This is a genomic window from Arthrobacter sp. D3-18 (assembly GCF_054408525.1).
Genome location: NZ_CP096440.1, coordinates 2,220,856 through 2,451,541 on the forward strand (window position 1 = coordinate 2,220,856; position 230,686 = coordinate 2,451,541).

The 230,686-nt window shown below is 61.4% G+C and carries 210 protein-coding genes and 1 tRNA gene (2 of these 211 running past the window's edge); 85 read left to right on the forward strand and 126 right to left on the reverse strand.

Annotated elements, in window-relative coordinates; translation table 11 throughout:
- On the reverse strand, nt 1-866 hold the 5' portion of the coding sequence (locus tag M1D89_RS12460) for an FAD-binding dehydrogenase (RefSeq protein WP_498650815.1). The gene continues 817 nt to the left of window position 1, outside the view; 866 of the gene's 1,683 nt are visible here — the first part of the coding sequence; the start codon lies at nt 864-866; its stop codon lies beyond the left edge, outside the window.
- A gap of 68 nt (nt 867-934) precedes the next feature.
- Here M1D89_RS12460 and M1D89_RS12465 point away from each other — a divergent pair, with 68 nt between their 5' ends.
- Nucleotides 935-2,014 carry a quinone-dependent dihydroorotate dehydrogenase gene (locus M1D89_RS12465; protein ID WP_498650816.1) on the forward strand — a complete coding sequence of 360 codons (1,080 nt, stop codon included), beginning with the start codon at nt 935-937 and terminating at the stop codon, nt 2,012-2,014.
- A 93-nt stretch (nt 2,015-2,107) separates the two neighbouring features.
- Here the strand turns inward: M1D89_RS12465 and M1D89_RS12470 are convergent, their stop codons facing one another.
- Complete coding sequence (locus tag M1D89_RS12470) at nt 2,108-2,701, reverse strand: DUF3043 domain-containing protein (protein ID WP_017197596.1); 594 nt, start codon at nt 2,699-2,701, stop codon at nt 2,108-2,110.
- A gap of 134 nt (nt 2,702-2,835) precedes the next feature.
- Between M1D89_RS12470 and M1D89_RS12475 the strand changes: the two genes are divergently transcribed.
- The 5 genes from M1D89_RS12475 (at nt 2,836) to M1D89_RS12495 (ending at nt 8,014) form a co-directional block, all read left to right on the forward strand.
- Nucleotides 2,836-4,269: a dipeptidase gene (locus tag M1D89_RS12475; protein ID WP_498650817.1), complete on the forward strand. Its 1,434-nt coding sequence runs from the start codon at nt 2,836-2,838 to the stop codon at nt 4,267-4,269.
- A gap of 164 nt (nt 4,270-4,433) precedes the next feature.
- The gene (locus M1D89_RS12480; protein ID WP_011774901.1) at nt 4,434-4,826 is read left to right on the forward strand and encodes a HesB/IscA family protein; all 393 of its coding nucleotides are present in this window, start codon (nt 4,434-4,436) and stop codon (nt 4,824-4,826) included.
- 182 nt (nt 4,827-5,008) lie between these two features.
- Entirely contained in the window at nt 5,009-5,881 is an 873-nt protein-coding gene (ctaC, locus tag M1D89_RS12485) for an aa3-type cytochrome oxidase subunit II (RefSeq protein WP_091467712.1), read from the forward strand.
- 10 nt (nt 5,882-5,891) lie between these two features.
- Nucleotides 5,892-7,616, forward strand: coding sequence for an aa3-type cytochrome oxidase subunit I (gene ctaD / locus M1D89_RS12490; protein WP_309075985.1), 1,725 nt, complete (start codon nt 5,892-5,894; stop codon nt 7,614-7,616).
- Nucleotides 7,613-8,014 carry a cytochrome c oxidase subunit 4 gene (locus M1D89_RS12495; RefSeq protein WP_017197598.1) on the forward strand — a complete coding sequence of 134 codons (402 nt, stop codon included), beginning with the start codon at nt 7,613-7,615 and terminating at the stop codon, nt 8,012-8,014. Before ctaD ends, M1D89_RS12495 begins: the two co-directional genes overlap by 4 nt.
- Before the next feature lie 118 nt (nt 8,015-8,132).
- Here M1D89_RS12495 and M1D89_RS12500 read toward each other — a convergent pair whose 3' ends face one another.
- Complete coding sequence (locus M1D89_RS12500; protein WP_498650818.1) at nt 8,133-8,426, reverse strand: HPr family phosphocarrier protein; 294 nt, start codon at nt 8,424-8,426, stop codon at nt 8,133-8,135.
- Nucleotides 8,427-8,583: 157 nt separating this feature from the next.
- Between M1D89_RS12500 and M1D89_RS12505 the strand changes: the two genes are divergently transcribed.
- Entirely contained in the window at nt 8,584-9,372 is a 789-nt protein-coding gene (locus M1D89_RS12505) for a GntR family transcriptional regulator (protein WP_498650819.1), read from the forward strand.
- A 102-nt stretch (nt 9,373-9,474) separates the two neighbouring features.
- Here M1D89_RS12505 and qcrB read toward each other — a convergent pair whose 3' ends face one another.
- The 4 genes from qcrB to ctaE form a co-directional block, all read right to left on the reverse strand.
- Nucleotides 9,475-11,148: a cytochrome bc1 complex cytochrome b subunit gene (qcrB, locus tag M1D89_RS12510; RefSeq protein WP_498650820.1), complete on the reverse strand. Its 1,674-nt coding sequence runs from the start codon at nt 11,146-11,148 to the stop codon at nt 9,475-9,477.
- Entirely contained in the window at nt 11,126-12,196 is a 1,071-nt protein-coding gene (gene qcrA / locus M1D89_RS12515) for a cytochrome bc1 complex Rieske iron-sulfur subunit (RefSeq protein WP_026005323.1), read from the reverse strand. Before qcrA ends, qcrB begins: the two co-directional genes overlap by 23 nt.
- A 96-nt stretch (nt 12,197-12,292) precedes the next feature.
- The gene (qcrC, locus tag M1D89_RS12520) at nt 12,293-13,081 is read right to left on the reverse strand and encodes a cytochrome bc1 complex diheme cytochrome c subunit (RefSeq protein ID WP_091467705.1); all 789 of its coding nucleotides are present in this window, start codon (nt 13,079-13,081) and stop codon (nt 12,293-12,295) included.
- 88 nt (nt 13,082-13,169) lie between these two features.
- On the reverse strand, nt 13,170-13,808 hold the full coding sequence (ctaE, locus tag M1D89_RS12525; protein WP_309075978.1) for an aa3-type cytochrome oxidase subunit III: 639 nt from the start codon (nt 13,806-13,808) through the stop codon (nt 13,170-13,172).
- A 148-nt stretch (nt 13,809-13,956) separates the two neighbouring features.
- On the opposite strand from ctaE, the gene trpD reads away from it, so the two are divergent.
- The gene (trpD, locus tag M1D89_RS12530; protein ID WP_498650821.1) at nt 13,957-15,015 is read left to right on the forward strand and encodes an anthranilate phosphoribosyltransferase; all 1,059 of its coding nucleotides are present in this window, start codon (nt 13,957-13,959) and stop codon (nt 15,013-15,015) included.
- A 31-nt stretch (nt 15,016-15,046) separates the two neighbouring features.
- On the opposite strand, the gene M1D89_RS12535 is transcribed toward trpD, so the two are convergent.
- Both M1D89_RS12535 and M1D89_RS12540 read right to left on the reverse strand, forming a co-directional pair.
- Nucleotides 15,047-15,325 (reverse strand): Lrp/AsnC family transcriptional regulator, encoded by a 279-nt coding sequence (locus M1D89_RS12535; protein ID WP_017197606.1) that lies wholly within the window; start codon nt 15,323-15,325, stop codon nt 15,047-15,049.
- 72 nt (nt 15,326-15,397) lie between these two features.
- A complete protein-coding gene (locus M1D89_RS12540) occupies nt 15,398-15,787 on the reverse strand; it encodes a DUF3054 domain-containing protein (RefSeq protein ID WP_498650822.1) in 390 nt (129 codons plus the stop codon).
- A gap of 130 nt (nt 15,788-15,917) precedes the next feature.
- On the opposite strand from M1D89_RS12540, the gene M1D89_RS12545 reads away from it, so the two are divergent.
- From M1D89_RS12545 to M1D89_RS12560, 4 genes are all read left to right on the forward strand, one after another.
- Complete coding sequence (locus M1D89_RS12545; RefSeq protein WP_498650823.1) at nt 15,918-16,295, forward strand: VOC family protein; 378 nt, start codon at nt 15,918-15,920, stop codon at nt 16,293-16,295.
- A gap of 145 nt (nt 16,296-16,440) precedes the next feature.
- Nucleotides 16,441-16,896, forward strand: coding sequence for a VOC family protein (locus M1D89_RS12550; protein WP_498650824.1), 456 nt, complete (start codon nt 16,441-16,443; stop codon nt 16,894-16,896).
- Nucleotides 16,897-16,982: 86 nt separating this feature from the next.
- Nucleotides 16,983-17,411 carry a VOC family protein gene (locus M1D89_RS12555; RefSeq protein ID WP_498650825.1) on the forward strand — a complete coding sequence of 143 codons (429 nt, stop codon included), beginning with the start codon at nt 16,983-16,985 and terminating at the stop codon, nt 17,409-17,411.
- Between the two features lie 362 nt (nt 17,412-17,773).
- Nucleotides 17,774-18,370, forward strand: coding sequence for an immunoglobulin domain-containing protein (locus M1D89_RS12560; RefSeq protein WP_498650826.1), 597 nt, complete (start codon nt 17,774-17,776; stop codon nt 18,368-18,370).
- Nucleotides 18,371-18,797: 427 nt separating this feature from the next.
- On the opposite strand, the gene M1D89_RS12565 is transcribed toward M1D89_RS12560, so the two are convergent.
- A complete protein-coding gene (locus tag M1D89_RS12565; protein ID WP_498650827.1) occupies nt 18,798-21,191 on the reverse strand; it encodes an ATP-binding cassette domain-containing protein in 2,394 nt (797 codons plus the stop codon).
- A 131-nt stretch (nt 21,192-21,322) separates the two neighbouring features.
- On the opposite strand from M1D89_RS12565, the gene M1D89_RS12570 reads away from it, so the two are divergent.
- Genes M1D89_RS12570 through M1D89_RS12580 form a run of 3 tightly spaced genes read left to right on the forward strand, consistent with a single transcriptional unit; the run spans nt 21,323 to nt 24,301 of the window.
- The gene (locus tag M1D89_RS12570; protein WP_498650828.1) at nt 21,323-22,459 is read left to right on the forward strand and encodes a type III polyketide synthase; all 1,137 of its coding nucleotides are present in this window, start codon (nt 21,323-21,325) and stop codon (nt 22,457-22,459) included.
- Nucleotides 22,456-23,178, forward strand: coding sequence for a class I SAM-dependent methyltransferase (locus M1D89_RS12575; protein WP_498650829.1), 723 nt, complete (start codon nt 22,456-22,458; stop codon nt 23,176-23,178). The genes M1D89_RS12570 and M1D89_RS12575 overlap by 4 nt, the downstream gene beginning before the upstream one ends.
- Nucleotides 23,171-24,301, forward strand: coding sequence for an FAD-dependent oxidoreductase (locus M1D89_RS12580; RefSeq protein WP_498650830.1), 1,131 nt, complete (start codon nt 23,171-23,173; stop codon nt 24,299-24,301). The genes M1D89_RS12575 and M1D89_RS12580 overlap by 8 nt, the downstream gene beginning before the upstream one ends.
- A 34-nt stretch (nt 24,302-24,335) precedes the next feature.
- Here the strand turns inward: M1D89_RS12580 and M1D89_RS12585 are convergent, their stop codons facing one another.
- The gene (locus tag M1D89_RS12585) at nt 24,336-24,743 is read right to left on the reverse strand and encodes a nuclear transport factor 2 family protein (protein ID WP_498650831.1); all 408 of its coding nucleotides are present in this window, start codon (nt 24,741-24,743) and stop codon (nt 24,336-24,338) included.
- 53 nt (nt 24,744-24,796) lie between these two features.
- Here M1D89_RS12585 and M1D89_RS12590 point away from each other — a divergent pair, with 53 nt between their 5' ends.
- Nucleotides 24,797-25,471 (forward strand): peptide deformylase, encoded by a 675-nt coding sequence (locus M1D89_RS12590; protein WP_498650832.1) that lies wholly within the window; start codon nt 24,797-24,799, stop codon nt 25,469-25,471.
- A gap of 21 nt (nt 25,472-25,492) precedes the next feature.
- Here the strand turns inward: M1D89_RS12590 and M1D89_RS12595 are convergent, their stop codons facing one another.
- Nucleotides 25,493-27,514, reverse strand: a complete 2,022-nt coding sequence (locus M1D89_RS12595; RefSeq protein WP_498650833.1) for a S9 family peptidase — start codon at nt 27,512-27,514, stop codon at nt 25,493-25,495.
- A 68-nt stretch (nt 27,515-27,582) separates the two neighbouring features.
- Between M1D89_RS12595 and M1D89_RS12600 the strand changes: the two genes are divergently transcribed.
- From M1D89_RS12600 to M1D89_RS12615, 4 genes are all read left to right on the forward strand, one after another.
- A complete protein-coding gene (locus tag M1D89_RS12600) occupies nt 27,583-28,425 on the forward strand; it encodes a putative RNA methyltransferase (RefSeq protein WP_498650834.1) in 843 nt (280 codons plus the stop codon).
- Between the two features lie 78 nt (nt 28,426-28,503).
- Nucleotides 28,504-28,965 (forward strand): NfeD family protein, encoded by a 462-nt coding sequence (locus M1D89_RS12605; RefSeq protein WP_498650951.1) that lies wholly within the window; start codon nt 28,504-28,506, stop codon nt 28,963-28,965.
- Between the two features lie 91 nt (nt 28,966-29,056).
- Nucleotides 29,057-30,034 (forward strand): SPFH domain-containing protein, encoded by a 978-nt coding sequence (locus M1D89_RS12610; RefSeq protein WP_498650835.1) that lies wholly within the window; start codon nt 29,057-29,059, stop codon nt 30,032-30,034.
- Between the two features lie 257 nt (nt 30,035-30,291).
- Nucleotides 30,292-30,639: an RNA polymerase-binding protein RbpA gene (locus M1D89_RS12615; RefSeq protein ID WP_011774875.1), complete on the forward strand. Its 348-nt coding sequence runs from the start codon at nt 30,292-30,294 to the stop codon at nt 30,637-30,639.
- A gap of 84 nt (nt 30,640-30,723) precedes the next feature.
- On the opposite strand, the gene M1D89_RS12620 is transcribed toward M1D89_RS12615, so the two are convergent.
- The 18 genes from M1D89_RS12620 to M1D89_RS12705 all read right to left on the reverse strand — a co-directional run bounded on the left by M1D89_RS12620 (nt 30,724) and on the right by M1D89_RS12705 (nt 51,779).
- Nucleotides 30,724-31,467, reverse strand: coding sequence for a polyprenol monophosphomannose synthase (locus tag M1D89_RS12620; protein ID WP_091470758.1), 744 nt, complete (start codon nt 31,465-31,467; stop codon nt 30,724-30,726).
- A 432-nt stretch (nt 31,468-31,899) separates the two neighbouring features.
- On the reverse strand, nt 31,900-33,558 hold the full coding sequence (locus M1D89_RS12625) for an amidohydrolase (RefSeq protein WP_498650836.1): 1,659 nt from the start codon (nt 33,556-33,558) through the stop codon (nt 31,900-31,902).
- Between the two features lie 49 nt (nt 33,559-33,607).
- Complete coding sequence (locus tag M1D89_RS12630; RefSeq protein WP_498650837.1) at nt 33,608-36,583, reverse strand: DEAD/DEAH box helicase; 2,976 nt, start codon at nt 36,581-36,583, stop codon at nt 33,608-33,610.
- Between the two features lie 24 nt (nt 36,584-36,607).
- Entirely contained in the window at nt 36,608-37,444 is an 837-nt protein-coding gene (tatC, locus tag M1D89_RS12635) for a twin-arginine translocase subunit TatC (RefSeq protein ID WP_498650838.1), read from the reverse strand.
- 6 nt (nt 37,445-37,450) lie between these two features.
- Nucleotides 37,451-37,720, reverse strand: coding sequence for a Sec-independent protein translocase subunit TatA (gene tatA, locus M1D89_RS12640; RefSeq protein ID WP_498650839.1), 270 nt, complete (start codon nt 37,718-37,720; stop codon nt 37,451-37,453).
- A 36-nt stretch (nt 37,721-37,756) separates the two neighbouring features.
- The gene (locus M1D89_RS12645) at nt 37,757-38,107 is read right to left on the reverse strand and encodes a hypothetical protein (protein ID WP_498650840.1); all 351 of its coding nucleotides are present in this window, start codon (nt 38,105-38,107) and stop codon (nt 37,757-37,759) included.
- A gap of 9 nt (nt 38,108-38,116) precedes the next feature.
- Nucleotides 38,117-40,135, reverse strand: a complete 2,019-nt coding sequence (locus tag M1D89_RS12650; RefSeq protein WP_498650841.1) for a helix-turn-helix transcriptional regulator — start codon at nt 40,133-40,135, stop codon at nt 38,117-38,119.
- A gap of 95 nt (nt 40,136-40,230) precedes the next feature.
- A complete protein-coding gene (locus M1D89_RS12655; protein WP_017200957.1) occupies nt 40,231-40,626 on the reverse strand; it encodes an FKBP-type peptidyl-prolyl cis-trans isomerase in 396 nt (131 codons plus the stop codon).
- Nucleotides 40,627-40,692: 66 nt separating this feature from the next.
- Complete coding sequence (locus M1D89_RS12660) at nt 40,693-41,625, reverse strand: FKBP-type peptidyl-prolyl cis-trans isomerase (protein WP_498650842.1); 933 nt, start codon at nt 41,623-41,625, stop codon at nt 40,693-40,695.
- 129 nt (nt 41,626-41,754) lie between these two features.
- Nucleotides 41,755-43,119 carry a Pup--protein ligase gene (pafA, locus tag M1D89_RS12665; RefSeq protein ID WP_498650843.1) on the reverse strand — a complete coding sequence of 455 codons (1,365 nt, stop codon included), beginning with the start codon at nt 43,117-43,119 and terminating at the stop codon, nt 41,755-41,757.
- A 1-nt stretch (nt 43,120) separates the two neighbouring features.
- Nucleotides 43,121-43,828 carry a proteasome subunit alpha gene (prcA, locus tag M1D89_RS12670; protein ID WP_498650844.1) on the reverse strand — a complete coding sequence of 236 codons (708 nt, stop codon included), beginning with the start codon at nt 43,826-43,828 and terminating at the stop codon, nt 43,121-43,123.
- 1 nt (nt 43,829) lies between these two features.
- Nucleotides 43,830-44,639, reverse strand: a complete 810-nt coding sequence (gene prcB, locus M1D89_RS12675) for a proteasome subunit beta (RefSeq protein ID WP_498650845.1) — start codon at nt 44,637-44,639, stop codon at nt 43,830-43,832.
- Between the two features lie 79 nt (nt 44,640-44,718).
- Nucleotides 44,719-44,922, reverse strand: coding sequence for a ubiquitin-like protein Pup (locus M1D89_RS12680; protein ID WP_017200952.1), 204 nt, complete (start codon nt 44,920-44,922; stop codon nt 44,719-44,721).
- A gap of 119 nt (nt 44,923-45,041) precedes the next feature.
- Nucleotides 45,042-46,661 (reverse strand): depupylase/deamidase Dop, encoded by a 1,620-nt coding sequence (dop, locus tag M1D89_RS12685; protein WP_498650952.1) that lies wholly within the window; start codon nt 46,659-46,661, stop codon nt 45,042-45,044.
- 50 nt (nt 46,662-46,711) lie between these two features.
- On the reverse strand, nt 46,712-48,520 hold the full coding sequence (gene arc / locus M1D89_RS12690) for a proteasome ATPase (protein ID WP_498650846.1): 1,809 nt from the start codon (nt 48,518-48,520) through the stop codon (nt 46,712-46,714).
- A gap of 97 nt (nt 48,521-48,617) precedes the next feature.
- Nucleotides 48,618-49,682, reverse strand: a complete 1,065-nt coding sequence (locus M1D89_RS12695; RefSeq protein ID WP_498650847.1) for a tRNA (adenine-N1)-methyltransferase — start codon at nt 49,680-49,682, stop codon at nt 48,618-48,620.
- Between the two features lie 117 nt (nt 49,683-49,799).
- Nucleotides 49,800-50,966: a site-2 protease family protein gene (locus M1D89_RS12700; protein WP_498650848.1), complete on the reverse strand. Its 1,167-nt coding sequence runs from the start codon at nt 50,964-50,966 to the stop codon at nt 49,800-49,802.
- On the reverse strand, nt 50,967-51,779 hold the full coding sequence (locus M1D89_RS12705) for an HAD family hydrolase (protein ID WP_498650849.1): 813 nt from the start codon (nt 51,777-51,779) through the stop codon (nt 50,967-50,969). It lies immediately after the preceding gene.
- Between the two features lie 30 nt (nt 51,780-51,809).
- On the opposite strand from M1D89_RS12705, the gene M1D89_RS12710 reads away from it, so the two are divergent.
- Nucleotides 51,810-52,715 (forward strand): PAC2 family protein, encoded by a 906-nt coding sequence (locus M1D89_RS12710; protein WP_054808090.1) that lies wholly within the window; start codon nt 51,810-51,812, stop codon nt 52,713-52,715.
- A gap of 64 nt (nt 52,716-52,779) precedes the next feature.
- Here M1D89_RS12710 and mshC read toward each other — a convergent pair whose 3' ends face one another.
- Both mshC and M1D89_RS12720 read right to left on the reverse strand, forming a co-directional pair.
- Nucleotides 52,780-54,057 (reverse strand): cysteine--1-D-myo-inosityl 2-amino-2-deoxy-alpha-D-glucopyranoside ligase, encoded by a 1,278-nt coding sequence (gene mshC, locus M1D89_RS12715; RefSeq protein ID WP_498650850.1) that lies wholly within the window; start codon nt 54,055-54,057, stop codon nt 52,780-52,782.
- 15 nt (nt 54,058-54,072) lie between these two features.
- The gene (locus tag M1D89_RS12720; RefSeq protein WP_091470731.1) at nt 54,073-54,906 is read right to left on the reverse strand and encodes an undecaprenyl-diphosphate phosphatase; all 834 of its coding nucleotides are present in this window, start codon (nt 54,904-54,906) and stop codon (nt 54,073-54,075) included.
- Between the two features lie 52 nt (nt 54,907-54,958).
- Between M1D89_RS12720 and M1D89_RS12725 the strand changes: the two genes are divergently transcribed.
- A complete protein-coding gene (locus M1D89_RS12725) occupies nt 54,959-55,891 on the forward strand; it encodes an aldo/keto reductase (RefSeq protein WP_498650851.1) in 933 nt (310 codons plus the stop codon).
- 6 nt (nt 55,892-55,897) lie between these two features.
- Here M1D89_RS12725 and rfbA read toward each other — a convergent pair whose 3' ends face one another.
- A complete protein-coding gene (rfbA, locus tag M1D89_RS12730; RefSeq protein ID WP_498650852.1) occupies nt 55,898-56,764 on the reverse strand; it encodes a glucose-1-phosphate thymidylyltransferase RfbA in 867 nt (288 codons plus the stop codon).
- 53 nt (nt 56,765-56,817) lie between these two features.
- On the opposite strand from rfbA, the gene rfbB reads away from it, so the two are divergent.
- The 5 genes from rfbB to M1D89_RS12755 all read left to right on the forward strand — a co-directional run bounded on the left by rfbB (nt 56,818) and on the right by M1D89_RS12755 (nt 63,652).
- On the forward strand, nt 56,818-57,816 hold the full coding sequence (gene rfbB / locus M1D89_RS12735) for a dTDP-glucose 4,6-dehydratase (protein ID WP_498650853.1): 999 nt from the start codon (nt 56,818-56,820) through the stop codon (nt 57,814-57,816).
- 3 nt (nt 57,817-57,819) lie between these two features.
- Nucleotides 57,820-59,241, forward strand: a complete 1,422-nt coding sequence (locus M1D89_RS12740; RefSeq protein ID WP_498650854.1) for a sugar nucleotide-binding protein — start codon at nt 57,820-57,822, stop codon at nt 59,239-59,241.
- Nucleotides 59,242-59,340: 99 nt separating this feature from the next.
- Nucleotides 59,341-60,669, forward strand: coding sequence for a hypothetical protein (locus M1D89_RS12745; RefSeq protein ID WP_498650855.1), 1,329 nt, complete (start codon nt 59,341-59,343; stop codon nt 60,667-60,669).
- Between the two features lie 400 nt (nt 60,670-61,069).
- Nucleotides 61,070-62,815: a WecB/TagA/CpsF family glycosyltransferase gene (locus tag M1D89_RS12750; RefSeq protein ID WP_498650856.1), complete on the forward strand. Its 1,746-nt coding sequence runs from the start codon at nt 61,070-61,072 to the stop codon at nt 62,813-62,815.
- Nucleotides 62,816-63,652 (forward strand): glycosyltransferase, encoded by an 837-nt coding sequence (locus M1D89_RS12755; RefSeq protein ID WP_498650857.1) that lies wholly within the window; start codon nt 62,816-62,818, stop codon nt 63,650-63,652.
- A gap of 25 nt (nt 63,653-63,677) precedes the next feature.
- On the opposite strand, the gene M1D89_RS12760 is transcribed toward M1D89_RS12755, so the two are convergent.
- From M1D89_RS12760 to M1D89_RS12820, 13 genes are all read right to left on the reverse strand, one after another.
- Entirely contained in the window at nt 63,678-65,039 is a 1,362-nt protein-coding gene (locus M1D89_RS12760; protein ID WP_498650858.1) for an O-antigen ligase family protein, read from the reverse strand.
- Nucleotides 65,026-65,727, reverse strand: a complete 702-nt coding sequence (locus tag M1D89_RS12765; protein ID WP_498650859.1) for a hypothetical protein — start codon at nt 65,725-65,727, stop codon at nt 65,026-65,028. The genes M1D89_RS12760 and M1D89_RS12765 overlap by 14 nt, the downstream gene beginning before the upstream one ends.
- A gap of 2 nt (nt 65,728-65,729) precedes the next feature.
- Nucleotides 65,730-66,590: a YveK family protein gene (locus M1D89_RS12770; RefSeq protein WP_498650860.1), complete on the reverse strand. Its 861-nt coding sequence runs from the start codon at nt 66,588-66,590 to the stop codon at nt 65,730-65,732.
- A gap of 51 nt (nt 66,591-66,641) precedes the next feature.
- The gene (locus M1D89_RS12775; protein WP_498650861.1) at nt 66,642-67,544 is read right to left on the reverse strand and encodes a glycosyltransferase; all 903 of its coding nucleotides are present in this window, start codon (nt 67,542-67,544) and stop codon (nt 66,642-66,644) included.
- Nucleotides 67,534-68,700 carry a glycosyltransferase gene (locus tag M1D89_RS12780; protein ID WP_498650862.1) on the reverse strand — a complete coding sequence of 389 codons (1,167 nt, stop codon included), beginning with the start codon at nt 68,698-68,700 and terminating at the stop codon, nt 67,534-67,536. The genes M1D89_RS12775 and M1D89_RS12780 overlap by 11 nt, the downstream gene beginning before the upstream one ends.
- Nucleotides 68,700-69,974, reverse strand: a complete 1,275-nt coding sequence (locus M1D89_RS12785; RefSeq protein WP_498650863.1) for a glycosyltransferase family 4 protein — start codon at nt 69,972-69,974, stop codon at nt 68,700-68,702. The genes M1D89_RS12780 and M1D89_RS12785 overlap by 1 nt, the downstream gene beginning before the upstream one ends.
- Nucleotides 69,971-71,443: an oligosaccharide flippase family protein gene (locus tag M1D89_RS12790; protein ID WP_498650864.1), complete on the reverse strand. Its 1,473-nt coding sequence runs from the start codon at nt 71,441-71,443 to the stop codon at nt 69,971-69,973. Before M1D89_RS12790 ends, M1D89_RS12785 begins: the two co-directional genes overlap by 4 nt.
- Nucleotides 71,440-72,102 (reverse strand): acetyltransferase, encoded by a 663-nt coding sequence (locus M1D89_RS12795; RefSeq protein ID WP_017200929.1) that lies wholly within the window; start codon nt 72,100-72,102, stop codon nt 71,440-71,442. Before M1D89_RS12795 ends, M1D89_RS12790 begins: the two co-directional genes overlap by 4 nt.
- Nucleotides 72,099-73,262: a DegT/DnrJ/EryC1/StrS family aminotransferase gene (locus M1D89_RS12800; protein ID WP_498650865.1), complete on the reverse strand. Its 1,164-nt coding sequence runs from the start codon at nt 73,260-73,262 to the stop codon at nt 72,099-72,101. The genes M1D89_RS12795 and M1D89_RS12800 overlap by 4 nt, the downstream gene beginning before the upstream one ends.
- Nucleotides 73,259-74,275 carry an NAD-dependent epimerase/dehydratase family protein gene (locus tag M1D89_RS12805; protein WP_498650866.1) on the reverse strand — a complete coding sequence of 339 codons (1,017 nt, stop codon included), beginning with the start codon at nt 74,273-74,275 and terminating at the stop codon, nt 73,259-73,261. The genes M1D89_RS12800 and M1D89_RS12805 overlap by 4 nt, the downstream gene beginning before the upstream one ends.
- Complete coding sequence (locus M1D89_RS12810; RefSeq protein WP_498650867.1) at nt 74,272-75,381, reverse strand: Gfo/Idh/MocA family protein; 1,110 nt, start codon at nt 75,379-75,381, stop codon at nt 74,272-74,274. Before M1D89_RS12810 ends, M1D89_RS12805 begins: the two co-directional genes overlap by 4 nt.
- A 57-nt stretch (nt 75,382-75,438) precedes the next feature.
- Nucleotides 75,439-77,118 carry a sugar transferase gene (locus M1D89_RS12815; protein ID WP_498650868.1) on the reverse strand — a complete coding sequence of 560 codons (1,680 nt, stop codon included), beginning with the start codon at nt 77,116-77,118 and terminating at the stop codon, nt 75,439-75,441.
- Between the two features lie 267 nt (nt 77,119-77,385).
- The gene (locus M1D89_RS12820) at nt 77,386-77,643 is read right to left on the reverse strand and encodes a hypothetical protein (protein WP_017200924.1); all 258 of its coding nucleotides are present in this window, start codon (nt 77,641-77,643) and stop codon (nt 77,386-77,388) included.
- Between the two features lie 39 nt (nt 77,644-77,682).
- Between M1D89_RS12820 and M1D89_RS12825 the strand changes: the two genes are divergently transcribed.
- Nucleotides 77,683-77,916, forward strand: a complete 234-nt coding sequence (locus M1D89_RS12825; protein WP_017200923.1) for a DUF5703 family protein — start codon at nt 77,683-77,685, stop codon at nt 77,914-77,916.
- Between the two features lie 32 nt (nt 77,917-77,948).
- Here the strand turns inward: M1D89_RS12825 and M1D89_RS12830 are convergent, their stop codons facing one another.
- Nucleotides 77,949-79,109 carry an acyl-CoA dehydrogenase family protein gene (locus M1D89_RS12830; RefSeq protein WP_498650869.1) on the reverse strand — a complete coding sequence of 387 codons (1,161 nt, stop codon included), beginning with the start codon at nt 79,107-79,109 and terminating at the stop codon, nt 77,949-77,951.
- Between the two features lie 43 nt (nt 79,110-79,152).
- Nucleotides 79,153-80,457, reverse strand: a complete 1,305-nt coding sequence (locus tag M1D89_RS12835; RefSeq protein ID WP_498650870.1) for a M20/M25/M40 family metallo-hydrolase — start codon at nt 80,455-80,457, stop codon at nt 79,153-79,155.
- Nucleotides 80,458-80,725: 268 nt separating this feature from the next.
- On the opposite strand from M1D89_RS12835, the gene M1D89_RS12840 reads away from it, so the two are divergent.
- Nucleotides 80,726-80,811: transfer RNA gene (locus tag M1D89_RS12840), tRNA-Leu, on the forward strand.
- Nucleotides 80,812-80,978: 167 nt separating this feature from the next.
- On the opposite strand, the gene M1D89_RS12845 is transcribed toward M1D89_RS12840, so the two are convergent.
- The 3 genes from M1D89_RS12845 to M1D89_RS12855 are packed head-to-tail and all read right to left on the reverse strand — an operon-like array spanning nt 80,979 to nt 84,605.
- On the reverse strand, nt 80,979-81,905 hold the full coding sequence (locus M1D89_RS12845; RefSeq protein ID WP_498650871.1) for a MaoC/PaaZ C-terminal domain-containing protein: 927 nt from the start codon (nt 81,903-81,905) through the stop codon (nt 80,979-80,981).
- Nucleotides 81,902-83,242, reverse strand: a complete 1,341-nt coding sequence (locus M1D89_RS12850; protein WP_498650872.1) for a 3-oxoacyl-ACP reductase — start codon at nt 83,240-83,242, stop codon at nt 81,902-81,904. Before M1D89_RS12850 ends, M1D89_RS12845 begins: the two co-directional genes overlap by 4 nt.
- A gap of 10 nt (nt 83,243-83,252) precedes the next feature.
- Nucleotides 83,253-84,605: an acetyl-CoA C-acetyltransferase gene (locus M1D89_RS12855; protein WP_498650873.1), complete on the reverse strand. Its 1,353-nt coding sequence runs from the start codon at nt 84,603-84,605 to the stop codon at nt 83,253-83,255.
- Between M1D89_RS12855 and M1D89_RS12860 the strand changes: the two genes are divergently transcribed.
- Complete coding sequence (locus M1D89_RS12860) at nt 84,604-85,392, forward strand: TetR family transcriptional regulator (RefSeq protein WP_498650874.1); 789 nt, start codon at nt 84,604-84,606, stop codon at nt 85,390-85,392. The two genes, M1D89_RS12855 and M1D89_RS12860, sit on opposite strands and share 2 nt — an antisense overlap.
- A 46-nt stretch (nt 85,393-85,438) precedes the next feature.
- Nucleotides 85,439-87,538 carry an acyl-CoA dehydrogenase family protein gene (locus tag M1D89_RS12865; RefSeq protein WP_498650875.1) on the forward strand — a complete coding sequence of 700 codons (2,100 nt, stop codon included), beginning with the start codon at nt 85,439-85,441 and terminating at the stop codon, nt 87,536-87,538.
- 118 nt (nt 87,539-87,656) lie between these two features.
- Here the strand turns inward: M1D89_RS12865 and glgA are convergent, their stop codons facing one another.
- Entirely contained in the window at nt 87,657-88,853 is a 1,197-nt protein-coding gene (gene glgA, locus M1D89_RS12870; RefSeq protein WP_498650876.1) for a glycogen synthase, read from the reverse strand.
- Between the two features lie 93 nt (nt 88,854-88,946).
- Between glgA and glgC the strand changes: the two genes are divergently transcribed.
- Both glgC and M1D89_RS12880 read left to right on the forward strand, forming a co-directional pair.
- Nucleotides 88,947-90,359 carry a glucose-1-phosphate adenylyltransferase gene (gene glgC / locus M1D89_RS12875; RefSeq protein ID WP_498650877.1) on the forward strand — a complete coding sequence of 471 codons (1,413 nt, stop codon included), beginning with the start codon at nt 88,947-88,949 and terminating at the stop codon, nt 90,357-90,359.
- A gap of 73 nt (nt 90,360-90,432) precedes the next feature.
- A complete protein-coding gene (locus M1D89_RS12880; RefSeq protein WP_498650878.1) occupies nt 90,433-91,884 on the forward strand; it encodes an SDR family NAD(P)-dependent oxidoreductase in 1,452 nt (483 codons plus the stop codon).
- Nucleotides 91,885-91,950: 66 nt separating this feature from the next.
- Here M1D89_RS12880 and M1D89_RS12885 read toward each other — a convergent pair whose 3' ends face one another.
- The 3 genes from M1D89_RS12885 to M1D89_RS12895 are packed head-to-tail and all read right to left on the reverse strand — an operon-like array spanning nt 91,951 to nt 95,337.
- Complete coding sequence (locus M1D89_RS12885) at nt 91,951-92,802, reverse strand: transglutaminase family protein (protein WP_498650879.1); 852 nt, start codon at nt 92,800-92,802, stop codon at nt 91,951-91,953.
- Nucleotides 92,799-93,725, reverse strand: a complete 927-nt coding sequence (locus tag M1D89_RS12890) for an alpha-E domain-containing protein (protein WP_017200911.1) — start codon at nt 93,723-93,725, stop codon at nt 92,799-92,801. Before M1D89_RS12890 ends, M1D89_RS12885 begins: the two co-directional genes overlap by 4 nt.
- Before the next feature lie 55 nt (nt 93,726-93,780).
- Nucleotides 93,781-95,337: a circularly permuted type 2 ATP-grasp protein gene (locus M1D89_RS12895; RefSeq protein WP_498650880.1), complete on the reverse strand. Its 1,557-nt coding sequence runs from the start codon at nt 95,335-95,337 to the stop codon at nt 93,781-93,783.
- Between the two features lie 110 nt (nt 95,338-95,447).
- Here M1D89_RS12895 and M1D89_RS12900 point away from each other — a divergent pair, with 110 nt between their 5' ends.
- Both M1D89_RS12900 and pepN read left to right on the forward strand, forming a co-directional pair.
- Entirely contained in the window at nt 95,448-96,497 is a 1,050-nt protein-coding gene (locus tag M1D89_RS12900) for a YeiH family protein (RefSeq protein WP_498650881.1), read from the forward strand.
- 4 nt (nt 96,498-96,501) lie between these two features.
- Nucleotides 96,502-99,105: an aminopeptidase N gene (gene pepN / locus M1D89_RS12905; protein WP_498650882.1), complete on the forward strand. Its 2,604-nt coding sequence runs from the start codon at nt 96,502-96,504 to the stop codon at nt 99,103-99,105.
- Nucleotides 99,106-99,132: 27 nt separating this feature from the next.
- Here pepN and lplAB read toward each other — a convergent pair whose 3' ends face one another.
- From lplAB to M1D89_RS12930, 5 genes are all read right to left on the reverse strand, one after another.
- Entirely contained in the window at nt 99,133-100,233 is a 1,101-nt protein-coding gene (lplAB, locus tag M1D89_RS12910) for a lipoate-protein ligase LplAB (protein ID WP_498650883.1), read from the reverse strand.
- 87 nt (nt 100,234-100,320) lie between these two features.
- Complete coding sequence (locus M1D89_RS12915; RefSeq protein ID WP_017200906.1) at nt 100,321-100,578, reverse strand: type B 50S ribosomal protein L31; 258 nt, start codon at nt 100,576-100,578, stop codon at nt 100,321-100,323.
- 141 nt (nt 100,579-100,719) lie between these two features.
- Complete coding sequence (locus tag M1D89_RS12920; protein ID WP_498650884.1) at nt 100,720-101,529, reverse strand: TrmH family RNA methyltransferase; 810 nt, start codon at nt 101,527-101,529, stop codon at nt 100,720-100,722.
- Between the two features lie 7 nt (nt 101,530-101,536).
- Nucleotides 101,537-102,322 (reverse strand): sulfite exporter TauE/SafE family protein, encoded by a 786-nt coding sequence (locus M1D89_RS12925; protein WP_402932721.1) that lies wholly within the window; start codon nt 102,320-102,322, stop codon nt 101,537-101,539.
- 19 nt (nt 102,323-102,341) lie between these two features.
- Entirely contained in the window at nt 102,342-103,127 is a 786-nt protein-coding gene (locus M1D89_RS12930) for an ABC transporter ATP-binding protein (RefSeq protein ID WP_026005832.1), read from the reverse strand.
- 110 nt (nt 103,128-103,237) lie between these two features.
- Between M1D89_RS12930 and serB the strand changes: the two genes are divergently transcribed.
- Both serB and M1D89_RS12940 read left to right on the forward strand, forming a co-directional pair.
- Nucleotides 103,238-104,131 carry a phosphoserine phosphatase SerB gene (gene serB, locus M1D89_RS12935; protein WP_498643965.1) on the forward strand — a complete coding sequence of 298 codons (894 nt, stop codon included), beginning with the start codon at nt 103,238-103,240 and terminating at the stop codon, nt 104,129-104,131.
- Between the two features lie 341 nt (nt 104,132-104,472).
- Nucleotides 104,473-105,042 (forward strand): roadblock/LC7 domain-containing protein, encoded by a 570-nt coding sequence (locus M1D89_RS12940; RefSeq protein ID WP_498643967.1) that lies wholly within the window; start codon nt 104,473-104,475, stop codon nt 105,040-105,042.
- A 96-nt stretch (nt 105,043-105,138) separates the two neighbouring features.
- On the opposite strand, the gene M1D89_RS12945 is transcribed toward M1D89_RS12940, so the two are convergent.
- From M1D89_RS12945 to M1D89_RS12955, 3 genes are all read right to left on the reverse strand, one after another.
- Nucleotides 105,139-106,641, reverse strand: a complete 1,503-nt coding sequence (locus M1D89_RS12945) for a sugar ABC transporter ATP-binding protein (RefSeq protein ID WP_498643969.1) — start codon at nt 106,639-106,641, stop codon at nt 105,139-105,141.
- Nucleotides 106,642-106,963: 322 nt separating this feature from the next.
- A complete protein-coding gene (locus M1D89_RS12950) occupies nt 106,964-107,716 on the reverse strand; it encodes an SDR family oxidoreductase (RefSeq protein ID WP_498643971.1) in 753 nt (250 codons plus the stop codon).
- Between the two features lie 111 nt (nt 107,717-107,827).
- The gene (locus M1D89_RS12955; RefSeq protein WP_498643973.1) at nt 107,828-108,553 is read right to left on the reverse strand and encodes a beta-ketoacyl-ACP reductase; all 726 of its coding nucleotides are present in this window, start codon (nt 108,551-108,553) and stop codon (nt 107,828-107,830) included.
- Between the two features lie 153 nt (nt 108,554-108,706).
- Between M1D89_RS12955 and M1D89_RS12960 the strand changes: the two genes are divergently transcribed.
- From M1D89_RS12960 to M1D89_RS12975, 4 genes are read left to right on the forward strand one after another with little or no spacing between them, the layout of a single operon-like run.
- On the forward strand, nt 108,707-109,204 hold the full coding sequence (locus tag M1D89_RS12960) for a DUF3099 domain-containing protein (RefSeq protein WP_498643975.1): 498 nt from the start codon (nt 108,707-108,709) through the stop codon (nt 109,202-109,204).
- Nucleotides 109,201-109,476 (forward strand): hypothetical protein, encoded by a 276-nt coding sequence (locus M1D89_RS12965; protein ID WP_091470669.1) that lies wholly within the window; start codon nt 109,201-109,203, stop codon nt 109,474-109,476. Before M1D89_RS12960 ends, M1D89_RS12965 begins: the two co-directional genes overlap by 4 nt.
- Nucleotides 109,477-110,343 carry an SURF1 family cytochrome oxidase biogenesis protein gene (locus tag M1D89_RS12970; RefSeq protein WP_498643977.1) on the forward strand — a complete coding sequence of 289 codons (867 nt, stop codon included), beginning with the start codon at nt 109,477-109,479 and terminating at the stop codon, nt 110,341-110,343. It begins immediately after the preceding gene.
- Nucleotides 110,327-110,812 carry a YbaK/EbsC family protein gene (locus tag M1D89_RS12975; protein WP_498643979.1) on the forward strand — a complete coding sequence of 162 codons (486 nt, stop codon included), beginning with the start codon at nt 110,327-110,329 and terminating at the stop codon, nt 110,810-110,812. The genes M1D89_RS12970 and M1D89_RS12975 overlap by 17 nt, the downstream gene beginning before the upstream one ends.
- Before the next feature lie 8 nt (nt 110,813-110,820).
- Here the strand turns inward: M1D89_RS12975 and M1D89_RS12980 are convergent, their stop codons facing one another.
- Nucleotides 110,821-112,419 carry an ABC-F family ATP-binding cassette domain-containing protein gene (locus tag M1D89_RS12980; RefSeq protein WP_011774803.1) on the reverse strand — a complete coding sequence of 533 codons (1,599 nt, stop codon included), beginning with the start codon at nt 112,417-112,419 and terminating at the stop codon, nt 110,821-110,823.
- Between the two features lie 268 nt (nt 112,420-112,687).
- Here M1D89_RS12980 and M1D89_RS12985 point away from each other — a divergent pair, with 268 nt between their 5' ends.
- From M1D89_RS12985 to M1D89_RS12995, 3 genes are read left to right on the forward strand one after another with little or no spacing between them, the layout of a single operon-like run.
- The gene (locus M1D89_RS12985) at nt 112,688-113,326 is read left to right on the forward strand and encodes a biotin transporter BioY (RefSeq protein WP_498643981.1); all 639 of its coding nucleotides are present in this window, start codon (nt 112,688-112,690) and stop codon (nt 113,324-113,326) included.
- 18 nt (nt 113,327-113,344) lie between these two features.
- Entirely contained in the window at nt 113,345-114,082 is a 738-nt protein-coding gene (locus tag M1D89_RS12990; protein WP_498643983.1) for an energy-coupling factor ABC transporter ATP-binding protein, read from the forward strand.
- The gene (locus M1D89_RS12995) at nt 114,079-114,705 is read left to right on the forward strand and encodes an energy-coupling factor transporter transmembrane component T family protein (protein ID WP_498643985.1); all 627 of its coding nucleotides are present in this window, start codon (nt 114,079-114,081) and stop codon (nt 114,703-114,705) included. Before M1D89_RS12990 ends, M1D89_RS12995 begins: the two co-directional genes overlap by 4 nt.
- On the opposite strand, the gene M1D89_RS13000 is transcribed toward M1D89_RS12995, so the two are convergent.
- Both M1D89_RS13000 and M1D89_RS13005 read right to left on the reverse strand, forming a co-directional pair.
- Nucleotides 114,702-115,955 carry a thiolase family protein gene (locus M1D89_RS13000; RefSeq protein WP_498643987.1) on the reverse strand — a complete coding sequence of 418 codons (1,254 nt, stop codon included), beginning with the start codon at nt 115,953-115,955 and terminating at the stop codon, nt 114,702-114,704. The genes M1D89_RS12995 and M1D89_RS13000 overlap by 4 nt on opposite strands.
- Complete coding sequence (locus M1D89_RS13005; protein WP_498643989.1) at nt 115,927-117,318, reverse strand: class I adenylate-forming enzyme family protein; 1,392 nt, start codon at nt 117,316-117,318, stop codon at nt 115,927-115,929. The genes M1D89_RS13000 and M1D89_RS13005 overlap by 29 nt, the downstream gene beginning before the upstream one ends.
- A gap of 61 nt (nt 117,319-117,379) precedes the next feature.
- Here M1D89_RS13005 and ypfJ point away from each other — a divergent pair, with 61 nt between their 5' ends.
- Nucleotides 117,380-118,282 carry a KPN_02809 family neutral zinc metallopeptidase gene (gene ypfJ / locus M1D89_RS13010; protein ID WP_402932681.1) on the forward strand — a complete coding sequence of 301 codons (903 nt, stop codon included), beginning with the start codon at nt 117,380-117,382 and terminating at the stop codon, nt 118,280-118,282.
- A 112-nt stretch (nt 118,283-118,394) separates the two neighbouring features.
- On the opposite strand, the gene M1D89_RS13015 is transcribed toward ypfJ, so the two are convergent.
- From M1D89_RS13015 to M1D89_RS13045, 7 genes are all read right to left on the reverse strand, one after another.
- Nucleotides 118,395-119,285, reverse strand: a complete 891-nt coding sequence (locus tag M1D89_RS13015) for a hypothetical protein (RefSeq protein WP_498643992.1) — start codon at nt 119,283-119,285, stop codon at nt 118,395-118,397.
- 280 nt (nt 119,286-119,565) lie between these two features.
- Nucleotides 119,566-119,898, reverse strand: a complete 333-nt coding sequence (locus M1D89_RS13020) for a metal-sulfur cluster assembly factor (RefSeq protein ID WP_054808115.1) — start codon at nt 119,896-119,898, stop codon at nt 119,566-119,568.
- A 13-nt stretch (nt 119,899-119,911) separates the two neighbouring features.
- A complete protein-coding gene (sufC, locus tag M1D89_RS13025) occupies nt 119,912-120,697 on the reverse strand; it encodes a Fe-S cluster assembly ATPase SufC (protein WP_014921882.1) in 786 nt (261 codons plus the stop codon).
- A gap of 43 nt (nt 120,698-120,740) precedes the next feature.
- The gene (locus tag M1D89_RS13030) at nt 120,741-121,097 is read right to left on the reverse strand and encodes a non-heme iron oxygenase ferredoxin subunit (protein ID WP_498643995.1); all 357 of its coding nucleotides are present in this window, start codon (nt 121,095-121,097) and stop codon (nt 120,741-120,743) included.
- A gap of 21 nt (nt 121,098-121,118) precedes the next feature.
- The gene (gene sufD, locus M1D89_RS13035; RefSeq protein ID WP_498643997.1) at nt 121,119-122,432 is read right to left on the reverse strand and encodes a Fe-S cluster assembly protein SufD; all 1,314 of its coding nucleotides are present in this window, start codon (nt 122,430-122,432) and stop codon (nt 121,119-121,121) included.
- 2 nt (nt 122,433-122,434) lie between these two features.
- A complete protein-coding gene (gene sufB, locus M1D89_RS13040; RefSeq protein ID WP_011774792.1) occupies nt 122,435-123,898 on the reverse strand; it encodes a Fe-S cluster assembly protein SufB in 1,464 nt (487 codons plus the stop codon).
- Nucleotides 123,898-124,719, reverse strand: a complete 822-nt coding sequence (locus tag M1D89_RS13045; protein ID WP_091470656.1) for a helix-turn-helix transcriptional regulator — start codon at nt 124,717-124,719, stop codon at nt 123,898-123,900. Before M1D89_RS13045 ends, sufB begins: the two co-directional genes overlap by 1 nt.
- Before the next feature lie 109 nt (nt 124,720-124,828).
- Between M1D89_RS13045 and M1D89_RS13050 the strand changes: the two genes are divergently transcribed.
- From M1D89_RS13050 to M1D89_RS13060, 3 genes are read left to right on the forward strand one after another with little or no spacing between them, the layout of a single operon-like run.
- Nucleotides 124,829-125,794 carry an ABC transporter ATP-binding protein gene (locus M1D89_RS13050; RefSeq protein WP_498644000.1) on the forward strand — a complete coding sequence of 322 codons (966 nt, stop codon included), beginning with the start codon at nt 124,829-124,831 and terminating at the stop codon, nt 125,792-125,794.
- Nucleotides 125,791-126,555, forward strand: coding sequence for an ABC transporter permease (locus M1D89_RS13055; protein WP_498644002.1), 765 nt, complete (start codon nt 125,791-125,793; stop codon nt 126,553-126,555). Before M1D89_RS13050 ends, M1D89_RS13055 begins: the two co-directional genes overlap by 4 nt.
- A gap of 48 nt (nt 126,556-126,603) precedes the next feature.
- Entirely contained in the window at nt 126,604-127,548 is a 945-nt protein-coding gene (locus tag M1D89_RS13060; RefSeq protein ID WP_498644004.1) for a COX15/CtaA family protein, read from the forward strand.
- Between the two features lie 40 nt (nt 127,549-127,588).
- Here the strand turns inward: M1D89_RS13060 and M1D89_RS13065 are convergent, their stop codons facing one another.
- From M1D89_RS13065 to M1D89_RS13080, 4 genes are all read right to left on the reverse strand, one after another.
- Nucleotides 127,589-129,550 carry an ABC transporter ATP-binding protein/permease gene (locus tag M1D89_RS13065; protein WP_498644006.1) on the reverse strand — a complete coding sequence of 654 codons (1,962 nt, stop codon included), beginning with the start codon at nt 129,548-129,550 and terminating at the stop codon, nt 127,589-127,591.
- Complete coding sequence (locus tag M1D89_RS13070) at nt 129,547-130,731, reverse strand: efflux RND transporter periplasmic adaptor subunit (RefSeq protein WP_498644008.1); 1,185 nt, start codon at nt 130,729-130,731, stop codon at nt 129,547-129,549. Before M1D89_RS13070 ends, M1D89_RS13065 begins: the two co-directional genes overlap by 4 nt.
- Nucleotides 130,718-131,422 carry a hypothetical protein gene (locus M1D89_RS13075; protein WP_498644010.1) on the reverse strand — a complete coding sequence of 235 codons (705 nt, stop codon included), beginning with the start codon at nt 131,420-131,422 and terminating at the stop codon, nt 130,718-130,720. The genes M1D89_RS13070 and M1D89_RS13075 overlap by 14 nt, the downstream gene beginning before the upstream one ends.
- Nucleotides 131,423-131,630: 208 nt before the next feature.
- On the reverse strand, nt 131,631-132,011 hold the full coding sequence (locus tag M1D89_RS13080) for a peptidase inhibitor family I36 protein (RefSeq protein ID WP_498644013.1): 381 nt from the start codon (nt 132,009-132,011) through the stop codon (nt 131,631-131,633).
- A gap of 225 nt (nt 132,012-132,236) precedes the next feature.
- Here M1D89_RS13080 and M1D89_RS13085 point away from each other — a divergent pair, with 225 nt between their 5' ends.
- Entirely contained in the window at nt 132,237-132,785 is a 549-nt protein-coding gene (locus M1D89_RS13085) for a TOPRIM nucleotidyl transferase/hydrolase domain-containing protein (protein ID WP_498644015.1), read from the forward strand.
- Between the two features lie 84 nt (nt 132,786-132,869).
- Here the strand turns inward: M1D89_RS13085 and M1D89_RS13090 are convergent, their stop codons facing one another.
- Nucleotides 132,870-133,832, reverse strand: a complete 963-nt coding sequence (locus M1D89_RS13090) for a heme o synthase (protein WP_091470646.1) — start codon at nt 133,830-133,832, stop codon at nt 132,870-132,872.
- Nucleotides 133,833-134,248: 416 nt separating this feature from the next.
- Here M1D89_RS13090 and tkt point away from each other — a divergent pair, with 416 nt between their 5' ends.
- Genes tkt through pgl form a run of 6 tightly spaced genes read left to right on the forward strand, consistent with a single transcriptional unit; the run spans nt 134,249 to nt 142,483 of the window.
- Complete coding sequence (gene tkt / locus M1D89_RS13095) at nt 134,249-136,375, forward strand: transketolase (RefSeq protein WP_498644017.1); 2,127 nt, start codon at nt 134,249-134,251, stop codon at nt 136,373-136,375.
- Nucleotides 136,376-136,408: 33 nt separating this feature from the next.
- Complete coding sequence (gene tal / locus M1D89_RS13100; RefSeq protein ID WP_498644019.1) at nt 136,409-137,527, forward strand: transaldolase; 1,119 nt, start codon at nt 136,409-136,411, stop codon at nt 137,525-137,527.
- Nucleotides 137,528-137,533: 6 nt separating this feature from the next.
- On the forward strand, nt 137,534-139,165 hold the full coding sequence (locus M1D89_RS13105; RefSeq protein WP_498644021.1) for a glucose-6-phosphate isomerase: 1,632 nt from the start codon (nt 137,534-137,536) through the stop codon (nt 139,163-139,165).
- 15 nt (nt 139,166-139,180) lie between these two features.
- The gene (gene zwf, locus M1D89_RS13110; RefSeq protein WP_498644023.1) at nt 139,181-140,737 is read left to right on the forward strand and encodes a glucose-6-phosphate dehydrogenase; all 1,557 of its coding nucleotides are present in this window, start codon (nt 139,181-139,183) and stop codon (nt 140,735-140,737) included.
- Complete coding sequence (locus M1D89_RS13115; RefSeq protein WP_498644025.1) at nt 140,734-141,675, forward strand: glucose-6-phosphate dehydrogenase assembly protein OpcA; 942 nt, start codon at nt 140,734-140,736, stop codon at nt 141,673-141,675. Before zwf ends, M1D89_RS13115 begins: the two co-directional genes overlap by 4 nt.
- Nucleotides 141,665-142,483, forward strand: a complete 819-nt coding sequence (gene pgl / locus M1D89_RS13120; RefSeq protein WP_498644027.1) for a 6-phosphogluconolactonase — start codon at nt 141,665-141,667, stop codon at nt 142,481-142,483. Before M1D89_RS13115 ends, pgl begins: the two co-directional genes overlap by 11 nt.
- Here the strand turns inward: pgl and M1D89_RS13125 are convergent.
- The 15 genes from M1D89_RS13125 to M1D89_RS13195 form a co-directional block, all read right to left on the reverse strand.
- Entirely contained in the window at nt 142,436-142,831 is a 396-nt protein-coding gene (locus M1D89_RS13125) for an RNA polymerase-binding protein RbpA (protein WP_498644029.1), read from the reverse strand. The genes pgl and M1D89_RS13125 overlap by 48 nt on opposite strands.
- Nucleotides 142,832-143,010: 179 nt before the next feature.
- A complete protein-coding gene (gene secG, locus M1D89_RS13130) occupies nt 143,011-143,268 on the reverse strand; it encodes a preprotein translocase subunit SecG (protein WP_017198454.1) in 258 nt (85 codons plus the stop codon).
- Between the two features lie 36 nt (nt 143,269-143,304).
- Nucleotides 143,305-144,120, reverse strand: coding sequence for a triose-phosphate isomerase (gene tpiA / locus M1D89_RS13135; protein ID WP_498644031.1), 816 nt, complete (start codon nt 144,118-144,120; stop codon nt 143,305-143,307).
- Between the two features lie 74 nt (nt 144,121-144,194).
- The gene (locus M1D89_RS13140) at nt 144,195-145,421 is read right to left on the reverse strand and encodes a phosphoglycerate kinase (RefSeq protein ID WP_498644034.1); all 1,227 of its coding nucleotides are present in this window, start codon (nt 145,419-145,421) and stop codon (nt 144,195-144,197) included.
- Nucleotides 145,422-145,430: 9 nt separating this feature from the next.
- A complete protein-coding gene (gap, locus tag M1D89_RS13145) occupies nt 145,431-146,441 on the reverse strand; it encodes a type I glyceraldehyde-3-phosphate dehydrogenase (RefSeq protein ID WP_091467346.1) in 1,011 nt (336 codons plus the stop codon).
- Nucleotides 146,442-146,712: 271 nt separating this feature from the next.
- Nucleotides 146,713-147,336, reverse strand: coding sequence for a superoxide dismutase (locus M1D89_RS13150; protein WP_419201864.1), 624 nt, complete (start codon nt 147,334-147,336; stop codon nt 146,713-146,715).
- A gap of 175 nt (nt 147,337-147,511) precedes the next feature.
- A complete protein-coding gene (gene whiA / locus M1D89_RS13155; protein ID WP_498644037.1) occupies nt 147,512-148,492 on the reverse strand; it encodes a DNA-binding protein WhiA in 981 nt (326 codons plus the stop codon).
- Nucleotides 148,493-148,502: 10 nt separating this feature from the next.
- Nucleotides 148,503-149,519 (reverse strand): gluconeogenesis factor YvcK family protein, encoded by a 1,017-nt coding sequence (locus M1D89_RS13160; protein ID WP_017198460.1) that lies wholly within the window; start codon nt 149,517-149,519, stop codon nt 148,503-148,505.
- The gene (gene rapZ / locus M1D89_RS13165; RefSeq protein ID WP_498644040.1) at nt 149,519-150,442 is read right to left on the reverse strand and encodes an RNase adapter RapZ; all 924 of its coding nucleotides are present in this window, start codon (nt 150,440-150,442) and stop codon (nt 149,519-149,521) included. The genes M1D89_RS13160 and rapZ overlap by 1 nt, the downstream gene beginning before the upstream one ends.
- A gap of 129 nt (nt 150,443-150,571) precedes the next feature.
- Entirely contained in the window at nt 150,572-152,617 is a 2,046-nt protein-coding gene (gene uvrC, locus M1D89_RS13170) for an excinuclease ABC subunit UvrC (protein ID WP_498644042.1), read from the reverse strand.
- A gap of 60 nt (nt 152,618-152,677) precedes the next feature.
- Nucleotides 152,678-153,346, reverse strand: coding sequence for a lysophospholipid acyltransferase family protein (locus M1D89_RS13175; protein WP_498644044.1), 669 nt, complete (start codon nt 153,344-153,346; stop codon nt 152,678-152,680).
- Nucleotides 153,333-154,049: an HAD hydrolase-like protein gene (locus tag M1D89_RS13180; protein ID WP_498644046.1), complete on the reverse strand. Its 717-nt coding sequence runs from the start codon at nt 154,047-154,049 to the stop codon at nt 153,333-153,335. The genes M1D89_RS13175 and M1D89_RS13180 overlap by 14 nt, the downstream gene beginning before the upstream one ends.
- Nucleotides 154,050-154,160: 111 nt before the next feature.
- On the reverse strand, nt 154,161-157,088 hold the full coding sequence (gene uvrA / locus M1D89_RS13185) for an excinuclease ABC subunit UvrA (RefSeq protein WP_498644048.1): 2,928 nt from the start codon (nt 157,086-157,088) through the stop codon (nt 154,161-154,163).
- A gap of 65 nt (nt 157,089-157,153) precedes the next feature.
- Entirely contained in the window at nt 157,154-157,534 is a 381-nt protein-coding gene (locus tag M1D89_RS13190; protein ID WP_498644050.1) for a GntR family transcriptional regulator, read from the reverse strand.
- Nucleotides 157,535-157,688: 154 nt separating this feature from the next.
- On the reverse strand, nt 157,689-158,483 hold the full coding sequence (locus M1D89_RS13195) for a trans-aconitate 2-methyltransferase (protein ID WP_498644052.1): 795 nt from the start codon (nt 158,481-158,483) through the stop codon (nt 157,689-157,691).
- Between the two features lie 70 nt (nt 158,484-158,553).
- Between M1D89_RS13195 and M1D89_RS13200 the strand changes: the two genes are divergently transcribed.
- The 4 genes from M1D89_RS13200 to M1D89_RS13215 are packed head-to-tail and all read left to right on the forward strand — an operon-like array spanning nt 158,554 to nt 164,369.
- Nucleotides 158,554-161,088, forward strand: coding sequence for a DEAD/DEAH box helicase (locus M1D89_RS13200; RefSeq protein WP_498644054.1), 2,535 nt, complete (start codon nt 158,554-158,556; stop codon nt 161,086-161,088).
- Nucleotides 161,089-161,099: 11 nt separating this feature from the next.
- Complete coding sequence (locus M1D89_RS13205) at nt 161,100-162,488, forward strand: CoA transferase (protein ID WP_498644055.1); 1,389 nt, start codon at nt 161,100-161,102, stop codon at nt 162,486-162,488.
- Between the two features lie 32 nt (nt 162,489-162,520).
- A complete protein-coding gene (locus M1D89_RS13210) occupies nt 162,521-163,033 on the forward strand; it encodes a GNAT family N-acetyltransferase (RefSeq protein ID WP_498644057.1) in 513 nt (170 codons plus the stop codon).
- The gene (locus M1D89_RS13215) at nt 163,026-164,369 is read left to right on the forward strand and encodes an alpha/beta fold hydrolase (RefSeq protein WP_498644059.1); all 1,344 of its coding nucleotides are present in this window, start codon (nt 163,026-163,028) and stop codon (nt 164,367-164,369) included. Before M1D89_RS13210 ends, M1D89_RS13215 begins: the two co-directional genes overlap by 8 nt.
- Here M1D89_RS13215 and M1D89_RS13220 read toward each other — a convergent pair.
- From M1D89_RS13220 to coaE, 4 genes are all read right to left on the reverse strand, one after another.
- Nucleotides 164,366-165,715 carry an MFS transporter gene (locus tag M1D89_RS13220; RefSeq protein WP_498644061.1) on the reverse strand — a complete coding sequence of 450 codons (1,350 nt, stop codon included), beginning with the start codon at nt 165,713-165,715 and terminating at the stop codon, nt 164,366-164,368. The genes M1D89_RS13215 and M1D89_RS13220 overlap by 4 nt on opposite strands.
- Nucleotides 165,716-165,744: 29 nt before the next feature.
- Nucleotides 165,745-166,773, reverse strand: coding sequence for a TerC family protein (locus M1D89_RS13225; protein ID WP_402932577.1), 1,029 nt, complete (start codon nt 166,771-166,773; stop codon nt 165,745-165,747).
- A gap of 168 nt (nt 166,774-166,941) precedes the next feature.
- A complete protein-coding gene (gene uvrB / locus M1D89_RS13230; protein WP_498644064.1) occupies nt 166,942-169,041 on the reverse strand; it encodes an excinuclease ABC subunit UvrB in 2,100 nt (699 codons plus the stop codon).
- Nucleotides 169,042-169,070: 29 nt separating this feature from the next.
- A complete protein-coding gene (gene coaE / locus M1D89_RS13235; RefSeq protein ID WP_498644066.1) occupies nt 169,071-170,309 on the reverse strand; it encodes a dephospho-CoA kinase in 1,239 nt (412 codons plus the stop codon).
- Between the two features lie 22 nt (nt 170,310-170,331).
- On the opposite strand from coaE, the gene M1D89_RS13240 reads away from it, so the two are divergent.
- Nucleotides 170,332-171,021, forward strand: a complete 690-nt coding sequence (locus M1D89_RS13240; protein ID WP_498644068.1) for an IMPACT family protein — start codon at nt 170,332-170,334, stop codon at nt 171,019-171,021.
- Between the two features lie 96 nt (nt 171,022-171,117).
- On the opposite strand, the gene rpsA is transcribed toward M1D89_RS13240, so the two are convergent.
- From rpsA to polA, 4 genes are all read right to left on the reverse strand, one after another.
- Nucleotides 171,118-172,593 (reverse strand): 30S ribosomal protein S1, encoded by a 1,476-nt coding sequence (gene rpsA, locus M1D89_RS13245; RefSeq protein ID WP_011774756.1) that lies wholly within the window; start codon nt 172,591-172,593, stop codon nt 171,118-171,120.
- A gap of 183 nt (nt 172,594-172,776) precedes the next feature.
- Entirely contained in the window at nt 172,777-173,730 is a 954-nt protein-coding gene (locus M1D89_RS13250; protein WP_498644070.1) for a polysaccharide deacetylase family protein, read from the reverse strand.
- A gap of 48 nt (nt 173,731-173,778) precedes the next feature.
- Nucleotides 173,779-175,092, reverse strand: coding sequence for a GNAT family N-acetyltransferase (locus M1D89_RS13255; protein WP_498644072.1), 1,314 nt, complete (start codon nt 175,090-175,092; stop codon nt 173,779-173,781).
- 84 nt (nt 175,093-175,176) lie between these two features.
- The gene (gene polA / locus M1D89_RS13260) at nt 175,177-177,819 is read right to left on the reverse strand and encodes a DNA polymerase I (RefSeq protein ID WP_498650953.1); all 2,643 of its coding nucleotides are present in this window, start codon (nt 177,817-177,819) and stop codon (nt 175,177-175,179) included.
- Nucleotides 177,820-177,979: 160 nt separating this feature from the next.
- Between polA and M1D89_RS13265 the strand changes: the two genes are divergently transcribed.
- A complete protein-coding gene (locus M1D89_RS13265; RefSeq protein ID WP_498644074.1) occupies nt 177,980-178,444 on the forward strand; it encodes a hotdog fold thioesterase in 465 nt (154 codons plus the stop codon).
- A 27-nt stretch (nt 178,445-178,471) separates the two neighbouring features.
- Here the strand turns inward: M1D89_RS13265 and M1D89_RS13270 are convergent, their stop codons facing one another.
- From M1D89_RS13270 to M1D89_RS13290, 5 genes are all read right to left on the reverse strand, one after another.
- Complete coding sequence (locus M1D89_RS13270; protein WP_498644076.1) at nt 178,472-179,011, reverse strand: dihydrofolate reductase family protein; 540 nt, start codon at nt 179,009-179,011, stop codon at nt 178,472-178,474.
- 50 nt (nt 179,012-179,061) lie between these two features.
- Nucleotides 179,062-180,180 (reverse strand): hypothetical protein, encoded by a 1,119-nt coding sequence (locus M1D89_RS13275; protein ID WP_498644078.1) that lies wholly within the window; start codon nt 180,178-180,180, stop codon nt 179,062-179,064.
- A gap of 96 nt (nt 180,181-180,276) precedes the next feature.
- On the reverse strand, nt 180,277-180,498 hold the full coding sequence (locus M1D89_RS13280; protein WP_017199697.1) for a hypothetical protein: 222 nt from the start codon (nt 180,496-180,498) through the stop codon (nt 180,277-180,279).
- Complete coding sequence (locus M1D89_RS13285) at nt 180,495-181,700, reverse strand: inorganic phosphate transporter (RefSeq protein ID WP_402932547.1); 1,206 nt, start codon at nt 181,698-181,700, stop codon at nt 180,495-180,497. Before M1D89_RS13285 ends, M1D89_RS13280 begins: the two co-directional genes overlap by 4 nt.
- A gap of 181 nt (nt 181,701-181,881) precedes the next feature.
- Nucleotides 181,882-182,400 (reverse strand): HAD domain-containing protein, encoded by a 519-nt coding sequence (locus tag M1D89_RS13290; protein WP_498644081.1) that lies wholly within the window; start codon nt 182,398-182,400, stop codon nt 181,882-181,884.
- 161 nt (nt 182,401-182,561) lie between these two features.
- Here M1D89_RS13290 and kynA point away from each other — a divergent pair, with 161 nt between their 5' ends.
- Genes kynA through M1D89_RS13305 form a run of 3 tightly spaced genes read left to right on the forward strand, consistent with a single transcriptional unit; the run spans nt 182,562 to nt 185,608 of the window.
- Nucleotides 182,562-183,431, forward strand: a complete 870-nt coding sequence (gene kynA / locus M1D89_RS13295; RefSeq protein WP_498644083.1) for a tryptophan 2,3-dioxygenase — start codon at nt 182,562-182,564, stop codon at nt 183,429-183,431.
- Nucleotides 183,432-183,477: 46 nt separating this feature from the next.
- Nucleotides 183,478-184,716 (forward strand): kynureninase, encoded by a 1,239-nt coding sequence (gene kynU, locus M1D89_RS13300; RefSeq protein WP_498644085.1) that lies wholly within the window; start codon nt 183,478-183,480, stop codon nt 184,714-184,716.
- Between the two features lie 7 nt (nt 184,717-184,723).
- Complete coding sequence (locus M1D89_RS13305; protein ID WP_498644087.1) at nt 184,724-185,608, forward strand: PaaX family transcriptional regulator; 885 nt, start codon at nt 184,724-184,726, stop codon at nt 185,606-185,608.
- A 7-nt stretch (nt 185,609-185,615) separates the two neighbouring features.
- Here the strand turns inward: M1D89_RS13305 and M1D89_RS13310 are convergent, their stop codons facing one another.
- Complete coding sequence (locus M1D89_RS13310) at nt 185,616-186,347, reverse strand: GntR family transcriptional regulator (RefSeq protein ID WP_498644089.1); 732 nt, start codon at nt 186,345-186,347, stop codon at nt 185,616-185,618.
- A 142-nt stretch (nt 186,348-186,489) separates the two neighbouring features.
- Between M1D89_RS13310 and M1D89_RS13315 the strand changes: the two genes are divergently transcribed.
- The 5 genes from M1D89_RS13315 to M1D89_RS13335 all read left to right on the forward strand — a co-directional run bounded on the left by M1D89_RS13315 (nt 186,490) and on the right by M1D89_RS13335 (nt 191,188).
- Nucleotides 186,490-187,428, forward strand: coding sequence for an N-acetylglucosamine kinase (locus M1D89_RS13315; RefSeq protein WP_498644091.1), 939 nt, complete (start codon nt 186,490-186,492; stop codon nt 187,426-187,428).
- A gap of 92 nt (nt 187,429-187,520) precedes the next feature.
- Nucleotides 187,521-188,660: a LolA family protein gene (locus M1D89_RS13320; protein WP_498650954.1), complete on the forward strand. Its 1,140-nt coding sequence runs from the start codon at nt 187,521-187,523 to the stop codon at nt 188,658-188,660.
- On the forward strand, nt 188,657-189,673 hold the full coding sequence (locus tag M1D89_RS13325) for an ABC transporter ATP-binding protein (protein ID WP_498644093.1): 1,017 nt from the start codon (nt 188,657-188,659) through the stop codon (nt 189,671-189,673). The genes M1D89_RS13320 and M1D89_RS13325 overlap by 4 nt, the downstream gene beginning before the upstream one ends.
- Nucleotides 189,663-190,547: an ABC transporter permease gene (locus tag M1D89_RS13330; RefSeq protein ID WP_498644095.1), complete on the forward strand. Its 885-nt coding sequence runs from the start codon at nt 189,663-189,665 to the stop codon at nt 190,545-190,547. The genes M1D89_RS13325 and M1D89_RS13330 overlap by 11 nt, the downstream gene beginning before the upstream one ends.
- A 20-nt stretch (nt 190,548-190,567) precedes the next feature.
- Nucleotides 190,568-191,188, forward strand: a complete 621-nt coding sequence (locus M1D89_RS13335) for an L-threonylcarbamoyladenylate synthase (protein WP_498644097.1) — start codon at nt 190,568-190,570, stop codon at nt 191,186-191,188.
- A gap of 22 nt (nt 191,189-191,210) precedes the next feature.
- Here the strand turns inward: M1D89_RS13335 and M1D89_RS13340 are convergent, their stop codons facing one another.
- On the reverse strand, nt 191,211-192,398 hold the full coding sequence (locus M1D89_RS13340; protein ID WP_498644099.1) for a serine hydrolase domain-containing protein: 1,188 nt from the start codon (nt 192,396-192,398) through the stop codon (nt 191,211-191,213).
- A 27-nt stretch (nt 192,399-192,425) separates the two neighbouring features.
- Nucleotides 192,426-193,451 carry a non-homologous end-joining DNA ligase gene (gene ligD / locus M1D89_RS13345; protein ID WP_498644101.1) on the reverse strand — a complete coding sequence of 342 codons (1,026 nt, stop codon included), beginning with the start codon at nt 193,449-193,451 and terminating at the stop codon, nt 192,426-192,428.
- 75 nt (nt 193,452-193,526) lie between these two features.
- On the opposite strand from ligD, the gene M1D89_RS13350 reads away from it, so the two are divergent.
- Nucleotides 193,527-194,192, forward strand: a complete 666-nt coding sequence (locus tag M1D89_RS13350; protein WP_498644103.1) for an alpha/beta hydrolase family protein — start codon at nt 193,527-193,529, stop codon at nt 194,190-194,192.
- On the opposite strand, the gene M1D89_RS13355 is transcribed toward M1D89_RS13350, so the two are convergent.
- The 3 genes from M1D89_RS13355 to M1D89_RS13365 all read right to left on the reverse strand — a co-directional run bounded on the left by M1D89_RS13355 (nt 194,189) and on the right by M1D89_RS13365 (nt 197,879).
- Nucleotides 194,189-196,336, reverse strand: coding sequence for an elongation factor G-like protein EF-G2 (locus M1D89_RS13355; RefSeq protein ID WP_498644105.1), 2,148 nt, complete (start codon nt 196,334-196,336; stop codon nt 194,189-194,191). The genes M1D89_RS13350 and M1D89_RS13355 overlap by 4 nt on opposite strands.
- 159 nt (nt 196,337-196,495) lie before the next feature.
- Entirely contained in the window at nt 196,496-197,230 is a 735-nt protein-coding gene (locus M1D89_RS13360; protein WP_498644107.1) for a M50 family metallopeptidase, read from the reverse strand.
- Between the two features lie 31 nt (nt 197,231-197,261).
- Nucleotides 197,262-197,879 carry a TetR/AcrR family transcriptional regulator C-terminal domain-containing protein gene (locus M1D89_RS13365; protein WP_498644109.1) on the reverse strand — a complete coding sequence of 206 codons (618 nt, stop codon included), beginning with the start codon at nt 197,877-197,879 and terminating at the stop codon, nt 197,262-197,264.
- 160 nt (nt 197,880-198,039) lie between these two features.
- On the opposite strand from M1D89_RS13365, the gene M1D89_RS13370 reads away from it, so the two are divergent.
- Nucleotides 198,040-199,497 (forward strand): APC family permease, encoded by a 1,458-nt coding sequence (locus M1D89_RS13370; RefSeq protein WP_498644111.1) that lies wholly within the window; start codon nt 198,040-198,042, stop codon nt 199,495-199,497.
- Nucleotides 199,487-201,121: an amidohydrolase gene (locus M1D89_RS13375; RefSeq protein WP_498644113.1), complete on the forward strand. Its 1,635-nt coding sequence runs from the start codon at nt 199,487-199,489 to the stop codon at nt 201,119-201,121. The genes M1D89_RS13370 and M1D89_RS13375 overlap by 11 nt, the downstream gene beginning before the upstream one ends.
- Before the next feature lie 23 nt (nt 201,122-201,144).
- On the opposite strand, the gene hrpB is transcribed toward M1D89_RS13375, so the two are convergent.
- Nucleotides 201,145-203,817, reverse strand: coding sequence for an ATP-dependent helicase HrpB (gene hrpB, locus M1D89_RS13380; protein ID WP_498644115.1), 2,673 nt, complete (start codon nt 203,815-203,817; stop codon nt 201,145-201,147).
- A 78-nt stretch (nt 203,818-203,895) separates the two neighbouring features.
- The gene (locus M1D89_RS13385) at nt 203,896-204,939 is read right to left on the reverse strand and encodes an NAD(P)-dependent alcohol dehydrogenase (RefSeq protein WP_498644117.1); all 1,044 of its coding nucleotides are present in this window, start codon (nt 204,937-204,939) and stop codon (nt 203,896-203,898) included.
- A 129-nt stretch (nt 204,940-205,068) separates the two neighbouring features.
- On the opposite strand from M1D89_RS13385, the gene M1D89_RS13390 reads away from it, so the two are divergent.
- From M1D89_RS13390 to M1D89_RS13400, 3 genes are all read left to right on the forward strand, one after another.
- The gene (locus M1D89_RS13390) at nt 205,069-205,965 is read left to right on the forward strand and encodes a helix-turn-helix transcriptional regulator (protein ID WP_498644119.1); all 897 of its coding nucleotides are present in this window, start codon (nt 205,069-205,071) and stop codon (nt 205,963-205,965) included.
- Nucleotides 205,966-205,991: 26 nt separating this feature from the next.
- Nucleotides 205,992-206,396 (forward strand): (R)-mandelonitrile lyase, encoded by a 405-nt coding sequence (locus M1D89_RS13395; RefSeq protein ID WP_498644121.1) that lies wholly within the window; start codon nt 205,992-205,994, stop codon nt 206,394-206,396.
- 321 nt (nt 206,397-206,717) lie between these two features.
- Nucleotides 206,718-208,616, forward strand: coding sequence for an HNH endonuclease signature motif containing protein (locus tag M1D89_RS13400; RefSeq protein WP_498644123.1), 1,899 nt, complete (start codon nt 206,718-206,720; stop codon nt 208,614-208,616).
- Between the two features lie 98 nt (nt 208,617-208,714).
- On the opposite strand, the gene M1D89_RS13405 is transcribed toward M1D89_RS13400, so the two are convergent.
- From M1D89_RS13405 to M1D89_RS13420, 4 genes are all read right to left on the reverse strand, one after another.
- Entirely contained in the window at nt 208,715-209,974 is a 1,260-nt protein-coding gene (locus M1D89_RS13405) for an RNA polymerase sigma factor (protein ID WP_498644125.1), read from the reverse strand.
- Nucleotides 209,975-210,001: 27 nt separating this feature from the next.
- Nucleotides 210,002-210,421: a YciI family protein gene (locus tag M1D89_RS13410; RefSeq protein ID WP_475033158.1), complete on the reverse strand. Its 420-nt coding sequence runs from the start codon at nt 210,419-210,421 to the stop codon at nt 210,002-210,004.
- A gap of 163 nt (nt 210,422-210,584) precedes the next feature.
- The gene (locus M1D89_RS13415) at nt 210,585-211,154 is read right to left on the reverse strand and encodes a hypothetical protein (protein ID WP_498644127.1); all 570 of its coding nucleotides are present in this window, start codon (nt 211,152-211,154) and stop codon (nt 210,585-210,587) included.
- Nucleotides 211,155-211,293: 139 nt separating this feature from the next.
- A complete protein-coding gene (locus M1D89_RS13420) occupies nt 211,294-212,259 on the reverse strand; it encodes a 5'-3' exonuclease (RefSeq protein WP_498650955.1) in 966 nt (321 codons plus the stop codon).
- Between the two features lie 167 nt (nt 212,260-212,426).
- Between M1D89_RS13420 and M1D89_RS13425 the strand changes: the two genes are divergently transcribed.
- The 9 genes from M1D89_RS13425 (at nt 212,427) to M1D89_RS13465 (ending at nt 224,117) form a co-directional block, all read left to right on the forward strand.
- Nucleotides 212,427-214,361 (forward strand): FAD-binding monooxygenase, encoded by a 1,935-nt coding sequence (locus M1D89_RS13425; protein ID WP_498644129.1) that lies wholly within the window; start codon nt 212,427-212,429, stop codon nt 214,359-214,361.
- A gap of 107 nt (nt 214,362-214,468) precedes the next feature.
- Nucleotides 214,469-215,767, forward strand: a complete 1,299-nt coding sequence (locus M1D89_RS13430; protein ID WP_498644131.1) for an SWIM zinc finger family protein — start codon at nt 214,469-214,471, stop codon at nt 215,765-215,767.
- Nucleotides 215,764-217,206 carry a DUF5691 domain-containing protein gene (locus M1D89_RS13435; RefSeq protein ID WP_498644132.1) on the forward strand — a complete coding sequence of 481 codons (1,443 nt, stop codon included), beginning with the start codon at nt 215,764-215,766 and terminating at the stop codon, nt 217,204-217,206. Before M1D89_RS13430 ends, M1D89_RS13435 begins: the two co-directional genes overlap by 4 nt.
- On the forward strand, nt 217,203-218,309 hold the full coding sequence (locus M1D89_RS13440) for an ATP-binding protein (protein ID WP_498644134.1): 1,107 nt from the start codon (nt 217,203-217,205) through the stop codon (nt 218,307-218,309). The genes M1D89_RS13435 and M1D89_RS13440 overlap by 4 nt, the downstream gene beginning before the upstream one ends.
- Nucleotides 218,310-218,312: 3 nt before the next feature.
- Entirely contained in the window at nt 218,313-220,670 is a 2,358-nt protein-coding gene (locus tag M1D89_RS13445; RefSeq protein WP_498644136.1) for a DUF5682 family protein, read from the forward strand.
- Nucleotides 220,667-221,905 (forward strand): VWA domain-containing protein, encoded by a 1,239-nt coding sequence (locus M1D89_RS13450; RefSeq protein WP_498644138.1) that lies wholly within the window; start codon nt 220,667-220,669, stop codon nt 221,903-221,905. The genes M1D89_RS13445 and M1D89_RS13450 overlap by 4 nt, the downstream gene beginning before the upstream one ends.
- Before the next feature lie 54 nt (nt 221,906-221,959).
- A complete protein-coding gene (locus tag M1D89_RS13455) occupies nt 221,960-223,267 on the forward strand; it encodes an MFS transporter (protein ID WP_498644140.1) in 1,308 nt (435 codons plus the stop codon).
- 17 nt (nt 223,268-223,284) lie between these two features.
- Nucleotides 223,285-223,860: a dihydrofolate reductase family protein gene (locus M1D89_RS13460; protein ID WP_498644142.1), complete on the forward strand. Its 576-nt coding sequence runs from the start codon at nt 223,285-223,287 to the stop codon at nt 223,858-223,860.
- A complete protein-coding gene (locus M1D89_RS13465) occupies nt 223,857-224,117 on the forward strand; it encodes a hypothetical protein (protein ID WP_498644144.1) in 261 nt (86 codons plus the stop codon). The genes M1D89_RS13460 and M1D89_RS13465 overlap by 4 nt, the downstream gene beginning before the upstream one ends.
- A gap of 1 nt (nt 224,118) precedes the next feature.
- On the opposite strand, the gene M1D89_RS13470 is transcribed toward M1D89_RS13465, so the two are convergent.
- Together M1D89_RS13470 and M1D89_RS13475 are read right to left on the reverse strand one after the other, a co-directional pair.
- The gene (locus M1D89_RS13470; protein ID WP_498644146.1) at nt 224,119-224,472 is read right to left on the reverse strand and encodes a TraR/DksA family transcriptional regulator; all 354 of its coding nucleotides are present in this window, start codon (nt 224,470-224,472) and stop codon (nt 224,119-224,121) included.
- A gap of 6 nt (nt 224,473-224,478) precedes the next feature.
- Nucleotides 224,479-224,961, reverse strand: a complete 483-nt coding sequence (locus M1D89_RS13475) for a pyridoxamine 5'-phosphate oxidase family protein (protein WP_498644148.1) — start codon at nt 224,959-224,961, stop codon at nt 224,479-224,481.
- Between the two features lie 226 nt (nt 224,962-225,187).
- Here M1D89_RS13475 and M1D89_RS13480 point away from each other — a divergent pair, with 226 nt between their 5' ends.
- Nucleotides 225,188-225,628, forward strand: coding sequence for a hypothetical protein (locus M1D89_RS13480; RefSeq protein WP_498644150.1), 441 nt, complete (start codon nt 225,188-225,190; stop codon nt 225,626-225,628).
- 21 nt (nt 225,629-225,649) lie between these two features.
- Here M1D89_RS13480 and M1D89_RS13485 read toward each other — a convergent pair whose 3' ends face one another.
- The 6 genes from M1D89_RS13485 to M1D89_RS13510 form a co-directional block, all read right to left on the reverse strand.
- On the reverse strand, nt 225,650-226,255 hold the full coding sequence (locus tag M1D89_RS13485) for an MBL fold metallo-hydrolase (protein ID WP_498650956.1): 606 nt from the start codon (nt 226,253-226,255) through the stop codon (nt 225,650-225,652).
- 120 nt (nt 226,256-226,375) lie between these two features.
- Entirely contained in the window at nt 226,376-226,996 is a 621-nt protein-coding gene (locus tag M1D89_RS13490; protein ID WP_498644152.1) for a dihydrofolate reductase family protein, read from the reverse strand.
- 83 nt (nt 226,997-227,079) lie between these two features.
- On the reverse strand, nt 227,080-227,475 hold the full coding sequence (locus tag M1D89_RS13495; RefSeq protein WP_091467238.1) for a hypothetical protein: 396 nt from the start codon (nt 227,473-227,475) through the stop codon (nt 227,080-227,082).
- 17 nt (nt 227,476-227,492) lie between these two features.
- Nucleotides 227,493-228,368 (reverse strand): SDR family oxidoreductase, encoded by an 876-nt coding sequence (locus tag M1D89_RS13500; protein ID WP_498644154.1) that lies wholly within the window; start codon nt 228,366-228,368, stop codon nt 227,493-227,495.
- A 103-nt stretch (nt 228,369-228,471) separates the two neighbouring features.
- Nucleotides 228,472-230,610, reverse strand: coding sequence for an iron ABC transporter permease (locus M1D89_RS13505; protein WP_498644156.1), 2,139 nt, complete (start codon nt 230,608-230,610; stop codon nt 228,472-228,474).
- A 10-nt stretch (nt 230,611-230,620) separates the two neighbouring features.
- On the reverse strand, nt 230,621-230,686 hold the end of the coding sequence (locus M1D89_RS13510; RefSeq protein ID WP_498644158.1) for an ABC transporter substrate-binding protein. 915 nt of this gene lie beyond the right edge of the window; 66 of the gene's 981 nt are visible here — the last part of the coding sequence; its start codon lies off the right edge, out of view; the stop codon is at nt 230,621-230,623.

Sequence of the window (230,686 nt, forward strand, 5' to 3'; positions counted from 1 at the left end):
TGCCACATTCGGTCGCCGTTGACCAAGGCAGCTCCGGCGGATTCCCCGGCGGACAGGAACTCGCCGTCAACTGAAGCAGGTACTCCACTGAGCATGAATTCGGGAGCAGTGTTATCCGGCCATTGCCGGCGCACTTTGGCGTGATTGCCGCCGATGCCGCCGGTAGTCACCACCACAGCTCCCGCCCTTGCCTCAAAGCTCCCGACGACGACGCGGCCAGATGCTTGGCCCCTGAGCGCCGTCGACGGTTCCAGTACCTCGCCGGAAACGCCGGTGACATTGCCCGCCGTCGTCGTCAGCGACAAAGCCCGGTGCCTGAAGTGCAGGCTGACCCTGCCGGTATCAACGCCCTCCAGCACCTTGGCGAGGAACGGTTCAACCAGCGCCGGTCCCGTGCCCCACGTGACGTGGAACCGGGGGACGGTATTGCCGTGGCCTTGCGGCCCGTATCCGCCGCGTTCAGCCCACTGCACCAGGGGGAAAAGGCCTACGCCCAGGCTCCGCAGCCATGCCCGCTTCTCACCTGAGGCGAAGTGGACATAGGCCTCTGCCCACTCCCGGGCCTTCAGGTCCACGGAGCGGTCGAAAGCGGCCGACGCCAGCCAGTCCGAAAGGGCGATCCCGGTGCTATCCCTTACCCCTAAGCGCCGTTGTTCAGGCGTATTGACCATGAAAAGGCCGCCAAAGGACCAGTGCGCCTGACCGCCCATGGATGCCCCCGGCTCCTGGTCCAGGACAGCCACCGTCTTGCCGGCAGCATAGGCTGTGGCCGCGGCAACCAGCCCGGACAACCCAGCTCCGACCACCACGACGTCGGCAGTGACCTTGTGGCTCCCATGATCTGCGTCACGATTTTCCAGCGGCATGCCTACATGCTAGCGGCAGGGTGGGTCACGGGTTTGGTGAGTTGTCAGTAAGCGGGAAAACTAGGACCATGCGTGTTTACCCCACATTCTTCAAGTTGGCCTTCTCCTGGATGGATGCCGAGAAGGCCCACAAGATCGGCTTCCAAGGAATCCGGGCGGCCCACCGTTCCGGTGCCGGCCGGATTCTGTCCAGGATTACAGCTCCTGATGCTTCCCTTCGGACGGAGGCGCTGGGGCTGACCTTTCCGTCACCGTTCGGCCTGGCAGCAGGCTTCGACAAGGAGGGGCACGGCATCGAAGCCTTGTCCGAGCTCGGTTTCGGGCATGTGGAGGTGGGGACCATCACCGGCCAGGCGCAGCCCGGCAATGAAAAGCCCCGCCTGTTCCGTTTGATTGAGGACAAAGCGGTCATCAACCGCATGGGATTCAACAACGACGGCGCCGCAGCAGTTGCGCCGCGGCTCAGCTCAGCACGGGCTGCTTTGCAGCGGCAGCACCCTGACGTCCGGCCGGTTATTGGGGTGAACATCGGCAAGACCAAGCTGGTTGAACTCGACGACGCTACCGAGGACTACTTGGTGAGTGCACGTAGCCTGGCGCCGGCAGCGGACTACCTGGTGGTCAACGTTAGTTCTCCGAATACGCCCGGGCTGCGGTTGCTGCAGAATGTGGAGACGCTGCGCCCCCTGCTGCAGGCCGTTGGCGACGCTGCGGACGAAGCCGCCGGTCGGCATGTACCCCTGCTGGTCAAGATCGCGCCGGATCTGTCCGATGACGACATCGACGACGTCGCACGCCTTGCGCTGGACCTGAAGCTGGATGGGATTATTGCCACCAACACCACGATTTCCCGTGATGGGCTCGTTTCCGAAGCGGCGAAGGTGGAGTCCCTGGGTGCGGGCGGCCTGTCGGGAGCACCCCTGAAGCAGCGCTCCCTGGAAGTTTTGCGAAGGCTCAAGGACGCCGTGGGGGACCAGCTCGTGCTCATTGCGGTGGGTGGTGTGGAGACGTCGCAGGATGTTCAGGACCGCTTGGACGCTGGAGCAACTCTGGTGCAGGGCTACACAGCCTTCCTTTATGAAGGACCGTTTTGGGCTTCGCGCATCAACAAGGGCCTCGTGAAACTTCGTCAGCGGGCAGCTCGCTGATACGGGCGACAAGAAGACCCCGGACCAGTGGTCCGGGGTCTTCTCGATTTAAAAGGTTGTGGCGCCAAGCATCAGTGCCTGGGTTTCCCGCGCCTAGGCGGGATACTGGCCGCGCTTTACCTGAGGTTTGGGAAGGCGGAGTTTCCGGAACTGGAGGGCACGCATGCAGCCGTACCAGATAGAGCCCCGTTCCACTTCGCCGAACTTCTCCGTCAGACGCTTGCGAAGCTTGCGCGACAGGATGAAGACGTCCACAAAGACAGCAAGGAACATGATCCAGAATCCAATAAGGACGTAGCTGATGCCGGCGCTGGTGGGCGGAATGATCAGGGAGATAACGACGAACAGCAGTGCTCCGAACATGAGGTACTCGCCCAAGCTGAAGCGTGCGTCTACGTAGTCACGCGTGTAACGCTTTTGAGGCCCCTTGTCGCGAAGGGGGAGGAACCTCTCGTCACCTGTATCGAGGGCCTGCCGCATCTTCTGCCGCTGGTCCTGTATGGCTACCCTTTCCGCTGCCTTGGAGGCCTTACGGTCGTTGGGAACCAAGGGGCGCTTGCGGGCCGCTTCCTGGTCCTTCCGCTTGGGCGTTGGGGCGCCTTTTCCCGCACCGGACTCCGGTGCGGTGGCGTAGGCCTGATCTACTACTGATTGAGCGCTGGGCTCTTCCTTTTTGCGTCCGAACACCCATACAGAATACCCCTCAAGAAGGTGGCGCACGTTACGTGTCCGGTTGCTGGAGTCCTTTGCCCCGCCTGAAGCCCCATGGTTTGGGCTGCGCCTGCTACGGAGGCAGAATCCGCGGCGGTAAAGTGTGGCCCATGACTTCAGCACATGCGGAGATCCCGCAGAACAAGCAAGGGCACTCCGGCTCCACTCCGGTCGAGGCATTGACAACGGCGGTCGACGACTCTTTCGAGAACACACTCGCATCACTGGAAGACCTGGTGGGTATTCCGGGGATTGCATGGCCAAGCTTCGATCCGAAGGAACTGGATCGAAGCGCCGACGCTGTGGCTGCCTTGGTTGAGGAAGCCGGCATGAAGGACGTCCGCATCCTTCGCTGTAACAAGGCCGACGGTACGCCAGGTGGTCCTGCCGTGGTCGCGCGTCGACCTGCCGCCGAGGGCAAGCCGACCATCTTGCTCTACGCGCACCATGACGTCCAGCCACCCGGGGACCGGAGCCTCTGGAAGTCCGAACCGTTCGTCGCCCAACAGCGTGATGGCCGGTTGTACGGCCGCGGTGCTGCCGACGACAAAGCAGGGATCATGGCGCACCTTGCCGCATACAGTGCCGTCACTAAGGTCCTGGGGGAGGATTTCGGGCTCGGCGTGACCTTCTTCTTCGAAGGTGAGGAAGAAGCGGGGTCGCCCACTTTCCGGACATTCCTTGAGGAGCACCAGGAACTTCTCCGGGCAGATGTGATTGTTGTTGCCGACTCCAGTAACTGGAAAGTGGGCGTTCCCGCCCTGACCACCAGCCTTCGGGGCTTGGTGGACGGCACCTTCGAGGTGCGCGTCCTGGAGCATGCCGTCCATTCGGGCATGTTTGGCGGCCCCGTGCTCGATGCTCCTACTCTCTTGTCCCGTCTCATCGCCACACTTCACGACGAGGACGGGAACGTGGCGGTAGCCGGCCTTGTGGGCCGGGACGAGGTGGACGTTGACCTCACCGAAGCGGACTACCGCGCCGATGCTTCAGTGCTCGACGGCGTGAGGCTCGCCGGGAGCGGAACCATCGCCTCCCGCCTGTGGACCAAGCCTGCACTGTCCATCATCGGTATGGACGTCCCGGCTGTGGATGTCGCCTCGAACACCCTCATCCCTGCGGCCCGCGCAAAATTCAGCATGCGGCTGGCTCCGGGCCAGGATCCCGAAGCGGCAATGGCGGCCCTGAAGCAGCACGTTGAATCCAATGCTCCCTTTGGCGCAAAAGTGACGTTCACGCCGGGGGAGAGGGGCAATGCCTTTTCCACCGATACGACTTCCGCTGCGGCGCGGGTGGCACTGTGGGCGTTGGGTGAGTCCTGGGGCGTCAAACCCGTGGAAATGGGCATCGGTGGCTCCATTCCGTTCATCGCAGACCTTCTGGAGATGTACCCGGATGTCCAGATCCTCGTGACCGGAGTGGAGGATCCCGATTCCCGTGCGCATAGCGCCAACGAATCGTTGCACATCGGAGACTTCCGGCACGCGGTGTTGGCGGAAGCCCTGATGCTGGCCCGCCTCAACGCTCAGGGCTTGGCGGAGTAAACTTCCACGGCGCGCCGGGAACAACGAAATGCTGTCCGTGGTTACGTCAGGAGTTATAGCTAAGCGTCTGCGCGACGTAGCATTAGCTATAACCCGTACGTAATTGGGTAAGGGCAGGCAGCGTTCCGGCGCCGCCGCCAAGAGCTTCATAAGAAGGTAGGCCAATGAGCACTGCAACCAACGAAAACAGCACCGGAGCACAGCTCGTCACCAACGACGACGAACTGGCCACGCACGAGGTCAATCTGACCGACGTCGCCGCAGGCAAGGTCCGCAGCCTCCTCGAGCAGGAAGGGCGCACAGACCTTCGGCTGCGCGTTGCAGTCCAGCCTGGAGGATGCTCGGGCCTGATCTACCAGCTTTACTTCGATGAGCGACTGCTGGACGGAGACGCTGTGCGCGACTACGACGGCGTTGAGGTCGTAGTGGACAAGATGAGCGTTCCTTACCTCAGCGGCGCAAGCATTGACTTCGAAGACACCATTTCGAAGCAAGGCTTCACCATCGACAACCCGAACGCCGGCGGGTCTTGCGCCTGCGGCGATTCATTCCACTGATGTGAGCCATCGCCGCATGTCGGCGCCTCTTCGCGCGGTTTGAAACCGTTCGGAGCCACGGCGCCGACATGTGCGCGAAAACCGCGTGATAGCGGTAAGCTCTACATCGGGTAGTAAAACTTTTAGTGTGCCCGGTGAGCCTTCGGCCTGCCGGGAGACAGCAACAAGAGGAAGGGCCGTCTGTGAGTTCGCAGAACCGAACCGGCAGCCGACGCATAAAGATCACATCGATCACTGGCTTGGCACTAGCCGGCGCGTTGGTTTTGACCGGATGTTCACCAGAGGTAGAGAAGGGTTGGCTGCCTACAGAGCGCGGCACGACCAACCACACTGACCGGATCATGGACCTCTGGGTCAACTCATGGATCGCCGCCTTGGCAGTCGGTATTATCACGTGGGGCCTTCTGGTCTGGTGCATTATTGCTTACCGTCGCCGCAAGGGCACCACGGGTTTCCCCAAGCAGCTCAGCTATAACCTGCCGCTCGAGGTCTTTTACTTGACCATCCCGCTGTTCATGGTGCTGGTGTTCTTCTACTTCACCGACCAGGATCAGCGTGCGATTGATGACCGCTCGCAGCCTGCCGACGTCGTTGTTGACGTCCGCGGCAAGCAGTGGGCCTGGGACTTCAACTACAAAAAGGGTGAGGTCATCAATGAAGACCTCCACGAGGCCGGCGTTCAAGCCCACCTGACCGGTGCCGAGGTCAACAAGGAACTGCTCCCCACCCTGTACTTGCCGGTTGGCAAGTCGGTGGACCTGGAGCTGAACTCCCGCGATGTCATCCACTCCTTCTGGGTTCCCGCCTTCCTGCAGAAGCGCGACATGATTCCCGGCAAGACGAACTACATCAGGTTCACCCCCACCAAGGAGGGCACTTTCGATGGCAAGTGCGCCGAACTCTGCGGTGAATACCACTCCGAAATGCTCTTCCGCGTCAAGGTTGTCTCCGAGACTGAATTCCAGGCTCACATGGAGAAGCTGCGCCAGGATGGCAACACGGGCCTGCTCGGTGCGGAATATGACCGCAACCCGAACCTGAACGAAACCAAGTAAGGGGAGCGACGTGGCTACGTACACTCAATCCGCACCGGGGGTCCTAGAAGCTCCCGTAGTTCCTAAATCCAAGGGACGCATCGTCGTCAACTGGATCACCTCCACGGACCACAAGACCATCGGGTACATGTACCTGATTGCGTCGTTCGTGTTCTTCTGCCTCGGCGGCGTCATGGCGCTGTTGATCCGTGCTGAACTGTTCGAGCCCGGTATGCAGATCCTGCAAACCAAAGAGCAGTACAACCAGATGTTCACGATGCACGGCACCGTGATGCTCCTGATGTTCGCTACACCGCTGTTTGCCGGCTTCGCCAACGTGATTATGCCGCTTCAGATTGGTGCCCCCGACGTTGCCTTCCCGCGTCTGAACGCCCTGGCTTTCTGGTTCTTCCTCTTTGGTTCGACCATTGCCGTGTCCGGGTTCATCACCCCCCAAGGTGCAGCATCGTTCGGCTGGTTTGCTTACGCGCCACTGTCCAACACGACGTTCAGTCCCGGCGTCGGTGGTGACCTGTGGGTCTTCGGCCTGGCTCTGTCCGGCTTCGGCACCATCCTTGGTGCCGTCAACTTCATCACCACCATCATCTGCATGCGTGCACCCGGCATGACCATGTGGCGCATGCCCATCTTCACCTGGAACACACTTGTTACGGCGATCCTGGTCCTGATGGCGTTCCCGCCGCTGGCTGCAGCCCTGTTCGCACTTGGTGCGGATCGACGGTTTGGTGCCCACATCTTTGACCCTGAAAACGGCGGTGCAGTCCTCTGGCAGCACCTGTTCTGGTTCTTCGGCCACCCCGAGGTGTACATCATCGCGCTGCCGTTCTTCGGCATCGTGTCTGAAATCTTCCCGGTCTTCAGCCGCAAGCCGATCTTTGGCTACAAGGGTCTGGTCTATGCCACGATCGCTATCGCCGCACTGTCCGTCACCGTGTGGGCCCACCACATGTACGTGACCGGATCCGTGCTGCTGCCGTTCTTCGCCTTCATGACCATGCTCATCGCAGTTCCAACAGGCGTGAAGTTCTTCAACTGGATCGGAACCCTGTGGCAGGGCTCCATTACGTTTGAAACGCCCATGCTCTGGAGCATCGGCTTCCTGGTGACCTTCCTCTTCGGTGGTCTCACCGGCATCATCCTGGCCTCACCACCACTGGACTTCCACGTATCTGACTCGTACTTCGTTGTGGCGCACTTCCACTATGTGGTGTTCGGTACCGTCGTGTTTGCCATGTTTGCAGGGTTCTACTTCTGGTGGCCCAAGTGGACAGGCAAGATGCTCAACGAGCGCCTCGGCAAGATTCACTTCTGGTTGCTGTTCCTGGGCTTCCACGGTACGTTCCTCATCCAGCACTGGTTGGGTGTAGAGGGTATGCCACGTCGTTACGCCGACTACATGCCGCAGGATAACTTCACGTGGATGAACCAGTTCTCCACTATTTCTTCCTTCGTCCTGGGTGCTTCCCTCCTGCCGTTCTTCTGGAACGTCTACATCACCTGGCGCAGCAACAAGAAGGTAGAAGTGGATGATCCGTGGGGCTTTGGTGCCTCACTGGAGTGGGCAACGTCCTGCCCGCCTCCGCGCCACAACTTCACTTCCTTGCCCCGTATCCGCTCCGAGCGCCCGGCCCTGGACCTTCACCACCCGGAGTTGGCCCAGATTCACACCGCCGAGGCCCCGTCACCCGCAGCAGCTGTTTTGGGTAACGCCGACCAAAGGGACGTCAGCAAATGAAAATTGAATCGTGGCTCTTCGGAGCCGGAGTCTTCTTCTTCGTCCCTGTAGCCATCGCCTATGGCTTCCTGACGGAATGGAATGAGTGGGTCGGTGTCCTGGGCATCCTCCTCGTTGGTGGACTTGCCGGCATGATCGGTGCCTACCTCGGATTCACGGGTAAGCGAATTGGCCTGCGACCCGAGGACCGTCCCGACGCAGAGATCCACGAAGGAGCTGGCGAGCAGGGGCACTTCAGCCCTTGGAGCTGGTGGCCGTTGGTTCTTGGCTTGGCTTGCGCCGGCGGTTTCCTGGGCCTCGCCATTGGCTTCTGGGTGACCTACGTGGCCGGCGGCCTTGCCTTGATTGCCTTGGTTGGCTGGGTCTTCGAGTACAGCCGTGGCGATCACGCTCACTAACAAATTGATATAACGACGATGGGCCCCACCGGAAGGTGGGGCCCATCGTCGTTAAGTCCTCGTTGTGTGGGAAGACGTTCGCATCACAGGCGGGCTTTCAGTGAAGCTGGGACTGCTTTCAGCGGGCTTGTGTGCCCTCCAGGACGGCGGAAAGAGCCATCAGGGCATTCTCGGCTTCCGGGAGTGTCTGACCGTCGCTGAGTGCGTCTGGAGCTACCGCAAGCAGGACTTCGCACCCATGTCCAAAATCTTCGGTCATAACTTCCAGAAGGGAACGGGCATCCACGGGTAGGCCGTCGGGCTTGCGGATCGTCACCGGCAGTCCAGTTTCCGTGACAGCACGAACAAATACTGCGGCCGCCCGTGCGTGCAGCCCGATTTCAGCGGCAACGAAGGCTTTCTGCTCCGGCAACCCAGCTCCTTTGATACGACGGAACCTCCGTCTGAAAAATGATCCATACCAGCGTAGCCGCCGCAGCGGGACCCATTCCACATTGCGCGTCAGTGGTCTAGACCTCCGGCCGCGCTGACTTATCCTTGAACCATGACTCAATTGCTGGAAGTCTGCCGTGGCTGAGGCAGCAAGCATCGCCGGTGAGATCGACCGTGCCAGCGGCACTCCCATTTACGTTCAGCTCCGTGAGATTCTGCGTACGTTCATTGCCCAGTCCTGCCCACCAGGTTCTGCGCTCCCTTCGGAGCGGGATCTCTCGGAACGCTTCGGACTGGCCAGAATGACAGTTCGTCAGGCCATTGATGCTCTGGTTGGCGAAGAAGTCATAGAGCGAGTAGTGGGTCTTGGAACCTTTGTCAGGAAGCCAAAGCTGGATTTGCAGGTGAAGTTGACCTCCTACAGCGAGGAAATGCAGCGTCGTGGCATGGTGCCTGCTGCGAAGGTTCTCAGCTTCGAGCAAATCGCGGCAAGTGCTTTCCTCGCGCGGGAGCTGCAGTTGGACGAGGGCACGCCCTTGGTGCGCTTCAGGCGTCTGTTGCTGGCCGACAACGAACCCATGAGCGTAGATGAGAACTTCATTCCGGCCCATCGTGTCCCGGGACTGCTTGATGAGGCGCCCCCAACATCGCTGTACAACGTTCTGAGCGAACGTTTCGGCCTGGTGATGGAGTGGGGTGAGGACATGATTGAGGCCACTGCGGCGTCGCCGTCAACTGCGCGGCTTCTCAACGTTGATGTAGGCGCCCCCCTACTCAAGATTCAACGGCACGCCTTCGTGGCCCGCGCAATGGTTGACTACTCTGTCTCGTACTACCGTGCGGACCGCTACAAACTTTGGGTTCCCTTGCAGCGCCCCGGAATTCGTCCCACCCGCAATTACTCGTCGGGGTATCGCACTCAATAGACCGCGAGCCGCCCGGCGCGTACTAGGTGGAAAAGGAACAGACATAAAGGAAGGACCCGGTCCATGTGGACCGGGTCCTTCCTTTATGTCGACTGCTAAGCGCTAGTGGCTCAGGCTTTTCTGGTCTTCACCAGCTGCGATGGCCTCGTGGTGGCCATGAGCGTGTGCTGCTTCGAGTTCCGCAGGCGTTGCCGGGGCAACACGGTCCTCGAAGAACCAGCGGGAGAGTGCCGCGCGCTGCTTCTCCTTGCGGGTGACTACGCCATGCTCGTTCGGCTGGGCCGGGAGCGGAGCCGGTGATTCGAACCCGACGAGTTTGTAACGCTTGTACTCATCCAGCGGGGCGTGAACCTCGATGAATTCGCCGTGGGGGAGTCGGACGATGCGGCCTGTCTCGCGACCATGAAGTGCAATTTCGCGGTCCTTGCGCTGGAGGGCCAGTGCAATTCGCTTGGTCACGATGAAGGCGATGACAGGGCCGATGAAGAACAACGTCCGCAGCCAGTAAGTGACATCGTTCAACGACACGTGGAAGTGCGTTGCGATCAAATCGGAGCCGGCAGCTGCCCACATCACGCAGTACCAAGTGAAACCTGCAACACCGATCGCGGTGCGGGTCGGAGCATTGCGCGGACGGTCCAGGACGTGGTGTTCCCGGTTGTCCTTGGTGACCCAGCGCTCGATCCACGGGTACATGAACAACACGGTGAAGATGATGCCGGCCGGCACGAGCGCGGGAAGCAGGACGTTCAGCGTCAGGGTGCGTCCGAAGATGACCCACTCGAAGTGGAAGTCGTTAATGACACCCGGCATAAGGCGCAGGGCGCCGTCGACGAAACCGATGTACCAGTCAGGCTGGGTACCGGCCGAAACCGGGGAGGGATCGTAGGGGCCGTAGTTCCAAATCGGGTTGATCGTGAACGCTGCCGCCATGAGTGCCAGGACGCCGAAGACGATGAAGAAGAATCCACCGGCCTTTGCGGCGTATACCGGGCCGAGGGGGTAACCGACGACGTTTCCGTCATTGCGTCCGGGGCCGGGGTACTGGGTGTGCTTGTGCACGACCACCATGAAGAGGTGGATGACAATCATCAGGAGGATGAGGGCCGGGACCAGGAGGATGTGCAGGACGTACAAACGGCCGATGATGGCCGTACCCGGGAACTCTCCACCGAAGAGGAAGAAGGAGGTGTACGTTCCGATGACCGGAATGGACTTGATCACGCCGTCGATGATGCGCAGGCCGTTGCCGGACAGCAGGTCATCGGGGAGGGAGTAGCCGGTGAAGCCAGCAGCCATTGCCAGGATGAGCAGCACACCGCCCACAACCCAGTTCATTTCGCGGGGCTTGCGGAAAGCGCCCGTGAAGAAGACGCGCAGCATGTGCACACCGAGGGACGCTACGAACAACAGAGCTGCCCAGTGGTGAACCTGGCGCATGAACAGACCGCCACGAACGTCAAACGAAATGTTCAGCGACGAGCTGTAAGCAACTGACATTTCGACGTTGTACAGCGGCGTGTAGGAACCCTGGTAGTGGGTCTCCGCCATGGACGGGTCGAAGAAGAAGGTCAGGAAGGTACCTGACATCAGCAAGATGACGAAGGAGTACAGCGCCACCTCACCAAACATGAACGACCAGTGGTCAGGGAAGACCTTCCGGCCGAACTCGCGCAGGATGCCGGAGCCGCCAACACGCTCGTCCACGAAGTTGGTGAAACTACCAACCTTGGTCTTCGGAACGAAGGGGGCTTCAGCTGTTGATGAGGCGCTCATGCTCGTCACGCTCCCAGTAACTCGGTCCTACAGGTTCTCTGAAGTCGCTGGTTGCGACGAGGTAGCCCTCTGCATCAACTGCGATGGGCAGCTGGGGGAGCGGACGGCTTGCCGGTCCGAAGATGACCTTGCATTCCTGCGTGAGGTCAAAAGTGGACTGGTGGCAGGGGCACAGGAGGTGGTGTGTCTGCTGCTCATAGAGAGCAACCGGGCAACCGACGTGCGTGCAGATCTTGGAATAAGCAACGATGCCGTTGTAGCTCCAGTCTTCGCGGCCCTCTGAGGGGTTCAACGAGTCCGGGTCAAGGCGCATCAGGAGAACGACGGCTTTTGCCTTCTCGTTCAGCTTGCCTTCGTGGAGTTCGTTGAGGCCTTCGGGGATCACGTGGAAGGCGGAACCAATGGTGACGTCCGAAGCCTTGATGGGGGTGCCATCAGGGTCGCGGGTCAGGCGCTTGAGCTTGTCGCCCTCAGGCGCCCACATGGTGTGTGCCAAAGCGTTGTCCGGCCGCGGACCCAGATCGCCGAAGATGGCGAGGGCCGGCAGGGGAGCAAGTGCAACGGCGCCAAGAAGGGTGTTGCGGATCAGCGGGCGACGCTTGATGCCGGTTTCGTCGACGATGTCATCGACGATACGGACTGCAGCCTGGCGATCTTCTTCAGTACGGATAGCGTGGCGCTCTTCCGACACTTCGTGGTCGGGCATCAGGGCCTTGGCCCAGTGCACGATGCCGGTGCCGATGCCCAGCATTGCAAACGCAGTACCGAGTCCCAGAAGGAGGTTCTGGGTGCGGATGGTTGCAATCGAGGTATCGTCGCCCAGGTCGATGGCAAAGTACGCCACCAGGAACACAAGCGTACCGATTACAGAGGTGCCAAACAGAATGGCTACCTGACGCTCGGCGCGCTTTGCGGCTACCGGGTCCGTGTCAGCCAGGCGCAAACGATGCGGAGGCAGTCCAGGATCCTGGAACTTCTCCACCTCATTCTGACCAGCCGTAGCTACGGTGCCCGAGTGGTTCGGACTGCCGTCACTATGGTTGCCCATAATTCGCCTCATCCTTCTCTCGTTGTCTCGGCCGGGGCCGAGTTATTTTCAGTTTCAAACTGCTGACCGTGCAGCAGAAGTTTTATCGTGTCCGGGCTAGGACGTGCGGGACGTCAACCAGATCGTGAATGCGATGATGACACCCAGGCCGGCAACCCAAACAAACAGACCCTCGGATACCGGGCCAAGTGCGCCCAGGTCTGCGCCACCGGGGGACCCGTTGGCTTCGATGGTCTTCAGGAAGGTGATGATGTCGCGCTTGTCCTCAGGCGTGACGTTGGAGTCACTGAAGACGGGCATGTTCTGCGGACCGGTGACCATGGCTTCGTAAATGTGCTCAGCGCTCACGCCTGCCAACGCCGGGGCAAACTTGCCGCGGGTCAGGGCGCCACCGGCAGCAGCGGCATTGTGGCACATGGCGCAGTTGACGCGGAAGAGTTCGCCACCGTTGGCTGCGTCTCCCTTTCCGTCGAGGAGGTTTTGCTCCGGAATAGCCGGACCTGCACCGAGGGATGCAACGTAAGCAGAGAGCTGCTTGGTCTGTTCCGCATTGAACTGGGCGGGCTTCTGCTGGGCCTGCGGTCCGCTCATCTGCATGGGCATACGGCCGGTGCCAACCTGGAAGTCAACTGCAGCAGCACCCACGCCGACCAGCGAGGGGCCGTCCTGGGTTCCGCTTGCACCCATGCCGTGGCAGGTGGCGCAGTTGGCGGCAAAGAGTTTGCCGCCTTCCTCTACGTCACTTGCGCTGAAGCTTGTGGTGCTGGCCTTGGCCTGGTTGACAGTTGTGGCAACGGCGTACAGCCCACCAGTGAGGAGGAGGCCCATCAGCAACAGCGCAATGGCTGCCAGTGGGTGACGTCGCTTCTGCGAGAGTGCCTTCACGTGGTGGTTCCTTTATTCGATCCTGCGTCGGCTCCGAGAGCCGCTTCTTGAAATTCTGCCTCTTGTAGAAAAAGAGTCAAAGCCGGGCTTACTTGAGAACGTAGATGACCAGGAAGAGGCCGATCCACACAACGTCAACGAAGTGCCAGTAGTACGAGGTGACGATCGCCGACGTCGCTTCAAAGTGTCCGAACTTCTTGGCAGCGAACGCGCGGCCAATGATGAACAGGAACGCGATCAGGCCGCCAAGGACGTGCAGGCCGTGGAAGCCCGTGGTCATGTAGAAGGCTGAACCGTAAGCGTTGGACGACAGGGATACATGCTCGGAAACGAGCATGGCGTATTCCATGGTCTGGCCGGCTACGAAGAAGGCACCCATGACGAACGTGAGGGAGAACCATTCGGTCATGCCCCAACGCGTGAACTGCAGGAGCCCACCGGTGCGGCGCGGCTCGAGCCGCTCGGCGGCAAAGACGCCCATCTGGCAAGTAAAGGAACTTGCCACAAGGACGATGGTGTTGACGAGCGCAAACGGGAAGTTGAGCTTGGCCGTCTCCTCGGCCCACATCGTTCCGGATGTGGAGCGCAGGGTGAAGTACATGGCAAAGAGGCCGGCGAAGAACATCAACTCACTGGACAGCCAAACAACGGTTCCAACAGAAACCAGGTTGGGGCGGTTCAGCGTCGGGTGCGCCGGGGTACTGGGGGCATGGGTCGCAGATGTCACAAGGACATTATGTCTGTAAAAGTCCAGACTTCCCAATGCAAACCACCGATTCGGGAGACTTTTTCTACAAAGACGCGAATTCGCGCGGAAAAGTTCCCGGCCTCGTTCACATTGGTCATCGGCGTGGCTGGCTCGATAGCATCAGGGAGTGACTTCTCCGGCATCGGCACCTGCAGCCAGTAATACCTGGCCAGGGCTCATCTCTGCACTGATCAACGGCGACGACCTGGCAGTGGACAACACAGAGTGGGCCATGAACACGATCATGTCCGGAGAAGCGACTCCCGCCCAGATCGCCGGCTTCCTGGTGGCGCTTCGTGCCAAGGGCGAGACGGTAGAAGAATTGGCCGGCTTGGTTGCGGCCATGGTCCAGCATGCCAATCCGATCGACATTTCCGGTGAGAAGCTGGACATCGTAGGTACCGGTGGGGACCGGTTGAACACCGTGAACATCTCCACCATGGCCGCGCTCGTGGCCGCTGGAGCCGGGGCCAAGGTGGTGAAGCACGGCAATCGGGCTGCTTCGTCCACATCAGGTTCGGCTGACGTTCTGGAGGCCTTGGGGGTCCGCTTGGATCTGACAATTGAGCAGGTGGCACGGAACGCCGAAGAGGCAGGCATCACTTTTTGTTTTGCCCAGGTCTTCCACCCCTCGTTCCGGCATACAGCTGTTCCGCGCCGCGAACTGGCTGTACCCACGGCCTTTAATTTCCTGGGGCCGATGACCAATCCTGCGCACGTGCAAGCCTCCGCCGTGGGTGTAGCGAATGCCCGTATGGCGCCGTTGGTGGCAGGAGTTCTGGCCCGCCGAGGCAGCCGGGGCCTGGTGTTCCGTGGTGACGATGGACTGGATGAGTTGACCCCCACAGGACCCTCTACCGTCTGGGAGATCAGGAACGGAGCAGTCAGGGAACAGGTGTTTTCGCCTGAAGATCTAGGGATCCGCCCCTCGACAGTTGCGGACCTTCGCGGTGGGGATGCTGCTGCCAATGCGGCGGTGGTGCGCGAAATCCTGGATGGTAAGACGAGTCCGGTACGTGACGCCGTTCTGCTGAATGCCGCGGCTGGATTGGTGTCAATCGACCTCGACGCCGAGGGGAGCCTTGAGGAGCGGATGCGCACCGCTTTTGCAAGGGCAGCAGAGTCCGTTGACTCCGGCAAAGCCGCCGAGGTACTCGCTAAGTGGATAGCCCTCAGCCAAAGCTGACGAACAGCGGCCCCGCGGTTATTCGGAGTTGCTATTCGAATCCGAGTGCGAAAGCTGCGTCAAGGTCGTGCTGCGAATAGGCCCGAAAAGCGATGTGGGTAGTGGTGTGGACCACTGAAGCGACCTTGGACAGGCGATCGGCGATCACGTCGGCGAGTTCGTCGTGTTTAGTCACCCTGGCCACCGCAATGAGGTCCCATTCGCCGGTGACGGAGTAGACCTCGCTGATGCCCTGGATGGCTGAGATCTGTTCGGCGGTCTCCGGTATGCGTGAGGCATCGGTCTTGATCAGGACGAAAGCGGTGATCACGTGGGGCCTTTCCGGAAATGCATCGTTGCGGACGATTTCCAGCCTAGTGCATTCTCGCTGGGCGAGGCTTGATCACACCCGGCGTTGCCGCTTACGCGACACTCGCAGTAGCAGCGTCGCAAGGACCCGGTATCCGAGAAGGAATACGCCGAGGCTGATGAGCGCCACGAGGACAAAAGGCAGTACGACGGTTTGGCCAGTGAACGCCCTCAACAACATTCCCACCAGCACCGCCCCGATCCAGATGCACACCCCGGATGGCCATGCAGCCAAGGGTGCCCGCCACGCGCGTGTGAGCCCCCACGCAATTGCTGCTCCGGCCAGGAACGGCCAGGCTGTGGCGAAGGCTCCCGAAATGATGTCTCCGCGGGCGTGGGCGTCGCGGCCGATGGCGGCGAAGACAAGAATCAGTAGAACGTCGGCAATAGCTGCGGGGATCCACAGTCGAGATGGTGAAGACATACTGCCGACACTATCCGGGCCTTCCTTCCTGCGCGAAGCCGGCTCCTACTCCACAGCCCTTGCGTATGGTCCGATGGGCCGTCACCATGAGGGCAGGCGCCCACGTGACAGCCCAAATTTGGAGGATGCCGTGCGATTTGTTCAGGTGGCCCAGCATGCCGAAGATCTTCGACGGGCAGCAGCCTTCTATGCAGCGCTGTTGGACGCTGAGCCGAGTGCCATCATTGATCCGCCCGGCCTCCTGTTCTTTGATGTTGGCGGGGTTCGCCTCCTGTTGGAGAAAGGTGCGCCGTCAGCGCTCGTTTACTTCGAGGTGGCAGACCTTGAAGGAACCGTGGCAGATCTTCGGCGCAGGGGAGTGCGCATCATCACGGAGCCCCACGTGATCTATATGCATGAAGACAACACCTTAGGACCAGCCGGCTCGGAAGAGTGGATGGCCTTCATCGAGGACAGTGAGGCCAACACTGTGGGTTTGGTGAGTCGGATACGCACATCGGGGGACTGACAAGCAGCTGAGCGCCACATCACCCCGGCGCGTGGTGCCGGGTAAGCGATGGGTCGTTTCGCCGTCGGGCGTTGTGTGGGCGATCTCACGGTACTAGCCTCTGACGGGGAACAAGCAGTTCCCGGCGTACCTGGAGGAGCAGCAGATGCAGAAGATATCCACCTGTTTATGGTTCGACGGGCAAGCGGCCGAAGCCGCCGAGTTCTACACATCGACTTTCGATCATTCATCCGTGGGACAAACCATGCAGGGACCCGATGGAAAGGCACTCACGGTTGAGTTCGAGATCGAGGGCAGGCAGTTCATGGGCCTCAACGGGGGATCGGCATTCTCCTTCAACGAGGCTGTCTCGCTGGTGGTCAATTGCGATTCTCAAGAGGAGGTGGACAGGTACTGGGATGCCCTGCTTATCGGCGGCCAAGAGAGTCAATGCGGATGGTTGAAGGACAGGTTCGGCCTCTCGTGGCAGATCGTTCCCACGGCCATGAACGGACTCTTGGCAGGCCCGGATTCCGAAGGCTCACAACGTGCCTTGGAGGCCATGATGAAGATGCGAAAGCTTGACATCAATGTTCTGCAAAGGGCGTACGACGGCGACTGAAGCCCTGGGGGACAGGCGCCGGTTGGCGCTGTTAGCATTGCCGCACGGTGACGTGTGACCAACACAACAATGAGGAGAACTGACCGATGACAACCCGCCTCAACCCGTACATTTCATTTCGGGACAACGCACGCGATGCAATCACTTTCTACGAATCTGTCTTTGGCGGCGAACTTAATATCAGCACTTTCGGTGACTACCAGGCCAGCGAAGATGCAGCGGAAGCCAACAAAGTCATGCACGCCATGCTGGAAACTCCAGGCGGATTGACATTGATGGCTGCTGACACGCCAAACGGCATGGAGTACAACCCCGGTGACAACATCTCTGTCTCCCTGAGCGGTGACTCAGCGGATGAAGCGGAGCTCCGTGGGTATTGGGACAAGCTGATCGACGGCGGCACCGTCACGGTGCCGCTGGAGATGGCGCCCTGGGGTGACACCTTCGGAATGTGCGTAGACAAGTTCGGCATCGGCTGGCTGGTCAACATCGCAGGAGAACAGCAGGCCCAATAGCACTGCTCATGGCCGGCCGGAAGTTCGGCGGCCCAGGACAACAACAGGGATGCCTGTCCGGATTTCCGGATGGGCATCCTTTTTTGGTTCCCAACCCGATGGATCACTTGATCAGGGCTGACGTACTTGTCAAAGTTCTTGTTGATACTGTCATAAATCATGTCTACAAGATGAAGAAAGTGAGAGAGGTGTGTCAAGTAAACAGCCGGTTAAGCCTTTGTAACCGTTCTATCCTGCCTTGTCGCGCCAACACCTGCGTGATATCGTTTCGCTTGCTATTGCATATGGGGGTTCCACAAGTTATTTACGTATCGGATTAATCCGATAAACGTAGATTTCCTAATTGATCTCAAGGGAAACAAATGAAAAAGACCATCACAACACTTATGGTTGCAGGAACTGTCATGTTCGCTGGTATTGCACCAGCCGTAGCCAGCACCTACCCGGCACCAGGCAATGAGCAAGGAACCGTCTCGGACGGCACGATTGACCGCGGTGAATCCATCACCTTCTCCGCCAGTGGATACGTCCCCGGCGAAAGCGTCAACATCACTTTTGAGAAGAGAGGCGGTCCGCAGGGGAACGCTCCAGCGAACTTCAGTGTCATCGCGGATGATAATGGTGTTATCTCTACCGGCGTCACCTTCGAAGACGCCGGAAGCTACGTGATCACAGCTATTGGCTCGGAGTCCGGAGTGAGCCGCTCCGCACGGGTCGCTGTGAACAACGGCAATCACGGACGCGGAAACAACGGCAACGGAAAGGGAAGCGGCAACGATGCTTCCGATTTCGTTGCTGTGTCCAGCGTTACGGATGCTGGCGCAGCAGCGGGGGCTGAGAAGGTGACTGCTGATTCCGGTTTGATTGTTTGGGGGTTGGCTGGGGCGGGCGTCCTGGCAGCAGGTGCCGCATCGGTAGTGGTTGCACGCCGGCGCTCCAGTGCTCAGTCCTCAGATTAGACATCTTCAATCAAGGCAGGGTGGGTGTTTCCTTGGGGGAGCACCCACCCTGTTTTGTTAGCAATTTGCTGGTCCGGTTGAATGTTCCCGGCAGTGAGGGACAATTCTATTTATTCGCGGAAAATCTTCGGAATCTTCCGATTTGTAAAAACAATTGTGACTACTAAAGTAACGTCATTGCCCGGGATGTCCAGGTGTTTCATCAGTGATGCGGGTGTCATGTAAAGGGTTGGGCTGCTCTACTTGCAAGCGTCTCAGCATTGCCGCCTGCAGTAGCTCAGCGCTTTAGTGCTGTCAGGGGAGGCGCTGTAGCCGAGCACTTCACTTCTACTTTACATAATGTAGATTATCGGCGTAATTGGAGGGTATCTGGGAAGCGGTTGGTGTGGTCGCTTCCAATGCCTCCGGAGCGACCATACCGATGACGTTATCCCGAGACGTAAGCCGCCAGGTGCTTGCCCGTCAGCGTTGACTTCTGCGTCACGAGCTCAGCCGGCGTTCCGGCGAAAACGATCTTACCGCCGTCGTGTCCGGCGCCCGGCCCAAGGTCAATGATCCAGTCGGCGTGTGCCATGACAGCTTGGTGGTGTTCGATGACAATCACTGATTTTCCGGACTCGACCAGACGATCCAGCATGCCCAGCAGGTTTTGGACATCGGCCAGGTGCAGGCCGGTGGTCGGTTCGTCCAGGATGTAAATGTCTCCCTTTTCGGACATCTGCGTAGCCAGCTTGAGTCGCTGACGCTCACCACCGGACAATGTGGTGAGTGGCTGACCAAGGGTCAGGTAGCCCAGGCCAACATCCGCAAGGCGGTCGAGAACCTTGTGGGCAGCCGGGGTCCGGGCTTCGCCCTCACTGAAGAAGACTTCAGCCTCATCCACAGACATTGCAAGCACCTCTGCAATATTGCGTCCACCCAGACGGTACTCCAGGACAGATGCCTGAAAACGCTTTCCTTCACATTCTTCACAGGGTGACTCAACGGTGGCCATCACGCCGAGATCCGTGTAAATCACACCCGCTCCGTTACACGTTGGGCATGCGCCCTCGGAGTTCGAGCTGAACAGCGCAGGCTTAACCCCGTTGGCCTTGGCAAACGCCTTGCGAATGGGTTCCAGCAGTCCTGTATACGTGGCAGGGTTGCTTCTGCGGGATCCGCGAATGGCACCCTGATCGATCACCAGGACACCGTCACGCTTGGCTACGGAGCCGTGAATCAGCGAGCTCTTGCCTGACCCAGCCACGCCGGTGAGGACACAAAGGACGCCAAGGGGGATGTCGACGTCGACATTCTTGAGGTTGTTTGTTGAGGCGCCCCGGATTTCCAGTTGACCGGCGGAGGAACGCACGCTGTCCTTAATGGACGCCCGATCATCCAGATGCCGTCCGGTGATGGTGTCGCTCCCCCGCAAACCCTCCAGGTCGCCTTCGAAGCACACTGTGCCGCCTCCGGTCCCGGCGCCAGGTCCCAGGTCAACCACGTGGTCAGCGATCGCGATGGTTTCCGGTTTATGTTCCACCACCAGCACTGTGTTGCCCTTATCGCGAAGTTGCAGCAGCAGCTGGTTCATTCGCTCGATGTCGTGGGGGTGCAGGCCAATGGTTGGTTCGTCAAAGACGTACGTAATGTCCGTGAGGGACGACCCCAGGTGCCGGATCATCTTTGTCCGCTGGGCCTCTCCCCCGGACAACGTTCCCGCGGGCCGGTCAAGGGATAGGTAACCCAATCCGATTCCGGCGAAAGAATCGAGGAGGTGCTGGAGGCCCTTGAGCAAAGGAGCTACGGAAGGTTCATCAAGCTCGCGAACCCAGTCCGCGAGGTCGCTGATTTGCATGGTGCACACGTCAGCAATGCTCTTGCCCTTGATTTTGGAGGACCTTGCCTCGGGGCTCAGCCTGGTGCCTTCGCATTCCGGGCAGGTGGTGAAGGTTATGGCCCGCTCCACGAAGGCGCGAATGTGCGGCTGCAAAGCGTCTACGTCCTTGCTAAGCATTGACTTCTGGATCTTGGGGATCACGCCTTCGTAAGTGAGATTTATCCCCTCCACCTTGATTTTGGTTGGCTCACGGTAGAGGAGGTCGTGGAGTTCCTTCTTGGTGAACTTTGCGATGGGCTTGTCCATGTTGAAGAATCCTGAGCCGCTGAAGATGCGTCCATACCAGCCATCCATGGTGTAGCCGGGGATGGTGAGGGCGCCTTCGCTCAGGGATTTGGTGTCGTCGTAGAGAGCGGTCAGATCAAAGTCGTTGACCGAGCCCATGCCCTCACAGCGTGAACACATGCCGCCCAAGCGATTGAACGTGGCCTTCTCGGTCTTGGTTTTGCCTTCGCCGCGTTCCACTGTGATGGCCCCGCTGGCCTTCACCGTAGGCACATTGAATGAGTAGGCGTTGGGCGAACCAATGTGGGGCTGGCCAAGGCGGCTGAACAAAATCCGCAGCATGGCATTGGCGTCTGTGGCGGTACCCACGGTCGAGCGCGGGTTGGAGCCCATTCGCTCCTGGTCCACGATGATCGCCGTCGTCAATCCTTCAAGTACGTCAACGTCGGGCCGGGCCAGAGATGGCATGAAGCCCTGCACAAAGGCACTGTAGGTTTCGTTGATCATGCGCTGCGACTCTGCGGCGATGGTCGCGAAGACCAGTGAACTCTTCCCGGAGCCGGAGACGCCTGTGAAGACCGTGAGCCGGCGCTTCGGGATTTCAATGCTGATGTCTTTCAGGTTGTTTTCACGTGCACCCTGGACGCGGATCAAATCGTGGGTGTCCGCGACGTGGGACCCGGGAGATTGCGTGTCCGTGCTCGTGGCAATAGTCATGATTTCTCCATCTGTTAGGCGGCGCTGCCCAACAGTCCCCCGTCGGCGTCGCCTGGCTCTCACTGACCGGCAACGGTCAGTACGTTTGATTCTGCCATTGTCTTCCTCGGTTTACTCGCTAAGAATGAAGCATGCCGGTATACATGAGGTCCCTTGAAACCGCCGTTCCGCAAACCATCCTTGTCCAGCAGCAAGCCCGTGACGTTTTCGCATCCCAACCCGGGCTTACGAGGCTGGGAACGCGCCTCGTGAGCACTTGTTTCGACTCAGCAGCCATAGATACCCGGTACACCGCTGTAGCTGAGCTCAGCCTTGATGCACATCCTGAGAATCCGCAGTTTTTCGATCCCGAAACCAACCGGGTCCTGAGTCCCAGCACGAAAGTCCGGAACGAGATCTTTGCAACTGAAGCCACCAAGCTGTTCGTGGAGGCCGGCAAAGCCGCAGTGGCTCAGGCGCCCGGGATCGACCTGGATGACATCACGCACGTCATCACCGTGTCCTGCACAGGATTCTTCAATCCCGGTCCGGACTACAAGGTGGTCAGGGCGTTGGGGCTCAACCCTGCCGTCCAGCGCTACCACCTTGGATTCATGGGGTGCTATGCAGCTTTCCCTGCGCTCAAGGCAGCCAAGCAGTTCTGCCTTGCCGACCCCACTGCGGTTGTCCTGGTGATTTGTGTTGAACTCTGCTCCTTGCATGTGCGGACCTCAAACGACCCGGACACGATCATGGGGTCCGCGATATTCGGCGACGGCGCGGCGGCCGCCGTCGTAAGTGCGCGGGAACTGCAGGGACCTGAGCCGGCCATCCGGCTGGACCACTTTGAGACGGTACTGACGCCTGTAGGCGAGGAAGCAATGGCCTGGAACATCGGCGACGAAGGATTTGAAATGGTCCTGGGCTCGTACGTGCCGCACATTATCGAGGAACACATCACGGGGGCCTTAGCGCCGTTACTCGCCAAGGAGCCTTCCGTGGCGGGCCTCCCCTACCGCGACATTACCCACTGGGCCATCCATCCCGGTGGCCGCAGCATCCTGGACAAGGTGGAGTCCAAGTTGGAACTTACCCAAGAGCAGTTGGTTCCGGCGCGGGAAACACTGAGGGAATATGGGAATATGAGCAGCGCTACTGTGCTGTTCGTCCTGAAGCACATGCTGGAGCAGCAGGTCAGCGAACGTGAGGAGCGCATCTGTTCCATGGCGTTCGGCCCCGGCCTGACAGTGGAGACGGGACTCTTTACGCTGGTCTCCCCTGCCCTGTGAGGCTTTGGGGGTCCCTCCAAGAGAGGGACCTGCACGCCCTCGAGGAGATGGACAAAGCTGACTGCGATCCCAAGCGCCTCAACAGGACTTACGCTCGTTTCCCCCTGGTGAACAGGCTGTTGTCGGGGTGGCACGGGACGTATCGTCGGAGACTCCGTCCGCTGTTGGCAACGAACGGTTCGGCGTCCGTGCTGGATATCGGAAGTGGCAGCGGTGACGTGGCACGAAGCCTCGCGCGGTGGGCCCGGCGGGATGGCTACAGGCTCACCGTGACAGCGATTGACCCCGACGAGAGAGCCTTCGCCTTTGCCTCCAAAGCGCCTCGCGTGGAGGGTGTCAGCTATCGTAAGGCGCACAGTTCCGAGTTGGTTGCTGAAGGCCGGAAGTTCGACGTCGTTATCTCCAACCACATCATTCACCACCTCGATCCGGGGCAGCTTGCGGCGGTCCTCCACGATTCGGAGTCGCTGAGCCAGGGACTTTGCCTCCATAACGACCTCAATCGCAGCAACATCGCGTACCTTTTGTTCCTGGCGGGGTTTTGGCCGTTGGGCGTAGGCTCCTACATTTGCGGGGACGGTTTGACGTCCATCAGGCGCAGTTTCACCGCGGCGGAACTAAAAGCCGTTGTTCCGTCCTCATGGTCAGTGGAACGAAACGGGCCGTGGCACCATCTCCTTTTGCTTGATGCTGAGCACCGATTGGAGGGCCGTGCCTGACGTCGTGATCGTAGGTGCCGGCCCTGTGGGCCTGTTCATGGGGGTACTGTTGCTCCAGCGGGGGCATCAGGTCCGCATACTGGAGCGCCGGAGCAACAGGAGCAACAATTCGAGGGCCATCGGAATCCACCCCCCGGCGTTGGCGGAGCTGGCACGCGCGGGAGTTGCCGGCCCTTTGGTAACTGCCGGGGTCCACATCAAGCGAGGCGTGGCTTACAGCCGGCGACGACGGGTGGCCGAGCTCGCGTTCGACGGCGACGCAGCCTTTCCCTTCATCCTTGCCGTTCCGCAGATGATCACCGAGGAAGTCCTGGAGTTGGCGGTAAAGGAACTGGATGCCGATGCGGTTGTCCGGAGTGCCGACGTCCAGGAGATCGACGACGCCGGCGGTACCCTGCACGTCCGCGCAGACTCGCCCAACGGCAGCTTGGAGGTTGGAGCCCGTTTGGTGATGGCCGCCGACGGAGCGCATTCAACCATCCGTCGGCGCTACCTCCCGGGTGTGCCCTCCCGCAGCTATCCGGACTGCTACATCATGGGCGATTTCCCGGATAACACCGGGCATGGCTCCGACGCCGTCTTGTACTTGGAACCCGAAGGAATCGTAGAATCGTTTCCCCTGCCAAGAGGTGTCCGCAGATGGGTTGTCAGGCTGGGTGTGCCGCACAAGAATCCGACGCCGGCGGGGCTCGCTGAGCTGATCACGGCCAGGACGGGTGAGGTGCTGGAAATAACCGGAAACTCGATGCTGAGTGCTTTTGAAGTACGGTCGCGGCTGACACAGCGCATGGTTCACGGCAGGGTGGTGCTTCTTGGGGATGCCGCGCACGAAATCAGCCCGATAGGAGGACAGGGAATGAACCTTGGCTGGTTGGATGCTGCAGCCCTGGCCCCGATCGTGGATGCATCCCTGAGGGGCGCCAACGTAGGACGCGATGTGGCAAGTTTCGAGAAGTCGCGCAGGAAAGCGGCGCTTCGCGCTTCACGTCAGGCCGGGCTCAACATGGCACTGGGCAGACCGCTCCCGCCTCCCGCCATGGCAGTAAGGAACACGCTTTTCGCAAGCGCCCTGGCTGTTCCGGCAATTTCAGAACTTGTGGAGCGCCGCTTCACGATGCGCTAGTTGTACCAGGGCGCTGGATAGTTCAGGGCCTTGGTTATTCCGGCGTCGTGTAGTAGCAGTCGTACGTGTCCTGGCTGATGATCAGGCCGTCCCGCAACTCGAAGACCGCTGTGCTCCTGGCTCGGATGGTATCGCCGCTGTCCCAGTGGGGCAGGTCAAGAAGCAGCGTAGCTGACCAGTTCATCTCCAGCACCACCCGGTTGTCCTGGATCGTTGTGCGGACCACCTCAAAGCGCTGATCGGAGACGATGTCCTTACTGTGGTCGGCGCCAGCCAACGTTTCGGCCAGGTTCCGCGTGGAGCCCGTTTTGGACAGGGCGTGCGGCCACTCCGTGAGCTTGAAATCGTCGGCCAGGAAGGGCCGCAGCTCAGCAGCCCCGCCGCCGGCTTCAACCGTTCGAACAAACCCGAGTACACAATCCAAAGGGGTGGAATCGATCATTCGTCGAGCCTAGCCCACACTCGCGAGAGCCCTCATCGCGTTAGGCTCACTGTATGACGCACCAACCTCATCCTGAGGCCACGAGCCCTGCCACGGACTACAACCCTACCCGGATACGTGACGCTGTCCGTCGGCTGCTGGATGCAGAGGGGCTTCCGCCCATTGTGCAGGCCGGGCACCCCGTATTGCGCCAGCTGGCCGCCCCGTATGACGGCCAGATTGATGATGCCGAGTTGGCGGCTTTCATCGAGCGAATGAGGGACGTCATGCATGACGCTCCTGGCGTCGGACTGGCCGCCCCCCAGCTGGGCATCCCGTTGCAGCTGGCTGTCTTGGAGGACAAGTATGAGGTGGATCCGGAGTCTGCCGCGGTACGTCACAGGGAACAGCTGGAATTCTTCGCGATCATCAACCCCGAGTACCGTCCACTCGGTACTGAAACGGCCTCGTTTTATGAAGGGTGCCTTTCCGTCAGCGGGTATCAGGCCGTTGTGACACGTCACCGGAACGTGGAGCTGCGCTATACCAGTCCCGGAGGCGAACCCGTGGAAGAGTGGTTCTCGGGGTGGCAGGCCCGCATCGTGCAACACGAAACGGATCACCTCCACGGCATCCTGTATCTGGACCGGGCCGAACTTCGCTCCCTGTCCAGCAATGCTGAACACTCGGCCCGGTGGTTCGCGCCGGAGATTGACGAGGCTCGCCGGGCTCTTGGATTCCTCCGCTGACGCTGAATCCGGCCGGTATGGCTACGGCTGGTCTTCCAAGTGATTGGCATCCGTTGGAAGGTACTGAGCCCACCAACGAAGGATGTGATCAAAGCGCTGCCTCCGGTGATGTGGAGTCCCGGACCGTGACAGCTCGTGGTCTTCCCCGGGGAAGATCAGCAGGGAAGTGTTTACGCCTTGGGCCTTCAGGTGCGCGTAGTACCGCTGACCCTGTTCAATGGGGCACCGCAGATCGTTCTCGCTGTGAATCACCAGGGTAGGTGTATCGACACGCGAAACCACGGCCATGGGACTCTGAGCCGCCATCTGCTCCGGTGTTCCTCCGGTGTATTCTGCCCCGAAGAACCATCCGATGTCGGCTGAACCCGAAAAGCTGACCGGGTCCAGAAAGCCACGTTCCACTATCGCACCCTTGAACCTGTGATCGTGGGCGATGGTCCAGGCGGTGAGGTAGCCACCATAGGAGCCACCCATGATCCCCACCCGGTCTTCATCCAAGGCGTCAAACGAGTACAACACTGAGTCGAGGAAGGCAAGAACGTCCTGCATATCCAGCGTCCCCATGCGTTCCTTAATGGCGCGCCCATGGGCTTGGCCGTAACCGGAAGACCCTCGTGGATTGCACATGACAACTGCGTACCCCGCTGCGGCGTAAACCTGCGCTTCATCGAAGAATGCGCCGGTGTACTGGCCGAATGGGCCGCCATGGATGGTGAGCAGTACCGGATGTGGGCCTGGTCCATCAGGCAAGACGACCCAACCATGAATAGGGTATCCGTCGGTGGATTCGGCGTCGAAGTCCAGAGGTTCCGTTACACGTGAGTTGTTGCGCAAGCTGGCGGAGAAGTCCGTGAGGAGGCGGATCTCTCCCCGTTCCAGTGACGCGACATCTCCCGCCGTCGAGGAATCGGAGAAACTTACGGCAATTTCCCCGTTGGCAGCCATCGTCGCCCCGATAACTACCCGGGCGCCGTGGACCAGGGGCGTGATTCCGCCTTCCGCCGTGACGTCCAGCAGTTCGACACTTCCCAATGCTGTGTTCATCACCAGCACACTGGCTGGTCCACTGGGTTCCAGCGGACCGGACACGTCCAGATGTTCCACGTCAGTCAACGCCACCGCCTCTCCCCCTGCGACGGGCATGACGAACAGAACAGAATTCCGAGCCACAAAGTCCTTGCCGGTGTCCCCCAGGTCCTGCGCTACGTAGAACAGCCAACGGCCGTCCGTGGAGGCACGGACAGCAGTGACAGTCTGCAACTTCTTGTTGGAAGGTTCGACGACGGTCGGCTGGCCGCCGCCGGCGCCGATCCTATTGACGGAGGTGACCAGGTCATCGTCGTGTCCTTCATGGAGGGCGGCAACGAAGTACAGGTAGGAGCCGTCAGCTGAAAAGCACGGCGATTCGTGGTCCGAGTCGCCAAACGTGACCTGCTGTGCAGTAGGCACCCCCGTAACCGTCCGCGTGGGCTGTTCGTGGGCGGCCCTCCCTCGCGGAACAACTACCGGTTCGCCGCCCAGCTCCGGGACTTCAACCACAAATAGCTGCTGGCGCTGGTCGGCGGTATATCCGAGGCCATTCATCCTGTATTGGTTGGCGGTGATCAGCCGGGCATCTTCACCGCCGGATGTGACTCCATCAACGGTCCCGTACCGGCCTTGTTCCAGCACGCGGGCCTCGAACGCGATGCGATGTGAATCAGGCGCCCACACGAACCCTCCCACACCGGCCTGCTGATCCGTGATCCGTTGTGGCTCGCCGCCTGCGGCCTCCACGACGAATAATTGCGGCTTGCCGTCCGGGTCGTTCCTGAGGAACGCCAAAACCAGCCCATCGGGAGAGAACGCAGGGGAACTATCCCTGAAGCCGCGGGTGATGCGGCGCGGATACTTGGCGGTGTCCAGAGGAACGCTCCACAGCTGTCCAACGTAGCTATCAGCATCAAAGTCCGGCCTCACGACGGAAACCACCGCCTTGCTGCCATCGGGGTGGATTGCCGGGGCGGACACAGTGTTCAGCAGGTGCAATTGCTCGGGTTTCACCTTGGTGAGCCTAGCCCGGCGGTTCCGCACCCGGGACCAGACACTCCGTCCGCCGTAGGATTGAAGCCATGTTGTCCCACGCCGTTGCTGCCCTCCGCTGTCCTGTTTGCCAAGGGATGTTCCAGCTCAGGGAAGGCCAGCAACGGACTCTCGCTTGTGAGGCCGGGCACCTGTTCGACGCCGCTAAACAGGGCTACTTCAATCTGCTGACAGGCAAAGGCACGGTTTTCGAAGCCGATTCCGCAGACATGGTGGCAGCCCGGCACAGGTTCCTGGACGCCGGTCACTACTCCGGACTCTCCCAAGCTCTTGCCCAAGCAGCCGCCCGGTCACTTCAACGTCCCGAAGCGCTGGTTCTGGACGCCGGAACCGGCACCGGCCACTACCTGCACGCGGTCCTTCAGAAATCAGGGGCTACGGGAATCGGTGTGGACATTTCCAAGTTCGCCCTGAGGCGCGCCGCCCGGCTCAATCCGCAGGCCGCCAACCTTGTTTGGGACATTTGGCGTCCGCTGCCCATAGCGGACAACACCGCGGATGTAATCACGGTGGTCTTTGCTCCGCGAAACCCCGCAGAGTTTGCCCGCGTGCTGCGGCCAGAGGGTTCGTTGATCGTTGTGACACCCAGGCCAGGCCACCTTGCTGAGATTGCTGCCCGGACAGGAATGCTTGGGATTGAAGAGGGCAAGGAAGAGCGGTTGGCAGAATCCATGAAGGGCTTTTTTGGCTCTGGCACCAGCCAAAGCCTGGACCTTCCCTTGCTGCTGAGTGGCCAAGAGACAGCTGACCTGGCCTATATGGGTCCGGCGGGGCACCACCTGCAGCGTGGAGAGTTGGCGGAGCTGGCTGCATTGGAGGGCCCCGTATCCACTACAGCAAAGTTCCGGATCAGTGAATTCCCCCTCTCCTGACGTGGGACGGAACGTCGGGCTAGGATGGAGGAACAGAGACTGTGATCCCGCTCGCGGGATCCGGGACAGGGGGAAATGATGTTTGAATGGCTCGGCGAGAATTGGTGGGCCCTCTGGCTCACGGTCTTCCTCGCGTTCGCGGTGGTGGAGATGCTCACCCTCGACCTCTTCTTCATCATGCTGGGCGGCGGTGCCCTTGCCGGGCTGATCGCCGACTTCGCAGGGGCCGATTTCTGGCTCCAAATCGTAGTCTTCTCGGTGGTCTCCCTCCTGATGATTGTCTTTGTCCGTCCTGTTGCCATGAAGCACCTGCACAAGGGACCAGCCGAACAGCGCAGCAATATCGACCGGCTCATCGGTCAGCCCGCGCTCGTCATCGAAGCCGTGAGCGGAACCAGTGGACTGGTCAAGATCGGCGGGGACGTTTGGAGCGCCCGCAGCACGGCCGGTGTTCTCGACGCCGGTTCGACAGTTCAGGTCACCAGGATCGACGGCGCGACGGCGGTAGTGGCCTCGCCTGCCGAGAACAGCCCGCGCTAGGCGCGCCCTTGAATTTCAGCGGTTGCCGATCCGGGCAGCCTGCCCGGGTCCAGTCGCATCAAACCACGCAATTGGGGAATGAAGGAGATGTATGGACGGCTTAGGAGGAACAGCAGCGGCAATTGTGCTGATTGTTCTCGTCATTTTTGTCATCATCGTGTTGGTCCGTTCGGTGAGGATCATCCCGCAGGCACGTGCCGGCGTCGTTGAACGCCTCGGCAAGTACCAGCGGACACTCAACCCGGGACTAACCATCCTGATCCCGTTCGTCGACCGGCTGCTGCCCTTGCTCGACCTGCGTGAACAGGTGGTGTCGTTCCCGCCTCAGCCGGTCATCACCGAGGACAACCTGGTGGTCTCGATTGACACCGTTGTTTACTTCCAAGTTACCGATCCCAGGGCGGCAACCTACGAGATCGCCAACTACATCCAGGCCGTGGAGCAGTTGACCACAACCACGCTTCGTAACGTGGTGGGCGGGCTGAACCTCGAAGAAGCCCTTACCTCCCGCGACCAGATCAATGGCCAGCTGCGTGGTGTCTTGGACGAGGCTACGGGCCGCTGGGGAATCCGCGTGTCCCGCGTCGAGCTGAAGGCGATTGATCCGCCCCACTCCATTCAGGACTCGATGGAAAAGCAGATGCGTGCTGAACGGGATCGCCGGGCAGCCATCCTGACCGCTGAAGGCACCAAGCAGTCGCAGATTCTCACCGCCGAAGGCCAACGGCAGGCGGCCATCCTCGCGGCTGAAGGTGACGCGAAAGCGGCCATCCTCAGGGCAGATGGTGAAGCCCAAGCCATCCAGAAGGTCTTCGACGCCATTCACAAGGGCAACCCGGACCAGAAGCTCCTTGCGTACCAGTACTTGCAGACCCTTCCCAAGATCGCTGAAGGAAGCTCGAACAAGCTCTGGATCATCCCGAGTGAAGTCGGCGAGGCGCTCAAGGGTATCGGCGGCGCCCTTGGAGGCAATAACGGGGACTCCCCCGTCGGCCTCTTCGGAAACAGCGAACAGTCCAGGACTTCAGAGCCGGCAGCAGCAGCTCCGCAGCCGCGGCCAGCTGAATAGCCCACTGTTGCACGGCCACCGAGCGGTCAGCCACTCCGGCTGGCCGCTCGTTTGTTTGTGGCCCTTTTGAGTACTGGGCGATGGACCGCGTATAATGGGATATTTGTCCGGCTGGTTCAGCCTGGATGGAACATTAAAGCTTGGCCAGGCGTTGCAATTAGTGATGCAAGGTGTGCAGAAGTAGTCCGTAAGGATCGTGAAAACGGCTTACGGCTAGCGCGGAGTTCCTGCTCCGCGAACAGACAGAGGGAGTAATCATGAGCGATCGCAGCCTGCGGGGTATGCGTCTTGGCGCCCAAAGCATGGAAACAGAATCCGGCGTTGAACCGGCACCGCGCCAGCGGGTCGAGTACCGTTGCGAGGATGGCGAGCAGGTCTTCGTGACCTTCTCTTCCGAAGCCGAAATTCCCCCCGTATGGGTTTCCAAGACCGGCAAGGAAGCACTGCTGGTTGATGGTGAGCGACCTGTGGACGCCAACGAGAAAGCCGTCCGCACCCACTGGGACATGCTCCTGGAGCGCCGCAGCCTTCCCGAGCTGGAGCAGATCCTTGAGGATCGTCTGAACATCCTGCGTGAGCGCCGTGGAGAACGCCGCTCCGCATAGTCGGTTACTGATTTAAAAGATAAAGGCCGGGTCTGGTTCCTCTTGGGAACCGGACCCGGCCTTTCGGCTTTCAAGGGTGACGAACTACTTGGCCACTGCCGGTGACTTGCGGGTGAGTTTTTCCCAACGAGCTGCCAGTCCCCATTTGGTGACGTTGATCATGGCTTCCACCACGATGTTGCCGCTCATCTTCGATGCGCCGAGCTCACGTTCGACGAAAGTAATGGGGCGCTCCTCGATGCGGAGGCCAAGCTTTGCCACGCGCCACGCGAGGTCAACCTGGAAGCCGTAGCCAACGGACTCGACTTCGTCCAAGTTCAGCGCCTCCAGCGTGCTGCGGCGGAATGCCCGGTAGCCTCCGGTGACGTCCTTGATCTTGACGCCCAGCATGATGCGGGCGTAGGTGCTGCCGATGCGGGAGATTGCCTGGCGGTAGAGCGGCCAGTTAACTACACTGCCACCTGGAACCCACCGGGAGCCCATGGCGAGGTCGGCTCCCTCCTTGACGGCGTCGAGGAGAAGCGGCAGTTGCTCCGGCTTATGCGAACCGTCGGCGTCCATTTCAACCAGGACGTCGTAGCCCGCGGCCAGTCCCCACTTGAAGCCAGCGATGTAGGCGGCCCCAAGGCCTTCCTTGCCCTTGCGATGCAGGACATGCACCTGGCTGTCCTCTGCCGCGAAGCCATCGGCAAGCTTTCCCGTGCCGTCAGGGCTGTTGTCGTCGACCACCAAGACATCGGAGTCGGGCACTGCTGCGCGCAGCCGTCCCAATGTCACGGGGAGCGATTCCAGCTCGTTGTAGGTGGGAATGATCGTCAGGACACGCAAGAAGAGGCCTTTCCTTGATGGAGCGGTCAGTGTGCCGGAGCAGCCTGGCGGCTGGCGTTCTGGCGCAACTCTCCATTATAGGACGACTGCATGGATTCATTTGGCGGGTGTGGCCCCGGACACATGGTCCGGGTAGTGGCAGAACGTTGATGGGCAGGTCCACAAGCCCGGGACCAGTGGCGCTGAGCGACTACTATCGCTAACGAACTGTTTTCCGGGTCAGTGCGGACCTGCCCACTAGTCTGCCGCCACCATGAAAAAGTCCCGGCCACGACCGGACCACCACGCCACGGCCGCTGCCTCTGCCTCTGCGTTGATTGTCCGTTGAGCCTCAATGCTACGGACTCACCCTAAGCTGTCAATCAGCCAATGACCTGCGGCTTCGTGTATTGGCCCAGTTCAGGAGCCGCGCCGCAGCGGGAAATTCCTGCTTCACACCCTCAGCGATTCGTGGGCGAACAATTCGTGGCCCTCGCGCACTGTCTGAAGGCAACGGGGGTCGCTGCCGGTGTCCAAGGCAGGCAAAAGAGGGGTCCTCGCCCGAGGATCAGTGCTCCACGACTGTACGCGGCTATCAGCCACTTGGACCATCAATTCGTCCACTTCCCACACAGCGAAACTGGCAGGTGCACCGGGGACCAATTGGCCCATCAGCGGGTTCCGTTGTCTGGTAGCCCGCCACCCCGCACGTGTATGGCCCAAGAACGCTGCACGAGCCGAGATCCTTTGCCCCGGATTGCTGTGCTCCAGGCAGGCACGGACGCTGGACCACGGGCGGAGAGGGGTGACCGGGCTATCACTGCCGAAAGCGATAGGGACGCCGCTGGCATAGAAGGAAGCGAAGGGGTTCATCGTTTGGCTACGGCCACCCAACCGCTGTTCGTAGAGCCCACCTGGTTGACCCCACGCGGCATCGAAACCGGGCTGTACGCTGACCGACACTGAATACTTGGCCAGGCGGTCAATGGCGGACTGATCAGCCATCTCCACGTGTTCAAGCCGATGGCCCGCTGCCCGGATGCGCTGCTCCCCTACCTCTGCAGCCGCTGCGTCCAATGCGTCCAGCACTGACCCCAGCCCGCCGTCACCTATGACATGAAAGCCAGCCTGAACTCCGAGGAGGGACGTGGCAACAAGGTGTTTGGTGGCCTCGTCCACAGACAGGTACAAACTGCCGCGTTGGCCCGGTGCATCGGAATAGTCGTCCACGAGGGCCGCCGTGCGGGAGCCGATTGAACCGTCAATGTTCAGGTCACCGGCAAGCCCCAGGACCCGTGTACCCAGGCCGTCCAGAATCGACCGGGCGTGCGACTCCGAGGTTGCCAGCTCGCCCCAGTAGGGAAGCACCTCGGGCCGGCTCACGTCCTCGTTCCAGGACGTGGCCAGCCGCAGGTCTTCGGACCCGCAGATGTGAGGTGCAGACATCTCGGCCAAGGCTACATAGCCATGGGAAGCCGCTTCCTGCAGGGCCGCTTCCTGATAGCCGCGCCGTTCGTGCTCCGGGAACGTCCGGGCAGTCAGCCGGGCGGCCGTATGTGCCGCACGAACAACGCGGGCGGTGCCGGAGAAACCATCGACTCCGTCCAGCCCTGCGGCCGCGGCCAACGATGACGAAACCAGGGCGGAGTGGACGTCGATGCGTGACAGGTAGACAGCCCGCCCGGCAGACGCCCTTTCGATTTCCTCCAAGGTAGGGAGCGCGGGATCGTGCCACGTCGTTTCATCCCAACCGTGGCCCAGGACTGTACCTGTGCCGGTGGCGGAGGCAACGGCGTCGAGTAGTTCCGTGGCTGAACGCACCCCGGTGAGCTGGAGGCCGGACAGGGCAAGGCCAGTTTCCGTCAGGTGTGCATGGGAGTCCACGAAACCTGGTGCCAGGAGTGCTCCGCGGAGGTCGATGACCTCCATGGAGGAGTCAACAATTGAAGTAGCAGCCTGCTCCGAGCCGACCCAAGCCACGGTATCGCCGTCCACCACCAGCGCAGTGGCAAAAGGATCTGCGGCGGTATAGATCGAACCGTTGCGGTACATCGTGACCTTGCGGTCCTTCGCGGTGCGGTCTTGGCCGGCTGGTAGGCCTGGCTGATTCATGCGTTGTGCTCCTCGAGCGTTGAAAACAGTCAATGAGGGAAGGGCGGTGCTAAGCCACTGTGGAGTAGGCCACGACGCCGCGGCGAACCAAGTCGATGGATTCGCGGCAAATGCGGGCCAAGCGTGGGTCGAGTTGCGGGATCTTGGCCAGCTGGTCCAGGAGGTCCACCACTTGCTTGGCCCAGCGGACAAAGTCTCCGGCAGCGAGGTCGGTTCCGCTGAGCACGTCCTGAAGATGGCGTCCCTTGGCCCACTTGTACATGGGCCACATCAGTCCAAGTTCCGGTTCGCCGGTCAAAGGCAACCTGTTGCGTTCCTCTGTGTCCTCCAGCTGAGACCATTCGCGGATGACGATGTCTATGGCTGATTCCAAGGCAACGCTGGGCATCCTGGGCCGCAGGCCACGGTCTTCCCGTTTGGCTTGGTAAACCAGGGTGCTGGCAAGGGAGGCCAGTTCGGCGGCGTCGAGGTCGTTGATGGCGCCGCGCCGCATAGTCTGGGAAATGAGCAGGTCCTTTTCACCGTAGATCCGGCGAAGCCGCTGCCCGTCGGCGCTGATGGAGACCTGCCCGGCGTCGTCGGTTTCCAAGTAACCGTAGACTGACAGAACGTCGCAAACGCGGTCGAAGGTCTTGGCAATGGTGTTCGTCCTGCCTTGGATCTGCCTGACCAAACCATCGGTTTCCCTGCGCAACTTCCACCACCGCTCCGACCACCGTGCGTGGTCTTCGCGTTCGCTGCAGCCATGGCACGGATGAGCCCGCAGGGCTCGCCGAAGGTCCGCAATCTTCTTTTCCTGATCCGGCAGGCGCGCCCCGAGGCCAAAGTCTTCGTGCCTGCTGTTGCGACGGCTCTGCGGTGCGTCCTCACTGATTGCATGCCGCATCGACGAAGCGAGGTCCCGACGGGATTTGGGGACCTTGGCATTGAAGGACTTCGGAATACGGATACGCGTCACTGGTGACACCGGACCGTCGAGGTCGTGGACACCAATGCGTCGCAGCTGGTTGTCAGAGGTGAGAACGGACGGCCGTGGTTCCCGGGCGTTGCGGTCTACCTCGAGCACAACGGCATGTCCTGCCAGCCGGCCGCTGTAGATGCTGATGACGTCGCCGGGGATCAGGCGTGCAAGGGAATCCGCTACATGGGATTTTCGGGCCCGCTGGTGGTCGCGGGCGGCGAAATTCTCGGCGTCGCTGAGTTCGCGCCGGAGCTTTGCGTACTCGGTGAAGTCGCCCAGGTGGCACTGCATGGACTTGGCGTAGCCCGCCAGCGATTCTTCGCGCCCCCGCACCTGCCGGGCAAGGCCTACGACGGAACGGTCAGCTTGGAATTGGGCAAACGAGGATTCAAGGATTTCACGGGCGCGGACGCGTCCGAACTGGGCAATCAGGTTGATGCTCATGTTGTAAGTAGGCCGGAAACTGGAGTTCAGGGGGTAGGTGCGTCGGGAGGCAAGGCCGGCTACGGCCGCCGGGTCAGTTCCCGGCTGCCACAGCACAACGGCATGGCCTTCGACGTCGATGCCACGGCGTCCGGCGCGGCCGGTGAGTTGGGTGTACTCCCCCGCCGTAATGTTGACGTGCGCTTCACCGTTGAACTTTTCCAGCTTTTCAAGCACGACGCAGCGTGCGGGCATATTGACGCCAAGGGCCAGTGTTTCAGTGGCGAAGACTGCCTTGACCAGTCCGTCGGCAAAGAGCTTCTCCACTACTTCCTTGAACGTGGGAAGCATGCCTGCATGGTGGGCAGCAAAGCCCCTGATCAGACCGTCGCGCCAACCCCAGAATCCGAGGACGTCGAGGTCGTCGGCCGGAATCTCGTGGCTTGCTTCGTCCACGCGCTGGGCAATGATTTGCTGTTCACGTTCGGTGGTCAGCCAAAGTCCCGATGATGCACACTGCGCTACGGCAGCGTCACAACCTGCCCTGGAGAAAATAAAGGTGATAGCTGGCAGGAGATCCTGGCGCCTGAGACTCTCAATGACTTGGGGACGGCTGGCTTTCCGCACGGGACTGCGCTGCTCGGACTGCTGCCGCTCATCGCGGTAACGATCCTGACGACGCCGACTCCGACCACCATGGCCGAATCGGCCGTTCATGTTCATCCGGCTCTCGGAACGGGCCATGGCCAACAGGTCCGGATTGACCTCGAACTCAGGGCCGGTGACTGCCTGGCGGACTGCGTCCGCGGTCGAGCGTTTGGCTGAGGCGCGCCTGTGATCAGCGGTGACGGGCTCGGCTATCACCTCTTGGGCCTCGGAAAGGTCCGGTGCCTCGGTTTCCTGCATTCCTGGGGCCTGGGGCGCAATTTCGTCGAACGTTGTGTCGCCGGCAAAGAGGTCCACTATTTCCCGGCCCACCATGACGTGCTGCCAAAGCGGTACGGGACGGTGTTCGGAGACGATAACGTCAGTATCTCCCCTCACGGTATCCAGCCAGGCACCGAATTCTTCCGCGTTGGAAACCGTGGCACTCAGGGAGGCAACCTGCACTTCGCTGGGCAAGTGGATGATGACTTCTTCCCACACGGCACCACGGAAGCGGTCGGCCAGGTAATGAACCTCGTCCATCACCACAAACCCCAGATCGCCAAGGGTTTCGGAATCTGCGTAAAGCATGTTCCGAAGAACTTCGGTGGTCATGACCACCACGGGAGCTTCGCCGTTAATGGTGGTGTCACCTGTCAGCAAGCCAACGTTCGCTGACCCGTATTTTGCTGCCAACTCCGAGTACTTCTGGTTGCTCAAAGCCTTGATGGGCGTGGTGTAAAACGCCTTGAGTCCACGTTCCAAGGCCAGGTAGATCGCGAACTCACCAACGATCGTCTTACCAGCGCCGGTGGGGGCTGCTACCAGAACGCCGCGGCCTTCCTGGAGCGACCTGCACGCCTCACGTTGGAAGTCGTCCAGTTCAAAGTCCAGGGAACGTGCGAACGCGCCGAGATAAGTTTTTGACTCAGCCGCCCGCTGGGCTGCCGCCTGGTAACGGTCTGATGGAGATGAAGACCCGGAAATGGAGGACATGCATCAAGCCTAGTGGCCCATGGTCTAGAGATTCTCCAGATCCGTGGCCGGGGTTGCGATGTCGGCAGTGGCTTCAGTCTCAGCTGCCCGCTTGATGGCACGGCGCTCACGGCGGCGGTCGTTGAGGACGCAGACACCGATCGCCGCGAAGAACAGGAGCAGCATGGGTGCTGCGAGGTAGAACATGCTCATGGCGTCAGCGCCGGGAGCGGCCATCGCAGCGAACAGGCACACCAGGAAGATGGTGATCCGCCAACTCTTGATGAGCTGCTTGCCCTTAATGATTCCGGCCAGGTTCAATCCCACCAGCACCACGGGGACGAGGAAGGCGATGCCGAAGGCCAAGAGGAGCCGGAGCACAAAGGCCAGATAAATTTCGGCGCTGATGAAGTTTGAACCGCCCACCGGAGTGAAGTCGGTCAGGACGCGAACCGCGTTGGGCAACACCAGCCAGGCAAGCAGGACACCACCGATGAAGAGCGGTACGGCTGCTGCCACGAAGGACAATGCCAAGCGCCGTTCCTTCTTGTGGAGACCCGGCACGATGAAGGCCCACAGCTGGTAAATCCAGACCGGGCTTGACAGGATCACGCCAAGAAAAACCGATACTTGGACCATGAGGTCGAACGAACTGGCTACGCCGTCAAAGTTCAGCGTGGCAGCGCGTCCCTCTTTTTCGTTGAGGTCCTTGATCGGCTTGATCAGTGCTTCCAGGAGAGGCTGGTAGACGATGAAGCCCACCACTGTTCCCAGGATGACGCCGATTGCAGCCTTGAAGAGCCGGTTGCGCAGCTCCTTGAGGTGATCCAGGAGCGCCATCCGGGCTTCGGGGTTGGCCTTGCGCCCCTTCGTCTCTACCACTTCTCTTTAGACGCGGTTGGAGGGCGGTACGTCAGTCTCGCCGTTGTTCTTGGCCTTGACGTCCGGGTGGCCCACTACTTTGCCTTCCACGGCGTCTGAACCGTCCTGGGAGTCCTTGGCTTCGGAAGAACCATCCTTCTTCATTTCCCGGACCTCAGACTTGAAAATACGCATCGACTGCCCAATGCTGCGCGCCATGGACGGCAGCTTCGGCGCTGCAAAGAGCACCAGAGCCAGGACGATGATGATGATGAGATGCCAGCCTTCGAGCCTCATGTGGGGAGGTCCTTTCCTTTTGGATACATCCTACGTCTATCTGAATTCAATGTCGTGCAGGGATTGGGGTTGACCCCGCTCGGCTTTGCGCTTGATGCGTCGTTGACGACGAACTTCCTGACGGAAGGCCTTGGCCGTCAGGTAATCATGACGCATCTGTTCCGGGGAGGCAAAAATTGCGGACCCCGGCGCAAGCCGTGGTTCGGCGGTTTCAACGTCGGAGGTTTCCTGGGAAGGTGCAAGGTTGCTGAAACGTTTACCCGCGGCACCCAGATCATGAACAGTTGACATGAATTTCTTGTACAGGCGATAGCCCAGAGTCAGGTGAAAGAGCAACGAAAGGGCTATGAGCGCGATCCACAACAGGATCCAGAACCACCAAGGCATCTGAGTAGTCTAGCCAGCCTTCGTACCGGAAGGTGAGTTGTACTGCGCCAAGGCCGCGTCGACCCACTCGCGGGATTCCTGCCGAAGGTGCCCGGGATCGAGGATCCGAACGGTGCCTCCATGCTGCGAAACGAACATCGGCAGCCACTCAGCGTTGCCGAATCGAACTTCGGCAAGCAGGCCACCGTCGGGCAGTTGTGCGGTGCGTTCGGCGTAGTAGTCGTCAGCCAATCCGGCCCCTTGACGGGTCAGCTGGAGGACCACCAGCACGTCATCATCGCTGGGCGTGAACAGCCGGGCCGGAAAATCCTGCCCGGCTGTTGACGGCGTGGACACGGCGCGGCCGTTGGTCTCCAAGGCTTCTACCCTGTCCAGCCGGAAGTTCCTGATTCCCGCCTTGCTGTGGCAGTACGCCTCGAAGTACCACGTATTGTCCAGTGAGTAGAGCCGCAGGGGGTCAACGTCCCTCTCGGTAACTTCATCGCGTTGCAGTGAGAAGTACCTGAGTCGCAATTGCCGGCCCTCACGGATTGCCCCGGTTATGGCGGCGAAAGCCTGTGATTGTTCCGGCGCCACCGACTGCCCGGACACTGAGCCGGCCAATCGTGCGGCCTGACCTGCGGCGCCTGTCAGCTTGATGGTCACGGCTTCGAGGGCGCTCCCCGACTCATCCTCAAGCATTCCTGCCAGTGCCGGCAGGTCCCCCAGCATGGCCAGGCCGGTCAGCAACGCAGCCGCTTCGTCTTCACTGAAGCGGACTGGACGGTTCAAATCGAGGTGTTCGGAGATGTAGACGTGATCGTTCTCCCATTGAATGTCCAGCAGATCGTCAGGGTACCCCTCGGGCAGCCCCGAGCAGATAAGGATTTTCAGGTCATCGATCAGCGCCTTGCGGCTGATGCCAAAGTGATCGGCTACCTGCTGGATGTGCAGGCCTTGGTGGTGAACCAGGAAAGGAACCAACTGCAGCATCCTGGCGAGTTGGTCTTCAGAGGTGCGCTTGCGCGTGCGGGGCGCACGGCCGGCTTCGGGAAACCCGATGGGTACGGGCGGAAGGTCATCAAAGTCTGCGGCTGCTTTGAGGCGACGTACGACGGCGGCACGCAGTTCCGCGGGTCCTGCCACTTTGGCGTGGGGACCGTAGGATGCCAGCTCTTCGGCCAGTTGCTCGGGATCCCGGAAATCCACAGTGATGCGGTCCCGACTGCTTGCATTCGGGGCTGCCTCCACGGACACGGCCCTTTTGCGCAAGGCAAGCAGCCTGTCCATATCGATGTCCAAAGTGGCTTGTTGGACAGGCAGCTCATTGAGTGCGTCCAACTCCGCTCGGGCGCTGAAGTCTTCCGGCGGTTGGAAAGTGCTGGTGGTTACAACGCTTACTGCGGTGGTCATCCGTGAGAGCCTGAAGAGCCTTTTGGCCCGTCGCCCCCGATCCCAGCCCGCGAGGTACCACTGACCGAAGCGGCTGCCCAACCCCCATGGCTCGACTTCGCGGACTTCTTCCCTGCCCGTACTGACCGCGAGGTAGCCGAAGCGGACCGGATGCTTGCCGTGCATTGCCGCAACGACGTCGTCGAAGGCCTGTCCTGCGGGTTTAATCCTTGGCTGGACCCCTGCTGGGAGGTCCACGTCAGTGAAGCCTCCTGCTGCCTGCAGCTTGCGGACGGCGTTGGCGGCTGCGGTTCCCAGTGCAGCGCGTTCCCATAGCTGAGCCGCCAGCAGAAGCACCGTGCTCTCCGCGGTCGTCAGGCTCACGTCCGGAAGCCGGTTGGAGTCCTTGCCGATGCGGTAGCGCGTCGAGGCGGGGTCGTCCGCGCCGAAATTGCGCGGGTCCATCAGGGTTTCAATCTCGAAGCCAAACTGCTTCAGATCCACTTTGTCGCGCTCGAACATCCGTCCAAAGGCGACATCATTGTCCGCTGAATCGTGATAAACCTTTTCGCGCAGCACGGCACGTGGAAGGCCAACTTTGGTATTGAGCAAAGCCAGGAGCAGATTCAGGAGACGTTCAGTGCGGGATGCGGACACGGTTGCTACGTTACTAAAAACCAACGGGAAAACAGCAAGGCGCGTCACCTACCGGCAAAACCGGAAGGTAACGCGCCTCGAAAGAAGCCAGAGTCCTAGCGGACAGCCACGAGGTCGACGACGAAGATCAAGGCCTCGTTGGGCTTGATTGCTCCACCAGCGCCACGTGAGCCGTAGGCGAGCTCCGAGGGGATCTCCAGGCGACGGCGGCCGCCCACCTTCATGCCCAGCAGGCCCTGATCCCAACCCTGGATAACCTGGCCGACGCCGACGCGGAAGTCCAGCGGAGCGCCACGGCCCCAGGAAGCGTCGAATTCTTCGCCAGTGGACCAGGCAACGCCGACGTAGTGGGTGGACACAGTGTCGCCGGCCTTGGCCTCGGGGCCGGTGCCCTCAATGAGGTCCGTGATGACGAGGTCCGTGGGGACGTCGCCTTCCGGGAAGTCGATTTCGGGCTTGGTGCGGTCGAAGTCACGCTGACCAAATGACATGCTTGCTCCTTAGTGGAAGGGACGAAGAGGTTTCAGGAACCAGCTTAGCCAGAACCTGGGCGGGATCTACTTTTTGCCAGTGATCTCGACGACGAAGACCAGCGGGCCGGCAGGTTTGCCCTGCGCAGCGGCGTTTGCTCCATAGGCGAGATCCGTGGGAATCGTCAGAAGAACCTTGGAACCCACCTTTTGGCCTGTGAGGCCAAGCGTCCAGCCCTTGATGACCTGGTTCAGGCCAAAGGTAGCGGCCTCCCCACGGTCATAGCTGGAGTCGAACTTGGTGCTGTCTTCCCAGCGCCAGCCACTGTAGTTGGCATCGATCGTGTCAGAGCTTGTCAGCTCCTCGCCAGTGCCCTCGGACAGGACCTTCACCGAAAGACCGGCAGGCACATCAGTCTTGGGGATCTCCACGGAAGGCACGCCCTTGTCGTCAAAGGTCACCTTGGGAAGCTTGCCGTCTTTGTCCAGCTGCTCAGTCTCTTCCTTGCTCAACAGACCGGGTGCGTCCTTGGCGGAGGCGATCTTGAATACCACCAGTTGCGTAGACGCAGGTGCCGTTGCCGAGGAGTTGCCCGGAGCGGCGATAGCAACGTGGCTGCCTACTTTGGCGCCGATGATGGCGTCGAAGATCAATTCATTGCCGGTTTTCATCTGCTCCGAGAGCTCGATCGGCTGGGGCCCCTTGGTGTAACCGTCCTCAAGCGTCTTGCCGTCAGTGCCATCCACTGCGACGAACACCAGTTCGGCGATTTGACCCATCTTGACGGGCTCACCGTCGCCTTCGCTGACAACCTTGACGGTGGGTCCCGTCACAGCCAGGGGCTTGGAGAACTCAAGGGCGGGCGCTTTGTCGTTGCCGTTGTCCGTCACCTTCAGGGAGTCGAGCTTGGAGACGTCACCAACGGACTTGCTGGTGGGCTCAGCGGCCGGAGTGCTTTCCCCACCGCAGGCGGTAATGAGCAGGAGGGCGGGAAGAAGTATTGCTAGGAGTCGGCGCACAAAAAGACACTTTCGTCGGGGCAAAGGGACACTCGGAAAGGCGCGTAGCGCATCCAAGCAAGGTGTATCTCGGGTAGAGACCACTATCCAGAATAGCCCGTGAAACTGGGAGTCAGCTTAAAGTGCCCGTCAGCCCATTGAGTCCAGGAGTGCATCCACTCGTTCGTCCACGCTCCGGAAAGGATCCTTGCACAGGATCGTTTGGTGGGCGCGGTCGTTGAGTTTCAGGTGCACCCAGTCCACTGTGTAATCGCGGCCGAGCTCCTGCGCTCTCCGCACAAAGTCTCCCCGAAGCTTTGCGCGAGTCGTCTGGGGTGGTGCGTCCACGGCATCCTTGACCTCGGTTTCCGTCACCAGCCTGCGTGCTGCGCCGCGCGCCTGCAGGAGGAAAAAGATGCCGCGCTGGCGCGAAATATCGTGATAGGTGAGGTCCAGTTGGGCAATACGGGGTGAATCCAGGCTGAGGTCATGGCGGCGCATGTAGCCGTCCATGAGCTTTTTCTTGATAGCCCAATCCACTTCGGTGTCGATGGTGCTGGTGTCGCCGCTCTCGATGGCATTCAAAGTCCGCTCCCACAAGTCCAGGATGAGCGGTACGTGGGCGTTGTGCGCGCCGTTCGTGGCCACGAAGTCCGTGACCTTGTTGAGATACTCCCGCTGAATATCAAGTGCAGTGAGTTGCCGTCCGTTAGCCAATCGGACCAATGCGCGGCCCGTAAGGTCGTGGGAAATTTCGCGGATGCTGCGGATGGGGTTCTCCATGCGCATGTCCCGCATGATGACGCCCGCCTCGATCATGCGGAGGATAAGGTCCACTGTGCCAACCTTGAGCAGCGCGGACGTCTCGGACATGTTGGAGTCGCCAACGATCACGTGGAGGCGGCGGTAGAACTCCGCGTCCGCATGCGGCTCATCGCGTGTGTTGATGATGGGCCTGGACCTGGTGGTGGCCGAGGACACGCCTTCCCAGATATGGTCGGCGCGTTGTGAGAACGCAAACGTGGCCCCGTGCGGGGTCTTCAATACCTTGCCGGCGCCGGCGATCAGCTGCCGTGTGACCAGGAAGGGAATCAGGATTTCGGCCAGACGGGAGAACTCCCCGCGCCGCGGTATGAGGTAATTCTCGTGGCTGCCGTAGGAGTTTCCAGCCGAATCAGTGTTGTTTTTGAAGAGGTAGACCGTGCCATTGAAGCCCTCTGCCGCGAGCCGGGCCTGGGCCTCATCCACGAGGTCGTCCAGGATAAGTTCGCCGGCCCGGTCGTGGGCGATGAGTTGGACAAGGTCGTCGCACTCGGCCGTGGCATACTCAGGGTGCGAGCCCACATCAAGGTAAAGGCGTGAACCGTTGGTGAGGAATACGTTGGAAGACCTCCCCCAACTGACCACCTTGCGGAACAGGTACCGTGCGACTTCCTCGGGAGCCAGCGGGCGTGAATCCGGACTGGAATAGGAGATTCCAAATTCCGTTTCGATGCCAAAAATCCGTTTATCCATCTCAGGTCTCCTCTGTGAGCAACCGGGTCATGTCATCCGGCAGCAGCCGCCGGAACGCCCTGCGGGATCCGCGGTTGCTTTCCGAAGCACGGTAGAGCACGGCGGCTTCGACGGCGGTAGCGGGCAGTTCTTCGACTTCCTTATTCGTGGCCAAGGCGCGCAGTGCCAATTGCATGGCCCCCGCCAAGCTGAGCTCCGCCTCCCAAGCCCCGCTGACGACGTCGGAAATCTGGTCGGCAAGCCCGCCCATGACAACGAAGCCGTTCTCATCGGCGATTGATCCATCGAAGGTGAGCCGGTACAGGTGGTCCTGTTCCTGGGTAAAGCCAACCTCGGCTACAGCCAGTTCCACTTCGAATGGCTTCTGCTCGGCCGTGAACACAGCTCCCAGGCTTTGTGCATAAACGCTGGCAAGGCCGCGCGCGGTCACGTCCTCGCGATCATAGGAATAGCCACGGACATCGGCGTAGCGAACGCCGGCTTGCCTGAGACTTTCAAATTCGTTGTACTTGCCGACTGCCGCGAAGGCGATTTTGTCGTAAATTTCGCCGATTTTGTGCAAGGAGGGTGAAGGGTTTTCGGCGATCAACGCGATGCCGTCTGCGCAGCTGATGACCACGACAGAACGTCCCCGGGCGATGCCCTTCCGTGCGAAGTCCGCACGGTCCTTCATCAGCTGTTCGGGAGAGACATAGAACTGCTGTGTCATCTCAGGCCTCCCGTCCTGCGGCGGCGCGCGATTCGACAATGGCGCCGGCTATCGCGGCCAGGTCCCGTTCAGGGACGCGCCGGTTGCCGGAACGGTCAACCGTATACACCACCGGCCATAGTTGCCGGACAGGGTCAGGACCGCCGGTGGCGGAGTCGTCATCGGCGGCATCGTAGAGGGCTTCTACAGCCACCGACACAGCGTTCTCTTCTGACAGGTTGGGCTTCCACAGTTTCTTCAGGGCACCCCGCGCGAAGACGGAACCCGAACCAACGGAGTGATGCTCCTGTTCCTCGTAGCGGCCGCCTGTGACGTCGTAGGAGAACAAACGGCCCACGCCTGAGACGTGGTCGAAGCCTGCAAACAGTGGAACGACCGCCATGCCCTGCATTGCCATTGGCAGGTTTCCGCGGATCATGGCGCCCAAACGATTGGCCTTGCCGACGAGGCTGAGGAGCGTGCCCTCGATCTTCTCGTAGTGCTCGAGTTCCACTTGGAAAAGCCGTGTGATATCGATTGCCAAGCCGGCAGTTCCGGCAATGCCGAGGACTGAATATTGGTCCGCCGGAAAGACCTTTTCGATGTGCCGGCTGGCGATGATGTTGCCCATGGTGGCGCGGCGATCCCCGGCCATCAGCACACCACCGGCGTACGTCAAGGCCACGATCGTGGTGGCGTGCGGCGAGGACGGGACCATGCCCGCGGGTAACGATTGGGTGAAGGGAAGGAGTTCGGGACGCGAGCGTTGGAGATGCTCCGTGAAAGAAGACGTTGCCTGGGTGGCCAGCGGGCCGGTTGATGGGTCCTGCATTGCTGCACTCCTTCGACTCTGCATTCCGATGCCCGGCGGCCTCACGCCGGCCGGGCAGTACATCCTCTGGCGGGTCCGCCTATTGGCCGCCCTTTTGGACAAACGCCCTCACGAACTCTTCAGCGTTCGATTCGAGAACGCCGTCGATTTCGTCGAGGAGGTCATCCACACCCTGCGTCGCTTCCGAAGCCTGTGCCTCGGGGGCTGCCGGCGGTGCCTCCGGTACGTCCACTTCGGTCTCGGTGTCCCGTGACTGCGGTTGTTGCTGCTCCTGTGCTGCCATTTTCTTTCTCCCTACTGTCAGTCTCCTGAAGACGGAGACTTCCTAATGCCATATTGCCACGCGGACCGGTGCCGCGGATGGCTTTGGACCGGCACGAATATTCCTGTGGCCGGCATCCTTCAACTCCTGGCCGGCGGTGGCGCCTGACCCAGCAATTCGGCCAGGAACGAAGCAGCATCCGCATGGCGGTCAAAGAGGGCGCCGGTCAGGGCCCGTGTGCCCCTCAAAGGCTCACGGGTAGGCACCCGCTGCAGTTTCCCCAACCCTGGGACATCGAAGATCACCGAGTCCCAACTGGCGCCAACGACGTCCTTGCCGAAGCTGGAAACGCAGCGACCGCGGAAGTAAGCCCGAGTGTCCGACGGCGGTTCGGTGACCGCCCGGGTGATGTCGCCGTCGTCGACAATGCGCATCATCCGGTCCCTGGAGAGCAACCTGTAGTAGAGGCCTTTCTCGGGCCGGATATCGGACCATTGGAGATCCACCAAGCCGAGTCGTGCATCGTCCCACGCCAGCCCGTCGCGGTTACGGTAACCTTCCAGCAATGATTTTTTGGCCACCCACTCAACCGACGAGGCAGCAGCATCAGGATCTGTACCGAGAGTTGTCAACGTGGACTCCCAATGAGACAAAACCTGATGCGTATGGCCATCTCCAGTGACTGAATCCGCTACCCCTGTCTCCTGGGCCAGTTTGGCGGCAGCCTCGAAATACATCCATTGGAGATCGAGGGCGGTCACGCGTCTCCCGTCGAGGAGCCTCACGGTGACGGCCAAGGTAGTGTCGTGGCTGACGGCTTGGAGCGCCTGGACAGGCTCATGAACTTCGATCCTCGGGGCCTGTCCCGCCTCAATGAGGCTCAGGACCATGGCAGTGGTTCCGAACTTCAGGAAATTCGAAGCCTGGCTCAGATTGGCGTCGCCAATGATCACGTGGAGGCGGCGATACTTGTCCGCCGTGGCGTGTGGCTCGTCCCTTGTGTTGATGATGGGGCGGCGGATTGTTGTTTCCAGCCCCACCTCTGCTTCAAAGAAGTCGGCCCGCTGGCTGATCTGGTAGCCGGGAGTTGAACTGTCCTGCCCTATCCCCACCCTGCCCGCACCACAGGTGACCTGGCGGGAAACAAAGAAGGGGGTTAGCCCGCGGATGATGTCCCCGAAGGGCACCGAACGCGGCATGAGGTAGTTCTCATGCGAGCCATAAGACACAGACTTGTTATCGGTGTTGTTCTTGTACAGGTTGATCGGAGGAAGCGCGGCATCGGACGCGACCTTCCTGACGGTGGCCAGGGCAACCAGGTCGCCCGCGGCATCCCACGCGACGACATCGCGTGGATTGGTGACCTCCGGGCTGGAATACTCCGGGTGCGCATGATCGACGTATAGGCGTGCACCATTGCCGAGGACCATGTTCATCAGCAGGGAACCGGACTCGTCTGCGCCATCGAGTTCCAACTCCTGGCGGCCATAGGCCAAGGCGACGGCTTCGGCGTCGAGCACTGGCGGCTGGTCCGTCAGCTGGCTGGGATCCGCCGCTGCCCTATCCACTGTCCAACCGCGGGCATCGTGCAGCGGTTCCTCGTCCGTGTAGTCCCACCGCGTCTCAGCCCCACCCGCCGCACGCTGCCGGGTAACGGTTGCATACGCCTGGATGATCCTTGCGGACATCATGGTGGCGTTGGCTCCCGGAGCTGACGGCGCATGGATCCCATATTCAGTTTCCGAACCCATAACGCGCATGGCGCCGCCTGCGGGAAGCTTCTCTGCGGGTGAACCCTCGGGCCTTGCTGTCACAGGTACTGACCTGTGTTGGCGGTGGTTTCGATGGACTTGCCAGGTTCCTGACCTGCCTTGCCCTGAACGATGGTCCGGATGTAGGTGATCCTTTCGCCCTTCTTGCCCGAAATCCGTGCCCAGTCATCCGGGTTGGTGGTGTTGGGCATGTCCTCGTGCTCACGGAACTCATCCACCACGGCCCGAAGCAGGTGATCGATCCGAAGACCTTTCTGGTGGTTGGTCAGCAAATCCTTGATGGCGTACTTCTTGGCCCGATCCACCACATTCTGGACCACGGCGCCGGAGTTGAAGTCCTTGAAGTACAGCATTTCGGTATCGCCGTTGGCATAAGTGACCTCGAGGTACTCGTTGGACTTCTCCGTGGAGTACATGGCCTCCACGGTGCGCTGGACCATCGCATCAACGGTGGCCTGCACGTCGCCGCCATACTCAGCCAAATCCTGAGGGTGGAAGGGCAGGTCAGTGGTGATGTATTTGGCGAAGATGTCGGCTGCGGCTTCGGCGTCAGGTCGTTGGATCTTCACCTTCACATCAAGGCGACCGGGACGAAGGATGGCGGGATCGATCATGTCCTCACGGTTTGAGGCACCAATGACGATCACGTTGTCCAGGCGCTCCACACCGTCGATCTCGCTGAGTAGCTGCGGCACGATGGTGGTTTCGACGTCGGACGATACCCCGGTACCGCGGGTGCGGAACAAGGAGTCCATTTCGTCGAAGAAGACCACCACGGGGCTGCCGTCTGAAGCCTTTTCACGGGCGCGGGAGAAGATCAGCCGGATGTGGCGCTCGGTCTCACCCACGTACTTGTCAAGGAGCTCCGGCCCCTTGATGTTCAGGAAGTAACTCTTGAGATCGGTGTTGCCCGCCCGTTCCGCTGCCCGGGCGGCGAGCGAATTCGCTACTGCCTTGGCAATCAGGGTTTTGCCGCAGCCTGGAGGGCCGTAGAGCAAGATGCCCTTGGGGGCCTTGAGGCCATGCTCACGGTAGAGGTCCGGATGGAGGAACGGCAGCTCAACGGCGTCGCGGATCTGCTCGATCTGCGGTCCAAGCCCACCGATGTCCTGGTAGGTGATGTCCGGAACTTCTTCGAGGACTAGGTTCTCCACCTCGGCGCGCGGGACTTTTTCCAGTGCATAGCCGGTCCGTGAATCAAGCGACAACGCGTCGCCCACTTTCAAATGAACGCTTTGGAGTGCCCCGGACAGCCTGACTACACGTTCTTCGTCGGCTCGGCCGACCACAAGTGCGCGGTCCTTGCCCAGCATTTCCTTAAGGGTGACCAATTCGCCGGCGCGTTCGTAACCGAGCCCGGCCACTACCAGGAGTGCCTCGTTCAGCAGGACTTCCTGTCCTACAGCGAGCTGGTTGAGGTTGACGAGCGGGCTGACTCCCACGCGCATTTTGCGGCCGGCGTTAAAGATGTCCACGGACTCTTCGGTGGCTGCCTGCCCTGAACTGCCGGCGGACGGCTGCTTCCGTGGGTTGATCTGCACCACTGTGCCGAAGCTGTAAGGAGGCTGGCCCTCCTGCTCCAAGGCGCCCTTCAAACGAAGAATCTCAGCTTTCGCCGTTTCCAGCATGCTGACCAGTTTGCCGTTGTTCTGGGTCGCGGCTGCCAACTGGCGGTCAATGTGGCGAAGCTTGTCCCGAAGGATGTTGATTTGCCGTTCGGCAACAGTCAGCTCACTCGAGGTCTCCGGCGGTTGAACAGCGCCAAGCCCCCGGCTTGCCGTATTCTCCGCTGCGTCGTTTGCTTCTTCCGGCGTCGGCCGTCCAAGGTCGTTGTTTGACGTATCCACGATTCATCAGCCCCTTCCTGCGCTTAACAAGACCTTAGTCCCGAAAAGCTCAGGGTGCTTGGTGACATTCGGAATGCGAACCCTATTGTGACCTTTGTCAGTTTGTGACTGAGGGATCATCCTGAACGTTGGTCCCGGCGATGGCATCACGTGCTGCACGGCGCAGTTTCTTGTCCGAGACGGAGCGCTCCCCCACTGCAGCAGGGGTCCAGGCGTTAAGGTCCTCTTCGCTGAATTCGGTCTTGGAAGGGCGGCGCTTCACGGAAATTCCGGTGACGCCATCGGCGAGTCGGCGCGTGACGAGCAGGAATCCGGTGTGCGCGACCATTCGGTGGTCCGGCCGAACCGCGAGGCCTTCAAGGTGCCAGCCGCGAACCATCGATTCCCAAGCGTCCGGCTCGGTGAAGCGGCCGTCAGCGCGGATGGCTTCTGCGGTACGGGACAACTGGGTGACGGTTGCTACGTAGTTGATCCAGACACCGCCGGGAGCCAGGACAGTGGCGACGGCGTCCAAGCACTCCCACGGCGCAAGCATGTCCAGCACGACGCGGTCCACCGATCCCGGGGCCTCGGCTTTGACTACCTCTTCCTGGAAATCTCCCAGGGAGATCTGCCACGCGGGGTGCGGGCCTCCAAAGATGGTCTCAACGTTTCCACGGGCGATGTCCGCGAATTCTTCGCGACGCTCGAAGGAGTGGAGGTAACCGCCGTCGCCGACTGCGCGCAGCAGGGAAATGGAGAGGGCGCCGGAGCCCACCCCGGCTTCCACCACACGAGCGCCCGGGAAGATATCGGCCATGGTGACAATCTGCCCGGCATCCTTGGGATAAACCACGGCCGCGCCACGGGGCATGGACAGTACGAAGTCAGAGAGCAGCGGCCGCAACGTCTGGTACTGCTGGCCGACGTTGTTGCTTACCACCGAGCCATCCACCTTGCCGATGATTTCATCGTGGTTCAAGAAGCCGCGGTGCGTATGGAAAGCGCCGCCCACCTCCAAGGTGATGGTGTTCATGCGCCCACGCTCGTCCGTGAGCTGGACCCGCTCGCCCACACGGAAAGGCCCGCGGCGTCGTGCAGCGCCCGTCGGCTGTCCTGCCGAGCCCGTGGCGGGCTCGTCGGTGCCTGTGCTTGCTGCGGGGGCGGCGGTTTCGCTGCTCATGTGGTGTTCCTCGCTCCTGTACGGCTGGGCCGCGGTGTGTAACCGGCTGGTGGGCGCCAAAAAATCAATGGGTCTCTTTCGTATAACCGCCGGCATGTAACTCTACCGGCAAGGCAGTCAGGCGCGCCCGCTCTTGCGCGCTTCCTTACCTGTTATGGCCGTCACTACGGCCTGCTGGCGGAGCAGGCCGGTGACGATTCCGTTGTGATCAACCACAGCGTATTCGCCGCCCTCCAGCCGAGCCAGGTACTGGATCAATTCCTGCCCCTTGGACCATTCGGGGACGTACGCCCCGGCGGCCAGGGCATGCGACACTGCGGTGACCGGCGTCGTCGTGGCAGCTGCGGCTGGAACAGCGAGAGTTGCGGCGAAATCCACAACTCCCTGCGGTTTGCCGTCCGGACCGCAAATCACGACGGCGGGACTTCCGGCCGGGGAAATGTCCAGGACATCTGCCACTGAGGCCGAGTTCGGAACGCCCACTGCGGGCTCAGCCAACCCAGCGGCACTTACCAGGTACAGACGACTGCGTAGCTTCGCGTGGTGGATAGAGCTGGAAGCGCCCATCCAGAGGAAGCCGCACACCAGCACCGTGATCACTATAAAGGTGAGGTCCGGCCAAGCGCCGCTGATCAAGGGCAGGCCAATAAACCAAATGACCAGGACCACAACAATGATGCGGCCGGACCATCCTGCGGCAATGGTGCCTTTGTCCTGGCTGCCAGTGGCCTTCCACACGGCAGACTCCACCAAACGCCCGCCATCCAGTGGCATTCCGGGAAGTATGTTGAAGATGCCGATCAAGAGGTTTGCCCTCATCAGGATGTCGCCCAAGGTGGCCGACACGCCACTGAGCAGGTCGGCGGACATCACTGCCCACATGACCGCGGCGACGACGAAGTTGGAAACGGGCCCAGCCAGGGCGACGATGACGGACTTCCCCGGCGAAGCCGTGAAGTTCTCGAACTGAGTGTGTCCGCCCCAAAGATTCAGCACAATCTTTTCGGTGGGCCATTTGAAGGCCTTTGCGCTGAGCGCATGTGCAAGTTCGTGGATCAGGACAGACATGGCGAGTAGCAGGGCAATGCACAGCGCCACAATGTAGGCCCAGTTATTCAGATAGGGCATGTAGTCCATCAACACGGGCCCGTAAACGAACACCGTAAAGGCTGCTATGACGAACCACGAATAGGCCAGATAGACAGGAATGCCGGCGATTCGTCCGAGGGGGATGCCCTCCCTCTTTTTGGTTTGCGAGTGATGCGGTGTGGAGGGGCTGCTCACCTAGTTGGCCCCTTCAAGCAGGTTCGCTGCGGCGAAACGGTCAGCCACGAGCTGTTGTAGATCGGGTGCAGTACGGCCGACCAGCGTGGGCCACATGATCATCCGGGGGTCTTCCGGGAGGGGAACCTGATGGGGAATTCCTACTGTGACCACACCCGACGCGATGGCGGCTGTGGCACCTGGGATGGAATCCTCGAGAGCGACACAGTGGTCAATAGTGACGGACGGGTCGTCCAACCTGAGCCGTTCCACGGCGGTGAGGTAGGCCTCTGGGTGCGGCTTCCCGTTGGTGACGGTATCGCCGGTGACCATGAACTCGAAGTAGGGCTTGGGAAGGCTCTCCACCACGACGCCTGCCAAAGGACCCTCTGACATTGTTACCAGGGCACAGCGGATGCCCGCCAAATGGAGTTCATCCAGCAGTTCGCGTGCGCCGGGCCGCCACGGGACTTCTTTGCGGACCTGCTCGATGACCTGTGCGCTCAGGGTGTCCACGATTTCACGGGCCTCGAGCCTGACGCCTGCGGCCTGCAGAACGGCAGCTGAGTGCAGCAGGGACTGTCCCACCAATTGCATCGCCTGCTGGTGGGACCAAGTGCCGCCGTGGGATTCCACCAGCGCGCGCTCCGCAGCGATCCAGTAGGGTTCTGTGTCCACGAGGGTGCCATCCATATCCCAGAGCACGGCTTTGAGGAGGGGCTGGCTGGGTAACGAATGCATGGTTTCCAGTCTACGTGGAACCTGGCGGGCGGCTGTTCGCCCGTTGCGCTGTGGGCGAATCCCGGACACGCTTCGGCGTGAAATGCCATGCATCCACGAGGGTCTTGGACGTAGGGTGAGTGGATGAACAGTGTGGACGGGACCCCCGAAGGACAGGACATCACCGCGGAGCCCGAGCGTTTCCTCAAGGAACCCGCGGACGGCCAGCGTGTAACCGTAATGCTCGCCGCGTTTGAGGGCTGGAATGACGCCGGTGAGGCCGCTAGCGATGCGCTGCACTACTTGAACAAGCTCTGGGACGGCAAGAAGGTTGCCACTGTGGACGCCGAGGAGTATTACGACTTCCAGTTCACGCGGCCCACCGTGCGGCGCACGTCCTCAGGCGCCCGAAAGGTGAAATGGCCGTCTACGCGGATTTACAAGGCTGAAGTTCCCGACAGCAACGTTGACGTGGTCCTGGTGCTCGGTACCGAACCTTCATACCGCTGGCGCGCCTACACCACCGAATTATTGGTCCATGCTGAAGCGCTCAAGGTGGATTCCGTGATTTTGGTGGGCGCGCTGCTCGCCGACGTGCCCCACAGCCGTCCAATTCCGGTGAGCACCACCACAGAGGACAGTTCCCTGCGGGAGCGCCTCAACTTGGAGGCTTCCCAGTACGAGGGGCCAGTGGGCATCGTGGGTGTGCTCGCAGAGTTCGCAATGCTGGCAGGGCTACCCACGGTCTCCTTGTGGGCAGCAGTTCCGCATTACGTTGCCCAGCCACCTTCCCCCAAGGCGCAGCTCGCGATCCTGCACAGGATCGAGGATTTGCTGCAGGTTCCCTTGGACAGCCAGGCGTTGGCTGAAGAATCGGAGGCTTGGGAGCGTGGCGTGGACGAGCTCGCCACGGAAGACCCTGAGATTGCTGCTTATGTGCGGCAACTGGAGGAGGCGAAGGACACCGCTGATCTCCCGGAGGCGTCCGGTGAGTCCATTGCCCGCGAGTTTGAGCGGTATTTGAAGCGACGTGGCAAAGAGCGTCCCTAAGGGATCGGACAACCAACAACGGCCCTGACACGATGTCAGGGCCGTTGCTTGTTTTCCGGGTAGCTTAGAGCTCAACCCCGAGCAAAGCATCAATGGCGTCGGTAACAAGGGCGGTATCGTGCGCTGACTTGTCAGCGCCAGTGCGAATCGCTTCCTCCGCCCAGGAGTCGACGGCGGCGATTGCGCCCGGAGCGTTAAGGTCGTTGGCAAGTTCATCGCGCATGGCAGATATCAGCGCTGCAGCGGATCCGGCCGGTGCATGATCCAGGGCGGCACGCCACTGGGTGATCCGGTCCTTGGCTTCGGCAAACTCTGCATCGGTCCAGGACCAGTCCGAGCGGTAGTGATGGGCAAGGATGGCAAGGCGGATGGCCGACGGCTCCTCCCCTGCAGCGCGCAGCTTTGAGACAAGAACCAGGTTGCCCTTGGACTTGCTCATCTTCTCGCCGTCCAAACCCACCATGCCGGCGTGTGAATAGTGGCGCGCCAGCGGAACGCCGGACAAGGAGTAGGCGTGGCCTGCACCCATTTCATGGTGCGGGAAGACCAGATCCGAGCCGCCGCCCTGAACAGTGAAGGGGGCGGGAAGGTACTTTTGCGCAATCACCGTACATTCGATGTGCCAACCTGGCCGGCCATCGCCCAAGGTAGCTCCGGGCCAGCTCGGTTCACCGTCCCGTGCAACGCGCCAGAGCAACGGATCGAGGGCATGGCGCTTACCCGCCCTCGCGGGGTCGCCACCGCGCTCCGCGAAGAGCTCCAGCATTTCCTTTTCGCCGAGCCCGGAGACATCGCCCAGCGTCCAGGCGTCTGTGGCGTCGGAGCGTTTGCCCGCCGTCTCGACGTCGTAGTAGACATCGCCGTCGGGTTCTCCATCAGAACCGGCAACGCGATAAGCAACGCCGTCGGCAATAAGCTGCTCGATGGCGGGCACGATGTCCGGGATCGCCTCAACTGCGCCGATGTAATGGTTCGGTGCGAGGACATTCAGGGCGTCCATGTCTGTCTGGAACAGGTTGATCTGACTCTGGGCCAAGTCACGCCAGTCCACGCCTGTTGCCGTGGCGCGCTCCAGGAGGGGATCATCGATGTCCGTGACGTTTTGGACGTAGGAGACGCGGACTCCGGCATCGCGCCAGGCACGGTTCAGGAGGTCGAATGCCACATAACTGGCTGCGTGTCCCATGTGCGTAGCGTCATACGGTGTGATGCCACAGACGTACATTGACTGTTCCGGCTGTCTCTCCACGTCCACCACTCGGCCGAGGGCTGTGTCGTACAGCCTTAGTTGCGGCATGCTGCCGGGCAGCTCAGGAACAGGGCGGGAGGTCCACGATTTCACGACTCAACCTTAGTGCTAGGCACTGATGACATTGAAACCGAGCAGGACATACAAGGCCAGGCCCAGAAGGATCCGGTACCAAACGAAGAGCCTGTAACTGCGGGTGGAGACAAACTTCAGGAACCAGCCAATGATGATGTAACCCACCACGAAAGCGATCACTGTGGCCAACGCAGTCTCCGGGAGACCGTAGGGACCAGCAAGACCCTCGTTCGTCACCGTCTTATAAAGCTGGTAGAGGCCACTGCCAAACACCGCTGGTATGGCCAGGAGGAAGGAGTACCGGGCAGCCGCTTCACGGGTGTACCCCATGAGGAGGCCGGCTGTGATGGTGCCGCCGGAGCGGGAAACGCCCGGGATCAAAGCCATGGCTTGCGCGAAGCCGTAGAGGATGCCGTGCTTATAGCTCAGTTGTGTGAGGTCCCTCTCTTGCCGGCCAATGGCATCGGCCACAGCGAGAATCATGCCGAAAACGATCAGCATGGTGGCAACGATCCACATACTGCGTAACACCGACTCAATCTGGTCCTGGAACAACAGGCCCAGGATGATGATGGGCAAGCTGCCCAGGATGACCAGCCAACCCATGCGGGCATCCGGGTTGTTTCGCTCCACCTTGCCCGTGAGGGAGCCGAACCAAGCCCCGACGATCCGGACGATGTCACGCCAGAAGTAGACGATCACGGCCGTTTCAGTTCCCAACTGTGTGATGGCCGTGAAGGCCGCACCCGGGTCTGCGGCGTTCGGAAGGAACGAGCCGACAATCCGCAGGTGTGCGCTTGAGGAAATCGGGAGGAATTCGGTGAGGCCCTGCACCAGGCCCAGCAAGGCTGCTTCTATCCAGTTCACGTGAATAGACCCTACGTCATGAAGTCCGCTAACTCCCCGTAAGCTAACTGCTATGCAGCAGCGTTATGTCGGAAACAGTGGATTCCGTGTGTCCTCATTGTCTCTTGGAACCATGTCCTGGGCCCAGGAGACCGACGAGCAGGACGCGGCTGAATTGCTCCATGAATTCGTTGCCGCCGGGGGCACTGTTGTGGACACGGCAGCGTCTTATGCGCAGGGCCGTGCAGAAGCCATGCTGGGATCCATGCTGGGCGACGTCGTGGCCCGCTCCGAAATTGTGATTTCCACTAAAGCCGGCGTGTCGTCCTCAGACTCCAGGCGTAGCATCAACGCTTCCCGAGGAGCGATGCTATCCGCGCTTGATGCCAGCCTCGCAAGGCTCGGCACCGACTACATCGACATATGGTTCGCCCACGAGTGGGATCCGAATGTGCCCTTGGACGAGACTCTTTCGGCATTGGAACTTGCCCAGCGGAGCGGACGTGCCCGCTACGTAGGGATCTCCAATTACAACGGTTGGCAGACGGCCAAGGCAGCCGCCGTGGCCGGCTTCACCCTCGTAGCCAACCAGTCCGAATACTCCCTCGTTCAGCGCAAAGCCGAGGAAGAACTCATCCCTGCGGTGGAAGACGCCGGACTGGGGCTGATGGCGTGGGCACCTTTGGGCCGTGGAGTACTCAGCGGCAAATACCGTGGCCAGATTCCTGCTGATTCCCGTGCCGCACAGAGTCGCCTGGCCGGTTACGTCGAGCCGTATCTTGAGTCGCGGCCATCCCGTGTGGTGGAGGCCGTGGCCATGGCAGCCCGCGGACTGGGCCGCACACCGATGGACGTGTCCCTCAGTTGGTTGCTCTCCCGGCCGGGCGTGGCGACGGCAATTATTGGCCCGAGGAACGCCGTTCAGCTCAAGGAACTACTGGACGCTCAACTGACGGCGCTGCCAGCTGAGATTGCCCGCGCTCTCGAGGACGTTTCAGCAGCTTAGTCGGGCTTATTGGCGGTCCAGGATGTCTAACAGGTAGCTGCCGTAGCCGCTCTTGGCGAGCTTGGCGGCCTGCTGGCGGAGCTCATCATCCGTCAGGTAGCCCATTCGCCAAGCCACCTCCTCCGGAGCACCAATCTTCAAGCCCTGCCGGTTTTCCGTTGTGCGGACATAGTTTGAGGCGTCATTGAGGTCGCTGAAGGTACCAGTGTCCAGCCACGCGGTTCCCCGCGGAAATTTCTGGACATGCAACCGGCCAAGCTCCATATATTTCCTGTTGATATCCGTGATCTCCAGCTCTCCCCGCGGGGACGGTTGCAGGTCCTTGGCCATGGCAACCACGTTGTTGTCATAAAAGTAGAGCCCGGGAACTGCATAGTTACTTTTGGGCGCTGTGGGCTTTTCTTCGATGGAAACGGCCATGCCTTGGTCGTCGAACTCCACCACGCCGTAGGCGGACGGGTCCTTGACCCAGTACCCGAAGATCGCCCCGCCGTCTACATCGGCATAATGTCGTAGCTGGTTGCCCATGCCCGGGCCGTTGAATATGTTGTCACCCAGGATCAGCGCAACTTTGCCGCCACCTATATGCTGCTCCCCCAGAATGAATGCCTGGGCAAGCCCGTCCGGCGTCGGCTGCCGGGCATAGTTCAGATTAATGCCGAATTGGGAACCATTGCCCAAAAGGTTTTCGAATTGAGGGCCATCCGTTGGTGTCGTGATGATAAGGATGTCACGGATGCCAGCAAGCATCAATGTGCATAGTGGGTAGTAAATCATTGGCTTGTCGAAGACTGGTACCAACTGCTTGCTTATTCCGAGCGTGATGGGATGGAGCCGGGATCCTGTTCCACCGGCCAGAATAATTCCACGCATCTAACTGTCCTCTCCCGCTGCACATTGCCGTATTCGACGGTTACGCTATGGCCATGCAGAGAATCCTTGTCACCGGCGGGGCCGGATTCATCGGATGCAATTTCGTTCACTTCATCATGGAGCACACCCGTCTCCATGTCACTGTCCTGGACAAACTGACTTATGCGGGCAACATTGAATCGCTGTCGGGACTACCCACAGACCGTTTTGAATTTTTCGAGGGTGACATTTGCGATGCTGCCGTGGTGGACTTATTGACATCCCCCGTGGATGCGGTTGTCCACTTTGCTGCCGAGTCGCACAACGATAACTCGTTGGAGGATCCCCGGCCTTTCCTGGACACCAACCTGCTCGGTACGTTCACCCTCATCGAAGCGGCGCGAAAGCACGGTACGCGGTTCCATCACATCTCCACGGACGAGGTGTACGGAGATTTGGCTTTGGACGATCCTCAGCGGTTCACTGAAGACTCCACTTACCGTCCCACGAGTCCCTATTCGGCAACGAAAGCGGGCTCGGACATGTTGGTACGCGCCTGGGTTCGCTCATTTGGCCTCCAGGCGACCATCAGTAATTGTTCCAACAACTACGGACCTTACCAACACGTGGAGAAGTTCATTCCGCGGCAGATCACCAACATCCTCGACGGTCTCCGTCCCCGCCTTTACGGCAAGGGGCGGAACGTCCGGGACTGGATCCATGTGGAGGACCACTCGTCCGCAGTCCTGGCGATATTGGAGGGTGGCCGCTTGGGCGAAACCTACTTAATCGGTGCCGACGGCGAGCGTTCCAACCGCGAGGTAGTGGAGATGTTGCTTGAACTCGTGGGGCAGCCCCGCGATGCTTATGACCTGGTAACCGACCGGCCTGGCCATGACCTCCGCTACGCCATCGATTCAAGCAAACTCCGACGCGAGCTCGGGTGGGCGCCTCGTTATTCAGACTTCGACGCCGGGCTGGCTGACACAGTGCAGTGGTACAGGGACAACGAACACTGGTGGCGGCCGCAAAAGGCAGCCACGGAGTCCAAATACGCTGGACAAGGCCACTAAGGCGTGGATCCGGGACGGCAGTTACGTTCGAGGACCACGCCCATCCCAGGCCTGCTGCTGTTTGAGCTGCCTGTTCACGGAGATGACAGGGGGTGGTTCAAAGAGAACTGGCACAGGACCAAGATGCTGGATGCCGGGCTGCCCGACTTCGGGCCGGTGCAGAACAACATTTCCTTCAACGCAGCGCGCGGTACGGTTCGGGGCATTCATGCCGAGCCCTGGGACAAGTTCGTTTCCTTGGCCTCCGGTCGGATCTTCGGTGCGTGGGTTGACCTCCGCGAGGGCCCGACATTCGGGACACTGTTTACTGCAGAGCTGACTCCTCAGGATGCCGTTTTCGTCCCCCGTGGCGTGGGCAACGCCTTCCAAACGCTGGATGACGACACGGCGTACACGTACCTGGTCAACGATCACTGGAGCGCTGAGGCACAGAAGGAGTACACGTTCCTCAACCTTGCCGATGAGCAAGTAGCCGTGCGTTGGCCGATCCCCTTGGAGAAGTCCATTGTGTCTGCACAGGACAGGAAGCATCCGCGGCTGGGTGACGTCGTTCCCATGCAGGGGCGGCGGACGCTGGTCCTTGGAGCGGACGGCCAGCTGGGTACAGCACTCCGGCATGCTTTCGCGGGCGACCCGACGGTGGAGTTCGCCGGCCGGGCGCAGTTCGACATCGCCGTTGAGGACTCCTATGAGGCACTCAGCTGGCGCGATTACTCCACAATAATCAACGCAGCCGCCTTCACCGCAGTAGATGCCGCCGAAACCCCAGAAGGCCGTGCAGCTGCCTGGAGCATCAACTCAGCTGCCGTTTCCCGCTTGGCGCGTACCGCCGTCGAGCATTCCCTGACGCTGGTCCATGTATCCAGCGACTACGTCTTCGACGGCACAACAGAGGTGCATCACGAAGATGAGATTCCCACTCCCCTGGGTGTCTATGGCCAAAGCAAAGCCGCGGGTGACCTTGCTGTGGGCACCGTACCGAAGCACTACATCGTGAGGACAAGTTGGGTAGTGGGCGACGGGAAGAACTTTGTTCGAACCATGGCTTCGTTGGCCGTCAAGGGGGCCTCGCCATCAGTGGTGGATGACCAGCGGGGCCGGTTGAGCTTCTCGTCCGATGTCGCGGCGGGCATTCGTCATCTGCTCCGCAGCAAAGCGCCCTACGGGACGTACAACCTCAGCAACAGCGGTGAAGCTAAGTCCTGGTATGAGGTGGCCCGCGACATCTACCGCTTACAGGGCGCCGATCCGATTCTTGTGAAACCCATCAGCACCGCGGACTATGCAAAGCCCAACACTGCGCCGAGGCCGCCAAGCAGTGTCCTGGACCTATCCAGGATTCGCGCCACCGGTTTTGATCCGCCTGATGCCAAAGAGCGCCTGGCTGAGTACCTCCGACATGTGCATCCTCAGATGCCGTCCTAAGCCCGCCGCAATGGCCCAACGGTTTGGCAGGTTACGAATTCCTGATGCTGGTGCCATCCTTTAGGTACTCGTTATTGGGTTGCGGAAGAAGATGAAGCTATGAGGGTTCGTTACTTCACTACTGTGGCTGCGACGCTTGGTGCGCTGGTATTGGCAAGCACAATACCAGGCACCGTGCGAGTGACGGCGATGCCTTCTCCGCCGAGTACGGTAATCTCGTCCGGGCAAGCCGCGTCAACCCTCTCTGAGCTTCCCAGGATTCCATGGGACGGCGGGCCGGCATACTGGAAGCAATTTGCCAAAGCAGCCGCAGCCGGATGGGATGACCCTTCCTTCTTCCCCATTGCAGTTTGGTATGGTTCCCCTGGTAGCGACGCACAACTGAAGTACGACAAGTCTCTGGGCATCAACACGTATGTGCAAGGCAACCCAGACGCATCCAGCGCTGCAATCGCTGCTCACGGCATGTTCACCCTCTTCGCTCCGGATGATGCACCGGCCGACTGGGACCGACAAGTGGGCACCGTGCTGGACGACGAAGTGGACGGTAGGTATGACCCTTTCGCAGGGCTCGCTCGCATGAGGCAACTGGCAGCCCAGCACGATCCGGCCAGGACAGGTAGGTTTACCTACGCAAACTGGACCGCAGGCATCATCACCTACGACACGTCCATGCAGTACTCCACAGACTATTACAACACCGTGAATGTGAACTCGGTTGATCAATACTTCTATGCTGTCCCCCAGTGTGACTGGGGGGAAGGAGCGCTAAGGTGGCGGACTCCGAAGGGGCAGAACCCGATCAATCCTTCAAACTGCCGCACTGCTTCAAGCTACGGGAAGATCATGTCCCTTCAGCAAGAGGTCAATGCAGCCCGTGGTGTGCCAGCCCCATTGTGGGCACTTCCGACCGTTATCAGCACCGGTGGTTCGAAGGGCGGGTATCAGCAACTGAGTCCGGAACAGGTTCAGGCGCAGGTGTGGGCATCCATAATTCACGAGGCGCGCGGCATCGTGTGGTTCAGCCAGTCTCCGGACCAGCAAAACGTCAACGATTGCATCAGCGGGGATGCTTTCCAGGACGCGAGGATTCACAGTGCCGACTGCCTAAAAGAACAAGTGGCCGCCGTTGGTGTCGTTAACAATGCGATCAGATCTTACGCGCCGGTCCTCAATACCCAGTCTTACGCCTGGGACTTCGGTACCGGCACGGACACCATGTTGAAGGTCAAGGACGGTAGTGCATATATATTCGCAATGACCGATGACGGTGGTGAGGGCACAAGAGTGTTTACGCTTCCCGCCGGATTGTCCGGATCCACGGTTGAGGTGGTGCACGAAAACCGGTCAATACCCGTCCAACACGGACAGTTTACTGATGCATTCCCGAACGAATACACCCATCATGTTTACCGCATAGCACTTTAGGAGAAGCCCGGGCGGAACCTGCCGGGTGGATGGATCAGAGACTCTGGCGGAGACCGAAAAATGGGCCTACAGTAGCCCTACGGCAGCCTCTGGCAGGAGGCCGGGAGACAACTCAAGAAAACATGTCGATGTGGCGGAGCTATTCCGCCACCCACGATCCTGGCAGTGCAGCGGCTACGGATCGTGGGCCACATGGTTATGCCTTGAGCTTGACCCGATCCTGGAGCCGAGAATGCTGCTATCCAAGACCACGCCCGCCCGAAACGCACTTAATCGCGTACTCCCCCAAACGTCCGCTATACGCGCCCTCGCTGGCGGCGGTCTTCTTTTTCACCGCCCTTCCAGCACGCCTGAGCAGAGTGAGGCTGTCCCCGACGCGTCACTTGTAAGTCTGGGCGGCGTGCCGGTGAAACTCATTGAGTTCGACGCCGCGGTCCAACAAATCCTGGACAGGGCAGTCGCGGCTGGTGCACCGCCTTTGGGTGTCTGCTCCGCAAACCTCGACCATATTCGCCATTTCGGGTCGGGAGGCCGCTGGACGAACACCCTGGACCGCGCGGCGACGGTTGAATGGCTCACCCTCATTGATGGAGCGCCGTTGGCGACAGAGGCCCGGCGCCTAACGGGCAGGACGTGGCCGAGGCTGGCTGGCAGCGACCTCGTGGGACCGTTGCTGGACGAAGCAGGGCTGCGGGGACTTAGTGTTGGGTTCGTAGGCGGGTCAGCAGAAGCCCACAACCTGATTCGCGAGGGGTTCTCTGTGGACCGCCCGAACCTTGCGGTGGCTGGTTGGTGGGCTCCACCGCGGACCACTCTTAACGACGCTGCGGCGTCCCGTCAGCTTGCCATCGCGATTTCCGAGGCAGCTCCGGACATTCTGATCGTGGGGTTGGGCAAGCCCCGCCAGGAACTGTGGATTTCGGAGTACGGCCATTTGACCGGCGCCAAAGTACTGCTGGCCTTCGGTGCTGTGGTGGATTTTCTGGCCGGGCACGTCCGGCGGGCTCCGTCCTGGGTCAGTTCCAACAGCCTGGAGTGGGCCTGGAGGCTGGCATTGGAACCGCGTAGGCTGTCCCGTCGATACCTCGTGGATGGGCCCGAAGCATATTTTCGGTTGCGCAGGGACAGCAGTTTGTCGGTCCCCCCTTGGACGCCGTCCAACCGCCTTGCCCACGTCGTCCCGGAGTGTGGGCCCAGCCGCGCTCCGGGTACCTTTGTGTCTGCAAATGTCACTGCTGATGTCGCCGTCATAATTGTCACTTACAACAACTCAGACGACATAGGACCGTTGATCTTGGGACTGCGGAAAGAAGCAGTGAACCAGTCCATCAAAGTGGTGGTAGCCGATAACTCCGCAAACGACCTCACTCGCACGGAACTCGCGCGCTATCCCGATGTCACGGTAGTTGCAACCGGGGGAAACCTGGGCTACGCCGGCGGTATCAACACAGCACTCGCGCGGGCTGGAGAGGCTGGCGCATATCTCATTCTGAACCCGGACCTCCGTGTCGAAACCGGTGCGATCAGGGCAATGCGCAAGCGCATGAACGAATCCGGGGCTGGAATGGTGGTGCCGATGTTGTTGGACGATGACGGCAGCGTATACCCCTCCTTGCGTCGCGAGCCGGGTATTCTGCGAGCGCTGGGTGACGCGGCCTTGGGCAGTCATCTTAAAGCCCGTCCTGGTTGGTTGTCTGAGATGGACTTTGATGAAGAGAGCTACCGTCACGGACACCAGGTGGATTGGGCTACAGGTGCTGCGCTCTTGATAAGCGGCGAGGCGGGGAAGGTGGTGGGCACCTGGGACGAAAGGTTCTTCCTCTACTCGGAAGAGACGGACTATTGCCATCGTCTAAGGGCGTCAGGGTATTCCATCTGGTTTGAGCCGGCGGCCAGAATGTGGCATACGCGTGGTGGTTCCGGGACGTCGCCGCAATTGACAGCGCTCATGTCTGTGAACAGGGTCCGCTATGCGGAGAAGTATTTCAAGCGCAGCCGGGTGCTGGCATTTCGCTGTGCTGTACTCGCTGCGGAGGTCGCTCGCTTGAATAAGCCTGGTCACCGCGTCGCTGTATGGGCTTTGGCCAGCCAGCGACGGAGAGATCTCCTCCCCCACGCAGTGCGGAGTGCGGATGGAGGCCATTAAATGCCCACCGCTTTTCCCTCGGGGGCTGTCATAATCCCTGCGCACAATGAGGCAGCAGTGATCGAACGGACACTTCGGTCCCTCAGTGAAGTCATTGGGTGGGGCACAGTTGATGTGGTGGTGGCCTGTAATGGGTGCACGGATGGTACGGATGCGATTGTGTCCCGGTGGGAGGGTGTTTCTGTACTTCATGTGCCGGAGGCGTCGAAGGCTGCTGCGCTGAATGCCGGCGACCAGTGCACTTGCTTATGGCCGCGTCTGTACTTGGATGCAGACATCGAGGTGAACACGGAGGCGCTCAGTGCGGTTTTCACCGCGTTGGAGGATGGCACACTCCTGGCAGCACGCCCGGCGTTCCGTTACGACACCCAGGGTGCTTCTGCGCCCGTACGCGCTTACTATCGGGCGCGTAGCCGGATCCCACGCAACGCTCAAGGCCTGTGGGGCGCTGGTTTTTACGCATTGAGCCGCGCCGGGCATGATCGCTTCGGTGTATTTCCTACCCTTACGGGCGACGATTACTTTGTGGACAGGCTGTTTGATGAGCGGGAGAAAGCTGTACTTCATACCGAGCCGGTAATTGTTCGAACGCCTCGGACCACGGCCGCGTTGTTGGCGGTCTTGCGGCGTACCTATCGTGGAAATTTTGAGCAGGACGTTGCGGCTGGCGGAACGTCCTTGTCACGGACGGTGCGGGAGTTGCTCGCTTCAGTGCGTGGGCCTTGGACGGCTTTTGACGCTTTTGTCTACGCCACGTTCGCTTTTGTGGGTCGCCGTCGTGCGTCGTTGTCCGCCAAGTCTTCCCCCTCTTGGGAGAGGGATGAGAGTCGCCGCTAGCAGATCAACGTGGCTTGGAACTTTCTCAGTCGTTCCCGGCCGGGGCGGCCTCTTCTTTCAATTGCTCTTTCAGCTGCGCGTCAGCGGTTTCACGATGCGAAATCCGCCACAGCGCCCCAGCAATTCCAAGCATAAGGAATAAGAGGCTGGCTGCCATTGGGAAGGCAAAAGCGTCAAAGAATCCAAACGCCAGGGCGGCCGCCGCGATGGAGGCCAGTACAGATTGACTGGTTTGACGCAGGTTATTGTCGTTTGCCAGCCTGCGGGCTCGCCAAGCGCAGAAAATTCCGGCGGACACCAGGAGCAGGAAGGCAACAAGGCCTGCTATGCCGAGCTCGACCAAGAGCCCAAGGTACTGGTTGTCAACGATGACGTACGCCGGGAGGAAGGTTCCGAAACCACGGCCCAGCACCAGTTGTTGGCCTGCCATTCCGAATGCAGTGGAGTATCCATTCGTTCGTGAACTGATGCTGGGGTCATCGGTGCCTACGGTAAACAGGCCAAAGAGTGTCCCGATCATGCCGGGGGTAACTACGTATATGACTGCGACTAGTAGCGCTGAAACAACCACAGCCCGTCGTCGGAGTTGTTTGGGCCACACCGGCAAAAGAATGAGGAAGGCCAACGCCATGCAGATCAACGCTGCTCTTGAGACGGACAACATGGCGGCCACTGCAATCAGGCCGACCGGGATCCACCATAGGAGCCGGCGCTTCGCGACATCGTTGAGGGCGAGTGTGATGGCGATTGGTAGGGAGGCGGACAGGACTACTCCGTACTCGAGGGGGTGCATCGACATGCCTGCTGCCCTTACAAATCCGCCGCGGGAGTCGATGTTCGCCAGCTCGGAACTGATGCTGAGGCCCGGTATTCTGATCCATTCGATCAGCGACGATCCAGTGGCAAACTGGAGCAAACCCAGGCCTGCGGTCAATCCGCCTACAAGGGCGATCCGGCGGAGTACCGACCTGACTCCTTCCCGGGTGGTGAGGCCATCTGCTGCGATCAGCAGAATTCCAGCCCAACCGGCCAACCTCAACAAGCCGGCGTCTGCAGGGCTGGCTTCGCTTTCGGGCAGTCCTCTTACCATTGCGTATGCATAGCTTGCGAGGGCGACTATGAGGAAGGCCGAAATGGCGATGCGTAAGGGGTGGAAGCGCTGGGTCGATGATGTGGTGCGCAGCAGTTGGTGAAGTATCCACCAGGCTAATCCCAGGAGCGCAAACAGCGTGTTTGGTCGGCCGATGGAACCCAGGGATGCGATGACCAGGTTCGATGGCAGGGCAAAGGTCAGCACCAAGTACACAGTGAGGAATATGGGGGCATCGGACTTCCGGGTCGCCCCTTGGACGCCTTCGCTGTGGAGCAAACCGTTAACCCTGTACATGGGACTTTTCCGCTGCTTGTTGACCACCCGTAGTTTGCCTATCCGCGGTCCTGCGTCGGCGAGGCCGTATATCGATGATCACAGCGGCCAGTGTTGAAAGGGTGGCTGATATGCCGACCCAGAAAACGGCGCCCTTGACGCGGTTGATTTGGGTTCCCCCGCCGAAAACGATTTCCGGGCTTGATGGAGACGTGAGCGCAGTTATGAGGTCCTGTTTGACCCCGGCCTCTGTTTGCAGGGCGTGTGAGGCGGCATTGATTTGGTCAATGACACCGTTGAGAACTTCCTTCACCTTTTGTGCGCTGGAGTCAACGACTTGTACGGAGAGGACCGGCCATCGGAAGCTCTTGGCCCACTGACCACCACTGTTCAGTAGATTCACCGAGTAACCATGCCGTACACCGGCGCCATAGAGGGTCCCACTTGAGAGCGTTAGGTCCACCGAAGGCGAGTTGTAGTTCACGCGTCGTTCCACCATGGCAGCGAAATCGACCAGCGAGGCGTAGTCGTCGCCGGGGATCCAGTACGCGGGCTTGCGGTCCGGGGCCACAAAGGTGACTTCAGCCTTTGTCCAGTACACAGGTTCAGATGACCGGACGGCGCCTAGGGACGCTAGACCAATGACGATTCCGATGGCCAGTATGTACCAGCGCCTGGCCATGATGCGTAAGAGGATGGCTGCGGTCATGATTACCCCGGCCTGGATGAGCTGGGTACGACGGTGACTGTTTCACCTGCGAGATAAGCCGGATCGTCAGCTTTGGGGCGACTGCGTGTCGGGCGAGCGAGGGTTGAGGGCTTGTGGACGTGGTGCGGGTTCAGGACGTGGACTGCAGGTTCACCGACTGTGCCGCTGGAAGAGGAACGTGACGCGGACTTTTGCCGACGGCGTGAAGCCGGGTTTGGCGGTTTTGGTCCCGCGTGATGAGTAGATCCTTGTGTATTCCTCCGGACTTTTCTCGTCAGAAGCAGGCCATCGAGGAGCACGGTGATGATGACGGTGAAGGCCGTCCCTCCGGCAGCGGTCACAAGGATGAGCTGAGTCCGCGCCTTGACCTCCGGAACAGCCTTGCTGTCCTCCAACAGTTTCATTGTGGAAATGCGGGATGCGTTAGGCACGTTGAGCACGTCTTGTAGTTCTGTTAGAGCCACCGGGGCCTGCGTCATGACCGTGTCCAAGACCTTGAGTGCTTGGTCGGCGTCGGATGACGTAGCCGTGATAAGGAGGATCGCGCCGCTCGTTCCACGGTCGGCTTCAGCTGTGAACGTGGCTGCCCCGCTCTGCTCGCGGATGTTCTCCTTGAACTCTTCGGAGGACATCTTGCGCGTGAGGATGTCCAGCGCTTCGCTCATGCCGCCCAGCCCCAAATATGGATTGCCTGCCTCGCCAACGCTTTGGGTTGAGGGCAGCAGAACCAAACTTGCCTGGGCTTTGTAGTTGTCGGGGGTGCTCCGTTGAAGGACGAAACAGGCACCCGCGGTCAGGGCAAGCCCAAGCACAACAATGAACCATCGGCGTCCCAGGCTTTTCAATATCTTCTGTACCTGCATGTCCGGCACTTACCTCTCATTCGATGACTTCGGGTTGGACGGCCATATGGCTCAGGGTCTGGACATGGTGCCTTTCCTACTTGCCAGGACCGTTTTGATCCGATCAATCCCTTGGCGTCCCAGCAGTGCAATGGTGGCTGCCTTCGCAGTGGTTCGAACCAGTTCCCGTAGAACCCTCAGGGGCGACTCGAAAACTCGGTCCGCAAATATCGTCTGCAAACCGGGGGTGGGAACATCCTCCAAAAGGCCTTGAAAGAGGCCCCGGTATGGCTCGGGGGATACACGGCGACCGCGAATCCGGTTGCTCACATTGTGGTCATGTACAACCTGCAGCCATGCTGGTGAGCCATGGAGCGTCCTGACGTTCATGGAGTGGCCCAGCATGTTGTGCCACGCAGCCCAACAGGTCACGGGTGTGGACCAGTGTGTGCTGACGGAGCAAAACGCGTTGTTGGGGTCGTGCCTGAGGAAAACGGAGCTATTTCCCTTCACAAGGCCGGAAGCAAGGTAGATGGCCGTGCTGCCCTCGCCACCGGCGGCCTTTTGTAGTCGTTCAACGAAATCGACGGCCAAACCGTCGTCGTTATCCAAATTGGTTGTGACGAGCAGTTGGCGATCACCTCGAACTGCTGCCCGAATGTCTTGGAGCAGTTCGGAAGGGCTTACGGCCGTCCTGAACAGGGGTATAAAGGTCCGGTCCCGGTTCAATTGCCGGATGCGATCCAGCAGCCATACCGGGCTCTCCGGATCGAAGTAGATGATCCAGTGAAAGTCTTGGTTGGTTTGGGCTTTCATTGAGGGAAGGCAGTAATGCTCGAACAGCACTATTCGTTCTCTCAGCCACCCGTCCTGGGCCCTTACAACACTCTCGAAACCTTGGGAGGGAAGATTAAAACGCGTCAGGAAGACGTGGTCAAGCGAATCCGGCGCGTTTGTCCGGTTGTTATCGATCATGCTGTCCTCCTCGAGCGGACTCAGCGACGGCGTCCTGGGGTAGGTTTTGTCCGCAGAGGTCCCGGATGTTTGCAGCCCGCGCTTCCCAGGAGTTTGCCTCCGCGACTCGCCGCATATCGTCGCGTTGCTGTTGATCCGGATGATTGTTCAAGGCTCCCTTGACCAAATCCACGAACTCTTCGCGGTCACCGGCAACGAATAAAGCGCTGCATTCCAGCAACCTGACGGACGGCAGGTCCGTTGCTACAACGGGCAGTCCCGCAGAAAGATACTCCAGCGTCTTCAACGGGAAGCTGGACCTGTTGAATTCAGTGTTGGCATAGGGAGTGATCCCGACCGACGCTCTCTCCAGGAGCCTGCCAACCTCGGTGGGCCCGACGTAGCCGCGCCAGTCCACATTTCCCCTCCTCAAAAAGGCATCAAGTCTTTTCCTGGTTACGGGGTTGGACTCAGTCCGTGGGCCAACCACCAGGATGTCGAGTTCGGAGTCGGCCAACGACTCAAGCACATCCAGGTCCAAGCGCTCATTGAGTTGTCCAACCAGGGCCGTGATGGGTCGTAGGCGACCATCGGCAGCGCACCTGGTGGGCGGACGACACCCGTTGGGAAGAACGCCCACGGGCCGCCCTGCGAAGCTGGACATTTTCTCAGCCAGTCCCGGCGAAACAGCAGTAACAACGTCTGCCGCCGCTAAGTTGCGTTCAAGTGAACGATGCAGATAGTGCGAAGGGAAACCAATTAAGTCAGCTGCGGCCAACCAATCATCTGTCAGATGCAGCAACCGTGTCCCGGCAACATTCCCGGGAAACGCCACAACGGGTGATGCGTTGATGACGGCTGCTGGTGGATGTCCGGGGAGTCGCATGGCTTTTTCCATGCAGTGTGTAGCGATCGCATGAGTAAGGGGACGGCCAAGACCGGTACTGAAAAGCGGGGGCGCTGGTAGCCGGAGACGCTTGAGGTGCGGGGTCAGGATCTCCGGAACGCCGCGGAGGCTTCTCAGCATGTACTTCCGTACATCCCCAAAACGGAAAACCGGGGCAGGCTGATCAACCCACAGGACAGGACCGGCAACCGCGAGCGACTCCACCAGAAGGCGGTCAGTGCCGGGCAGGCCATCCCACCGCCCGCCGGAGATGTACATGATGGTTTCCATCAGAGCCCCCTGGCAAGGTGTTGCACAGGCCTGGCAGGATGGCTGGCAACAGGGCGGGCATTGAAGTCCTCCCCTGGCAGCCGGCGCAGCACGCGCTGAGCACGTCGTTTCCCCACATAGCCGCAGTATCGGCCCATCGCTGCCATTTCCGACGCCAAGGTCGCAGCCAGACCGGCGCGGGCAGCGGCAAAGTCCTGGTAAAGGCGCACCTGACGTTGAGCCGCAGAGTCCAATGAGTACCTCTCCTCGACGACCTGCCGACCAAAGACCCCCAAATCGCGGCGAAGTTGCTCATCGTCCATGAGCGCTCGCAGGATGGCGAGCAACGCAGTTTGTCCCTCGCCGACTGTCCCCGGACCGGATCCGTACCATCCTTGCCATAGAAAGGTAGGCAGGGAGTCGGGCGTGAGAAGTTCCCAAAACCCGTGCTCACCTTGCACCACAAGGGGCTTGCCGAAGGAGAGCCCGCGCAGCGCTGAACCGCCCATCCCCAGGACCACATCCGCAGCAGCATATGCGGGCCGCGGGTCCTCAAGTTCACCTGTGAGCGTCACCGTCTCCCGCCCGGTGGCTGCGTTGATACGTGCTGCCCGGCTTGCGACTGCATGGGACGCCGGACCTGTTCCCGTAATGATCAGCCTCACCGGATGTTCAAGGGACAGCAGGCGCACGGTATCCATGGCGCTCATAAGGCCCTCAAGCTTCAATTCCTGCGCCAGGCGTGAAACACACACAACGGTCAGGGAACGGTCACTCAGGGCAAACTTGCGGTTAAACGCGTCCACGTCCACCATCGCGGAAGCCTGGTTGGCGTGCGTGTCCACCGGCGGCTCCATGACGTGCACCTCTCCCCTGCCCCGGGAAGACTCCCACTGCTGGATCTGCTCAGTACCCACCATGAGTGGCATGGACTTTGGAATGAACGGAGCCACAGCCATGGACATGACGGTGGCGACCGCCGTGGTGTCACGAACCACTTTGGAAGCAGCCAGGCACTCCAAAGCCGGCGGCCACTCATATCCGTGAAGAACGTCCACACCGCGCTCGCGGACAGTGCGTACCAGGGCGCTGATGACAGTTGGCGAAGGACGCTTCCCGGGAAGTGGTGCAGGAACGTACTCCAATCCCAGCTCAACGGCCGTTTGCACCAGTGGACCCGGTTGCCCAAAGAGCACGACATCGTGCCCCAGACGCCGAATGGCCGCGCCCAACTCGATTGCATTCAACTGGCTGCCACCCAGGCGGAGGTCGTGTGGGTAAACGAGGATTTTCATGACCAGGCTTCCTCAGGGGTACGGCCACGGCCCCAACGCCGGACGTCGGCAATGTCCCGCCTTCCGAACGCAAGCGTGAGGCCCATCGCCAGGACGCCCACACCGGTAGACAAGAGAACGGCCTCCACCGGTGATCGCACAGAATGGCTTAGTAGGGTGCAGGCAATCCCGGCAGCAACAGCCACCATGAAGGGCCGGAAAAGTCGGACTGCCAACGACCTCAGTGAAACGTTCGCCCGCTTCATGGCCCTGAGGTACAACGGTGAGGTCACCACAACAGCAACGGCCACCGGCGCTGCAGCCAGTCCCGACATGCCGCCATAAATCGCCCCGACAATCAGGGCGGGGACCAAAGCTGCGAGTGCCATCAGTTGGACCGTGAAAATCGAACCAGACAAACCAAGAATGACCAGGTAGTCGTAGAACAGCTCGTGGAGCACGCGCACGGCGGTCAGCGGAGCCAACCAAAAAAGGGCGAGGCCGGCCGGAGCCCACGCATCGCCATAAACCAGCATGACCAGTGGGACGGCGCATCCCATCATTACCGCGCAGACCGGCAAAAGAACCGCTGCCAGCGCCCCCGTCAGGGACAACAACGCCGACTGCATGTCCCCAGGCCTGTCCTGCAACCTGGCAAAGGTTGCAGGTGCCACGCTCCGAAGAGGCGGAGACAACAAACTGGAAGGCCAGCCAGCCATGTTGAAAGCCATGACATACAAGCCCAACGCGACCGGCCCCAGCATCTTCCCGGCAACGAGTTGATCAACGTAGCCAACTGCAAAGACCACCGTACTGGCACCAGCAAGTGGCAGCCCGAACGCCAGCAATTGCCTGGCAAGTTTCGGCGAGAATCCGAAGCGATAGGGCAAAGGCGAATAGATAAGGAACAGGACGCCGGCTACCAGGCTGGCCAAGACCCGCCCAATGGCAAGACTCATGGCACCCATCCCGGCGATCACCATGATCAGTGAAGCACCTGCCCCCAGCCACACATTGACTTGGTCAATGACCATGCGCTGGCCCTGACGGAAATTCCGTTGCAGCAGCGCTGCAGGGGTGGCTACCAAGCCGTTCAGCACGATGCAGACCGCCATCACCCGGACCACATCCGTGGCTGCTTCATTTCCCATGGCGGCCGTGAAGTAAGGGGCCGCTGCATAGGACACGCCGAACAGCAGGACGCTACATGCTGCCGAAATAGTGGTGACGGTTGCCGCTATGGCCTTTGGGTCACCCGGCCAGCGAACGATCGCGAGGCTGACTCCCAACTCGTTGAAGCTCAACACTGCAACCAAAGCTACAAACGCTACGGCGTAGGTTCCGAATTCTTCGGGTCCCAGCAGACGTGCAAGGGCGATGCCGATTCCGATCGTGCCCAGCTTCGTGATGAAAGCGTTGACCACGCTGATCACGAATGCCCCGGTGGGCGTTGGTGTCCGCCGGGGAGTGACCGGGTTCCGAAGTGTCACAGGACGCCCTCCAGCTCCGGGGTATTTCCCCGCCGGATCACCCTGGCCGGCACACCAGCCCACGTCTCGTCCTCGGGAACGTCGGCAAGGACAGCGGCGCCCATACCGATCATCGCTTTCGCACCGATTGTCAGGCGCTCGCGGACACTGGCATTCATGCCGATGTAGGCGGCCCGGCCAACGTGGACGTTGCCGCCGAGGGACACCCCTGAGGCCAGCGTGGCGTAATCGCCGATGACGTCATCATGAGTGAACGTGACCCCTGGCATTGCCACTACATGGTCGCCGATGGTCACCGAAGCTGTCATGCTCACGTGGGCGAGGAGGATACTCCCCCGGCCAATCATGCAGCCCTCTGGAACGCGAACGGAAGGATCGATCGCCGTAGCGTAGCGGTCTTCGGCTAGTCCCAGGGCGCGAAGCCGCATCACCACACTCTCGCGGCCGCTGCCGGATCCAATGCAGATCAGCAGTAGGGCATGGGGGTAGTTCATTGCTTCCCGAACAGGACCGAGGACATGCGCCCCGTCCACAACGCGACCTAGTTTGTCTTCATCGTCGTCGAGTATGCCAATGACATCGAAGGGCCCGCTACTGCGGACCATGGCAAGGACCTCCCGGGCGAGGCCGCTTGCCGCGATGAGGAGTAGCTCGCTCATGGCTGACCCGCGGCTCGTAATACGGAGTCGATGACGCGGACTTGGTCGCTCAGCGCCAGTTGGTGGAAGAGGGGCAGTATCAGCGTGTGATCCGTCAACCACTCCGTCGCGTCCAGCCCGGCAGAGCCTGTGTCCGCTCCTGCGTACGCAGGCTGCCGGTGTGCTGCCATGATCCCGCGGCGGGCAGAGATGCCATCCGCGGCCAACCGTGCCATGAGGGCGTCCCGGCCCAGTGGGAATGCCGGGCCGACCTCCAACCAACACGACTGGAAGTTGCTGATGCCATACACCGGATCGCTAACCAGGCGTAGGCCCTCCACACCGGCAAAGGCGTTGGCGTAGTTAGCGGCCAGTTCGCGCCTCCGCTGGACAGCGGCATTGAGGCGGCCAAGTTGGACGATTCCGACGGCGGCCTGAAGGTCGGTCATGCGGTAGTTGAACCCGACCTCGAGGTACTCCTCTGCTGGTGCGAGCAGGCTGGCGTGGCGTTCAGCGGCTGAAACGCTCATGGCATGTTCGCGGAGGCGTCGTGCCCTGTCGCCGTAGTCCTGACGCGGAGTGGTGATCATGCCGCCCTCACCCGTGGTGAGGATTTTGCGGGGGTGGAAGGACCATGCGGCCAACTCGGCGGTTGAGCCTACAGGCTGTCCACGGTATCTGGAGCCGATAGCACACGCGGCGTCTTCCACCACGATGATTCCGAGGGGATCACACAGTGCCCGGATAGGTTCCAGGTCAACCGGGACTCCGCCTTGGTCGACAGCGATGACCGCTGTAGTAGCGGGAGTCAGGGCAGCCTTGATGGTTTTTGCAGTAACGCAGCCTGTAAGGATGTCGACGTCGGCGAAAACCGGCCGCGCGCCCACGTACGTTGCGGCGTTGGCAGTAGCAATAAAGGAGAACGATGGCACCACCACGTCATCACCGGCTGTGACGCCGGCCACGGTGAGGGCCAAGTGGAGTGCAGAGGTGCAGCTCGACGTCGCGACCGCGAATCCAGCATGTTGCTCGGCTGCGAAGGCGTCCTCGAATTGCCGGACCTTGGGACCTTGGGCTACCCAACCAGAGGCAATGACCTCTGCGACAGCCTGGGCTTCTTCTTCACCGAGCCACGGCTTCATGACGTCAATGCGGCCCAAGCGGGTTTCGGAGATGGTCATCGCGCACCGACTGTCGGTGCGGGGCGATTTATAGTGCGGGCGGCAGCAATCTCCGCCCGGAGCGGACGCCACCATGAGACCAAGGAGCGCAATCCGTCTTCCAGGCCAACGGCTGCCTCGAAGCCCAGGTCTTCGCGTGCTGCCGTGACGTCGGCAAGGCGTCGGGCAACTCCGTTGACGGCACGGTCCGGGCCATGCTCCAGGTGAAGGGGTGAGGCCATGACCTTGAGCAGTGTTTGTGCCAGTTCCGCAAGGCTGGTCTCGGTACCGCTGGCCACGTTGTAGACGCCCTCGCGTACATTGCTCACGGCAGCAAGTACATTGGCCCTGGCGACGTCCGCGGTGTGGATGAAGTCCATGGTCTGCTGCCCGCTGCCGAAAATCAGAGGCGGCTGACCATCAACTATGCGCTCCATCCAACGAACCAGGACTTCGGTGTATAGTCCGTGCACGTCCATGCGGGGCCCGTAAACGTTGAAGTACCTCAGCAGGATGTAGTCCAGGCCTGACATTGCGCGGAAGCTCCTCGCCATTCCTTCGTTGAATGACTTCGCCGCGCCGTAAAAGGTGTCGTTATTGTGGTGGTGGTGGCTCTCTTTCGTGGGAAATTCCTCCGCCATCCCATAAACGGAGGCACTGGAGGCTGAAATGAGTCTTTCCACTTTGTGCGCCGCAGCTGCCTCGTAAACGTTGAAGGTCCCATCTACCAATACTTCGAGTGCCAGCCTTGGTTCTTCCGCGCACTGGGTGATGCGGATGGCGGCTTGGTGGAAAACCAGGTCCTTTCCCTGGGTGAGGTCGTGGACGAGGTCGCGATCACGGAGGTCGCCTTCGATCAGCCGTACCCTCTCAGTGGAGAGGGCTTCGTCGAGGTTTGCACGCCGGCCGCGGACGAGGTTGTCCAGCACGTCTACGTGCGCCGCACCGGCGTCGAGCAGTTGGTCAACCAGCGTCGAACCAATGGTGCCGGCGCCTCCGGTGACCAGGACACTGGCCCCTAGAAGCTTTTTCACCGTGCAACCTGGAGAGAGACTTCATTCCCGGCGACGATTGTTGATTGACCGTCAGTACTGAGGCTTTGCGTGACGGCTTCGAGAACGGACAAGACGCGGAGCCCGGATTCGCCGCTGGTCCGCGGCATGGTCCGGTTGCGGATGGAGGAGGCAAGTTCGCCGACCACCTGGCCCAGGGGTTCGCGTTCCTGCAGCGCCGGGGACCAGGTGTCGCCTAAGCGGTAGGAGATGGCGGAGGTCCGTTTGTCTGCGGCCGATCTGGGCTGATGCTCCAGACTGACCCCGCGGTCGTACACGCTGAGGCGCTGCTGGGGATTGAGGTCGTCCCACACCAGGGTCCTCTTTGACCCTCCGATGATCATTTGCCGGATCTTGGTGGGGCTGAGCCAATTCACGTGGATATGGACCATGGCATCGTTGGGCAGGCCGAAGGTGAGGTGTCCGACGCAGTCCCTGCCGGTTCCCAGGGGATCCGCGCCGTGCGCGGAAATTTCCGTGGGATGCAGGCCGCCGGGCAGGACGAAGTCCAAGATGGAAAGGTCATGGGGTGCCAGGTCCCAGAAAACGTTGACGTCCGGTTGGACGAGTCCAAGATTGATGCGGACGGAGTCCACATACAAAATATCGCCCAGGGCGCCGCTGGCTACCAGTTCCTGGATCTTAAGGACGGCTGGTGTGAAGCAGTAGGTGTGGTCTGCCATGAGGACCAATCCCCTTGCCTTCGCTTCTTCCACCATCTCCAGGCCCTTGGCACGGCTGTCAGCCAACGGTTTCTCCACCAGGACATGTTTGCCTGCGCGCAGGGCCGTCATGACCACTCCGTGGTGGGTATGGGCCGGCGTAGCTACTGCCACGGCGTCCAGGTTGTACGTGTCAAGCAGCTCGTCCAAGGATTCGACGACGGCCACACCGCCAACAGTCTCCGCGAGCCTTAGGCCTCGTTCTACGTCGAGATCGCAGATGGCAACAAGATCCCAGTCAGGGCTGGCTTTGAGGTTCCGGGCAAGATTGGGGCCCCAATACCCTGCCCCGACCACCGCGATGCGGAGTCTGGGCTGTAGGCCGTGGCCGTTTAGTTGTCCTGATGGAATGGTTCGTATGCTCATTTCCCACTCTGCTTCTGTGTTGACAGCGCGATTCGCTTGGTTTTCCTGCAGTTGTTGCTAGTAGGCTCCGGACGGTTGAATCATTGCCCTGAACGTCCGCCACATGATCATCAGATCTCCGGCTATGGACCAGTTCTCCACGTAGTAGAGGTCCAGCCTTACGGCCTCGTCCCAGGGCAGGTCCGACCGTCCGTTGATTTGCCACAGGCCGGTGATGCCGGGCTTGATGAGCAGCCGACGATGCGTGTGGCGTTCGTATCCACTGACTTCCCGTGCCAAGGGCGGCCGGGGCCCCACCAGGCTCATGTTGCCCACCAGGACATTCCAGAACTGGGGTAATTCATCGAGCGAGTACTTACGCATCCAGCGCCCGCACCTGGTAACACGGGGGTCGCCGCGGATCTTGAAGAGGACGCCCGCGCCCTCATCCTGGGTGCTAAGTTCCTCCAAGCGGGTTTCGGCGTCCACCACCATGGAACGGAACTTCAGCATGTGAAAGGTAGTGCCCCTCCTGCCAACCCGTTCCTGCCGAAAAAGGACAGGGCCGGGGCTGTCATGGTGAACGATGGCAGCGAGGAGCAGCAGGATCGGTGACAGGACCAGCAACGCCGCCGCCGAGACCGTAATGTCCATCAAACGCTTGAGCGTGTGCTTGCCCCCTGAGTAGTGCGGAATGTCCACGTGCATCAGGGGAAGTCCCTCTACGGGCCGCCAGTGGATTCGCGGCCCGGCCACGTTGGTCAGGGCCGCCGCGAGGACAAGTTCCGCGGAATTTTCCTCCAGCCGCCACCCGAGCTCCTGGATGAACTGGTTTCCGCCCGGCACCGGGCCGGCCACAATGACCGCGTTGGCGCCTGTTTGCCGGACCGTGTGCGCGATCCCATAGATTGAAGAAAGTACAGGGACGCGGAGGTGGTCCACTTTCAGGACCGCACCCCGCCGGGCCCCTGGAAGGCATGCTCCGAGGATGTCGTACGCGGTGCCGGACTTTCGGTTGATCTGCTTGATGACGTACCGGACATCTTGGGGTTCACCTACAACGATCGCGCGGGAGAGGCAGCGGCCACGGGACTTTTCGTGGCTCAACCACCGGCGGAAGCTCCACCTGCTGCCGGTGAGCGCCACCAGGCCAAGCGGAAGGGAGACGAGTACGAACGAGCTGACGGCATCAAGCCGGAAAACCACGGCAACGATGCCCAGGAAGCCAAAGACACGAAAACTTGCCGACAGAACGCGCTTGTACTCCTCGGGACCCACACCCAGGACTTTGGGATCGCGGGTGCGGTAGACCTCCAATGAACCCAACCAAACGAGTCCAAGAATCAGTCCCATCATCAGATTGCGTGTGTAGGCAGGACTGTCCGCAGCCAGGGTCAGGCCTTCGGTGTTGAGAACGAAGCCAGCGAACACAGCGGCTGCAACGAGGGCCGTGTCCGTCATGCGAAGACTGTTGGTCAGTGAATGCGCCCAGTCGGTCCTGCCCCGGCGGGGAAAGGTGATCCGAGGGGTCCTGCGGGTGACTGGCGGCACGAAGTCCAGGGTGACCTCGGAGCTCGGTGCCGCCAGTCCCGCCTTCTCAGTCCGTTGTGCAGCAACGGACTTGTCAATCCAGGGAGACACCGGCGGATTGACGTCGGCGATGGCAGTTTTTGCGGGAAAGACTGAACCCGCCTGGGCATGGTCCGCACCCGTGGGTGTCGCTACCTTGCCCGTACGCAAGACTGGAACTTTCACCATGTCAGCCTTCTTTGCAGACCTGCCATTGCCTACTTATCAGTGAAGCGGCGGCGGTCAGGAGGCGCACCAGTAGTCGGTACTCAAGTTTGCGCAGGTTTACCCATCACACCTACGTGCGAGTACCTAGCCGGCGACGGCGGCACTACGTGCTTTCGCGTCGCGCAGGAGGGCAAGAACCGCGGAAATCCGCGCTGGAACCAGCACAAAAGGTGCCGGAAGGGGACACAAAAAACCGGCCACCCCAGGGTGGCCGGTTCATCAGGTCAGTTAGTCCTCTACGATTTCCATGTCTTCGTCCAGGACTTCCTCGTCTTCTTCATCTTCATCATCAAAGACTTGGAGCGGAGTAACCTCGGAGTACGCCTCGTAGAGTGCATCTTCATAAACTTCAAACGCATCGGCGACGGCGAAGAAAGCCGCTTCGACGTTGGGGTCACCTTCGCCCCTACGCGCTGAGGCGGCAGCCAGATGTTCTTCCAGGGCGGCGGTCAGTGATTGAAGCGCGACACGCGGATCGATGCTCATGACTTCACGTTAGCCGGAAAAGGACGAAAATGGAGAGGGATGAGAGAACAATTTCCGGGCAGCTCCGTTGAGCGCCAACGAGACTATGCACGTCAGTACGAATACCTCGTACTGACGGTGGGGCCTGACGATTCACTGCCTGAAGCCCGACGCCGACTCGCCGAGCATTCCGAATACGGCAAGTGGGAACTCGAGCGCAGCGTGCTCTACCTCGGAGGCGGGCGCCGCTTCTGGTTGCGCCGCAAAGTATATTCCGTGCAGCGAACCGTCTGAACACAGCGGCACCACGCTTTCAGGTGTTACCGCTAGTCCTCCAACGGCCCCAACCATGCATTCGCCACGGTGTTATGAGCGGATTCATCGTTGGAAGGATGGAAGATGCCTGCCAGGACATCCCTGTAGAGCCGCTCCATCTCAGACCCACGAAAGTAGCTGGATCCGCCCGTGACACGGATCGCCAAGTCAACTACATGGCGTGCGTTCTCCGTAGCCCGGGATTTCAGTCCCACAAGTTTGGGGAACCACTGGGCTCCGTGGTCCACCAGGTTATCCACGTCGCGGGCCAGAGAAGAGATTTGAGGTGAGATTCCGTCCATGGCCAAGGCAGCGTCAGCCACTTTCCAGCGGATATCAGGGTCCTGGGCGTAGCTCCGACCACCGTGTTTGGCTGAAACCCGACGCTTGACGTTCGCCACCCCAAGGGTGAATGCGCGCTCGGCAACGCCCGTGTAGACAGCGGCGAGCAACGTCTCGAAGCACGCGAAGATCGCGAAGATCAACAGGTCCTTGTTGGGCCCCACCGGGAGTTTGCGGAAGATCCGTTCTGCCGGAATCACGGCTCCGTGCAGGAGGGTGGTGTTGGACGCGCTGGCGCGCATACCCAGGGTGTCCCAGTCGCTCAGGGTTTCGTGGCCCGGCTCATCGCGGCGGAGAAAGCCGAAGACGAGTTCACCCTCACCGTCCCTGGCCTCGGCGTCCTTGCCGAAGGTTCCCAGCCGTGTCCAGCCGCGGGAGAGGCTGGTGAAGATCTTCCGGCCAGTGAACCTGTAGCTCCCGTCAGGCAGCGGCTCGGCAACCGTGCCGGAATCGAACAACATGGAATCATTGCCGGCCTCTGATATGCCGAAAGCAAAGACCTCACCCTGCCCCGCCTCTTTCACCACGAAATCCAGGGAACTGTCCCCTCGGGCGCTCAAGACATGCGCGACGCCGGTCCAGACCAAGTGCATATTCACCGCCAGCGCAGTGGCCGGGGCGGCCGTGGCGAGACGTTGCTGCAACGCAGCCACCGATTCGAGCCCGAGCCCGAAACCGCCGTCGGCCTCCGGCACGAACAGTTTCAGGTAACCGGCGGCTGCCAGTTCTTCCAAGTCCTCGTGGAAGAACTGGTTGTTCTGGTCGTAGCCTGCAGCACGGCCACGCAGCCGTTCAAGGAGTTGGTCGGGAAGGATTTCTTCGGGAGTCATGGCGGTCCTTCTGGTGCTTGCTTTAGTAGTGGTCCCACAGCCCTTAGTAGTTGCTGAGAAGGGTGTTCAGGACCCGGGCGCCGAACTGGAGCGACTCGGCCGGAACGCGCTCGTCAACGCCGTGGAACATCCCGGTGAAGTCGAGTTCGTCGGGCAGCATCAGCGGAGCGAAACCGTATCCGGTGATGCCGATCTTGCTCAACGACTTATTGTCCGTGCCCCCGGAAAGCGTGTACGGGAGGACCTTAGCGCCCGGGTCCTCGGAGTGCAGGGCATCGATCATGGAGTCCACCAGGTTCCCGGCAAAGGGCACCTCCAAGGAAACATCCTTGTTCACGTAGCTGATCTCGATGCCGTCTCCAGCGAGTTCCTTGATGGTCTCGAACACCAGTTCCTGCTGCCCCGGCAGTGTGCGGCAGTCAACGAACGCCTCGGCCGACTCGGGAATGACGTTGTGCTTGTAGCCGGAGCGCAGGAACGTGGGGTTGGAAGTGTTCTGGAGGGTGGCACCGACGAACCGGGCCACAGTACCAAGTTCCTTGAGGAGGATGTCCGGGTTGTCGGCGTCGAACTCGACGCCGGTGAGTTCGGTGACGCCGTCCAGGAACTGTCGCGTGGTTGGCGTCAATTCCACGGGCCACTTGTGTTCGCCGATCCTGGTCACAGCAGCGGCAAGTCGGGTGACGGCGTTGTCAGTGTTGATCTGAGAGCCATGACCGGCCCGGCCGTGCGCTACCAGCCGCAACCAGGACAACCCCTTCTCGGCCGTCTGCAGCAGGTAGGTTCGTTGCCCGCCAATAGTGGCGGAGAATCCGCCGACTTCCGAGATCGCCTCAGTGGCGCCGTCAAAAAGTTCGCGTCGGTGCTCGACGGCGTACCTGGCACCGTAAGTGCCGCCGGCCTCTTCATCTGCGAAGAAAGCGAAAATGATGTCGCGTTTTGGCTTTCGTCCCGTCCTTGCAAAGTTACGCATGACTGAAAGGATCATGGCGTCCATGTCCTTCATGTCCACGGCGCCGCGACCCCAGACCAAGCCGTCTTTGAGTTCCCCGCTGAACGGGTCAACACTCCATTGGTCCTTGAGGGCAGGGACAACGTCCAAGTGCCCATGTACTACCAGGGCGTCCGCCGAGGGGTCTTCGCCGGTCACGCGGGTTACCACGTTGGCGCGGCCAGGGGCGGACTCGAAGATCTCGGCTTCAAGTCCGACTTCGGTGATCAGCCCGGCCGTGTACTCGGCTGCCGCGCGCTCCCCCGGACCCGATTCGTCTCCAAAGTTGGAGGAGTCGATGCGGATGAGCTCCTGGCAGATCCGGACAACTTCGTCTTCGGGGCGGATGACAGACATGGAAACTCTCCTTGCGTGGCTGGGCTGCAGGTTCCGGTGACGCGCGCTGTGGTTTTCCCAGCGTTTCCGTCCCGTGTCCCATCAGCCTACCCACCAGTGGCGGGAGACGTCCGGAATGTGTATAACGCACGCACCCGGGGCGTGAGTCGGATGTGCCCAAGCCGGGGCCGATTTTTCAGCAACCTGAAACCGTGTTAGAGTTTTTCTCGCTGCTTCGGAGGAAAGTGAAGCACCGCAAGGTGCAAAATGAACCATCTGAACACCACCTGCGCGGGTGGCGGAATGGCAGACGCGCTAGCTTGAGGTGCTAGTCCTCGAAAGGGGGTGGGGGTTCAAGTCCCCCTCCGCGCACCATCGCAAGGCCTGAAATCCACGGATTTCGGGCCTTGTTTTGTTTATCCTGATCTACTTCGGCAAGAACAGCATGCGAGCTTCGTCACAACTGTTTCCTTACTTGTCGTTAACGAAGAAATGGCGGCAGCCACCTGCTGGTGGCCGCCGCCATTTGTTGTTGCGGCACCTTATGCCAAGGCAACAACACTTCCTGCAAAGTGCCGCCTACCGCTGCGTGGATTCCACGCCACGTAGTCCGAGCGTTCCCACGTGCCCGCCTCCGCCTGGACGGTGGTGATGCCCAAGGCAACACGCGCTGGAAGGAACACAGGGGCTTCGAAGGTGACATCCCAAGAGAACGAGTCCGACTTGGCCGCTCCCACGTCCGCCAGCGCCCGGGAGGCCAAGTACATGCCGTGGGCAATGGATCCCCGAAGCCCCAAAGCCTTGGCCGACAGGACGCTCAAATGAATCGGATTGAAATCACCGGAAACCGCTGCGTAGCTTCGGCCGGTGTCCAGATTCAGCTGCCACAGTGCGGTGGGATTGGGTGGGACAAAGTCGTCCGCCCCGGAGGCGCCGTTCGAACTGCCTGGCTTGTCGATACCCGGCAGGAAGACGCCTTTGGCCAGGTAAGTGGACACGCCACGCCACAGCAAGTCACCGCTGGAACCTGAATGGACCTCGGCCACTACATCAAGCTGGGTTCCGGCCCTATGGCCGGCAAGGTTCTCAGCCCAGGAGCGGATGTCCAGTTCTTCGGAGAACTGGATGGGGACCAGCTGTTCGATGCGGTTCTTTAGATGAATCATGCCAAGAAGCGGCAGCGGAAAGTCTTCACGGTTCATGACGCTCATGGATACGGGAAAAGCCAAGGCATGAACATAGCCGGCAGGGAGGGTATCGCTGGCCGTCTCACCCACCAAATGTTGGTAGGCGGTTAGATTTTCGACGTCGGCCCGCGCCCCCCTGACCTCGTGGCTGACCGCAGGCAGCCGCTTTTTCCCGGAGGAAGATCCCAGAACCCGACGGCGGGCTGCTGCCGTTGCGGCGTTGACATATAACTTGGAGAGCGACGGGAGCTCTCCAAGGACAACGGGCTGGGGATGGTTCATGCTCCCACCAGTTGTTGCCCGCACACGCGTAGAACTTCTCCGGAGATTCCACCGGCAGCATCGCTTGAAAGGAAGGCGATGGCTTCTGCTACGTCCTGGGGCTGCCCGCCCTGCTTGAGGGAGTTGAGCCTGCGCGCCGCTTCGCGGATTGCAAAGGGCATCTTGGCCGTCATTTCAGTTTCGATGAAACCGGGAGCTACCGCGTTGATGGTCCCGCCGAAAGGTTCCATCAGCGCCGCCGTGGATCTCACCATACCTATGACGCCACCCTTGGATGCGCCGTAGTTGGTCTGGCCCCTGTTTCCGGCAATGCCACTTGTGGATGCGACTGACACGATGCGCGGCGATTCTTTGAAATGCTCCGAAGCCAGAAGTGCCTCGTTGATTCTCAACTGGGCCGCGATGTTGACGGCGATAACTGATCGCCAGCGGCCCTCATCCATGTTGGCCAGGAGCCGGTCGCGGGTGATCCCGGCATTGTGCACCACGATGTCGAGACGGCCATGGCGTTCCACGGCGTGTTCGATGATGCGGTGGCCGGCGTCATCCCTGCTGATATCAAGCTGCAGGGCCGTCCCGCGTACCTCGTTGGCTACAGCTGCCAAGTGGTCCCCGGCAGCCGGGATGTCCACTGCCACGATCTTGGCCCCGTCGCGGTGCAGGGTCCGGGCGATGGCTGCACCGATCCCCCGCGCTGCACCGGTAACAACTGCTACTTTTCCGGCGAGGGGCTTGTCGGCGTCGTTCGGCAAGCTGCCTGACGTTGAGCGGACGGTCAGGAACTGTCCATCCACATACGCAGAGCGGCCCGAGAGGAAGAACCTCAGGGCTCCCAGTGCCGAAGGGCTGGTGGTCGCGAGCTTGTCATCCAGGAGAACGCCATTGGCCGTCGCTCCCGCGCGTAGTTCCTTGGCAAGAGACCGCAGGAATCCGTCAATGCCCTGCCGTGCGGCAGCAGACGCCGGGGTCCGGGCAGACTGCGAAGTCCGCGACATGGTGATGACACGGCCGTTGGGCGAGAGGTCCCGCAGGGATGCGCCAGCGGTAAGGACTGATTTACCCAGGTCCTCGGGGTGCTGGACTGCATCAAGTACCAGGATGATTGCCCCAAGTTTCTCCTTGGGCAGCGCGTTTCGGCGGACGTCCAAACCCCAACCAAGCAGGGTGGTGGCAATGTCATCTGCCCCTGCACTGTCGCCACTGACCAAGACCGGGCCCGTGATGAGCGGTGCGCCGGGTTGGTGGCGTCGAAGCACCACGGGCTGGGGCAGGCCCAGCTTCTTGGCTACGTCCTTCCCCAGTCCCTGACTTACCAGCTGTGTGTATTTGTCTGTCATCGCACTCCCCCTATGCTGCTTCGAGAATCGCAACAACGCCCTGGCCGCCGGCGGCGCACACGGAAATCAGGCCCCGCACAGGGCGGCCATTAACGGTGCCCTTCTCATGCAGCATCTTCGCAAGTGAAGCTACGATCCTGCCACCCGTGGCCGCAAACGGGTGGCCTGCAGCCAACGACGAGCCATTGACGTTGAGCTTGGCCCGGTCCACCTTTCCCAGCGCGCCGTCAAGTCCCAAGCGTGTCCGGCCGAACTCTTCGTCTTCCCACGCGGCCAAGGTACTGAGAACAGTTCCGGCGAAGGCCTCGTGGATTTCGAAGAAGTCGATGTCCTCGAAAGTGAGTCCGTGCCGAGCCAGCAAGCGGGGAACCGCGAAGACCGGCGCCATGAGGAGGCCGTCCTTGCCGTGAACGAAGTCGACGGCGGCCGCTTCGCCGTCCAGGACTGTGGCGAGTTTGGGCAGGCCGTGGGAGTCTGCCCATTCCTCGGTGGCCAGGAGGACGGTAGTAGCGCCGTCTGTCAGCGGTGTGGAGTTGCCCGCGGTCATGGTTGCCTCGGAGCCGAGGTTCTTGCCGAAGACGGGCTTAAGGGTTGAGAGCTTCTCCAGTGTGGTGTCTGCGCGCAGGTTGGAGTCCCGGGTAAGCCCGCGGTACGGGGTGATCAGGTCATCGAAGAAGCCCCGCTCGTATGCGGCAGCCAGGTTGCGGTGGCTGCTAAAAGCAAGCTCGTCCTGCGCTTCCCGGGAGATTTTCCACTGTGCAGTAGTGAGGGCCTGGTGTTCGCCCATGGACAGCCCCGTGCGGGGCTCCCCGGTGTTGGGAGCATCGGGGGCCAGATCCTTGGGTCGGATCCGGCCGATGATCTTCAGCTTTTGTACGGTGGTCTTTGCCCTGTTCAGGTCAAGCAGTATTTCGCGCAGTCCCTCACTGACGGCGATCGGGGCATCCGATGCCGAGTCCACGCCACCGGCGATTCCTGAATCAATCTGGCCCAACTTGATCTTGTTGGACAACCCAAGAACGGTCTCCAGGCCCGTTGCGCAGGCTTGTTGGAGGTCGTAAGCGGGGGTTTCGGGCGACAAGGCAGAGCCGAGGACAGCTTCCCGGGTGAGGTTGAAGTCCCTTGAGTGCTTAAGCACTGCCCCGGCCGCTACCTCTCCGATGCGTTCGTCCTGGAGTCCGAACCTGGCCACCAGCCCCTCCAAGGCCGCGGTCAGCATGTCCTGGTTGGAGGACTTTACGTAGGCGCCGCCGGTTCGTGCGAACGGGATGCGGTTGCCGCCCACGATGAATGCCGCGCGGGTTGATGGCGGGCCAGAGGTCGGTTCCAAGGGCCCGTCCGTAGTCACGTCTGCTGTAGCCATGCTTGTCTCCTTCGATCAATGCCAGTTACTGATACCCAGCGTACCTGATACGCTGGGTATCGTGAACAGTCGCGATGAAGAATCCGGAAGCGCCGCAGGCTCGGCGGGGGGTGCCGTTGAAGTCCTTGCAGCCACGGAGGCAGAAGCCTTGGTAGATGGACGTGCGACCCGGTGGCAGTCCCACCGTGAGGAGCGCCGGCGCGAACTCATCAAAGCCGCGCGAAAAGCTGTTCATAGGCTCGGAAGCGACGCCTCCATGGAGGACATAGCCGGCTCCGCGGGTACATCCAAGTCGGTCTTCTACCGTTACTTCGGGGACAAGGCAGGTCTTCAGCAAGCAATGGGTGAAGTGGTGCTGGGGCAGATGCAACGCCGCATGCAGGAGGCCGCACAATTGGCGCAGACCCCGCGGGAGGGACTCTTCGCCATGGTTTCCGCCTATCTGCAGATGGCCGAATCCAGCCCCAACGTGTACGCCTTCATCACCCGGCTCACCCCTGGGGAGGCCTCGGCTCAGGACGCTATCGCGGCCTCAGGCGCCCTGGGCAACTTCTTCGAACAAATCACGGACATGATCGCGACTCCCATGCGGGAGCACCTGGGAGAAGAGAAAGAAGCGGTCATCATCTACTGGCCCACGGCCGCTATCGGACTCGTGCGGAACGCCGGAGAAATGTGGCTGGGAAGTCCTGCCGGGAGCACCAAGCCAGATCAGGCAACCATGGCCGCGCAGATTACGGATTGGCTGTGCCTCGGCATCGCCCCGCAGCTCAAAAGCAGCACGTGACACCAGCAATGACTCATCAGTTGTCGGAACCAAAGAAGGAAGCAACATGACTGAAGTAGTGGATCGGGCCTCATCCGCCCAGCAACCCTCCGGCCGCGAAGAAGCCGCCACCGGCGCAGACCCGGTGGTCGACGTCGCTGCCCTCGGCGAGCAGCTCCTTGGAAAATGGGCCCATATCCGCCACGAAGCCCGCAAGGTGGCAGGCAACCCGGCGGTGCAAAAGATCGAAGGCCTGCACCACACCGAACACCGCGCCCGGGTGTTTGAGCAGTTGAAGTTCCTGGTGGATAACAACACAGTCCACCGCGCCTTCCCCACCCGGCTGGGCGGCTCTGACGATCACGGCGGCAACATCGCCGGCTTCGAAGAGATCGTCACGGCTGACCCCTCCCTTCAGATCAAGGCCGGCGTCCAGTGGGGCCTCTTCGGCTCTGCAGTCATGCACCTCGGCACGGTGGAACACCAGGACAAGTGGCTCCCCGGCATCATGAGCCTCGAGATTCCCGGCTGCTTTGCCATGACCGAGACGGGCCATGGCTCGGACGTTGCCAGCATTGCAACCACGGCGACCTACGACGAAGGCAGCCAGGAATTCGTCATCAATACCCCCTTCCGGGCGGCGTGGAAGGACTACATCGGCAATGCAGCCAACGACGGCCTCGCCGCGGTGGTGTTTGCCCAGCTGATCACCAAGAATGTGAATCATGGTGTCCACGCTTTCTATGTAGAACTCCGCGATCCCGCCACCAAGGAGTTCCTTCCGGGAATCGGCGGCGAAGACGACGGGATCAAGGGCGGCCTGAACGGCATTGACAACGGCCGATTGCACTTCTCGAATGTACGCATCCCCCGGACCAACCTCCTGAACCGCTATGGCGACGTCGCTGAGGACGGCACGTACTCCTCCACCATTGAGAGCCCGGGACGCCGTTTCTTCACCATGCTGGGCACTCTGGTCCAGGGACGTGTTTCCCTCGATGGAGCCGCTGTGGCTGCCAGCAAGGTGGCTCTCAAGACAGCTATTCAGTACGCTACCGAGCGCCGTCAGTTCAATGCCTCGTCCAGCACGGATGAAGAGGTCTTGTTGGACTACCAGCGGCACCAGCGCCGCTTGTTCACCCGGTTGGCCACCACCTACGCTGCGAGCTTCGCCCACGAACAACTCCTGCAAAAGTTCGACGACGTCTTCTCCGGCGCACACGATACAGATGCCGACCGCCAGGACCTGGAAACGCTGGCGGCCGCGCTCAAGCCCCTTAGCACCTGGCATGCCTTGGACACTTTGCAGGAGTGCCGGGAGGCGTGCGGCGGGGCCGGCTTCCTGATCGAGAACCGCTTTGCCTCATTGCGTGCGGACCTCGACGTGTACGTCACGTTTGAAGGTGATAACACCGTGCTGCTGCAACTGGTAGCCAAGCGGCTCCTGGCTGACTACGCCAAGGAATTCCGCAGCGCCGACTTCGGCGTCCTTGCACGTTATGTAGTTGATCAGGCTGCCGGCGTGGCTCTGCACCGGACGGGCCTCCGGCAGGTTGCCCAGTTCGTGGCTGATACCGGCTCAGTCCAGAAGGCGGCTTTGGCGTTGCGGGACGAGGAAGGCCAGCGTACCCTCCTGGCTGACCGCGTTCAGTCGATGGTTGCCGAGGTCGGTGCTGCACTGAAGGGAGCCAACAAACTTCCACAGCACCAGGCCGCGGCCCTGTTCAACCAGCACCAACACGAACTCATCGAAGCGGCCCAGGCCCATGCGGAACTTCTTCAGTGGGAAGCCTTCACTGAGGCCCTCACGCATGTATCGGATGAGGGAACCAAGCGCGTCTTGACGTGGCTGCGCGACCTGTTCGGCTTGTCCTTGATCGAGAAGCACCTCTCCTGGTACCTGATGAATGGAAGGCTCTCGATGCAGCGTGGCCGGACCGTTGGCACCTACATCAACCGACTCCTGGTCAAGATCCGTCCCCACGCCGTAGACCTCGTCGACGCCTTCGGCTACGGCCCGGAGCACCTTCGCGCCTCCATCGCAACCGGCGCAGAAGCTACCCGTCAGGATGCTGCCCGCAAACACTTCCGCGAGCAGCGGGCCAGCGGCAAGGCGCCGGCGGATGAGAAAACGCTCCTGGCGCTGAAGGCACCCAAAGCCCGCTAGCAGGAGTTCGCTGCCACGCGGTGAACAATTGCAGAACTCTTGAAAACCACGACGGCGCCGTCCCCACCAAAGGGGACGGCGCCGTCGTGGTTTGTTCTCCTCTTGGGACGCCAGGGATTTAGCGCAGGACCGACCGGTAGACCTCAAGCGTTGTCTCAGTGATGGACTCCCAGGAGAAGTGCTCCTCCGCACGGCGTCGTCCAGCAATTCCCATCTCACGGGCCCGCGCAGGATCCGCCACTACCTCATTCAGGGCCGCAGCGAAGTCGCTGACGAACTTCTCGGGATCCAATGGTGTCCCGGTCCCGTCGGTGACCTGCTCCAGTTGGACGAGGAGCCCGGTTTCGCCATGCTGGACCACTTCCGGAATGCCGCCTGTGGCACTTGCCACCACTGCTGCGCCGCATGCCATGGCTTCGAGGTTCACGATGCCCAGGGGCTCGTAAATCGAGGGGCACGCGAACGCAGTGGCATGGCTGAGGACCTGGATGAGCTCTTTCCTGGGCAGCATCTGCTCGATGAGGATGACGCCCTCCCGCTTGGCCTGCAGTTCTTCAATAAGGCGTGCAGTTTCAGCGGCAAGTTCGGGAGTGTCCGCAGCCCCGAGGCACAGCACCAACTGGACATCCTCCGCCAGGCGTGACGCAGCACGGAGCAGGTACGGCACACCCTTCTGGCGGGTGTTGCGGCCTACGAAGACCACGCTGGGCTTGGCGGGATCGATACCAAGCGCACGGATCGCGTCATCCTCTTCATCACGCTCCCACAGGGAGACATCGATGCCGTTATGGACCACGCGAACCTTGTCGGGATCCACGTTGGGGTAACTGCGGAGGATGTCCTGACGCATGCCATCGGAAACGGCGATGATTGCGGCGGCTGCCTCATACGCTGTCCTCTCCACCCAGGAGGACAACGCATAGCCGCCGCCAAGCTGCTCAGCCTTCCATGGGCGCAGGGGCTCCAGGCTGTGAGCGCTGAGCACGTGCGGAATGCCGTGCAGCAGCGACGCGAGATGGCCGGCCATGTTGGCGTACCAGGTGTGCGAGTGGACGAGGTCCGCTCCCGCAATGTCCGGAACTATCCTCAGGTCCACGCCGAGGGTCTGGATGGCAGCGTTGGCATCGCCGAGGTCTTCGGGCGTGGCGTAGGACGCCACGGAAGCCCCATGATAGCCGGCATCACGGGGCGCGCCGAACGCCCTGACATGAAGGTCGACGTGCTTTGCCAGCACCCGGCTGAGCTCGGCAACGTGGACACCGGCACCGCCATAAATTTCCGGAGGGAATTCTTTAGTCACAATGTCTATTCGCACGCTAACCAACGTAGTCGTTCCGGCGTATGTGTTCTAGTGTGAAAGAGTCCGGAAAATCGGACTTTTGGGGGATACGAAGACGTACGGGGAGCTGTGACCATGGCGTTGAAGAAAGTTCTGGCAATCGTATTGGCAGGCGGAGAAGGCAACCGACTCATGCCGCTGACGGCGGATCGGGCCAAGCCCGCGGTTCCGTTCGCAGGCGGCTACAGGCTAATTGACTTTGCACTATCCAATCTCGTTAATTCGGGATATTTGAAGATCGTCGTGCTGACGCAGTATAAATCGCACAGCCTTGACCGGCATATCTCTGAAACCTGGCGTATGTCCACCCAACTGGGCCGCTATGTGGCTTCTGTTCCGGCGCAGCAGCGTGTGGGCAAGAGCTGGTTCCTTGGCAGTGCCAACGCAATTTACCAATCGCTGAACCTCATCCATGACGACGCCCCGGACATCGTGGTAGTGGTCGGCGCTGATCACGTGTACCGCATGGACTTCTCCCAAATGGTGGAGCAGCACATTGCCAGCGGGGCCAAAGCGACAGTTGCTGCAGTGCGGCAGCCACTGAACATGGCAAACCAGTTCGGTGTCATCGAGGTAGACCAGAACGATCCCCAGAAGATTGCGGCCTTCGTGGAAAAGCCGGCCAGCACCCCCGGACTGGCAGCCGACCCCACGCAGTTCCTCGCCTCCATGGGCAACTATGTCTTCAATGCAGACGCCCTCGTTGAAGCCTTGCACGTGGACGCGGAAAGACTCGATACCAAGCACGATATGGGTGGGGACATCATTCCCTACTTCGTGGACCAAGGCGAAGCCGGCGTGTACGACTTCACGCTCAACGACATCCCCGGTGCCACCGAACGCGACCGGACCTACTGGCGTGACGTCGGTACCATCGACTCGTTCTACGACGCACATATGGACCTCATCTCCCCCGTGCCGATCTTCAACCTGTACAACTCCGAGTGGCCGATCTACACCCGCCAGAGCATCTCGCCCCCGGCAAAGTTTGTCCGTGGCGAGAACAACACGGTGGGAACGGCCCTCGATTCCATTGTTGCCAGCGGCGTGGTGGTTTCCGGTGGCATCGTTGAAGGTTCCGTGCTCTCCAACGACGCCTATGTGGCGGCAGGCAGCCGTGTCCAGGACTCTGTGTTGATGGATAAGGTCCGTGTCGGCGAAGGTGCCGTGATCAAGCGCGCAATCCTGGACAAGAACGTCAAGGTCCCCGCTGGCGCGGCCATCGGTTTGGACCCTGCCTTGGATAAGGCACGGGGCTACAAGGTCACTGAGTCGGGCATTACCGTGCTTGCGAAGGGCCAGGTTGTTCCGGAACCCGGTGAGGCAGAGCTCGCGCTGTCGGCGCAACATCGGCGTGGACTGCCGGAAGCTGTCAAGGCGGCCACCCATGACGATCCCGACATCCGCGACTCCGCCGAAAAGGTAGCGGCGGGCATCCAATCACGCGTGGCAGACGCCGCAGCCCAGAGTGCCTCGCATTAACCCGAACATCCGCGGCTGACGTTGACAGAACCCGAGGCAGGCCTCAGGCTCCCAAGGCTGTAAAATCAGGTCAATGAGCTCCACCGATCTGACGCCTGAAGAGATCCAGGCCTGCCTCAAGGTTCTGACCACGATCCACGTCTACGACGAAGAGCACCCGGACTACGTTGCAGTCCGTCGTGCCACCGGCAAGATGTTCAAAGCCGTCAAACGGCACCGCCGTGTCACCAAACGGGACTCGATTGCCGAAGCTGACCGCGCCGTCATCGCCCTGACAGCTACCGCCGCGCGGGATCGCATTGACGACGAAACCCGCGGCAACAAGCTGGCGCCTTCAGCCACCGGCGAGATCGCCGGGCACCTCATCCGCTCGCGTCCCTGCTACATCTGCAAGAAGCACTACACGCAGGTTGACGCCTTTTACCACCAGCTTTGCCCCGAATGCGCGGCCTTCAGCCACAGCAAGCGCGATGCCCGCACGGATCTCACGGGACGCAGGGCCTTATTGACCGGCGGACGCGCCAAGATCGGCATGTACATCGCGTTGCGCCTGCTCCGCGATGGCGCCCACACCACCATCACTACCCGTTTCCCCAAGGATGCCGCGCGACGCTTTGCTGCCATGGAAGACAGCGGAGAGTGGCTCCACCGGCTCAGAATCGTTGGCATAGACCTCCGTGACCCGGCACAAGTCATGGCGTTGACCGACTCGCTCAACGAGGCCGGACCGCTGGACATCATTATTAACAATGCAGCCCAGACCGTGCGACGCTCCGGCAACGCTTACAAGCCCTTGGTCGACGCAGAGGACGAGCCGCTGCCTGCGGCCCTTGAAGCTGCCAACGGTGGCCCCGAGCTGGTGACCTTCGGTCATGCGCATGACAAGCACCCGCTCGCCTTGGCCAGCAGCGTCACCGAACACCCGGTTCTGGCAGGTGACGCGATCACCTCGCTGGCGCTCTCCACCGGATCGGCATCATTGGAGCGAATTGAATCAGGAACGGCAATCGATGCCGGTGGCTTGGTTCCGGACCTCGCGTCCATCAACAGCTGGACCCAGGTGGTGGACGAGGTGGATCCCTTGGAGATGCTCGAAGTCCAGCTCTGCAACGTCACGGCACCCTTCCTGCTGGTAAGCCGTCTTCGCGATGCCATGAAACGGTCCACGGCCCACAGGAAGTACATCGTCAACGTCTCAGCCATGGAAGGGCAGTTTTCCCGTGCCTACAAGGGCCCGGGACACCCCCACACCAACATGGCCAAGGCTGCGCTGAACATGATGACCCGGACCAGCGCCCAGGAAATGCTGGATTCCGATGGCATTCTCATGACCGCAGTGGACACCGGATGGATCACTGACGAACGGCCGCACTACACCAAAGTCCGACTCATGGAGGAAGGATTCCACGCTCCGTTGGACTTGGTGGACGGCGCCGCACGTGTCTACGACCCCATCGTGATGGGCGAAAAGGGCGAAGACCAGTATGGTGTCTTCCTCAAGGACTACAGGCCCTCCCCCTGGTAGAAGATTGTGAGTGTAGTAAGGGCCCTTAAGATCGACTCTTAAGGGCCCTTTTCTGTATAAAAACACTTATGCCAGGCGGGTGATCTCCACCGAAACGGAGAGCCCCGAACCGCCTCCACCGGACAGGATGCCCTTCAGCGGGGGAACATCGCGATAGTCGCGGCCTCGAGCCACGGTGACATGGTAGTCACCTGCCGGCTTGTGGTTGGTGGGGTCCCAGCTTCGCCATTCGCCGTCCCACCATTCCAGCCAGGCGTGGGATTGTCCGGCAACAGTTTCGCCGATGTCCGCCGAGGAGCGGGGGTGGATGTATCCCGAAACGTAACGGGCAGGAATGCCACTGCAGCGCAAGGCGCCGATGGCCAGGTGGGCCAGGTCTTGGCATACTCCCTGACGCTGGGACCACGCCTGTTCGGCATTCGTGGTGACCCCCGTAGTGCCCTTCATGTAGGTCATCTCGCCGGCCATCCACGCGAAGACTGCCAGTGCGGCCTCGTGGGGGTTCTTTCCCTTGACGATATCCGGGATGATCTCCAGGACTTCCTCACCAGGCCCGCTGAGCCGGGATTGGGGCAACCAGTCGCTGAATTCGTCCTGGACCTTCTCCGAGGCTATGACGTCCCATCCCACAATGTCGTCCTCGGTTGCCACCCGTTCCGTGCGGTGCACTTCAACGGTGGCCGTCGCGAGGACCTCAAGACTCTCATGCGGCATTTGCATATCGAAGGCCGTGACCCGCGTTCCCCAGTAGTCACGGTAGTTGCTGACGGAGGCCTGGTTGGGTGAGACCTTCAGCGAGGCCTCCAAGACAACCTGCTGGCCATCTGTCAGAGGGGTCATCCGTGCCTCGTTGTAGGACAAGGTCACGCGGCGGTTGTACTTATAGGCAGTCTTGTGAACAATGCTCAGCCGGGTCATGAAACTTCTCCCACCCAGGCGTGCTCATCAGCCTGATTGAAGTACTTACGGGAAATTGCGTCCGAGGCCTGCGTGACGGCCTTCTGAACACGCTCCATGTGTTCAGGCAGCTCAGACATGAGATCGTCTGTACGGTGGAATTCAAGGAATGTCCGGGCCTGGCCCACAATTCGCCGGGCGTCGTTGATGAACCCCACGCGCTGCGCTGACGGATCCAACTTGGCGAGGCATTCGTCGGCATCGCGCAGCGCATAGACAATCGAACGCGGGAACAAGCGGTCCAGGAGCAGGAATTCCGCCGCGTGCTGGTCTCCGAACGCTGCCCTACGGGTCCGGATGAAGGACTCATAAGCTCCCGCACATCGCAGCATGTTGACCCATGACATTCCAGCGGACTGAACATCGCGGGTGGACAACATACGGGCTGTCATATCGGCCCGTTCCAGGGATCGGCCGAGCACCATGAACAACCAGCTCTCGTCATGGCTGACGGTAGTGTCCGCCAGACCCCGGACCATGGCGGTCCGCTCCAAAACCCAGTTGCAGAAACGGTACGTCCCCACAACGTCCTTGCGGTGTTGGTTGAGGCCATAGTAAGTGGTGTTGAGGCTTTCCCAGAGGGACTGGGAGACAGTCTCGCGGGCGCGCCGCGCATTCTCGCGGGCTGCACCCAGGGACCCGGCAATGGAGGACGCGCTGTGCTTGTCATAGGCCAAGGCATGAAGGAGTTCGGGAAGGCCGAATTCTTCGCTTTGCGGCTTAGCGCCCATCACGGCAAGGAGCTCCCGGGCGACGCTTCGCTGTTCCTCAAGGGGCAGGTGGTTCAGGCGCTCAAGGTGCACATCCAAAATCCTGGAAGTACCGTCGGCGCGCTCTACGTAGCGTCCGATCCAGAAGAGTGACTCAGCAATGCGGCTCAGCATGGAACTGCCTCCTTCGCGTGGTGCATGTCGAAGTTCAAGTGTTGGTGGTGCGCGTTCACTGTTGCTGCTCCGTTTGGCGATCCCGCCAGTTGCTTTCCACCGGCCACACGGATACCTGCTCGCGGACCGTGACGGATTGGCGGGGAATCACCTCGGCCGGCAGTTGGGGAGAATCGGCCAATACCCACGTGTCTTTGGAACCGCCGCCTTGGCTGGAGTTCACTATCAAGGACCCTTCCTTGAGCGCCACCCGGGTGAGGCCTCCGGGCAGGACCCAGACGTCGTCGCCGTCGTTTACTGCAAAGGGGCGCAGGTCCACGTGGCGGGGGCCAAACTTATCTCCGGAGAGCGTCGGCACCGTGGAGAGCTGCAGGACAGGCTGTGCGATCCATCCGCGGGGATCGGCTATGACGCGCTTGCGCAGGGCATCGAGTTCGTCCTTTGTGGCGTCCGGCCCGATGACCAATCCCTTACCACCTGAACCGTCCACGGGCTTGACCACCAGCTCGTCGAGGCGGTCCAGGACGTGCTCCCTGGCTTCCTTTTCCTCAAGCCGGAAAGTGTCGACATTGGCGATGATTGGCTCTTCGTGGAGGTAGTACCGGATGAGGTCAGGCACGTAACTGTACACGAGCTTGTCGTCGGCTACGCCGTTACCCACAGCGTTGGCGATGGTCACGCCTCCGGCGCGGGCGGCGTTAACCAATCCGGGGCAGCCGAGCATGGAATCCGAGCGGAACTGCAGTGGATCCAGGAAGTCGTCATCGATGCGTTTGTAGATGACATCCACGCGCTGCTCACCGGCAGTGGTCCGCATGTACACGCGGTTGCCACGGCAGATGAGGTCCCGGCCTTCCACCAACTCCACGCCCATGAGCCCGGCAAGCAGGGTGTGCTCAAAGTAGGCGCTGTTGAAGACGCCCGGTGTCAAGACCACCACGGTGGGATCATCCACGCCTGCTGGAGCGGTTTTACGGAGGGCAGAGAGGAGCCGCCTAGGGTACTCCTCCACAGGCCGGATGTGCTGCTGGCCGAAGGCCTCGGGCAAACCTTTGGCCATGGCCCGGCGGTTCTCCAAAACGTAGCTGACGCCCGAAGGTACGCGAACGTTGTCCTCCAGCACGCGGAAGGTGCCGGCTGCGTCCCGGACGACGTCGATGCCCGACACATGGACACGCACACCACCTGAGGGTTCGAAACCGTGGACCGCGCGGTGGAAATGTGCGCTGGTGGTCACAAGCTGTCGTGGAATCACGCCATCAGTGACAACTGCCATCCGCCCGTAGACATCGTTCAGGAATGCTTCAAGGGCTTTGACGCGCTGAGCAACGCCACGCTCCAGTACATCCCACTCATCGGCGGGAATGACGCGTGGGACAATATCCAGGGGAAACGGCCGCTCCTCCCCCGCGTAGTCGAACGTCACGCCACGGTCCAGGAAGGTTCGGGCCATGGAATCGGCCCGGGCGGTGACATCCGCCAAGGAAAGCTCGCGGAGAGCCCCGGAAACCTGACCATAGGATCTTCTGGCAACGTGGCCCTGGGCAAACATCTCGTCATAGGCACCGCTGCGCGCGGCGGCCTCGGAGTAATCCTGGAATAGGTCAGACATGGGATTCAGGTAATCACCTTTTTGAGTCGAGCGCATTTCGCGCTGGTTGTGTGGCCGTTTCCGGGTACTCCCGGTTCGCCTTCCGTGCCCCCATCCGGCAGGGTTGAGGCATGCCCTTCAACAGTCTTGCGCCCCAGCTGTCCCGGCTGGGGCCCGGGTTGGTCCTGAGCATCGCCGCAACGGGCCTTGCTTTCGCCATCCACAGTGTCTTTCCGGCAGTTCCGGCCATGACACTTGCTGTTGCCTTGGGCCTGCTTTCAGCAAATATACCGGGCACGGCCGTGTTGACCGCGGGGCGCGCCCGACCAGGTTTGGACTTCGCTGGAAAGCATCTCATGCGTGCCGGGATCGTGCTTTTGGGCCTCAAAGTGAGCATCGGCGACGTCCTTGGCCTGGGTTGGCTATCCTTGCTCCTGATCGCCGGTGTTGTCCTGGTGAGCTTCGCGGGAACCTATGGGCTGGCGCGTCTGCTGCGCCTCCCCGGAGAAGCTGCCCTTCTTATCGCCACAGGTTTCTCCATCTGCGGAGCTTCTGCGATTGGTGCAATGGCGGCTGTGCGCCGTATCAAGCATCAAGACACCGTGCTCCCTGTGGCGCTTGTGACACTGTGCGGCACCCTTGCCATCGGCGTCCTCCCACTTCTCATGCACCCGTTGAACCTCAATCCTGAGCAGTTCGGGGCATGGACCGGCGCCTCAGTGCATGATGTCGGCCAGGTGGTGGCCACTGCGCAAACCGCGGGTACCTCGGCGCTGGCGATCGCCGTCGTCGTGAAATTGACCCGCGTGGTCCTGCTGGCGCCTGTTGCAGCCGCAGCGGGGGTGCACCAGCGGATTCTCCATGTGAGGGAACGCAGCAACGGGACGGGCGGCGCAGTTCATGGCGTTGACGGGCGGTTCCCACCGATTGTCCCGCTGTTCGTGATCGGTTTCCTGACCATGGTGGCAGTCCGCTCCCTGGGTTGGGCGCCGGCGGCGGGACTGGAGATCGCGGCGGCTCTCCAAGACATCCTCTTGGCTACAGCATTGTTCGGGCTTGGTTCGGCGGTGCGGGTGCGCACCCTGATTCGCACAGGAGGGCGAGCAATTCTGGTGGCGTTGGGGTCCTGGCTGCTGATCGCATCGTTGGGCCTGGGGGCCGCGTGGATCATGATTAGATAGCTGTGTGTCGAATCACAATTTGTCGCGCGATGAAGCCGCCACCCGTTCAGCCCTGATCACCACCCATAGCTACGACGTCACGCTTGATGTCCGCGACGCGGCAGATCCCGCCGTCGCCGGATACCCGAGCACCAGTACCATCACCTTCTCAGCCGACCCCGGCTCTTCCACCTTCCTGGATTTCATCAGCGGCGGTGTCGAGTCTGTGCTGCTGAACGCCCGATCTCTTGACGTTGGATTAGTGGTGGACCGGGACAGGATCATCCTGGAAGGCCTCGAGGCCGAAAACACCGTGACTGTGACCGGGACGGCGCTCTACAGCCGCTCCGGCGAGGGCATGCACCGCTTTGTGGATCCCGCCGACGGCGAATGCTACCTCTACACGCAATATGAACCGGCTGACAGCCGCAGGGTCTTCGCCAATTTCGAACAACCCGACCTCAAAGCTGAATTTACCTTCCACGTCATCGCTACCGCTGCTTGGGAAGTTGCGTCCAACAGCATTGAAGTGGCATGCACGCCTGTGCCGGGCGATCCCCGTGCCGCGCGATGGGATTTCGCGGCCACCAAGCGAATGTCGACTTACATCACCACTGTGCTTGCGGGCCCTTACTTCAAAGCCGAAGATCACTGGGCAACAACGCTCGACGACGGCACCCGCCTTGACGTCCCGCTGGCACTTTTCTGCCGCGCCTCCTTAGCGGAATCATTCGATACCGAACAACTTTTCCGGTTGACCAAGAGCGGACTGGCATTTTTTAACGAACTCTTCGCCTACCCCTACCCATGGGGCAAGTATGATCAAGCGTTCGTGCCCGAGTACAACCTCGGAGCGATGGAGAATCCCGGGCTGGTGACGTTCACTGAAAAGTATGTCTATGCTTCCCGCGCCACAGATGCCCAGTACCAAGCCCGAGCCAATACGCTGATGCACGAGATGGCCCACATGTGGTTCGGCGACCTCGTGACCATGAATTGGTGGGATGACCTTTGGCTCAAGGAGTCGTTCGCCGACTACATGGGCACCCTTGGTGTGGACCGCGCGACGGACTGGGACACGGCATGGGTGAATTTCGCCAGCAAACGCAAAGCCTGGGCCTATGTACAGGACCAACTGCCCACCACGCATCCTATTGTGGCGGACATCCCGGACCTTGAAGCCGCCAAGCAGAACTTTGACGGCATAACGTATGCCAAGGGTGCTTCGGTACTGAAGCAGTTGGTGGCCTATGTCGGTTTTGATGCTTTCATCAAGGGGTCCCGCCAGTATTTTCGGGATCATGAATTTGGTAATACGTCCCTCCAGGACCTCCTCCAAGCACTTAGCGTTGCCTCGGGCAGGGACTTGGCTGACTGGGCACGCCAGTGGCTGCAGACATCCGGTATCTCCACCGTTGCCGCTGAGATCGTGGAAGACGGCGGGGTCTTCGGAGCCGTGACCCTCCAGCAAGAGGCCATTGATCCCTTGACTGGCCACCAGGAACTCCGCCCACACCGTATGCGGCTGGGCTTGTATGACGCCGACTCAGCCGGTGCCTTGGTGAGGACTGAAAGCATCGAGGTGGACGTTGCCGGCCCAAGTACGCTGGTAACTGCATTGAATGGAAAGCGCCGCCCGGCGCTGCTCCTGGTCAATGACGACGACCTAAGCTACGTCAAAGTGCGGCTGGACCCCGAGTCCGAACACACTGTGCGGACATCCCTGGACAAAATTTCGGATCCCATGGCGCGCGCCCTCTGCTGGACCGCGCTCTGGGATTCGGCCCGGGACGGAGTTACCCCAGCGGCCCGCTACGTGTCCGCCGTCGAGCAATTCGCGCCTTCGGAAACGGGCATAGGTGTCCTGCTGAACGTGTTGGGCAATGCTGCCAGCGCCATCGAGCGTTATGTACCCTCGGCAACACGCGAAGGCGTTCGAAAAGATTTCCTGGCGGTGGCCGCTGAGCAGCTGATGTCTGCTGATCCCGGTTCAGACCCGCAACTCGCGTGGGCTAGAACCGTGGCCGACGTATCCAGACATGGTGACAGCCAGCTAACCCTTGTGCGGGGAATCCTTGACGGCAGCACCGTGGTGGAGGGCCTGGCCGTGGACGCCGAACTACGTTGGAGCCTCTGGCAGGCGCTGGCGGCCCACGGGCAAGCGACCCTGGCCGAACTGGACCGGGAGCTCGGGGCTGATACGACAGCATCGGGCAGGGAGGGGCATGCCCTGGCCTCAGCTGCCCGACCGGACGCATCAGTCAAGGCAGCTGCCTGGGATTCCGCGGTCAACAGCACGGGCCTTTCCAACGAGATCCTCAGCGCCACTATAGCCGGTTTCGTTACTGCTCCCGGAGATCTTCTGGAACGCTACGTTAAGCCCTACTTTGAGTGCCTTGAGCGTGTATGGTCCGAACGCAGCATTGAAATCGCGGGCCGGATTGTCCGTGGCCTCTTCCCCGGAGCCCAGGACCTGCCGGAAGGCGTGCGGCCAGCTGATCACCCGGTACTGGTACGTGCCGACCATTGGCTTCGTGACCACCAGGATGCTCCCCGTGCCTTGCGCCGCATCGTCATTGAGCAACGGAGTCACCTGCTGCGGGCTTTGACGGCGCAAGCCGCCGGCTGACCGCAAGGGCAACCGGCCGGAAAGAACCTAGGGCACCCGGTTCAGCCATTCCTCAGTGCCGAACTTCGTGTCCACGCGCCGCCTTGCTTCGTCGAGCTCGTTGTCGGTGAGCAGGGTTTCCACAGCACCGTAACGTTCAGTGAAGACATCCTGCATGGCCTGAAGGATTGCCGAGCGTGGAAGACCTGTCTGGCGCCGCAACGGGTCCACCCGCTTCTTGGCACTCCGGGTTCCCTTGTCTGAGAGTTTCTCCTTGCCGATGCGCAGGACGTCCACCATCTTGTCTGCGTCAATGTCGTAGCTCATGGTGACGTGGTGGAGCATGCCGCCGTTGGCGAGGCGCTTTTGCGCTGCACCTCCGATCTTGCCCTGTTCGGTGGCAATGTCATTCAAGGGCACGTAGAAGGCGGTAATGCCCAGCTTCTCCAGTGCGGCCATAACCCAGGCATCCAGGAAGGCGTAGGAGTCAGCGAAGCTGATTCCATCCACCAGCGTCTGCGGTAGGTAGAGCGAATAGGTGATGCAGTTGCCGGCTTCCATGAACATGGCGCCACCACCACTGATGCGGCGTACCACTGTGATGCCGTGCCTGTTGACGCCGTCCGGATCCACCTCGTTCCGTACCGACTGGAAACTGCCGATGACAACGGACGGCTCTTCCCAGTCCCAGAACCGCAAGGTGGGATTACGCCGCCCTGCCCCCACTTCCTCGGTAAGGACCTCGTCCAATGCCACGTTCACCTGCGTGGGCAGTACCGAAGGTGGAATGACTTCCCATTGGTGGTCCGCCCAGCCGGTCGCTTTGGAGAGCGCACGGCGGACCGTTACGGCCACCGCCTCGGCGGAGAACCCGAACAGTACGGCGTCCTCGGGCAATCCGGCATTGACGGCTGCGGCGATGTCTGAGGCTGTTGAGTTCTCCTGGAGGCCGGTCAGCGCTCGGTTGATGTCCTCGAGGGCTTCATCGGGCTCCAGGAAAAAGTCGCCGCTCAGCGATACCTTTGAAAATCGGCCATTCGAGACTTCCAGGTCCACCACCACAAGTTTGCCGCCGGGGACTTTATATTCGCCGTGAAGGCGGGCGTCGTCGTCGTGGGTGTGCGGTTCCTGAGCCGGGTGGGAAGTCATGGTCTCCATCTTGCCGGAAAACGCAAAGGCCCGCATCGCCGGAAAACCAGCGATACGGGCCTTTTAAAAGCCTTAGGGTGAAGTAGGTTACTTCTTGCCGCCGAAGCCCTTGAAGCGAGCGTTGAAGCGCTCGACGCGGCCAGCGGAGTCCATGATGCGCTGCTTGCCCGTGTAGAACGGGTGGGACTCCGAAGAGATTTCGACGTCGATAACCGGGTAGGTGTTTCCGTCTTCCCACTCGATGGTCTTCGAGGAAGACACGGTGGACTTGGTCAGGAACTGCGTACCGGAAGCCAGGTCGTTGAAAACAACAGCTTCGTACTTCGGGTGGATATCAGACTTCATAATGGGACCTTTTGTTCGCGCAACTGGATTTTGCCAGCTGCCAGGTATGAATGGAGGTGGACCTTTGCTGCAATGCGAACATTCCAGCGGCCGGGCCAACAACCAATCATAGCCGAAACGGCCATCCCGTACGAACTCCGCTCAATCACGTGGGCGGAGTTCCCAAAACGCCACTGCCGAGGCCGCTGCGACGTTGAGCGAATCGACTCCTGCACGCATGGGAATCTTGACGGCGAGATCGACGGCGGTCAACGTCTCCTCGCTCATGCCTGCCCCTTCGGTTCCAAGCACCAGGGCCAGTTTGGGGATGTTCCTCGCCGCCAGATCATCCAAGTCCAAGGCATCATCGGTCAGCTCCATGGCCGCCACTGTGAAGCCCTGTTCCTTCAGTTGGGACAGGTCGCCCGGCCAGCTCTCCAGGCGCGCCCACGGAACTTGGAACACCGTGCCCATGCTGACGCGAACACTGCGCCTGTACAGGGGGTCCCCGCACCGTGGCGACACGAGGACCCCGTCCACTCCGAGTGCAGCGGCGGAGCGGAAGATGGCACCCACGTTGGTGTGGTCCACAATGTCCTCCAAGACGGCGATCCGCTGCGCGTTGGCTAAGAGGTCCGACAATGGGACAGGAGCCGGCCGTTGCATTGCAGCCATGGCTCCGCGGTGCAGGTGGAACCCGGTGATTTCCTCCAGCAACGAGGCATTGCCAATAAAGACCGGAACATCAGGATGAGCCCGGAAGACGTCGTCGAGGTCCTCCAGCCATTTCTCAGCCAGAAAAAAGGAACGTGGCTGGTGGCCTGCAGCCAGCGCCCTACGGAGGACCTTGGAGGATTCGGCGATGTACATGCCCTCCTGGGGCTCGCGCAGCTTCCTCAGGTGTACATCGGTGAGCGTGGTGTAGTCCGTCACGCGGGGATCGTTGGCGGACTCAAGATAATGGAATGTCACCGGGTGATTATTTCAGCAGGTTGGCGACCATGAAGCCCAAGGCCACCATGCCGAGGGTGAAAATCACTGCCCGGAGGACCTTGGGAGACAGCTTTCGGCCTACCTTGGAACCGACGAGTCCGCCAATGGTGGAGCTGACTGCGATGAGTAGGACAACCAGCCAGTTGATGCGGTCGAAGGCGAAGATCAGGTAAGAGATTGCCGCCACCATGTTGACGCCCAGTACCAGGATGTTCTTCATGGCATTGGCATTTTGCATGGTTCCGGTGAGGAATACCCCGAGGATGCCCACCAGAAGAATTCCCTGCGCAGCTACGAAGTAGCCGCCATACACACCGGCCAAGTACACAAGTACCACCAGCAGGAATCCGTGGCTGCGGTCCCGGATGGCGTGTTCCGGATTCTCTTCCCTGCTGCGGACCCATGCCTGCAGTTTGGGCTGGAACAGCACCATGAGGAGGGCAAGGACCAGAAGGACGGGGGCTACGTAGTGGAAGACCTTCTCCGGCAGGTGCAGCAGCAGCCATGCGCCGGTGATACCACCCAGCAAGGAGGCCGGCAGGAGTTTCATCAGCTGCCTGCCACGGCCTGCCAGTTCGCGTCGGTAGCCCCAGGCTCCCGCTGCCGTGCCGGCCACGAGTCCCATCGCGTTGCTCATGGAAGCGACCACCGGAGTGACACCAAGGGCTATGAGCACGGGGAAGGTTACCAGGGTGCCGGAACCGACTACCGCGTTGATGGTGCCGGCCCACAGGCCCGCGAAAAAGACCAGGATGCTGCTAAGGATCTCCATTGTTGACTACGCGACCCGTCTAGCGGCGGGCCGTGGCCGTGTAGCGGCCGGCGTTTTCCGAAACGTCCAGCGCCAGGCCGAAGGTTTTACTGAGGTGTTCGTCCGTAAGGACTTCCTTGATGGGACCAGCAGCCACCACTCCGCCTTCGCGGAGCAGCATGGCGTGCGTGAATCCAGGCGGTACTTCCTCAAGGTGATGCGTGACAAGGACCATCGCCGGAGCGGCTTCGTCGCTGGCGAGCTCACCGAGCTTGTGGACCAGTTCTTCACGCCCGCCGAGGTCAAGGCCTGCGGCAGGCTCGTCCAGCAGCAGCAATTCAGGATCGGTCATCAGCGCACGGGCAATCTGGACGCGCTTGCGCTCCCCCTCGGACAGGGTGGCAAAGGTGCGGTTCAATAACGGACCCATCCCCCAGTCGTTGAGCAAGCCGAAGGCGCGGCGTTCGTCGTCGCGTTCGTATCCCTCACGCCAACGACCAGTGACGCCATAGGCTGCCGTGACCACAACGTTCAGGACGTTCTCGTGTTCGGGAATCTGGGTAGCAAGTGCTGCTGAAGAGAGGCCGATGCGGGGGCGGAGTTCAAAGACATCAACGCGCCCCAAAGTTTCGTCGAGGATCCCGGCCCTGCCGCTGCTTGGGTGCATGCGGGCGGCAGCTATCTGGAGCAGGGTGGTCTTGCCGGCGCCGTTCGGTCCCAGGATGACCCAGCGTTCGCCTTCGTTGACTTCCCAGTCCACCTTGTCCAGCAGGGTCTTTTTGCCTCGGACAACGCTGACGGCAGCCAATTCCAGAACATCACTCATAGCAGTAGACACTAGGACAAAAATAGGTGTGACTGATAACCGGCGTATCTCCTCGTTTACGAGGGGAAACGAATTCGGATGGATGTAGCGCCCTCAGTAGGATTGAGGCCATGACTTCGAACTTGGCTGCAGTCAGCTACGGCGTGAATTTGTCCCCCGAATCACTGGAAAATGTGCTCAAAGTACTGGCTGACGCCGGCGCCTCAGTGTCATCGGAATCACAGGGCGGCGACGAGCGGTTCGGTGTGCACACGGCCGATCTTATGGTGGACGCCGACACGGAAGCGGGTCTTTTGACAGTGAGGCGGCTGGTGGCCGAAGCTGCCGAGGCAGGAGTGGACACAGCCATTGTTCCGGGAAGCCTGCGCCAAGCCCCCCGGAAGTTCCTCATCATGGATGTGGATTCAACCCTGATCCAACAGGAGGTCATTGAGCTGCTGGCAGCTCACGCAGGCAAACGCGAGGAAGTCGCTGCCGTCACGGAGGCTGCCATGCGCGGTGAGTTGGACTTCGCCCAGAGCTTGCACGCCCGCGTTGCCGTCCTCGCCGGGCTGCCTGCCGCCGTCGTTGATGATGTTCGCCAGGAGGTGCGCCTTAGCCTTGGTGCGGCAGAACTGGTAGCCGCGTTCAAAGAGGCAGGGCATGTGGTGGCTGTTGTGTCCGGAGGATTCAACCAAATCCTGGGTCCCATCGCTGAAGAACTTGGCTTGGACTACTGGATTGCCAACGAGCTCGAGATCGTCGACGGCGTGTTGACCGGTAAGGTTCTCGGCGCAGTTATCGATCGGGCTGCCAAAGAGAAGTACTTGCGTGAGTGGGCGGCTGCGGAAGACATTAGTCTTGAGCACACCATTGCGGTGGGCGACGGTGCCAACGATCTGGACATGCTGAGTGCGGCCGGCCTGGGCGTCGCCTTCAACGCCAAACCCGCGGTACGCGCGGTGGCCGACGCTGTCATCACGATGCCTTATCTGGACGCAGTGCGGCATATCGCCAACGTCTGAAGGTCGGGCGTCGCTTCCGCGACGCGGTTCGCCTCCTTTGAGTAGAGCACCGGTGGAGTTTCTCCACCGGTGCTTTATTTTGCCTGCAGACAAGCGTGCTCGTTCGTGAAGCAGGACAGAGGAAACGAAGTAGTGGGAGCGAAACAGCAAAACCAATTTCGTGACGGGGAAAAAGCCTTTATTTATCAAACTGTCATTCTTGTCCGTAATGATTTAGCACTTTCCGGCTATCGCCTAAATGATGTGCTTTGGTGCAGAAGTTGTTGTGTAAAGTGAAGACTTCAATCAATATCTCTGCATAACAGGCGGCAGGCTGGAACGAGGAAAGTGCGGGGCAGGAAGTGAACCGTTCGGAGCGCACGTGGAAGTGGTGGAAACGCGACTACGTATTCGAATTGACTAAACCTGACGAGAAATTTCCGGACGAGCATCCAACACCCCTCCACGAGATTTTGCAGACGTATCACTACGACGTCAACGTCACCCGAACTGCCAACTTCAAGGGCACTGCCGCTGACACAACAGAACAGGAACAACCCGATATGAGCACACTTGATGAAGCCATAAAGCAACTGCTTGCCATCGAAGGGGCCACCGGTGCTGCCGTGGTGGACTATTCCAGTGGAATGGCCTTGGCCCAGGGCGGAAACCCGGGCTTCGACCTCGGCGTTGCTGCTGCGGGTAACTCAAATGTGGTGAGCGCCAAGCTGCGTACCATGGCCGACCTGAGCGTAGACAGCGACATTGAAGACATCCTCATTACGCTGGGCACCCAGTACCACCTGATCAATGTCTTGAATTCAAGCGGTTCCAAGGGACTCTTTGTCTACCTTGTACTCGACCGCACCTATGCAAACCTGGCGCTGGCCCGGCACAAGCTCAAGAACCTTGCCAAGGACATCACCATCTGATTTCCGGGGGAAGGCAAAGGGACGGTGGCGCATGCGCCACCGTCCCTTTGTTGTCTTACAAGTGAAATCGTTCTTTCGCAGAAGAAGGAAACAGCGTCAATTTCTCACACGACGTGCCTCGCCGCCACCGGATTCAAACTTCACACCCAACATGTGGTGTACCAAAACGTCCTCGTTGGTGTTGGCGTTGGCCTCGATAGTCACGAGTTCGCCGTCGCGCATCACGCCCACGCGGTGGCACCAGCTGATCAGTTCGGACAAGTCGGAAGACAACAGGATAATAGCCATACCTGTCTCGCTGAGCTCGCTCAGCATCTTGTACACCGTCTCCTTGGCGCCAATGTCAACGCCTCGGCTGGGATGGCTAAGGATCAGCACGTCGCAGTCCGTGGCCATCCATTTGGCGAGTTGTACTTTTTGCCTGTCCCCGCCCGAGAGGGTGGTGATGTTGCCGTGGATGTTCGTCGTGCTGATGCGCATGCGTCGAATGACGTCAGTTACTCCACGGAGCTGGGAAATTTCGTCCCGAAGGTTTGCCTCCCCCGCTTCCGGGACAGGCTGGATGGCGTCCACGATGCTGCTCGCCTCCTCACCATTATCGGCAGCGTCGGACAAGTAACCGATCTTCAAGCGGGTGGCATCCTGGACCCCTCGGATCCGAACCGGTTGACCGTGCAAAAGAATGTGCCCGGAGGTGCTGGGGCGAACTCCTGCAAGCGCTTCGACCAACTCGTAAACGCCTGACCGATGTGTTCCGACCAAGCCAAAAATCTCGCCTTTGGACACGTTGAAAGTGACCTCCCGGACCTTGTCTTCCATGCTGAGGTTCACCACCCGCAGGGCCTCATCACCCGGCGCCGGTTCAGTGGGCCTGGCGCCACCTTCGAGTTCCTGCTGCAGCAATAGAAAGGCCAATTCGTCGACGTCGGTATGACTGGCTTCAAGTATTTTGTGCACCCGGCCTTCCCGCAGGACCGCTATGCGATGTGCAATGGACCGCACCTCATCCAGCCGATGCGTGATGTAAATGATCGCGCGTCCTTGCCTGACCAGCATGCGTAAGACCTGATGCAGGACGGCAACATCGTGGTCCGGCAGCGAAGCGGCAACCTCGTCCATGATGACCAGTTGGGCCTCTTCGGCAACCATCCTCAGCACCTCCACAAGGGCCTGCTCAGCACGAATCAGCGTTCCGACCTTCATGTCGGGATCCAAGCTGATGCCGATGTCGCGAATCAACTTGCTTGCTTGGTCGCGGAGTTCGTGATGGGGCTTGCCTGCTTGGAAGGTGCCCCGAAAAATGGCGCATGCAATGGTTAGTTGAGGATCGATTCGGAAGTTCTGTGGGATGAGCCCAACACCGCAGGCCTGCGCTTCCTCTATGGAGTCCGGCCCATATTTTTCTCCAGCCAACGTCATTATTCCGGAGTCGTGCCTATGGGATCCGGCCAGGACGCCCATCAGGGTGGTTTTTCCCGCGCCGTTGGTTCCGATTAACCCCAGTATCTCGCCGCGTTGTACCGAAAGTCCGACGCCTTTAAGGATGCGCCGATGATCGTACGAGGCATGGATATCATCAGCGTGTAATAACAGGTCCAAAGCAAGCTCCTAAAACAAAGGGACAATAGCCGTCCCCGTGAGTCAACCGCGAAGCTTCCGCTTGTTGCCTGAGTGGGTGATTTGGCATAAAGTCCCCATCTGGGTTTATGCGGCCTGCTTGCAAACAAGGACGAGGGCGCCTTGCAGAGTTAATCAGATAAATTCATTTAAAGCAAAGCAGAAATTACGAAACAACAATCGCTATTTCGTGACGCGAAAATCTGAATTATTTATGAAACCGTTATTTGCAGAGAGGAGCGGCAGCTTAAGCAGCTGCGGCCCGGGACGCTGGTCCCGGGCCGCAGATGATGTGCTGTGGTGGCTACTCGGCAGTCTTGCCGAAGTAGTCGGCGCCGCCCACATATTCTGTATGGCCGGATTCCACATCGGCGGTCACCATCTTGGCAACCTCGGCCGCGAACTCCTCTACGGAGTACAGCTTGCCGGCTTCTGCGCGGCGGGCTTCGATGGCTCCCGGGTTGGAGCGATCCAGCAGGGTGGCCGTCACAGTGCCCTCGATCATGTCGCCGGATACGACCACCAGTGAGATGCCCTTGTCTGCGAGGTTGGGCAGGAGGTCGCGCAGGGCGTCCTCACCGGCGCGCTTGCTCTTGGCAACGGGCTCGTACTCGGGCATGGTGGGCACGGTTTCCACGAAGTGCGCCTGATGGCTGGTGACGAAAACCACGCGCGAGCCCTCGGGCATGAGCGGAACGGCTGCGTTGAGCATATTTACCTGGGCATCGCGGTTCAGCTTGAGTGCGTACCCTTCCTCCATGCCCGATTCCATCCCGCCGGAGGCGTTGAGTACCAGGACATCGAGGGAACCGAACTCCTCCATGGCGGTGCTTGCCAGTGCGTGCACGCCTTCGTCAGTGGTGAGGTCTGCCCCTACAGCAGCCGCGCGTCCGCCTGCTGCCTGGATCTCGCCGACTACCTTGTTGGCGCGCGGCGCCTTTTGACGGTAGTTAACGACGACGGCGGCACCCTCCCCTGCGAGGATTTTGGCAACTTCGGCGCCGATTCCCCGGGAGGACCCCGTCACTATGGCCGTCTTGTTATCCAGCGTTCCCATTCGTGCTCCTTTTGTTCATCCAAATTCCGTGGGCTCGGATTCCATCATGCCAGCGGCACGAAGGAAATCCGTTGTTGATCCCGGACAAAAACAGCCGTGCAGGCTAGTTTCCTAGTGGCCCATCCCGAGGCCGCCATCAACCGGGATCACGGCGCCGGAGATGTACGCGGCTTCGTCGCTGGCAACCCAGCGCACCACGTTGGCTACCTCGGACGCCTCGGCGAAGCGACCCGCCGGAACATTGGCCAAGTAGGACTTCTGGGTGTCTTCGGGCAGTTCGGCCGTCATGTCGGTGTTGATGAAGCCGGGCGCAACAACATTCGCGGTGATGCCGCGGCTACCGAGTTCACGGGTCAGCGAGCGTGCGATGCCCACCATGCCGGCCTTGGAGGCGGAGTAGTTGATTTGGCCAGGCGCGCCGTAGAGGCCTGACACTGAGGAAATGAGTACAACGCGGCCTTTCCGCAGGCGGATCATGCCCTTGGACGCCCTCTTGATGACACGGAAGGCCCCGGTCAGGTTGGTGTCGAGAACTGACGTGAAGTCTTCCTCGCTCATCCGCAGCAGCAGCGTGTCCTTGGTGATTCCGGCATTGGCTACCAGCACCTCCACAGGTCCGTGCGCCTCTTCGACGATCTTGAAGGCAGCGTCGATTGATGCCTCGTCCGTGACGTCGGCTTTGACGCCCAGGATGCCCTCAGGCAGTTCTGTTTCACTGCGGTAGGTGACAGCAACCTTGTCACCGTTGGCAAGGAACGATTCCGCGATGGCGAGGCCGATGCCCCGGTTGCCGCCGGTAATGAGGACGCTGCGGCCGGTGGATACTGCTTCAGACATGCTTTCGCTCCAGGTTCCGCGGCATTCGTTTGCCGCTGTGAAGGGGGATTTTCCTGTTTCGATCCTATCCGCAGCCCGCTGCAACCCGCGGGTAACCGGCAACCAGCGCGGTTTGGGCGGGTACAGCCTTGGTGAGAGAATTGAGAGAGGCCTTTGGAGCGTGATGATTCAGTTGTGACACGAGAAGACAGTCCCCTGCAGCAAGTGCCCGGGGAACCGGACGCTGTTTCCAGCGACCCCGAAGTCCACAGCATCACGGATGCCGCTGCCGCACACTCCGAGGACATGCGTGACCGCATGATCAAGTATGCGGTGGCCATGGGTATCCGCATGGTCTGCATCATCCTGATCTTCGTGGTTGACGGCTGGTTCAAGATCATTGCCATCGCTGGTGCCGTGTTCCTGCCTTGGATCGCTGTAGTCATAGCCAATGGCAACGACAAAGCGGAGGACCACAGTGAGTCCCTGCTGGACTACGTGGCCGTTCCTGAGATCGAACGTTCCCCGGAGCCGGAAGAAGCTCCTGCGGACACGCCCACAGTGCTTCAAGGAGAACTGGTGGATGACGAACCACCAAGCAAACAAGCGGACCCCGCAACGGGCCATGTAAGCGATGCCGGGCATCCCGGCGACGAACGGGCGGCTTCATGAATATCTTTAATCTTGGCGGCCCGGGTGCGGCCAGCCAGGAGTCCGAACGTGCCACGGGTCCGGCCTTGTGCTCCCGTAAAGGCTGCAGGGCCGGCGCCCAGTGGCAACTCCTGTGGAACAATCCCCGTATCCACACGCCGGATCGACGCAAGGTGTGGCTATCGTGCGGCGACCACCGGGACTGGCTGGAGGACTACCTGCAGACGCGTGGCCTGTGGAAAGAAACTGTGCCGTTCACGGCCAGTCAAGAAGCAGCAAATGGGGCCGGCTGAATGTATCGTTTCCTCTTCTCCAGCAAGTGGCTGGGATATTTCGTGCTGGCTGTTATCTTCGCCACAGCCTGCGTTTTCCTGGGCCGTTGGCAGATGGACCGCAGGGCTGAAACGCTGGCCGAGATCAATCGCGTGGTGAGCAATTACTCGGCAACTCCCATCCCCTACACGGAGATCAAGGACCAGTTCGACGCCTTGGACCCCGAGCGGGAATGGACCCAGGTTGAATTGCGTGGAAGCTACGACGTCGATGGTCAGCGGGTTGTGCGCAACCGGCCGCTGAACGGCCAGCCCGGCTACGACGTCGTGGTACCTTTTCGGCTGACCACGGGCGAAGCGGTGGTGATTGACCGGGGTTGGCTGCCGATCGGCAATAACACGCCCGGCCGTCCTGACGTGATTCCTGCTCCTCCCACCGGCGAAGTCACGGTGGTGGCACGGCTTAAGCCTGCCGAACCCAAGCTGGACCGCGGCGCGGTGGATGGTCAGTTGGCCTCAATTGACCTCGCCGGATTTGCGGGGGAACTTTCCTATCCCATAGCTACCGGGGCGTACGGGCAACTCGCCAGCGAGGATCCCGCCGTGCAGCCGATGCCAACTCCCTTCCCCAAACCTGCCACCGAAGAAGGAACACACCTTTCTTACTCTTTGCAGTGGTTCGCCTTTGGCGTCTTGATGTTTATCGGCTTCGGATATGCTGCGCGGCAACAAGCCCGGAACGCGGCCATCGATGCTGAAGAGGAAGAAGACGAACAAATTCTCGCCGCCGGCGGCACTCCCAGGCAGCGCACCCCTGCTTCCCGTAAAAACAGGCGGCCCACGGCCGAAGAAGAGGAAGACGCCATCCTGGATGCCCAAGGCTACTGATTCGCTCCCCGGTGCCGTGCTCAATGTTAAGTCTGCGCTGACCACGGCCGGTGCTCAGGACACGGTTCGGATCTTCAAGGAGAAAGTCCCGACGGCGGCCGCCGCTGCGTCGGTCCTGGGATGCGAGGTGGCCGCGATCACCAACAGCCTGATCTTCGAGCTCGGCGGTGAACCCCTGCTGATCCTTGCCAGCGGAGCGGCGAAAGTAGACACGGCGCTGGTTTCTACGCATCTGGGCAGCGGAAAGATCCGCAGAGCCACGCCGGACTTCGTGCTGGAACATACCGGCCAGGAAGTGGGAGGAGTGGCGCCAGTCGGCCACCCGCAGAAAATCCGGACTCTGCTGGATGTGTCATTGGAACAGCATCCTGTCCTTTGGGCCGGCGCCGGAGACCACAATTCCATGTTCTCCATCAGCTATGAAGAACTGGCACGCATCACCGGCGCCGAACCTCTGCGGGTCCGCTAGGCGAAGCTTTACGCGAGGGTAATAAGATCCAGGTAGTCTTCGTTCCAGTGGTCTTCAACACCGTCCGGGAGCAACACAACGCGCTCCGGGTTCAACGCTGACACAGCACCTTCGTCGTGGCTCACCATGACGACGGCGCCACTGTAGTTCTTGAGCGCCCCTAGGATTTCGGCGCGGCTGGCAGGGTCCAGGTTGTTAGTGGGCTCATCAAGGAGCAGCACATTCGCGCTGGAGGCCACGATTGTGGCCAAGGCCAAGCGGGTCTTCTCACCGCCGGAGAGTACGCCGGCAGGCTTGTCGACGTCGTCACCGGAGAACAAGAATGAACCCAGGATGCCGCGAACTTCGGCGTCTTTCATGTCCGGAGCTGAAGACCGCATATTCTCCAAGACCGTGCGGTCGACGTCGAGCGTTTCATGCTCCTGGGCGTAGTAACCCACCTTGAGGCCGTGCCCGGGGATGATGTCGCCTGTGTCAGGCTTATCGACGCCCGCCAGCATCCGCAGGAGGGTGGTCTTGCCGGCACCGTTGAGGCCAAGGATGACCACCTTGGAGCCGCGATCAATGGCCAGGTCCACGTCGGTGAAAATTTCCAACGAGCCATAGGACTTGCTCAGCCCCTCCGCAGTTAGCGGGGTCTTGCCGCATGGAGAGGGATCCGGGAAACGCAAGGCTGCCACGCGGTCGTTTTCGCGCACTGCCTCCAATCCACTCAGGAGCCTCTCAGCGCGCTTGGCCATGTTCTGGGCCGCCACGGCTTTGGTGGCCTTGGCGCGCATCTTGTTTGCTTGGTCAATCAGGACCTGCGCCTTCTTCTCGGCATTGGCGCGTTCGCGCTTCCGGGCGCGCTCATCCGTTTCGCGCTGGAGCAAGTAGCGCTTCCAGTCCATGTTGTAGAAGTCGATCTGGGCGCGGTTGGCATCCAACAGGAATACCTTGTTCACCGTTGCTTCGAGCAGGTCCGTGTCGTGACTGATCACGATCAAGCCACCCTGGTGGTTCTTCAGGAAGTCGCGCAGCCAAGTAATGGAGTCGGCGTCAAGGTGGTTGGTGGGCTCGTCGAGGAGCAGGGTTTCCGCGTCCGAGTAAAGGATGCGTGCCAACTCGACACGGCGGCGCTGGCCACCTGAGAGGGTTTTCAGCGGTTGGTTGAGGAGCCGATCCGGCAGCGCGAGGTTGGAGGAGATCGCGGCGGCTTCGGCTTCGGCAGCGTAGCCGCCACCGGAGAGGAACTCAGCTTCGAGGCGGTCATAGCGGTTCATGGCTTTGCGCTGCACGGCGGCATCGTCGCTTGCCATGTCCTCGTGGGCCTTCTTGAGCTTGCCCACCACGACGTCCAAGCCGCGGGCGGAAAGGATGCGGTCCCGGGCAAGCTGCTCCATGTCCGGCGTCCGCGGGTCCTGCGGCAGGTAACCGATCTCACCGCTGCGGGTGACTTTGCCGCCTGCGGGAAGGCCTTCACCGGCAAGGACCCGGGTGAGGGTTGTCTTGCCGGCACCGTTACGTCCGACGAGACCAATCTTGTCCCCTTTGTCCACCCGGAAGTTGACCTGGTCCATGAGCAGGCGTGCGCCGGCGCGGAGTTCGAGGTCCTGGACGGTAATCAATTCGGGTGATGCCTTTCAATGGGGAACGCTCGCGGGGACCGGTGGGTCCGATAAGTGCGGCGGGGTGTGGCCGTGAGAACAGCCTGTTCAAGTCTACCGGTACCCCGGCCGCAGGCTGACATCGGCCCCGAGAGGGGAAAACTGTGCCAACGGCCAAACAATTCCCGAAAGACTTTGTGGGAAGGCTCTAAAATCCCGCCCCCCGTCCCTCCGTACCCTCGACATCAGGGGAAAAAACTTTCATTGCACCGCACCCGATAGGACCGTCATGAGCCAGACCCAACCTGACACTGCTGCCACCTCCGACGCAACAGCGCAGCGCACCGCATCTACCCGCAAACGCTGGACCGCCACCGACCTCGGCCTCATTGCCGTTTTCGCAGCCTTGGTGGCTGCCTCCGCGATCGTCCCCGGCATTCCGGTAGGGGCCCTTGGTGTTCCCATCACCTTAGTGACCCTGACAGTAATGCTCAGCGGGCTGGTGCTGGGCGCTGGGCGAGGTTTCGCCGCCGTCGGGCTCTATGTGTTGCTCGGCTTCGCCGGGCTGCCGATCTTCAGCGGTGGCCGCAGTGGACTGGGGATCCTTGCGACGCCCTCCGCAGGATATATCATCGCGTTCCCTTTGGCCGCGGCAGCAACCGGATACCTTGCCGGAATGGTCATTCGTCGGACGGTCAAGTTCCGTGGGCTGTGGCTCTTCGCAGCGGCAATGGTAAGCAGCATCGTGGTCATCCACGCGCTGGGCATCGTTGGAATGATGGTCAATGCCAAATTGGACTTCGCCAAAGCTTTCCTCGCAGACCTCCCCTTCGTCCCTGGGGACATCCTCAAGAACGTCCTGGCTGTGATCATCGCCATGGCGATTCACAAGGCATTCCCGGACGTCCTGGTGCGTCGGGTCAAGTAAAGCAGGAACAATCAGTACATGAACTCCATCAGTTTCAGCAATGTCTCGGTGCGCGTCCCGGTTGATGGCAGCAACGCGCCCAAGACGTTGCTGCAGGGAATCTCCTTGGACCTGACCGAGCGCAGGATCGGGGTGATCGGCGCTAACGGATCCGGGAAATCAACCCTTCTCCGTCTACTGAACGGTTTGGTTGAACCGAGCGAAGGCAATGTTGTGGTCCACGACGATGACACCGTTGCCGACGTCAGACGCGTCCGCGGCAATGTGGGCTTCGTCTTTACCGATCCCCTGTCCCAATTAGTAATGCCTACGGGACGGGAAGATGTTGAGCTTTCCCTGCGCCGTTCCATCAAGAACTCCGGGAAACGGGCAGCGCGGGCAGAAATAGTTTTGGATCGTTTCGGCTTGCTGCACCTTGCCGATCAAAGCATCTACGAACTTTCCGGTGGTGAAAGGCAGTTATTGGCACTGGCCGCAGTCCTGGCCGTTGATCCGGCAGTCCTGGTCCTTGACGAACCGTCCACCCTCCTGGACCTCCGGAACCGTGAACTCCTGCGACGCACCGTGGCCGAACTGGACCAGCAGGTGATCATGTCCACGCACGATCTCGACCTCGCGCTCGACATGGACCGGGTGCTGGTGGTGGAGTCCGGACGAATCATGTTCGACGGCGGTGCTGCCGACGGCGTCGCCCGTTACCGTGCGCTGTGTGCGGCCAGCCTGCTTGGTGAGCCCTTAGGTGATGTGTCGAGGTGAGGGGCCATGGTTTCCTGATTGCGAATTACGTTCGCGGAAACTCGATCATCCACCGGACTCCCCTGTGGTTGAAATTCCTTGTGGTCGCCGCCTGCGGAACGGCGTCTTTCCTCATTGTGGATTGGACCGTTTCCCTTGTGGTTTTCGCCATTATGTGCGGCCTGTTCCTTCTCACCGGAGCCGGATTACGGCGACTTCTGAGGGCCATCTGGATGGTGACGCCCATCCTGCTGGTCATCGGCCTCTTCCAGTGGTGGCAACTCGGTGGACCCACCGCGGCACGCATAGTACTGAACGTGCTTGTCTGCGTGGTGGCAGCGTCCGTGCTGACAGCCACTACCCCCGTGCAGGCGCTGCTGGACGGCGTGGTGGCCTTGGCCAAACCGTTCCGGCGTTTCGGCGCCGATCCTGAACGATTCGCTTTGACCATCGCGGTAATGCTCAGGAGCATTCCGTTCATTGCGGGCACTTTCTCTGACGTACGGGACTCCGCCCGGGCACGTGGGCTCGAACGCAATCCCCGCGCGTTGGTCCTGCCCGTCTTCATCACTACTGTGGCGTACGCCCGTCAAACCGGCGACGCGTTGGCAGCCCGCGGGCTGGGCGAACCGGAAAGGGACTAAAGCCTGGTGTACTGCACCAGCGCTGCGGTTCCCATGCCGCCCGCAATGCTGATCATTGCCAACGCCAACGGACTTTCTCCATCCGTTGCATGCCGGCTGCGCGCCTGGGCCATCACTCGCGTTACGAGGACCGCTCCCGAGGCGCCGTAGCCGTGGCCGAAAGCCAAGGCACCGCCGTCGAGGTTGGCTCGCTCGGGATCTACGCTTAAGTACTCCAGGCATGCAATAGTTTGGGAGGCGAACGCCTCGTTGAACTCAATCAGGTCAAGGTCTCCCGCGGCCACTTCGTGGCGGTTGAGGAGCCGTTCGGCGGCGTGGGCGGCTCCGATACCAAGGAGCTCCGGATCAACGCCGGCGGTGTCACACCCCAATACCAGCAATCCGTCTACTGCTCCCATCGTCCGGGCTCGCTCGAGCGACGTTACGACCACAGCAGAGGCTGCGTCTGCATCGAAGCAAGAGTTCGCTGCCGTGACCGTTCCGCCCGGGACAAACGCAGCAGGGAACCTCGACATCAGCGACGCCCGCAGGGTAGCCCGGGGGCCGTCGTCGGAATCCACCAACTTTTCGTTGCTCTTGATCGGAACAATTTCATCTGCGAACCTGCCCACCCTGGCCGCCTCAACTGCACGGCAATGGCTCCGGAGTGCGTACTCGTCCTGCCTCTCCCGGGTCACGCCAAATTCGCGGGCCACGTTCTCAGCAGCAACACCCATGTCAGGGTCCCCGAACTGTGCAGGCACAAAGCTGGCCCTCGAGTAGAACTCGAGTTCGCCGTCGTCGGTTCTGTTGGCCCGTGCCGGTGCGGTACTGATGCTCTCGACGCCGCCGGCAAGATACAGCGGATTACCCCCGGCAGCCACCAGCCGTGACGCCAGCGCAATGGCGTCAAGGCCCGAGCCGCACTGCCTGTCAACGGTAAGGCCGGGCACGGTGACGGGTAATCCGGCCTGGAGTGCGGCGAACCGGGCCACATTCCCGCCCCCGCCCACGGCGTTTCCGATGATGACATCGTCCACGTCCGCAGGGTCCGCATGTATTTTCTCCAGAAGGGAACCCAGCACGGGTGCCAGGAGATCCTGCGCGCGGAGATGCTTCAGTCGCCCGTTGGCACGACAAATCGGAGACCGTAGCGCGGCGATGATGACGGGTTGCCGGGATGCGTTGGACACCTGTTGCAACACTTCGACGCCAGGCTTGCCGCTACCCATAGGGCTGCCGCTACCCAAGGGGCTGTGCCCGGGGATCATGATTCTTGATCCAGTCCAGCAAAACTTTCCTGCTGACCTTGCCCCGGTCAGTCATGGGCAACTCCGCCAATAAGTAGTACTGCAACGGCCATTTATCCCGTGCCAGCAGACCATCCAGGCCCGTGCGCAGCTGGGTGGCGGTGACCGCTCCGTAAGCAGGCACGACGCCGGCAATCACCTTCTGGCCGCGGATATCGTCAGGTGCCCCGGCGGCAATAGCAACGTCCACACCGGGCACGGAGGCAACTGCAAGCTCAACCTCGTGCGGGTAGACGTTCTTTCCAGAGGTGATGATCATGTCCGAGCGGCGGCCGAGAATATGAAGGGTGCCGTTTTCCAGAAAGCCTTGATCCCCCACGGTGTACCAACCGTCAAGGCACCGCAGGGCTTGACCATCGTCTCCCCAGAGGTAGCCGTTACTGACCATTCCGCTGCGAACACTGATATTTCCATGGTCCCCGTCCGGCAGGGGCTTGCCGGTGTCATCGAGGATGCTGAGTTCAACACCCGGGAAAGGCAAGCCGATGCCGGTGCCACCCGCGTCCAGTGGTTCGCCAGCGGCCAGGCGGGTGCCCGAAACAAAGCTCAACTCGGAGGCGCCGTAGTACTCATAAATGGCGGCCCGGGGCGCCCACCGCCGTGCCGCCTCCAAGGTGCGGGCGTCCAACTTGGAACCCGCGCAGATGATGCTACGGATGCCGGAAGCATCAACGTCGCCGGCGAGTCCCCGTTCGCTAAGCAGACGCAGCGCCGTGGGTGCCAGGACCAGCCTGGTAATGCCGTCGTGGCTGATGGCAGCATGAGCGTCGCCGACGTCGAATGACTCAAGCGTGTGAAACGCGGCCCCCGCGTAGAGGCACTCAGAGAGGGCATACAGGTTCAGGCTGGCTGACAGGGGTCCCGGTGCAAGTGTTCGATCATCCTGCGAGAGACCAAAAAATTCTATGGACGCTTCGAACGAAACCTGCCAGGACCTGCGGGACCTGGTGAACGCTTTGGGAACCGAAGTGGTGCCGGACGTGAGGCCAATCAGAAAGGTGCTGGACGGGTCTCCGTCTACCAGCTCGGCATCAATGGGGGTGGCGGTTTCGATAACGCGTGATGAAACTTCCTCGATCATCGGGAGCGGCCATTCGGGATCCAGCACCGCACAGCGACGCTCCCCCGCCACCGCAGCCGCGTAACGCTCAACAAAGCGAACGGAGTTGGGCTCGGCAAGAACAGTAGTGGCAGTCGCGTTACCCAGCAGCCCTGCTGCAGCGTCGCGAAGTCCCGCCCAGGTGAGCCGGCTGCTGCCCACAACGACGGCGGTGTCGTGGGGGCGCTCTTCGGCCCAGAGCTGAAGTTTGTCCAGGAAAGGCATCCACACAATTTTACGGCAGTGTCCGGCGCCGGGCACCAATAGTGACGTCTATTCTGACTGTATGAGTTTCAATGACGGCGCGCAGCTTGACCCCTCGCAAGTAGAAGACCGACGTGGCGGTGGCATGGGCCGCGGCACCAAGATCGGCGGTGGCATCGGCGGTGGAATAGTGGTGCTGTTGCTGGCACTCTTCGGTATCAATCCCAATATCCTCGGGGACCTCACAGGCAGCGGAAGCCAGCCACCCGCCGTCGAAAGTGGTGGTGGGGCCGGAGGTGTCCAGGAATGCCAGACCGGTGCCGATGCCGACAAGCGCCTGGACTGCCGGATCACAGGGACAGTGAACAGCCTCAATGCCTTCTGGCCTGACTACCTGGCGGATTACAACGTGGAATATCCCCGTCCCAAGACCGTCATTTTCAGCCAAGCCACGAACACAGGTTGCGGCGCGGCCACGAGTGCAGTGGGCCCGTTCTACTGCCCTGCGGACACCACCGCATACTTTGATCCTGGGTTCTTTGATGACCTGGTGACCCGGTTCGGCTCGTCAGGAGGTCCCCTGGCTCAGGAATATGTAGTGGCCCACGAATTTGGACACCATGTCCAGAACATCCTGGGCAATCTTGACCAGGCCCAGCAGGACCCGCAAGGTCCGCAGTCAGGGGCAGTCCGGGTGGAACTGCAGGCTGATTGTTATGCGGGCTTGTGGGTCCGGCACGCCACGACGCAAACGGACGCCAGCGGCAAACCCTTCCTTGATCCCCTGACGCAGCAGGACCTCCAGGACGCGCTCTCGGCTGCCTCCGCTGTTGGCGATGACCGCATCCAGGAGGCGGCTACCGGCAGGGTGTCTCCCGAATCCTGGACCCACGGGTCCAGTGAGCAGCGGCAAAAATGGTTCTATCAGGGATACACCACGGGCGATATCAACAAGTGCGACACATTTGGGGTGGCCGCGCCGTAGCACGTGCACCGCTTCTGAAACCCAGTTGCCCAAGGACCGGCCCGGTTCCTCAAGAGGAGTTCCGGGCCGGTTTCGTCGGGTGGCTCAGTTGCTTTGGTGCAGGTGTCGTCTATTACTTGCAGGTGACGTCTACACGGTAGGTGTAATCGCCTTCCCGATGGTCAGCAACAGTGACGCTGACCGTCGCGCTGCTGCCCTTGATCTTTGCCAGTGATCCATCCGGGCCGTATACCGCTCCAAGACCGCAGCCGGGCTGGCTGGAGACCTTGATGGAGTGGCTGCCCTGCTCCGTCGCCTCAAAGTGCGCCTCGTGATACGCCAACACGGCAGGATTCCACTCTGAGAACTTAACATTGTGTGCACCGTTGGTGTCAGTCCATTCAGCGGCGTAGCCGTCCAAAGCTGTGCCGTTCTTGAAGAAGCGAACATCAATTTCGACGATCAGCGGGTTGCGCACCTTGAAGTTGTCCACCTTGCTGTAGCGCGGGACAAAACACTGCTTGTTGCCCGGTGCCGCGCAGTCATACCTCTCTACCGGCGTGACCCATACCTTGTAGACCCCTCCATTATTCGGGGTATCAGCGAAAGGGAAAAGTTGGATCGTCGCGCCGCCATCCTCTCCGTCAGAGCCCGTTGCATGTTCACAGCCTCCGGCTAGCACTACGTCCTCGATGACACCTGAACTATTGACCGTGAATTCACGGCAGCTGATGTTGTCGGTGGAAAGCAGCGTCTTGCCGGATGGATCAGTGACTTGGAAGTAGTAATCCCCCGCGGGTAGTCCTGCAGCATCGTCAGGCGCGTTGATGCCAGGTCCGCCATTAAGATAGACGTCTTCTTTAGTGTCATAGATGTTCAGGTTCACGGGTACACCGGACCCGTCCGTGGTGAAAATTGCTCCTGAGAGCTGGGAGCCCGCTGGGGGCGCAGCGAACGCTGGCGGCGCCAGCAGTCCTGCTGTGGCAATGGCAATAGCACTTGGTATTGCGAATTTCGCTTTCATGGGAGTGCCTCTGATCGACGAATCGTGATTATTACTACACCCGAACGCGCTTCCGCACGGCCACTCCCCAGCCAGTAGACGCTGCCACCCCTCCCGGAGGCAATGCTCCAAGAATGCGGAACCTACGTCTCGGATGGCCGCATCCTACTCTTTGGCAGAACGTCCCGGTAGACCCCCCTGTTTGCGGGCTTCACCCGGCATGAAAGACAAAAAGGAAGGGTTCCGGGCGGCAAGCCCGGAACCCTTCCTTTTGCCCGCCGTAGCGAGCAAAAACTGCTGATCAGATGTTGAAGCCGAGGGCCCGCATCTGATCCTTGCCGTCGTCGGTGATCCGCTCGGGACCCCATGGCGGCATCCATACCCAGTTCAGGCGCCAATCATCAACCACGCCGTCGAGGGACTTGCCCACCTGCTCTTCAAGCACGTCCGTCAGCGGGCAAGCCGCCGTGGTCAGCGTCATGTCGATCAGGAGTGCGCCGTCTTCGTCGGAGTACTTGAGCCCGTAGAGAAGGCCCAGGTCCACAATGTTGACTCCGAGTTCCGGGTCAATAACGTCCTTGAGCGCTTCTTCGACGTCCTCGAGACTGGTTCGCGCCGTGTTGATTTCGGTCATGGAACGATCCTAACTAGGCCTGCACAGCAGGAGCAACGGCAACGCCTGCGCCTGGAGCGTAGCGGTCGTAGCCCTCATCCTCAAGGCGGTCCGCGAGCTCGGGTCCGCCCTCTTCTACAACCTTGCCGTCAACGAACACGTGGACGAAGTCCGGCTTGATGTAGCGCAGGATACGGGTGTAGTGGGTGATGAGCAGGGTACCCATGTTGCCCTCTTCGTGCGCGCGGTTGACGCCCTCAGAGACAACCTTCAAAGCGTCGACGTCCAGGCCCGAGTCGGTCTCGTCGAGGATGGCGAACTTGGGCTTGAAGAGTTCGAGCTGAAGGATTTCAACGCGCTTCTTCTCACCACCGGAGAAGCCTTCGTTGACGTTACGCTGTGCGAAGTCGGCATCGATACGGAGCTGCTGCATGGCTGCCTTGACGTCTTTGGTCCACGTGCGCAGAGCCGGTGCTTCGCCGTCGATCGCCGTTTTGGCGGTCCGCAGGAAGTTGGTCATGGTGACCCCGGGAACCTCTACCGGGTACTGCATAGCCAGGAAGACGCCTGCACGGGCGCGCTCGTCGACGCTCATTTCCAGCACGTCTTCGCCATCCAGCGTGATGGTGCCGCTGGTGACGTTGTAGCGCGGGTGGCCGGCGATGGTGGAGGCAAGCGTGGACTTGCCAGAGCCGTTGGGGCCCATGATGGCGTGCGTTTCACCGGTCTTGATGGTGAGGCTGACGCCCTTCAGGATCTCCTTGGTGCCCTGCTCCGTCTCGATGCTGACGTGCAGGTCCTTGATTTCAAGAGTTGACATGCTCTTCTTTCTTTCCGTTCGTAAGTCTGGCGGTACTGGGCGCTCAGTAGTGATCTACCGAGGCGCCGTTCACAACGTTGGTCACGTCCACGTAAACGTCGTCTCCGTCGATGGTGACGGCGAAAACGGGGACGGGGTCGTAAGCAGGCAGCTGGAGGGGTTGTCCGCTGCGGAGGTCGAACTGGGAACCATGTCCCCAGCATTCAATCGCGCAGCCTTCAATCTCACCTTCGGACAACGAGATGTCCGCGTGCGAGCAGGTATCGGCGATGGCGTGGATGTCGCCCATCGAGTCCCTGACGATGGCTACGGGGTAGTCATCAATCAGGACGCGCAGCGCTTGCTTGACCTGGATGTCATTGGCGTTGCATACCAGTTCGCCCTTGGTTTCTTCACTCATTGTTGCTCTGCCTGGCCTGTCTTAGTTGTCGGTCGCGGCGAGTTCGCGCTCAACAGCTGCGGTCAGGCGCTCTTCGATTGCCGGGACCTTGATCTGCTGGATGATCTCGTTGAGGAAGCCTCGGACCACCAGACGGCGTGCAACCTTTTCCGGGATGCCACGGGCCATGAGGTAGAACAGGTGCTCGTCATCAAAACGGCCTGTGGCGCTGGCGTGGCCTGCACCTTCAATCAAACCGGTTTGGATTTCGAGGTTGGGAACCGAGTCCGCGCGGGCACCATCGGTGAGGACCAGGTTACGGTTGGCCTCGTAGGTATCCGTGCCCTCTGCTTCCTTGCGGATCAGGACGTCGCCGACCCACACGCTGTGGGCGTTGCGGCCCTGAAGGGCGCCCTTGTAGAGCACGCGCGACTTGCAGTTGGCCACTGCGTGGTCAACGAAGAGCCGCTGCTCAAGGTGCTGTCCGGCGTCTGCGAAGTACAGGCCGAACATTTCGACGTCGGCACCCGGCGCGGTGAAGCGCGTGGACGGCGTAACGCGCACGAGGTCGCCGCCAAGGCTGACCACGATGTGCTTGAACTTGGCATCGCGGCCGATCTTTGCCTGCTGCGATGATGCGTGGACGGCGTTATCTGCCCATTCCTGCAAGGACACAACGGTCAGTTCAGCGCCGTCTTCAACGATGATTTCCACGTTCTCGGACACAACTGCCGAACCCTGGTGGTCCAGAACCACAACGGCCTTGGAGAAGCGTTCTGCCACAATCACGATGTGCTGGGCCGACGGCGCCTCTCCAGCGCCGGTAATCAGGACAGAAACTTCACTTTCGGCCTGCAGCTCGGCGGGCACGGTGACGACAGTGGTCTCGGCGAAGTTCTCCCAGGCATTGGCGGACACGAGGTCCTCCGGGATGGCCGCCTGGCCTATGCGCTTGTCATCGCGGCCAACGGTTTCAACAACGACGCCGGCCGGTGCAGTGACGCTGACAGCCGGAGCTGCGCCATTGAGGACTTCGGTGTGGAGGCCACGCAGGCGCTTCAACGGCGTGAAGCGCCAGTCTTCTTCAAGGCCGTTCAACGGCTTGAAGTCCGCCAGCTTGTAGGAGGTGAGACGACCCGCACGGGAGCTGTCCGGAATCCCTACGCCGCCACCATGCGAGTGGCTCTTGGCCGAAGCGCCCGCGAGCGGACCGGCGGAAGGCTGCTCCGACGTCGTGCTGGTGTTCGTTCCGGTGTTGACGGGCGAAAGGTTCTCGCCTTCCTCGGTGAAGCCGTTGATAAACGGCTGGGCCGAGGGCGCGCCAATGCGCGCCTTTTCAGTAGTGATATCAGTCATTATTAACCGACGGACCCTTCCATCTGCAGTTCAATCAGGCGGTTCAGCTCAAGAGCGTATTCCATGGGCAATTCACGCGCGATCGGCTCGATGAAGCCGCGCACGATCATGGCCATGGCCTCGTCCTCAGGCATGCCGCGGGACATCAGATAGAAGAGCTGCTCTTCGCTGACGCGTGAAACGGTGGCCTCGTGGCCCATGACGACGTCATCCTCGCGGATGTCTATGTACGGGTACGTGTCCGAACGGGAGATGGTGTCCACCAGGAGGGCGTCACAGCGGACCGTGTTGGCCGAGTGCTTGGCGCCTTCACGGACCTGCACCAGGCCGCGGTAAGCAGCGCGTCCGCCGCCGCGGGCCACGGACTTGGAAATGATGGAGCTCTTGGTGTTCGGTGCGATGTGCACCATCTTGGACCCGGTGTCCTGGTGCTGGCCTTCGCCCGCGAAAGCGATGGACAGTGTCTCGCCCTTGGCGTGCTCACCCACAAGGTAGACGGCCGGGTACTTCATGGTCACCTTGGAACCGATGTTGCCATCGATCCACTCCATGGTGGCGCCCTCTTCGCAGATTGCGCGCTTGGTAACGAGGTTGTACACGTTGGTGGACCAGTTCTGGATGGTCGTGTAGCGGACGCGGGCGCCCTTCTTCACGATGATTTCCACGACGGCCGAGTGCAGCGAATCCGAGGTGTAGATCGGAGCGGTGCAGCCCTCGATGTAGTGAACGTAGGAGTCCTCATCGGCGATGATCAGCGTGCGCTCGAACTGGCCCATGTTTTCCGTGTTGATACGGAAGTATGCCTGGAGGGGGATGTCCACGTGCACGCCCTTGGGCACGTACACGAACGATCCGCCGGACCATACGGCCGTATTCAGCGACGCGAACTTGTTGTCGCCCACCGGGATGATGGTGCCGAAGTACTCCTGGAAGATCTCCGGGTGTTCCCGCAGGGCGGTGTCAGTGTCCAGGAAGATGACGCCCTGGGCTTCCAGGTCCTCGCGGATCTGGTGGTAGACGACCTCGGACTCATACTGGGCTGCGACGCCGGAAACCAGGCGGCTGCGTTCAGCTTCCGGGATGCCGAGCTTTTCGTAGGTGTTCCGGATATCTTCCGGAAGGTCTTCCCACGTTGCCGCCTGCTTCTCGGTGGAGCGCACGAAGTACTTGATGTTGTCGAAGTCGATGCCCGAGAGGTCTGCACCCCAGGTAGGCATGGGCTTGCGGTCGAAGTACTTAAGGCCCTTGAGCCGCAGATCGAGCATCCATTCCGGCTCGTTCTTCTTCGAGGAAATGTCGCGGACGACCTCCTCGTTGAGGCCACGACGGGCGTTGGCGCCTACGTCGTTCTTGTCGGCCCAGCCGTACTCGTAGTTTCCGATACCGTGCAGTTCGGGATTCTTCTCCAGAATCTCCGAGATCACAGTGCCGTCAGCTACCGCTTTCTCTGCTATTTGGTCCGTCATCACGGCCTTTCTTGCTGGTTGTTTGATTCCTGGTACGGGTTCCCGGGCTGCTCTGCGACATCTGGGGATGCCGTGGCAGCCGGGCGCCCGGTAGGTATGTGGGTGGTGCAGACGTGTCCGCCCTGCGCGAGCGTGGAGAGGCGCCGGACATCGACACCCACCAAGCGCGAGAAGACCTTGGTCTCCGTGTCGCAGAACACGGGAAACTCTGCGGCAAGCCGTTGAATCGGGCAGTGGCCTTGGCAAAGCTGGACACTGGACAACGCTGCCGGCAGTGGCGCCTTGGCTTCGATGGAGTGGGCTGAGGCAACAAAGCCATCACGACTGAGGGCCTTTGACAGTGCCATGGCGCGGGCGGTGATGTCATCACCGGCGGCTTCCACCTCGGGGGCGTAGCGGCGTTCCATGTCCGAGAAGCGTTCTTCCGCGTACTCCCGGACTGCGTCCTCGCCGGCAAGTTCCTGAAGGCGCCTTAGCGCGGAGCTGGCAATATTCAGGTAATCGTCGCCGAGCTTGGACTGCCCCTGTGAGCTGAGCACGTAGCGGCGCGCCGGGCGGCCTGCGCCGGAACCGGCTTTGGCTACTCGTTTGACTTCGATAACCCCGCTGCGTTCCAGATGGTCCAGGTGACGTCGAACTGCAGCGGGCGTGAAGCCCAGAAGGTCGCCCAGCTCCGCGGCACTTACCGGACCGTTCTCCAGTACAGCGCTCAGGACCCGGTCCCGTGTACGGTCATCCGCGTCCGGCAGCACAGGAGAAGCCCCGAAGGCCTCTGCGGCTGCAGCATGCCGCGTTGCGGGCATGGAAGTTGGACTGCTCATGGAATACACAACACAATCATGTCGTAATTTGTTTCATGCATCCAGTAAGGCAAGACTGACCTTAGCCAGCCGCCAAGTGTGACCGTACTACTTCCCGTAGAATACTCTGGTGCGATCCCCCGATTCCCCTGTCCTCACTATAGATGGACTCATTAAGGATGTAGGCCCCCTGGCCTCCCTTGACGGCAAAATGCTCAGGGTGGTCAGTGGGCTGTCCCTTGTGGCCGAACGCGGCCAAGTAACCGCCCTGTTGGGGGCGAACGGCGCCGGTAAAACCACCACCCTGGAGTGTGCCCAAGGCCTGCAGAAGCGGACGGGCGGACGTATTTCCCTGCTGGGAGCGGACCCCGACACGGCAGGTGCCGACCTGAGGTCCCGTGTAGGTGTGATGCTCCAGGACGGCGGCCTCCCGCCGTCGGCCCGTCCCATCCCGCTGCTGCGGCACGTTGCCGGCATGTACCAAAAGCCAATGAACGTTGACGCATTGGTGGAACGCTTGGGAATCAATCAGTTCAGCAGGACAAGCGTGCGCCGCCTTTCGGGGGGCCAGAAGCAGCGGCTGGCTCTAGCGGCCGCCTTGGTGGGTAATCCCGAAATCCTGTTTCTCGACGAACCCAGCGCCGGGCTGGATCCGCAGTCGCGGCAAATGGTTTTCGAGCTCATTGCCGAGCTTAGGGACGCCGGCATGGGCATAGTGCTGACAACGCACCTGATGGATGATGCTGAGCGCCTGGCCGACTACGTGTACATCATCGACGGCGGTCACAACGTGGTGGAGGGAACGGTAGCCGAGCTGCTCCGGCACGATCATGCCGCGGACTCGGCCATCACGGATCGTACGCTCTACTTCGATGCCCCCGGAGGATTGAAGTTCACCGGCGCTGTCGGAGTGGGCCTTCAGATCACCGAAACCCGCTCCGGGAGTTACTCAATCACCGGTGCCATCACGCCCAAGGACCTTGCATCATTGACTGCGTGGTGGGCTGAACGGAATATCATGCCCGCCTCGCTGCGATTGGAAGCGCGTAGCCTGGAAGACGTGTTCCTGGACATTTCCGGAAGGGACCTCCGATGAGCAAGCTTCTCTCCCCCAACGCCGGACCCGCATCCCTGCCGCGCCGGATCATGCAGCAGGGCCGCTACGAAACCATCACCATGCTGCGCAACGGTGAGCAACTCATCCTCGCTGTCGTCCTACCCCTGATGGCGCTCGTCGGCTTGGTTGTTACCCCGCTACTTGACGGCCTCGGCGGGTCCCGCGTAGACGTCGCCACTCCCGGGATCCTGGCGCTGTGCGCCATGTCCACGGCTTTCACCGGTCAGGGCATCGCCACCGGTTTTGATCGCCGATACGGAGTACTCCGCTTCTTGTCTACCACTCCTCTTGGCAGGGGCGGACTCATCGCGGGCAAAATTCTCGCCGTGCTGGTGGTCCTTTTCCTGCAGGTGTTGGTAGTCGGTGTAGTTGCGGGACTGCTGGGATGGCAGCCACGGCTCGAAGCCTGGCTTCCCGGAGTGGGGCTTCTGGTTCTCGGTGCTGCTGCCTTCACCGCATTGGGCTTGCTGGTGGCTGGCACGGTGCGGCCGGAAGCTACCTTGGCGATCACCAACCTGTTGTGGATCCTCCTCGGGGCATTGGGCGGCATTGTGGTGCCTGCTGAGCGATTGCCGTCGTTGCTTCAAGGGATCATACAATTCCTTCCATCCGGGGCCCTGGGCCAAGCACTTCGGGATGCCTTCCTGCTGGGCGCTGTTCCTTTCCCCGCCGTAGCAGTCCTCCTGCTGTGGACCGTACTGGCCGGCGCCGCGGCCATCAGATGGTTCAAGTGGAACTAACCCGTCCAGGCACCAACCACCAACGCAGAACTGAGAAGTGAGAAAACTGTGAGCACGGCATCGCGCCTACCAAAAACCGTCCAGCGATTGACCTCCAAGTTGCCAACCGAGGTCAACAAGGCCGTGCGCCGCCTGGCATTGTTGTCGCTCATTGGGCAGACCGTTCTGGTGGTAACCGGTGGTGCCGTACGACTCACTGCTTCCGGCCTGGGCTGCCCGACGTGGCCGCGCTGCACCAGCGATTCGTTGGTAAACACCCCGGAGATGGGCCTGCACGGGTTCATCGAGTTCGGCAACCGCCTGCTCACCTTCGCCCTCGCCGCAGTGGCCGCCATGATGTTGGTGTACTTGTGGAACCTCCGCAAGGAACGTCGCGACCTCTTCATGCTCGCGTTGGGGCTCCTCGCCAGCATCCCGGCACAGGCAGTGATCGGCGGGATCACCGTACTGTCCGGCCTCAACCCCTGGGTTGTGGGACTGCACTTTCTTGTATCCATGGCGCTGGTGGTCTTTGCCACGCTGCTAGTCAACCGGGCTTACGGGCGCACCGGCCGTTTCATGAACCGCACCCTGCCTGCCCTCCCCTCGCTAGCCCGCCCTGTGATGCTTGCTGTAGCAGTTTTCTCCGCGCTCTCTGTGATGCTGGGGGTCGTCGTTACAGGCGCCGGACCCCACGCCGGAGACGCAGACGCCCCCCGCAACGACCTCGACTGGGACCTCTTCTCGCACATCCATGCGGTCCCTGCGTACCTCATTACCGCCGGAACGCTCTTCGCGGTGTACCTTGTGATACGCCACAAGATCGGCGGTCCGTTCCGATCGGCGTCGTATCTTCTGCTGGGTGTCACATTGCTGCAGGCTGTCATCGGCTTCACCCAGTACTACAACGGAATCCCTGCTCTCCTGGTTGGTGCACATATGTTCGGCGCAGCCGTGCTGATGAGCGCGGCCACCAACGCTGCCGACGTAGCGAAGCACAGCCCCCCCAACTAGCTCGTTCTATGCGCGGACTCGTTCTATGCGCGGACTCGTTCTATGCGCGGATGAGCTGGGCGGGGTTGGACCGAGAAGCCACCAGGGCCGGGTACAGGGCGGACAGGGTTCCGCTGGCCAGACCGGCCCCGATTCCCCACAGCGCTGCATACCAAGGGATCACGGCCGCCCAACCTTCAGTGGATGCGTACAGCAGGACTGCCCCCATTCCCACTGCCGCTCCGGCAGTGCCGCCTAACACTCCCACCACGGCGCCCTCCAGCAGGAACATCCCAGCCAGGGCCCCCCTCCGCATGCCCAGGGCCAGTCGAAGAGCTATTTCGCTCGATCGCGCCAAGACACCGAGGTACATAGTGGTTCCGGCGCTCAGGCAGGCGATGGCGAGAAGGACAATGGAGACAATGCCCACCAGCCTCCCCAGATCAGCGTCAATCCCTTGCTTGAGGTCCCGTAGGTCCGCCACGGTCTGCACCGTCACGGCGCCTGTCTCAGCGGGACTCAACGCCTTAGGCAGCGCCTCCGCGATGGCCGCCGGCATCCCCGGATCTGTCCGTAGGACCAGGCTGGCTGCCACTCTGCTGGTCACGGGGTATGACCCGACTCCCACCACCACCGACCCTGGAAGCATCGGATCCCTCCCCGGATTCTCGATGATGCCCACTACGGGAACCGGCTCACCATACAGCCAGATGACGACGCCGGGACCCGGGCTTGCTATTCCCAGCTGGCTGGCAGCGTCCTGACCAAGGACCGCGACCGGGCCACCGAAAGATTGATCAAGCAGGCTGACATCGCCGTAGGAGCTGGTGGCCCCTTGGAGTCGGAAATAGGCGGAATCAGCCACCCGGACTGCTCCAGTGAAGACAGGCTGTTCCGGAAAGGACCTAGGGCGGAACTTTGACGGCCGGACTATCGACGCCGAAAGCTCAGCAAGAACTCCAGCCTCGAGAACGCCTGACAGCTCCTTTGACCGCTGAAGATCCTCTGTCACGGCGTCCCACGAGGCGTATCCACCCTCACGCGTAGCCCGCACTTCGTCGCTGGAGGCTGCGTCGATCCTCGCGGACACTTTGACGGCTGCACTCTCGCTCAGCCCCATAGCGGCTACAAGCCCGCCGCTCCCCAGCAGGAATGCCAGCACCAGCAGAAGAGCCTTAGCCGGGCGGACCGTCAACGCAGACAACGCATCCGCAACCACATCTGCAGCTTCATGGTGGATGCGCCGTACAAGGTGATGGGCAGCGGAACTGTCGCTTGTTGTTACTGCCGCGTCGATGCGGACCGTAGCGGAGCCGGTGTCACCCACGATGAGCCCGTCCCGCATTGTGATGACCCGATCAGCAGCAGCAGCGATGCCTGTGTCATGGGTGACCAGGACAACGGTGGTTCCTGTGGCGTGAAGCTCGCGGAGATGGTCCAGGACTATCCCGCCATTGACGGTGTCCAGGCTGCCTGTCGGTTCATCAGCGAGCACCACTCCCGGGGCTCCGATGACGGCACGGGCAATTGCCAGCCGCTGCCGTTCGCCCCCGGAGAGCACGGAAGCGGGACTGGCTGCCTTATGCGCTAGGCCAAACTTGTGAAGTGCGGGCATCACTAGTCGCTTTTGGACGGACAAACCAATCCCCCTTGCACGCAGTCCGAGAACGGCATTGCGTGCGGCAGCATCGCGTCCCACCATGTGCGATTCCTGGAAGACGAAACCGAAGAGACTGGCGCGTCGCTCGGCTCTCTGTCGCTCGCTGAGGCCGGATACATCCGTACCCTGCACCAAGTAAGTTCCTGCCGAAGCTGTGTCCAAAAGGCCGAGGACGTTGAGAAGCGTCGACTTTCCCGAGCCGGAGGGGCCAACAATGGCTACGAACTCGCCCTGGAAGATGTCGAGGTGCAGCCCATTCAAGGCCTGCGCGCCGGAAAACCCGCGCTGGACGTCCCGCATGCTAAGGATCGGACGGTGCAATGGCGGAACGGTCGCTTCCTGGGCATGCCAGTGTGAAGTCATTGCAACTTGACCTCGTCGCCAGGTGCCAACCCGTCCACGTCAGCAATGGCCACCCACCCATCCGCCTGTGCCGTGACCTTTACCTTCACCCGCTGCGACTCACCGTTTTTTTGAAGCACCAGGTAGGGGGCCCCTTCTTCCTGCCGGACCGCGATCAGGGGTACGGCCATGGACTCTGCGGTGGCGCTGCCTGCGGTCACAGTGACGGACTGGTCCGCGGCGAATCCCTGCGTGCCTGGAGGGACTGCAAAAGTAATGTCTTTTCCGGGGATTTCGTTCTTGTTTTGGTCACCCTCCAAAAAGTCGCTGACATGAACTACCTTGGTTTCGAGGACTGCGGAGCCGGCGCGTACAGTAACGGCCCCACCCACGGGGTAACTCTCGGACTGGACAACGTCGGCCCGGGCAACAATGGAGTCGTCAGCAATCTTCACCTGGGCAACGATGCCATCCTCACCGAGGATCGCTCCGTTGCCCGCCATGGCAGCGATTGTCCCCGTATCTCCGGGCACTTGAACGAATTCCTTCCACCGAAAAACCACCCCGTTGGGGGCCTGCCTGGCCGAAAGGGGCTGGGAGTCCACGTCCCCGGGTTTGATCGCTTTCGGCGAAGGTGTTGAGGTTGGTGCTTCGTAACCGGCCGCTTTGTACCAGTCGATCAAGGCACGTTGGGTGCCCCCGTCGAAGGTATCCGCCGAGGAAACGGCGTAGCCAAAACCGGCCAGCGCGGTGTGCAAGGCTGCGACGTCGGGGCCGGAATCACCTGGCTTGATATCGCGGTACAGGGGCACACCGCTAGGGAGTAGGAGTAACGGCCTCCCGGACACAGCGGCCAGCAGTTCGCCTGGAGCCACCACGCTTCCCACCGTTTTGGCAGCTGATGTCATCACCAGCCTGTCAACGCCTTCAGAGGGACTCGCTTTGATCGCGTGCTGTGTACCTGCCACGACCTTGCCGGAGAGCACCACCTGTTTGACGACCGCACGACGCTCCACGGTTGCCGAAACAGGGATTACCGCGGGCGTCGACGACGAGGGCCCTGCGCTGGCAACGCTGCTGGCACCTGTCCAGTAAGCGGCGCCCAGCCCTGCCAACACCATCACCAGCACCGCTGGAATGAGCCACCACCGGGGTACGCGCCTCATGGCTCGACCCACCGGGGTCACCTCAGAGTCGTGCATCAGCCACACCGTGATCCCTCAGTATGTGCTTGGCTCGTTCCACGGCGGCCGTCTTTTCTTCTGCCAAAGCGTTGAGTTCAGCCTGATGGTCCTTCATCTGTGCTGCTTGGTACTGAGCAAGGATGTCATAAGGTTTCCGGGGACCACCAACTGTCTCTTTGCACTCGAGATCCAGCAAAGCGACACGGATTTCGTCTTCTTTTGATCCGGTTGATTGCAGGTTCCAGGAACCTGCTTCAGTGAGCTTCAGGCCTCTCCCCGCCAAGCAGTCTTCCCATCCATGGCGGAAGGCAACGAACTCCGGATCACGCTCCGTCAGCGCCACCGCGATGTCGGTGATCTGGTTCTGGATGGACGAATCGCCGACCAGTCCCTCCAGAAGTTCAGGTAAGCCAGCGCGCCCTACAGACTTGGTGCACTTGGATTCCGCTTCTTGTTGCTTGGCGCTAAGTGCCGGCCGATCCGGTTGCTCCTCCATCACACCAGGAATTTTCCGGATCTCCGGCAGGGCACCATTCTTTGCGGCCAAGGCACGTGACCACTGACCATACCTGCTGTCCTGAAGTGCCTTGCCGTCGCCGTCCCACGGAGCCACAGTGAACCCCGCTTCTTCAACGCAGTCAAAAATAAGGGAGGCCACCGCAGAATTGACTAGGACGTTCTCCCGGTCTGAGTACCAGTACGCGCTCATGGGGAGAACAATCTCGCCCGTGGTTTCATTGAGTGATGCCCGGGCGTTTCCGCCGGCACTCCGATTAATCGCAGGCAAGCTGAGGGTGGGCCCGGGTTCCGACGGACGGTCGGGCTCGCTGGAGCACGACGTGCCGGCGAGAGCAACCAGCATCGCAAGCACGCCAAGTGCCGCGCACGGCAGCTTTTTGTTCCTGAACGCCAAAAGACTAGCCCCAGACGCTCGTGATTTCGTCGTCCCAGTTCCGAGTGGACGTCATGTAGAGCCCGCGCAGATCATTCGAGGCATTGCCGGCCCGGAAAACCACATTGTGGCCAACGAAATTGCTGTCAACATAGAAATAGACATAGGGCGAAGCTTGATCTGCGGCGGGTCCAACCACTAAGGAACTCCCCTTATCATTGGCGTCCACGCCCACGTTATATGTGACCCAGCCAAAGGACCTGGAGGTCCCGGTGAACCAGTAGTTGTCGTAAAGGCATACTCGTGCGGTGGAGCACGCCGGGGCGGCCTGGGCTGCAGAAACCCCGGTTAATACCGAGGCTGAAGCAACTGCAAGCACTCCGGCTGTGCGCAGGATGTTTTTCATAAGAATCCCCAATGCTCGTGTGATGCGGAACAGCTCTGTTCCATCTCGAACGCTAAGTCGCCTTGAGCACCACCTAGGCTGCTTTTTGAGGATCTAGGTGGCGTTAAGGCAGAAGATGAGTGTTCAGGGGGTCCAAACTAGGTGCTGCAATGAGACTCCTAGGTGTTGAGCTCGTGGTTTGCACTGGCTAAAGGAGTTGCCACCCTTGTCCGCCATACTGGTCCTGTGCAGGAGACAACAGTGTTGGTGGAGGGCGAGAGCGACCGGCTGGCTGTGGAAATGCTGGCTAAAAGGCTTGGACACGACCTAAGGATGGAACGTGTTTCCATTGTGCCGATGAATGGTGCCACGAGCATCGTGCACTTCCTCGACCGCTATGGGCCCCGTGGGGCGGGTCACAGATTGTTGGGCCTATGCGATTTTGGCGAGGCTGCGGCCATTGCCCGGGCCCTCATGCGGGGTGGCATAGGGTCAGGCCCGCTGGAAGACCAAGGCTTCCAAGTCTGTAACGCCGATTTGGAGGACGAACTCATCAGATGCCTTGGCGTTGATGCCGTGCTCAACGTGATCGCGGACCAAGGGGAGCTAGCGTCCTTTGAGCTCCTGCAACGCCAGCCCTCGTTGCGGGACCGGTCTGTGGAACGGCAGTTACGGCGGTTCTTCGCGGGGCGCAGCGGGAATAAGATCCGATACGCGCCCCTGCTTGTCAACGCGCTACCGGAAGGACAGGCGCCTCTTCCGATGGCTCGACTGGTTGCATCTTTCAAGTCGTGACGTGATAGAGGGTGGGCCTCAAGCCCGTGCGATGTGATAGAGGGTGGGCCTCAAGCCCGTGCGATGTGAGAGAGCGTGGGCGGGCTAGCCGCCGACGATCGCTGAGCCGATAAAGGGATCAACGGCCAACGCGATGAAGAGCAATGTCAGGTAGCTGATAGAGCCGTGGAACACCTTCATTGCGCCCTTGTTGGAGACATCGCCACCCTGCGCACGCTTGTACAGTGCGTGGCTTTCGTAGAGGAACCAGGCTCCGGCAGCAACAGCGACGATCGTGTAGACCCATCCGGCCCCGCCCACCGGGATCATCAGCAGCGAGCAGGCCACCATGGCCCAGGCGTATAGAACTACCTGTACGGAGACCACCTTTGCGCCGGCAATGGCGCCGAGCATCGGCACCTTGGCGTTGCGGTAGTCCTCGCCGTAACGCATGGACAGCGGCCAGTAGTGAGGAGGCGTCCAGAGGAAAATCACCATGAAGAGCACGATGGCGGGCCATTCGACAGTGTTGGTAACAGCTGCCCAGGCGATGAGCACCGGGAAGCATCCGGCAGCGCCGCCCCAGACGATGTTCTGGGCAGTGCGGCGTTTGAGGATCATCGTGTAGATCACCACGTAGAAGACGATCGCACCAAGGCCCAACCAGGCAGAAAGCGGGTTGGCGCCGAACCACAGGATTGCGATGGAGGCTGCGCCCAGGATCCAGGCGAAGATCAGAGCCTCGCGGGGGGTTACTTCACCGGTGACCAGCGGACGCTTCTCCGTGCGGTGCATCAATTTGTCGATGTCGCGGTCTATGTAGCAGTTGAAGACGCCTGCGCTGCCCGCAGCGAACGCGCCGCCAACGAGGGTGGCAAGGATCAGACCGATGGACGGGAAGCCGCGCTGCGCAAAGATCATGGTGGGGAGGGTGCTGACCAGTAGCAACTCGATGACACGAGGCTTGGTCAGAGCCAGATACGCCTTGAACTTACGGGACATTCCGATGCTTCCCCGGGCCGGGGACGCGTTAAGGGGCGTATCAGTTGTGCTCACGGCGGCAGTCACTCTGTTCTATGCTCTGGGGTTCTCGCAGCGGCTGCCGTCCCTCAAACCGGGCGCATGAACCGCTGCTGGCCTCCAAATATCATACCGTGGCGGAAAGAGCCCCGATGTCCGCAAAATACGCCAATGTTTCCGAATCTTCACTCCTCTGCCGGGCCATCGTGATTCATATAAGGGAAATTCTGTCCAGTTAGTGGGATTCCCTGAGTTCCATGACACGTTTAGGGCTAAGCTGTTGAGCAGATCAGCACACGTTGACGATCCGGGAAACCGTATTCTTGGATATCCGTGCGTCTGGATGAGAGATCAACGTTTCAATGGTGAACGGCTGGTAGACACATTGCAGCGGGCGCCATCCTGTGCTTCCTGCGTGCCGTGTCCATACGCCTGCCGTCAGCACAGAGAGGGGCTCGGTTTTCGTGCCACATTTGGAAGAGCAAGAACTGTCATGGACCGATCTGGACAAGAAGGCTGTTGACACCGTTCGCGTGTTGGCCGCTGACGCCGTGGAGAAGGTCGGCAATGGCCACCCCGGTACGGCGATGAGCTTGGCTCCGGCAGCGTACCTGCTGTTCCAGAAGCTGATGCGTCATGACCCGAAGAACCCGGACTGGATCGGCCGTGACCGGTTCGTCCTGTCCCCCGGTCACACGTCGTTGACCCTTTACATCCAGTTGTTCCTCTCCGGCTACGGTCTGGAACTGAAGGACCTTGAGGCGCTGCGTACTTGGGGCTCACTGACCCCGGGCCACCCTGAGTACAAGCACACCGCTGGTGTGGAAATCACCACCGGCCCGCTGGGCCAGGGCCTGGCCTCGGCTGTTGGTTTCGCATACTCGCAGCGTCGCCAGCGCGGATTGTTCGACGCCGATGCTCCCGCCGGCGAATCACCGTTCGACCACACCATCTGGGTTATTGCTTCCGACGGTGACCTCCAGGAAGGTGTAACGTCCGAGGCTTCCTCCCTCGCCGGGCACCAGGAACTGGGCAACCTCGTTGTGATCTACGACGAGAACCACATCTCCATCGAAGACGACACCGACATCGCCTTCACCGAAGACGTCCTCAAGCGCTACGAAGCCTACGGCTGGCACACCCAGCGCGTCGACTGGACCAAGACCGGCGACTACGTCGAAGACGTCCAGGAACTCTACGCGGCACTGCTTGCTGCGAAGGCTGAGACGAACAAGCCGTCCATCATCTCGCTGCGCACCATCATCGGTTACCCGGCCCCGAAGAAGCAGAACACCGGCAAGATCCACGGTTCCGCATTGGGCGCCGAGGAAGTCGCAGCACTGAAGAGCGTGCTCGGTTTTGATCCTGCCAAGTCCTTCGATGTTGACGAAGAAGTTCTGGCACACGCCCGCAAGGTTCTGGACCGCGGCGCTGAGTCCCGCGCTGCCTGGCAGAGCTCGTTCGAGGCATGGCAGTCCGCCAACCCGGACGCTGCCGCCCTGCTGGAACGCGTCGAAGCCAAGAAGCTGCCCGTGGGCATCGACGCCGCTCTCCCCGTGTTCGAAGCCGGCAAGGACGTTTCCACCCGTGCGGCGTCGGGCAAGGTCCTGAACGCCATCGGACCGGTACTTCCCGAGCTGTGGGGCGGTTCGGCCGACCTCGCGGAGTCCAACAACACCACCATTGAAGGCTCGCCGTCGTTCATCCCGACGTCCCGTTCCACGGACGCCTGGAAGGGCAACCCGTACGGACGTGTGCTGCACTTCGGTATCCGTGAGCACGCTGCCGCGTCGATCGTGAACGGTATCTCGCTGCACGGCCGCACCCGCGCATTCTCCGGCACGTTCCTGATCTTCAGCGACTACCAGCGCCCGGCCATCCGCCTCGGCGCGCTGATGGGTGTTCCGTCCCTGTACGTATGGACACACGACTCCATCGGCCTGGGCGAAGACGGCCCCACCCACCAGCCGGTGGAACAGCTCGCCTCCCTGCGTGCTATCCCGGGCCTGGATGTTGTCCGTCCCGGTGACGCAAACGAGGTCTCCGCTGCGTGGAAGGTCATGCTGGAGAACCACGAGAACCCGGCGGGCATTGTCCTGACCCGTCAGAACATCCCCACCTACGCCCGCGGCGAAGGTGAAGCAAGCGGCGACACGTTCGGTTCCACCGCTGGTGTGGCCAAGGGCGGTTACGTCCTGGCTGAGGCCTCCAAGAACGGCGAAACCGTTGACGCGCAGGTCATCCTGATCGGCACCGGCTCTGAAGTCCAGCTCGCAGTCCAGGCCCGCGAAGCCCTCCAGGCTGAAGGCATCGCAGCGCGTGTCGTGTCCATGCCGTGCGTTGAATGGTTCAACAAGCAGGACGAGGCTTACCGCGAGTCCGTACTCCCGGCCTCCGTGAAGGCCCGTGTTTCGGTTGAAGCCGGTCTCGCACTGGGTTGGCGCGAATTCGTCGGCGACGCCGGCCGTTCCATCTCACTGGAGCACTTCGGCGCCTCGGCTGACTACAAGCGGCTCTTCAACGAATTCGGCATCACTGCCGAAGCTGTTGCCGCCGCAGCAAAAGACTCCCTCGCAGACTCCAACGCATAACAGCCTGCTTCCCTCTCACAAGGAGAAAAACACATGTCTACAACTCCCACACAGCAGCTCTCAGACGCCGGCGTCTCCATCTGGCTTGATGACCTTTCCCGCAACCGCTTGGAGACGGGCACGCTGCAGAAGCTCATCGACGAAAAGAACGTCGTTGGCGTGACCACCAACCCGTCGATCTTCCACGCCGCCATCACTGCCGGCACGGATTACGACGCCACCATCGCGTCGCAGGCCGCGGCGGGTGCCAGCATCGAAGAAACGATCTTCGAAATCACCACCACGGACGTCGCTGACGCCTGCGATCTCTTCGCTCCCATCGCCGCCGCCACGAACGGTGTGGATGGCCGCGTCTCCATCGAGGTTGACCCCCGCCTTGCTTGGGATACCGCAGGAACAATCGCCGAGGCCAAGCACCTCTACGCCAAGGTCAACAAGGACAACGTCCACATCAAGATCCCGGCAACCCTTGAAGGCCTCGAAGCCATCACGGCGACGCTAGCCGAGGGCATCAGCGTCAACGTGACCCTGATCTTCTCCCTTGAGCGCTACCGCGCGGTCATCAACGCTTTCCAGTCCGGCCTTGAGCAGGCCAAGGAGAACGGCCACGACCTCTCCAAGATCCACTCCGTGGCCTCGTTCTTCGTCTCCCGCGTGGACTCCGAGATCGACAAGCGCCTTGACGCCATCGGCACCGATGAAGCCAAGGCACTCAAGGGCAAAGCCGGCGTCGCGAACGCACGCCTCGCGTACCAGGTCTACGAAGAGCTCTTCTCCACAGAGCGCTGGGCAGTGCTGGCCGAGGCCGGCGCGCTCCCCCAGCGTCCCCTGTGGGCCTCCACTGGCGTGAAGGACCCGGCCTACCCGGACACCCTCTACGTGACCGAGCTCGTCGCAGCAGGCGTGGTCAACACCATGCCGGAAAAGACCCTCGATGCCACGTTCGACCACGGCGTAGTCACCGGTGACACCATCACCGGCACCTACGACGAAGCGAACGAGACGCTCAACGCCCTCGAAGCCCTCGGCGTCTCCTACAACGACGTCGTCACGCTCCTCGAGACCGAAGGCCTCGAGAAGTTCGTGGGCTCCTGGAAGGAACTCCTCGCCGACGTCGAAGGCGCACTGGTCACCGCACGGAAGGCTTCCTAACCCATCATGAGCACAATCAGCTACGACGCCAGCGGTGCTGCCCAAGAGGCCATCACCCAGCACATCGACAGCCTGGTCGAGGAAAAGATCGCAACCCGGATTTTCGCGAAGGACCACACACTATGGGGTCCTGAAGCGGAGTCCGAGTCAGCGATTCGTCTCGGTTGGGTAGAGGCTGCCACGGTGTCCCAACCTTTGGTTGAAGGCATTCTGGAACTTCGCGATGCCCTCCGCGCCGACGGCGTCTCACGCATTGTCCTGTGTGGCATGGGTGGGTCTTCGTTGGCTCCCGAGGTCATTGCCGGCACTGCCGGCGTCGAGCTGACTGTTTTGGATAGCACTGATCCTGAACAGGTCAGTGCTGCCTTGGCGGACCGCTTGGCGGAAACAGCCATCGTCGTTTCCTCCAAGTCCGGCTCCACCGTGGAAACTGACTCCCAGCGCCGCGTGTTCGAGAAGGCGTTCAATGATGCCGGTATCGACGCCAAGAGCAGGATCATCATTGTCACTGACCCCGGTTCTCCGCTGGATAAGTCTTCCCGCGAGGCCGGTTACCGTGCGGTTTTCAACGCTGATCCCAACGTCGGCGGCCGTTTCTCGGCGCTGACCGCATTTGGCTTGGTGCCTTGCGGGCTGGCCGGTGTGGACATCCAGGCGTTCCTGGACGAAGCAGAAGAGGCTGCTGAGATCCTCAACGAGGACTCAGCTGACAACATCGGACTGGCGCTCGGCATCGCGCTCGGTGGTACCACCCCGCTGCGCAACAAGATTGTCATTGCCGAGGACGGTTCAGGCATAGTCGGTTTCGCCGACTGGGCCGAACAGCTCATCGCTGAATCCACAGGCAAGCTGGGCACCGGCGTCCTGCCGGTCGTAGCCGGTCCGGAATCCCCGGAAGCCCTGAACGGTGCCGAAGACATCCTGGTGGTCCGGCTGGTGGACGCCGATGCGGACGTAGAACTTCGTGAAAACGAGGTGGCCATTGCCGGTGGACTGGCTTCGCAGATGTTTGTGTGGGAGTTTGCCACCGCCGTGGCGGGTCGCCTGCTGGGCATCAACCCGTTTGACCAGCCCGACGTCGAGGCCGCCAAGGTGGCCGCGCGCGGCTTGCTGGATGCGCGCCCCGAACCCACTCCAGCGGCATTCACGGACGGCGCTGTGGAAGTTCGCGGCGGCGACTGGCTCGGCTCTGCTTCCAGTGTTTCCGAAGCCGTGCAGGCGCTCCTTGGCCAGCTCGGCACGGACGGTTACTTGAGCGTTCAAGCCTATCTTGACCGCATTTCCCATGCACCGCTTGAAGGCATCCGCGATGAACTCGCAGCTGTCAGCGGGCGTCCGGTGACGTTTGGTTGGGGCCCGCGGTTCCTGCACTCCACTGGCCAGTTCCACAAGGGTGGCCCGGCCATCGGCGTGTTCCTGCAGGTCACTGCAGCATCGTCCACTGATCTTGAGATCCCGGAGCGGCCTTTCACTTTCGGTCAGCTCATTGCTGCCCAGGCCTCGGGCGACGCCCAGGTCCTGGAAGGCCATGGCCGCCCCGTATTGCGCCTGCACCTCACCGAGCGCGCTGCGGGCGTAGCCCAACTCCAGGAAGTCGTCGCTGCGTTAGCCAACAAAGCCAGCGCACTCGAAAGCTAAGGCACAGAACCAAACATGCCAGAAACTGAAAACGGCAGGAAGAACGCCGGTCTCCGGAATCCTTTGCGGGATCCGCGGGATCGGCGCCTGAATCGTATTGCCGGTCCGTCGTCGTTGGTGTTCTTCGGAGTCACTGGTGATCTTGCTCGTAAGAAGCTCATGCCCGCGGTGTATGATCTCGCCAACCGTGGTCTTTTGCCGCCCAGCTTCGCGTTGGTGGGGTTTGGCCGTAGGGAGTGGGATAACGCGGATTTCGCTGCTGAGGTCAAGGAAAACGTGAAGGCCCATGCGCGGACGAAGTTCGATGAAGCGGTGTGGGAGCAGTTGGCTTCCGGTATCCGTTTTGTTCGGGGCGAGTTCGATGATGATGACGCTTTCGAGCGCCTGGGCGATGTCCTCGATGAGTTGGATGAGACCCGGGGTACCCGGGGGAATCATGGCTTTTATTTGTCGATCCCGCCCAAGGCGTTTGAGCAGGTCTGCCGGCAGTTGTCCAAGCACGGCTTGGCGCAGGCCAAGCCGGGTCAGTGGCGTCGTGTGGTGATTGAGAAGCCGTTCGGGCATGACTTGGAGTCGGCACGGCAGTTGAACGACATTGTGGAGTCGGTGTTCCCGGCTGATGCGGTGTTCCGGATTGACCATTATTTGGGGAAGGAGACGGTGCAGAACATCCTGGCGTTGCGTTTCGCGAACCAGTTGTTCGAACCGCTTTGGAACGCCAATTATGTGGATCATGTCCAGATCACCATGGCCGAGGACATCGGCACCGGTGGCCGGGCCGGGTATTACGACGGTGTGGGTGCTGCCCGGGATGTGATCCAGAACCATTTGCTGCAGTTGCTCGCGTTGACCGCGATGGAAGAGCCGATCTCCTTCAACGCCGATGACCTGCGGGCCGAAAAGGAGAAGGTCCTCGCGGCGGTCAAGCTGCCCGATGACCTGTCCACGCATTCGGCGCGGGGTCAGTTCACCGGCGGCTGGCAGGGTGGGGAGGAAGTCCTCGGGTACTTGGATGAGGATGGTATCCCTGCTGATTCGAAGACCGAGACCTACGCTGCGATCCGGGTGGATATCAATACCCGGCGTTGGAACGGGGTGCCGTTCTATTTGCGTGCCGGTAAGCGCCTGGGCCGTCGTGTCACGGAGATCGCGGTGGTGTTCAAGCGGGCACCGAACCTGTTGTTCCGTGACCACAACGATGATGACTTCGGTCAGAACGCCGTGGTGATCCGGGTCCAGCCCGATGAAGGTGCCACGATCCGGTTCGGGTCCAAGGTTCCGGGCACGCAGATGGAAGTCCGTGATGTGACCATGGACTTCGGCTACGGGCATTCCTTTACCGAATCCAGCCCCGAAGCCTATGAGCGGCTGATCCTGGACGTGCTCCTGGGCGAGCCCCCTTTGTTCCCGCGGCACCAGGAAGTGGAGCTGTCCTGGAAGATCCTTGACCCGTTCGAGGAATACTGGGCCGGGCTCGATGAACAACCCCAACCCTACGCACCGGGCAGTTGGGGGCCGGCCTCGGCCGATGCCCTGCTGGCCCGTGACGGACGAACCTGGAGAAGGCCATGATCGTAGATCTTCCCGATACCACCACCTCCAAGATCTCCAAGAAGATCATGGCCCTGCGCGAACAAGGCGGCGTGATCGCGTTGGGTCGTGTGCTGACCCTGGTGGTGGTGACCAAGTCCGGGCAGGAAGAAGAAGCCATCGAGGCAGCCAACGAAGCCAGCCGGGAACACCCCTGCCGGATCATCGTCCTGGCCGACGCCGGCGTGGAAGGACCCGATCGGCTCGACGCGCAAATCCGTGTCGGCGGCGACGCCGGCGCTTCCGAGGTCATCGTGCTGCGCGGGCACGGGCACATGGCGCACGAAAGCGAATCGCTGGTGGCGGCCCTGCTCCTGCCGGACGCCCCGATCGTGGCCTGGTGGCCGCACGGCGCCCCGGAAAGCGCGTGCGAGACCTCCATCGGCCGCATCGCGCACCGGCGCATCACCGACTCAGCCAACGAACCCGACCCCCGCCTGGCGTTGGAGAACATCCGCGCCACCTACAAAGCCGGCGACACCGACCTCGCCTGGACCCGCCTGACCAACTGGCGCATGCAACTCGCCGCCGTCTTCGACCAAGTGGATGGCGATCCGGTCTCCGCTGTGGCCGTTGAGGGTGCCTCGGACTCCCCGAGTACGCTCCTGCTGGCTGCCTGGCTTAGCCTCGCACTGCAGGCCCCTGTCACGATCGTGGCAGATCCGGCTGGGACCGGTATCCGACGTGTCCGTCTCACGCGCGCCAGTGGCGATGTCCAGCTCTTCCGGCCGGGCCTGTCCGTGGCCGAGCTGACCCAGCCGGGACAGCCCGCGCAGCGTATCACCCTCCCCCGCAGAAGCCTCAAAGACTGCCTCGCAGAAGAACTCCGACGGCTCGACCCCGACGAAGTCTTCGGAGAAGTGATTACGATGGGACTTCCACTTACCAGTCAGAGGAGAGTCCAGACCAGTGCACGCTGAGCCAAGAGTAAGCATCCACCCCGACTCGAAGGTGTTGATGGCCGCTATTGCAGCGCGTCTCATTACCAAGCTTGTGGATGTCCAGGACAAGCACGGCGAGGCCACGGTGGTCCTCACCGGCGGAACCGTTGGCATTGGAACCTTGAAGGCTGTGGCTGACTCTGCCGCGGCACCCGCCGTCGATTGGTCAAGGGTCAACTTCTGGTGGGGCGACGAGAGATTTGTCGCCGCCGACAGCGATGACAGAAATACGCGCCAAGCACACCAGGCATTGCTGGCTCACTTGGCCGTTGATCCTGCCCGGGTACACGAACCCGGCTCCGCCGACCGGTACGCCACGGCGGATGAAGCAGCGGCTGCCTACGCTGAAGAGCTCAAGGCAGCTGCAGAGGCCGAACACGCCGCGGACACATCTGACAGCAGGCCAGAGAAGCCCGGCATCCTGCCGCGCTTTGACATCTTGCTCCTCGGTGTCGGACCCGATGCGCACGTAGCGTCGCTCTTTCCCGAACAGGCTGGAATTCGCGAGAAAACACGCACCGTGGTGGGCGTTGAGAATTCACCCAAGCCGCCGTCGTCGCGCATTTCATTGACGCTCCCGGCAATCAACACGGCCCAGGAAATCTGGATGGTTGTTGCCGGCGAGGACAAGGCCGGTGCCGTGGGCCTGGCTCTCGCAGGCGCCAACCCTGTTCAGGTCCCCGCAGCGGGGCCCGTGGGGCGTGCCAGGACCCTGTGGCTCATTGACGAGAATGCGGCGTCACGAGTCCCCCAGCAGCTGGTCCGGAAGGACCCCGCGGGCGCGTAACCTATCCAGCGCTCCAGCCAGGACCACTTCGGCTTCCTGGCTGGAGCGTCTTTCTTTAACGTAATCCAGGTGCGATTTGAAGATCTCGTCTTCAGGTCTGGTTGGCACCGGATGACCTGGATCCCGCGTAGCCAGGGAGCCACATTTGGGGCAGTCCCATGTTCCGGGAATCTGCTCGTCCGGCAGCTTAAGAAAAACCAGGCGTGTTTCGTGGCCTTTGGCGCACCAATACGGCACACGAATACGCGGGAGTTGTTCTCCGGGGCCGTGGTCGCTTTGATTTCGGGGGGCTGAACCTTGGGTTACACCTACGCGCGTGCCCCGATAACCAGACGTGCCATGAACCATTTTCGAACCCCTAGCGACTCGGTGGTCGGCCGTCACGGCCCGCTGGACCCTACGGCCAACAGGGCCAGTCTAATGCGAGGCGCCTGACGGCGGCACTAGTGGTGGGTAACGGTGTCCAAAGAAACGCGGGCAATGAAAAAGGGAGGCCCCTGTCAAGGAGCCTCCCTCTTTGGGAATGCCTAGGAGTCGCCACCCGAGGTAAATCGCATGATCAGGCCCAAGCCGATGATCACGACGCCCCAGGTGATGCCCAGAATGATGGTGAAGCGGTTCAGGTTGCGCTCGGCTACGCCGGACGAACTCAATCCCGAGCTCATTCCGCCACCGAACATGTCGGACAAACCGCCGCCACGTCCCTTGTGCAAGAGGATGAGCAGCGTCAGCAGAAGGCTGGTGATACCCAGCAGGATCTGCAGAATGACTTGAAGAACGTCCACGACGGCCTTTCGAAGAAGCGGAAATCGGGAGCCGGACTAGTCCGTGACGAGGTGGCTCTCGAACCTGACAATGTTAGCAAACTCAGCGGGGTCCAAGCTGGCGCCACCCACAAGCAATCCGTCAACATCGCTTTCAGCCATGATGGCAGCAGCATTGTTGGCCTTTACCGACCCTCCGTAGAGGAGGCGGGACTTCGCTGCGACGGTCTCGTCGAAGAGTTTGGCAAGCTCGGCACGGATTGCTGCACACATTTCCTGTGCGTCTTCCGGACCAGCTACTTCGCCGGTGCCGATGGCCCAGACGGGCTCGTAAGCCACAACGAGTTCAGCAGCCTGGTCAGCTGTGAGTCCTTCGACGCCGGCGCGCAGCTGGGCCAGGGTGTGCTCCACGTGTGTGCCGGCTTGACGGACTTCGAGGCCCTCGCCCACGCAGAGAACGGGCGTAACTCCGTGACGGAAGGCGGCCTTTACCTTGGCGTTCAAGGCTTCGTCGGACTCGTTGTGGATGGTGCGGCGCTCACTGTGCCCCACCAGGACGTAGGCGCAGCCCAGCTTGCTGAGGAACTGACCCGAGATGTCACCCGTGTAAGCGCCGGAGTCGAACGGGGACAGGTCCTGGCCGCCGTAAACCACTTCCAGTTCGTCACCCTGAACCAGCGTCTGGACACCGCGGAGGTCGGTGAACGGAGGAAACACTGCCACCTCGGCACGGCTGTAGTCGTGCTTGGCGTCGGACAGTGTCCAGGCGAGCTTCTGCAACAAGGTGATGCCCTGGACATGGTCCATATTCATCTTCCAGTTGCCTGCGATGAAGGGTTTGCGGACGAAGTTTCCGTTGGCAGAGGTAGTCACATGAACTCCAAAGAATGCGTTGAGATATGGAACGACCGGCAGGACGCGGTAGCGCCCTGCCGGTCGGTTAATGCTTAGCGGTCCAGGACGCTCAGACCGGGAAGTTCCTTGCCTTCAAGGTATTCCAAGCTGGCGCCGCCGCCGGTGGAAATATGGCCGAACTGCGAATCCTCGAAGCCGAGGGTGCGAACAGCTGCTGCAGAATCGCCACCGCCAACAACGGTGAACGCAACCGTATCCGTAAGGGCCTGTGCAATGGCACGCGTGCCGCTCGAGAAGGCTTCGAATTCGAAGACACCCATGGGGCCGTTCCAGAACACCGTCTTGGCCCCTTCGATCTGGGCCGCAAATGCCGACGCCGATTCCGGACCGATGTCCAGGCCAATACCGGAAGCACCGAAAGCGCTGTCCTCAATGGCGTCTGCCTTGACGACCTCGTGCTCAGCGTCCGCAGCGAAGCGGCTGGCGACTACGACGTCCGTGGGAATCACGAACGACGTTCCGGCGTCCGATGCTCGCTTGAGATAGTCCTGGACGACCGGAATCTGGTCTTCCTCGAGGAGGCTGCCCGCAACCTTATGCCCGGCTGCTGCCAGGAAGGTGAAGAGCATGCCGCCGCCGACAAGGATGGTGTCAGCCTTACCAAGCAGGTTGTCGATGACTGCCAGTTTGTCTGAAACCTTGGAGCCGCCGAGAACCACGACGTACGGACGCTGGGTGTCGGTGGTGAGCTTCCGAAGAACCTCTACTTCGGTGTGGACAAGATCGCCGAGGTAGGACGGCAGCCTGGTGGCGACGTCGAAGACGCTTGCGTGCTTGCGGTGGACAGCACCAAAAGCATCGTCCACGAACGCGCCATTGCTTCCCGTCAAGGCAACCAACTCGTCAGCGAAGGCGCCGCGCTCGGCGTCGTCCTTGCTGGTTTCACGCGCATCGAACCGGACATTTTCCAAGATGAGAACTTCCCCATCCTGAAGCCCGGCTGCGAGCTCCTTTGCGGAGTCCCCCACCGTGTCGTCAGCCAGCTGAACCTTGAAGTCTGCGAGCTCCGCGAGGCGGGTCGCAGCGGGCTTCAGTGAGTACTTATCCTCCGGAGTGCCCTTGGGGCGTCCGAGGTGGGCGGTTACGAGCACACGGGCACCGGCGTCCGAGAGCTTCTTGAGGACCGGAAGGGAGGCCTTGATGCGGCCGTCGTCGGTCACTGCAGAGCCGTCGAGCGGCACATTCAGGTCACTTCTGACCAGAATGTACCGCCCGCGGACACCTTCAGCGATGAGTTCGTTGAGGGTGTGAGATGTCATGTGTCTACCCTAGCCCAGCTTGGATGCGACAAGCTCCGTGAGGTCTACGAGGCGGTTGGAGTAACCCCACTCGTTGTCATACCAGGAAACAACCTTGACCTGGTTGCCGATGACCTTGGTGAGACCGGAATCGAAGATGGAAGACGCGGGGTCTCCGACGATGTCCGAGGACACGATGGGGGCATCCGTGTAGCTGAGGATACCGGCGAACTGCTCGGACTCAGCGGCAGCCTTGACGGCAGCGTTGACTTCCTCGACAGTCACTTCGCGGGAAACAGTGACCGTAAGGTCGGTGGCGGAACCCGTGGGAACAGGAACGCGGATGGCGTAACCATCCAGCTTGCCCTTGAGTTCCGGCAGGACAAGGCCGATTGCCTTGGCAGCACCGGTGGAGGTGGGAACCATGTTGATGGCAGCAGCACGGGCGCGACGAAGATCGCCGTGGGGGCCGTCCTGGAGGTTCTGGTCGGCCGTGTAGGCGTGGACCGTGGTCATCAGGCCACGCTCAATGCCGAAGGCGTCATTGACAACCTTGGCCAGCGGGCCAAGGCAGTTGGTGGTGCAGGACGCGTTGGAGATGATGTGGTGCGCTGCGGGATCGTAGAGGTCCTGGTTGACGCCCATGACGATGGTGATGTCTTCGTCGCTGGCAGGTGCCGAAATGAGGACCTTCTTGGCGCCGGCGTCGATGTGCTTCTGCGCCGCTGCTGCCTTGGTGAAGAAACCTGTGGACTCGATAACGATGTCGACGCCCAGCTCGCCCCAAGGGAGGTTTGCGGGATCGCGCTCGGCCAGCACCGTGATGGACTTCCCATCGACTACCAGGTTGCCATCAACAACCTCCACGGACTGCGTGAGGCGGCCACCGACGGAGTCGTACTTCAGGAGGTGGGCGAGGGTCTCGGGGCTGGTGAGGTCGTTGACTGCCACGATCTCAAGGTCTGCGCCCTGGGCCAATGCTGCGCGGAAGTAGTTACGGCCGATGCGGCCGAAGCCGTTGATACCAATACGGGTGGTCACTATGTGTCAATCTCCTTGGTGCTCTTGCAAGCACGCCTAGTGAGTCGGATCAAATATTTCCAACTAACAGACCCCGCACGTCTTTGGGCAGAGGTGATTATCAGATCGGAGGGCGACCAGCCACGTTGCTGAAGGCTAACCGCCTTCCGTGATCCATCTTACGTTTAACTAAGCCTGCCCCCGCAACTGCGGAGGCAGGCTTTCCAGCATTTGGCCCCAATTCACGCAAAAAGTGACTTTTGTTACATCGGCGTGAACCGGGGCTCACCACCTAGAGGACGATGAGACCCGTGGCGTTCGCGCGGGCGGCTTCGAAGCGCTTGGCGACGTCTGCCCAGTTCACGATGTTCCAGAACGCCTTGACGTAGTCAGCCTTGACGTTGACGTAGTCCAGGTAGAAGGCGTGCTCCCACATGTCCAGCATCAGCAGCGGGGTGGTGCCCACTGCCACGTTGCCCTGCTGATCGTAGAGCTGCTCGATGAGCAGGTTTCCACCGATGGGCTCGTAGGCCAGGAAAGCCCAGCCGGAACCCTGGAGGGCCAGTGCAGCGGCGCTGAACTGAGCACGGAAAGCATCGAAGGAGCCGAAGGCGTCGTCGATGGCTGCAGCCAGTTCACCTTCGGGCTTGTCGCCGCCGTCCGGGGAAATGTTGTTCCAGAACACGGAGTGGTTGATGTGGCCGCCAGTGTGGAACGCGAGGTCCTTGGAGAGGCGGTTGATGTTGGCGAAATCATTCTTCTCGCGCGCTTCGGCCAGCTGGGAGAGGGCGTTGTTGGCGCCTGCAACGTATGCTGCATGGTGCTTGCTGTGGTGCAGCTCCATGATCTTTGCCGAAATGTGCGGCTCGAGTGCTGCGTAGTCGTAGCCGAGCTCGGGCAGAACGTACTCTGTCACGAAATCCTCCAATGTAATGGACTCACGTCCGGGTTGGTAACTCTCGTTAATGTCATCCGGCCAGCAGATCGGCCGGAAATCCTTGGCGAAGAAGACTGCTCTTGCCTCCACCGGGAACAACCCGCGGTGCCCTCGCAGTATTTCCTCCGCACTTTGTCGATTCTATGGGTGCGGCCTACTCGTCCATCATTTCCGGAGTCACATTTGCCTCAGTGCCCGGGATCCCCAAATCCAAGGCACGTTTATCTGCCATGGCCAGGAGCCGACGGATACGGCCCGCTATGGCGTCCTTGGTCATAGGCGGATCCGCGAGACGGCCGAGTTCATCCAGGCTTGCCTGCTTGTGCGCCACACGGAGCTCCCCGGCGTACTTGAGGTGGTCCGGCACGTCATCTCCCAGAATCTCCAATGCACGGTCCACCCTGGCGCCGGCAGCTACTGCGGCTTGGGCTGAGCGGCGAAGGTTGGCGTCATCGAAGTTGGCGAGTCTGTTGGCGGTGGCCCGGACTTCCTTTCGCATGCGCCGTTCCTCCCAGACCATCAGGGCGTCATGGGCGCCCATGCGGGTCAGAAGAGCAGCGATGGTGTCGCCGTCACGAATGACCACGCGGTCAACGCCGCGGACTTCGCGCGCCTTGGCCTGGATGCCGAGGCGGCGGGCTGCGCCGACCAATGCCAACGCGGACTCGGGGCCGGGGCACGTCACCTCAAGGGAAGACGATCTGCCCGGTTCGGTAAGCGAACCATGGGCGAGGAAAGCTCCCCGCCACACTGCCTCGGCATCGGCCGCCGAACCATTGACGACGGCAGAGGGAAGGCCCCGCACAGGTCGCCCACGGCCATCCAACAAGCCCGTTTGACGGGCAAGTGCTTCCCCGTCGCGGACGACGCGGACGACGTAACGGCTCCCCCGGCGCAAACCTCCACCGGATACAACGATTATTTCGCTCTGATGTCCGTAGACTTCCGCGATCGCAGCCCGGAGGCGGCGCGCGGTGGAAGAGAGGTCAACTTCAGCCTCGATGACGATCCGCCCCGAAATAATGTGCAAGCCGCCTGCGAAACGCAGCATTGCCGAAACCTCAGCCTTGCGGACGGAAGATTTCTTGATGTCCAGTCGGGACAGTTCGTCCTTGACCGACGCAGTAAGTGCCATCGCGTTGTTCCTAACTGTTCCCGAAAATATCGTGGTACGCCGCTGCCAAGAGCAGGGGATCATGGACGGGGCGGCGCCTCGACGCCCCTACTCTACCCAACACCACTTCGGCGCCGATCATCGCTGCGGCCTTCTCAAAGGCCTTGCGATCCTGCACCGCCGCGGGATCCGCCAGGACGACATCCACAGTGAACTCGGGTGCATAGCGGCGCAGGACATCCAAGTGGTCCGCTGCCGTCATACCGGAGGTTTCCTTGGTTTCCACGTCCAGGTTCATGGTGAGGCAACGCTTGGCAGCGGTATCACCGAGGGCACGCCGAAGCTCGGGCAACAGCAAATGCGGCAGGACCGAGGTGTACCAGGACCCGGGACCCAGGATGACCCAATCAGCCAGCTCAATCGCGGTGAGTGCCTCAGTGCAGGCCGGGGCGGCTTCGGGCAGGAGCCTGACTTCTTCCAGTTTCCCCGCCACAGCACACTTCGCCTGCCCCCGGACCGTCCGCAGTTCATGGCCGCCACCCGGCAACTCCACCTGCGCCTTTCCCTCAATGGTGAGGGGGACGCTGGACATGGGCAGTACCTGTCCGCGGGCGCCCAGCAATGCTCCTGCCCACTTAAGACCGGCAACGGTGTCGCCCAAAAGTTCCCACAGCGTGACGATCAGCAGGTTGCCCATGGCGTGGTTGTCCAGTGAGCCCCCTTTCGCCGAACCGGCTTCGAAGCGGTGCTGCATGACATCGCGCCATGTCCGGCCCCAATCCGTGTCATCGCAAAGGGCGCTCAAGGCCATCCGCAGGTCGCCCGGCGGGAGGACGCCGTACTCGTCGCGGAGACGCCCGGAGCTGCCGCCGTCGTCCGCAACCGTGACGATTGCCGTCAGCTCGGAGGTGAGGAGACGAAGGGCAGACAGCGAAGCCGCCAGTCCGTGACCACCGCCCAAGGCGACCACGGAGGGGCTCTTCTTCTGCTGGCTGCCTGGAACGCCTTTGGGCGGTATGAGCGGCAGCGGGCCCGTCAGGACCCCCACTACTCGCGTCCCAGGTCGCGGTGGGTAGTGGTTACGGTGACGCGTGGGTACTGCGCCAGTCGCTTGGAAAGTTCCACGGTGACCGCAACCGAACGGTGCTTTCCGCCGGTGCACCCAACCGCCAACGTGGCGTAGTGCTTGTTCTCTTGGCGGTAGCCGTCCAGGACAGGCTCCAATGCCCGGACGTAACGGTCGACGAACTCCCGGACACCCTCCGCGCCCAGGACGTACTCGCTGACGTCCTCATCCAAACCGGTATGGGGCCGAAGCTGGGGAACCCAGTGCGGATTGGGGATAAAGCGTGCATCGGCTACGAAATTGGCGTCCACGGGGAGCCCGTACTTGAATCCAAAGCTCATGACGTTCAGGCGGAGCGTGACCGGCCCGGTATCGCTGAACAATTCCGTGATGGCCGTAGCCAAGCCATGGACGTTGAAGTCAGAGGTATCCAGAACAACGTCGGCGTGCTCACGAAGTTCCCGAAGGACCTCGCGCTCAATGCCGATGCCGTCGAGGATCCTTCCACCGCCCTGCAGCGGATGCGGGCGACGCCCCTGCTCGAAACGGCGGACCAGGACGTCGTCGTTGGCGTCCAGGAAAAGCACCCGGAAGGTGATGCCGCTTGCGCTCAATGCTCCCAAGGCGGTCTGGATGTCGGTAAAAAGGTCCTTGCTGCGAACGTCCACCACTACGGCCAGCTTGGGAATCGACTTTGGCGCATGCGACACAATTTCTGCCAGCGTGCCCAACATTTGCGGAGGAAGGTTGTCAACGACGTACCAGCCGTGATCCTCCAGGGCATCGGAGGCGGTGCTGCGTCCGGCACCCGACATGCCGGTTACCACCAGCAGCTCCGCCTCAGGCGGCTTGACGGGCGTCAGGCCGTCCTGCTCCGTGCCGGACCCTGCCGTAGCCTCATCCATCAGTTGTCCCCGTTTCGTCGGAAGTGGTCATTCGAAAGCTTGTGGTAGCCGCCTGTGCGGCATGGCACAGTGGCCGGTTTCGGGCGTCCGGCAGCACTCTTGCGCCGACCGGCCAAGTTCTTACCCTAGCTAAGATTCAAGGATTTCGCCGGTGGTCATGTTCACCGCAGGTGCCGTTTCACCGGTGTCCGCAGTAGAACCAAGGTGCTGGACGACCGCCGCGGCCAGCGCTGGGCCGATGCCCTTGGCAGAGGTGAGCTCCTCCACGGATGCGGCCTTGATCTTCTTGAGCGAGCCAAAGTGTGCCACCAAGGCCTTGCGTTTCGCCTCACCCAGGCCCGGGACGCCGTCCAGGACGGAAACTGTCATTGCCTTGCCGCGCTTCTGCCGGTGGAAGCTGATGGCAAAGCGGTGGGCCTCGTCACGGATCCGCTGCAAGAGGTACAACCCTTGCGACGTTCGGGGCAGGATTACAGGGAAGTCACTGTGAGGCAGCCAGACTTCTTCGAGCCGCTTGGCAAGACCCACAACGTAAACGTCATCAATGCCCAACTCTGCAAGGGCACGGGCCGCCGCATTGACCTGGGGCTGGCCTCCGTCCACCACCACCAGGTTGGGCGGGTAGGCGAACTTGGCCTTCGGAGAGGGCAAAGCAGGGTCCGACGGCGGCACGTCACTGCTGTTTTGGGCCGCGTTACTTTGTGCTCTGCTGCTTTGTGCACTGCTACGTGTCGGGTTGACGATTTCGCCGGAAACGATGGGGACCTGGGCGGCCTTGTCAGTGAGGTAATGCCGGAATCGACGGGTCAAGACGTCATGCATGGCCGCAGTATCGTCCGCTGCTGCTGCGCCCGTGATGGAAAACTTCCGGTAATCGGACTTCTTGGGCAGTCCGTCTTCCACCACCACCATGGAAGCCACCACGTTTGTTCCTTGGACGTGGGAAATGTCGAAGCACTCGATCCGCAGCAGGGGAACTGGAATCTCCAGAGCCTCCTGCAGTTCCTGGAGAGCAAGGGACCGGACAGTGATGTCTCCTGCACGGCGTGTCTTATGCAGCTTCAAAGCTTGCTCGGCATTCTCGCGCACAGTGGACATCAGGGCGGCCTTGTCACCGCGCTGTGGCACACGGACATCTACCCTGGCTCCGCGCAAGCCTCCCAGCCATTCCATGAGTTCAGCATGGTTACTGGGGTTCTCCGGAACCAGGACTTCACGTGGAATCCGACCCTGAACTTCACTGTCCTCACCGTAGACCTGCTGCAGCAAGTGTTCGATGAGTTCCGGCGTCGTAGCATCCTCTACTTTCTCCACCACCCAGCCGCGTTGACCGCGAACACGGCCGCCGCGCACGTGGAACACCTGTACGGAAGCTTCCAGTTCGTCCTCATGGAGCGCGAAGACGTCCGCGTCGGTATCCTCGGCGAGGACCACCGCGTTGCGTTCAAAGACCTTGCGGAGCGCGATGATGTCGTCCCTCAGCCCGGCCGCGCGTTCGTAGTCCAGCTCGGCTACGGCTGCAGCCATGTCTTTCTCCAGCCGACTGATGAAACGCTTGGCTTCGCCCCCCATGAAGGAACAGAAGTCTTCTGCGAGGCCACGGTGCTCATCTGGAGTGACCCGTCCGACACAGGGTGCCGAGCATTTATCGATATAGCCCAGAAGGCAGGGCCGACCGCTGGACTCGGCCCGCTTGAAGACGCCTGCGCTGCAGCTCCGCACAGGGAAGACCCTCAGGAGCGTGTCCATGGTTTCCCGGATGGCACCGGCGGTGTAGGGACCGAAGTATCTGGTGCCCTTCCTTCTTTCACCGCGCATGACCTGCACTCTGGGGTACTTCTCCCCCATGGTGACGGCGAGGTAGGGATAGGTCTTGTCATCCCGGAATACGACGTTGAACCGGGGCTTGAATTCCTTGATCCAGGTGTATTCCAACTGCAGCGATTCCAGCTCGCTCCCTACCACGGTCCATTCCACACTGCTGGCCGCGTGAACCATTGCATGGGTCTTAGGGAGAAGTCCTGCAGGATTCGCGAAGTACGAATTCAGGCGGGAACGGAGGTTCTTTGCCTTGCCCACATAGATGACCCGGCCATGCGGGTCGCGGAAACGATAGACGCCCGGCGTGGTGGGAATTTCACCTGTTTGGGGCCGGTAACTTGCTGGATCTGCCACGTTTCCAGTCTAGTGAACCGGAACGACACTCATTGCCACGGTGGCACGGTCACCAAAGCTTCAGTCGATCGTTTTGCTTTGGTTATAGCTGGTGGACCGCTCCTGCCCGCTGAGCAGGGCGATGGCATCCATGATCTTGTCGGTGACTTCGCGGCGGGCCGGGAGGGAATGGTCGGGGCCTGTCTTGTCAAAGTAGAGGGGTTCCCCCACCTTCATGGTGAAATGCTGAGGGCGAACGGCGTTCTTGTCCGCAGGCTGCAACTTCTCGGTGCCGATCAGCCCTACCGGGATCACCGGAGCGCCGGTGGTCAAGGCAAGCCACCCAACGCCCGTCCTGCCACGGTAGAGAATACCGTCACGGGACCGTGTGCCTTCCGGGTAGATGCCGATACCCTTCCCGGATTCCAGGATGTCCAGCAGGGTCTTGAGAGCTTGGACGCTGGCCGCCTGTTCACCACGTTCGACGGGAATGGAACCTACTGCCTCAAAGAACGACTTCATCACAGCGCCCTTGACGCCTTTAGTGGTGAAATATTCCGCCTTGGCAAAAAAGGCAACAGGGCGGGGCATGAGTGCCTGAACGATCACGCTGTCCAGGAAGGAGAGATGATTGGGGGCTACGATGAATGGCCCATCCTTCGGAACGTTCTCCAGCCCAATGACCGTAGGACGGCACGTGGAGGAAATCAGGCCACGGGTTGTCCAGCGGATCGCATCAAAGACTGCCATCGTTTTGTACCTCGCTCAGGGCTGCCGCGCGGACAGCGTCAAGTTCTTCAATTTTGGTGCGCAGCTCGAGGGCCGTATTTACCACGGCGACGGCTCCGGCGTCCTCAAGTTCACCGTCCGGCGCAAATCCCCAACTGACTCCGATGCAGTCCAATCCGTTGGCCAGAGCGCCCGCGACGTCCTGATGCCTGTCCCCCACCATGACGGCTGGTTGGGAGTGAAGATCATTCAACGCCGCGGCGACGATTTCAACTTTGCCGGACGCTGTGTTGGCCTTCAGGGATTCGTCATCCGCAGCCCCTCGGATGGAGATGAAGAAGTCAGCAATTCCATGGTGTTCCAGCACGAGGCGCGCAATTGACTGCGGCTTCTGGGTGGCCACCGCGACGGGCCGGCCAGTCTCCGCGAAGAATTCGAGGAGATCGAAGATTCCCGGGTACAGCTTGCTTTGGCCAATACCGGTTTCTTTGTAGTGGCCGCGGTATCGCTCAATGGTTTCATCCACCAATTCGCTGGGGACGTTCGCCAAATGGAGGAGGGAATCGCTCAGTTTGGGACCCACCATGGAATTCAGCACAGCTTGTTCGGGAACAGGGAGGTCCATTTCCCGGAGGGCGGCAGAAATGCCTCCCGTGATACCGCCGGCAGGATCGACAAGGGTGCCGTCCAGATCGAAAATTACGGGCACCGTTGTTTGAGTCACCGGGTTAGTTTCTCACGAGTAGCGGCATGCCTGAAACTCGCATGCCGCTACCGGAATACTTCGGAGGTCTCGAAGATATTCCTTCGAAAGCCTTCAGGGCGCCGGGAGTAACTAACCGAGAATCTCCGCCAGGAAGGTCGCAGTATGGCTTTCCGTGGATTTTGCCACCTGCTCCGGCGTCCCTGTGGCCACGATCTTCCCGCCGCCCGAACCGCCATTCGGGCCAAGGTCCACGATCCAGTCCGCAGACTTGATCACGTCCAGGTTGTGCTCAATGGTGATGACGGTATTGCCTTTGTCCACCAAGCCCTGAAGAACCATGAGCAGCTTGCGGATGTCCTCAAAGTGCAGGCCAGTGGTGGGCTCATCGAGGACGTAGATGCTGCGACCGTTGGAACGCTTCTGGAGCTCGGCAGCCAGCTTTACGCGCTGCGCCTCCCCACCGGACAAAGTGGTTGCCGGCTGGCCAAGCCTGACGTAACCAAGGCCCACGTCCACCAACGTGTTCAAATGCCGTGCGATCGGAGTGAAGGCAGCGAAGAATTCGGCACCTTCCTCGATGGGCATGTTGAGGACATCGGCAATGGTCTTGCCCTTGTAGTGGACTTCAAGGGTTTCCCGGTTGTATCTGGCGCCGTGGCAGACTTCGCAAGGGACATAAACGTCCGGCAGGAAGTTCATCTCGATCTTCAACGTACCGTCACCTGAACAGGCCTCGCAGCGCCCTCCCTTGACGTTGAACGAGAATCGTCCCGGCTGGTATCCACGTACCTTGGCTTCGGTGGTCTCAGCGAAGAGTTTGCGGATGTTGTCAAAGACGCCGGTGTAAGTGGCCGGGTTGGACCGTGGTGTACGGCCGATAGGGCTTTGATCGACGTGGACCACCTTGTCCAGGTGCTCCAGTCCAGCCACCGTGCGGTGCCGTCCTGCAACCTGCTTGGCGCCGTTGAGTTTGTTGGCGAGGACCTTGTACAGGATCTCGTTCACCAAGGTGGATTTGCCGGAACCACTGACGCCGGTTACCGCTGTGAAAAGGCCCAGGGGGAACGTGGCGTCTACGTTGTTGAGATTGTTTTCCTTGGCGCCCACAACCTTGAGTTCACGCTTCTTGTCGTACTTTCGGCGCTTGGCGGGGATATCAATCTTGCGGCGTCCCGACAAGTAGGCGCCCGTCAGCGAATCCGGGTTCTCCAGAAGTTCCTTGTAGGTACCGGAGTGCACCACCTGGCCGCCGTGTTCGCCGGCACCTGGTCCGATGTCAACCACCCAGTCGGCTTCATGGATAGTGTCTTCGTCATGTTCCACCACGATCAGGGTGTTACCGAGATCCCGGAGTCGGGTGAGCGTCTCGATCAATCGCCGGTTGTCACGCTGGTGCAAGCCAATGGATGGCTCATCCAAGACGTAGAGGACACCCACCAGGCCTGAACCGATTTGGGTGGCAAGCCGGATGCGTTGGGCCTCGCCGCCGGACAAGGTACCCGAGGGTCGCTCAAGGTTGAGGTATTCCAAACCGACGTCCAGGAGGAAGGTCAGGCGGGCCTGGATTTCCTTCAGCACCTGGTTGGCAATCTGGGCTTCCCTGTTGGTCAGGGTAAGGCTTCCCAGGAATTCCGCGCATTCACGCATCGGCAGGGCAGCGACCTCGGCGATCGACTTCCCGTTGATGAGCACCGACAGCGACGCCGGGTTGAGGCGCGCACCGTTGCACTCGGGGCAGGGTATCTGCCGCATGTATTCTTCGTACCGGTCGCGCGCCCAGTCGGAATCCGTTTCACCATGCTTGCGGTGGACGTACTGGATGGCACCTTCAAAGCCAGTGCTGTACTTGCGCTCACGACCAAAGCGGTTCTTGTACTGGACAACAACCTTGTGATCCTTGCCGTGAAGCACAGTATTGCGAACGTCCTTGGGCAGCTTCTCCCACGAAGTCTTCATGGAGAAGCCCAGTTCGTGCGCCAAGCCCTCCAGGAGTCGGTTCCAATACTCCGTTGTCGCTGTGCCGAGGGCCCAAGGAGCAATGGCCCCCTCACCCAGGGAGAGCTCCGGATTGGGAACGATGAGCTCTTCGTCCACTTCCAACCGCGTTCCGATGCCACTGCAGGCAGAGCAGGCACCGAAAGGGTTGTTAAAGGAGAATGAGCGCGGTTCAATTTCGTCAATGGCCAACGGGTGCTCGTTGGGGCACGCCAGGTTCTCCGAGAAGGCGCGGATACGCTCAGGATCCTCAGCATCGAGGTCCACGAACTCCACCAGCACGCGGCCTTCTGCAAGGCCCAGGGCTGTCTCCACGGAATCAGTAAGACGCTGGCTGATCTCGTCCTTGACCACCAGACGATCCACCACAACCTCAATAGTGTGCTTGAACTGTTTGCCAAGCTTGGGAGGATCGCTCAGCTGGACAAGTTCGCCGTCCACACGGGCGCGAGAATAGCCCTTCGCGGTCAGCTCCTTGAAGAGATCCACAAACTCACCCTTGCGGCCTCGTACCACAGGGGCCAGGACCTGGAACCGTGTGCCCGGATCCAGTTCCAGGAGCTGATCCACGATCTGTTGAGGCGTCTGGCGGGCGATGGGCTCGCCACAAACAGGGCAGTGTGGCCGGCCTACGCGCGCCCACAGCAAACGCATGTAGTCGTAAATCTCGGTGATGGTGCCCACCGTGGAACGCGGATTCTTGCTGGTGGACTTCTGGTCGATGGAGACCGCAGGAGACAAGCCCTCGATGAAATCGACATCAGGCTTATCCACCTGCCCAAGGAATTGACGCGCGTACGCGGACAACGACTCCACGTAGCGACGCTGGCCCTCTGCGAAGATCGTGTCAAAAGCCAGGGACGACTTGCCGGAACCGGAGAGTCCCGTGAACACGATCATGGCGTCACGGGGGAGATCGAGATCCACGTTCCGCAAATTGTGTTCCCGGGCACCCTTGACCACCAAACGGGAAAGATCCGGCTTGGCGGGTTTGGTATCGGGAAGGACGGAGACGCCGTTCAAGGCATCCATGGCGGTATCTTCAGCTAAGGCTTTGGGCACCTACCAATGCTAATCGAAAACTTCTTCGAATTTCCATGTCGTGCCTCACATGCTACTGATCGGTATCAATCGGCGTCATAGGCCGCAGCAAGAAGCTGCACTGCCTCAGCGAATGAAGCTCCTTGGGCCTTGGCAGCGGCGGCATATTCTGCGGCAACCCCGGCTAGTGCTCCCCAACGATCATCCCGTGCACAGACCACAGTGCCGTTGCGCCCACGCGTTGCAACTACCCCTGCTGCTTCCAATTCCTTGTACGCGCGGGCCACGGTGTGCGGAGCGACATCCAGTACCCCGGCCAGATTGCGGACAGGAGGAAGCTTGGAGCCAACGGCAAGGATTCCGGCATCCACCAGTTCAATGATGCGCAATCTCAATTGTTCAAAGAGCGCAACGGCGCTGCTGGTGTTGGGGCGCCAGCTGCCCGGAAAATCCCCGGTGGGAGTCACGGGGCAATCCGGCCTGGCGCCGGCTCCACACTGGGCATCTGTTGTTCGAAGCGTCCTTGGTCCATGCCGAGAATTAGACCAGCGACGCCCGCCAGGGACAAGCCGTCACGGCAGAGGCAACTGAATGCTACGTACGTGGAAGCGTCCTGCCGGATCATGCGGCCTTTTGGGCTACGGCGAAAATGCGACGGAACGGGAAGACCGTTCCGTGGATCGTTGAAGGGTAGGCCTCACGCAGCAAGGCCGAGTATTCCGCTTCAAATTCAGATGCCTCCGCGGGAGTCAATGCTGCCAATATTGGACGAAGTCCAGTGCCCCGGACCCATTCGAGCACGGGGTCCTCCCCTTGCAGAACCTGCTGGTAGGTGGTCTCCCAAGCGTCTGCTGCACATCCGGCGTCGAGCATGATGCCCAGGTAGTCCGCGGGGCTGGCCACAGCGCCGTCGTGCCGAAGAACGCCGCCCAGCCGTGTAGACCACCTTGGAGATTCGGCCAGTTCCCGCATGAGGGTGTGGGAGGGGGACGTGAAGTTTCCCGGTACCTGCATGGCAAACCACGCCCCCGGTTTGAGGGCGCGAAGCCAACCGGCCATCATCTCCTGGTGCCCGGGAACCCATTGGAGAACGGCGTTCGTGACCACCACGTCGGTATCGGCATCGGGAGCCCACTGCGCGATATCGCCCAGCTGGAAGGTCAGCCGGCTGGACTGTTCGTGGGGGGACTGTTCCCGGAGGGACTGCGCTTTGAGGAGCATTTCCTCAGAGGAGTCGAGACCCACAACCCTGGCATCCGGCCAGCGATCAACCAGCGTAGCGGTCAGGTTCCCGGGGCCGCAGCCGAGATCGATGACTTTCCTTGGTTCGTCAGCCCGGACCCTTGTGACAAGGTCATGGAATGGTCGGTCACGATGGTTGCCGAATTCCACATACTTGGATGGATCCCACTTCACAAAAGCCTCCTCGCGTCTGCCATGCTTCCTGGGGCGAGCCTAAACTGTCCGGGCACTAAGCTGGAAACCAATGAAACTTCTTGAGCAGCTCCCCGGTTCCACGGCCACCGGTCCTTTGGACCCGGACGAAATCTACACCCGGTTCGTGGAGTGGACTGAGAGCCGTGGATTGCAGCTATACCCGGCGCAGGACGAAGCGATCATGGAGCTTGCCTCCGGTGCCAACGTCATCCTGGCCACGCCCACGGGCTCCGGTAAGTCCCTGGTAGCAATCGCTGCACACTTCGAGGCCATGGCACGCGGCCAGCGGAGCTACTACACCGCCCCCATCAAGGCCTTGGTCTCGGAAAAGTTCTTTGCACTCTGCGAAATCTTCGGTGCCGAAAACGTTGGCATGATCACCGGTGATTCCGGTGTGAACCAGGATGCTCCCATCATCTGCTGCACGGCGGAAATCCTGGCCAACATCGCCCTCCGCGAAGGCTCCGCCGCAGAGCTCGGCTCCGTGATCATGGACGAGTTCCACTTTTACTCCGACCCGCAGCGCGGTTGGGCATGGCAGGTGCCACTCCTGGAACTCCCCCAGGCCCAGTTCCTCCTGATGTCCGCCACACTGGGCGACGTCTCCCGATTCGAAACCGGTTTGACTGAGTTGACTGGCCGGACCACCACAACTGTCAGCTCTGCGGAACGTCCCATTCCGCTGCATTACTACTACCACCTCACCCCGGTTCACGAAACCCTGGAAGAACTGCTCTCCACCAAGCAGGTTCCCGTCTATGTGGTGCATTTCAGCCAGGCGGAAGCGATCGAGCGCGCCCAGAACCTCATGAGCATCAACATGTGCAGCCGTGCCGAAAAGGACCGCATTGCCGAGTTGATTGCGGGATTCAGGTTTGCCGCCGGCTTCGGAAAAACGCTTAACAGGCTGGTCCGGCATGGCATCGGGGTCCACCACGCCGGTATGTTGCCAAAGTACCGCCGCCTGGTGGAACAGCTCGCCCAAGCCGGCCTCCTCAAGGTAATCTGCGGAACCGATACTTTGGGTGTGGGCATCAACGTGCCTATCCGGACAGTGTTGTTGACCGCTCTCAGCAAGTACGACGGCGTACGCACCAGATCGCTTAACTCGCGTGAGTTCCACCAGATTGCCGGCCGTGCAGGCCGTGCCGGGTACGACACCGCCGGTACCGTGGTGGTTCAGGCTCCTGACCACGTGGTGGAGAACACAAAAGCCATGGCCAAAGCCAGCGCCAAATTTGGCGATGACCAGAAGAAACTGCGCCAAGTAGTCAAGAAAAAGCCGCCGGAAGGATTCGTTTCCTGGGGTGAGCCGACGTTCAAGCGCCTTGTGGAGTCCGTACCCGAGCCCTTGACTTCAAGTTTCACTGTCACCCACGCGATGCTGTTGAACCTGATGGAACGGCCGGGCGATCCCTTCCAGGCAACCCGGCGACTACTCAGTGAGAACCATGAGAGCCGCCCGGCACAGCTCAAGTTGATGAAGAAGGCCTTGGGAATCTACAGGGAACTGCTTGCCGCGGGGGTGGTGGAACGCATCCCGGAGGATGAGCAGGAGGCTGAAGGGCGCTCAGTCCGGCTGACTGTGCACCTGCAGGCAAACTTTGCCCTTAACCAGCCGCTGTCCCCCTTCGCGCTTGCTGCCTTGGAGCTCCTTGACCCTGAGTCTCCCTCCTACGCCTTGGATGTTGTCTCCGTCATTGAGTCCACGCTCGAGAAGCCGCGCCAAATTCTCTCTGCCCAGCAGAAGAAAGCGCGGGGCGAGGCTGTTGCCGCCATGAAGGCTGACGGTATCGAGTATGACCAGCGCATGGCCATGCTGGACGAAGTTACCTATCCCATGCCACTGGCGGAGATTCTTGGCGAGGCCTTCGAGGTCTACCGGAAGGCGGCCCCCTGGGTAGGCGACTTCGAGCTCGCTCCGAAATCGATTATTCGGGACATGTATGAGCGTGCCATGAACTTTGGCGAGTTCGTGCAGTTCTATGGCTTGGCCCGATCGGAGGGCATAGTCCTGCGTTACCTGGCGGATGGCTTCCGCGCGCTCAGGCAGACTGTTCCCCAGGATTCGCTCCGTGAGGACCTTGAAGATCTCATCGCGTGGTTGGGCGAGCTGGTACGCCAAGTGGACTCGAGCCTGTTGGATGAGTGGGAAGAGCTGACGTCCGGGCTTGCCCCAACGCCCCATGACGCTCCCCCGCCCCCGCCGCCGCTACTCACCACGAACATCCGGGCCTTCCGGGTGATGGTCCGGAACGAGATGTTCCGAAGGGTAGAACTTTTCGCGGACGAGGACTCCGCGGCGTTGGGCGAACTCGACACCGAGGCCGGTTGGGACGCTGAGCGGTGGGAAGAAGTCCTGGACGACTACTTCGACGAACATGACGATATCGGCACCGGTCCTGATGCGCGGGGTCCCGGGTTGCTCATCATTACCGAGCAACCCGGGACCTGGAAGGTCCGGCAGATCTTCGATGACCCTGCGGGCAACCACGATTGGGGAATTTCTGCTGAAGTGGACTTGGCAGCGTCCGATGAAACCGGAACTGCCGTGGTCCGGGTGACAGACGTTAGCAGGCTCTAGGTCCGGATGCGATGAAATCCGGCGCCGTGGAATCAGTCCCGGATCTGACCGCAGGCTTGCGCGAGGTGGAAGCCTTACGGGGGGAACGGCGGGCGGCCTGCACTGGTTCGCGTCGATGGTGGGGTGGCGGCCTGGACGTCGAGGGTTTGGCACTTGGTTCAGTTCAAGCCGCCGGTACAGCGCTGAACGCGCTGACCGGCCACCCAGGCAGATACTCGATTGACTCAGGGCTGACTGCCGCGTCTTTCGATTCACTGGGGCACCTTCGCGTTGAGGGGCGGGTACCCCAAGGCTTCGCTCCCATGTCAGGTTTCCGGCGCACTGCGGACGGCTGGATCCGCCTGCACGCCAACTACCCTCATCACGCAGCACGGCTGATGGAGGCGTTGTCGGCCACGGTGCCGCAGGACGTTGACCGCGCCTTGTTGTCAATGACGTCCTTGGAGGCCGAGACTGTGATCGCGGCTCACAAGGGGGTGGCTGCCGCTGTCCGGAGCCGCGAGGAATGGGTTGCATCGCCGATGCATGCCGCGGCAATCTTCGGTCCGTGGATCAGCCTCTCGCGTTCTGATATCCAGTCCGTGGGCTCGGATTCCACGTCATGGGTGCCGGCGGAGAATCCGTTCCAGCCATTGGATGGGTTGAAAGTGCTCGACCTGACACGCGTCATCGCCGGCCCCACTGCCACGCGCCTACTGGGGGCACTGGGCGCGGACGTCCTCCGCATCGACCCGCCTGTTCTTCCGGAGCTGATCGACGCGTTTATTGACGCAGGGTTCGACAAGCGCAGCGCCGAAGCTGATTTCCGGAAGGACCAAGACCTGGAAGCTGCGCATGCTCTTGTCGCCTCAGCAGATGTGGTGGTTACCGGGTACCGGGACGGGGGCTTGGATAACTTCGGATTGAGCCAGGACGCGCTGCTGGCTGCCAGGCCTGGGCTGGTGGTTGTCACGCTGACCGCATGGGGCAGCAGCGGGCCGTGGAAGGGAAGGCGGGGCTTTGACAGCCTCGTCCAGGCAGCCTGCGGAATCGCTGAGCGATATGGACAGCATCACGACGAGGAGTGGACACCTGGTGCGCTTCCCGTTCAAGCACTGGACCACGCCACCGGATACGGACTCGCGGCGGCAGTGCTGGCCTTACTGGCCGAGCGAATAAGGACTGGAGCCGGTGGAGCAGCGAAACTCTCCTTGGCACGGACCGCCGAGGAACTCTTCGCCCTCCCTTCCGGCCACCAAGGCAGCCCGGTGAGCCCTCTCCATGAGCCGGAGTACCTTGAAGCGGACAGCCCCTACGGCGAGCTCAGGTTCGTGGGGCCGCCCCTTTTGGTAGAGGGCGCGCCGCTCACGTACCGGCAATCGCCTGTACGTTATGGAACGTCTACGCTCGCCTGGCGGTAGAAGGCCGGCAAGCCCCTAGTAAGCTCGAATGCATGAGTGTAATCCGCCCCGCCACCGTTGACGACGTTCCCGCCATCCTGCGTATGATCCACGACCTCGCGATCTACGAAAAGGAACCGGACGCAGTTAAGAACACCCCGGCCATGCTCACCGAAGTACTCTTTGGCGAGAACCCTCGGGTATACGCCACCATTGCCGAAAACGGCGCCGGCACAGTTCAAGGCTTCGCGCTCTGGTTCCTGAACTACTCCACATGGGAAGGCGTCCACGGCATCTACCTTGAGGACCTCTACGTAGTGCCGGATGCCCGTGGCGAGGGCCACGGGAAAGCGCTCCTGCAATATCTGGCCGCCACCGCCGTCGAACGCGGATACGCCCGGGTGGAATGGAGCGTCCTGAACTGGAACGAACCCTCCATCAATTTCTACAAGAACCTTGGTGCTTTCCCGATGGAGGAATGGTCAACGTTCAGGCTGACAGGCAACGCACTCCAGGCCTTCGGAGCGAACGTCAGTGAGGCGAAAGAGGCGCTGACCCGTGGCTGAACCATACGTAGCTGACGAGCGGGCCGCCACCGGCAGGCACATCATCCAAGCCCGCCACGAATTCCGTGGGCTACGGACGGCCGAGCACTACTTCACTGTTCCCTTGACGCATCAGGCCGAGGTACCCGACGAGACGATCACGGTCTTCGCCCGGGAGTACTCCTCCACTGACCATTCGGCGGACGAAGCCGCCAAGCTGCCGTGGCTCTTGTTCCTCCAAGGAGGGCCCGGCGGCCGGGGCAATCGTGTAACCTCACTGTCCGGCTGGATGAAAGCGGCAGCCAAGGACTTCCGCATCCTCATGCTCGATCAACGTGGCACCGGATTGTCCACCCCGATTGAGCGACAGTCATTGGAGCTCCGGGGTGACGCTGCCGCGCAGGCAGAGTACCTGACCCACTTCCGTGCCGATTCCATCGTGGCCGATGCCGAGTACATCCGGGGTGTCCTGGGCTCCGGACCGTGGTCAGTGCTGGGACAGAGCTTCGGCGGGTTCTGTGCCCTGACGTACCTGTCCTTCGCGCCGGAGGGGCTGCGCGAAGTGCTCATCACGGGCGGTCTGGCACCGCTCCACGGTTCAGCCGAGCGCGTGTATCAAGCAACGTTCCGTCGGGTTGCCTCCAGGAACGCCGAGTATTTCTCGTGGTACCCGGAGGACCGGAAAAAGGTCACGCGCATTGCCCGTCATCTGGAGCAACACCCTGAATTCCTTGCCAGTGGCGAACGGCTAACGCCGGAGCGTTTCCAAATGGTGGGCTCCTTCCTGGGCGGTAACACCCGGGTTGACGCGCTTCACTATCTTTTGGAGGACGCGTTCATCGCCACGCCCTCCGGGGAGCGGTTGTCCGAATCATTCCTTGAACAAGTACGGGGACTGGTGAGCCGGGCGGCCAATCCGCTCTACGCAATCCTGCACGAATCAATCTACGGTCAGGGAGAGGCAACCAACTGGGCCGCCTGGCGCGTTCTGGAGGACTACCCTGAGTTCAAGCCAGAAGCTGAAGAACCTCTGCTCACTGGCGAAATGGTGTATCCGTGGTACTTCGAACAGGATCCCGCGCTGATTTCCTTACGCGATGTGGCTGAAATACTTGCCTCCCGGAAAGATTGGAAACCGTTGTATGACCCCACCCGGTTGGCGTCAAACACGGTCCCCGTCGCCGCCGCCGTGTACAAGGACGACATCTACGTGGACCACGATCTTTCGCTTGAGACCGCGGCTGCGGTGCGCGGTCTTCAAACCTGGGTCACGTCGGATTTCCACCATGACGGCATCGGCGAAGACGGTGAGGGTATCTTTGGGAGACTCTTCGGTATGGTCCGCGCCAACCGTTAGGTGGACGAGCCATCGGGGCGGCCGCCTATCGAGGTGGTCGCCCTCTGTCGTTTTGCCGTGATGGCCGTCAGGGCGAGCACGCCTGCGGCGAGAAGGCTGGAAGCGATGTTGAGCCCTTGGTAGCCGATCCACGCAAGAAGCAGGCCGGAGGTTGCACCTCCGAGCGCTCCGGCGGCACCCATCAGCGTGTCGGAGACACCCTGAACCGTGACCCGTTGGTCAGGCACGACACTCTCGGCCAAGAGCGTTGATCCAGCAATTGTTGCCGCCGACCAGCCCAGGCCCAGGAGAATCAACCCTGCGGTCACCAACACAGGCTCCTGCTGGCCGAATCCAGCGATGAACACCGCCACCAGGAGAAGTCCATGGCCCATGGCTATGGTCTGAAATCGGCCCGCCTTGTCCGTTAGCCAACCCCAGAGCGGCGATAAGGCGAACATTCCGGCGATGTGTAGAGAAATCGTGAGCCCGATAACCACCAGTGCATCCGTGCTGTCTGTGGTTCCATGGTGTCCCTCATGGGATCCGCCCACGAGCTGTTGAAGATGCAGCGGGGTCATGGACATGACCGCCACCATGACGCCGTGGGCAGCTACGACGGCTGCCAGGGCCAGTATCGCCTCTGGTGATGATCGGACGGCTCGAAGACCGGACCGGATGGTTCCCCGGGCAGGCTGAGGTCCCGGCTCGCCCTTAGCGTCAGCCTGACGGGCCAACCGGCGGGACAGCAGCAGAGGGTCAGGCCGTAGTCCCGCGAACAGTAGGCCGGCCGCCAGAAGCAATCCGACGGCGGAGAACACAAAGGGGCCTGCGATGGGCGGCAGGCCAAGTGCCGCACCTACGATAGCTCCTGGCTGAATCAGGTTGGGCCCTGCCACAGCCCCGATGGTGATAGCCCAGACCACGGTGGACAATGATCGTCCGCGGTGCTCCGGTTCGGCGAGGTCGACGGCGGCGAAACGAGCCTGCAGGTTCGCGGCTGTGCCAAGGCCCAGAAAGGCTGCGCCAAGCAAAAGCAGCACGAACGACTCGCTCATGACTGCGGCAATGATGAGCAAGGCACCCGCCATCGCAGCTACCAGGCCGGTGACGAGTCCCACGCGCCGGCCGCGTGACTCAGCCAACCTTGCCAGCGGCAGGGCTGCAATTGCTGCAGCCAATGTCAGGACGGTGGTGATGGAGCCAGCCCAGGCTTCGGAACCTGATAAGTCCACGGCCAGCAGGGACCCGATGGAAAGGGTCGCTCCATTGCCAACGCCGCTGAGCAGCTGTGCGGAACTGAGCAGGAAAACACTACGGCGCTGAACCCGTTGTGGGTCCAGCGCCGTAGTTGAAGTGGTAGTCACTTCACGAGACTACAACCTTTGAAGGTCAGTTACTCTGCCTCGCTCATGCTCTTTTTGGCATCTGCCTCGAGTCGGGCATCCAGCTTGGCCTGCCGTGCTTGCGGGCTCATCAGGCTGGCTACGACAGCAACGATGATGGTACCGACGATGACCGCCAACGACACATACGTGGGGATCTCAGGAGCCCACTCGATGTGGTGTCCGCCATTGATGAACGGAAGTTCGTTCACGTGCATGGCGTGGAGGACAAGCTTGACCCCGATGAAGGCCAGGATGACGGACAGGGCGTGCTTCAGGTACACCAGGCGTGTCATGAGTCCGCCGAGGAGGAAGTACAGCTGGCGCAAGCCCATCAAGGCGAAGATGTTGGCAGTGAAGACGATGAACGCGCTTTGGGTCAGGCCGAAGATCGCGGGGATGGAGTCCACGGCGAACAGGAGGTCCGTCAGGCCGATGGTGATAAAGACGATCAGCATGGGCGTGAAGACCTTCTTGCCGTCAACGACGGTGCGGATCTTGTTGCCGTCGAACTTTTCGGACATCGGCAGGACCTTGCGGAGGCGTGCGATGAGCGGGTTCTCGGCGCCTTCTTCTTCATCTTCGCCGGAATCCCGGGCCTGCTTCCAGGCGGTCCAGAGGAGGAACGCGCCGAAGATGTAGAAGACCCAGCTGAACTGCTCAATGACCACTGCGCCCAAGGCGATGAAGATACCGCGAAGGATGAGCGCGATGATGATGCCCACCATCAGCACTTCCTGCTGGTACTTACGAGGCACCGAGAAGCGGGCCATGATGATGATGAACACAAAGAGGTTGTCGATGCTCAGGCTGTACTCAGTGACCCAGCCTGCGACAAATTGGCCACCGTATTCGGGGCCCGCAAAGAAGAACATTGCAACTGCAAAGAGCAGGGCAAGCGCGACGTAGAAGCCGACCCACAGGCCGGCTTCCTTCATGGAAGGTTCGTGGGGACGCTTGACGACCAACAGGAGGTCGATCAGCAGGATGATTCCGAGAACGACAAAGGAGCCGATCTCAAACCAGACGGGAAGCTGCATTAAAGGTGCCTTTCGCAGGGTACGGGAAAGCGGTGTAAGTCTCTCCGGCCTGCCAGGGTGCGGTGAATGCAAATTTTGGCGGCCCGCTAGATCCGGCGAGGCATCTGTGCCTTGCGTGCTGACGGACGTAGCGCTTGGGATACTCCCCTACGTGACCTCAACCTTACCTTAGGCGTGCCCGGCGGACTGCATCTGGCGTAATTCGCGCTTCAACTCCTTGACTTCATCACGGATGCGGGCAGCGACTTCGAACTGCAGTTCAGCAGCCGCCCCGTGCATCTGTTCCGTCAGTTGCTCGATGAGGCCCACAAGGTCTTCAGCGGGAGCTGCGGCAAGGCCATCCTGCCGAACCGTGGCGGCACCCTTTGCAGCCGATTTGCTGCGCTTCCCACCCTTGGCCAGCCGGTTGTTGTTGAGCAGTTCCTGGGTGTCTGCGTCTTCCTTGGCCAGCTGATCAGTGATGTCGGCAATTTTCTTGCGCAACGGCTGGGGGTCTATGCCGTGGTCCGTGTTGTATTGCACCTGGATGGCGCGGCGGCGGTTAGTTTCCTCAATGGCGTGGGCCATGGAGTCGGTGATCCTGTCCGCGTACATATGTACCTGACCCGAAACGTTACGGGCGGCACGTCCGATGGTCTGGATCAGGGAGGTGGAGGAACGCAGGAAACCTTCCTTGTCGGCATCCAGAATGCTGACGAGGGAAACCTCGGGAAGATCCAAACCTTCGCGGAGCAGGTTGATGCCCACCAGGACGTCGAAGACACCCATCCGGAGCTCGCGTAGCAGTTCCACTCGACGCAGGGTGTCGACGTCGGAGTGAAGATATTCCACTTTGACTCCGTGACCCACGAGGTAGTCCGTGAGGTCTTCGGCCATGCGCTTGGTCAACGTGGTGACCAGGACGCGTTCATTCTTTTCGGTTCGGGTCCTGATTTCACCGAGCAGGTCATCGATCTGACCCTTGGTGGGCTTGACTACAACCTCGGGGTCGATGAGGCCGGTGGGACGAATGATCTGCTGCACATAGCCATCGGCTTTGCCGAGCTCGTACTTACCCGGGGTGGCGGACAGGTACACGGTCTGGCCGATGCGCTCCAGGAACTCATCCCATTTCAGGGGCCGGTTGTCCATGGCCGAAGGCAGGCGGAAACCGAAGTCGACGAGGTTGCGCTTACGGGACATATCGCCCTCGTACATGGCACCGATCTGCGGAATGGTGACATGGGATTCATCAACCACCAGCAGGAAGTCATCAGGGAAGTAATCGATCAGACAGTGTGGTGCCGTTCCGGGCTCGCGGCCATCAATATGCACGGAGTAGTTCTCAATGCCGTTGCAGAAACCCATTTGCTGCATCATTTCAAGGTCGTACGTTGTGCGCATCCGGAGTCTCTGGGCTTCCACGAGCTTGTTCTGGCCCTCGAGGACCTTTAATCGATCAGCAAGTTCGTCCTCGATCCGCTTGATGGCACGGGCCATGCGCTCTGGACCCGCCACATAGTGCGAAGCCGGGAACACGTACATCTCTTCCTCGTCCCGGAGAACCTCACCGGTGAGGGGATGGAGTGTCTGGATGTTCTCGATTTCATCACCGAAGAACTCGATCCGAATTGCGAGTTCCTCGTACATAGGGATGATCTCCACGGTATCGCCACGGACCCGGAAGGTGCCCCGATGGAAGTCCATGTCATTGCGTGCGTACTGCATGGAGACGAACTTCCGGAGGAGGTGGTCGCGGTTCATTTCTGCGCCCTTGCGGAGCGTAACCATGCCGGCGATGTACTCTTCAGGCGTACCCAGGCCGTAGATGCAGGACACCGTGGCCACCACGATGACGTCGCGGCGGGTCAGCAGGGCGTTGGTGGCAGAGTGCCGAAGCCTTTCGACTTCCTCGTTGATGGAGGAGTCTTTCTCGATGAAGGTGTCCGTCTGCGCTACGTAGGCCTCTGGCTGGTAGTAGTCGTAGTAGGAGACAAAGTACTCGACGGCGTTGTTGGGCAGCAGCTCCCGGAATTCATTGGCCAGCTGGGCGGCCAGGGTCTTGTTCTGGACCATCACCAGGGTGGGTCGCTGGACCTGTTCGATGAGCCATGCCGTGGTGGCGCTCTTGCCCGTACCAGTGGCGCCGAGGAGGACAACGTCTTTTTCGCCGTTGTTGATTCGTTCGGTCAGTTCTGCGATGGCAGTGGGCTGGTCACCGGCGGGTTTGAATTCACTGATCACTTCGAAAGGCGCGACGACACGGTTGATTTCCTGGGCAAGGCTCATGAAACCAATCTACCCCCGCCCTAGGACAGCTACTGTCCGCGTTTGCCTTCAGCTGAAGACATATACGACGGCGGCATCCAGCCTGTGCGCTCGGCCCAGGCATTCATGAGGGGCCACGCAACCTCTGTGAACCACGGCTCCTTTGCGTCAGCGTAGTCCCCCGTGCCGTGATCCGCCGCGTGCGCGACCGCCAGTTCCTGTTTGTGCGCCTGATACAGCGCCACGGCAGACGGTTCTGCCCGCAGCCAGTCGCGGAAAAGCAGCGCGTAGCGCCATCCGGGCGAGCCGGCCACCCGGACGTGAAGATTCACGGGCCGACCCGGATCCGCGTTGGCATGGAATCTTTTCTGCCACTGTGCGGGATCGGGGTGAGAGGGTTTTGGGGTGTCCTGATTGGCCCGCGGCACGGCGGGGAAACCGGCAGCGGCGAGGAGAGGCGCAATCCGGTCCGCCATCCCGAGATCGGCCACAGCGAGTTGGAGGTCGATCACGTCCTTTGCCACCAGTCCAGGTACCGATGTGGAGCCGATGTGGTCCACTGCAAGGACCTCGTGGGGAGCTGCGGCGATGATGCGTTCAGCCAGCCGCTCCGCCTGCGCAGCCCACTCCACCTTCGACGCGCTCATGACGGGGCCCTTTTCACGGGAGGCCCTGTTGCCCCGGCTGAGGTTCTCCGCGAAAGGCACCAGCCGGTGTTCCCACAAAGAATCCACCGCGGTGAGCAACTGCTCCCGGGTTGCGGAGTTATCCAGGACAACGTCGGCAGCGGCGTTGCGTTCTTCGCGCGTGGCCTGTGAGGCCATACGGGCCAGGGCGTCATCCCTGGACATCCCCCGAAAGTCCACCATGCGTTTGATGCGCACGTCATCCGGGGCCTCTACCACCACCACCAAGTGGAAATTGCTGCCCTGCCCGGTTTCGACAAGCAGCGGAATGTCCTGGACCACGATGTCGCCCGGGCCGGCATCTGACATGATCGCCGCGGCGGCCTCCCGAACCAGCGGGTGAACAATGCCATTGAGCACTTCGCGCTGAGCGGGATCCTGAAACACGATAGTGCCGAGCTTGGGCCGATTCAGCTTGCCCTGTGAGTCGAGAATTCCAGGGCCGAAAGCTTCCACGACACGGGCCAGGCCGGGAGTTCCAGGCTCCACCACCTCCCGCGCAAGGACGTCTGCGTCCACAAGGAGGGCACCCAGTTCCTGCAACTTGGATGCCACCAATGATTTCCCAGAGGCGATGCCGCCCGTCAGCCCGATCTTCAGCACCCTTCAACACTAGACTGAAGCGGTGGAAAATGAGGATGACAGCCGCGCGACAACGTACACGACGCTCGCAGTGGGTTCGGATTTCCGCCACGAACTGGAGATCCGGCGGTCCCGCTTCATCACCGTTCTTCGTCGCTCGCCCGACGAGGAAACGGCCCGCGCCCTGGTTAGTGACCTTCGGCGTGAATTCCACGACGCCCGACACCACTGCTCAGCCTTCGTCATAGGTCCTGATCGGATGATTCAACGGTCCAGCGACGACGGCGAACCGTCGGGCACGGCAGGCATTCCCATGCTGGAGGCCCTGATCAAACGCGAGACCGCGCCGGGGGCGACGGACCTCAGCGACGTCAGTGCCGTCGTCGTGCGCTATTTCGGCGGGATCCTCCTGGGAGCGGGCGGCCTGGTCCGGGCGTACTCCGAATCTGTGTCTGCTGCCTTGGATCTCGCTCCGTTGGTCCAGCGGCGAAGGCTGCGCCTGTGCGCTATCGACGTCCCGCATGCCGAGGCCGGGCGTTTGGAGAACGAACTTCGCAGCGCCGGGTATGTTATGGCGGAAACCGGATACGAACCCCGGCACACCGTACTTCGGGTGGCTTTGCCGGATGATGCCGCGGCCATCTCGGCGGCCCACTCACGGCTGGCTTCGCTGACGGCGGGCAACTTGGAGTTAAGGACGCAGGGTACCGAATGGGTTGACGTCCCGAACTGAACATGGACGGCTTCGCGGACTAATGCAAAAGGACCCCTGCCCGAAGGCAGGGGTCCTTTTGTTGGCTATTCAGCACATCCCGTGAGGGAGGCGGAATTAGTTGCCGGTCAGCTTCTCACGCAGTGCGGCGAGTGCTTCGTCAGACGCCAGGGTACCAGCGTTGGACTCGGCAGCAGCCGGCTCCGAGGAGTAGCTGGTGGTGCCGGAATCGCTCTCACCGGACGTTGCAGCAGCAGCGTCGTCAGCAGCGTGCTGGGCAACCTGCTTCTTGTGGGCTTCCCAACGGGTCTGGGCGTCAGCGTACTGCTGCTCCCAAGCGGCGCGCTGGGTCTCGTAGCCTTCGAGCCATTCGTTCGACTCGGGGTCGAAGCCCTCAGGGTACTTGTAGTTGCCCTCTTCGTCGTACTCAGCGGCCATGCCGTACAGAGCGGGATCGAACTCGGTGCTGTCAGCGTCAACGCCCTCGTTAGCCTGCTTGAGGGAGAGGGAGATGCGGCGACGCTCGAGGTCGATGTCGATGACCTTGACGAACAGTTCGTCGCCAACGGAGACAACCTGCTCTGCGAGCTCCACGTGGCGGACAGCCAGCTCGGAGATGTGCACGAGGCCTTCGATGCCGTCTTCGACACGAACGAACGCACCGAACGGAACGAGCTTGGTGACCTTACCCGGAACAACCTGGCCGAGGGCGTGGGTGCGGGCGAAGGTCTGCCACGGATCTTCCTGCGTAGCCTTGAGCGACAGGGAGACACGCTCGCGGTCCAGATCCACTTCGAGGACCTCGACGGTGACTTCCTGGCCAACCTCGACAACCTCGGACGGGTGGTCGATGTGCTTCCAGGACAGTTCGGAAACGTGAACGAGGCCGTCTACGCCGCCCAGGTCCACGAATGCACCGAAGTTGACGATGGAGGAAACGACGCCCGGACGAACCTGGCCCTTTTCCAGCTTGTTGAGGAACGTGGAGCGAACCTCGGACTGGGTCTGCTCGAGCCAGGCACGGCGGGACAGCACAACGTTGTTGCGGTTCTTGTCCAGCTCGATGATCTTGGCTTCGATCTGCTGACCGATGTACGGAGCGAGGTCGCGGACACGACGCATCTCCACGAGCGATGCGGGCAGGAAGCCGCGCAGGCCGATGTCCAGGATGAGGCCACCCTTGACAACCTCGATGACGGTACCGGTAACGACGCCGTCTTCTTCCTTGACCTTCTCGATGTCGCCCCAGGCACGCTCGTACTGAGCACGCTTCTTGGAGAGGATCAGACGGCCTTCTTTGTCTTCCTTGGTGAGAACCAAAGCTTCGACCTGATCGCCAACGGCGACGACGTCACCGGGATCAACATCGTGCTTGATGGAAAGCTCGCGGGAAGGGATGACACCTTCGGTCTTGTAACCGATGTCGAGCAGAACTTCGTCGCGGTCGACCTTGACGACGGTACCTTCGACGAGGTCTCCGTCGTTGAAGTACTTGATGGTGGCGTCGACAGCTGCGAGGAAGTCCTCAGCGGTACCGATGTCGTTAATGGCGACTACGGGGGTACCGGGCTTCTCGGTGGAGGTGATGGTCATGTAGTAGGGGCTCCGTTGTGGATAGTTAGTCGGTCAGGCAAACCGCTGCCGCCCGGGTCCGGACGGCAGAACACGGCAAAATACCGGGTCATCCTGATTTGTGGATTAGTACAAATGGATGCATGCACGTAGTACACGCCCGTTTATTCTAGTCGCATTGGCAAAGCAGGGTCAAAAGGAGTGTCACGGCGACAGGACGTCTCCCAGTCGCGTAAATGTGACTCCGCGGTCCAGTAGCTGGGGCAGGGCGCGCGCATAGCCGCTGGCAGTGCCTGCGGCCGGTCTGTTGAAGTGCGAAATGACGATGTCTCCGGGCACTACCCGTCCCACTTCGGCGGCAACGGTGGCCGCCGAAAACGTTGCTCCGCCGTCGCCGTTGACCGTGAAGTTGACCGGCAGCATGCCGAGCCTCCGAGTCACCTCAACTGCGACGTCGTCGTAGAACGCAGTACCAGGACGGAAAAACTGGGGGACCTTGCCGCTGATCTCCTGCAGGATCGCTTGGTTACCCATGAGTTCGTCGTAGGCGGCGGCAACGGTGGCGGTCCCATGGATGCCATACGCCGCCCTCCCGTTCACCGACAGCGGGAGGTGGGCGGTACCGTGATTGGCGAGTTCGAATAGCGGGTCGACCGCCAGTTCAGCCGAAAGCGAGGGGTTGGCGTGGATCCATCGGCTGTTGACGAACAGGGTTGCAGGGACGTTGAGCCGGCGAAGAGTGTTCAGCAGTGCTTGGTCGCACGCCGTGCCTCCGGGGCCGCCGCAGGCGTCGAAGGTCAGCGCCACGTGATGCGACCGTGAATTGTTCACGACCCCCGTCACATGCAGCCCCCATTCCTTGGGGTGCCTTCCAGCGAACTCCCCCACGATCTGTTGCTTGTCAGGCATCGACTTGGGTGGAACAACCGGCGCGAGGGCGGCTGCGGCCTGCTCGCTGGACCTGGTGGCTATGGAAGGTGGCGGTATGGCCGGACCCGTGGGCAGGGTTCTTGGTGCAAGCGGGTTTGCGCTCGAAGCCTCGGAACCGGATGCGCCGCCCTTGGCCGCACACGCCACGAGGGCAGCGGACGCAAGGCCCGCCATTCCAAGCAGCACTGATCGCCGGCCGGCCAATGGCCGCCGCTTGGAATCCCCCATGGATGTCCCTATCTGATGGTGACTATGTGATTGTAAAGAAGCTGGTTCTTAGAAATGCGTCAGGCAGTGGGCGGACCGTTCGACAGCAAACAATTGCTGGGCCAGGAAGGCAGCTCCCGCTGTTTTCTCGCTGATACGGCCGGCAGCGGCCATTGTTACCGGTGACACGGCCCCAAGGTAGATGGATGCCAGGTCTGTGACGTCCAGGGTGAGGTCCGGCGCCTCTCCGGACGCTTCATTCACGACGGCGGCAGCACCGCCGTCGGACTCCAGAACCCAGGTGCCGCCCGCCAGACCCAAAGAATCCGATACCTCCAGGACCAGTCTGCCGGCAACCGGGAAGCTGCGGGCGCGCAGGGCCGCAGGAGTATCGAGGATCCTGAGCCACAGCATGTCGCGGATCTCAGAGGCCTCAATGCACCGCGGATCCTCCAAGGCCCATGCCAGGGGGTCGTCCACGGGCGCTTCTGCCCACGTCACTTCGTCGATGAGGTCGATGCTGCCCAGAAAGCGCCACAGGTCCAGGTAAGCCGCGTTGCTTGCCGCGACGAGGTCCACGATTTCCATGGTGTACGGCTTGTGGTCCCAGCCTTTGAAACGGTAGGAAACGTAACCGTCCAGTGACCCGGACGGGTCATAGTGAAGGGCGCAGCGGACGGAGGTGTCCGGCTTGCCGTCGTGGCCGATGGAACCGGAAGCGAGCAGCCGGTAGTACTCCTGCCTGTCGACGGAACCCGGCGAGAGCCGCTGGACACGTGCAAAGACCTGCGGGGCTACATCCAACAACACGGCGGGATCGGCGACTTCAACGGTGCCCAGCGGCTGGCCCCTGAGGCGGAAGCGTGGGCCGGTATCAACCTTGATGCTTCGTTCAAAGGTGGCGACACCGAAACCGAAGCGGCCATAAATGGAAGCCTCGGACGCCGTGAGGGCGGCCATGGCCAGGCCGTCATCCTTGGCAGCCTCCAAGTCGGCGGTGATCATGCCGCGAAGAATTCCATTTCGCCGGTGGGTACCGCGTACTGTCACGGCGGTGACGAGGTTGGATTCAAGTTGGCGGCCAAAACCTATGTTCAGGGCCTTGCGCATAGTCGCGTAGGTTGCCACCGGAACGTCGGTGCCAAGCGAATGGACAGGCACGGTGCCATTGACATAGACACCTGTCAGTTCGCGCTTGTCTGTTTGGTAGGCCGCCAGGGTTTTGGCCAGGTATTCATCATCGCGCCGTTGTTGATGGAATCCGTGGGAGACGGCCTGCACCCACGTGGTGCAGCGGCCATAGCCGGGGTCGTCAGGATCGGCTACGGCTGGGAAACGTTGGACGGTGTACTTTCCGGACACTTTTTCATTGGGATCGGCCACGCCTTCGAGCCTAGTCAGACGCCGGAGGGCGCGCCACCATCAAGGCGGCGCGCCCTCCGGCGTTCCTCTGAAAGCTTCCCTGGACTAGTGCCCGGCCTCGTACCAGCTCGAACCAACGCCAATCTGGACATCGAGCGGGACGGACAAATCAGCCGCCGAACCCATCTGATCGATGACCAACTTCTCCACGGCTTCGCGTTCTCCCGGGGCCACTTCCAGGACAAGTTCGTCGTGGACCTGCAGCAGCATGCGCGACTTGAGGCCCTGGCTGGCGAGCTCCGCCGAGACACCGAGCATGGCGCGCTTGATGAGGTCCGCCGCTGAACCCTGAATGGGCGAGTTCAGTGCGATGCGCTCGGCTGCCTCGCGAGCCTGCCTGTTCGTGCTGGTCAGGTCCGGCAGGTAGCGGCGACGACCCTCGATCGTGGCGGTGTAACCATCCGTCCTGGCCTGATCCACTACTCCACGCAGGTAGTCACGCACCCCGCCGAAGCGGTCGAAGTAGTCCTTCATGAGCGTTCGTGCCTCGTCCACGGAGATTTCCAACTGCTTGGACAAGCCGAAGGACGTGAGGCCGTACGCCAGGCCATAGGACATCGCCTTCACCTTGGAGCGCATGGCACTGGTGACTTCGGCCGGCGCCACGTTGAAGATCCGGGATCCGACGAAGCGGTGCAGGTCCTCGCCGTCACGGTATGCCTGGATCAGCGCTTCATCGCCCGAAAGGTGAGCCATGATGCGCATTTCGATCTGCGAGTAGTCGGCCGACAACAGGCACTCGTAGCCTTCGCTGACGACGAAGATGCCGCGGACACGGCGCCCCTCCTCGCTGCGGACCGGGATGTTCTGCAAGTTGGGGTTGTTGGAGGAAATGCGGCCCGTGGCTGCGATGTTCTGGGCGTACGTGGTGTGGATGCGTGCGTCGTCCGCCACGGACTTCTTGAGCGTCTCCACCATCTGGGCAAGCTTGGAGGACTCCCGGTGCGCCATGAGTTGAACCAGGAATTCGTGGCCCGTTTTCTCCAGCAGCCCCTTAAGCGACGCGGCATCCGTGGTGTAACCGGACTTGATCTTCTTGGTTTTGGGGAGGCCGAGCTCCTCGAAAAGGACCGTTTGGAGCTGCTTGGGTGAACCAAGATTGACCTCGTGGCCGATCGCCGCAAAAGCTTGCTCCTGGGCATTTTGGATCACCTTGGTGAGGTCCGCGAGTTGCTCGTCCATACGGTCTGTGGACACAAAGATGCCGGTCAGTTCCATCTGCGCCAGCACACGCGCCACCGGGAGCTCAAGCGTGGTCAGAAGGGCATCGGCCTTGCGCTCTGCAAGCTCCTTTTCGAAGTGCTTGCTGAGGGCATGTACGACGGCGGCATGCTGGACGAGGGCTGCTGCGGCAGCTTGATCTGTTTCGCCCGAAAGGTCAAGCTCCAGCTGGCCGGACTGGGCAGCGGCCGTGGCCAGTGAGATCTTCAAGTGGACCTGGGCGAGCTCGGCGAGGTCGTAGCTGCGGCGGTCCGGCTGGATCAGGTAGCCGGAAATGGAGGTGTCATCCACCACCCCTTCCAAGCCGAGGCCGCGGTTATACAGGGCCTTGAGCGCCGACTTGAACTCATGCAGGACTTTGGCTTCCTCGGGGTCCTTGAGCCAGCGTGCCAGGACCGCCTCAGCGGCGGCGTCGAGTCCTGTCAGTTCGATATAGGCAGCTCCGTTGTTCCTGACAACAGCCAGGGCACTCGCGTCGTCACCTATGCGTCCGGGCACCAACTGCACCGCGAGTGACGAACGCACGCCGGATCCCGCTGTGAAGAACGACTCAAGTCCTGCGGCGTCGTTGAGAACGGAATACTCGGGAGCTTCGATGGTGTCCGGGGCAGCTCCGGCGGTGTCGTCACCATAAAGATCAAAGAGGCGGGTCCGGAGCGTCCGGAACTCCAGTTCCTCGAACAATTCCTCGATGGCTTGCCGATCCGGACGCGGCTCGTGCAGGTCCTCCAACGTGATGGGCAACTCGAGATCGGTCAGCAACTGGTTCAGCCTGCGGTTGCGCTTGACGTTCTCAAGGTTCTCCTTGAGGGCCCCGCCAACCTTGCCGCCGATGGCGTCGAGGTTTTCGAGGATGCCTTCCAGTCCGCCATAAAGGTTGATCCACTTGGCAGCCGTTTTGGGCCCGACGCCCGGAACGCCGGGAAGGTTGTCCGCGGATTCGCCCACCAGGGCAGCGAGGTCCGAGTACAGGCTGGGTTTGACGAAATACTTCTCTTCGATGGCCGCGGCGTCCAGCTTGGGAATATTGCTCACGCCCTGCTTGGGGTACAGCACAAAAACGTTGTCATTGATCAGCTGGAACGAGTCCCTGTCCCCCGACACAAGGAGGACCTCGAAGCCGGCAGCATCACCTTGAGCCGCCAGCGTGGCCAGGACGTCGTCGGCTTCATATCCGGGCATGGCAATGGTCCTGATGCCCCAGGCTTCCATGACCTTGGCTATGAGGCCGATCTGGCCGGCAAACTCCGCTGGGGTGGCGTTGCGACCACCCTTGTATTCGCTGTACTCCGCCTTGCGGAACGTCGTGTCGTCAGAGACATCGAAGGCCACAGCGACGTGGGTGGGCTTCTGGTCCTTGATCAAGTTGATCAGCATGGACGTGAACCCATGCACGGCGTTGGTGTATTGCCCCCTGGCCGTGGAGAAGTTCTCCGCAGGAAGGGCATAGAAAGCCCGGAAGGCCATGGAGTGGCCGTCCAGGACCAGCAACCTTGGCCGGCCCTCCCCCGTGGCGCTGGTGGATGCTGTGGCAGAGGGGGTGGGTGCTGTAGCGATGGCAGCAGCTTGGGCCGTTGGAACCTGGTCCGGTTTGGTTGTTTCACTCACAGGTGCCAGCCTAGTTGGCATGATGGACAATTTCACGCCGAACCGGTTTGTCGACGAGCTCAATGACGCAGGTGTTCCCGAAGAGTTCCACGATTGGCTCTCAGCGCATGGCGTTGGCGCGCTGGTGGTTAAACTGGGCATCCGGTTTACGGAAATGAGCGCCGAGCGAATAGTGGCCACCATGCCGGTGGAAGGAAACACACAGGTGGCGGGCATCCTCCACGGCGGCGCGCATGTTGTCCTGGCTGAGACTTTGGGATCGTTCGCCGCATCCCTCCACGCCGGGAAGGGTCGCCATGCGGTGGGCATCGAGGTGGGGGCAACCCACCACCGCTCCGTTGCCGGCGGCATGGTGACAGGCACGTGCACTGCCATTCATCTTGGCGGGACCTTGGCCACCCACGAGATCGTCATCACCGATGACAAAGGGCGCAGGCTTTCAACTGCCCGGATCACCAACATGATCCGCGACAACCGTCACTGAGCTGGAATCGTCAGTGAACCTGAAGCGTCACGGCAATCGGTAGTGCAGTTCTGCGGCGGCCCCACCCAGGATTTTGGACGAAACCAACTCAAGTGGCGCCGTCGGGCCGTTGAGCGGCAACAACCGCTTTCCTGCACCCAGCACCACCGGAATGATGGTGACGATCATCTCGTGAAGCAGGCCGGCATTGGCGAATTGGGCCACGAGGTCGCCTCCGCCCACCAGCCAGACGTTCTTGTCCCCGGCGTCCTTGAGCAGGTCCGGGGCGAACTCCCGGACATCACCCCGGACAAAGGTGATATCCGAACCGGCCGGAGCGGAGTATTCGTGGTGCGTGAACACCCAGCAGGGCGTGTCCGGATACGGCCATTTGCCGGGTTCGTGTTCCATGAGCCAGCGATAGGTATCGCCTCCCATGGCGATACAGCCGACACCCGACATGAAGGACTCGATGCTCTCGTTCACGCCATCAACCTGGTCGAACTGCAGGAGCCAGCCAAGGTCGTCGTCCGGCGAAGCGATGAAGCCGTCAATGGTTGAAGCTACGTAGTACTGGAAAATCGACATGGCCTCAGACTAAGACATGACCCCGGACTAGTCAGTGGACCGGGGTTCCCCTACTTGGCAGATTTTTTGTTCGGCTTGATTGCGGATGCTTCATCAGGTGGCGTGGAATCCGGTGGTTTAGCTGCGCTATTCGGCGGACGCGGGGTGCTGCCGGGAACCGCGGAACTGTCATAGAAGAAGGTCACCGTTCCGGCGACTTCCACCGTGTCCCTGATCGAGATCCGGATGGCGTCCCTGCCGTCGGCCGGCGGCATTCGCAAGTACAACGTCTGATAGTCCCCTCCCCCGGCCACGATGTCCGGGACTATGGGGACATCGTCAAACAGGACCTCTCCCACCCGCACGTAGTAACCGTCCAAACGGACAATGGTGCCACCTGTTCCCGGACCTGAGGCCCGGGTCAACCCGGTGACGGGGCGCAAGTCCTCGTCCACCACGGTCAGCCCGAGCAATTGCCGGGGGCAGGCTTCTCCGGGCGACGGCTCCGCTTTGAAGATGCCGCCGGGATTGCTGCGGTACTGCGCCACCACAGATGCTGAGGTGGCGGCAACCCTGAACTCAAGGCACTGCCGTTGCGGGATCCGTGGGGTGGTGGCGACGGCGGCGGACGCCCGCTGCCAGTCGTCTTGGCTGCCGGTCTGAAGGGCGCGGCAGACGGCGGCACCCGCCCGCCAGACAGCCGCGTCCGGTGCGCCTGCCACACTTTGGGCCAAGGCGTCGCACTGGAATTGCTGGAGCAGGAGGTATCGCTGCCCCGGTGCTGGATCATTTGGCCCGATCGGTCCGGTCGGCACCCAACTCACCACGGTGGGATCCTGGGAAGGCGCCTGGGGGGCTGGCGTCTCCTGCGGTTGCGCGGTGGTGCTGGAACCGTGAGTGGGGCCGACGGCGGTGGGTTCGGGTGTTGGGGTCGTGGCATCCGCAGAGCTTTCCCCTGATGGGGTGGTTTCTGCTGAGGCGTCCGATGACGGGCCGCCCTTTGCCTGGGTCGATGGTGTCGTGCTCGCTTGCGCCGTGCTGGCTTGCGACGGAGTGTCCGCCGGTGCTGACGCCGAGTTCGAGCCAGGCGGGAGACCGTCCTGCCCAGTAGGAAGGCAGGCCGAAAGTCCCAGTATCAGGACCGGAACCAGCGCCAGTCCGATGAGATGCTCCCGGGTTTGGCACGTCATCACAACCCCACATCTGCCGGATCAGAACAACGCAGCTATGTGCATAACTACACTGCCGATTATTCTCCCGAACGGACGTGACGGCTAGAAAGGCCGCTACTTTGCGAAGTAGGGCACGATCAAGTAGATGCCGAACAGGACGGCCAGTGCGCAGAAACCAAAGCAAACAAACGCAAGCGAACGCACCAAAGCGGGCGATTTCTGCCTGGCGTCACCGGCGATGGCCGTGAGGCGTACACCCAACGAATAGAGCACCACCAAAGTAACGGCGGCCACGAGGGTGACTCCGGCCACCTGCAGCAATTCCAACCATTTCATCGCTGCACATCCTCGCTGGTGGTGGTCTTTCGGGACTTCTTCTTCTTACGGAACCGCACGGCGTGGCCGGCCTCTTCAACCTCGACGGCGTTGTGGTGGCCGACGTGCGACCTACGTGATACCACGAACATGAACAGGACAGCGGCCGTTCCCACCACTGCGGCAATGACCACGCCAACGACGCCGATGCTCACCAGGAGGGCTGTGAGCGCGCCGACGATGGCCGAGGCGGGGAGGGTGAACAACCATCCGAGGGCGATCTTTCCTGCGGTGCCCCAACGGACAGATGTGCCCTTGCGTCCGAGGCCTGAGCCGATGACCGAGCCCGAGGCAACCTGTGTAGTGGAGAGGGCAAAGCCCAGGTGGGATGAGGCCAGGATGGCCGAGGCGGTGCTGGTTTCAGCGGAGAAGCCCTGAGCCGGCTTTACTTCGGTGAGGCCCGAGCCCATGGTGCGGATGATGCGCCAGCCGCCAGCGTAGGTACCGATCGCGATGGCAAAGGCGCAGGCAGCAATGACCCAGAACTGCGGACCGCTGCCCGGTGCCTGCGTGCCTCCTGCGATAAGGACCAAAGTGATGATGCCCATGGTCTTCTGGGCGTCGTTGGTACCGTGTGCGAGGGCCACCAGGCTTGAAGTGAAAATCTGTCCAGTGCGGAAGCCGCCACGTTTCTGCGTGAGCTTGTCACCGGTTTCCGGGTCATGTCGCGAAGTCAAGGCATACGCGAGGCGGGTACAGATGTAGGCCACAAGGCCTGCGATGAGTGGCGCGAAGATGGCGGGCAGGATCACCTTCTGAAGCACAGTCTCAAAGTTGATGGAATGGAAGCCAATGCCCACAACTGCTGCGCCGATAAGGCCGCCGAACAGGGCATGCGAGGAACTCGATGGCAGGCCCTTGAGCCAGGTAATCATGTTCCAGAGCACAGCCCCCATGAGACCGGCAAAGATAATGTCCGGGGTGATGTGAATACCGTCGGACCCTTCCCGGATCAGTCCACCGGAAATGGTCTTGGCCACTTCCGTGGAGAGGAACGCGCCTACGAGGTTGAGCACTGCGGCCAGGGCGACGGCCGTCTTGGGCTTGATCGCCCCCGTAGCGATAGGCGTAGCCATCGCATTGGCAGTGTCGTGAAACCCGTTGGTGAAGTCAAAGAATAGGGCCAACGCTATTACCAGCGCGACCATGAAGGTGATATCCACCTGTTGCCCAATCTGCAGAGTCGTCGACGTTCAGCAGTTTCACTTCCCCATACCTGCCATCCACAGCATAGTTCAGCAATTGTTCAACTGACTCGGCTTGCGGGATTCACTCTGGCGGGCTTGAAACCTTAAGAATCCTACGTGCCATCCGGTGAGCGGACAAACGTGCGGATGCTCCGGTTCAGTCCAAATACGCCCGTACGGCCGCGAGGTCGCTGCGGGACAGACCCTTCCGGGGATCCGGTGAGATGCAGAGCACACGATCCTGCCTGTATTCGGCCCAGGAACGGGCATCGGACTCCTGGCTGAGTTGGTCGTCAAGCCAAATGATCCGCTCGCTGCCGGCAGTGACGAGATCCTTTTGGAGGGCCGTCAGCTTCCACCATTCGGCGCCCTCGTCCCACCCTTGGCTGGTCAGCACTGGCCAGTCATGCCCCTTCAAGCCGATGGCAGGGCACAAAAACTCGGGGGCCAGGCGTTCCCAAGTAGTAAGCCAGACGAAACGCGCAGCTGGATGCTCCGCCAAGTCGTTGAGTTCGGCAACAACTTCCGGCGCATACGCGACATCGAGTATTCCTGCATCTGCGATGGTCCATTCGCCACCCCAGTCAGTGGTTCCCGTGGGGCTGAAGGGGTTCACTACACCGTCGACATCCAGATAAACGGAAACCGGCACTATGGCGCCTTGCCTGGAGTTCATGGCCAGTCCCCCCTTCCCCAATGGTTGAGCCTCAGCCCCAATGGTTGAGCCTCAGCCTACGGGACAACGGCGCGGGTAGCGCTGGACCGCCGGGAGCAGAGTGCCAAGATCCCCAAATATCATTCTCTTGACGTTCGTCATGGAAGTGATAATCTCGAAGTATGGAAAAGCCCACAGTCCATTCCGCCCAAAGCGTCCGAGATATCGAGGACACTGTCCGTACGGATTTCCGGCATGCAATGTCGTACGGCGGATATCTGGACCTTGACCGCCTGCTCAGCTCCCAGCACCCCCTTAGCGAGCCCGAACATCACGACGAGCTGCTGTTTATCATCCAGCACCAGACCAGCGAGCTCTGGCTGAAGCTGGTCCTCCACGAATTGCTGGAAGCCCGGCGGCTTTTCGACGCCGACAACCTCGGCAAGGCACTCAAGTGCATCGCCAGGGTCAAGGCCATCCAGCGCACCATGACTGAGCAATGGTCCGTGCTTGGAACGCTCACACCCCGTGAGTACGCCCAGTTCCGCGGATTCCTGGGGAGCTCGTCCGGGTTCCAGTCCTACCAATACCGTGGCGTCGAATTCCTGCTCGGGAATAAGAACCGCGGCATGCTGCGCGTCTTCGAAAGTGAACCCGAGGCTCACACATTGCTCGGAAAGCTCCTTGAGGAACCCACGCTGTATGACGCCTTCCTCAGGGTCCTCGCGCGCGCCGGATACGACATCCCGGCCGACATTCTTGACCGGGACACGAGCGAGCCGTGGACGTTCCGCAAAGATCTGGTCCCCATCTTCCAGAAGATCTACGAATCGGACGAAACCCCATGGGGCCTCTACGAAGCCTGCGAGGACCTGGTGGACATTGAGGACAACTTCCAAGCTTGGCGCTTCCGCCACCTTCGGACGGTCCAACGCACCATCGGCTTCAAGGTAGGCACCGGCGGATCCTCAGGCGTGGACTTCCTTAAGCGCGCCTTGGACCTCACGTTCTTCCCCGAGCTGTACGCCGTCCGCACCGAAATCGGCAACTAGCAACACCGCCCGGGCACTGCCGCCCAATACTTCCGCAGGAGGAACCATGACCACAGCACAGCAGACCCAAAATCCGACGTCGGCCGAGCTGGACGCCGCTGATCCCCTCGCCGCCCAGCGTGATGCTTTTTACGCGCCCGACGCCGATCAGCTCGTCTCATATCTGGACGGCAACTCGCTTGGGCGCCCGTTGAAGGTCACCTCCACGAATCTGGCTTCTTTCGTTCAGGACGCCTGGGGCAGCCGCCTCATCCGCGGGTGGGATGAGCAATGGATGGACGAGCCCACCGTAGTGGGCGACCGCATCGGCGAAGTGGCCTTGGGTGCCGCTCCCGGGCAGACCACAGTGGGTGACTCCACCTCGGTGATGCTCTACAAGATGATCCGTGCTGCGGTCGACGCGCAGCCAGGCCGCGACGAAATCATCATCGATCGCGACAACTTCCCAACAGACCGGTTCATTATTGAGGGCATCGCCAAGGAGCGCGGGGCGAGCATCAAATGGATCGCCGCGAACCCTGCCAGTGGTGTGCGGGCGGAGGATCTGGACGGGCTGCTGGGCGAGCGGACCGCCGTGGTTGTCCTTAGCCATGTGGCCTACCGCTCCGGATTCCTGGCCGATGCCAAGGGAATCACCGCCAAGGTGCACCAAGCCGGTGCCCTCATGCTGTGGGACCTGTGCCACTCCGTTGGCTCCGTGCCTCTGAACCTGGACGAATGGGGCGTTGACCTTGCCGTCGGATGCACCTACAAGTACCTCAACGGCGGGCCAGGCTCACCGGCCTTCGCTTACGTCAATGCGTCACAGCAGGACCGTTTGCAGCAGCCCATCTGGGGTTGGATGGGTGCGGATAACCCGTTCGGGATGACGGAGTCGTACAAGCCCGCGCCGGGCATGCGCAGGTTCATCACGGGAACGCCTCCGGTGTTGGCCATGCAGCCCCTCAAGGACATGGTGGAATTGATCGCCGCGGTGGGAATGGATGCCGTCCGTGAAAAGTCGATCAAGCTGACCGAGTACGCGATCGCGCTTTCCGAGGAGCTCCTGGTACCGCTTGGCGCGGAGATTGTGAGTCCCCGCAATCCCGCCGAACGTGGTTCGCACATCACGGTGGACCACCCGCTCTTCGCCGATGTCACCGCCAAGCTGTGGGAAAAGGGTGTCATCCCTGACTTCCGCCCCCCTCACGGCCTGCGCATTGGACTGTCACCGTTGAGCACAAGCTACGCCGAGGTTGAGCTGGGAGTCGCAGCCATCCGCGACGTCCTCTCGGACCTTCTGTGAGCCGGAAATGAGTGCCGTCCTTGACGACATGGACTCCCGCCCCGGGAGTACAACGTCGCTTCTGCGCACCGTCATCGGCCTGTATCTGCGTGATGCCGGCGGCTGGATGGCTGCCAGGGACATAGTGACGCTCATGGAAGCCCTGGGCACGTCCGGGACAGTAACCCGGACGGCTCTGGGCCGTCTTCGCAAGAAGGACGTGGTGTTGCAGGAGACCCGTGATGGTGTCCCCGGGTTCACCCTCACCGAGGGCGCGGCAAGCATGTTGGCCCGCGGGGATCGTCGGATCTACAACCCGCGCAGCATGTCACCGTCGGATCCCTGGTGCTTGATCTCCTTCTCCATACCCGAGACGGAACGCGAGAAGCGGCATCAGCTACGGCGCAGGCTCCACTGGATCGGCTGCGGTACGGTTGCCGCCGGACTATGGATTTGCCCTGATTCGCTTCGGGTGGAAGTGGAGGAAATTCTTTCCGACCTTGATCTCCGTGCCATGGCCACAATCTTCGTCACGGCTACACCACTGGTGGGTGGCAGCCTTCAGGATGCTGCGGCCAAATGGTGGGACCTGGAGGCAGTCGCCGAGCTGCATAGGGACTTTATTCGTCAACATGGCAGCGGCAACGGGACTGGCAATGGCGAGCTTCGGCGGCATGCCGGTCAAGCCATGGAGCCCTCCCCTGAGGCGTTTGCTACCTATGTCCAGTGCATCGACCGATGGCGGATCATCCCCTACCTTGATCCCGGCCTGCCATCAGCCTTCCTGCCTGCGGACTGGCCCGGGGCGGAGGGCATTGCCCTCTTCAGCCGGATCGTCGCTGCCTCTGCGGAACCGAGTGCGGAGTTTGTGCGCAACACGCTGCGGGAAACTGCCGGGGCTACGGTTTCCTGATGGCGGGTTAGCTCCCTGACTTCACACGCGACACGAACCGGAACCTGTCGCCGCGAAATGCGCTGCGGGTCCACTCCACCGGCGCGCCGGCCGCATCCCGGGCCAAACGGTGGACCACCAGCAATGGTGCTCCCATTTCGATTCCCAGCAGCCTGACATCCGCTGGCCCGGCGAGGGCTGTCTCCACCGTGTCCTCAACGTCGGCCACCTTGACCCCGTAGACATCCGCTAGAACGGAATACAGCGAGCCGGTCTTGGCCAGGTTTGACTTGAATCGCGGCAGCTTCCCGGGAAGCCAGGCGATTTCATGCGCCAACGGCTCCCCCTCAATCAATCGGATGCGCTCCAGCCGGGTCACAGACTCACCTTGGTCAATCCCCAGATGGGCGGCGACCTCCGCATCAGAACGAAGGACACTGAGGGCAATCACCCTGGAATCCGGCCGCAGGCCCTGGGTCCGGGCGTCATCCGAAAAGGAGGTCAGCTGCCGGACGTGCGTCACCTTTGGTGGCGCCACGAACGTGCCGTGGCCTTGGATGCGCCCCAGCTTTCCCTCAGCCACAAGCTCGCTGATGGCCTGCCTGACGGTGGTCCGGGAGGTCGTATATTTTTCGGCGAGGGCACGCTCGGTGGGAATCAGTGTGCCCGGTTGGAGTCCGGCTATCAGCCCGAGTACCTCGGTTTTCAGGAGGTAGTATTTGGGCGTTGCGTGCTCTACTTCGCTGGACATATTGGACATCCTACTTATGGACAACGCTATTGGTCTATGCCAATGTTGATCGAGTTGGTCTAAACCCGCACTGGAACCGCTTCCGAAGACCGTCACTTATCCGAAAGTTCGCACCCGAAACGAAGGGACGTCAGTTGGAGGAAATACAGCAGTGGAACACCACCGAGTCGGCGGCGGTCCTGTGAGTCCCGCTGTTCTTGGCCTCCACATAGGCGGTTCCAAGACGCACGCTGTCAGGTCCGATACGGTACAAGGCGACGTTGACTCCCAGGCCGGCTCCGGTGTCGAAATCACCGAGGCCAGCGCCAATCTGTCCTCCGTTGGGCATCAAGGAGCCGATGCCGTGCTGCGCCGGATCGCCGCAAGCGTGGGCGGCGGAATCGAAGCCGTATGTGCCGGAGCAGCCGGAGCAGACACTCCGGCCAGTCGTGCAGTCCTCTCCGCCCTGCTCACGGAGCGTTTCCCCGGCGCCAAAATCGACGTCGTGCACGACACCCGAATTGTGCTGGCGGCAGCAGGCCTCGACGCCGGAGCAGTGGTGGTTGCGGGGACCGGGTCTGTGGCGTGGGGCCGAAACCGTGACGGACGGGAAGCGCGTAGCGGAGGTTACGGGTACCTGCTGGGCGACGAAGGCGGCGGCTACTCGGTGGTGCGCGACGCCGTCCGGGAGGCGCTCCGCGAGTACTACGCGGGGCTGGAACCCGGCACCCTGGTCAGAGCACTCATGGCGGCTACGGCCAGCGTGGATGCCTTGCAGCTCATGGACTCCTTCTACGCCAAGCCCGAACCTGATTATTGGGCCGGCTTGGCCCCGCTTGTCCTGGACCTGGCAGCGGAGGGCGATCCCGCGGCGTTGCGTATCCAAGCGGAGGCCGCGCACGCGCTGGCTACGCTTGCCCGACAAGTCATGGGCGAGCTCGGATTGGACCTGCCGTTGGTCATGGCCGGCGCCCTGTTAGTGAATCAGAGCCAGCTCGCCGCGGCCGTGGCGCGCAAGATGTCCTTGGAAGATCCGTCCTTGATCCGGATCCTTGCACAGCCCCCGGTCCATGGTGCTGTGGAATTGGCCCGTCAGTTGATCCAGGTATGAGTCAGCTGTTCCAGGAGCAATCGGGCAGGTGATCGGCGCAGCCAACCGGAGTAGTCTGGATTCATGCCTCTCACAATCGGTGGTTGGTAGCATTGGCGCGGACCAGGCAGCGGTGGCTGCCGGCTCTGTTGATTCCTCTTGCCTTGGCGATTGCAGTACTGTTTGGCTCGGTCCAAGCCGGCGCCACCGTTTCCCTTCCGCCGAAGCCAGCTGAAGAAATCCTGGCAATGATTGCGCGTACCGAGGTGCGTGCGTTGTCCGGCACTGTGCAGCAAACCGCCGAGCTGGGGTTGCCGGAAGTTCCCACGCCAGGTCCAGGCATCGCCCCGGGCGCCGTCTCTGCCCTGGAGTTCCTGACTGGCTCCCACACTGCCCGGGTCTATGTGGATGGACCTCTGAGGGCACGGTTGCAAGTTCTGGACCAGATGGCCGAACGTGACGTGGTCATCAATGGCGTAGATGCCTGGTTCTACAACTCAAGGGACAACAGCGCTACGCATCTGACCGTACCTGCCAAACCGACCGTTCCGGAGAAATCCGAGCCACACATGCTCCCGCCGGACATGCCTGCGCCTGACATGCCAACGCCAGACATGCCAACGCCGGAGGCCATGGCCAGCCGATTCCTCGCGTCCGTGGATGCCAGCACGGAGGTGACAGCTGCTGAATCTACAACAGTCGCGGGCCGCAGCGCTTACTCTTTGGTCCTTAACCCACGCAGTAACGAAACCCTGGTTGACTCGGTGACCATCAACGTCGACTCCGAAACCGGCCTGCCTTTGGGCGTCGAGGTGCGGGCCAATGGACAGGCCGAACCAGCCTATTCGCGCGCATACACCCAGTTGGACCTTTCCACGCCGGATGCTGGGTTGTTCAATTTCACCCCGCCGCCGGGAGCCACCGTCACTGAGAAAGTACTGCCTGTGAAGCCCGCGCCTTCCATGGCCTTGCCATCTGCGCCGGTACCCGATCACGCCCGCCCGGTACCTGACGTACGTGGTCTCGGGGCATCCGTCACTGGCAACGGTTGGGATTCCGTGGTCTCCCTGCCCGCCGGTTCTGCTCCGGCGGAACTCACGTCCAATCCCCAGCTATCCCAAGCCCTGCAGCCTGTTGGGGGCGGCCGGGCATTGACGACCTCGCTGCTGAACGTGTTGATTCTCGACGACGGTCGCATCTTTGCGGGCATGGTGCCTTTGGATCGGCTTCAGTCAGCCGCTGCCGCCCAGTGAATGAACCCCGGACTGCCGCCTCTGTTGGTGCAACTGAGCGCGCGATTCCAGTCCGCTCGTCTGATCTCGCCATAGAAACGCACGGACTGGTAAAGCGCTTCGGTCATCGGCCGGCGGTGGACGGCATCGACCTGGAAGTTCCCCGCGGCTCTGTGTTCGGCTTTTTGGGACCGAATGGATCGGGGAAGACCACCACCATCCGGGTGCTGCTGGGCCTGGCGTCGGCAAGCAGTGGTGACATCCGCGTCCTTGGCAAGGAGATGCCTCAGGCGTTGGCTTCCGTGCTGCCGGACGTCGGCGCTTTGGTGGAAGGTCCTGGTTTCTACCCTTTCCTGTCGGGGACGGGAAACCTGCTGCGCTTGGATGCCGCCGACCGTCATGGGTCGTCGTCAACCAGACGGCAACGTGTCCGCGACGCCCTTGAGCGGGTGGGACTTGGCCACGCCGCCGGAAAGAAGGTGCGCGCATATTCTCTGGGTATGAAGCAGCGCCTCGGTTTGGCGAACGCAATGCTCAGGCCCCGGGAGCTCCTGGTTTTGGATGAACCAACCAATGGGTTGGACCCCCAGGGCACCCGTGAAGTCCGCAACCTGGTTCGCTCCCTCGCTGCGGGCGGGACCACAGTATTCGTGTCCAGCCACTTGCTTGCGGAGGTGGAACAAATGTGTACCCACGTGGGCGTGATGAGCGCCGGCCGCTTGGTGGCACAGGGTCCCCTGGATGAGCTGGGAGCTGTCGGGCAGGCTCACGTTGTGGTGCAAACGCCCGACGTCGAATTGGCGTCCAGCGTGTTGACGCGCCTTGGCCTGGTTCCCGGCGAAGCGCCGGGAACCGGCAGCCCGTGGGGCACCACCGCGGTGTTGGGCACCGGGATCAACGGCCTTGAACCGGAGGCGATCGTAGCTGCGTTGGTTGCCGACGGCGTCCGGGTCCGTGGCTTCATAGTGGAGAACGCGAGCCTGGAAGAGCGTTTCGTGTCCCTCACCGGGGAGGGGTTCGACGTTGTCGGCTGAAACCACTGATCCTTCCCAAGCGACTGGTCCTCCCCCAAAGACTGCCGAGCGTCCTGGCATCGGATGGGCGCTCCTGGGCTCAGAATTGTCCGTGCTGTTCAGGCGGCTCCGGACGTGGGCCATGCTGATCGCCCTCGCCGCCGTACCTATCTTGATCGCAGTGGCCGTCAAGTTGTCGTCCCGTCCCACCGCTCCTGGCCGCGGGCCATTGTTCCTGGATCGCATCACCCAGAACGGCCTGTTCGTCGCGGTCACTGCCTTGGTGGTATGTGTTCCCTTGTTCCTGCCACTTACTGTCGGCGTGGTGGCCGGGGATACCATCGCCGGGGAGGCGAATCTGGGAACCTTGCGGTACCTGCTCCTCGCTCCGGCCGGGCGGATACGCCTGCTGCTGGTGAAGTATGCGGGGGCCGTCGCTTTCTGTTTCGCCGCGACCGCAACGGTGGCAGCGTCCGGCGCCTTGGCCGGCGTCGTACTTTTTCCTGTGGGTCCGGTGACTTTGCTGTCCGGCGACACAATTAGCGTGGGTGAGTCGGCCATGCGGTCATTGCTCATTGCTGCCTACATCACGGTGTCCCTGCTGGGGCTGTCCGCAATCGGTCTCCTGATCTCCACCTTCACGGACGTGCCGGTGGGCGCCATGGCTGCCACCATTGTGCTTTCCGTGGTGTCGCAGGTGCTCGACAACCTGCCCCAGCTTGAGTGGCTGCACCCCTGGCTGTTCAGCCACCACTGGCTGGGCTTCGCGGACCTGCTGCGGCAGCCCATCGCGTGGACATCCTTCGGGGAGAACGCACTCCTCCAAACCGGATACATCGCTGTTTGCGGCGCGATGGCGTACGCGAAATTCTCCAACAAGGACGTCTTGTCATAGCTTTGTCGTAGGCTCTTTCCATGGCCAGATTCTTTGATGTACACCCGGAAGATCCGCAACCACGCGCCATCGGCCAAGTGGTGAACATGCTCCAGGGCGGCGGCTTGATCGCTTACCCTACTGACTCGTGCTACGCGCTTGGTGCACAGATCGGCAACAGGGAAGCTTTGGACCGCATCAGGACCATCAGGCACCTCGACGACAAACACCACTTCACCCTTGTGTGCAAGGACTTTGCCCAGATGGGGCAATTCGTGATGTTGGACAATGACATCTTCAGGAGCATCAAGGCTGTCACCCCAGGCAGCTACACGTTCATCCTCCCGGCCACCCGCGAAGTTCCCAAGCGGCTCCTGCATCCGAAGAAGAAAACCGTGGGAGTGCGCATCCCGGACCATCGTGTGGTTCAGGCGCTCCTGGCCGAGCTGGGCGAGCCCTTGCTCTCCAGCACGCTCCTGCTGCCGGATGAGGAAGAACCGTTGACCCAGGGTTGGGAAATCAAGGAGCGCCTGGACAACCAAGTGGACGGCGTCATCGATGCGGGCGACACGGGCGCAGAGCCCACCACCGTGATCGACTTTTCCAGCGGCGTGGCCGAGGTTGTCCGCTACGGAACGGGCGATCCCTCCCGATTCGAATAATCGGCCGGACTGTTGATGGCCGCTACCGGAATTGGAAACGGCACCCGGAATTCAGGGCGATTTGTGCAACGCCTGTCATTTCCAACGCCTGTGCTGACGGTTGGGAGGAGACTGGCTGCGGCGGATACGCCATGAAAATGGACAGTTGGCGGTTGCCATCGGCGCTGCTGATGGCAATGCTTCCGTACCCTGGAATGTCTCCTGCATGGCCGTAGTAGAAGCCGTTGGTGCAGCGGTCATCCCAGTGGTCCAGGCCGAGGCCATAGTCGGCAAACACTGTGCCCTTCATGGCAATAAGGCTCGCCGGGGACAACAACTGCCCCCTTAGGAGAGCGGCTTGGAAGACGGAGATGTCCTCCACAGTGGACACCAGCCCTCCGTTGGCGATCCCGTCCGGGAGCCCGGTGCCGGTAACGTCCACGGTTTCTCCCTCCAATTTGACGTAACCGTGAATGACGTCATCGGGGACAGCGGAGTCCGCATTCAGGAACTCCGTGGATTGGAGGTTCAAGGGCGTCAGGACGTCCGACCTCAAGACAGCCCCCAGCGGCGCACCTCGAAGATGCTCCACCAGCTGGCTCAACAGGGCATCGGCATCGGGTGCCGCTGCGGCGGGCAGGTCAGCAGCAGGCACGTCAGCGGCGTCGCCAAGAAGCTGGCGGATCGTCACCGGACTCCCTGCCGTGAGGGAGCCGGGAAGGTATGCCGTGACGGGGTCATCCAACCCCAGCCGTTCCTCTTCCACGAGCTTCATGACGGAGACTGCTATCAATGTCCGGAACTGGTCACCCACAGGAAAGCGGTCACCCGGCTGCACAGCAGCTTGTCCCTCCCTGGTCAGGACTCCTTCTGCGAGCGTCCACTCCTGACGGCCGACCTTCGCTTTGATGAGGACAGCCGACGCCCCTTCTTCCAGCTTCTCCCGCGAAAAGAGCTCAAGAGTGGCGCGTAGCTCCTGGAACGCAGGGGTGGTAGCGGCGCTCTCCGTGGGCACCGGAGATGTGGTGAGCGTGGGTGCGGCAGGAGTGGCCGTCGTCGAAGGTTGAACAGTTGTTGGCGGAAGCGGTACGGCGGTGGTGGGCTGAATCGGCTGCGGTTCCGGGGTTTCCGTGCAGGCGCTGAGGAAGAAGCCGCTGAGCAACAATCCGCTGGTAAGCCAGCCGCATGCGAGTGCGGTAGTTGGTATCCCCCTCGCTGGACGTCGCGGCACACGCACTCCCGCTGCAGTTTCTCCGGCCTACTCCTCCGGGGTGCGTGCCCGGCTCGGCTGCACGCGCATGGGTTCGCCCGGCATCTTGGGGAATTCCGGCGGGAAGGGCATTTCGCCCTGACCGTTCTTGACGTCACGCTCCCACCACTTCAGCAGGACGTCGATGTCGCCCGGGTGATGGTGCATGGATTCCCAGGGGTCGCCTACTTTAGCCAAGCGATCCGGGACTGTCTTAATGGTGTACTTCGCAGGATCTGCATTCTCCAGTTCGTCCCACGTCAACGGGCAGGACACCTGGGCCGTAGGTACCGCGCGGGGACTGTAGGCCCCGGCAATAGTCCGATCCCTGTTGGCTTGGTTGAAGTCCACGAAAATCCTGGTCCCGCGTTCTTCTTTCCACCAGGCTGTAGTGACCTTCTCCGGCATGCGCCGCTCCAACTCGCGTCCAGCGGCGATCACGGCGTGCCGGACGTCGAGGAATTCATGCTTGGGATGGATGGGCGCATACACGTGGAGTCCCCGGTTGCCGGAGGTCTTGATGAACGCCGTGAGGCCGGCTTCGTCCAGTACGGAGCGCAGTTCCAGGGCGGCTGGGATGGCGTCGTCGAAGTCTGTGCCAGGTTGCGGATCCAGGTCGATCCTGAGTTGGTCCGGATTGTCGGGATCATTGGCCCGGGACGCCCAAGGATGGAACACCACGGTATTCATCTGGGCTGCCCACACTGCAGCCGCCGGCTCGTCGATCACCAACTGCGGGTGGGAACGGGCGCTGGGGTAGGTCACGGGTACGGAACGGACATACTCCGGGGCGCCTTTGGGGGGATTTTTGGAGAAGAACATGTCGCCTTCAATGCTGCCCGAATAGCGCTGAAGGCTGATCGGCCGGTTCCCGTTTGCCGTTACGAAAGCCTCGCCGACGTCGATGAGGTAGTTGGCAAGGTCCAGCTTGGTTAATCCAGCATCAGGCCACATCACCCGGCTTGGACTCGAAATCCTGACCTCGCGGGGGCCGTCAGGACCAGGGACAGTAACGGTGGTTGCTTCGCTCGCCATGGCCACAAGCTACCGCGTTTAAGCCCTGCGCGTCAGCACCCGATGCGTTTTGGTGTCGTGGGCAATGATGGAGGCATGCCAAACACTGAAACATCCGTGACCATCGCCGTCGGTGAAACCGAAGTGTCCGCCCTCCACATCCGGCCGCCGCAGCCCTTCGCCACCGTTGTTGTGGCACACGGGGCGGGAGCCGGAATGGAACACCCGTTCCTGGAGGGTTTCGCTGGTGCGATGGCAGGCGAAGGCGTAGCCACGTTACGCTTCAACTTTCCCTACCGCGAGGCTGGGAGGCGTTTCCCGGACCGCCCGCCGCTGGCTATCGCCACGTGGCGGGCAGTAATGGACAAAGCAGCCGAGCTAGGCGAAGGTGAACCCCTGTGGGCAGCGGGCAAATCCTTTGGTGGACGCATGGCTTCCATGGCAGTGGCCGAGGGCATGCCCGCAAGGGGTTTGGTGTACCTTGGTTATCCGCTCCACGCACCCGGCAAGCCGGAGAAAATGCGGGATGAACACCTCTATGGCGTCACTGTGCCCATGCTGTTTCTCCAAGGCACGCGCGATACGTTCGCTACGCCGGATCTGTTGGAGGCAGTGGTGGCGAAGATAGGCCCGACGGCGACACTCCAGTGGAGTGAGGGCGGTGACCATTCGTTCGCGGTCAAGGGCCTGAAACGTGGGGCGGCCGAGGTTGGGGCGTCACTTGCCCCGGCGGTTGCTGCTTTCCTGAGGGCAAACGCCTAGGTCTGCTTCGGCAGAGGTTCGTGGCGAAGGAAGGACCTACGAAAACGGCCCGTGCCTGCAGTGAGGGCACGGAGTTCAATGGCGTACCGCAGCAGTTCCTGGTCCGGCACTTCAGCACTGATTTCGGTTCCTTCACCGTCAGCGGCGGTAGTGCCGGTCACACGACCCCTGCGTCCGGACAGATCACTCATCACCGCGCCCACGTATTCGTCGGGAACGCTGATGACAACGGACGAGACGGGTTCCAGCAACTGGATCCTGGCCGTGGCCGCAGCTTCCCTCAGGGCTAACGCGCCGGCCGCCTGGAAGGCTGCGTCGGAGGAGTCCACACTATGGGTTTTTCCACCTACCAGCGTCACTTTGATGTCCACCACCGGGAATCCGGCGGAGACACCCTTCAGCATTTGTGAGCGGACGCCCTTCTCGACGGATGTGACAAACGTCCCGGGGATTGCCCCGCCCACGATTTTGTCAGTGAACTCAAAACCCTCACCGCGGGCAAGTGGCTCAACCTCAATGTCACAGATGGCGAATTGTCCGTGGCCGCCGGATTGCTTGACATGCCGCCCATGTCCGGTTGCCTTGGTGGCAAAGGTTTCCCTGAGGGGTGTGATGACATCCACGGTCTGGAGTTTGACGCCTTGGTTCCGCAGCCTGTCCAGGACCACTTCGGCGTGGGCCTCTCCCATGCACCACAGGATGAGTTGGTGCGTGTCCTGGTTACGTTCCAAACGAAGCGTTGGATCGGCTGCTGCAACCTTTCCGATGCTCTTGGCAAGTGCATCCTCATCACTGCGCGAAGCTCCTTCAATAGCTACAGGCATCAAAGGCTCGGGCATGTTCCAGGTCTCGATGAGCAGCGGCGCCTCACGGTCCGAGACTGTGTCGCCTGTCTCCGCGCTTGCCAGCTTGCTGATGGCGCAGATGTCACCGGCAACGCACTGCGGAATGGCTTTAAGGCTCGAACCCACAGGCGAGTAGAGATGGGTGATGCGCTCATCGGCGTCGTGGTCCTCGTGCCCCCGGTCCGCCAAGCCCCTTCCACCGATATGGATCGAAGAGTCTTCCCGCAGGGTCCCGGAAAAGACCCGCACCAAGCAGACACGGCCGAGGAATGGATCCACGGTGGTTCGCACTACTTCTGCGGCGAGCCGTCCGGCCGGGTCACACGGCAAGGGCTTCAGCGAGGAGCCGTCCAGTTTCATGACCGCAGGGGTGCTGCGTTCCAGCGGCGATGGCAAAGCATCGGTCAACAGTGCCATGAGTTCCGGAAGGCCCAGGCCTGTTTCGGCCGACGTCGGCATAACCGGGAAGAAGCTGCCCCGTGCGACCGCAGTTTCAAGATCGGTGATGAGGTCCATGAGTGGCAGTTCTTCACCGCCAAGGTACCGGTCCATGAGGGTTTCATCTTCGCTTTCGGCGATGATGCCTTCGATGAGGGGTCCCCTGGCTGCTTCGACGTCCGAGGCCGGCTCCAGGTCCTTATTCTCAGTGCTGTCGGGATTCTCTGTGCTGTCGGGATTCTCAGTGCCGTGGAGCACGCCGATGAGTCCGGCGTTGCCCACGGCTGGGAGATACAGCGGGAGGACAGCCTCACCGAACGCTTCCTGGCAACGCACGACGGCGGCACTGAAGTCAGCGCGCGGATGGTCCAGTTTGCTGACTACCACCGCACGCGGCATTCGGATCTTCTCGCACTCGCCCCACAACGCAACGGTGGCACCGTCAATGCCATCAACAGCGGACACAACGAAAAGGGCCGCATCTGCGGCCCTCAAACCAGCGCGCAGTTCGCCAGTGAAGTCGGTGTAGCCGGGGGTGTCGATCAGGTTGACCTTGATATCCCCCACGAGAATCGGGGCTACAGACAACGTGACCGAGCGTTGCTGGTGAATCGCGGAGGGGTCGGAATCACTGACAGTGGTGCCTTCGCTGATGGACCCCATCCGGGTGATGGCACCTGTTGCGGCCAGTAAGGCCTCCACCAGCATCGATTTGCCCGCACCCGAATGTCCCACGAGCGCCACGTTCCGGATTTTTGCTGGATCGCTGGCGGCGAGGGCAGCCCCATTGTCACCGCGTCTGGCGTCGGTTGCGCCAGGTCCGGCTCCTTTTGCTGTTTCGCGCGTGCCCTTCGCGGACATGGGCACCTCCTGGTGTTGTATCCCGGCACGGTGTCCGAACCCATCCAGTTCGAACGTTAAAGAGGATTGGACACCCTGAAGCGACCACAGGCAAGGCCTGGCGGCGACGAAAGCCGGACAATCGCCGTCGGGTTTCTTGACCGCCGGTCAACTACCGCATTAAACGGTAAGCAGCCCCCACAGCAACCACACCGACCCTACGGCGCATCCAGCGATCACCGCCGTGAATCCGGTCAGCCAGACGAATGCCGGGACGCCCGTGGTGCGGCCAAGAATGAAGGCATCAGAGGCGGCCAAGCGGTCGCGGCGTCGGGTGTGCACGCCGGCAAGTTTGAACAGATCCCGAACACCGCCCACGGATAGGGCGACGCCGAGCGCCAGGACTACATAGTTGACTACCGTGGGCGTCGCGAACAGGATCAGGAGCTGCGCGGTTGCAGCGCTCAACACTGCCACCAGGATGCCGGTCAGGTTCCTCAGGAAGATGAGAGAAACCAGCAGGATCAGCGCCCCGATGGACATGGCGGCGCCGGACCGGCCCGCCGCAAAGGCAGCGATCAGGCACAAACCAACCACAGCCGGCGCAGGATAGCCCCAAAATCCGGACCACGCTGCCCCGAAGGCGCTCCGGCCACTACTGACAAGACGCCCCGAATGGTCGAGGCCGATCCGGAGCCCATGGACAAAGCGTCCCGTCATGAGTGCGGCGTAGGCATGCCCCAGCTCATGGACGAAAGTGACGTAGAGGCCGAACCACCTCCAGGTTGCGCGAGGGATGCTCAGGACGACGGCGCACGCCAGGATGCCCAGCAGGGCAGATATTGGCACCGCGGTGGTGTGAGTGTCGGTGAAGCCGCGGATCACCGCGTCCCACCAATCCTGCGCGAGATTCAAGGCATCTTCCAGGATCCCGGGGCTGCCGAATTCACAGCACCGTCGACTGAAGACGGGAATGCAGTCCGGCGATGAGGATTTCGAGGCCGAACTCGAAGGCCGCCTCGCCTCGTTCATCAGAGGGTCCTGCGTGAGCCAAGGCGCTGGTGAGTGCAGGGTACCCCTGAGCAGGTGGAGCCCAGACGACGTCGGGTGCTGCCAGGTCCAAGGCGAAACCCAGGGCGAAACTGTCAATAGTTGAAATCGCTGACATCACATCCCGGCCCCGGAATCCTGCAGCTTCGAGGGCCACCGCCAGGTTCTCGTAGAGTGCCATGACTTGGGCGTCCTGAACAGTTTGGAGTACCAGCAGAGGCGCGAGTTTTGGATGGCGGGCGAAGGCGTCGCGATAACTCCGGACAATAGCGCGAAGTGACGCCTCCCAATCCTGCTCGTCCTCCAGGACGTAGGGGCTCTCGGAGATGATCCGGCCACGCATGAGCTCGAGGATCTCCTCCCGCCCGCTCACATGGTTGTAAATGGAGGATTGGCTCACGCCAATCCGTTTAGCCAGTTTCGGCAGGCTGAAGTCCCCTGCCTCGTCCACCAGCTCAAGGGCAGCGGTGACGAGTGCGTCAATCGATATCAGCGGGACCAGCGGGCGTGCCATACGGGTGTCTCCATTCAAGGTTGTTGTTACGACTCTAGTCAGAAGTTTGCGTCGAGGTATTGTGCGCGGGGTCACAAGGACCTACGATAAACGAAAGCCTTTCGCTTTATGTTCGGCTTCTCCTGAAATCTCCCCTCCCCAAACACCCCAGAGGATCCCCATGTCTGACCTCGAAACCCGACCACCGGCAGCAGACGCCGGAAATGGGCTCAAACGGAATGCCATTGGCACCGGCGGTATTGCCTTCCTGGTAATCTCCGCAGCAGCTCCCCTCACCGTAATGGCCGGTGTGGCACCCGTAGCCATCGGCGTTGGGGGCATAGGCGCCCCCATGGGCTACGCCATTGCCGGAGCGGTCCTGCTGGTCTTCGCCGTCTCCTTCATGGCCATGACCAAACACGTCAAGGCCGCTGGCGGCTTCTACACCTACATCACCTTGGCCATGGGCAAAACCGTGGGCCTGGCCTCAGCCATCTTGGCGATCGTTTCCTATAACTGCCTGCAAATCGGCGTCTACGGACTGTTCGCCGTCCAGACCCAAGCCATGCTCCTCGCACTCTTCGGCTGGGACGTGCCCTGGCCGGCCGTCGCGTTGGTAGCCATCGCGGCCGTGTGGTTCCTGGGGTATCGGGGCATCGATGTTGGCGCCAAGGTCCTTGGCGTGCTGCTCATCGCCGAAACTGCGATCCTGGCCATCATGGGCTTCGGGATCCTTGCACGTGGCGGCGCTGAAGGGATCAGTTTCGCTTCCTTCTCCCCCGAGCATGCCTTCACGCCAGGTGTCCTGGCTATCCTGGCTGTCTGCTTCGCAGCCTTCATGGGCTTCGAATCAACCGTGCTGTACCGCCGCGAGGCCCGAAACCCTGATAAGTCCGTTCCCCGGGCAACCTATATTGCAGTGGGTTTCATGTCCGTGTTCTACGCCTTCATTGTGTGGACTGTCATCCAGGCCTACGGGGATGGAAATGTGGTTGTTGCCGCCGGTGAACTGGCCGATGGGATGTTTTTTGCCACTATCAACCAATACGTGGGCCCTTGGGCGGAAGTAGTCATGTACGTGCTGATCGTGACCAGCGTCTATGCCTCCCAGCTGGCCTTCCACAACGCCATCAACCGCTACGTGTACATGCTCGCCAAAGACGGCGTGCTCCCCGCGTTCCTTGGCAGGACCCACCCCAAGTACAAGTCCCCGCATCGCGCCGGGCAGATCCAGACCATTCTGGCCGCCGTCGTGATCATCATTTGCGCCGTCGCCGGCGCGGACCCCTACAAGCAACTGCTGATCTGGGTCAACACGCCGGGCATCTTCGGGATCGTGGCCCTGCAGGGTCTGGTGTCGGTAGCAGCGTTCATCTACTTACGGCGGAACCCCGCCGCGGCCACACACCGATTGCTCATTCCCCTGAGCGTGACCTCGGCCATCCTGCTGTTCGGCGTGGTGGCACTGACCGCCATCAACATCGAACTCCTCACCTTTGCGGATGCGCTGACCAACACCATCCTGCTCCTGGTCGCGCCCGTTGTGTTCCTTACAGGATTGCTGGTCGCCCGCAGGCTGCGCACCACCCGCCCTGACGTCTTCTCCCGGATTGGAAGCTTTGAAACCCATGACTCCTGACCTCATCGTCCTTGCCGACACCATTCACACCATGGGTGAGCAACACCATGAGCAGCCCGTCCAAGCCGTCGCTGTCAGCGGCGGGTTGATCGTCGCGGTCGGCAGCCGCCAAGACGCCAGGGACTGGCAACAGGTGGACACCCGTGTAGTGGATCTGGGAGACGCCACGCTCACACCGGGATTGGTGGACTGCCATTTCCACCCGGTGTTCGGCTTGGACCTGACAATCGGCGTCGACCTCGCCGCCGCTACGTCGCTGGATGAAGTCCTCACACTTCTGCGAGCAGAAGCAACGCACGACGACGGCTGGTTGCGTGGGTGGGGACTGAACCCGAACGCCTTCGGAACAGTTCCGCTACATCGCAGCGTGCTGGACGGCGTCTCCGGCGACCAGCCTGCATTCATCCGGTTGTTCGATGGGCATTCGGCACTGGCAAACAGCCGCGCCCTGGAACTGGCCGGAATCCATGGCCGGTTCGAATTCGACCAAGCCGCTGAGGTGGTCTGCGACGCAAACGGCGTTCCCACCGGGCTCCTGCTCGAAGCCGCAGCCATGGAATTGGTGCAGCGCCACATCCCGCAAGAGTCCTTCGCCCAACGCAAAGTGCGACTCGCCGAACTCCTTCGAGACTTCGCCCGCTCAGGCCTGACGGGCGGCCACATCATGGACCACAGCGAGGAATCCACCGCACTCTTCCAGGCATTGGAGGCGGACGGCGAACTCCCGCTGCGGCTTCGGACCGCGCCGTGGTGCATGCCGGGCAGTGGCGAAGCCGAATGGAAAGAACTGGCGCGCAGCATCGGCACAGGAGGCCGGCGCTGGTCCATTGAGGCCATCAAACTCTTCGTCGATGGCACCGTGGACAACGGAACAGCCTGGCTCTACGAACCTGATGTTCATGGCCAATCCACCGCGCCGTTCTGGCCGCGGCCCGAAGAATACTCCACCGCCGTCCGGTACTTTGCCTCCCGCGGTATCCCCACTGCCACGCACGCTATCGGCGATGCCGGGGTTGCCCATGTGTTGGAGGCCCTGGAATCGCTGCGAAACGCTGTTCCTGCTGACGTCCTGCGCCGAACCGTCCACAGGATCGAGCACATCGAAACCGTGCCCGATGAGGTGGTGGCACGATTCAAGGGTGCAGGCGTTGTGGCCAGCATGCAGCCGACCCATTGCACCCACTACTCCCTTGCGGATCACAGCGACAACTGGTCAACCCGTCTTGGCGCGGAGCGGGCGGACCGGGCATGGCGCTGCCGTGATCTTCGCGACGCCGGAGTCACTCTGGGTATCGGCTCTGACTGGCCCATCGCGCCCTACGAGCCGCTTCCAATCATCGCGGACGCCCAGTTGCGCCGTCGTTCGGGCAATCCGGGGCAGGAACCCATCGCACCGTCCCAGGCCCTCACAGCGCTCCAAGCACTGGAGGGATACACCTCCCACGCAGCGAAAGCTGCAGGCCAGTGGGACGTTTCGGGCTCCATCACCGTGGGCAAGCGCGCCGATTTCACGGCGTTCGAACTCGATCCTTTGGCGACCGGCCCGGATGAATTTGCCGCAAGCAGCGTGCTGGGGACGTTCGTGGACGGGGAAATCCAGTTCATGGTGGAGCGGCAGGCTTAATCGGACGCTCCTGAGGCCAGAGGCTACATCCTGTTCTTCGTTTTTGCCGTGGCCGGCGCGGTCCACGGGTCTTCGGGCCAGGGGTGCCTGGGGTAACGCCCACGCATCTCGGCCCGAACCTGGGAGTAGGGACCGGACCAGAAAGAGGCGAGATCGTCGGTGACGGCCAACGGCCTTCCTGCCGGGGATAGCAAGTGAAACAACACCGGGACCCTGCCGTCCACCAAACGTGGGGTTCGATCCCAACCGAAGCATTCCTGAAGCTTGACCGCCACCACCGGGCGGCCGTCGTCGTGACCACTGCCGCTGCTGTCCGAAACTTCGGGGTAATCGATCCGGACGCGCGAACCACTCGGCACCGCCAGGCGTTCCGGCACGAGGTCTTCGAGCCGGGCAGCCTCCGGCCAAGGGAGCAGGCGCCTCAGTGGATCAACGAGGTTGATGGAACTCACCGAGGCGCCGGTGGCCATCGCTTCCAGCTCCGGGCCCAGCCAGTCCTCCAGCTTGGACAACAGGGCGGTTTCGCGAACGTCAGGCCAGGGACTTCCGAGCTCACGGTGCAGCAAAGCGAGGCGCCGGCGTAGGGCATCAGCTGCGGTCGACCAGCCGATCATGGACATACCCGCCTTCTCCAACGCCTCGGACACGGCACGACGGCCGGACTCTGCATTGGGACGGATGGGCGTGGAGGACAACACGATGGCGCCCATACGGCGCTCCAGCCTGGCCATTACCCGGCCTTGGTCGAACTTCGCCTGCACCGCCTCCGTGAGGAGATCGGGCGCGGCAGCTTCGGCCAGTTCGGCCGACAACGGCGCGGCGGAACGGATGACCGCACCCGTGCCGGCGGCATCACGCCCCTGGGCGCGCGACACCTCGGCAACCGCAAGCCAGTCCTGCCCGGACAGTGAACTGCCAATAGGGAGCCCGGCCCGCGTCCCTGACGAGAGCAAGTACGTGGTGGATCCATCGCCAGTTACACGCCTGGCCACCCGGTCCGGGAAAGCCAGCGCCACCACAAAGCCGGGCGCTTCCCTCGCCGTGACATCGGCAGGCGGCTTGGGATGCACAACGGCGGCAACCTCCTGCCGTACCCGCGTCTCCTTCTGTATCAGTGTCTCCATCCGCTTAACGTCTTCCGCGAAACGACGCGCGCCAGGGTCCGATCCCGAACGCAACGCAGTAAGCAGCTTCGTAAGGTCCGCGCCGGGTGCCCGCTGGTCGCCGGCCACGAGTGCCACTGTTTCAGCCGCTGCGCCTCGGCCCACAACAGCCGATCCGTCCAATAAGGCGCGGGCAAGCCGGGGATCCGCCGGGATGCGCGCCAAGGCCTTGCCAGTGGCCGTGACTATTCCGTCCCGGGTAACAGCACCGAGTTCCCGGAGGACTTCCACGGCATCGTTCATAGCTGCGGCTGGCGGTACGTCCGGTAGCTGCAGGCCTGAACCACCCGGCGCGCCCCAGCAGGCAAGGACCAAGGCAGCGCTGGTGAGGTCTGCAACGGAGATTTCGGGGGTTTGATGTGCCGGAGCTGCAACATAGGCTTGCTGGTCATAGCAGCGAACCACCAGGCCCGGTCCTTGTCTCGCTGCACGGCCGGCGCGTTGATCTGCCGAAGCCCGCGAACAGGAAACGGTCACAAGTCCGGACATACCGCGGCCAGCGTCCCTTCGCGGTTCCCTTGAAAGGCCCGAGTCGATGACCAGCCGCACGCCGGGGACAGTCAGGGATGATTCAGCCAACGACGTGGACACAATGATCCGGGGCGGCCCGCCGGGTTCACGGCCGGATACCGCGCGGTCCTGGGCTTCCGGACCGATCTGGCCGTGCAACTCGAGCACCTCCACACCGTGCGGCAGCAGCGCTCGAAGACGAGTGGCGACGTCGGAAACTTCCCGGGCTCCTGGAAGGAAAACCAGAGCATCTACCTCGGGGTTCCGGCTCAGGGCAGTCGCGTGGGATGTCGCCGCCGTGTGGGCCACATGATCGAGGAAGCTCCGGGATACTCCCCGGGCATCCAATCGATGCTCCCGGGCCGGAGCCCACTGGACCTCCAACGGGTACAGCGCGGAAGGACAGTCGACGACGGGAGCCGGCCCACCGCCGTCGAGCCCTGTCCCAAGAAGCTTTGCGAAACGCTGGGCATCGAGGGTTGCCGACATGGCCACCAGCGTGAGGTCACCGCGCAACTCACGGACCTCCGCGAGCATGCCGACCAAGAGATCCGTCTCGAGTCCACGTTCGTGGACCTCGTCAAGGACCACGGCGTGGACGCCTTCAAGTCCGGGGTCAGCCAGGAGACGCCGGAGGAGAATGCCTGGGGTGACGAATTCAACCACGGTTTCCGGGCTGGTTTTGCTTTCACCTCGGACTGAATAGCCCACCCTGCCACCCAGGCGGCTTCGGTCCAGCGTGGCGAGGCGGCGTGCGGCTGAGCGGGCGGCTACGCGCCGGGGTTGGGTGACGACGACGTGTGGCTGGCCCGGGTTCTGTTCGGACACGAGATTGGCGAGCAGCGGTGGAACCAGTGTGGTCTTGCCTGTGCCCGGAGGCGCCTGCACAACTGCCGTTCCGCCGACTACAGTGCCGCCGTCGCTTTGGTCTTTCAAAGCGGTAGCAAGCTTAGCGAGGGATTCCGCAAAGACCAGTCCCCTACCGATGGTGTCCAGTCTGAAAGTCACCAGACCATTGTCCATGCTGCGTGGCAGTGGAAAGGCCACGCCCTCAAAGGGGGCGTGGCCTTTCTCAGGTGGTGCTATTGGAATGCTGCGTATCTAGCCGATGGTGGAGGCGTCGATGACAAAGCGGTAGCGGACATCGGAGGCAAGAACACGTTCGTAGGCGTCGTTGATCTTGCTGGCCGGAATGACCTCGATCTCGGCGCCAAGGCCGTGCTCTGCGCAGAAGTTCAGCATTTCCTGAGTTTCGCGGATACCGCCGATCGCGGAACCGGCAAAGCGACGACGACCCATAATCAGCGAGAACACGTTGACCGGCAGCGGCTCGGCGGGCGCACCAACGTTGACCAACGTGCCGTCAAGCGTCAGCAGCTGCAAGTAAGCGCTGATGTCGATGGAAGCGCTGACAGTGTTGATGATGAGGTCGAAGGTGCCAGCGAGCTGTTCGAACGTGGCGGGATCGCTGGTGGCGTAGTAGTGGTCCGCACCCAACTCGAGCCCGTCTTCCATCTTCTTCAGCGACTGCGAGAGCACTGTTACCTCGGCGCCCATGGCGTCGGCAATCTTGACAGCCATGTGGCCGAGTCCGCCAAGACCAACGACGGCAACCTTCTTACCGGGACCGGCGCCCCAGTGGTGCAAAGGCGAGTAGGTGGTGATGCCGGCGCACAGCAACGGCGCGGCGACGTCGAGGTTCAAACCTTCCGGGATGGTGACGACGAAGTCCTCATTCACCACCACGTTGCTGGAGTAGCCGCCCTGCGTGATGGTGCCGTCGCGGTCAACGGCGCCGTAGGTGCCTACGTTTCCCTTGAGGCAATACTGTTCCTCACCGGCAAGGCAGTTCTTGCACTCTTTGCAGGAGTTCACCATGCAGCCGACGCCTACGCGGTCGCCCACCTTGTGCTTGGTGACGTCCGAGCCAACCTCGGTGACGATACCCGCGATTTCGTGGCCAGGTGCCAAGGGGTATTGCTGCGGGCCCCAATCACCGCGAACAGTATGGATATCCGAGTGGCAGATGCCGGCGAACTTGATGTCAATGTGGACGTCGTTCGGACCGACCTGGCGACGTTCGATGGTGGTCAGGGTCAGGTCGCCCGTGGCCGAGGGGGCAGCGTAAGCGTTAGCGGTAGGCATGTTTCTCCTGCGTGGTGAACGTTGTTGGATGCTTCCATCTAACCTCCTTTCCCTGAATGGAAGGAGTTACTGCTGTTAGGGGTACTGACAGGGACTCCCTTAGCGGGCCAAAGATCCTACCGTGGAAGCATGGACAACCGAACAGAGACGCGCGATTTCCTCTCCACGCGACGGGCGAAGATCACGCCAGAGCAAGCCGGACTGGCCGCCTATGGTGGCAATCGCCGTGTACCGGGCCTCCGCCGCGGCGAAGTGGCCACGCTGGCCGGAGTAAGCGTGGAGTACTACACCCGCCTGGAGCGGGGAAATCTCGCGGGTGTCTCGGAAAGCGTGCTGGAGTCCCTGGCGAACGCCCTGCAACTCGACGACGCCGAACGTGCCCACCTGTACGACCTCGCCCGCGCGGCGAGCGACGGTGGCAGGTCACGACGCCGGCCGGTGCGGAAGCAGGTCATCCGGTCTGGCGTTCAGCTCACCCTGGATGCGATTAGCGGTTCACCCGCTTTCGTCCGGAACGGTCGGCTGGATCTCCTGGCAACGAACGCCCTGGGGCGCGCTTTGTACTCGGACATTTACGATAGCCCCGCAGGTCCGCCCAACCACGCCCGATTCCTTTTCCTCGATCCGCGCAGCCGGGATTTCTATACGGATTGGGAACGGGCGGCCAACGACACGGTGGCCATCATGCGGACCGAGGCAGGCCGCGATCCTTACGACCGGGGTCTCAGCGACCTTGTGGGTGAGCTGTCCACGCGCAGCGAGGAATTCCGGGTTCGTTGGGCATCCCATAACGTACGCCAGCATTACACCGGGAAGAAGCACTTCCGGCATCGGGTAGTTGGCGATCTGCATTTGCTGTACGAAGCCCTTGAGTTGTCCGCCGATGCCGGCTTGACGTTGACGGTCTACAACGCGGAACCCGGGACGGGTACGGCGGATGCCCTGCAGCTACTCGCAAGCTGGGCCGCGACGACCCCCGCGATTCCTGAGGATTCCGGGGACCTCCGGTCCATCCACAACAAGTGACTAATTCTTCAATTCCAAGGGGCACCATGGATATCATTCCCAAAACCACCAGCACCAAGGGACCGGCCGGGCTGTTCACCGGCGACGTCTACTTTGACGTCATCGCCAAGGGGGAGGCGCCATCTCAGCTGCGGGTAAACATAGTCCGCTTCTCGCCCTGTTCACGGACCGCGTGGCACAAGCATGCCGGAGGGCAAACCCTTCACGTCACAGACGGAGTCTGCTTGGTGCAGGCACGAGGCGGTCCGGTGCAAGTGGTCCAGCAAGGTCAAACCATCTACACACCACCGGGTGAATGGCACTGGCACGGCGCAGCACCGGACCACTTCATGAGCCACTTGGCCATGTGGGAAACCGCTGGCATCACTGATGGTTCGGAAACGTCGTGGGGTGAGTTGGTCACCGACGATGAATATGGCTACCCGGAGTGATCGAGATTGATCGTTTACTGACGACGCATTGATCGGGGTACGAGGGGCGCAAATAGTAGGGGAAGCGGTTTCCATCCTTCTGCCTTAGCGGCTGGCCATCATCTGCTACCTGGCCGATCTTCCAGGCAGTGTAGAAGCACTGGGATACCGCCCCCGCGGAGTCCATCAACCTGAACCTGCGTATTTGCTGCCCACGCTGTAGGCATCCGACTCCAGCATTTTTCCGTCCGTTACCGCCGGAATGCCTCTTCTTTTGCCGTCTTACAGGAGAGCCATTGCAAGGGAGCTAAAAATGTCAGACCCCCATGACAGGGTTTATGTATGGGAATTATCGGGCAGGTCGTGGCACGGCGGGCTGGTTCGCCGCGCGCCTATGAGTTGCTTCGTCAACGCGCCCGGCGATCTGTAGGCGTACCTGCCCGGCTGACCGCGTACTGGGATTCCGCTTACAAGGACACTGCGTATGTTGGCCCTGCGGCAGGCACCTATGCGGAAACCTCACGGACCCCTGAGCTGCTTCTTGGATTCGCGTCGGCGCCTAACGCCGGAGATTCCCCGCCACTAGGGGCACCCGCAACGTCCGCCCCGGAAAGTGCAGCTCCCGAGGAGGTGCCCGGGCAGTTGCCCTGGACAAAGGCCTCCGCCCCCGAACAGTTGCCGGAGTCGCTGTGGCCGGAGTCGCTGTGGCCGGAATCCTCGGCGCCGGGTTTGCCGGTACTGGAAGCGGCGCTCCTTGAGGGTGCTGCCGCAGCGGACGCGTTGAGATCAATAGCTTCCGATGAGGCGCGGTTGTTCGGGTTCGTTGAGGCTGCTGACTTTGCGGGCAGGATTGAGGAGATCTCCCGGTCGTTGGAGTACTTGCAGGTTGTCGCGGCGCAGGCGGTGGAACGAACCCGGAGGGAAGCACAGCAAACAGAACCCGGGTCGTCAGGGGCGTCGGCAGCGACGCCGGAATGGCGGACCGGTTGGACTGAACCAGGGCCAGGATCGGGTGTGGCGTCGGCTTCCGTTGGTGAAGCACGCTCCCCAAAAGTGAGCCCTTTGGATGACGGGTACCGGAACGCCGCTGAGTTCCTTCGGGCCCGGCTGCGGATCAGCCTCGCGGAGGCCCGGCGCAGGTTGGCCCTCGCCCCCGAGGTGCTGCCGCAGGCCGGAATGGCCGGGCAACAGATCCCGGCCCGGCGCGAAGCGCTGGCCGAAGCTCTCTCCTCTGGAGAGGTGTCTTCCCGGTCCGCGACGATCATCAGCACCGCGCTGGACCACGTCCGGCAGCTCACCGATGACCAGACCATCACCCGGATGGAACACGCCCTCACCACCACCGCCCTGGACTCCGACCCGGACTTCCTCAGCAAAATGACCAAACGCTGGACCGACATGATCGACCAGGACGGCCCCGAACCCTCCGAAGAAGTCCTCCGCCAACTCCAAGGCGCGTTCCTCCGCCGCCGACGCCGCCACGGACTTCACCACATCGAAATCTTCGCCACCGCCGAACAATACGAAACCCTGGCCACCGCGATGAACACCGCCACCAACCCACGACTCCAGAACGCCACCAGCCAGGACGGGCCCGGCACCACACCCGACCTGGACCGGCGCAGCCGGGCCCAGAAACTCCTCAACGGCCTCGTCGGCGCCTGCGCCCTCGCGATGACCACCGGGAAACTGCCCTCCAACGGCGGACTCCGACCCCAACTCACCGTCACCATCGACGAACGAGACCTCTTCGAACGACTCAACAACCACAACAACCACCAACAACCCGGCACCGGACCCGCACGGAACCCGCTCAGCACCGGCACAGCAACCTTCACCGGCCCGATCCACCCGAACACCATCCGCAAAATCGCCTGCGACGCCGACATCATCCCCGTCCTCCTCGGCACCGACTCCCGCGTCCTGGACATCGGCCGCACCACCCGGATCTTCCCACCCCACATCCGCAAAGCCATCACCGCCCGCGACGGCGGCTGCGCCTTCCCCGACTGCACCATCCCCGCACCCTGGTGCGAAGCCCACCACACCACCTACTGGTCAAACGGCGGCACCACCTCAACACACAACGGCACCCTGCTCTGCAGCCACCACCACCTCATCCACAAAGAACAATGGCTCATCAACATCACAACAGGAACCCCCTGGTTCATCCCCCCACCCCACATCGACCCCCAACAAACACCCCGACGCAACCACCACCACACACCCCGCAGAACATAAATGTGTTGCGGCCATAAAGGTGTTGCGGCAGAAGCACGGGCTGAACTACATCCACGAGCGGTCAGGGGCAAGTGCCTTGTCCCTCTTGTTGTGATGTGTCAGTTCTGCTTGCCTGCCAAGTCTGCGATCTTCTGCTCCAACGCACTCCGTTCGGCGGCGTTCGAGCACAGGTCGAGTGCTTCCAACAGAGCTACCTTGGCTTCCGCGAGCCGACCGAGCCGGGTGAGGAGCTCACCTCGCACTGTCGGTACAAGGTGCGACCCTTTCAGAGCACCCCTGTCCGCGATCGCATCCACCAACTGCAATCCGGAGGCCGGGCCGGAATCCATGGCAACCGCAACTGCGTGATTCAGTTCAACCACAGGGGATGCAACCAGCCGCCCCAGTGCCTCGTACAGAATCACGATTCGTTGCCAATCCGTCTCCTCCGCAGTCCGAGCCACCGCGTGGCATTCCGCAATGGAGGCCTGCAATCCGTATGCGCCAAGACCTCGGCCAGCCGCCACCGCCGTCGAAAGGGCAGCCCTGCCCCGGCGTATCGCGGACTGGTCCCACCGCCGTCGATCCTGGTCTTCGAGAAGGACCGGCTGACCGGCTGCGTCGAGCCTGGCAGGAAAACGTGCTGCGGTCAGTTCCATCAGGGCTAAGAGGCCAAACACTTCGGACTCGGGAGCCAGCCGAACCAAAACGCGGGCGAGCCGACGTGCTTCGCTGGCCAGTTCCGTCCGCATCCATGAGTCACCCCCCGAGGCAAAGGCACCTTCCGAGAAGATCAGGTAGACCACCTGCAGCACTGAGCCCAGTCGCTCCGAAATTTCAGACGCCTCCGGCACCGCAAACGGCACGTGCGCCGCTGCCAGAGTTTTCTTTGCCCGCGTAATGCGGGCCTGGATGGTCGGAACGGGGACCAGGAACGACTTGGCAATCTCTTCCGTGCCCATGCCGCCCACCACACGAAGCGTCAGGGCAATTCGCGCTTCCTTTGGCAGCACGGGATGGCAAGAGACAAACATCAATGAGAGGACATCGTCATCGATTGCATCAGGGTTGAACAAAGTGTCCACGCCCGGCTCCTCTTCGGACAGATCGCGGGCCAGCAAGGCGTACTTTTCGTCGCGAACAGCACGACGCCGGAACGAATCGATCGCCCGACGCCGGCCGGCAGTCAGGAGCCAACCCGCCGGCTCTGCGGGGATGCCGTTGACGGACCAGGACACGAGAGCTTCTGCCAGCGCTTCTTGGGCAAGGTCCTCTGCCAACGTGAAGTCACCGGTGTAGCGGGCAAGGGCGCCGACGATGCGGGCGGATTCGCTCCGCCACACCGCTTCGACGGCGGCCCTTGCCTCATTGCTGCTCACGCCGGTCGCTGGTGACCGGCGGCGAAATCAGAGCTGACCGGTCTGCTCGCGCCATGCGCGTTCCTTTTGGATCCATTCATTGTCCTGAGGGAACTCGTCGATGCTTGTGACGCGCCGGATTTCGGTCTTGGTACCTGCCGTCATCGGCGCACGCTTGGCCCACTCGATTGCTTCCTGCTTGGAGGCGACGTCCAGGATGTAATAGCCTCCGAAGAGTTCCTTTGTTTCGCCATAGGGGCCATCAGTGACCACCGGGGTTTCACCGGTGAAGTCCACAACCACTCCGTCCTTGGCGTCGTCCAGGCCTTCAGCGGCCAAGAGGACTCCGGCACGGATCAGCTCGTCATTGAATTTTCCCATTGCCTCGAGGATCTCGTTGAAATCGATGTTCTCGAACTTGGCGTATGAAGCGTCGTCTGCCCGCATGATCAACATGTATTTCGCCATTTGACTCAATCTCCTGTGTCGTGGAAAGCCGCCCTTCGACCTTCTCATCCATAGGTCGAACAGCGCGAGAAGAAATCGACAACTGGTTGACAACAAGTTTGCCGAAAGGATCCCCCGGACGTATCCGGGGGATCCTTATGCGGAAGGCTTTCGCCCAGTGATCCTAGCGGCCGCCTCCTCCGATGACCCCGGCTTCGACAGCTTTGGTCACGGCATCAGCTTCGGCTTGTGTCAGCTTGCCGTCCGTGACCGCCTTGTCCAGCTTGGTCTTCAGGGCGGCGGAACGTTCCGCTTGGCCCGCGGCTCGGATTTCTTCCAGTGCAGCGGTGACCTTGGCTTCTTCTACGCCCAATGCTTCAGCGAGTGACTTTGCCAGGGCGGCATCCTGAGCTGAACGGTCGGGCTTTGTTCCTTCCGTTCCTTCGGCGGGTGGCGTGGTGGGTTTGTTTGCTTCACGGAACGCCTTCAAGGCTTCGGTGACTTTGGCTTCGTCCACACCAAGCTTTGTTGCCAACTCAGCCGCTATTTGGCCCCGATCACGTCCGTGCCCGCCGAGCTTTCCCCCACGATCTGACGGGGTGGTTGCATCCCCGGACAACGTGGAGCCAGGGGACGACGTAGCGCTCGGTGATGGTGTGGTGGCCGCCGTCGCGATACTGGTTGCACCAAGTCCTGCGCCTAGTGCCAGCGCTCCCGCTGCCATACCCAGGGTGATTCTCTTGATTTTCGACATATGCCTCTCCTCAATGAGCCGTTAGTACGGCTGGTGTCTGAAGGACGGTCACTAGTTCCGTCCTCTTAACACGATGAGAGACTCACCCCAGCGCTGGCTGTTTCGAACCTGTCATTGGGCTGTGAAAGTGAACCGGTTTCTATGATGGGTGTCGTCGGCGGACCCGGTCCAGCGCCTCCAGCAACCTCTTGACCGATCCACCCAGATTCCAGTCATTTGCCAGCTGCTCAAGTTCGGCGCGAGCGTCTCCGGTGACGGGACGCAGCTCGGCGCGTACTTCTTCCAGTGTCGGCACCTCCAAGTCACGCACGACATTCACGACGGCGGGCGCCACCTTGAGGTAGTCAGCCGCCGCGGACAGCTTGGCCCGGAGGGAAGCCGACAACCCGCCGTCGGGTGCTTCCGCCGCCTCAAGAAGTCCTTCCAAGGAGCCGTGCGTGCCAAGCAACGACGCCGCCGTCTTTTCGCCGATGCCGGCCACTCCGGGCAGCCCGTCGGAGGCATCGCCCCGGAGTGTTGCGTAGTCGGCGTATTGCTGGGGCAGGACACGATACTTGCCCACCACTACGATGTCGGTGAGGACTTCCAGGTTCCTCATGCCGCGGGCCGTGTAAATGACACGAATCCCACGGTCGTCATCGACGAGCTGGAAGAGGTCGCGGTCACCAGTCACCACGTCCGTCGGGAAGGTCGCTTGGCTCGCATAGGTGCCTATGACGTCATCAGCCTCATGCTCGTCAACTCCCACCACAGCGATCCCGGCAAGGTCCAATACTCGGCGGATCATGGGAATCTGCGCCTCAAGCGGGTCCGGGACAACCTCTACATCGGGACCATTCGGAATAATTTCCGCGACCCTGTGCGACTTGTAGCTTGGAATCAGGTCAACGCGCCATTGCGGGCGCCAATCGTTGTCCCAGCAGGCCACCAAGTGCGTGGCTTCGTAGTCGGTGGTGAGGCGGGCGATCATATCCATCAGGCCCCGCACCGCGTTCACAGGCGTTCCGTCGGATCGTCGAATGGAATCGGGCACACCGTAGAAGGCGCGGAAATACAAGGAGGCAGTATCCAAAAGCATCAGTCGCGGCATACCTGATCCTGACATGCCCATGGTTCAATCCGCCGGAAGCTACACAGGGTTCCGTCATAAGACCCTTCAAGGACTTGAACGCGGGTGTGAGCCGCATTACGATTGTGTGAGCAATAATAGAACACACTGTTCTATTATCGAACGACTCAATGCGACAGCCCACAAAGAAGTGAGGAAAGCCCGTGCAGTTCCACCACCACGGTTACGTATCCGGTGACCCCCGTGTTGAGCCGGCCGCCGGCGTCGGTATCAATCGCCCAGCCGAGCTTCCCGACGAGGTTGACGTCCTTATCGTGGGCACTGGCCCTGCCGGGATGCTGACGGCAGCACAGCTTTCGCAGTTCCCTGACGTCACCACACGTATCATTGAGCGCCGCCCCGGGCGCTTGGCCATCGGCCAGGCCGACGGCATCCAAGCGCGCAGCGTCGAGACGTTCCAAGCCTTCGGTTTTGCGGAGCGCATCACGGCCGAGGCGTACCGGATCACGGAGATGGCGTTCTGGAAGCCGGACCCGGCCGACCATTCGCGCATCGTCCGGGCTGCCCGGGCAGTGGATGATCCCGCTGGGATCAGTGAGTTCCCGCACCTGATCGTCAACCAGGCACGGGTCCTGGACTACTTCGCAGAATTCATGGCCAACTCCCCCGCCCGCATGACACCGGACTACGGCTACGAGTTCCACAGCCTCAATGTCACCGGAGAGGGCGACTACCCGGTCACGGTAACGCTCGCCTACACCTCCGGGCCCAACGAAGGCCAGGAACGGGTGATTCGCGCCAAGTATGTGGTGGGCGCAGACGGAGCGCGCAGCAAGGTCCGTGAGTCCATCGGATGTCACCTCGCGGGCGACCAGGCCAACCACGCGTGGGGCGTCATGGACGTCCTTGCTGTCACCGACTTCCCTGACATTCGAACTAAATGCGCCATCCAGTCCGGAGCCGGCGGCAGCATCCTGCTGATTCCCCGCGAAGGCGGTCACCTGTTCCGCATGTACGTCGACTTGGGCGAAGTCAACCCGAATGACAAAGGCGCCGTTCGCAAAACCACTATTGAACAAATCATTCAAAAAGCCAACGACATCCTTCACCCGTACACGTTGGATGTGCGCAACGTTGCCTGGCACAGCGTGTATGAAGTGGGACACCGGCTCACTGACAGGTTCGACGACGTCCTGCCGGAGGAGCGCGGCAGCCGCACTCCACGGGTGTTCATCACCGGCGACGCCTGCCACACCCACAGCGCTAAAGCCGGGCAAGGTATGAACGTCTCCATGCAGGACGGCTTCAACATCGGCTGGAAACTTGGCCACGTCCTGGAAGGCCGTAGCCCCGAGTCCCTGCTGGACACCTACTCGGCTGAACGCCAGGTGGTGGCGAAGAACCTCATCGACTTCGATAAACAGTGGTCCACCCTGATGGCCAAGAAGCCCGAAGAGTTCGAGGACCCCGCGGAATTGGAGACCTTCTACACCAGCACTGCCGAGTTCCCCGCAGGCTTTATGACCCAGTACACCCAGTCGCTGGTCATCGCCGAGGCACAACATCAGGAGCTCGCCACCGGCTTCCCCGTTGGCAAGCGCTTCAAGTCCGCTCCCGTGCTCCGGGTCTGCGACACGAACCCCATGCACCTGGGCCACCACGCCAAGGCAGACGGTCGCTGGCGCATCTATGTCTTCGCTGACGGGGCGCAGGCTGGAGCCCAGGGACCTGTGGCGGAGTTTGCCGACTGGATCGCAAACTCGCCGGATTCTCCGCTGGCGGCGACGCCGTCGGACGCTGACATCGACGCCTGGTTCGACGTGAAGGTGATCTACCAGCAAGACCACACCAACGTGGACATCAACGCCGTCCCCGCGGCCTTCAAACCCACGGTTGGACCGTTCAAGCTCACCTACCTCGAGAAGGTCTTCGGCACGGACCCCAATGCTGACATCTTCGAGCTGCGTGGCCTCAGCCGCGACGGCGTGGTTGTAGTGGTCCGGCCGGATCAGTACGTCGCCAACGTACTGCCGTTGACAGCGACGGCTGAACTGGGAGATTTCTTTGCGCCGCTGCTTTCAGCCGGGCGTACTGAAGTCACCGCGAAAAAGCCGGGCTTGGTGAGCAATCAGGTGTAAGACACAAACGATCCAGGCGGGGAGACAAGTCCGACTCCCCGCCTGGTGCAACGCCACACCGTGACTGCTGTTCTATAGTGTCGGAGCCGTCAGGCAGAATGTGATTCATGGGGCGTTGGAGCGAAGAGACAGTAATGAAGGCCGCCCCGGACTCGTCCTCGCTTGCAGCAGCACGGAAACTTGCGCATCCCGGCCCGTGGTCCGACTCAGGAAGCAACGATGTCCTTGTCTGGGGAAAGTGCCAAGGCAGCGGGAAAACGCCTTATCAAGTGAGCGTGGACATCATCGCACCCGCCTACCGGTGCTCGTGTCCCAGCCGGAAGTTTCCCTGCAAGCACGCATTAGCACTGCTGTTGCTTTGGTCCCGGGGTGAGGCAGCCCAGGCCGGAGCCGACACCGCGGATTTCGCAAAGGAATGGGCCGATCAACGGGCCGGTCGTGCCACCGCAAAAGACCGGCGACAGGCCGAGCAACCGGTAGATCCTGAAGCACAGGCAAAACGGCTCGCTGCCAGGCTCGCCCTCATGGATGCCGGGATCGATGATTTTTCGCGGTGGCTGACGGACCTTGTACGGACCGGATTTGCCGCTGCCCGCAATCAGCCATATTCCTGGTGGGATGGCGCGGCAGCCCGCTTGGTGGACTCCCAGCTTCCCGGTTTGGCCGAACAAGTGCGGGAAATGGCATCCCAAATTCACGGCCGGACGGACTGGGCAGACCATCTTCTCCTTCACGCGGGCCGCTGGTGGGCCCTGACAAAAACATGGTCAGCAAGAGACGCACTCACACCGGACGAATTCGCTGACGTTAAAGCTGTCCTCGGCTGGGCCACCGCGTCTGCTGACGTACAGGACACCGAGTCGCTGCAGGGCCCGTGGCTGGTGCTCGGAGCCCACCGCAGTGACGATGGACGCCTCCAGCAACAACGAACTTGGCTTCGAGCACCCGATGGCACGATGGTCGTCATCCTTGACTTCGCCGGACAAGGCCAGGGGCTGGCTGCGCCGCAACTCGCAGGAGCGCAGCTTGCTGTCACAGTTGCCCGTTACCCCGGTTCAGCGCCAAGGCGTGCTTTGTTCACCGGACCCATCACCTCACAGGGCGTAGCCACAAGCCTCGGCAAGGGCTACACCATCCGGCAAGCGCTGGAACAGGAGTCTGCAGCAGTTGCGCGCTCGCCGTGGCGGGCCAGGCATCCTGTGCTGCTGGAAGGAGTCACCGTCAACCCGCAGGACTTGGGCTGGTTGCACGATCCGAGCGGCGACGCACTTCCTTTGGTGGATGCTCCCCTCGACGCCCTGCTGGCGCTGACAGGTGGCCATGCTGCCGATATTTTCGGCGAACTGGAGGATGGCCGCCTTCGTCCGCTGACCGTCGTCGTCGATGGAATGGTGGTGACCCCATGACTTGGTTGGTCGAACTCCGAACGGCGGCCCTGGTGGGAACCGCACGGCACGACGCCCCCAAGCCGCCCGTCGAACTGGGATTCCGTGCACCGCATGACCTGACCCGCGAGGAATCCCTGCTGGATCAAGCGGCATTGGCCGACGTCGTAACCCGTGCGGCCCGGACACCATCCGCAGCCCCAGCCTCTGGTCTGACTTCGCCTGCACCCGCTGACATGGAGCCTCAAGCCAGCGGAGAGGCCGCCCGGCTGTTGGAGCTGTTACTGACCCAACCGCCGGTGGGGCTTGAGCTGAGAACCCAGCTGGTAGTGGACTGGCTCCGGTTTGCTGGAGAATCGCGACGGCGGGTCCCCCACCGGCTGCTGCCGGCGTTGCTCAACCTGGCCGAGACAAAATCCGCTGTTTTCAGGTGTCTTGAACCGGCAATCGGATCCCGCGGCCGCTGGTTGCAGGACCTCAAGAGCCCACCCTCACACGAACCGGCAGCAGAATGGTCTGAACTTGGGAGCGCTGCCGCTGCGGCGGAACTTGACCGCCTAAGAGGCCGTGATCCGGCAGCTGCGCGCGAGCAGCTCCGTGGGTACTGGACGTCGCTCAGCGCCAGGGAACGCGCCGGAAACCTGGCCCTGTTTGCCGGCAACCTCAATGAGGACGACGAAGCATTGCTGGAACAAGCCTTGGACGACAAAGCGAAGAGCGTACGGGACGTTGCGCTCCGGCTCCTCGACCAACTCCCAGGGAGTGCACGTGCGGCCCGCATGGCAGCCCGGCTCCTACCCCTGTTGCACGTCAAAGGGATCCTGAACAAGCGCCTGGAAATCGCGCTCCCTCCGGACCCTGACCAGGAGGCACTGCGCGACGGGATTCCCGCCGACCCTCGCAGAGGTGAACCCGATCGGCTTGCACGGTTGGACGTGATCATCCGTGGCGCGCCGCTGGAGGTTTGGACATCGGTAACGGGCCGGAACCAGGCGGGCACTGCGGCACTGCTGCAGGACGAAGAGCGCACCCTGGAAGCGCTGATCGCCACCACTGCTGTCCGCGATGATGCTGAATGGGCCCGTGGGCTGCTCACAGTCAAGACTGACAAAAGACTGCTGGGTTGCCTCACGCCCGACGAGCGCGCACAGTGGCTGGAGCGGCACATCCGTGAAAGTGGCGACGAACCGCTGACGCTGGCTTCACTGCTGCAGGACGTGCCGCAGCCTTGGTCCGCGCCGTTGGCCAAAGCTGTACTGACACTGATTTCCGGCAAGGACGACGGCCGCCTGGCAGCGACCCTGGCCGCTGTCCTTCCTACCGCCCTTCCGCCCGTTGCCACCGAACAATGCCGTCAACTTTTGGCCCGAACAGACGACGACGCCGTCCGGCGCCGTGTCCTGCGCGATGCCGTCCAATATCAATCATTCAGACAATCCCTGACGGAGGCTTTCCGATGACCGACGCCCAGAATGCAACGGAGGTTCTTCGCGCCCACGCCGAGAATGCGTATGCCGACGAACTTAGCGCCTTGGCAGCTGTTGACGACCGCCCCCGTCCACCCAGTTGGCGTCTCTCCCCTTGGGCTGTCACCACCTACATCCTGGGTGGGACGTTGGCCGATGGGGCCGTGATCACTCCAAAGTATCTGGGCTCCGAACGCTTGGTGGAAATCGCTGTGGCGTCACTGGCCACGGACCGCGCCTTGCTGCTGCTGGGCGTTCCGGGAACCGCGAAAACATGGCTTGGGGAGCATCTGGCCGCAGCGATCTCAGGCTCGTCCACTCTGGTGGTTCAGGGCACTGCGGGTACACCGGAAGAGGCTTTGCGTTATGGGTGGAACTATGCCCGCCTGCTCGCCGATGGACCCTCACGTACCGCCATGGTCCCGGGTCCCGTCATGCGGGCCATGGAGACAGGAAGCCTGGTGCGGGTGGAGGAATTGACACGTATCCCCTCCGATGTGCAGGACTCCCTCATCACCATCCTCAGCGAGAAGACCCTGCCCATTCCCGAGCTCAACGAGGAAGTACAGGCACGGAAGGGCTTCAACGTGATCGCCACCGCGAACAACCGCGACAAAGGCGTCAACGACCTCTCGTCCGCTCTTCGCCGCCGGTTTAACACTGTGGTCCTGCCGCTCCCGGACAGCATCGATCAAGAGGTGGAGATTGTAACCACCCGTGTTCGCAGTTTGGGTGAGTCCCTGGAGCTGCCGGCGGATTTGGCTGCACTTTCCGAGATTCGGAGGGTGGTCACCGTCATGCGGGAGCTGCGGTCGGGCGTAACCCAGGACCAGCGCACCACCATCAAGTCACCGTCGGCTACGTTGTCCACGGCAGAGGCCATTTCCGTGATGACCAACGGGCTCTCCCTGGCCGCGCACTTTGGAGATGGCACCGTCCGGGCAGAGGACGTAGCCGCAAGCCTGGTGGGCGCAGTGATCAAGGATCCCGTCCAAGACCGCGTGATCTGGCAGGAGTACTTGGAGACCGTCGTCCGGAATCGGCCTGAATGGAAAGACCTCTACCGGGCCTGCCGCGACCTCGAGTCGTCCAACTAAAACATGACAGACGTCCACATTCTGGGGATCCGCCATCACGGTCCGGGTTCGGCCCATTCCGTCGCTGAAGCCTTGGCCACCCTTCGACCGGATCTGGTGCTGGTCGAAGGGCCGCCCGAACTTGACCAGGTCATCCCGATGGTCACGGATCCGGATATGGTTCCTCCGGTCGCCGGCCTGATTTACGCTGTGGACGAGCCCCGCTTGGCTTCCTTCTACCCGATGGCCAGCTTCTCGCCTGAGTGGGTAGCCATCCGCTGGGCCCTGACCACGGGAAAGTCCGTGCGTGCCATCGATCTGCCTGCTGCACACACCTTTGCCCTCCGGGTAGCGGAGGAACGTGCTTTGTCCGCTTCGGAGGAGGACTCTACCGTCACCTCCGACGGCGGCGGAGCAGCCGACGTCGTTGAGGAACCGCCCGCAGACTACCAGCAAACAGACCCCCGGCAGACGGGTCCCCAGCAGACAGCCCCGCAGTTGGCTTACCGGCCCGATGCCATTGGGATGCTGGCCGAGGCTGCGGGGTACAGCGATGCGGAGCGCTGGTGGGAGGACGCTGTGGAGCACAGGAACACCGACCCTGTTGAGCGATTCGAAGCCCTCATCGATGCGATCTCGGAAATCCGCGGCATGGATCAGCGTCCTGCTACGCATCCTGACGTGGTGGAGAACCACCGCAGGGAAGCTGCCATGCGGCGCATCCTGCGCTCTGCCATGCGGGAAGGGCATGAACGCATTGTTGTAGTTTGCGGGGCCTATCACGCACCCGCATTGATACCCGCCGGTTTTCCAGCAGTTTCTGCCGACAATAAAGTACTCGCCGGTTTGCCGAAAACAAAGGTGGCCGTCACCTGGGTTCCCTGGACCTCGAACCGGCTCAGCTTGGGCAGCGGATACGGCGCAGGGGTCACTGCGCCGGGCTGGTATCAACACCTGTTCGCACATTGGATGGGGAACGATCCCACAAGGGATGTGGCCACCACCTGGATGGTTCGGGTAGCCCACGCGCTTCGCAAAGAGAACCTGGATGCGTCCACTGCGTCGGTGGTAGAGGCCAGCAGGATGGCTACCGCGTTGGCCGCCGTCCGCGGAAGACCCAGCCCCGGCCTACCCGAATTGGACGACGCCGCGCAGACTGTTCTTTGCGACGGTTCTCCCCTGCCGCTGGCTCTGGTTCATCGCGAACTTACTGTTGGCCGCGAGCTAGGCAACGTCCCGGACTCTGTGCCTACCCTCCCGTTGGCCGCTGACCTCGCCGCTACCCAGCGCAAGCTGCGCATGAAACCCAGCGCCATGGAAGAAGTCATGATCCTGGACCTGCGCAAGCCGAACCAGTTGGCACGTTCGGTGCTTCTCCACCGCCTTGCACTGCTGGGGGTGGACTGGGGTGAGCCAACGGACACCGGCAGGACCACCGGCACTTTCAAGGAAGCGTGGACCCTCCTATGGAAGCCCGAATTGGCTGTCTCGGTGGTGGAAGCCAGCCGATACGGCACCACCGTTGCCTCAGCCGCAAGCACTTTCGTCTCGGAACAGGCACAGGCAGCCGAAGGCCTGCCGGTCCTTGGCAAACTGTTGGAAGGCTGTCTCCTGGCCGAGCTGCCCGACGGTATTGCCGGCGTCGTGTCCGCGCTGGCAGAACGCACCGCGCTTCAGCAGGACGCTGCTCCCCTTTTGGAAACCATCGCCCCCTTGGCCCGCACTTGCCGGTACGGCAACGTTCGAGCGGTGGATGTGAGTGATGTTCGGAAGATCCTCGAAGCTACGGTGGTGCGCGCCTGCGTGGGACTGCCCACCGCCTGCGCGGGCTTGGACGACGATGCTGCTGGTGCGATGCGTCGGGCCATTGATTCGGCGCAGGATGGTTTGGCCCTGCTGCCTGAGCTGTCGTCGGATGACTGGCATGCAGCGCTTGCCGCGGTGGCCCAATCAGACACAATCCATGGTGCGGTGGCTGGCCGTTCCACCCGGATTCTGCTGGATGCAGGATTGGTGGAAGGGGAGGATGTGGCGGCACGTCTGAGTCGCCGTCTTTCCATCGCCACACCAGCGCCGGAAGCCGCTGCGTGGCTGGACGGCCTGCTATCCGGGGATGCCACATTGCTTATCCACGATCGGCGCCTCCTGCAGATCGTCGATGACTGGATGGAAGGCGTGGACGATGACGTGTTCGAGGACGTTTTGCCATTGGTCAGGAGGACGTTCTCGGCTTTCAGCAGGCCCGAGCGGCGTGAAATCGGCGAGCAGCTAAGCAGGGTCGGGTCTGGCACTACCGCGGAAGCCGTCAATGTGGACCTGGCTGGAGCAGGCCCGGCGATACAAACGATGGCGGGAATTCTGGGATGGGAGGCGATCGTATGACGGGTACTTCCGACGTCACGCATGGCTCATACGCAGACGATGTTTCCGGCAATGGTTCCTCCGGTGCCGGCCGGGACCGGTTGAGCCGGTGGCGCCTGGTGCTGGGCGGGCAGGACGCGGACGGCATTTCGACGGAGGGTGGCGTGCCGGTCCAACTATCCGACGATGACGTTCGGCGGGATCAGGCGTTGGAAGAGCTCTACGGTGCGGGGTCCGGCCGGCGTGGAGGACTCGGTACGTCGAGTCCACGCGTGGCCCGCTGGCTTGGGGATATCCGCGGGTACTTTCCCTCCTCAGTAGTCCAAGTGATGCAGTCCGATGCCATGGACCGGCTCGGCCTGAGACAGTTGCTTTTGGAACCGGAGATGCTCCGTACTGTCCAACCGGACATTGGCTTGGTGAGTACTTTGGTGGGACTGGGGCGGGTGATCCCCGAAGAGTCCCGGGAAACTGCCAGGTCAGTCATTCGGCAGGTCACCACGGAACTTGAGGAACGGCTGCGCGCCAAGACGATCCAAGCAGTCTCAGGTGCCCTCAACCGTTCCGCCAGGACGCGCCGACCCAGGCACAGGGATATCGACTGGAACAGGACCATCGCCGCCAACCTCAAGCATTACCAGCCCGAGTACCGCACGGTGGTGCCCGAACGGCTGCATGGCCATGCAAGGCGCAGCACCGAGATTCAGCGCGAAATCATCCTGTGTATTGACCAATCCGGGTCAATGGCTGAATCCGTCGTGTACTCCAGTGTGTTCGGAGCAGTTCTCAGCTCACTGCGGTCCGTGAGCACCAGATTGGTGGTTTTTGACACCGAAGTTGTAGATCTGACGGACGACCTGGACGATCCCGTGGACGTGCTTTTCGGCGTACAGCTGGGCGGAGGGACCGACATCAACCGCGCCCTTGCCTATTGCCAGGATCAGATAACCAAGCCCGCAGAGACCATCCTTGTGCTGATCAGCGACCTTTATGAAGGCGGCATAGCCGAAGAAATGCTGCGTCGAGCCGCCTCAATTGTGGGTGGGGGGACCACCATGATTGCTTTGCTGGCTTTGAGCGACAGCGGCCATCCGTCCTTCGACTCAAGTCATGCAGCAGCTCTGGCAGGCATCGGCGTGCCGGCTTTCGCGTGCACACCGGATCTCTTTCCGGACATGATGGCTGCTGCCATTGAGCGCCGGGATGTCAGCGAATGGGCAGCCTCCCAGGACATCCCGACAAGTCACGAAACGTAGTTCTCCATCCTCCTGGCTCTGGCGGAGGACGGGCAACGGGACGAGAATTAGCTGGTGGTCCCTCCCCGCACCGGCGATGGCGGCGACACTCTTAATGACGCCGCCCGAAAGATCCAACGCGTCTATCTGACATTGACGCTGGGCAATACCGTTGCGGCCTCCTTCATCTGGGGAATCAACACCCTGTTCCTGCTGGATGCCGGTTTAAGTAATCTGGAGGCGTTTGCCGCCAACGCCTTCTTCACCGTAGGCATGGTGCTGTTTGAGGTCCCTACGGGAGTGATCGCCGACGGATGGGGCCGGCGTGTGTCGTTCCTGCTGGGAACGGTGACGCTGGCCGTGTCCACTTATCTGTACTTTGTGATGTGGCAGATCTCCGCGCCGTTCTGGATGTGGGCCGTGGTCTCGGTCCTTCTGGGCCTCGGCTTTACGTTCTTCTCCGGTGCGGTTGAAGCATGGCTCGTGGATGCCCTGCGGTTCTCGGGCTACGAAGGCGGGCTGGAATCGGTACTCGGCCGAGGTCAGATGGTCCAGGGTGTGGCGATGCTGGTGGGCTCAGTAGCAGGCGGGGTGGTTGCCCAGGCCACCAATCTTGGCGTGCCCTTCCTCCTTCGGGTGCTGGTGCTGCTCGCCATGTTTGCGGTGGCCTTTGGACTCATGCACGACGTCGGCTTCACGCCTGAGCGTTCGACGCATCCCCTCCGCGCGACTCGGGCCGTACTGTCCGCGTCGATCGAGAACGGCTTGAAAAACCCGCCCGTGCGGTACGTGATGCTGGCCGCCCCCTTTAGTGCCGGCGTCGGGATCTACGTCTTCTACGCCCTGCAGCCGTACCTGCTTGACCTCTTTGGCGATCCCAGGGCCTATTCCATCGCGGGCTTGGCCGCCGCGATTGTCGCGGGATCGCAGATCCTCGGGGGCTGGCTCGCTCCGCATGCCAGGCGACTTTTCCACAGGCGCACCTCCGTGCTCCTCCTTGGAGCTATGGTGGGTAGCGTCATCCTGCTGGTCCTCGGATTCACACGTATCTTCTGGGTGGCGCTGATATTGCTCGCTCTCTGGGCCGTCGTCGGTTCTGCCGCCACGCCGGTGCGGCAGGCATACGTCAACGACATGATCCCGTCGAAACAGCGGGCCACGGTCCTGAGCTTCGATTCACTGATGGGCTCCAGCGGCGGCGTAGTCATCCAGCCCGCCCTGGGCCGGGGAGCTGACCTCTACGGCTATCCGGCATCATTGGCCATGGCAGGATTCATCGAACTCATGGCGCTGCCGTTCCTGCTGGCCAGCCGGAAGCAGGGCGCAGCAGCCGACCGGGCCAGCACAACTGAAACCTCCCCGGACACGGAATCCTTGCCGTGAGTAAGGTGTTCGGGGGCATGGCTGCCAGTTTGGACGGATACATCGCGTCAGAGAGCGGCGACCTTTCATGGCTGAACGACGCCATGGCCAAGGACGAGGACTACGGTTTCGAAGCGACCGAACGCAGAACCGGGGCATACATCATGGGGGCCAACACCTACCGTGAGGTAGCAACCATGGGCGGCGTAGGGTCCAAAGTACCCACGTACGTGGTCACCCACGAGCAAACACTCGCCACCAAGGGCAACACGGAACTCTTCTCCGGCGATCTGCGGGAACTGGTTGCACGCATCAAGGCAACCATTGCCGTGGAGAAAGACATCTGCCTGTTCGGCGGTGGTGAGCTGGTCACGGAATTCGTTGAATTGGGGTTGATCGATGAGCTGGGCATTTCCGTGATCCCCGTAATCCTGGGCGGAGGCATTCCGTTCTTCGGCCGGGTCTGTCAATGGACGAAGTTGGAACTCATCGAGTGCCGTCATTACCCGTCCGGAATCGTCCTGATGAATTACCGGCTGAAGGGCAAAGCTACAAATGCGCCTCACATACGGAAGACTGACATAAACACTACTGAAAGCGCGGTTGGCACGTGATCTCCCTGCACCAGGACCCCCAAGGCTTCATCCGAATGAAAAGGCACTTTCCCGCCAGCGTCGCGGTGGCCGTAGTCTTCGCCGACGGAACCGAGGAAGTATTTACTGGCCGACGGCTCAACGAGATCTATGACGAAGCGCTGGCAGCCTACCGTGCCGGCAATGACCTGGACGCTAAAGGATTCAACCGGGGCCCCAGGAAGAAGGTTCAGCAGGGCATTGAGTTTGTGCCGGTTTCGCCGGGAATGTCCAACTGACTCAGCTTTTTCCTGAGGCGTGATTGACACAGAACGGCGTCCAGGGCCTGGCCTCAAGCCTGCCTTCGGGAATGGCCACGCCGCAAACCGCACACAATCCGTACGTGCCCGCCGCTATCCTCGCCAGTGCCTCGTCGATCTGCTCCAAACCAACCCGGCTTTGGCCCATGAGGGCGGACGCTTGGGAGAGCTCGAAGGCTATGGTGCTGCCCTCGGGATCGTGTTCGTCGTCCACATTGGAGTCTTGCCGGGCGAGGCTCACCGAGCTGATGTCGCTTCGCAGCGCCTTGAGTAGTTCGATTTTGCGACTCCGTTCCTCCTCCAAAAGGACCCGAAACCGCTCAGCGTCAACCATGGTGGGTCATAGTTCCACTGTGCCGCTTTCGCCTACGCTGAAGCGGGAGTGGGTGACCTTGGACTTGACCCATTGAAGTACCGTTGCGGCCGTTCCGCCCGGGCTTGTCCAGTACTCTGCCGAGTCCGAATCTACGTGAATCAGGCAAACTTCCGGGGTGTCCGGACCGTCAGGGAACCATGCCTCTACAACCTGGTTCCACATCTCGTGGATCTTCTGCCGGTCCGTGACCACGTGGGCAGTCCCGGCTACAGACACCCACTCGGTGTTCTTGCCGAAGGAAACATTGACTCGCGGATTCTGTCGCACATGGGCAACCTGTGAGGTCCCCAGTCCCGTAAAGAACCACATGTCGCCGTCGTCCTGCACTTCCTGCACAGCCAGCGGCCGGCTGACCAGCGCACCTTCTTCATTGACGGTGGTCAACATTCCGATCTTGGAATCATTGATGATGTCCGTGACTTTGCTGATGGGTTGCTCTTCAGCCATGCGGGCCTCACTCCTCTTCGCGTCCGGGGGCTTTCCCCACAACCACCCTATTAGTAAGGCTACTGATTTGCTAGGCGGCCAAGGAATGTCGCGGCTAAAAAGCAAAAGCACCGTTTTTCAGGGAATCAAGCTGCGGCTTCATCCGTTCTGTTTGATAGTGACATGCCGACGGCGGTCAGGCTTGCCCATTCGGGCCAGCCAAACGACGGGAAGTTTGGGGACTACCATGACGTTGAATGAAACTATCGCCCGCCTTCGGGCCGCGCACCTTATGGTCCGCGATGCCCACGAATGGGATGCTCTTTCCGCCGCTCTCTCGGACGCCTACAACAGCGACGACGATGACCTGATTGAGCAACTGCAGCAGCCCTTTGTCCAGTCCTGGCGCACGGTCACGCACTACGTCCTGCGGGACACTTTCGATGCCGCCGGCATCTCCGTGAGCGACCCAAGCCATCCTTGGGGAATTGCCACCTTGACCGCCGACGGCATCAGCCGCGAACCTGTTCTCTGCCACGTGGACCCAGCAGACCCGCAGGGTTCGGCATTTGCCGCCGCGGCCGGACCAAAGTTGCTTACTTTCGCCGAGGCCATGACCTATTACGCTGATTGCCTCGCTCCACTGTTCGAACACATTAACCAAGGTCAGACTCTGAACGTTAGGTGAGTGCCGCCAATCCTTGGCGGGCTATGACAGAGACGAAGGCTGTTCGAGGAGGGCGCGGAGCCGGACGTTCGCATCGGAAATCTCGGCCCCATGCGAGAACAGCATCCTCTTGTGCGATACCTCGGTGAGTTTCCGGAGCGATGATTCAGCCTCCACTGGGTCAGCAGTGAAGGGAGCGGGAGGGCGGACCATGACCCCGTTCATGGTTCCCACAGCATCACCGACGAACAACAAGCCGTCACTTTCTTGCAGCAAACTGATGTGCCCTTGCGTGTGCCCGGGAGTGTGGATGATGCGCAGCCCGCGGATTGAAGCACCGTCGGCTGCGGCCCGGGCGTGGAAAGGCAAGGCACTTAACTCCGCCTCGCCTGCCCACAACAGAGCATCCCCCACTCTCGAAAGGACATCGTCCAAACCGCCCACATGGTCTGCATGGGCGTGGGTGAGCACCACATCGGAGACATCACCCCAACCGGCGCCCAGACGTTCCAGCGCCTGGTTGATGTCCATGGCACTGCCTCCCATTCCCGTGTCAATCAGAACAATCCCACCGGAAACAGGCAGCACAAAGCAGCGAACATCGAAACTGATCTCTGTGGGGCCCGCAACCCCTGCAGGCAGATGCACCTGCTGGACAATGACTTCGGGCAAGGGCAAGGGCAAGGGCAAGGGCAAGGGCAAGGCCCCGGCTTCCGGTTGGGATTCAGGCAAATTCGGAATTGATTCGCTGCCTGCACCCATGTGAACTCAAACCTGCCTTGCTGGAGGCGGGCCCTCGATGACAGTGGGTATGTACTCCAGTAGCTGCGAGCGGCCGTCGAACGTCCGGCTGTCCACCAATTCCAAGGCGACATCCGGGTAGCCGTCATAGATTCGCTCACTACCGGTCCTCCCGGTGATCACGGGAAAGATCACCAAGCGAAACCTGTCCACCAGCCCGGCCGTCAGCAGGGAACGGCAAAGGCTCAAGCTGCCCAGAGTGCTCAACGTGCCGGTTCGGGTCCGCTTTAGTTCCCGGACGGCCTCCACAGCGTCACCCGAAATGAGTTCTGAATTGGGCCATGCCAAGGGCTCCTTCAGGGTGGAGGAAAAGATGATCTTTGGCATGGCAGCCAACCCGCTCAGGCTGGCGCCCTCCTCCTCTGAAAACCCCGAACTGTCTTCGGAGGCTTCCTCCGACATACTGGACATCACCCGGTACGTGTTCGCGCCCATCAGGGTGGTGAAGTCCTTCTTTCCCTCTTCATCCAACCAGGCCAGGTACTCCGGACCTTCCAATCCCCACCAACCAGGCCAACCTTCGGCAGAAGCGTATCCGTCCAGGGAAATAATCAGGTCCACCATCAGGGTTGCGGTCGTCTCACTCATAGCAGTCTCCTAGGTTTACGGTGCGCGTTGACCGTGCGCGGAAATGCTAGCCCCGGAGCAATTGGACGTTCAAGGGGTTCGCGCTAGAGAAGGAGAAGGACGAACCCGCCGAGGGTGCTCAGTATCCCAACACCAGTGAGGATCCAGCCGAGAATCAGAACAGTGTTGTCGTGGCGCGGCGGATGCAGCGAGCATCGGGAGGGGTGGCAGAGGTCGTAGTGGACCAGCACAGCGCCTGATTCAACGCTCCCGTCGCGGGCAGGGATATCCAGCAGGACCTTTTGTTCCTCGTTCGCCCGATCTACCCAATGCAGTCCCAGAAATCCGCCTGCGGCGAACTGTTCTCCCTCGGCGGTGGTCCAAACGCATCGGCGCCGGGCAATGACCCATGCACATAAAAGCAACGGCACGCCGGGGACAAACCCCACCCACGTCATCATTTCCAGGATGGGGCCAAGAACATCCAGTGAACCGGCCATGAGTCGATCCTAAACGCCTAAGCGCGTGGATCGAGACTCTGTTCCAGACCAAAGACAGGGATGTCAGGAAAAGCGTTTCGCTGCAGCGTGGGATCAAAAACCGCTTGGCCCGACTCCATCCAGAGGGCCGCCGCTGCCATCCTGGCCATGAAGGGCGAGAACGGCCGTGCAGCAACGGACATCATGCGCAAGGCGGGCACTGGTATTCGCTTGATTGAGCCTCCGCCCGCGTCGGCCAGGATAGCATCGGCAAGTGAATTGAACGAATGGATACCGGATCCCCACTCGATGGTTCGCCCCCGCAGTGCCCGGTCCGAAAGGGCGCGGACAACCAGTGCCGCAGCATCGGCCGTTGATGTGAATGTCACTGGCGCGCGTCCAGAGCCGAAGACCAGCACCTTGCCCTTCTCCTTGAGGGGCTCGCTAATGGAGGCCACAAACTGTTCAAGGTTGGCACCCATTCGAATAATGGTCCAAGCCATTCCCGAGGACCTGAGTGCCTCCTCTGCCGCAAACTTCATGCGGAGAAACTCCAGTGGGGCGTCCGCAGCAGCGCCGTGCATGGACATCATTACCAAGTGTTCCACCCCGCCGCGTTTTGCCGCTTCCAGGAGCCGCAGTGCACCATCGCGGTCAACACTGCGCGGGGTGCCGCCCCTTCTCAATCCGAATCCCGACGCCGCAAACACCACCTGCCGGCAACCCTCAACCGCAAGCATGCAGTCCGACCTTGAGGACAGGTCGCCGCGAACCACCTCCACGCCGCTAGGCTTCGTATCGGGTAACGGTTGCGAGTTGCCGCGAGCCATGATGCGGAGAGTTTGCCCGGCACCCGCCAAGTCGCTCACCACACGGACACCCAGGCGACCTGTGCCGCCCACGATAAGGATCACGGTCTCGGTGCCACAAGGAGGTATAAGCCGACGATGCGACTGACCACGGCAGACCCTCCTTCGTGTACGTTGCCCCAACTCTAGCGGCGAACCTCGTGGGAGGTTAGACCGTGCGGTCCACCCGTGAACGCCAGAGCAGATACACAAAGTAAGGGGCGCCCACCAACGCCGTCATGATTCCGGCAGGTATCTGGGCCGGTGCTATGACCGTGCGGCCAATGACATCGGCCAGCACCACCGTGCAGGCTCCGATCAACGCTGCCACGGGCAGGACCCTTGAGTGCCGTGCGCCTACAAGTGTGCGGGCGGCGTGGGGTGCCACAAGTCCCACGAAAGCGATCACGCCCACCGAAGAGACGGCACCAGCGGTCAAAAGCACAGCCACCGTAAGCAGGAGCACCCGGGATCCGGATAGCCCTACGCCCAGCACGCGCGGAGAATCGTCATCCACGGCAATCAGATCGAGATCCCGCCTCATGCCCGCCAGCACAGGCAGCGCAAGCACCAGGGCCAGCAGCGGTGGCAGGACAGAGACAAAGTTGCGGCCATAGGTAGAGCCTGACAACCAAGTGAGGGCCTTTGTCTGGTTGAACGGATCTGTCGTCACCAGGAGGACGGTGATAGCGGCCGCCAGTCCCGCGGAGATGCCGATGCCGATCAACACCAGCTTGTTTTGTTGAAGCCCGCCGCGGAAAGCCAATCCGAAGACCAGCAGGGCAGAAAGTGCCGCTCCACCAAGCGCGGAGCCAGTGATCACCCACGAGCCCGCCGTCGGGACTGTGGTGATGACGATGATTGCTGCGAGTCCGCCACCGCCGGAGACGCCAAGAATGCCGGGCTCGGCCAGGGAATTGCGGGACACCGCTTGGATGAGTGCACCGGCGAGAGCCAAGGCCGCGCCGGCGAGGACCGCCGCCAGGACACGCGGCATTCGTGTACCCAGGACGGCGCTGACACGATTTCCCGACTGTCCGGTGAGCCAGTTGACGAGATCCCCGAGCAGGAGCTTCGCATCGCCCAGTAGGGCACCCGCTACCAGCAAGCCGGTGAGCAGGACAAGGAGCCCGATCAATACCGTGAGGAAGAACCTGCGGGTGCGAAGCCTTGCCAGGGCATCACCGGCAACACTCAACCCGGCGTCGGACATCCGCATGGCCAGGATCACGAGGAATACTGCACCGAAAACCGTAGTGACTGCACCGGTGGGGACTTCAACACCGGCTTGGGCACCGAAAAGACCACGAACCAGCACGTCCGCTCCGATGACCACCACTGCACCGGCCAGGCCGGAGATGGGCAGCAATGCCCTGTGCCGTCCCAGGCCACGAAGACGGGATGCCAGGAGACGGACGATCGCAGGGGCGCAGAGGCCAACGAATCCGATCGGGCCGGCGATTGTCACTGCTGCTGCCGACAGGACAACGGCAAGTACGACGGCGCCCACCCGGGCCAGGCGGGGATCCGCACCTGCCAGCCTGGAGGCGTCGTCACCCAACCCGAGCAAATCCATTCGACGAGCGAGGAGGAAGAGTGCGGCTATAGCCACGAGGACGATGGGCGTGAACTGAATTAGCTCGTCAGTACGCGACTGGGCCAGGCTACCCTGGCCCCACGCATACAGACCGGTGGTTTCCTGGCTGAACAAAAGAAGGAGTGCGCTGGTGGCCGAATGCAGGCCCAATGCCAACGCTGTGCCGGCGAGCACCAGGCGAATCGGGCCTCCGTTGCCATTGGCACCACCACCCGACAGCGCCAGAACAAGCAACGCCGCCGCGAGGCCGCCGATGAAGGCGATGCCACCGGACAGGAGTGCCGGAAGGGAAAGACCGAAAGCGGCCACAGCCACTATCGCGAAATGGGCGCCGGCGTTCACAGCCAGCGTGTCAGGGGAAGCAAGGACGTTGCGGGTGGCCGACTGCAAAGCTGCGCCGGCCACCCCCAACGCCACGCCGACCAAAAGGCCGGCAAACAGTCGCGGTACGCGCGAGGCAACCAACACTGCGGTTTCCTGGTCCGTTCCACCTCCGGTGAGCAGCCCCAACAACTGGAAAGGCCCGACGTCGGCCGTTCCTTGCGTGAGGTGGATCATCGAAAACAGAGCCAGGATAACAACCCCGGCGCCAGCCACCAGGACCGGCCCGGAGCGACCGCGGACATTTCGTCCAGTCGGCGCGGCAGGTACGGGAGCACCCGCCATGGCCGTGGGAACGGTCATGGCGGGCCTCTTCACAGTGTCGGTCATGCGGGTGGGGCTACTTGGTGAGGGACGCGACGATTGCGTCGACGTACTGGGTCATCGAGGCTGGGCCACCGAACAT

Bases quoted from the DNA above. Each gene is read 5' to 3' on its own strand.
- M1D89_RS12465 (WP_498650816.1), top strand. From the start codon at position 935: ATGCGTGTTTACCCCACATTCTTCAAGTTGGCCTTCTCCTGGATGGAT.
- M1D89_RS12475 (WP_498650817.1), top strand. From the start codon at position 2,836: ATGACTTCAGCACATGCGGAGATCCCGCAGAACAAGCAAGGGCACTCC.
- M1D89_RS12480 (WP_011774901.1), top strand. From the start codon at position 4,434: ATGAGCACTGCAACCAACGAAAACAGCACCGGAGCACAGCTCGTCACC.
- M1D89_RS12495 (WP_017197598.1), top strand. From the start codon at position 7,613: ATGAAAATTGAATCGTGGCTCTTCGGAGCCGGAGTCTTCTTCTTCGTC.
- qcrB (WP_498650820.1), bottom strand. From the start codon at position 11,148: ATGAGCGCCTCATCAACAGCTGAAGCCCCCTTCGTTCCGAAGACCAAG.
- qcrA (WP_026005323.1), bottom strand. From the start codon at position 12,196: ATGGGCAACCATAGTGACGGCAGTCCGAACCACTCGGGCACCGTAGCT.
- M1D89_RS12540 (WP_498650822.1), bottom strand. From the start codon at position 15,787: ATGTCTTCACCATCTCGACTGTGGATCCCCGCAGCTATTGCCGACGTT.
- M1D89_RS12550 (WP_498650824.1), top strand. From the start codon at position 16,441: ATGCAGAAGATATCCACCTGTTTATGGTTCGACGGGCAAGCGGCCGAA.
- M1D89_RS12555 (WP_498650825.1), top strand. From the start codon at position 16,983: ATGACAACCCGCCTCAACCCGTACATTTCATTTCGGGACAACGCACGC.
- M1D89_RS12560 (WP_498650826.1), top strand. From the start codon at position 17,774: ATGAAAAAGACCATCACAACACTTATGGTTGCAGGAACTGTCATGTTC.
- M1D89_RS12565 (WP_498650827.1), bottom strand. From the start codon at position 21,191: ATGACTATTGCCACGAGCACGGACACGCAATCTCCCGGGTCCCACGTC.
- M1D89_RS12570 (WP_498650828.1), top strand. From the start codon at position 21,323: ATGCCGGTATACATGAGGTCCCTTGAAACCGCCGTTCCGCAAACCATC.
- M1D89_RS12585 (WP_498650831.1), bottom strand. From the start codon at position 24,743: ATGATCGATTCCACCCCTTTGGATTGTGTACTCGGGTTTGTTCGAACG.
- M1D89_RS12590 (WP_498650832.1), top strand. From the start codon at position 24,797: ATGACGCACCAACCTCATCCTGAGGCCACGAGCCCTGCCACGGACTAC.
- M1D89_RS12600 (WP_498650834.1), top strand. From the start codon at position 27,583: ATGTTGTCCCACGCCGTTGCTGCCCTCCGCTGTCCTGTTTGCCAAGGG.
- M1D89_RS12605 (WP_498650951.1), top strand. From the start codon at position 28,504: ATGTTTGAATGGCTCGGCGAGAATTGGTGGGCCCTCTGGCTCACGGTC.
- M1D89_RS12610 (WP_498650835.1), top strand. From the start codon at position 29,057: ATGGACGGCTTAGGAGGAACAGCAGCGGCAATTGTGCTGATTGTTCTC.
- M1D89_RS12615 (WP_011774875.1), top strand. From the start codon at position 30,292: ATGAGCGATCGCAGCCTGCGGGGTATGCGTCTTGGCGCCCAAAGCATG.
- M1D89_RS12625 (WP_498650836.1), bottom strand. From the start codon at position 33,558: ATGAATCAGCCAGGCCTACCAGCCGGCCAAGACCGCACCGCGAAGGAC.
- M1D89_RS12630 (WP_498650837.1), bottom strand. From the start codon at position 36,583: ATGTCCTCCATTTCCGGGTCTTCATCTCCATCAGACCGTTACCAGGCG.
- tatA (WP_498650839.1), bottom strand. From the start codon at position 37,720: ATGAGGCTCGAAGGCTGGCATCTCATCATCATCATCGTCCTGGCTCTG.
- M1D89_RS12645 (WP_498650840.1), bottom strand. From the start codon at position 38,107: ATGCCTTGGTGGTTCTGGATCCTGTTGTGGATCGCGCTCATAGCCCTT.
- M1D89_RS12655 (WP_017200957.1), bottom strand. From the start codon at position 40,626: ATGTCATTTGGTCAGCGTGACTTCGACCGCACCAAGCCCGAAATCGAC.
- pafA (WP_498650843.1), bottom strand. From the start codon at position 43,119: ATGGATAAACGGATTTTTGGCATCGAAACGGAATTTGGAATCTCCTAT.
- prcA (WP_498650844.1), bottom strand. From the start codon at position 43,828: ATGACACAGCAGTTCTATGTCTCTCCCGAACAGCTGATGAAGGACCGT.
- prcB (WP_498650845.1), bottom strand. From the start codon at position 44,639: ATGCAGGACCCATCAACCGGCCCGCTGGCCACCCAGGCAACGTCTTCT.
- M1D89_RS12680 (WP_017200952.1), bottom strand. From the start codon at position 44,922: ATGGCAGCACAGGAGCAGCAACAACCGCAGTCACGGGACACCGAGACC.
- dop (WP_498650952.1), bottom strand. From the start codon at position 46,661: ATGCGCGTTATGGGTTCGGAAACTGAATATGGGATCCATGCGCCGTCA.
- M1D89_RS12695 (WP_498650847.1), bottom strand. From the start codon at position 49,682: ATGAGCAGCGAAACCGCCGCCCCCGCAGCAAGCACAGGCACCGACGAG.
- M1D89_RS12705 (WP_498650849.1), bottom strand. From the start codon at position 51,779: ATGCATGGCATTTCACGCCGAAGCGTGTCCGGGATTCGCCCACAGCGC.
- M1D89_RS12710 (WP_054808090.1), top strand. From the start codon at position 51,810: ATGAACAGTGTGGACGGGACCCCCGAAGGACAGGACATCACCGCGGAG.
- M1D89_RS12725 (WP_498650851.1), top strand. From the start codon at position 54,959: ATGCAGCAGCGTTATGTCGGAAACAGTGGATTCCGTGTGTCCTCATTG.
- rfbA (WP_498650852.1), bottom strand. From the start codon at position 56,764: ATGCGTGGAATTATTCTGGCCGGTGGAACAGGATCCCGGCTCCATCCC.
- rfbB (WP_498650853.1), top strand. From the start codon at position 56,818: ATGCAGAGAATCCTTGTCACCGGCGGGGCCGGATTCATCGGATGCAAT.
- M1D89_RS12745 (WP_498650855.1), top strand. From the start codon at position 59,341: ATGAGGGTTCGTTACTTCACTACTGTGGCTGCGACGCTTGGTGCGCTG.
- M1D89_RS12755 (WP_498650857.1), top strand. From the start codon at position 62,816: ATGCCCACCGCTTTTCCCTCGGGGGCTGTCATAATCCCTGCGCACAAT.
- M1D89_RS12760 (WP_498650858.1), bottom strand. From the start codon at position 65,039: ATGTACAGGGTTAACGGTTTGCTCCACAGCGAAGGCGTCCAAGGGGCG.
- M1D89_RS12765 (WP_498650859.1), bottom strand. From the start codon at position 65,727: ATGACCGCAGCCATCCTCTTACGCATCATGGCCAGGCGCTGGTACATA.
- M1D89_RS12770 (WP_498650860.1), bottom strand. From the start codon at position 66,590: ATGCAGGTACAGAAGATATTGAAAAGCCTGGGACGCCGATGGTTCATT.
- M1D89_RS12775 (WP_498650861.1), bottom strand. From the start codon at position 67,544: ATGATCGATAACAACCGGACAAACGCGCCGGATTCGCTTGACCACGTC.
- M1D89_RS12780 (WP_498650862.1), bottom strand. From the start codon at position 68,700: ATGGAAACCATCATGTACATCTCCGGCGGGCGGTGGGATGGCCTGCCC.
- M1D89_RS12785 (WP_498650863.1), bottom strand. From the start codon at position 69,974: ATGAAAATCCTCGTTTACCCACACGACCTCCGCCTGGGTGGCAGCCAG.
- M1D89_RS12795 (WP_017200929.1), bottom strand. From the start codon at position 72,102: ATGAGCGAGCTACTCCTCATCGCGGCAAGCGGCCTCGCCCGGGAGGTC.
- M1D89_RS12800 (WP_498650865.1), bottom strand. From the start codon at position 73,262: ATGACCATCTCCGAAACCCGCTTGGGCCGCATTGACGTCATGAAGCCG.
- M1D89_RS12810 (WP_498650867.1), bottom strand. From the start codon at position 75,381: ATGAGCATACGAACCATTCCATCAGGACAACTAAACGGCCACGGCCTA.
- M1D89_RS12815 (WP_498650868.1), bottom strand. From the start codon at position 77,118: ATGGTGAAAGTTCCAGTCTTGCGTACGGGCAAGGTAGCGACACCCACG.
- M1D89_RS12820 (WP_017200924.1), bottom strand. From the start codon at position 77,643: ATGAGCATCGATCCGCGTGTCGCGCTTCAATCACTGACCGCCGCCCTG.
- M1D89_RS12825 (WP_017200923.1), top strand. From the start codon at position 77,683: ATGAGAGAACAATTTCCGGGCAGCTCCGTTGAGCGCCAACGAGACTAT.
- M1D89_RS12830 (WP_498650869.1), bottom strand. From the start codon at position 79,109: ATGACTCCCGAAGAAATCCTTCCCGACCAACTCCTTGAACGGCTGCGT.
- M1D89_RS12835 (WP_498650870.1), bottom strand. From the start codon at position 80,457: ATGTCTGTCATCCGCCCCGAAGACGAAGTTGTCCGGATCTGCCAGGAG.
- M1D89_RS12845 (WP_498650871.1), bottom strand. From the start codon at position 81,905: ATGAACCATCCCCAGCCCGTTGTCCTTGGAGAGCTCCCGTCGCTCTCC.
- M1D89_RS12850 (WP_498650872.1), bottom strand. From the start codon at position 83,242: ATGACAGACAAATACACACAGCTGGTAAGTCAGGGACTGGGGAAGGAC.
- M1D89_RS12860 (WP_498650874.1), top strand. From the start codon at position 84,604: ATGCTTGTCTCCTTCGATCAATGCCAGTTACTGATACCCAGCGTACCT.
- M1D89_RS12855 (WP_498650873.1), bottom strand. From the start codon at position 84,605: ATGGCTACAGCAGACGTGACTACGGACGGGCCCTTGGAACCGACCTCT.
- M1D89_RS12865 (WP_498650875.1), top strand. From the start codon at position 85,439: ATGACTGAAGTAGTGGATCGGGCCTCATCCGCCCAGCAACCCTCCGGC.
- M1D89_RS12880 (WP_498650878.1), top strand. From the start codon at position 90,433: ATGAGCTCCACCGATCTGACGCCTGAAGAGATCCAGGCCTGCCTCAAG.
- M1D89_RS12885 (WP_498650879.1), bottom strand. From the start codon at position 92,802: ATGACCCGGCTGAGCATTGTTCACAAGACTGCCTATAAGTACAACCGC.
- M1D89_RS12890 (WP_017200911.1), bottom strand. From the start codon at position 93,725: ATGCTGAGCCGCATTGCTGAGTCACTCTTCTGGATCGGACGCTACGTA.
- M1D89_RS12895 (WP_498650880.1), bottom strand. From the start codon at position 95,337: ATGTCTGACCTATTCCAGGATTACTCCGAGGCCGCCGCGCGCAGCGGT.
- M1D89_RS12900 (WP_498650881.1), top strand. From the start codon at position 95,448: ATGCCCTTCAACAGTCTTGCGCCCCAGCTGTCCCGGCTGGGGCCCGGG.
- lplAB (WP_498650883.1), bottom strand. From the start codon at position 100,233: ATGACTTCCCACCCGGCTCAGGAACCGCACACCCACGACGACGACGCC.
- M1D89_RS12915 (WP_017200906.1), bottom strand. From the start codon at position 100,578: ATGAAGTCTGATATCCACCCGAAGTACGAAGCTGTTGTTTTCAACGAC.
- M1D89_RS12925 (WP_402932721.1), bottom strand. From the start codon at position 102,322: ATGGAGATCCTTAGCAGCATCCTGGTCTTTTTCGCGGGCCTGTGGGCC.
- M1D89_RS12930 (WP_026005832.1), bottom strand. From the start codon at position 103,127: ATGAGTGATGTTCTGGAATTGGCTGCCGTCAGCGTTGTCCGAGGCAAA.
- serB (WP_498643965.1), top strand. From the start codon at position 103,238: ATGACTTCGAACTTGGCTGCAGTCAGCTACGGCGTGAATTTGTCCCCC.
- M1D89_RS12950 (WP_498643971.1), bottom strand. From the start codon at position 107,716: ATGGGAACGCTGGATAACAAGACGGCCATAGTGACGGGGTCCTCCCGG.
- M1D89_RS12955 (WP_498643973.1), bottom strand. From the start codon at position 108,553: ATGTCTGAAGCAGTATCCACCGGCCGCAGCGTCCTCATTACCGGCGGC.
- M1D89_RS12965 (WP_091470669.1), top strand. From the start codon at position 109,201: ATGAATATCTTTAATCTTGGCGGCCCGGGTGCGGCCAGCCAGGAGTCC.
- M1D89_RS12970 (WP_498643977.1), top strand. From the start codon at position 109,477: ATGTATCGTTTCCTCTTCTCCAGCAAGTGGCTGGGATATTTCGTGCTG.
- M1D89_RS12975 (WP_498643979.1), top strand. From the start codon at position 110,327: ATGCCCAAGGCTACTGATTCGCTCCCCGGTGCCGTGCTCAATGTTAAG.
- M1D89_RS12985 (WP_498643981.1), top strand. From the start codon at position 112,688: ATGAGCCAGACCCAACCTGACACTGCTGCCACCTCCGACGCAACAGCG.
- M1D89_RS12990 (WP_498643983.1), top strand. From the start codon at position 113,345: ATGAACTCCATCAGTTTCAGCAATGTCTCGGTGCGCGTCCCGGTTGAT.
- M1D89_RS13000 (WP_498643987.1), bottom strand. From the start codon at position 115,955: ATGATCCCCGGGCACAGCCCCTTGGGTAGCGGCAGCCCTATGGGTAGC.
- M1D89_RS13005 (WP_498643989.1), bottom strand. From the start codon at position 117,318: ATGCCTTTCCTGGACAAACTTCAGCTCTGGGCCGAAGAGCGCCCCCAC.
- ypfJ (WP_402932681.1), top strand. From the start codon at position 117,380: ATGAGTTTCAATGACGGCGCGCAGCTTGACCCCTCGCAAGTAGAAGAC.
- M1D89_RS13015 (WP_498643992.1), bottom strand. From the start codon at position 119,285: ATGAAAGCGAAATTCGCAATACCAAGTGCTATTGCCATTGCCACAGCA.
- M1D89_RS13020 (WP_054808115.1), bottom strand. From the start codon at position 119,898: ATGACCGAAATCAACACGGCGCGAACCAGTCTCGAGGACGTCGAAGAA.
- sufC (WP_014921882.1), bottom strand. From the start codon at position 120,697: ATGTCAACTCTTGAAATCAAGGACCTGCACGTCAGCATCGAGACGGAG.
- M1D89_RS13030 (WP_498643995.1), bottom strand. From the start codon at position 121,097: ATGAGTGAAGAAACCAAGGGCGAACTGGTATGCAACGCCAATGACATC.
- sufD (WP_498643997.1), bottom strand. From the start codon at position 122,432: ATGACTGATATCACTACTGAAAAGGCGCGCATTGGCGCGCCCTCGGCC.
- sufB (WP_011774792.1), bottom strand. From the start codon at position 123,898: ATGACGGACCAAATAGCAGAGAAAGCGGTAGCTGACGGCACTGTGATC.
- M1D89_RS13045 (WP_091470656.1), bottom strand. From the start codon at position 124,719: ATGAGCAGTCCAACTTCCATGCCCGCAACGCGGCATGCTGCAGCCGCA.
- M1D89_RS13055 (WP_498644002.1), top strand. From the start codon at position 125,791: ATGAGCAAGCTTCTCTCCCCCAACGCCGGACCCGCATCCCTGCCGCGC.
- M1D89_RS13065 (WP_498644006.1), bottom strand. From the start codon at position 129,550: ATGACTTCACACTGGCATGCCCAGGAAGCGACCGTTCCGCCATTGCAC.
- M1D89_RS13070 (WP_498644008.1), bottom strand. From the start codon at position 130,731: ATGCACGACTCTGAGGTGACCCCGGTGGGTCGAGCCATGAGGCGCGTA.
- M1D89_RS13075 (WP_498644010.1), bottom strand. From the start codon at position 131,422: ATGAGCGCGTACTGGTACTCAGACCGGGAGAACGTCCTAGTCAATTCT.
- M1D89_RS13080 (WP_498644013.1), bottom strand. From the start codon at position 132,011: ATGAAAAACATCCTGCGCACAGCCGGAGTGCTTGCAGTTGCTTCAGCC.
- tal (WP_498644019.1), top strand. From the start codon at position 136,409: ATGTCTACAACTCCCACACAGCAGCTCTCAGACGCCGGCGTCTCCATC.
- M1D89_RS13105 (WP_498644021.1), top strand. From the start codon at position 137,534: ATGAGCACAATCAGCTACGACGCCAGCGGTGCTGCCCAAGAGGCCATC.
- zwf (WP_498644023.1), top strand. From the start codon at position 139,181: ATGCCAGAAACTGAAAACGGCAGGAAGAACGCCGGTCTCCGGAATCCT.
- M1D89_RS13115 (WP_498644025.1), top strand. From the start codon at position 140,734: ATGATCGTAGATCTTCCCGATACCACCACCTCCAAGATCTCCAAGAAG.
- M1D89_RS13125 (WP_498644029.1), bottom strand. From the start codon at position 142,831: ATGGTTCATGGCACGTCTGGTTATCGGGGCACGCGCGTAGGTGTAACC.
- M1D89_RS13140 (WP_498644034.1), bottom strand. From the start codon at position 145,421: ATGACATCTCACACCCTCAACGAACTCATCGCTGAAGGTGTCCGCGGG.
- whiA (WP_498644037.1), bottom strand. From the start codon at position 148,492: ATGGCACTTACTGCGTCGGTCAAGGACGAACTGTCCCGACTGGACATC.
- rapZ (WP_498644040.1), bottom strand. From the start codon at position 150,442: ATGGATGAGGCTACGGCAGGGTCCGGCACGGAGCAGGACGGCCTGACG.
- M1D89_RS13175 (WP_498644044.1), bottom strand. From the start codon at position 153,346: ATGGCAGTCTTTGATGCGATCCGCTGGACAACCCGTGGCCTGATTTCC.
- M1D89_RS13200 (WP_498644054.1), top strand. From the start codon at position 158,554: ATGAAACTTCTTGAGCAGCTCCCCGGTTCCACGGCCACCGGTCCTTTG.
- M1D89_RS13205 (WP_498644055.1), top strand. From the start codon at position 161,100: ATGAAATCCGGCGCCGTGGAATCAGTCCCGGATCTGACCGCAGGCTTG.
- M1D89_RS13210 (WP_498644057.1), top strand. From the start codon at position 162,521: ATGAGTGTAATCCGCCCCGCCACCGTTGACGACGTTCCCGCCATCCTG.
- M1D89_RS13225 (WP_402932577.1), bottom strand. From the start codon at position 166,773: ATGCAGCTTCCCGTCTGGTTTGAGATCGGCTCCTTTGTCGTTCTCGGA.
- uvrB (WP_498644064.1), bottom strand. From the start codon at position 169,041: ATGAGCCTTGCCCAGGAAATCAACCGTGTCGTCGCGCCTTTCGAAGTG.
- rpsA (WP_011774756.1), bottom strand. From the start codon at position 172,593: ATGACCATCACCTCCACCGAGAAGCCCGGTACCCCCGTAGTCGCCATT.
- M1D89_RS13250 (WP_498644070.1), bottom strand. From the start codon at position 173,730: ATGGGGGATTCCAAGCGGCGGCCATTGGCCGGCCGGCGATCAGTGCTG.
- polA (WP_498650953.1), bottom strand. From the start codon at position 177,819: ATGGCCTTCCGGGCTTTCTATGCCCTTCCTGCGGAGAACTTCTCCACG.
- M1D89_RS13265 (WP_498644074.1), top strand. From the start codon at position 177,980: ATGATGGACAATTTCACGCCGAACCGGTTTGTCGACGAGCTCAATGAC.
- M1D89_RS13270 (WP_498644076.1), bottom strand. From the start codon at position 179,011: ATGTCGATTTTCCAGTACTACGTAGCTTCAACCATTGACGGCTTCATC.
- M1D89_RS13275 (WP_498644078.1), bottom strand. From the start codon at position 180,180: ATGACGTGCCAAACCCGGGAGCATCTCATCGGACTGGCGCTGGTTCCG.
- M1D89_RS13280 (WP_017199697.1), bottom strand. From the start codon at position 180,498: ATGAAATGGTTGGAATTGCTGCAGGTGGCCGGAGTCACCCTCGTGGCC.
- M1D89_RS13290 (WP_498644081.1), bottom strand. From the start codon at position 182,400: ATGAACTCCAGGCAAGGCGCCATAGTGCCGGTTTCCGTTTATCTGGAT.
- kynA (WP_498644083.1), top strand. From the start codon at position 182,562: ATGGAAAAGCCCACAGTCCATTCCGCCCAAAGCGTCCGAGATATCGAG.
- kynU (WP_498644085.1), top strand. From the start codon at position 183,478: ATGACCACAGCACAGCAGACCCAAAATCCGACGTCGGCCGAGCTGGAC.
- M1D89_RS13305 (WP_498644087.1), top strand. From the start codon at position 184,724: ATGAGTGCCGTCCTTGACGACATGGACTCCCGCCCCGGGAGTACAACG.
- M1D89_RS13310 (WP_498644089.1), bottom strand. From the start codon at position 186,347: ATGTCCAATATGTCCAGCGAAGTAGAGCACGCAACGCCCAAATACTAC.
- M1D89_RS13335 (WP_498644097.1), top strand. From the start codon at position 190,568: ATGGCCAGATTCTTTGATGTACACCCGGAAGATCCGCAACCACGCGCC.
- ligD (WP_498644101.1), bottom strand. From the start codon at position 193,451: ATGGCGAGCGAAGCAACCACCGTTACTGTCCCTGGTCCTGACGGCCCC.
- M1D89_RS13350 (WP_498644103.1), top strand. From the start codon at position 193,527: ATGCCAAACACTGAAACATCCGTGACCATCGCCGTCGGTGAAACCGAA.
- M1D89_RS13355 (WP_498644105.1), bottom strand. From the start codon at position 196,336: ATGTCCGCGAAGGGCACGCGCGAAACAGCAAAAGGAGCCGGACCTGGC.
- M1D89_RS13365 (WP_498644109.1), bottom strand. From the start codon at position 197,879: ATGGCACGCCCGCTGGTCCCGCTGATATCGATTGACGCACTCGTCACC.
- M1D89_RS13370 (WP_498644111.1), top strand. From the start codon at position 198,040: ATGTCTGACCTCGAAACCCGACCACCGGCAGCAGACGCCGGAAATGGG.
- M1D89_RS13375 (WP_498644113.1), top strand. From the start codon at position 199,487: ATGACTCCTGACCTCATCGTCCTTGCCGACACCATTCACACCATGGGT.
- hrpB (WP_498644115.1), bottom strand. From the start codon at position 203,817: ATGGACAATGGTCTGGTGACTTTCAGACTGGACACCATCGGTAGGGGA.
- M1D89_RS13385 (WP_498644117.1), bottom strand. From the start codon at position 204,939: ATGCCTACCGCTAACGCTTACGCTGCCCCCTCGGCCACGGGCGACCTG.
- M1D89_RS13390 (WP_498644119.1), top strand. From the start codon at position 205,069: ATGGACAACCGAACAGAGACGCGCGATTTCCTCTCCACGCGACGGGCG.
- M1D89_RS13395 (WP_498644121.1), top strand. From the start codon at position 205,992: ATGGATATCATTCCCAAAACCACCAGCACCAAGGGACCGGCCGGGCTG.
- M1D89_RS13400 (WP_498644123.1), top strand. From the start codon at position 206,718: ATGGGAATTATCGGGCAGGTCGTGGCACGGCGGGCTGGTTCGCCGCGC.
- M1D89_RS13410 (WP_475033158.1), bottom strand. From the start codon at position 210,421: ATGGCGAAATACATGTTGATCATGCGGGCAGACGACGCTTCATACGCC.
- M1D89_RS13415 (WP_498644127.1), bottom strand. From the start codon at position 211,154: ATGTCGAAAATCAAGAGAATCACCCTGGGTATGGCAGCGGGAGCGCTG.
- M1D89_RS13420 (WP_498650955.1), bottom strand. From the start codon at position 212,259: ATGTCAGGATCAGGTATGCCGCGACTGATGCTTTTGGATACTGCCTCC.
- M1D89_RS13430 (WP_498644131.1), top strand. From the start codon at position 214,469: ATGGGGCGTTGGAGCGAAGAGACAGTAATGAAGGCCGCCCCGGACTCG.
- M1D89_RS13435 (WP_498644132.1), top strand. From the start codon at position 215,764: ATGACTTGGTTGGTCGAACTCCGAACGGCGGCCCTGGTGGGAACCGCA.
- M1D89_RS13440 (WP_498644134.1), top strand. From the start codon at position 217,203: ATGACCGACGCCCAGAATGCAACGGAGGTTCTTCGCGCCCACGCCGAG.
- M1D89_RS13445 (WP_498644136.1), top strand. From the start codon at position 218,313: ATGACAGACGTCCACATTCTGGGGATCCGCCATCACGGTCCGGGTTCG.
- M1D89_RS13450 (WP_498644138.1), top strand. From the start codon at position 220,667: ATGACGGGTACTTCCGACGTCACGCATGGCTCATACGCAGACGATGTT.
- M1D89_RS13460 (WP_498644142.1), top strand. From the start codon at position 223,285: ATGGCTGCCAGTTTGGACGGATACATCGCGTCAGAGAGCGGCGACCTT.
- M1D89_RS13470 (WP_498644146.1), bottom strand. From the start codon at position 224,472: ATGGTTGACGCTGAGCGGTTTCGGGTCCTTTTGGAGGAGGAACGGAGT.
- M1D89_RS13475 (WP_498644148.1), bottom strand. From the start codon at position 224,961: ATGGCTGAAGAGCAACCCATCAGCAAAGTCACGGACATCATCAATGAT.
- M1D89_RS13480 (WP_498644150.1), top strand. From the start codon at position 225,188: ATGACGTTGAATGAAACTATCGCCCGCCTTCGGGCCGCGCACCTTATG.
- M1D89_RS13490 (WP_498644152.1), bottom strand. From the start codon at position 226,996: ATGAGTGAGACGACCGCAACCCTGATGGTGGACCTGATTATTTCCCTG.
- M1D89_RS13495 (WP_091467238.1), bottom strand. From the start codon at position 227,475: ATGGCCGGTTCACTGGATGTTCTTGGCCCCATCCTGGAAATGATGACG.
- M1D89_RS13505 (WP_498644156.1), bottom strand. From the start codon at position 230,610: ATGACCGACACTGTGAAGAGGCCCGCCATGACCGTTCCCACGGCCATG.